General features: G+C 70.2%; 211 protein-coding genes, 2 tRNA genes and 1 pseudogene (2 of these 214 cut by a window edge). 90 read left to right on the top strand and 124 right to left on the bottom strand.

From position 1 onward, the window contains the following. Together tyrS and AC3IF3_RS19945 are read left to right on the top strand one after the other, a co-directional pair. A protein-coding gene (tyrS, locus tag AC3IF3_RS19950; protein WP_489231345.1) for a tyrosine--tRNA ligase crosses the window boundary here: on the top strand, nt 1–1,220 show its 3' portion. It extends 52 nt beyond the left edge of the window; 1,220 of the gene's 1,272 nt are visible here — the last part of the coding sequence; its start codon lies beyond the left edge, outside the window; its stop codon occupies nt 1,218–1,220. Nucleotides 1,221–1,260: 40 nt separating this feature from the next. Continuing rightward, nucleotides 1,261–1,947, top strand: coding sequence for a response regulator (locus tag AC3IF3_RS19945; protein WP_489230009.1), 687 nt, complete (start codon nt 1,261–1,263; stop codon nt 1,945–1,947). A 12-nt stretch (nt 1,948–1,959) separates the two neighbouring features. Here AC3IF3_RS19945 and tatC read toward each other — a convergent pair whose 3' ends face one another. The 7 genes from tatC to AC3IF3_RS19910 form a co-directional block, all read right to left on the bottom strand. After that, the gene (tatC, locus tag AC3IF3_RS19940; RefSeq protein ID WP_489217770.1) at nt 1,960–2,760 is read right to left on the bottom strand and encodes a twin-arginine translocase subunit TatC; all 801 of its coding nucleotides are present in this window, start codon (nt 2,758–2,760) and stop codon (nt 1,960–1,962) included. Next, a complete protein-coding gene (tatB, locus tag AC3IF3_RS19935; protein WP_243967123.1) occupies nt 2,757–3,314 on the bottom strand; it encodes a Sec-independent protein translocase protein TatB in 558 nt (185 codons plus the stop codon). The genes tatC and tatB overlap by 4 nt, the downstream gene beginning before the upstream one ends. A gap of 119 nt (nt 3,315–3,433) precedes the next feature. Then, nucleotides 3,434–3,706, bottom strand: coding sequence for a twin-arginine translocase TatA/TatE family subunit (locus AC3IF3_RS19930; protein ID WP_243967122.1), 273 nt, complete (start codon nt 3,704–3,706; stop codon nt 3,434–3,436). Nucleotides 3,707–3,853: 147 nt separating this feature from the next. After that, nucleotides 3,854–4,858, bottom strand: coding sequence for a beta-N-acetylhexosaminidase (gene nagZ / locus AC3IF3_RS19925; RefSeq protein ID WP_489230008.1), 1,005 nt, complete (start codon nt 4,856–4,858; stop codon nt 3,854–3,856). A gap of 280 nt (nt 4,859–5,138) precedes the next feature. Beyond that, nucleotides 5,139–6,500, bottom strand: a complete 1,362-nt coding sequence (locus AC3IF3_RS19920) for an SPOR domain-containing protein (protein ID WP_489230007.1) — start codon at nt 6,498–6,500, stop codon at nt 5,139–5,141. Between the two features lie 51 nt (nt 6,501–6,551). Further along, entirely contained in the window at nt 6,552–8,303 is a 1,752-nt protein-coding gene (argS, locus tag AC3IF3_RS19915) for an arginine--tRNA ligase (protein ID WP_489230006.1), read from the bottom strand. 112 nt (nt 8,304–8,415) lie between these two features. Then, nucleotides 8,416–9,663: a deoxyguanosinetriphosphate triphosphohydrolase gene (locus AC3IF3_RS19910; RefSeq protein ID WP_489230005.1), complete on the bottom strand. Its 1,248-nt coding sequence runs from the start codon at nt 9,661–9,663 to the stop codon at nt 8,416–8,418. Nucleotides 9,664–9,817: 154 nt separating this feature from the next. Here AC3IF3_RS19910 and AC3IF3_RS19905 point away from each other — a divergent pair, with 154 nt between their 5' ends. Both AC3IF3_RS19905 and AC3IF3_RS19900 read left to right on the top strand, forming a co-directional pair. After that, on the top strand, nt 9,818–10,144 hold the full coding sequence (locus AC3IF3_RS19905; RefSeq protein WP_489230004.1) for a HesB/IscA family protein: 327 nt from the start codon (nt 9,818–9,820) through the stop codon (nt 10,142–10,144). 170 nt (nt 10,145–10,314) lie between these two features. Further along, the gene (locus AC3IF3_RS19900) at nt 10,315–12,246 is read left to right on the top strand and encodes a hypothetical protein (RefSeq protein ID WP_489230003.1); all 1,932 of its coding nucleotides are present in this window, start codon (nt 10,315–10,317) and stop codon (nt 12,244–12,246) included. Nucleotides 12,247–12,307: 61 nt separating this feature from the next. Here the strand turns inward: AC3IF3_RS19900 and AC3IF3_RS19895 are convergent, their stop codons facing one another. Genes AC3IF3_RS19895 through AC3IF3_RS19885 form a run of 3 tightly spaced genes read right to left on the bottom strand, consistent with a single transcriptional unit; the run spans nt 12,308 to nt 14,795 of the window. After that, nucleotides 12,308–13,042 carry an ABC transporter ATP-binding protein gene (locus AC3IF3_RS19895; protein ID WP_489230002.1) on the bottom strand — a complete coding sequence of 245 codons (735 nt, stop codon included), beginning with the start codon at nt 13,040–13,042 and terminating at the stop codon, nt 12,308–12,310. Further along, entirely contained in the window at nt 13,023–13,754 is a 732-nt protein-coding gene (locus tag AC3IF3_RS19890) for an ABC transporter permease (RefSeq protein ID WP_489230001.1), read from the bottom strand. The genes AC3IF3_RS19895 and AC3IF3_RS19890 overlap by 20 nt, the downstream gene beginning before the upstream one ends. Before the next feature lie 57 nt (nt 13,755–13,811). After that, entirely contained in the window at nt 13,812–14,795 is a 984-nt protein-coding gene (locus AC3IF3_RS19885; RefSeq protein ID WP_489230000.1) for an ABC transporter substrate-binding protein, read from the bottom strand. 187 nt (nt 14,796–14,982) lie between these two features. On the opposite strand from AC3IF3_RS19885, the gene AC3IF3_RS19880 reads away from it, so the two are divergent. Then, nucleotides 14,983–15,360 (top strand): 4a-hydroxytetrahydrobiopterin dehydratase, encoded by a 378-nt coding sequence (locus AC3IF3_RS19880; protein ID WP_243967111.1) that lies wholly within the window; start codon nt 14,983–14,985, stop codon nt 15,358–15,360. A gap of 8 nt (nt 15,361–15,368) precedes the next feature. On the opposite strand, the gene AC3IF3_RS19875 is transcribed toward AC3IF3_RS19880, so the two are convergent. From AC3IF3_RS19875 to AC3IF3_RS19860, 4 genes are all read right to left on the bottom strand, one after another. Beyond that, nucleotides 15,369–15,590, bottom strand: a complete 222-nt coding sequence (locus AC3IF3_RS19875; protein ID WP_243967110.1) for a hypothetical protein — start codon at nt 15,588–15,590, stop codon at nt 15,369–15,371. Nucleotides 15,591–15,766: 176 nt separating this feature from the next. Further along, nucleotides 15,767–18,826, bottom strand: coding sequence for an efflux RND transporter permease subunit (locus tag AC3IF3_RS19870; RefSeq protein WP_489229999.1), 3,060 nt, complete (start codon nt 18,824–18,826; stop codon nt 15,767–15,769). Nucleotides 18,827–18,848: 22 nt separating this feature from the next. Beyond that, entirely contained in the window at nt 18,849–19,949 is a 1,101-nt protein-coding gene (locus AC3IF3_RS19865) for an efflux RND transporter periplasmic adaptor subunit (RefSeq protein WP_489229998.1), read from the bottom strand. Then, on the bottom strand, nt 19,946–21,049 hold the full coding sequence (locus AC3IF3_RS19860; RefSeq protein ID WP_489229997.1) for an efflux RND transporter periplasmic adaptor subunit: 1,104 nt from the start codon (nt 21,047–21,049) through the stop codon (nt 19,946–19,948). Before AC3IF3_RS19860 ends, AC3IF3_RS19865 begins: the two co-directional genes overlap by 4 nt. Nucleotides 21,050–21,146: 97 nt before the next feature. Here AC3IF3_RS19860 and AC3IF3_RS19855 point away from each other — a divergent pair, with 97 nt between their 5' ends. Next, nucleotides 21,147–21,710, top strand: coding sequence for a TetR/AcrR family transcriptional regulator (locus tag AC3IF3_RS19855; protein ID WP_489229996.1), 564 nt, complete (start codon nt 21,147–21,149; stop codon nt 21,708–21,710). 9 nt (nt 21,711–21,719) lie between these two features. Here the strand turns inward: AC3IF3_RS19855 and AC3IF3_RS19850 are convergent, their stop codons facing one another. From AC3IF3_RS19850 to AC3IF3_RS19840, 3 genes are read right to left on the bottom strand one after another with little or no spacing between them, the layout of a single operon-like run. After that, nucleotides 21,720–22,784, bottom strand: coding sequence for a sensor histidine kinase (locus AC3IF3_RS19850; protein ID WP_489229995.1), 1,065 nt, complete (start codon nt 22,782–22,784; stop codon nt 21,720–21,722). Beyond that, complete coding sequence (locus tag AC3IF3_RS19845; protein WP_243967105.1) at nt 22,781–23,233, bottom strand: response regulator; 453 nt, start codon at nt 23,231–23,233, stop codon at nt 22,781–22,783. The genes AC3IF3_RS19850 and AC3IF3_RS19845 overlap by 4 nt, the downstream gene beginning before the upstream one ends. Further along, on the bottom strand, nt 23,230–25,122 hold the full coding sequence (locus tag AC3IF3_RS19840) for an MHYT domain-containing protein (RefSeq protein ID WP_489229994.1): 1,893 nt from the start codon (nt 25,120–25,122) through the stop codon (nt 23,230–23,232). The genes AC3IF3_RS19845 and AC3IF3_RS19840 overlap by 4 nt, the downstream gene beginning before the upstream one ends. 927 nt (nt 25,123–26,049) lie before the next feature. Between AC3IF3_RS19840 and AC3IF3_RS19835 the strand changes: the two genes are divergently transcribed. Continuing rightward, nucleotides 26,050–26,751 (top strand): hypothetical protein, encoded by a 702-nt coding sequence (locus AC3IF3_RS19835; RefSeq protein ID WP_489217753.1) that lies wholly within the window; start codon nt 26,050–26,052, stop codon nt 26,749–26,751. 6 nt (nt 26,752–26,757) lie between these two features. Here the strand turns inward: AC3IF3_RS19835 and AC3IF3_RS19830 are convergent, their stop codons facing one another. Further along, a complete protein-coding gene (locus AC3IF3_RS19830) occupies nt 26,758–27,042 on the bottom strand; it encodes a hypothetical protein (protein WP_243967101.1) in 285 nt (94 codons plus the stop codon). Between the two features lie 440 nt (nt 27,043–27,482). Between AC3IF3_RS19830 and frc the strand changes: the two genes are divergently transcribed. Both frc and AC3IF3_RS19820 read left to right on the top strand, forming a co-directional pair. Continuing rightward, the gene (gene frc, locus AC3IF3_RS19825; protein ID WP_489229993.1) at nt 27,483–28,760 is read left to right on the top strand and encodes a formyl-CoA transferase; all 1,278 of its coding nucleotides are present in this window, start codon (nt 27,483–27,485) and stop codon (nt 28,758–28,760) included. A 234-nt stretch (nt 28,761–28,994) separates the two neighbouring features. Then, entirely contained in the window at nt 28,995–29,927 is a 933-nt protein-coding gene (locus AC3IF3_RS19820) for a methionyl-tRNA formyltransferase (RefSeq protein WP_489229992.1), read from the top strand. A gap of 15 nt (nt 29,928–29,942) precedes the next feature. Here the strand turns inward: AC3IF3_RS19820 and AC3IF3_RS19815 are convergent, their stop codons facing one another. Together AC3IF3_RS19815 and oxlT are read right to left on the bottom strand one after the other, a co-directional pair. After that, entirely contained in the window at nt 29,943–30,611 is a 669-nt protein-coding gene (locus AC3IF3_RS19815; protein WP_489229991.1) for a class II aldolase/adducin family protein, read from the bottom strand. 87 nt (nt 30,612–30,698) lie between these two features. After that, nucleotides 30,699–31,976, bottom strand: coding sequence for an oxalate/formate MFS antiporter (gene oxlT / locus AC3IF3_RS19810; protein ID WP_489229990.1), 1,278 nt, complete (start codon nt 31,974–31,976; stop codon nt 30,699–30,701). Between the two features lie 474 nt (nt 31,977–32,450). On the opposite strand from oxlT, the gene AC3IF3_RS19805 reads away from it, so the two are divergent. The 4 genes from AC3IF3_RS19805 to AC3IF3_RS19790 all read left to right on the top strand — a co-directional run bounded on the left by AC3IF3_RS19805 (nt 32,451) and on the right by AC3IF3_RS19790 (nt 35,459). Continuing rightward, on the top strand, nt 32,451–33,143 hold the full coding sequence (locus AC3IF3_RS19805) for a GntR family transcriptional regulator (protein ID WP_243967096.1): 693 nt from the start codon (nt 32,451–32,453) through the stop codon (nt 33,141–33,143). Between the two features lie 227 nt (nt 33,144–33,370). Further along, nucleotides 33,371–33,655, top strand: a complete 285-nt coding sequence (locus AC3IF3_RS19800) for a hypothetical protein (RefSeq protein WP_489217743.1) — start codon at nt 33,371–33,373, stop codon at nt 33,653–33,655. A gap of 132 nt (nt 33,656–33,787) precedes the next feature. Then, nucleotides 33,788–34,837 (top strand): HD-GYP domain-containing protein, encoded by a 1,050-nt coding sequence (locus AC3IF3_RS19795; RefSeq protein ID WP_243967094.1) that lies wholly within the window; start codon nt 33,788–33,790, stop codon nt 34,835–34,837. Between the two features lie 127 nt (nt 34,838–34,964). Then, entirely contained in the window at nt 34,965–35,459 is a 495-nt protein-coding gene (locus tag AC3IF3_RS19790) for a CAP domain-containing protein (RefSeq protein WP_243967177.1), read from the top strand. 6 nt (nt 35,460–35,465) lie between these two features. Here the strand turns inward: AC3IF3_RS19790 and recJ are convergent, their stop codons facing one another. From recJ to AC3IF3_RS19745, 9 genes are all read right to left on the bottom strand, one after another. Beyond that, the gene (gene recJ / locus AC3IF3_RS19785; protein WP_489229989.1) at nt 35,466–37,283 is read right to left on the bottom strand and encodes a single-stranded-DNA-specific exonuclease RecJ; all 1,818 of its coding nucleotides are present in this window, start codon (nt 37,281–37,283) and stop codon (nt 35,466–35,468) included. Between the two features lie 138 nt (nt 37,284–37,421). After that, nucleotides 37,422–38,822 carry an NAD(P)(+) transhydrogenase (Re/Si-specific) subunit beta gene (locus AC3IF3_RS19780; RefSeq protein WP_243967091.1) on the bottom strand — a complete coding sequence of 467 codons (1,401 nt, stop codon included), beginning with the start codon at nt 38,820–38,822 and terminating at the stop codon, nt 37,422–37,424. Between the two features lie 4 nt (nt 38,823–38,826). Then, the gene (locus AC3IF3_RS19775) at nt 38,827–39,282 is read right to left on the bottom strand and encodes a proton-translocating transhydrogenase family protein (protein ID WP_243967089.1); all 456 of its coding nucleotides are present in this window, start codon (nt 39,280–39,282) and stop codon (nt 38,827–38,829) included. A gap of 24 nt (nt 39,283–39,306) precedes the next feature. Further along, nucleotides 39,307–40,536, bottom strand: coding sequence for a Re/Si-specific NAD(P)(+) transhydrogenase subunit alpha (locus AC3IF3_RS19770; RefSeq protein WP_489229988.1), 1,230 nt, complete (start codon nt 40,534–40,536; stop codon nt 39,307–39,309). Between the two features lie 203 nt (nt 40,537–40,739). Beyond that, nucleotides 40,740–41,033, bottom strand: a complete 294-nt coding sequence (locus tag AC3IF3_RS19765) for an aa3-type cytochrome c oxidase subunit IV (RefSeq protein WP_243967087.1) — start codon at nt 41,031–41,033, stop codon at nt 40,740–40,742. Between the two features lie 118 nt (nt 41,034–41,151). Beyond that, a complete protein-coding gene (locus AC3IF3_RS19760) occupies nt 41,152–42,513 on the bottom strand; it encodes an ABC1 kinase family protein (protein ID WP_243967086.1) in 1,362 nt (453 codons plus the stop codon). A gap of 85 nt (nt 42,514–42,598) precedes the next feature. Beyond that, nucleotides 42,599–42,994, bottom strand: a complete 396-nt coding sequence (locus AC3IF3_RS19755) for a type II toxin-antitoxin system death-on-curing family toxin (protein WP_489229987.1) — start codon at nt 42,992–42,994, stop codon at nt 42,599–42,601. After that, nucleotides 42,991–43,251, bottom strand: a complete 261-nt coding sequence (locus tag AC3IF3_RS19750; RefSeq protein ID WP_489229986.1) for an AbrB/MazE/SpoVT family DNA-binding domain-containing protein — start codon at nt 43,249–43,251, stop codon at nt 42,991–42,993. Before AC3IF3_RS19750 ends, AC3IF3_RS19755 begins: the two co-directional genes overlap by 4 nt. Before the next feature lie 27 nt (nt 43,252–43,278). Next, nucleotides 43,279–45,150 (bottom strand): M3 family oligoendopeptidase, encoded by a 1,872-nt coding sequence (locus tag AC3IF3_RS19745; protein WP_489229985.1) that lies wholly within the window; start codon nt 45,148–45,150, stop codon nt 43,279–43,281. 247 nt (nt 45,151–45,397) lie between these two features. Between AC3IF3_RS19745 and AC3IF3_RS19740 the strand changes: the two genes are divergently transcribed. The 3 genes from AC3IF3_RS19740 to AC3IF3_RS19730 all read left to right on the top strand — a co-directional run bounded on the left by AC3IF3_RS19740 (nt 45,398) and on the right by AC3IF3_RS19730 (nt 50,755). Then, nucleotides 45,398–46,882, top strand: coding sequence for a sigma-54-dependent transcriptional regulator (locus AC3IF3_RS19740; protein ID WP_489229984.1), 1,485 nt, complete (start codon nt 45,398–45,400; stop codon nt 46,880–46,882). A gap of 245 nt (nt 46,883–47,127) precedes the next feature. Next, complete coding sequence (locus AC3IF3_RS19735) at nt 47,128–49,116, top strand: L,D-transpeptidase family protein (protein WP_489229983.1); 1,989 nt, start codon at nt 47,128–47,130, stop codon at nt 49,114–49,116. A gap of 124 nt (nt 49,117–49,240) precedes the next feature. Next, nucleotides 49,241–50,755: a peptidoglycan L,D-endopeptidase MepK gene (locus tag AC3IF3_RS19730; protein WP_489229982.1), complete on the top strand. Its 1,515-nt coding sequence runs from the start codon at nt 49,241–49,243 to the stop codon at nt 50,753–50,755. A 92-nt stretch (nt 50,756–50,847) separates the two neighbouring features. Here AC3IF3_RS19730 and AC3IF3_RS19725 read toward each other — a convergent pair whose 3' ends face one another. The 15 genes from AC3IF3_RS19725 to AC3IF3_RS19655 all read right to left on the bottom strand — a co-directional run bounded on the left by AC3IF3_RS19725 (nt 50,848) and on the right by AC3IF3_RS19655 (nt 65,557). Beyond that, nucleotides 50,848–51,150, bottom strand: a complete 303-nt coding sequence (locus AC3IF3_RS19725) for a hypothetical protein (RefSeq protein WP_489229981.1) — start codon at nt 51,148–51,150, stop codon at nt 50,848–50,850. Nucleotides 51,151–51,297: 147 nt separating this feature from the next. Next, a complete protein-coding gene (gene ppdK, locus AC3IF3_RS19720; protein ID WP_489229980.1) occupies nt 51,298–53,988 on the bottom strand; it encodes a pyruvate, phosphate dikinase in 2,691 nt (896 codons plus the stop codon). A gap of 222 nt (nt 53,989–54,210) precedes the next feature. Next, entirely contained in the window at nt 54,211–54,354 is a 144-nt protein-coding gene (locus tag AC3IF3_RS19715) for a DUF3096 domain-containing protein (RefSeq protein WP_243967076.1), read from the bottom strand. 225 nt (nt 54,355–54,579) lie between these two features. Then, nucleotides 54,580–55,683 carry a photosynthetic reaction center cytochrome PufC gene (gene pufC / locus AC3IF3_RS19710; protein ID WP_489229979.1) on the bottom strand — a complete coding sequence of 368 codons (1,104 nt, stop codon included), beginning with the start codon at nt 55,681–55,683 and terminating at the stop codon, nt 54,580–54,582. Nucleotides 55,684–55,693: 10 nt separating this feature from the next. Next, entirely contained in the window at nt 55,694–56,674 is a 981-nt protein-coding gene (pufM, locus tag AC3IF3_RS19705) for a photosynthetic reaction center subunit M (RefSeq protein ID WP_243967074.1), read from the bottom strand. An 89-nt stretch (nt 56,675–56,763) separates the two neighbouring features. Continuing rightward, nucleotides 56,764–57,588 carry a photosynthetic reaction center subunit L gene (gene pufL, locus AC3IF3_RS19700; RefSeq protein ID WP_243967073.1) on the bottom strand — a complete coding sequence of 275 codons (825 nt, stop codon included), beginning with the start codon at nt 57,586–57,588 and terminating at the stop codon, nt 56,764–56,766. 78 nt (nt 57,589–57,666) lie between these two features. Beyond that, on the bottom strand, nt 57,667–57,855 hold the full coding sequence (pufA, locus tag AC3IF3_RS19695; protein WP_243967072.1) for a light-harvesting antenna LH1, alpha subunit: 189 nt from the start codon (nt 57,853–57,855) through the stop codon (nt 57,667–57,669). A gap of 10 nt (nt 57,856–57,865) precedes the next feature. Next, a complete protein-coding gene (gene pufB, locus AC3IF3_RS19690; protein ID WP_210028951.1) occupies nt 57,866–58,102 on the bottom strand; it encodes a light-harvesting antenna LH1, beta subunit in 237 nt (78 codons plus the stop codon). Between the two features lie 124 nt (nt 58,103–58,226). Next, a complete protein-coding gene (locus AC3IF3_RS19685) occupies nt 58,227–58,448 on the bottom strand; it encodes a hypothetical protein (protein ID WP_243967071.1) in 222 nt (73 codons plus the stop codon). 35 nt (nt 58,449–58,483) lie between these two features. Further along, nucleotides 58,484–59,950 carry a chlorophyllide a reductase subunit Z gene (gene bchZ, locus AC3IF3_RS19680; RefSeq protein WP_489217730.1) on the bottom strand — a complete coding sequence of 489 codons (1,467 nt, stop codon included), beginning with the start codon at nt 59,948–59,950 and terminating at the stop codon, nt 58,484–58,486. Beyond that, on the bottom strand, nt 59,950–61,494 hold the full coding sequence (gene bchY, locus AC3IF3_RS19675) for a chlorophyllide a reductase subunit Y (protein WP_489229978.1): 1,545 nt from the start codon (nt 61,492–61,494) through the stop codon (nt 59,950–59,952). Before bchY ends, bchZ begins: the two co-directional genes overlap by 1 nt. Nucleotides 61,495–61,497: 3 nt before the next feature. After that, a complete protein-coding gene (locus tag AC3IF3_RS19670) occupies nt 61,498–62,502 on the bottom strand; it encodes a chlorophyllide a reductase iron protein subunit X (RefSeq protein ID WP_243967066.1) in 1,005 nt (334 codons plus the stop codon). Further along, nucleotides 62,499–63,437 (bottom strand): chlorophyll synthesis pathway protein BchC, encoded by a 939-nt coding sequence (bchC, locus tag AC3IF3_RS19665; protein WP_489229977.1) that lies wholly within the window; start codon nt 63,435–63,437, stop codon nt 62,499–62,501. The genes AC3IF3_RS19670 and bchC overlap by 4 nt, the downstream gene beginning before the upstream one ends. 93 nt (nt 63,438–63,530) lie before the next feature. Next, nucleotides 63,531–64,691 (bottom strand): methyltransferase, encoded by a 1,161-nt coding sequence (locus AC3IF3_RS19660; protein WP_489231344.1) that lies wholly within the window; start codon nt 64,689–64,691, stop codon nt 63,531–63,533. Next, a complete protein-coding gene (locus AC3IF3_RS19655; RefSeq protein ID WP_489229975.1) occupies nt 64,688–65,557 on the bottom strand; it encodes a polyprenyl synthetase family protein in 870 nt (289 codons plus the stop codon). Before AC3IF3_RS19655 ends, AC3IF3_RS19660 begins: the two co-directional genes overlap by 4 nt. A 107-nt stretch (nt 65,558–65,664) precedes the next feature. Here AC3IF3_RS19655 and crtD point away from each other — a divergent pair, with 107 nt between their 5' ends. The 10 genes from crtD (at nt 65,665) to AC3IF3_RS19605 (ending at nt 79,489) form a co-directional block, all read left to right on the top strand. Further along, nucleotides 65,665–67,200, top strand: a complete 1,536-nt coding sequence (gene crtD / locus AC3IF3_RS19650) for a 1-hydroxycarotenoid 3,4-desaturase CrtD (protein ID WP_489229974.1) — start codon at nt 65,665–65,667, stop codon at nt 67,198–67,200. Continuing rightward, a complete protein-coding gene (locus AC3IF3_RS19645; protein ID WP_243967062.1) occupies nt 67,197–68,060 on the top strand; it encodes a carotenoid 1,2-hydratase in 864 nt (287 codons plus the stop codon). The genes crtD and AC3IF3_RS19645 overlap by 4 nt, the downstream gene beginning before the upstream one ends. Before the next feature lie 114 nt (nt 68,061–68,174). Further along, the gene (locus AC3IF3_RS19640) at nt 68,175–69,413 is read left to right on the top strand and encodes a glycosyltransferase family protein (RefSeq protein WP_489217725.1); all 1,239 of its coding nucleotides are present in this window, start codon (nt 68,175–68,177) and stop codon (nt 69,411–69,413) included. After that, on the top strand, nt 69,410–70,690 hold the full coding sequence (locus AC3IF3_RS19635) for a glycosyltransferase (protein ID WP_489217724.1): 1,281 nt from the start codon (nt 69,410–69,412) through the stop codon (nt 70,688–70,690). The genes AC3IF3_RS19640 and AC3IF3_RS19635 overlap by 4 nt, the downstream gene beginning before the upstream one ends. After that, complete coding sequence (locus AC3IF3_RS19630; RefSeq protein ID WP_489229973.1) at nt 70,678–72,630, top strand: glycosyltransferase; 1,953 nt, start codon at nt 70,678–70,680, stop codon at nt 72,628–72,630. The genes AC3IF3_RS19635 and AC3IF3_RS19630 overlap by 13 nt, the downstream gene beginning before the upstream one ends. Next, nucleotides 72,627–74,468, top strand: coding sequence for an ABC transporter ATP-binding protein (locus AC3IF3_RS19625; protein WP_243967057.1), 1,842 nt, complete (start codon nt 72,627–72,629; stop codon nt 74,466–74,468). The genes AC3IF3_RS19630 and AC3IF3_RS19625 overlap by 4 nt, the downstream gene beginning before the upstream one ends. Next, complete coding sequence (locus AC3IF3_RS19620; protein ID WP_489220382.1) at nt 74,468–75,346, top strand: hypothetical protein; 879 nt, start codon at nt 74,468–74,470, stop codon at nt 75,344–75,346. The genes AC3IF3_RS19625 and AC3IF3_RS19620 overlap by 1 nt, the downstream gene beginning before the upstream one ends. 74 nt (nt 75,347–75,420) lie before the next feature. Next, nucleotides 75,421–77,331, top strand: a complete 1,911-nt coding sequence (locus AC3IF3_RS19615; protein WP_489231343.1) for an ABC transporter substrate-binding protein — start codon at nt 75,421–75,423, stop codon at nt 77,329–77,331. Then, nucleotides 77,328–78,344 (top strand): ABC transporter permease, encoded by a 1,017-nt coding sequence (locus AC3IF3_RS19610; protein WP_243967056.1) that lies wholly within the window; start codon nt 77,328–77,330, stop codon nt 78,342–78,344. The genes AC3IF3_RS19615 and AC3IF3_RS19610 overlap by 4 nt, the downstream gene beginning before the upstream one ends. Further along, the gene (locus AC3IF3_RS19605; RefSeq protein WP_489229972.1) at nt 78,341–79,489 is read left to right on the top strand and encodes an ABC transporter permease; all 1,149 of its coding nucleotides are present in this window, start codon (nt 78,341–78,343) and stop codon (nt 79,487–79,489) included. Before AC3IF3_RS19610 ends, AC3IF3_RS19605 begins: the two co-directional genes overlap by 4 nt. An 18-nt stretch (nt 79,490–79,507) precedes the next feature. On the opposite strand, the gene AC3IF3_RS19600 is transcribed toward AC3IF3_RS19605, so the two are convergent. Further along, the gene (locus AC3IF3_RS19600; RefSeq protein WP_489231342.1) at nt 79,508–81,679 is read right to left on the bottom strand and encodes a sensor histidine kinase; all 2,172 of its coding nucleotides are present in this window, start codon (nt 81,677–81,679) and stop codon (nt 79,508–79,510) included. Between the two features lie 100 nt (nt 81,680–81,779). Then, nucleotides 81,780–82,121: an Rdx family protein gene (locus AC3IF3_RS19595; RefSeq protein ID WP_243967054.1), complete on the bottom strand. Its 342-nt coding sequence runs from the start codon at nt 82,119–82,121 to the stop codon at nt 81,780–81,782. A gap of 167 nt (nt 82,122–82,288) precedes the next feature. Here AC3IF3_RS19595 and AC3IF3_RS19590 point away from each other — a divergent pair. Beyond that, nucleotides 82,289–82,363, top strand: a tRNA-Val gene (locus AC3IF3_RS19590). A gap of 151 nt (nt 82,364–82,514) precedes the next feature. Further along, entirely contained in the window at nt 82,515–84,047 is a 1,533-nt protein-coding gene (locus AC3IF3_RS19585) for an acyl-CoA carboxylase subunit beta (RefSeq protein WP_489229971.1), read from the top strand. Between the two features lie 27 nt (nt 84,048–84,074). On the opposite strand, the gene AC3IF3_RS19580 is transcribed toward AC3IF3_RS19585, so the two are convergent. Both AC3IF3_RS19580 and AC3IF3_RS19575 read right to left on the bottom strand, forming a co-directional pair. Continuing rightward, nucleotides 84,075–84,536 carry an ABC transporter ATPase gene (locus AC3IF3_RS19580; protein ID WP_489229970.1) on the bottom strand — a complete coding sequence of 154 codons (462 nt, stop codon included), beginning with the start codon at nt 84,534–84,536 and terminating at the stop codon, nt 84,075–84,077. Between the two features lie 73 nt (nt 84,537–84,609). After that, the gene (locus AC3IF3_RS19575; RefSeq protein ID WP_489229969.1) at nt 84,610–85,530 is read right to left on the bottom strand and encodes a metallophosphoesterase; all 921 of its coding nucleotides are present in this window, start codon (nt 85,528–85,530) and stop codon (nt 84,610–84,612) included. A 197-nt stretch (nt 85,531–85,727) separates the two neighbouring features. Here AC3IF3_RS19575 and hemC point away from each other — a divergent pair, with 197 nt between their 5' ends. Continuing rightward, complete coding sequence (gene hemC / locus AC3IF3_RS19570; protein WP_489229968.1) at nt 85,728–86,651, top strand: hydroxymethylbilane synthase; 924 nt, start codon at nt 85,728–85,730, stop codon at nt 86,649–86,651. 12 nt (nt 86,652–86,663) lie between these two features. Here the strand turns inward: hemC and AC3IF3_RS19565 are convergent, their stop codons facing one another. From AC3IF3_RS19565 to AC3IF3_RS19555, 3 genes are read right to left on the bottom strand one after another with little or no spacing between them, the layout of a single operon-like run. Then, nucleotides 86,664–86,810: a hypothetical protein gene (locus AC3IF3_RS19565; RefSeq protein WP_243967048.1), complete on the bottom strand. Its 147-nt coding sequence runs from the start codon at nt 86,808–86,810 to the stop codon at nt 86,664–86,666. Nucleotides 86,811–86,819: 9 nt separating this feature from the next. After that, nucleotides 86,820–87,890 carry a phytoene/squalene synthase family protein gene (locus tag AC3IF3_RS19560; protein ID WP_489229967.1) on the bottom strand — a complete coding sequence of 357 codons (1,071 nt, stop codon included), beginning with the start codon at nt 87,888–87,890 and terminating at the stop codon, nt 86,820–86,822. Further along, entirely contained in the window at nt 87,871–89,394 is a 1,524-nt protein-coding gene (locus AC3IF3_RS19555) for a phytoene desaturase (RefSeq protein WP_489229966.1), read from the bottom strand. Before AC3IF3_RS19555 ends, AC3IF3_RS19560 begins: the two co-directional genes overlap by 20 nt. Nucleotides 89,395–89,630: 236 nt before the next feature. Between AC3IF3_RS19555 and fcl the strand changes: the two genes are divergently transcribed. The 3 genes from fcl (at nt 89,631) to AC3IF3_RS19540 (ending at nt 92,378) form a co-directional block, all read left to right on the top strand. Beyond that, a complete protein-coding gene (gene fcl / locus AC3IF3_RS19550) occupies nt 89,631–90,602 on the top strand; it encodes a GDP-L-fucose synthase (RefSeq protein ID WP_489229965.1) in 972 nt (323 codons plus the stop codon). A gap of 63 nt (nt 90,603–90,665) precedes the next feature. Next, complete coding sequence (locus AC3IF3_RS19545) at nt 90,666–91,703, top strand: SGNH/GDSL hydrolase family protein (RefSeq protein ID WP_243967043.1); 1,038 nt, start codon at nt 90,666–90,668, stop codon at nt 91,701–91,703. A gap of 3 nt (nt 91,704–91,706) precedes the next feature. Continuing rightward, nucleotides 91,707–92,378 (top strand): GDSL-type esterase/lipase family protein, encoded by a 672-nt coding sequence (locus tag AC3IF3_RS19540; RefSeq protein ID WP_243967042.1) that lies wholly within the window; start codon nt 91,707–91,709, stop codon nt 92,376–92,378. Here the strand turns inward: AC3IF3_RS19540 and ilvD (AC3IF3_RS19535) are convergent, their stop codons facing one another. Further along, nucleotides 92,379–94,208: a dihydroxy-acid dehydratase gene (gene ilvD / locus AC3IF3_RS19535; RefSeq protein ID WP_489229964.1), complete on the bottom strand. Its 1,830-nt coding sequence runs from the start codon at nt 94,206–94,208 to the stop codon at nt 92,379–92,381. It lies immediately after the preceding gene. 124 nt (nt 94,209–94,332) lie between these two features. Here ilvD (AC3IF3_RS19535) and ade point away from each other — a divergent pair, with 124 nt between their 5' ends. Then, nucleotides 94,333–96,054 carry an adenine deaminase gene (ade, locus tag AC3IF3_RS19530; RefSeq protein ID WP_243967040.1) on the top strand — a complete coding sequence of 574 codons (1,722 nt, stop codon included), beginning with the start codon at nt 94,333–94,335 and terminating at the stop codon, nt 96,052–96,054. Between the two features lie 88 nt (nt 96,055–96,142). Beyond that, on the top strand, nt 96,143–96,568 hold the full coding sequence (locus AC3IF3_RS19525) for an organic hydroperoxide resistance protein (RefSeq protein ID WP_243967039.1): 426 nt from the start codon (nt 96,143–96,145) through the stop codon (nt 96,566–96,568). A 133-nt stretch (nt 96,569–96,701) separates the two neighbouring features. On the opposite strand, the gene AC3IF3_RS19520 is transcribed toward AC3IF3_RS19525, so the two are convergent. From AC3IF3_RS19520 to AC3IF3_RS19495, 6 genes are all read right to left on the bottom strand, one after another. Continuing rightward, nucleotides 96,702–97,535 (bottom strand): HTD2 family dehydratase, encoded by an 834-nt coding sequence (locus AC3IF3_RS19520; protein ID WP_489229963.1) that lies wholly within the window; start codon nt 97,533–97,535, stop codon nt 96,702–96,704. Between the two features lies 1 nt (nt 97,536). Next, nucleotides 97,537–98,685, bottom strand: a complete 1,149-nt coding sequence (locus AC3IF3_RS19515; RefSeq protein ID WP_489217711.1) for an acyl-CoA dehydrogenase family protein — start codon at nt 98,683–98,685, stop codon at nt 97,537–97,539. Between the two features lie 10 nt (nt 98,686–98,695). Further along, nucleotides 98,696–99,445 carry a glucose 1-dehydrogenase gene (locus AC3IF3_RS19510; protein ID WP_489231341.1) on the bottom strand — a complete coding sequence of 250 codons (750 nt, stop codon included), beginning with the start codon at nt 99,443–99,445 and terminating at the stop codon, nt 98,696–98,698. A 17-nt stretch (nt 99,446–99,462) separates the two neighbouring features. Continuing rightward, a complete protein-coding gene (locus AC3IF3_RS19505) occupies nt 99,463–100,617 on the bottom strand; it encodes a CaiB/BaiF CoA transferase family protein (protein WP_489229962.1) in 1,155 nt (384 codons plus the stop codon). A gap of 150 nt (nt 100,618–100,767) precedes the next feature. Continuing rightward, nucleotides 100,768–103,938 (bottom strand): efflux RND transporter permease subunit, encoded by a 3,171-nt coding sequence (locus tag AC3IF3_RS19500; RefSeq protein WP_489229960.1) that lies wholly within the window; start codon nt 103,936–103,938, stop codon nt 100,768–100,770. Nucleotides 103,939–103,987: 49 nt separating this feature from the next. Further along, complete coding sequence (locus AC3IF3_RS19495) at nt 103,988–105,271, bottom strand: efflux RND transporter periplasmic adaptor subunit (RefSeq protein ID WP_489229958.1); 1,284 nt, start codon at nt 105,269–105,271, stop codon at nt 103,988–103,990. A 290-nt stretch (nt 105,272–105,561) separates the two neighbouring features. On the opposite strand from AC3IF3_RS19495, the gene AC3IF3_RS19490 reads away from it, so the two are divergent. Together AC3IF3_RS19490 and AC3IF3_RS19485 are read left to right on the top strand one after the other, a co-directional pair. Then, nucleotides 105,562–105,789 carry an HOOK family protein gene (locus AC3IF3_RS19490; protein WP_243967031.1) on the top strand — a complete coding sequence of 76 codons (228 nt, stop codon included), beginning with the start codon at nt 105,562–105,564 and terminating at the stop codon, nt 105,787–105,789. 418 nt (nt 105,790–106,207) lie between these two features. Continuing rightward, on the top strand, nt 106,208–106,387 hold the full coding sequence (locus AC3IF3_RS19485) for a hypothetical protein (RefSeq protein ID WP_243967030.1): 180 nt from the start codon (nt 106,208–106,210) through the stop codon (nt 106,385–106,387). Here AC3IF3_RS19485 and AC3IF3_RS19480 read toward each other — a convergent pair whose 3' ends face one another. The 3 genes from AC3IF3_RS19480 to AC3IF3_RS19470 are packed head-to-tail and all read right to left on the bottom strand — an operon-like array spanning nt 106,388 to nt 108,319. After that, entirely contained in the window at nt 106,388–106,603 is a 216-nt protein-coding gene (locus tag AC3IF3_RS19480) for a hypothetical protein (protein ID WP_243967029.1), read from the bottom strand. It lies immediately after the preceding gene. Continuing rightward, nucleotides 106,596–107,207: a cysteine hydrolase family protein gene (locus AC3IF3_RS19475; RefSeq protein WP_489229957.1), complete on the bottom strand. Its 612-nt coding sequence runs from the start codon at nt 107,205–107,207 to the stop codon at nt 106,596–106,598. Before AC3IF3_RS19475 ends, AC3IF3_RS19480 begins: the two co-directional genes overlap by 8 nt. Continuing rightward, a complete protein-coding gene (locus AC3IF3_RS19470) occupies nt 107,207–108,319 on the bottom strand; it encodes a GNAT family N-acetyltransferase (RefSeq protein WP_489229956.1) in 1,113 nt (370 codons plus the stop codon). The genes AC3IF3_RS19475 and AC3IF3_RS19470 overlap by 1 nt, the downstream gene beginning before the upstream one ends. Nucleotides 108,320–108,554: 235 nt before the next feature. On the opposite strand from AC3IF3_RS19470, the gene AC3IF3_RS19465 reads away from it, so the two are divergent. The 6 genes from AC3IF3_RS19465 to ureG all read left to right on the top strand — a co-directional run bounded on the left by AC3IF3_RS19465 (nt 108,555) and on the right by ureG (nt 113,954). Then, the gene (locus tag AC3IF3_RS19465; RefSeq protein WP_243967026.1) at nt 108,555–109,568 is read left to right on the top strand and encodes a LysR family transcriptional regulator; all 1,014 of its coding nucleotides are present in this window, start codon (nt 108,555–108,557) and stop codon (nt 109,566–109,568) included. Between the two features lie 93 nt (nt 109,569–109,661). Further along, entirely contained in the window at nt 109,662–110,282 is a 621-nt protein-coding gene (locus AC3IF3_RS19460) for an urease subunit gamma (RefSeq protein ID WP_243967025.1), read from the top strand. Nucleotides 110,283–110,284: 2 nt separating this feature from the next. Continuing rightward, entirely contained in the window at nt 110,285–112,012 is a 1,728-nt protein-coding gene (gene ureC / locus AC3IF3_RS19455; protein WP_489229954.1) for an urease subunit alpha, read from the top strand. Nucleotides 112,013–112,147: 135 nt separating this feature from the next. Then, entirely contained in the window at nt 112,148–112,639 is a 492-nt protein-coding gene (locus AC3IF3_RS19450) for an urease accessory protein UreE (protein WP_489231340.1), read from the top strand. Further along, nucleotides 112,602–113,315 carry an urease accessory protein UreF gene (locus tag AC3IF3_RS19445; RefSeq protein WP_489229953.1) on the top strand — a complete coding sequence of 238 codons (714 nt, stop codon included), beginning with the start codon at nt 112,602–112,604 and terminating at the stop codon, nt 113,313–113,315. The genes AC3IF3_RS19450 and AC3IF3_RS19445 overlap by 38 nt, the downstream gene beginning before the upstream one ends. A gap of 18 nt (nt 113,316–113,333) precedes the next feature. Then, complete coding sequence (gene ureG, locus AC3IF3_RS19440) at nt 113,334–113,954, top strand: urease accessory protein UreG (RefSeq protein WP_489231339.1); 621 nt, start codon at nt 113,334–113,336, stop codon at nt 113,952–113,954. A 27-nt stretch (nt 113,955–113,981) separates the two neighbouring features. Here ureG and AC3IF3_RS19435 read toward each other — a convergent pair whose 3' ends face one another. Continuing rightward, nucleotides 113,982–114,206, bottom strand: a complete 225-nt coding sequence (locus AC3IF3_RS19435) for a hypothetical protein (protein WP_489217702.1) — start codon at nt 114,204–114,206, stop codon at nt 113,982–113,984. A 188-nt stretch (nt 114,207–114,394) separates the two neighbouring features. On the opposite strand from AC3IF3_RS19435, the gene AC3IF3_RS19430 reads away from it, so the two are divergent. Together AC3IF3_RS19430 and AC3IF3_RS19425 are read left to right on the top strand one after the other, a co-directional pair. Beyond that, complete coding sequence (locus AC3IF3_RS19430) at nt 114,395–114,598, top strand: DUF3311 domain-containing protein (RefSeq protein WP_243967022.1); 204 nt, start codon at nt 114,395–114,397, stop codon at nt 114,596–114,598. Beyond that, nucleotides 114,595–116,055 carry a sodium:solute symporter family protein gene (locus AC3IF3_RS19425; RefSeq protein WP_489229952.1) on the top strand — a complete coding sequence of 487 codons (1,461 nt, stop codon included), beginning with the start codon at nt 114,595–114,597 and terminating at the stop codon, nt 116,053–116,055. Before AC3IF3_RS19430 ends, AC3IF3_RS19425 begins: the two co-directional genes overlap by 4 nt. 63 nt (nt 116,056–116,118) lie before the next feature. Here the strand turns inward: AC3IF3_RS19425 and AC3IF3_RS19420 are convergent, their stop codons facing one another. From AC3IF3_RS19420 to AC3IF3_RS19405, 4 genes are read right to left on the bottom strand one after another with little or no spacing between them, the layout of a single operon-like run. Next, nucleotides 116,119–116,892: an ABC transporter permease gene (locus AC3IF3_RS19420; protein WP_489229951.1), complete on the bottom strand. Its 774-nt coding sequence runs from the start codon at nt 116,890–116,892 to the stop codon at nt 116,119–116,121. After that, a complete protein-coding gene (locus AC3IF3_RS19415; protein ID WP_489229950.1) occupies nt 116,889–117,800 on the bottom strand; it encodes an ABC transporter permease in 912 nt (303 codons plus the stop codon). The genes AC3IF3_RS19420 and AC3IF3_RS19415 overlap by 4 nt, the downstream gene beginning before the upstream one ends. Beyond that, on the bottom strand, nt 117,797–118,852 hold the full coding sequence (locus AC3IF3_RS19410; protein WP_243967017.1) for an ABC transporter ATP-binding protein: 1,056 nt from the start codon (nt 118,850–118,852) through the stop codon (nt 117,797–117,799). Before AC3IF3_RS19410 ends, AC3IF3_RS19415 begins: the two co-directional genes overlap by 4 nt. Before the next feature lie 4 nt (nt 118,853–118,856). Next, the gene (locus AC3IF3_RS19405) at nt 118,857–119,543 is read right to left on the bottom strand and encodes a Crp/Fnr family transcriptional regulator (RefSeq protein WP_243967016.1); all 687 of its coding nucleotides are present in this window, start codon (nt 119,541–119,543) and stop codon (nt 118,857–118,859) included. A gap of 276 nt (nt 119,544–119,819) precedes the next feature. Between AC3IF3_RS19405 and AC3IF3_RS19400 the strand changes: the two genes are divergently transcribed. Next, nucleotides 119,820–120,719 carry a UDP-3-O-acyl-N-acetylglucosamine deacetylase gene (locus AC3IF3_RS19400; RefSeq protein WP_243967015.1) on the top strand — a complete coding sequence of 300 codons (900 nt, stop codon included), beginning with the start codon at nt 119,820–119,822 and terminating at the stop codon, nt 120,717–120,719. A 26-nt stretch (nt 120,720–120,745) separates the two neighbouring features. Here the strand turns inward: AC3IF3_RS19400 and AC3IF3_RS19395 are convergent, their stop codons facing one another. Further along, nucleotides 120,746–121,816 (bottom strand): HD-GYP domain-containing protein, encoded by a 1,071-nt coding sequence (locus AC3IF3_RS19395; protein WP_243967014.1) that lies wholly within the window; start codon nt 121,814–121,816, stop codon nt 120,746–120,748. A 312-nt stretch (nt 121,817–122,128) separates the two neighbouring features. On the opposite strand from AC3IF3_RS19395, the gene AC3IF3_RS19390 reads away from it, so the two are divergent. Then, nucleotides 122,129–123,994 carry an ABC-F family ATP-binding cassette domain-containing protein gene (locus tag AC3IF3_RS19390; RefSeq protein ID WP_489217696.1) on the top strand — a complete coding sequence of 622 codons (1,866 nt, stop codon included), beginning with the start codon at nt 122,129–122,131 and terminating at the stop codon, nt 123,992–123,994. A gap of 6 nt (nt 123,995–124,000) precedes the next feature. Here AC3IF3_RS19390 and AC3IF3_RS19385 read toward each other — a convergent pair whose 3' ends face one another. Beyond that, nucleotides 124,001–125,302, bottom strand: coding sequence for an aspartate aminotransferase family protein (locus AC3IF3_RS19385; RefSeq protein ID WP_489229949.1), 1,302 nt, complete (start codon nt 125,300–125,302; stop codon nt 124,001–124,003). Between the two features lie 95 nt (nt 125,303–125,397). Here AC3IF3_RS19385 and AC3IF3_RS19380 point away from each other — a divergent pair, with 95 nt between their 5' ends. After that, nucleotides 125,398–126,252 carry a LysR family transcriptional regulator gene (locus AC3IF3_RS19380; RefSeq protein WP_489229948.1) on the top strand — a complete coding sequence of 285 codons (855 nt, stop codon included), beginning with the start codon at nt 125,398–125,400 and terminating at the stop codon, nt 126,250–126,252. A gap of 13 nt (nt 126,253–126,265) precedes the next feature. Here AC3IF3_RS19380 and AC3IF3_RS19375 read toward each other — a convergent pair whose 3' ends face one another. Beyond that, nucleotides 126,266–126,997: a hypothetical protein gene (locus AC3IF3_RS19375; protein ID WP_489229947.1), complete on the bottom strand. Its 732-nt coding sequence runs from the start codon at nt 126,995–126,997 to the stop codon at nt 126,266–126,268. A gap of 718 nt (nt 126,998–127,715) precedes the next feature. Beyond that, nucleotides 127,716–129,047: an MFS transporter gene (locus tag AC3IF3_RS19370; RefSeq protein ID WP_489229946.1), complete on the bottom strand. Its 1,332-nt coding sequence runs from the start codon at nt 129,045–129,047 to the stop codon at nt 127,716–127,718. A 184-nt stretch (nt 129,048–129,231) separates the two neighbouring features. Here AC3IF3_RS19370 and AC3IF3_RS19365 point away from each other — a divergent pair, with 184 nt between their 5' ends. Together AC3IF3_RS19365 and AC3IF3_RS19360 are read left to right on the top strand one after the other, a co-directional pair. Then, nucleotides 129,232–130,305 (top strand): WcbI family polysaccharide biosynthesis putative acetyltransferase, encoded by a 1,074-nt coding sequence (locus tag AC3IF3_RS19365; RefSeq protein ID WP_489229945.1) that lies wholly within the window; start codon nt 129,232–129,234, stop codon nt 130,303–130,305. A gap of 82 nt (nt 130,306–130,387) precedes the next feature. Continuing rightward, nucleotides 130,388–131,416 (top strand): alpha/beta fold hydrolase, encoded by a 1,029-nt coding sequence (locus AC3IF3_RS19360; RefSeq protein WP_243973946.1) that lies wholly within the window; start codon nt 130,388–130,390, stop codon nt 131,414–131,416. Here the strand turns inward: AC3IF3_RS19360 and AC3IF3_RS19355 are convergent. After that, complete coding sequence (locus AC3IF3_RS19355; RefSeq protein ID WP_489229944.1) at nt 131,385–132,116, bottom strand: dihydrofolate reductase family protein; 732 nt, start codon at nt 132,114–132,116, stop codon at nt 131,385–131,387. The genes AC3IF3_RS19360 and AC3IF3_RS19355 overlap by 32 nt on opposite strands. Nucleotides 132,117–132,430: 314 nt before the next feature. On the opposite strand from AC3IF3_RS19355, the gene AC3IF3_RS19350 reads away from it, so the two are divergent. The 4 genes from AC3IF3_RS19350 to AC3IF3_RS19335 are packed head-to-tail and all read left to right on the top strand — an operon-like array spanning nt 132,431 to nt 136,477. Continuing rightward, entirely contained in the window at nt 132,431–132,868 is a 438-nt protein-coding gene (locus AC3IF3_RS19350; RefSeq protein WP_489217690.1) for a GlcG/HbpS family heme-binding protein, read from the top strand. A 2-nt stretch (nt 132,869–132,870) separates the two neighbouring features. Next, a complete protein-coding gene (locus AC3IF3_RS19345; RefSeq protein ID WP_489229943.1) occupies nt 132,871–134,457 on the top strand; it encodes a peptide ABC transporter substrate-binding protein in 1,587 nt (528 codons plus the stop codon). Beyond that, nucleotides 134,454–135,377, top strand: coding sequence for an ABC transporter permease (locus tag AC3IF3_RS19340; protein ID WP_489229942.1), 924 nt, complete (start codon nt 134,454–134,456; stop codon nt 135,375–135,377). The genes AC3IF3_RS19345 and AC3IF3_RS19340 overlap by 4 nt, the downstream gene beginning before the upstream one ends. Then, nucleotides 135,374–136,477, top strand: coding sequence for an ABC transporter permease (locus tag AC3IF3_RS19335; protein ID WP_489229941.1), 1,104 nt, complete (start codon nt 135,374–135,376; stop codon nt 136,475–136,477). The genes AC3IF3_RS19340 and AC3IF3_RS19335 overlap by 4 nt, the downstream gene beginning before the upstream one ends. A 2-nt stretch (nt 136,478–136,479) precedes the next feature. Here the strand turns inward: AC3IF3_RS19335 and AC3IF3_RS19330 are convergent, their stop codons facing one another. The 7 genes from AC3IF3_RS19330 to AC3IF3_RS19300 form a co-directional block, all read right to left on the bottom strand. Beyond that, on the bottom strand, nt 136,480–137,436 hold the full coding sequence (locus AC3IF3_RS19330; RefSeq protein ID WP_489229940.1) for a D-2-hydroxyacid dehydrogenase family protein: 957 nt from the start codon (nt 137,434–137,436) through the stop codon (nt 136,480–136,482). Nucleotides 137,437–137,542: 106 nt separating this feature from the next. Further along, a complete protein-coding gene (locus AC3IF3_RS19325) occupies nt 137,543–138,460 on the bottom strand; it encodes an alpha/beta fold hydrolase (RefSeq protein ID WP_489229939.1) in 918 nt (305 codons plus the stop codon). 57 nt (nt 138,461–138,517) lie between these two features. Beyond that, the gene (locus AC3IF3_RS19320; RefSeq protein ID WP_489229938.1) at nt 138,518–140,155 is read right to left on the bottom strand and encodes a dihydroxyacetone kinase subunit DhaK; all 1,638 of its coding nucleotides are present in this window, start codon (nt 140,153–140,155) and stop codon (nt 138,518–138,520) included. Nucleotides 140,156–140,372: 217 nt separating this feature from the next. Beyond that, nucleotides 140,373–141,311: a carbohydrate ABC transporter permease gene (locus tag AC3IF3_RS19315; RefSeq protein WP_489217684.1), complete on the bottom strand. Its 939-nt coding sequence runs from the start codon at nt 141,309–141,311 to the stop codon at nt 140,373–140,375. Then, entirely contained in the window at nt 141,308–142,264 is a 957-nt protein-coding gene (locus AC3IF3_RS19310; RefSeq protein ID WP_243973938.1) for a carbohydrate ABC transporter permease, read from the bottom strand. The genes AC3IF3_RS19315 and AC3IF3_RS19310 overlap by 4 nt, the downstream gene beginning before the upstream one ends. Nucleotides 142,265–142,287: 23 nt before the next feature. Next, nucleotides 142,288–143,598 (bottom strand): ABC transporter substrate-binding protein, encoded by a 1,311-nt coding sequence (locus AC3IF3_RS19305; RefSeq protein ID WP_489229937.1) that lies wholly within the window; start codon nt 143,596–143,598, stop codon nt 142,288–142,290. Between the two features lie 79 nt (nt 143,599–143,677). Beyond that, nucleotides 143,678–144,739: an ABC transporter ATP-binding protein gene (locus tag AC3IF3_RS19300; protein WP_489229936.1), complete on the bottom strand. Its 1,062-nt coding sequence runs from the start codon at nt 144,737–144,739 to the stop codon at nt 143,678–143,680. Nucleotides 144,740–144,992: 253 nt separating this feature from the next. Between AC3IF3_RS19300 and AC3IF3_RS19295 the strand changes: the two genes are divergently transcribed. From AC3IF3_RS19295 to AC3IF3_RS19285, 3 genes are read left to right on the top strand one after another with little or no spacing between them, the layout of a single operon-like run. Next, nucleotides 144,993–146,186, top strand: a complete 1,194-nt coding sequence (locus AC3IF3_RS19295; protein ID WP_489229935.1) for a fumarylacetoacetate hydrolase family protein — start codon at nt 144,993–144,995, stop codon at nt 146,184–146,186. Nucleotides 146,187–146,244: 58 nt separating this feature from the next. After that, nucleotides 146,245–147,612: an FAD-binding oxidoreductase gene (locus tag AC3IF3_RS19290; RefSeq protein ID WP_489229934.1), complete on the top strand. Its 1,368-nt coding sequence runs from the start codon at nt 146,245–146,247 to the stop codon at nt 147,610–147,612. Nucleotides 147,613–147,623: 11 nt separating this feature from the next. Next, entirely contained in the window at nt 147,624–147,938 is a 315-nt protein-coding gene (locus tag AC3IF3_RS19285; RefSeq protein ID WP_409564920.1) for a DUF167 domain-containing protein, read from the top strand. A 53-nt stretch (nt 147,939–147,991) separates the two neighbouring features. Here AC3IF3_RS19285 and AC3IF3_RS19280 read toward each other — a convergent pair. From AC3IF3_RS19280 to AC3IF3_RS19260, 5 genes and pseudogenes are all read right to left on the bottom strand, one after another. Beyond that, nucleotides 147,992–148,210: pseudogene (locus AC3IF3_RS19280) on the bottom strand (PIN domain-containing protein); the annotation flags it as partial. 36 nt (nt 148,211–148,246) lie between these two features. Further along, nucleotides 148,247–148,393, bottom strand: a complete 147-nt coding sequence (locus AC3IF3_RS19275) for a hypothetical protein (RefSeq protein WP_489231387.1) — start codon at nt 148,391–148,393, stop codon at nt 148,247–148,249. Continuing rightward, entirely contained in the window at nt 148,326–148,601 is a 276-nt protein-coding gene (locus tag AC3IF3_RS19270) for an antitoxin (protein WP_489220377.1), read from the bottom strand. The genes AC3IF3_RS19275 and AC3IF3_RS19270 overlap by 68 nt, the downstream gene beginning before the upstream one ends. A 76-nt stretch (nt 148,602–148,677) precedes the next feature. Continuing rightward, nucleotides 148,678–149,607 (bottom strand): 3,5-dioxohexanoate:acetyl-CoA acetone transferase, encoded by a 930-nt coding sequence (gene kce, locus AC3IF3_RS19265; protein WP_489229933.1) that lies wholly within the window; start codon nt 149,605–149,607, stop codon nt 148,678–148,680. 2 nt (nt 149,608–149,609) lie between these two features. Continuing rightward, entirely contained in the window at nt 149,610–150,533 is a 924-nt protein-coding gene (locus tag AC3IF3_RS19260; protein ID WP_489229932.1) for a 3-hydroxyacyl-CoA dehydrogenase, read from the bottom strand. Nucleotides 150,534–150,632: 99 nt separating this feature from the next. Here AC3IF3_RS19260 and AC3IF3_RS19255 point away from each other — a divergent pair, with 99 nt between their 5' ends. The 4 genes from AC3IF3_RS19255 to AC3IF3_RS19240 all read left to right on the top strand — a co-directional run bounded on the left by AC3IF3_RS19255 (nt 150,633) and on the right by AC3IF3_RS19240 (nt 155,935). Continuing rightward, nucleotides 150,633–151,346, top strand: coding sequence for a GntR family transcriptional regulator (locus AC3IF3_RS19255; protein WP_489229931.1), 714 nt, complete (start codon nt 150,633–150,635; stop codon nt 151,344–151,346). 2 nt (nt 151,347–151,348) lie between these two features. After that, complete coding sequence (locus AC3IF3_RS19250) at nt 151,349–152,116, top strand: SDR family oxidoreductase (RefSeq protein WP_489229930.1); 768 nt, start codon at nt 151,349–151,351, stop codon at nt 152,114–152,116. A 127-nt stretch (nt 152,117–152,243) separates the two neighbouring features. Beyond that, entirely contained in the window at nt 152,244–155,195 is a 2,952-nt protein-coding gene (locus AC3IF3_RS19245; RefSeq protein WP_489229929.1) for an FAD-binding and (Fe-S)-binding domain-containing protein, read from the top strand. 59 nt (nt 155,196–155,254) lie between these two features. After that, nucleotides 155,255–155,935, top strand: coding sequence for a GntR family transcriptional regulator (locus AC3IF3_RS19240; RefSeq protein WP_489229928.1), 681 nt, complete (start codon nt 155,255–155,257; stop codon nt 155,933–155,935). Nucleotides 155,936–155,998: 63 nt separating this feature from the next. On the opposite strand, the gene AC3IF3_RS19235 is transcribed toward AC3IF3_RS19240, so the two are convergent. Continuing rightward, the gene (locus AC3IF3_RS19235; protein ID WP_489229927.1) at nt 155,999–156,652 is read right to left on the bottom strand and encodes a GntR family transcriptional regulator; all 654 of its coding nucleotides are present in this window, start codon (nt 156,650–156,652) and stop codon (nt 155,999–156,001) included. Nucleotides 156,653–156,831: 179 nt separating this feature from the next. On the opposite strand from AC3IF3_RS19235, the gene dctP reads away from it, so the two are divergent. The 3 genes from dctP to AC3IF3_RS19220 are packed head-to-tail and all read left to right on the top strand — an operon-like array spanning nt 156,832 to nt 159,892. Then, nucleotides 156,832–157,854: a TRAP transporter substrate-binding protein DctP gene (dctP, locus tag AC3IF3_RS19230; protein ID WP_489229926.1), complete on the top strand. Its 1,023-nt coding sequence runs from the start codon at nt 156,832–156,834 to the stop codon at nt 157,852–157,854. Beyond that, nucleotides 157,851–158,543: a TRAP transporter small permease gene (locus tag AC3IF3_RS19225; protein ID WP_489229925.1), complete on the top strand. Its 693-nt coding sequence runs from the start codon at nt 157,851–157,853 to the stop codon at nt 158,541–158,543. Before dctP ends, AC3IF3_RS19225 begins: the two co-directional genes overlap by 4 nt. Further along, nucleotides 158,540–159,892 carry a TRAP transporter large permease gene (locus tag AC3IF3_RS19220; RefSeq protein WP_489229924.1) on the top strand — a complete coding sequence of 451 codons (1,353 nt, stop codon included), beginning with the start codon at nt 158,540–158,542 and terminating at the stop codon, nt 159,890–159,892. The genes AC3IF3_RS19225 and AC3IF3_RS19220 overlap by 4 nt, the downstream gene beginning before the upstream one ends. A gap of 231 nt (nt 159,893–160,123) precedes the next feature. Here the strand turns inward: AC3IF3_RS19220 and AC3IF3_RS19215 are convergent, their stop codons facing one another. The 6 genes from AC3IF3_RS19215 to AC3IF3_RS19190 form a co-directional block, all read right to left on the bottom strand. Next, nucleotides 160,124–160,759 carry a PIN domain-containing protein gene (locus tag AC3IF3_RS19215; protein ID WP_489229923.1) on the bottom strand — a complete coding sequence of 212 codons (636 nt, stop codon included), beginning with the start codon at nt 160,757–160,759 and terminating at the stop codon, nt 160,124–160,126. Next, a complete protein-coding gene (locus AC3IF3_RS19210; RefSeq protein WP_243973920.1) occupies nt 160,756–160,899 on the bottom strand; it encodes a hypothetical protein in 144 nt (47 codons plus the stop codon). The genes AC3IF3_RS19215 and AC3IF3_RS19210 overlap by 4 nt, the downstream gene beginning before the upstream one ends. Before the next feature lie 173 nt (nt 160,900–161,072). Continuing rightward, nucleotides 161,073–161,885, bottom strand: coding sequence for an enoyl-CoA hydratase/isomerase family protein (locus tag AC3IF3_RS19205; RefSeq protein WP_489229922.1), 813 nt, complete (start codon nt 161,883–161,885; stop codon nt 161,073–161,075). Nucleotides 161,886–161,908: 23 nt separating this feature from the next. Next, entirely contained in the window at nt 161,909–163,129 is a 1,221-nt protein-coding gene (locus tag AC3IF3_RS19200) for a CaiB/BaiF CoA transferase family protein (protein ID WP_489229921.1), read from the bottom strand. 6 nt (nt 163,130–163,135) lie between these two features. After that, the gene (locus AC3IF3_RS19195; RefSeq protein ID WP_489229920.1) at nt 163,136–164,428 is read right to left on the bottom strand and encodes an MFS transporter; all 1,293 of its coding nucleotides are present in this window, start codon (nt 164,426–164,428) and stop codon (nt 163,136–163,138) included. A 319-nt stretch (nt 164,429–164,747) separates the two neighbouring features. Then, complete coding sequence (locus AC3IF3_RS19190) at nt 164,748–165,998, bottom strand: nitrate/nitrite transporter (RefSeq protein ID WP_489217664.1); 1,251 nt, start codon at nt 165,996–165,998, stop codon at nt 164,748–164,750. Between the two features lie 524 nt (nt 165,999–166,522). Here AC3IF3_RS19190 and AC3IF3_RS19185 point away from each other — a divergent pair. Then, nucleotides 166,523–167,452: a L,D-transpeptidase gene (locus AC3IF3_RS19185; RefSeq protein WP_489229919.1), complete on the top strand. Its 930-nt coding sequence runs from the start codon at nt 166,523–166,525 to the stop codon at nt 167,450–167,452. A gap of 114 nt (nt 167,453–167,566) precedes the next feature. Here the strand turns inward: AC3IF3_RS19185 and glpX are convergent, their stop codons facing one another. From glpX to AC3IF3_RS19170, 3 genes are all read right to left on the bottom strand, one after another. Further along, complete coding sequence (gene glpX, locus AC3IF3_RS19180; protein ID WP_243973915.1) at nt 167,567–168,550, bottom strand: class II fructose-bisphosphatase; 984 nt, start codon at nt 168,548–168,550, stop codon at nt 167,567–167,569. Between the two features lie 207 nt (nt 168,551–168,757). Continuing rightward, nucleotides 168,758–170,074, bottom strand: a complete 1,317-nt coding sequence (locus AC3IF3_RS19175) for a homoserine dehydrogenase (protein ID WP_489229918.1) — start codon at nt 170,072–170,074, stop codon at nt 168,758–168,760. A gap of 110 nt (nt 170,075–170,184) precedes the next feature. Beyond that, nucleotides 170,185–170,871 carry a ceramidase domain-containing protein gene (locus tag AC3IF3_RS19170; protein ID WP_489229917.1) on the bottom strand — a complete coding sequence of 229 codons (687 nt, stop codon included), beginning with the start codon at nt 170,869–170,871 and terminating at the stop codon, nt 170,185–170,187. Between the two features lie 197 nt (nt 170,872–171,068). Between AC3IF3_RS19170 and xth the strand changes: the two genes are divergently transcribed. Then, complete coding sequence (gene xth, locus AC3IF3_RS19165; RefSeq protein ID WP_489217660.1) at nt 171,069–171,863, top strand: exodeoxyribonuclease III; 795 nt, start codon at nt 171,069–171,071, stop codon at nt 171,861–171,863. A gap of 71 nt (nt 171,864–171,934) precedes the next feature. Continuing rightward, nucleotides 171,935–172,558, top strand: coding sequence for a glutathione S-transferase family protein (locus AC3IF3_RS19160; protein ID WP_489229916.1), 624 nt, complete (start codon nt 171,935–171,937; stop codon nt 172,556–172,558). A gap of 67 nt (nt 172,559–172,625) precedes the next feature. On the opposite strand, the gene AC3IF3_RS19155 is transcribed toward AC3IF3_RS19160, so the two are convergent. The 9 genes from AC3IF3_RS19155 to poxB all read right to left on the bottom strand — a co-directional run bounded on the left by AC3IF3_RS19155 (nt 172,626) and on the right by poxB (nt 183,552). Continuing rightward, complete coding sequence (locus AC3IF3_RS19155) at nt 172,626–173,528, bottom strand: tetratricopeptide repeat protein (protein WP_489229915.1); 903 nt, start codon at nt 173,526–173,528, stop codon at nt 172,626–172,628. Next, the gene (ilvD, locus tag AC3IF3_RS19150; protein WP_243973909.1) at nt 173,515–175,245 is read right to left on the bottom strand and encodes a dihydroxy-acid dehydratase; all 1,731 of its coding nucleotides are present in this window, start codon (nt 175,243–175,245) and stop codon (nt 173,515–173,517) included. The genes AC3IF3_RS19155 and ilvD (AC3IF3_RS19150) overlap by 14 nt, the downstream gene beginning before the upstream one ends. A 425-nt stretch (nt 175,246–175,670) precedes the next feature. Further along, a complete protein-coding gene (eutC, locus tag AC3IF3_RS19145; RefSeq protein ID WP_489229914.1) occupies nt 175,671–176,462 on the bottom strand; it encodes an ethanolamine ammonia-lyase subunit EutC in 792 nt (263 codons plus the stop codon). After that, complete coding sequence (locus AC3IF3_RS19140) at nt 176,459–177,838, bottom strand: ethanolamine ammonia-lyase subunit EutB (protein ID WP_489229913.1); 1,380 nt, start codon at nt 177,836–177,838, stop codon at nt 176,459–176,461. Before AC3IF3_RS19140 ends, eutC begins: the two co-directional genes overlap by 4 nt. Nucleotides 177,839–177,905: 67 nt before the next feature. Then, nucleotides 177,906–178,766 (bottom strand): transglutaminase-like domain-containing protein, encoded by an 861-nt coding sequence (locus AC3IF3_RS19135; protein WP_243973906.1) that lies wholly within the window; start codon nt 178,764–178,766, stop codon nt 177,906–177,908. 84 nt (nt 178,767–178,850) lie between these two features. Then, nucleotides 178,851–179,447 (bottom strand): LutC/YkgG family protein, encoded by a 597-nt coding sequence (locus AC3IF3_RS19130; protein WP_243973905.1) that lies wholly within the window; start codon nt 179,445–179,447, stop codon nt 178,851–178,853. Beyond that, entirely contained in the window at nt 179,444–181,015 is a 1,572-nt protein-coding gene (locus AC3IF3_RS19125) for a lactate utilization protein B (protein ID WP_243973904.1), read from the bottom strand. Before AC3IF3_RS19125 ends, AC3IF3_RS19130 begins: the two co-directional genes overlap by 4 nt. Continuing rightward, nucleotides 181,012–181,755 (bottom strand): (Fe-S)-binding protein, encoded by a 744-nt coding sequence (locus AC3IF3_RS19120; RefSeq protein ID WP_489229911.1) that lies wholly within the window; start codon nt 181,753–181,755, stop codon nt 181,012–181,014. The genes AC3IF3_RS19125 and AC3IF3_RS19120 overlap by 4 nt, the downstream gene beginning before the upstream one ends. Nucleotides 181,756–181,821: 66 nt before the next feature. After that, complete coding sequence (gene poxB, locus AC3IF3_RS19115) at nt 181,822–183,552, bottom strand: ubiquinone-dependent pyruvate dehydrogenase (RefSeq protein WP_489229910.1); 1,731 nt, start codon at nt 183,550–183,552, stop codon at nt 181,822–181,824. A gap of 227 nt (nt 183,553–183,779) precedes the next feature. Here poxB and AC3IF3_RS19110 point away from each other — a divergent pair, with 227 nt between their 5' ends. Beyond that, a complete protein-coding gene (locus AC3IF3_RS19110; protein WP_243973901.1) occupies nt 183,780–184,169 on the top strand; it encodes a DUF2267 domain-containing protein in 390 nt (129 codons plus the stop codon). A 175-nt stretch (nt 184,170–184,344) separates the two neighbouring features. After that, nucleotides 184,345–184,563: a hypothetical protein gene (locus AC3IF3_RS19105; protein ID WP_489229909.1), complete on the top strand. Its 219-nt coding sequence runs from the start codon at nt 184,345–184,347 to the stop codon at nt 184,561–184,563. A 12-nt stretch (nt 184,564–184,575) separates the two neighbouring features. Here the strand turns inward: AC3IF3_RS19105 and AC3IF3_RS19100 are convergent, their stop codons facing one another. Together AC3IF3_RS19100 and AC3IF3_RS19095 are read right to left on the bottom strand one after the other, a co-directional pair. Next, a complete protein-coding gene (locus AC3IF3_RS19100) occupies nt 184,576–185,469 on the bottom strand; it encodes a hypothetical protein (RefSeq protein ID WP_489229908.1) in 894 nt (297 codons plus the stop codon). 84 nt (nt 185,470–185,553) lie between these two features. Next, the gene (locus AC3IF3_RS19095) at nt 185,554–187,623 is read right to left on the bottom strand and encodes a M3 family metallopeptidase (protein ID WP_489229907.1); all 2,070 of its coding nucleotides are present in this window, start codon (nt 187,621–187,623) and stop codon (nt 185,554–185,556) included. A gap of 148 nt (nt 187,624–187,771) precedes the next feature. Here AC3IF3_RS19095 and AC3IF3_RS19090 point away from each other — a divergent pair, with 148 nt between their 5' ends. The 3 genes from AC3IF3_RS19090 (at nt 187,772) to AC3IF3_RS19080 (ending at nt 190,505) form a co-directional block, all read left to right on the top strand. Further along, the gene (locus AC3IF3_RS19090; protein ID WP_489229906.1) at nt 187,772–188,683 is read left to right on the top strand and encodes an extensin-like domain-containing protein; all 912 of its coding nucleotides are present in this window, start codon (nt 187,772–187,774) and stop codon (nt 188,681–188,683) included. Between the two features lie 71 nt (nt 188,684–188,754). Beyond that, complete coding sequence (locus AC3IF3_RS19085; protein WP_489229904.1) at nt 188,755–189,858, top strand: L,D-transpeptidase family protein; 1,104 nt, start codon at nt 188,755–188,757, stop codon at nt 189,856–189,858. 257 nt (nt 189,859–190,115) lie between these two features. Next, complete coding sequence (locus tag AC3IF3_RS19080; protein ID WP_243973895.1) at nt 190,116–190,505, top strand: response regulator; 390 nt, start codon at nt 190,116–190,118, stop codon at nt 190,503–190,505. A gap of 27 nt (nt 190,506–190,532) precedes the next feature. On the opposite strand, the gene AC3IF3_RS19075 is transcribed toward AC3IF3_RS19080, so the two are convergent. Together AC3IF3_RS19075 and rsmI are read right to left on the bottom strand one after the other, a co-directional pair. Continuing rightward, nucleotides 190,533–190,922: a YraN family protein gene (locus AC3IF3_RS19075; protein ID WP_489229903.1), complete on the bottom strand. Its 390-nt coding sequence runs from the start codon at nt 190,920–190,922 to the stop codon at nt 190,533–190,535. Next, nucleotides 190,919–191,890, bottom strand: a complete 972-nt coding sequence (gene rsmI / locus AC3IF3_RS19070) for a 16S rRNA (cytidine(1402)-2'-O)-methyltransferase (RefSeq protein WP_489229902.1) — start codon at nt 191,888–191,890, stop codon at nt 190,919–190,921. The genes AC3IF3_RS19075 and rsmI overlap by 4 nt, the downstream gene beginning before the upstream one ends. A gap of 135 nt (nt 191,891–192,025) precedes the next feature. Between rsmI and AC3IF3_RS19065 the strand changes: the two genes are divergently transcribed. After that, nucleotides 192,026–193,294: a penicillin-binding protein activator gene (locus AC3IF3_RS19065; RefSeq protein WP_489229901.1), complete on the top strand. Its 1,269-nt coding sequence runs from the start codon at nt 192,026–192,028 to the stop codon at nt 193,292–193,294. Here the strand turns inward: AC3IF3_RS19065 and hemW are convergent, their stop codons facing one another. The 3 genes from hemW to rph are packed head-to-tail and all read right to left on the bottom strand — an operon-like array spanning nt 193,295 to nt 195,848. Continuing rightward, the gene (hemW, locus tag AC3IF3_RS19060; protein WP_489229900.1) at nt 193,295–194,470 is read right to left on the bottom strand and encodes a radical SAM family heme chaperone HemW; all 1,176 of its coding nucleotides are present in this window, start codon (nt 194,468–194,470) and stop codon (nt 193,295–193,297) included. It lies immediately after the preceding gene. 38 nt (nt 194,471–194,508) lie between these two features. Continuing rightward, nucleotides 194,509–195,138 (bottom strand): RdgB/HAM1 family non-canonical purine NTP pyrophosphatase, encoded by a 630-nt coding sequence (gene rdgB / locus AC3IF3_RS19055; protein ID WP_489229898.1) that lies wholly within the window; start codon nt 195,136–195,138, stop codon nt 194,509–194,511. Continuing rightward, nucleotides 195,135–195,848, bottom strand: coding sequence for a ribonuclease PH (gene rph / locus AC3IF3_RS19050; protein ID WP_489229897.1), 714 nt, complete (start codon nt 195,846–195,848; stop codon nt 195,135–195,137). Before rph ends, rdgB begins: the two co-directional genes overlap by 4 nt. Before the next feature lie 167 nt (nt 195,849–196,015). On the opposite strand from rph, the gene hrcA reads away from it, so the two are divergent. Together hrcA and AC3IF3_RS19040 are read left to right on the top strand one after the other, a co-directional pair. Next, on the top strand, nt 196,016–197,071 hold the full coding sequence (gene hrcA / locus AC3IF3_RS19045) for a heat-inducible transcriptional repressor HrcA (RefSeq protein WP_243973888.1): 1,056 nt from the start codon (nt 196,016–196,018) through the stop codon (nt 197,069–197,071). A 152-nt stretch (nt 197,072–197,223) separates the two neighbouring features. Next, complete coding sequence (locus AC3IF3_RS19040; RefSeq protein WP_489229896.1) at nt 197,224–197,856, top strand: LysE family translocator; 633 nt, start codon at nt 197,224–197,226, stop codon at nt 197,854–197,856. Between the two features lie 74 nt (nt 197,857–197,930). Here AC3IF3_RS19040 and AC3IF3_RS19035 read toward each other — a convergent pair whose 3' ends face one another. Beyond that, complete coding sequence (locus AC3IF3_RS19035) at nt 197,931–198,758, bottom strand: DUF1236 domain-containing protein (RefSeq protein ID WP_489229895.1); 828 nt, start codon at nt 198,756–198,758, stop codon at nt 197,931–197,933. 336 nt (nt 198,759–199,094) lie between these two features. Here AC3IF3_RS19035 and AC3IF3_RS19030 point away from each other — a divergent pair, with 336 nt between their 5' ends. Both AC3IF3_RS19030 and AC3IF3_RS19025 read left to right on the top strand, forming a co-directional pair. Then, complete coding sequence (locus AC3IF3_RS19030; RefSeq protein ID WP_489229894.1) at nt 199,095–200,459, top strand: MFS family transporter; 1,365 nt, start codon at nt 199,095–199,097, stop codon at nt 200,457–200,459. 121 nt (nt 200,460–200,580) lie between these two features. Then, entirely contained in the window at nt 200,581–200,862 is a 282-nt protein-coding gene (locus tag AC3IF3_RS19025) for a DUF2312 domain-containing protein (RefSeq protein WP_243973884.1), read from the top strand. Between the two features lie 48 nt (nt 200,863–200,910). Here AC3IF3_RS19025 and AC3IF3_RS19020 read toward each other — a convergent pair whose 3' ends face one another. The 5 genes from AC3IF3_RS19020 to AC3IF3_RS19000 all read right to left on the bottom strand — a co-directional run bounded on the left by AC3IF3_RS19020 (nt 200,911) and on the right by AC3IF3_RS19000 (nt 204,010). Then, nucleotides 200,911–201,900, bottom strand: a complete 990-nt coding sequence (locus tag AC3IF3_RS19020) for a phosphoribosylaminoimidazolesuccinocarboxamide synthase (RefSeq protein ID WP_489229893.1) — start codon at nt 201,898–201,900, stop codon at nt 200,911–200,913. Nucleotides 201,901–202,045: 145 nt separating this feature from the next. Then, nucleotides 202,046–202,651 carry a PAS domain-containing protein gene (locus AC3IF3_RS19015; RefSeq protein ID WP_243973882.1) on the bottom strand — a complete coding sequence of 202 codons (606 nt, stop codon included), beginning with the start codon at nt 202,649–202,651 and terminating at the stop codon, nt 202,046–202,048. Between the two features lie 344 nt (nt 202,652–202,995). Then, a tRNA-Phe gene (locus AC3IF3_RS19010) sits at nt 202,996–203,071 on the bottom strand. A gap of 106 nt (nt 203,072–203,177) precedes the next feature. Continuing rightward, nucleotides 203,178–203,360, bottom strand: coding sequence for a DNA gyrase inhibitor YacG (locus AC3IF3_RS19005; protein ID WP_243973881.1), 183 nt, complete (start codon nt 203,358–203,360; stop codon nt 203,178–203,180). Continuing rightward, the gene (locus tag AC3IF3_RS19000; protein ID WP_489217636.1) at nt 203,357–204,010 is read right to left on the bottom strand and encodes a Maf-like protein; all 654 of its coding nucleotides are present in this window, start codon (nt 204,008–204,010) and stop codon (nt 203,357–203,359) included. Before AC3IF3_RS19000 ends, AC3IF3_RS19005 begins: the two co-directional genes overlap by 4 nt. 341 nt (nt 204,011–204,351) lie before the next feature. Between AC3IF3_RS19000 and AC3IF3_RS18995 the strand changes: the two genes are divergently transcribed. The 10 genes from AC3IF3_RS18995 (at nt 204,352) to AC3IF3_RS18950 (ending at nt 213,760) form a co-directional block, all read left to right on the top strand. Next, entirely contained in the window at nt 204,352–204,561 is a 210-nt protein-coding gene (locus tag AC3IF3_RS18995) for a hypothetical protein (protein WP_243973879.1), read from the top strand. A gap of 154 nt (nt 204,562–204,715) precedes the next feature. After that, nucleotides 204,716–204,961, top strand: a complete 246-nt coding sequence (locus AC3IF3_RS18990) for a hypothetical protein (protein ID WP_243973878.1) — start codon at nt 204,716–204,718, stop codon at nt 204,959–204,961. Between the two features lie 207 nt (nt 204,962–205,168). Continuing rightward, nucleotides 205,169–206,377, top strand: coding sequence for a polyhydroxyalkanoate depolymerase (locus AC3IF3_RS18985; protein WP_489217634.1), 1,209 nt, complete (start codon nt 205,169–205,171; stop codon nt 206,375–206,377). 114 nt (nt 206,378–206,491) lie between these two features. Next, nucleotides 206,492–209,152: a TIGR02302 family protein gene (locus tag AC3IF3_RS18980; protein WP_489229892.1), complete on the top strand. Its 2,661-nt coding sequence runs from the start codon at nt 206,492–206,494 to the stop codon at nt 209,150–209,152. Between the two features lie 68 nt (nt 209,153–209,220). Then, entirely contained in the window at nt 209,221–209,406 is a 186-nt protein-coding gene (locus AC3IF3_RS18975) for a twin transmembrane helix small protein (RefSeq protein ID WP_243973875.1), read from the top strand. 139 nt (nt 209,407–209,545) lie between these two features. Then, entirely contained in the window at nt 209,546–210,172 is a 627-nt protein-coding gene (locus AC3IF3_RS18970) for an acyloxyacyl hydrolase (protein WP_243973874.1), read from the top strand. Nucleotides 210,173–210,185: 13 nt separating this feature from the next. Further along, nucleotides 210,186–210,758, top strand: a complete 573-nt coding sequence (locus AC3IF3_RS18965) for a cob(I)yrinic acid a,c-diamide adenosyltransferase (RefSeq protein WP_489217632.1) — start codon at nt 210,186–210,188, stop codon at nt 210,756–210,758. Nucleotides 210,759–210,927: 169 nt separating this feature from the next. After that, nucleotides 210,928–211,677 (top strand): electron transfer flavoprotein subunit beta/FixA family protein, encoded by a 750-nt coding sequence (locus AC3IF3_RS18960; protein ID WP_243973953.1) that lies wholly within the window; start codon nt 210,928–210,930, stop codon nt 211,675–211,677. Nucleotides 211,678–211,744: 67 nt separating this feature from the next. Beyond that, nucleotides 211,745–212,698 carry an electron transfer flavoprotein subunit alpha/FixB family protein gene (locus AC3IF3_RS18955; RefSeq protein WP_489229891.1) on the top strand — a complete coding sequence of 318 codons (954 nt, stop codon included), beginning with the start codon at nt 211,745–211,747 and terminating at the stop codon, nt 212,696–212,698. Between the two features lie 180 nt (nt 212,699–212,878). After that, entirely contained in the window at nt 212,879–213,760 is an 882-nt protein-coding gene (locus AC3IF3_RS18950) for a 3-hydroxybutyryl-CoA dehydrogenase (protein WP_243973871.1), read from the top strand. Between the two features lie 46 nt (nt 213,761–213,806). Here the strand turns inward: AC3IF3_RS18950 and AC3IF3_RS18945 are convergent, their stop codons facing one another. The 5 genes from AC3IF3_RS18945 to upp form a co-directional block, all read right to left on the bottom strand. Further along, nucleotides 213,807–214,112 (bottom strand): hypothetical protein, encoded by a 306-nt coding sequence (locus AC3IF3_RS18945; RefSeq protein WP_489229890.1) that lies wholly within the window; start codon nt 214,110–214,112, stop codon nt 213,807–213,809. Between the two features lie 113 nt (nt 214,113–214,225). Then, a complete protein-coding gene (locus AC3IF3_RS18940) occupies nt 214,226–215,239 on the bottom strand; it encodes an NAD(P)H-quinone oxidoreductase (RefSeq protein WP_489229889.1) in 1,014 nt (337 codons plus the stop codon). Between the two features lie 231 nt (nt 215,240–215,470). Further along, the gene (locus AC3IF3_RS18935; RefSeq protein ID WP_489229888.1) at nt 215,471–216,712 is read right to left on the bottom strand and encodes an ABC transporter substrate-binding protein; all 1,242 of its coding nucleotides are present in this window, start codon (nt 216,710–216,712) and stop codon (nt 215,471–215,473) included. 119 nt (nt 216,713–216,831) lie between these two features. Beyond that, the gene (locus AC3IF3_RS18930) at nt 216,832–217,455 is read right to left on the bottom strand and encodes a DUF938 domain-containing protein (RefSeq protein WP_489229886.1); all 624 of its coding nucleotides are present in this window, start codon (nt 217,453–217,455) and stop codon (nt 216,832–216,834) included. A 71-nt stretch (nt 217,456–217,526) separates the two neighbouring features. Then, nucleotides 217,527–218,162 (bottom strand): uracil phosphoribosyltransferase, encoded by a 636-nt coding sequence (gene upp, locus AC3IF3_RS18925; RefSeq protein WP_243967526.1) that lies wholly within the window; start codon nt 218,160–218,162, stop codon nt 217,527–217,529. 607 nt (nt 218,163–218,769) lie between these two features. Between upp and AC3IF3_RS18920 the strand changes: the two genes are divergently transcribed. Beyond that, a complete protein-coding gene (locus AC3IF3_RS18920) occupies nt 218,770–220,461 on the top strand; it encodes a methyl-accepting chemotaxis protein (protein WP_489229885.1) in 1,692 nt (563 codons plus the stop codon). A gap of 165 nt (nt 220,462–220,626) precedes the next feature. Here the strand turns inward: AC3IF3_RS18920 and AC3IF3_RS18915 are convergent, their stop codons facing one another. Together AC3IF3_RS18915 and AC3IF3_RS18910 are read right to left on the bottom strand one after the other, a co-directional pair. Further along, entirely contained in the window at nt 220,627–221,091 is a 465-nt protein-coding gene (locus AC3IF3_RS18915; protein WP_243971259.1) for a DUF2852 domain-containing protein, read from the bottom strand. 57 nt (nt 221,092–221,148) lie between these two features. Continuing rightward, nucleotides 221,149–221,826 (bottom strand): TetR/AcrR family transcriptional regulator, encoded by a 678-nt coding sequence (locus AC3IF3_RS18910; RefSeq protein ID WP_243971261.1) that lies wholly within the window; start codon nt 221,824–221,826, stop codon nt 221,149–221,151. 222 nt (nt 221,827–222,048) lie between these two features. Between AC3IF3_RS18910 and AC3IF3_RS18905 the strand changes: the two genes are divergently transcribed. From AC3IF3_RS18905 to AC3IF3_RS18895, 3 genes are all read left to right on the top strand, one after another. After that, nucleotides 222,049–222,345, top strand: a complete 297-nt coding sequence (locus AC3IF3_RS18905; protein ID WP_489229883.1) for a hypothetical protein — start codon at nt 222,049–222,051, stop codon at nt 222,343–222,345. A gap of 128 nt (nt 222,346–222,473) precedes the next feature. Then, nucleotides 222,474–222,872, top strand: a complete 399-nt coding sequence (locus AC3IF3_RS18900) for a thioredoxin family protein (protein WP_489229882.1) — start codon at nt 222,474–222,476, stop codon at nt 222,870–222,872. Nucleotides 222,873–223,004: 132 nt separating this feature from the next. Further along, complete coding sequence (locus AC3IF3_RS18895) at nt 223,005–224,201, top strand: glycosyltransferase family 2 protein (protein WP_489229881.1); 1,197 nt, start codon at nt 223,005–223,007, stop codon at nt 224,199–224,201. On the opposite strand, the gene AC3IF3_RS18890 is transcribed toward AC3IF3_RS18895, so the two are convergent. Next, a complete protein-coding gene (locus tag AC3IF3_RS18890) occupies nt 224,182–225,159 on the bottom strand; it encodes a helix-turn-helix domain-containing protein (protein WP_489229880.1) in 978 nt (325 codons plus the stop codon). The two genes, AC3IF3_RS18895 and AC3IF3_RS18890, sit on opposite strands and share 20 nt — an antisense overlap. A 500-nt stretch (nt 225,160–225,659) precedes the next feature. Continuing rightward, on the bottom strand, nt 225,660–225,840 hold the end of the coding sequence (locus AC3IF3_RS18885) for a zinc-ribbon domain-containing protein (RefSeq protein WP_489231338.1). 578 nt of this gene lie beyond the right edge of the window; 181 of the gene's 759 nt are visible here — the last part of the coding sequence; its start codon lies off the right edge, out of view; the stop codon is at nt 225,660–225,662.

Raw genomic sequence — 225,840 nt, 5'->3', positions numbered from 1 at the left:
AGCGCGGCTACATCCACCAGACCTCGGATCTCGCCGGGATCGACGCCGCGGCCGTCGAGGGCCGGCTGACGACCTATGTCGGCTACGATTGCACGGCGCCCTCGCTCCATGTCGGGCACCTGCTCTCGATCATGATGCTGCACTGGCTCCAGGCCACGGGGGGCAAGCCGATCGCCCTGATGGGCGGCGGTACGACCCGGGTCGGCGACCCGTCCGGGCGCGACGAGACGCGCAAGATTCTGACCGTCGAGCAGATCGACGCCAACAAGGCCGAGATCCGCAAGACCTTCGACCGGTTCCTGCGCTTCGGCGCAGGCGCGGGCGATGCCGTGATGGTCGACAATGCCGAATGGCTGACGAAGCTCAACTACATCGAGATGCTGCGCGATGTCGGGCGCCATTTCTCGGTGAACCGCATGCTGTCGATGGACAGCGTCCGCCTGCGCCTGGAGCGCGACCAGGAACTCTCGTTCCTGGAGTTCAACTACATGATCCTGCAATCCTACGACTTCGTAGAGTTGAACCGCCGCTACAGCTGCGTCATGCAGATGGGCGGCTCGGACCAGTGGGGCAACATCGTCAACGGCATCGATCTCGGCCGGCGCATGGGCACGCCGCAGCTCTACGCCCTGACCTGCCCGCTCCTGACGACCTCGTCGGGCGCCAAGATGGGCAAGACCGCCGCGGGTGCCGTCTGGCTCAACCCGGAGATGCTGAAGCCCTACGATTACTGGCAGTTCTGGCGGAACACCGAGGATGCCGACGTCGCCCGCTTCCTGAAGCTGTTCACCCTGCTGCCGATGGCGGAGGTGGGCCGCCTCGCCGCGCTCGCCGGCTCCGAGATCAACGCGGCCAAGATGGTGCTGGCCACGGAGGCGACGGCGCTGATGCATGGCCGCGACGTCGCCGAGGCCGCCGCCGAGACCGCGCGCAAGACCTTCGTGGAGGGGACGCTGGCCGCCGATCTGCCGAGCGTCACCGTGCCTGTCGCCACGCTGGAGGCCGGGCTCGGCGTGCTGACCGCCTTCGGCCCCGAGATCGCCAAGCTGGTGCCCTCCACCAGCGAGGCCCGGCGCCAGATCAAGGGCGGCGGCCTGCGCGTCAACGACGTGCCGGTGACGGACGAGAAGGCGATGCTCCGCCAGGGGGATCTGACCGACGACGGCGTCATCAAACTCTCCTTCGGCAAGAAGCGGCACGTGCTGCTGCGGGTGGGATGAGGCCGATGCCCCCGGATCGGGCCTGCGAGGAGAGCGCCGCGTGACTGCCTCGGCCAGCATCCTGGTGATCGACGACGAGCCGCCGATCCGGCGCCTTCTCCGGACCGGCCTCGGCACCCAGGAGTACAGCGTCGTCGAAGCCGGCGACGGGGCGGCGGCGCTCGCCGCCCTGGCGGCGGGGGGCATCGACCTCGCCATCCTCGATCTCGGACTGCCCGACATGTCCGGCCACGCGCTGCTCGCGGCGATCCGCGAGCGCTGGCCGGACCTGCCCGTCCTGATCCTATCGAGCCGCGACGATGAGCGCGGCAAGGTCGAGGCCCTGGATCTCGGGGCGGACGATTACGTGACGAAGCCCTTCGGCATGAACGAGCTGCTCGCCCGCATCCGCACGGCACTCCGGCACCGGCTGGCCATGCAGGGCGAACGGCCGGTCTTCCGCCTGGACGACCTCTCGGTCGATCTCGTGCGCCGGATTGTGCGCGTGGGCGAGCGGGAGGTGAAATTGTCGCCGCGGGAATACGACTTCCTGCGCGTCCTGGTGCAGCATGCCGGCAAGGTGCTGACGCACGCCCAGCTCATGCGCCACGCGCCGGCCACCTCGGACCCGCAATATTTGCGGGTCTACATGCGCCAGTTGCGCCAGAAGCTCGAGCCGGACCCGGAGCGCCCGCGCTACCTGCTCACCGAGACCGGCGTCGGCTACCGCCTGCGGGCACCCGACTGAGCCGGTCGCCCCTCACGGATCCAGGCCTTCCGCCGCCCGCCGCGCCGCGCGCAGCTTCTCGACGCGGGACACCGAGAACACCGAGGCCTCGTAGAGCAGCAGCATCGGGACCGCCAGCGAGAGCTGCGAGATCACGTCCGGCGGCGTCAGCACGGCGGCGGCCACGAAGACCAGGACGATCGCGTAGCGGCGCTTCTCGCGCAGGAAAGCCGCGTCGATGATCCCGATCTGGCCGAGCAGGGTCAGGACCACCGGCAGCTGGAAGGCGATGCCGAAGGCGAAGATCAGCGTCATGATCAGCGAGAGATACTCGTCGACCTTGGGCAGCAGCTTGATCGTCGGCTCCCCGGCGACGCCGACCTGCTGCAGCGACACCGAGAATTTGATCAACAGCGGCATCGCCAGGAAGAACACCACCAGCGCGCCCAGCACGAAGAAGATCGGCGTCGCCACCAGATAGGGCAGGAACGCCTTGCGCTCGTTACGGTAGAGGCCCGGCGCCACGAAGGCGTAAATCTGCGTGGCGATCACCGGGAAGGCCAGGAAGGCCGCCCCGAAGACGCTGAGCTTGATGTTGGTGAACACCTGTTCGAGGAAATGCGTGGCGATCAGCTCGGCATTCTGCACGCCGACGATCGAGACATACGGATAGACCAGGATATTGTAGATATCCCGCGAGAAGAAGAAACAGCCAAAGAACATAATCACGAAGGCGATCAGCGACTTGATCAGCCGCGCGCGCAGTTCGATCAGATGCTCGAGCAGGGGCGCCCGGGAGGCCTCGATCTCGGCCTCGTCCGCGTCGGTGATCATCGGACGACGGCGCCGTTCTTCGGATCGACGGAGGTGGGATGCACGACGGGCGGGTCGGGCGGCGGCCCGAACGGATCGTCCACCGAGCCGGATACCGGGAGCGGCGCCTCGGCATGCGCGACGGCCGGCGGCGGCTCCGGGGAGTTCGGCTCTGCCGGCGGCACGGCGTCCTGTTCGGCCTTCAGCTGCGCCGTCGCGTCGGCGAGGGAGCGCGTCTCCCCGGCCGGCAGTTCGGGGCCGAGCTTCTCCGGCCCGACCTTGGCCCGGCCCTCGACCGCGCCCTTCAGCTCGTCCCGGATGGTCTGGACGGGATTGAAGGTCGAACCCGCATTCCGCACCGTATTGCGGATGCCGTCGACCTCCTTGCGAACCTCGTCGAGCTCCGCCTCGCGGATCGCCTCGTTGAACTGCATCTGGAACTCGCCGGCCATGCGGCGCAGCTTCGAAGTGATCTGCCCGACGGTGCGCAGCGCCTTCGGCAGATCCTTCGGCCCGATGACGATGAGGGCGACGCCGCCGATCAGCATCACCTCGCCCCAGCTCATGTCCAGCATGTCGTCGACGGTCCTGCTGCCCTGGGAACCGAACCGAAGCCCGGGCCCCGCCAGGCTCTACACCAGCGCACGTCCCCTGACAGTCCCTCAGAGGGGCTTCCCCTCAGAGGAGCTTGCCCTCAGACCGGCTTGCGTTCGCCGCCCGGAATGTGGCTCGCCGGGATGGCGGTGCCGGGGCTGGGCTCGGCGGTATGGGGGATGGTGCGGACCGGCTCGCCGGGCACCACGGGGGCCTGTGTCGCCTGGGGCGTGTCGTCCTCCGCCATGCCCTTCTTGAACGCCTTGATGCCCTTGGCGACGTCGCCCATCAGGTCGGAGACCTTGCCGCGTCCGAAGAGCAGCATCACGATGACCGCGACGATGACCCAGTGCCAGATACTCATGCTGCCCATGGCAACCTCCTGCGTGCGCCCCGAGGAAGCGGGAGCGGGACGCCACGTCCGGTTGAGGATTTCGGGGCGAACCTAGGGATCGCGCCGCCCGAACACAAGCACGGGCGGTGCCAGGGGTGGTGGAAGGCCGCGGGTCAGGACCTCGGTTCAGGCCGCCGCCAGGGCCGCCGCGAACCGCGCCCGGGCCTCCGGCACGTCCAGGTCGTCGCCGGCCGGATCGAGCCGCGCGAGCGCCGCGGCGGCCCGTTCCGCAGCGCGGCCGTCGAGCGCCGGGGCCGCTTCGGCCACCGACCGCATCTCGTCCATCGCGCCGTTGCAGTGGAGGCCGAGATCGACGCCCGCGGCGAAGGCCCGCTCGGCCCGCGCGCGGAAGGTCCCGGTCAGCGCCTGCATCGACAGATCGTCGGTCATCAGCAGGCCGTTGAACCCGATCTCGCCGCGGATCACCTCCCGGATGACGGTGGCCGATTGCGTCGCCGGGCGCTCGGGGTCGATGGCGGTGAAGACCACGTGGGCGCTCATCGCCATCGGCAGGTCGGCCAGGGCCCGGAACGGCCGGAAATCCTGCGCCGCCAGCGCTTCGCGGCTCGCCTCGACGATCGGCAGACCGAGATGGCTGTCGCAGGCGGCGCGGCCGTGCCCCGGGATGTGTTTCATCACCGGCAGGACTCCGCCGGCCATCAGGCCTTCGGCGACCGCCCGGCCGATCTCGGCGACCGAGGCCGGGTTCGTCCCATAGGCCCGGTCGCCGATGATGTCGTGGGCGCTGGGGGCCGGAACGTCGAGCACGGGGGCGCAATCGACGTTGATGCCGACATCGGCCAGATCGTGCGCCATCAGGCGGGCGCCGAGACGGGCGATCGCGGTGGCGCTGCCGTTCAGCCGGCCGTAGCGTCCGCCCGCCGGATAGGCCGGCCAGTGCGGCGGTCCCATCCGCTGGACCCGGCCGCCCTCCTGGTCGATCAGGATCGGGGCGGTCGCGGAGCCGAGGCAATCGCGCAAGGCGGCGGTCAGGGCGCGGACCTCGTCGGGCGTGCCGATGTTCCGCTTGAACAGGATGAACCCCCACGGCCGCACGTCGCGGAAGAAGGCCGCTTCCTCGGCGGAGAGCGACTTGCCGGCACAGCCGAGGATCAGGGCACGGGAGGTCATCGGGACGTCTCGGGGACTACTCGGGGATGCGCGCGGAGCGAAGACTGTTTCGGGCGGGCCGAATCGATGCGCGCAGAGTCGGGCGGGAACGGGGAGCCGGCAAGACGAATCGGCGGCGCGGGGCGGCCGCCCCGGTTGGTGGCGGGCCTGTGTTGCCGCCGGGACTCGCCAGCGGCGGCTGCCCAGGGGCGAACCGGCGGGTCGAGGCCCCCGCCGATCAGTCCGTCGCTCGCTCCGGGGTCGTCACCGCAGTGACCGGCCGGGAGGTGGATTCAGCGGCTCAGTTCTTGGCCACGAAGCACTGGCCGCCCGCGCTCTGCAGGGTGCTGCACAGGCTGGACGCCTCGGCCTTCTCCAGCGGCCCGACGCGGACGCGGAAGATGGTCTTGCCGTTGACCTCCGCCTGCCGGATGAGTTCGGGCTTGCCGGCGAGCTCGCTGTACTTGCCCTGCATCTGATGCAAGGCCGCCCGCGCCTCCGCGGCCGAGCCGCGCACGCCGAGCTGCACCGAGAAGCCGCCCACGGGGCCGCTTCTCAGGCCGGCATCGTCGGAGGTCGTGGTGCTGGCGGTCGTGTCCGGGGCCGCGCTGGCGACCCGCTGAACCGCCTTCGGCGCGGGCTTGACGGCCACGGGCCGGGGCGGCGGCGCCTCGACCGGCGTCGGGGCCGGCGGCGCCTCCACGGAAGCGGGCGTCGCGGGCGCCAGGGAGGCCGCGGCCTGCCGGACCGGCCTGGTCTTGGCGGCGGGCGGCGCGGGCGGTTCGTCGGTGGGCAGAACCATGGTGGGGATCGGGCTCGGGCCGGCATCGGCCTGCGCCTCCCGGGCCGGGGGCGCGGGCGGCGCCTCGGGTTTCACCGCGACGGTCCGGACCCGGCGGGGCTCGCCGAACGCCTCGAACGGGCCGTTGCCCGGCGTGGTGCCGCCCTGGCTGGTTCCGGCCGGTGCGGGACCTTGGGCGGCACGCGCCGCCTCGGCCACGTCGAGGGGCTGCTCCTCGCGATTGACGATCTTGATCTGGCCGTCCTTCTTGCCCTTCGGATCGTAGATCTGCCGGTTCTGATCCGGGATCTCGACGCCGTCGGCGACCTTGGGCGCAACCTTGAGGGGCGTCGCATCGGCCTGGACCACCGGCACGCCGCCGGGGGTCGAACTGTGCAGGCCCTTGTAGGTCAGCGCCCCCGTGACCGCGACCGCCACGACGGCGATGCCGGCCCCCACTGAGACGAGTCGCCGGCGCGGGTTCACGCGCCGGAGGGGACGGTCCTCCGCGTAGCCGTCCTCGGCACCGTGCTCGGCCGCATCGGCCCCGGCGCCGTACGGGGCCTCCTCGTGATGCGTGTCACGCTCCACAGAGGCGAGGTATTGGTCGAAGGCGTCGGCCGGATTCGGCTTGGCCGGCTCGGGGGCGAAGCTCGGCTCGACCCGGCCGTTCCAGCCCGTCTGCGGCTGCGCGGGCGCCACCGCGCGCATCTGATCGCGGGCCGCCAGCAGGGCGCGGAACGGGTCGTCCTGCCCGACAATCCGGGCCAGTTCGGCCAGCGGATCGGGCTTGGCCCCGTCCTGCGATCCGCGTGTCGTATCGTGACGCAGATCGCGCGCGAGGGCGTCCAGATCGACCTGAGCGCGCGAAGCGTTCGTCATGGCAGCATCCTCACATCAGCGCCGGTCACAGGCCCGATGGTCTCGGGTCCGTCATCGCATCTCGTCCGGCGCGGTCACACCGAGCACCGCGAGGCCCGCGGCAAGCGTGCTCCGCAGAGCTTCGGCGAGCGCCAGCCGGGCCCAGGTCGACTTTCGATCGGTTGCATTAACAAACCGTAATTGCGGCAAGTCTTTGCCCTTGTTCCAGAAACTATGGAGCGCCGAGGCGGTCTCATAGAGATGGAACGCGATCCGGTGCGGTTCATGCGCGGCGGCGGCGGATTCGAGCACCCGCGGGTACTGGGCGATGAGCCGCATCATCTCGCCCTCCCCCGAATCAGTGAGCAGGCCGAGATCCGCCTCGGCGAGCAGGGCCGGGCCGGACAGGTCGGCCGCGGGGAAAGCCTCGCGGGCCTGACGCTGGACCGAACGCACCCGGGCATGGGCGTACTGCACGTAGAAGACCGGATTGTCCTTCGACTGCTCGACGACCTTGGCAAGGTCGAAGTCCAGGGTCGCGTCGTTCTTGCGGTAGAGCATCATGAAGCGGATCGCGTCGCGCCCGACCTCGTCGATGACGTCCCGCAGGGTCACGAACTCGCCGGCCCGCTTCGACATCTTCACCGGCTCGCCTGCGCGTAACAGCCGCACCAGCTGGCAGAGCTTGACGTCGAGGGTCGCCCTGCCGTCGCTCACGGCCTTCACGGCGGCCTGCATGCGCTTCACGTAGCCGCCGTGGTCGGCGCCCAGCACGTCGATGAGCTCGGTGGCGCCCGCCAGGTACTTCCTTCGGTGATAGGCGATGTCGGAGGCGAAGTAGGTGTAGGACCCGTCGGACTTGAGCAGCGGCCGGTCGCTGTCGTCCCCGAACTCCTTGGTGCGGAACAGGGTCTGCTCGCGGTCCTCCCAATCGTCGGGGAGCTGGCCCTTGGGCGGCGGCAGGCGCCCCTCATAGACGAGCCCGCGTTCGCGCAGTTCCTGAAGGAGCGCCTTCACGGCGCCGCTCTGCTGGAGCGTCCGCTCGGAGAAGAACACGTCGTGCCGGATCCCGATCGCCGCGAGATCGGACCGGATCATGTCCATCATCATGCCGAGCGCGGTCTCGCGCACCAGAGGCAGCCACGCGGCCTCGGGCTGATCGAGCAGGCTGCGGCCATGGGCCTCCGCCAGCGTCACGCCCACGGGCTTGAGATAGTCGCCGGGATACAGGCCCTCGCCGATGGCGAAGGGCTCGCCCAGCGCCTCGCGGTAGCGCTGGAAGGCCGAGCGGGCGAGCACGTCGACCTGGGTGCCCGCGTCGTTGATGTAATACTCCCGGGTCACCGTCCGGCCGGCGGCCACCAGGAGATTGCACAGGGCGTCGCCGAACACGGCGCCGCGGCCGTGGCCGACATGCATCGGTCCGGTGGGATTGGCCGAGACGTACTCGACGTTGATCGCGCCGCCCTGCATCTGCGCCCGGCCGAACGCCTCCGGCTCCGAGAGGGCGCTGCACAGGACCGCGTGAAAGATCGCCGGCGCGAGGCGCAGATTGATGAAGCCGGGGCCGGCGACGCTGGCCTCGATGACCCGCGGATCGCCGCGCAGCTCCGCCGCCAGGGCCTCGCCCAGCGCCTTCGGGTTGGTCCGGGCCTCCTTGGCCAGGACCAGGGCGGCGTTCGTGGCGAGGTCGCCATGCGACGGGTCGCGCGGCGGCTCGACGACCACGCGGCCGAGATCGAGGCCCTCGGGCAGCTGGCCGGCGCGCGTCAGCGCCTCGACGGCCTCGCGCACGCGCGCCTCGAACAGAGCGAAAATGTTCATCGGTCTCGGTCTCGCTCGCGCGCAATCGCGTCGCCCGGCCCGTCCGGCCTGCGCCCGCCCGGGCCGTCTAGCAAGGGGGCGATAGGGTGTCACGGCACCGGTGGGACGTCGCTCAGGGCTCGGCGAGGGGCAATCCCCGGCTCGGCAACGCCCAGTGCAGGTCCGGGGTCGTGTCGTGGAGCTTGCGATGCGCCAGCACCGCGTAGGTGTCGGTCATGCCGGCGATGTAGTCGGCGACCCGGCGGGCGATGCGCGCCGGCCCCGCGCCGTCAAGGCCGGCGCTCCACTCGTCGGGCATCCGCACCGGGTCGGCGGTGAAACGCGCGAACAGGTCGTTGACGATGATTTCGGCCTTCTTGCGCACGGCCACCACCCCGGGATGCCGGTACATCCGCCGCCAGAGGAAGCGCATGATGTCGGCATCCGCCGCGGCGATCTCCGGCGAGAACGCGATCACCGGGTCACCCGCCCGGCGGATATCCGCGACGCTGCGGGGTTCGAGCGCGGCGATCCGGCGGCCGCCCTCGCGGATCACGTCCTCGACGAAGCGCGTGATCACGCGCCGCGCCAGCTCGTGGATCTGGCGGGACGGCTCCAGGTCCGGGTGGAGCCGGTCGATCTCGTCCAGGAGTTCGGCCAGGAACGGGACCTCCCGCAAGTCCGGGATCTCGAACAGGCCGGCGCGCAGGCCGTCGTCGAGGTCGTGGGCCGCGTAGGCGATGTCGTCGGCGAGCGCGGCGGCCTGCGCCTCGGGACCGGCCTGGCTCCACAGGTCGAGGGGGTTCAGCGCGTCGTATTCCAGGATCGCCGCCGGGATGCCCCGGTCGGCGTAGCGCGGCGTCGGCCGGCCGTCGGCATCGAGCAGCGGGCCGTTGTGCTTGACCAGCCCCTCCAGGGTCTCCCAGGCAAGGTTGAGCCCGTCGAACCCGGCGTAGCGCCGCTCCAGCCGCGTGACGATCCGCAGGGTCTGGGCATTGTGGTCGAACCCGCCATGGGCGGCCATGCAGGCGTCGAGGGCGTCCTCGCCGGTATGGCCGAAACAGGTGTGGCCGAGGTCGTGGCTGAGCGCCAGCGCCTCGGCGAGATCCTCGTCGAGCCCCAGCGCCCGGGCCAGGGCCCGGCCGATCTGGCTGACCTCCAGGGTGTGGGTCAGCCGGGTCCGGTAATGGTCGCCCTCATGATGCACGAAGACCTGGGTCTTGTGCTTCAGCCGCCGGAACGCCGTGGAGTGGATGATCCGGTCGCGGTCGCGCTGGAAGTCGCTCCGGGTCGGCGAGGCGTCCTCCGGGATCAGGCGTCCGCGGGTTCGGGCCGGATCCGTGGCGTAGGGCGCGCGCCAACGCTCGCCGTTAGCCCGCACGGCATCCGCCCGCTGTGTCGCGCATCCCGATCATGACCCCTCCCCCACCCGACGCGTTGCGGCGCAGGCTCAGGACCCATATCTTGTCGGTCATGACGTCCAGGGCAACGGCCCGGCGGCGACGTCCACCGAACGAATGCGTGGCCAGAGACCGATGGCTGAAATCATCCTGACCGACCGCGCCGCCAAGCGCATCAACGAGATCATGGTCTCCGAGCCCTCCGGCTCGTCCCTGCGGATCAGCGTCAACGGCGGCGGCTGCTCGGGCTTCTCCTACGCCTTCGACATCGTCCGGAGCCGCGAGGCCCAGGACATCGCGATCGAGCGCAACGGCGCCACCGTGATCGTCGACCCGATCTCGCTGGAATACATGAACGGCTCGATCATCGATTTCGTGAACGACCTGATCGGCCAGTCGTTCAAGATCGAGAACCCGCTCGCCACGGCCTCCTGCGGCTGCGGCACCTCGTTCTCGCTGTAGGGCGACCGCCCGCCTCCGGCTCCGCGTCCGCTCCGGCGCGCCGCCGGCCGTTGCTCCCTTACGACACTCGTGGCGGCGCGACGCCCTGCGCCGGCGCGTGCGATTGCCTCGCCCGGGAAAACGCGGCAGGCCTACGGGCTTCGCCCGAGAGCTCAGGTCCGGACCCTGCCATGATCCACCCGAAGGCTCGATCCCGCCTCCGGTCGGCCCTGGCGGCGGCCGGGGTGTCGGTGCTGCTCGGCCTCGCCGCCTGCCCCGGGCCGCTCGCCGCGCAGGAGGGCGCCGCCGCCGTTCAGGACGTGACGGTCACCGACGTGGTCCTGCCCCTCGGGGGCACGCTGCTCAAGGCGCCCAAGCTGACGGCGAGCGGGACGCGCCTGTCGAAGGAGGATCTCGAAGCGATCCTGCGGCCCGACTCCGCGGTCCCGTGGAACGAGCGCCTGACGCGGCTCGATGCCGGAAGCCTGACCGTCCCGGTCCTCACCTCCGAGAATGCCGGGCCCGGGGAGAACCGCCAGACCGTCACCTACCGCGACGTCGTCGCCCGGGACGTCCGGGCGGGCCGCGTCGGCGAACTGACGGCCGCGGGCGCGACCGTCAGCGTGGTTTCCGGGCCGAACCGCGGCTCGGGCACCTACGGGGCCGTACGGGCGACCGACCTCGACCTCGCGGCACTCAGCCGCCTCTACACCGTCTCGGGGGACGGCAAGGGACCGGTCCAAAGGGTCTACGGCACGATCCAGGTTTCGGACGTCACCTATTCGGACGCGCGCGGGACCACCTTAAAGATCACGAGCCTGAACGGACGCGACCTCGGCGGCCGGCAGATCCCGGACGGCTGGAACGGCGCCTTCGCCATCGTGGGTGCGGGCTTCGCGGAGCCGAACGACCGTCGCGTCTTCGCGGGCGCCGCGGCGGACCTGATCGGCGCGACGACGCTCGGGAGCCTGGAGATGCAGGGCCTGAGCGTCAGCGATGCCGACCCGAGAGGCCCCCTGCTGTTCGAGATCCGCCGGGTCGCCTACGCGTCGGCGGGACCGGAGGCCGGCACGCGGCTCGAGGACCTGGCGCTGACCCGGGGCAGCCTGCGCGCCCGGATCGGTCGCCTCACCCTCCGCGGGACTTCGCTGGCCCCCACGGTGGCGGCCTTGCAGGCCATCGCCGCCGAACCCGGCCCCGCGGCTGGCCTGTCCGACGCGGAGATGCGCCGCCTCACGCCGCAGGTCGGCGACCTCAGCCTCAACGACCTGTCGATCGAACTCCCCCCGGAGGCCGAAGCCGACCGCGTTCCCCCGCGGGACGGACGGCTGCCCGGTCGCGGCCCGGCCCTCGAGCCGAACCGGCCGGTCGTCGGGAGGCTCGGTGATCCCAAGGCCCCGGAGCCGCGGGCCGGCGATCCCCTCGCGGTCACGGTCGCTCCGCACCCGTCGCGCCGGATCGCCCTGCGCGTCGCGACCCTCGCCGTCGGTCCGCCGAGCGACGGCGTGCCGAGCAGCAGCCGCCTGACCCTGTCCGGCCTGAGCCTGCCCGCGGATCTGCTCGCCGGCCAGCCGATCGTCGGCATGCTGCCGGCCTATGGCTATCGCGACCTCGACCTCGACCTCGTGGCCGACGCGACCGTGGACGAGACGGCGCGCGAATTGTCCGTGCGCGAAGTCGTGCTCTCCGGGCGGGATGTCGGCACCGTCCGCCTTGCCGGAACGCTGGGCGGGATCGGACCCGAACTGCTGTCTGGGACGCTCCCGGCGGCGACGCTGCTGATGTTCTCGGGGAGCGCCAAGAACCTCGACCTGACGGTAGAGAATGCCGGCCTGTTCGAGCGCTTCCTGGCGGCGCAGTCGAAGGATCTCAGCCTCAAGCCGGAGGAGCTGCGCAAGGAATACGTCACCGCGAGCCTGCTCGGCGTGCCGATCATCCTCGGCAACGGCCCCGCCGCCAAGGGAATCGGCGCCGCCATGGGGCAGTTCGTCCTGAAGCCCGGCAAGCTGGTCCTGCACGCCAGGGCCAAGGAGCCCGCCGGCATCGGCTTCATCGATCTCGGGGCGGCGCGCTCCCCGGCCGCCGTGCTCGACCGGCTGGACGTGGACGCGAAGGCGAACTGAGCCGCGCCGCCGCGCGCGTCGGCGCTTCCCGAGAGCGGGCGCCCCCTCCGGAGCCGGGCCTCTACACCGCGATGATGTCCGGATGCCGCGCCGCGAGGCCGGCTCGGGTCTCCTCCGCCCAGGCGCGGTCGCGGGACTTGCGCGGCCGATCGAGGGGGACGTCCGCGATCAGGCGGGCGGGCCGGCGCGAGACGAGGAGCAGCCGATCGGCGATGCCGATCGCCTCGGCGACGTTGTGCGTCACCATCAGGACGCTCATGCCGGCCCGATCGACCGTGTCGACCACCAGCGCGCGCAGCTCGGCGGCGGCGGCATCGTCGAGGGACACGAAGGGCTCGTCGAGCACCAGCACCCGCGGGCCGTCGGCGAGGGCGCGGGCGAGGGCCACGCGCCGCTGCATCCCGAGCGAGAGCGCCTTCGGATATCTGCCGCGCCACGCGCTCAGCCCGAGCCGCGCGAACAGGTCGTCGAGGTCGCGACCGCGCCGTGCCCGCGGCAGGCCGAGGCGGACATTGTGCTCGACGCTCCGCCAGGGCAGGAGCCGCGGCTCCTGGAACACCATCCCGGCCCCCTCTGCCCCGGCGACGCGGCCCTCGAAGGCCGGATCGATCCCGAGCAGGATCCGCAGGGTCGTGGTCTTGCCGGCGCCCGAGGGGCCGATCAGGCAGACGATCTCGCCGGCCCCGACCGCGAAGGCGAGGTCGCGGACCGCCTCGACCGGCTCGCCGCCCCGGGGGCGATACCATTTCGAATCGATCGCGACGCGCAGGACGGGATCAGCGCCAACGGCGGACATGGGCTTCGAGCCGCTGGAGCAGGAGGACGTCGATACCGATCATCACCGCCATGAAGACGAGGCTGTAGCCGATGATCGCGGCCACATCGGTGCTCTGGACGAAGTAGTAGTTGATCGCGAAGCCGACGCCGTCGGGGCGGCCGAGCAACTCCACCACCAGCACGATCTTCCAGGCGAGCGACATGCCCGAGCGCGCGGCAGTGACCATGTAGGGCTGGAGCTGGGGGATCAGTACATCGCCGACCCAGTCGCGGCGGTCCAGCCGGTAGACCTTGGCCATCTCGTCGAGGCCGGGATCGAGGTTGCGGGCACCCTCCCGCACGATCACCGCGACGTTGGGGAGCTTGTTCAGCACCACGGCGAGGATCGCGGCCGTCTCGGTCAGCCCGACCCAGACATAGGCCAGCACGGTGATGACCAGCGCCGGCGTGTTGAGGAGCACGAGGAGCGGCGTGTCGAGCGTCAGGTCGGCGGCCTTCGAGCGGCCGAGCGCCACCCCCAGGGCGATGCCGAGCGCCATCGCCACCGCGAAGGAGATCGCCACCCGCAGCAGGGTGACGCCGACATTGTGGAGGAGGTCGCCGCGCTCGGCCTCCTGCCCGATGAAGCGCAGCACCGCCAGGGGTGCCGGCAGCAGGCGGGACTTGGCCTCCAACGCGGCGGCCTGCCACGCGGCGACGAGCACCAGCAGGGATGCGATCCGGGTCAGCACGCCCGTGCGGTTCCGGCGATCCGGAGCCACATCGCGGGACCGCGGCGGCCGGCCGCCTCAGCCATTGCGGCCGGTGTCGTAATAGAGGCCGGGGGGCAGGCCGGTGCCCTTTCCGACGAGGCGCGAGCCACCGAGCCGTGCCATCACGGCGTAGAGCGTCTCGGCGTCGGCCCGCTCCTCCGCGACGGGCCGGCGCGGGATCCCGGCCAGGAAATCGCGCTTCAACGCCTCGAAGGTCGCGTCGTCCTCCGCGGCCATCAGCGGGCGCACGATCTCCCAGGTCGACGGGTCCTGGGCGAGCATGTCCTTGGCGGCGCGCGAGGCCCGGGCGAAACCCGCCACCGCGTCGGGCTTCTCCTTCACGGTGGCATCCTGGAAGAGGTAGCCGATCAGCGCCACGTCCCCCGTGACCCCGAGGGCGTGCATGATGTCCTCGGCGCCGACGAGCCGGCGGAACTTCTTGGCTTCGAGGCGCGCGCAGTAGGTCCAGTAGGTCAGCGCCGCGTCGAGCGCCCCCTGCTCCAGTTTCAGGGTGATGAGCGGCGGCGCGCCGTAGGCGATCTCGGCGGCGTGCTCCAGATCGATGCCGGCGGCGTCTTTGGCCTGCGCCCGGAGCAGCAGCCAGTTCTTGTCGAGGGGCCCGCCGGCCACGCCGAGGCGCTTGCCGTCGAGGTCCTTGAGACTCCGGATCGGACTGTCGGCCGGCACCATCACGGCGCCCTCCGAGGTGGAATAGGGGATGAAGCGCACCGCCTGCCCGTCGTTGCCGAGGCGGGCCGCCCAGAGCAGGTCGCCGATGATCGTGTCCACCTGACCGCCGATGAAGCCGATCCGCGCGGCGTCGTTGCCGGCGAGCTTGACGGCGTCGAGCTGGAAGCCGTTGGCGGCGTCGAGGCCGCGGGCCTTGATCACCGCCGCCTCCCAGGTCGACGTGCCGAAGGGCAGGCTCCCGAGGCGGATCACCGGCGCGTCGGCCCGCGCCGCCCGCAAGCCGAGGCCGCCGAGCAGACCCCCGGCGAGCATCGCGCGCCGTGACAGCATCACGCCTTCTCCCATCGTATTGCGCAGTCTTGAAAGCCGGCAGACTGGGGTGCGGACTTGTCCCGGCGCCATTGGAAAAAGGTCATAGGGCCCGCATAGCGCTGCGTCCACCGGAAGGGACCGCTTGCGCAGGACAGGATGCGGCGGCACCCTGCCGCGCGGGACCGACTTGAGAGGGACGCCGGACATGACCGAGCGACGTGAAGGCGCATTGGACGACGCGACCGTGGAGGCGCGGCTCAAGGCCGAATTGCCCGCCTGGCGGCTGGAGGACGGCTGGATCCGCCGGACCTACAAGACCTCCGGCTGGAAAAGCACGCTCATGGTGATCAACACCGTGGGGCACCTCGCCGAGGCGGCCTGGCACCACCCCGACCTGACCGCGTCCTACGCCTGGGTCGAGGTGCGGCTGATGAACCACGCCGCCAAGGGCATCACCGACAAGGACTTCGCCCTGGCGCGGAAGATCGAGGAGGTCGTGTCCTGGCAGCCCGGGCTGGAGGGCCAGGGCCTCGAAGGGACGCCCACTGATCCGCGCTTCGCCTACATCAAGTACGAGCGGTAGCGCGGCCGTCACGGCTCTGCCTTCACCCGGCGGCACTCCGTCTTGAGATAGGCACTCTTGCCGATCTCGTCGCGCCGCTCGGTGCGGGCGATGATCTCCTGCCAGCCGGTGGCGCAGCCGAGTTCGTTGGCGACGCGGACCTTGCGCACCTCTAGGGCCTGATCGTCCGTGCAGGCCTCCTGGGCGAGGCCGTTGGCGCAGACCAGGACCACGGCGATGAAGGCGTTCATGCGGATGGGACTCCTCGTTCCACCCCACCCTATGCGCGGCGCGGCGATTGGTTGCCGCGCCCCGCGACCGGAGCCGTCCGAATCCGATGACGGTCGACCCGCCCTGAGGGGGCGAATGGGCGGGTCGACCGCGTCTCGCAGCGCCCTGTGAGCGCTGCGATCCCGTCCGCCGGTGATCAGGCGGTGTGCGAGGCCCCGCCGCTCTCGGGCCGGATGCGGTAGCAGCCGACATAGAGGGCGGGCAGGAACAGCAGCGTGAGGAGCGTGGCCGCCAGGATGCCGCCGATCATCGCGAAGGCCATCGGCCCCCAGAACACCTCGCGGGCGATGGGGATCAGCCCGAGGCTCGCGGCCGCGGCGGTGAGCAGGATCGGGCGCATCCGGTGGTGCGTCGCCTCGTAGACCGCGTCCCAGGGCGCCATGCCCTCCGCCCGGAACTCCTCGATCTGGCTCACCAGGATCACCGCGTTGCGGATGATGATGCCGACGAGCGCCAGGATCCCCAGGATGGCGACGAAGCCCATCGGCTTGTCGAACAGCAGCAGCGCCGGCACCACGCCGATCAGCCCCAGGGGCGCCACGGCGAAGACGAGCAGCATCCGCCCGACGCTCTGGAGCTGCACCATCAGGAAGAACGCCATGGCGAGCAGCATCACCGGGACCACGGCGGCGATGGGACCCTGGCCCTTGGCCGACTCCTCCACCGCTCCGCCGGTCTGGAGGGTGTAGCCCTCCGGCAGCGCCTTCACGTAGGCGTCGATCCCCGGCTGCAGGGCGGCGACGATGGTGGCGGGCTGGGTCGAATCGTGGATCGTCGCGCGCACCGTCACCGTGGGCAGCCGGTCGCGGCGCCAGACGATCGGCTGTTCGAGGTCGTAGCCGATCCGCGCGAAGGCGAGGAGCGGCACCACGGACCCGTTGGCCAGCCCGACCTGAAGCGATTGCAGGGTGTCGAGCGAGGACCGCTCGGCCGCCCGGGCCCGGCCGACGACGTTCACGAGATAGATCGAGTCGCGCACCTGCGTGATCGACTGGCCGCCCTCGATACCGTTGAGGATGCCCGCGACGTCCTGGCTCGACACGCCGAGCTGGCGCGCCTTGTCCTGGAGGATCTCGACCCGCAGGACCTTGCCGGGCTCGTTCCAGTCGAAGGTCGGCACGTCCAGGCGCCGGTCGGTGGCGACCACGTTGGCGAGGTCGAGGGCGAGATGGCGTACCGTCTCCATGTCGGGCCCGCTCAGCCGGTACTGGACCGGCCGTCCCACCGGCGGCCCGAGGCTGAGCGGCTGCACCAGCACGTCGGTGCCGACGAAGTCGCGCTGGGCGAACTCCTGAAGGCGCGCCATCACCTGGTCGCGGATGTCGAGGGATTTCGTGACGATCACGATCTGCCCGAAGAACGCGTTGGCGAGCTGCTGGTCGAGGGGCAGGTAGAAGCGCACGGCGCCCTGCCCGACATAGGAGGACCAGCTCGACACGTCGGGATCGTCCTTCAGCGTCGCCTCGAAGCGATCCATCTGCGCCCGGGTCTCGGCGATGGTGGCGTTCTGCGGCAGGGTCAGATCGACCAGCAGTTCGGAGCGGTCGGAGGACGGGAAGAACTGCTGCTGGACGTGGCCCATGCCGACGATCGCCACGGCCATCACCGCGAGGCAGGTCACGACCGTGGTCCAGTGCCAGCGCATGGCGATGCGCAGGGCCGCCGTGAACAGGCGGGTGAACAGCCCGCGCGACTCGCTGTGGTGCTTCATGGTCTTCGGCAGCAGCGTCACGCCGATGAGCGGCGCGAACAGTACCGCCACGACCCATGAGACCAGCAGTGCGGCCGCGATCACCACGAAGAGCGAGTAGGTGTACTCCCCCGCCCCCGAGCCGTTGAAGCCGATCGGCAGGAAGCCCGCTACGGTGACCAGGGTCCCGGTGAGCATCGGGAACGCCGTGGAGGTATAGGCGAAGGTCGCGGCCTTCCGGAGCGTGTCGCCCCGCTCCAGGCGCGCGACCATCATCTCCACGGTGATCATGGCGTCGTCGACCAGCAGGCCCAGCGCGATGATCAGGGCACCGAGCGAGATGCGCTGCAGGGTGACGTCCATGATCTGCATGACCACGAACACGATCGCCAGGACGAGCGGGATCGACACGGAGACCACGAGACCGGCGCGCACGCCGAGGCTGACGAAGCTCACCGCGAGCACGATGATCACCGCCTCGACCAGGGCCTCGGTGAAGCCGCCGACCGCGTGCTCGACCTGTCTGGGCTGATCGGAGACGAGATGGACGCCGACACCCACGGGCAGCTTGGCCTCGATCAGCCGCATCCGCTCCTTCAGCGCGTCGCCGAAATGCAGCAGGTTGGCACCGGGCCGCATGGCGATGGCGAGGCCGATCGCGGGCTTGCCGTCGACCCGGAACAGCGGCGACGGCGGATCCTCGTAGCCGCGGCTGATCTCGGCGATGTCGGCGAGGCGGAAGAAGCGATCGTTCACCCGCAGATTGAAGTCCTGGAGCGCGGCCTCGGACGCGAAGGAGCCGCTGACCCGTAGCGAGACGCGCTCGGGACCGGCCTGGACGACGCCTGAGGCCGAGACCGCGTTCTGCGCCTGAAGCGCCTTGATCAAGGCGGAGAAGTCGAGGCCGTAGCCGGCGAGCTTGCGGGTCGAGAAATCGAGGAAGATCGTCTCGGCCTGGGTGCCGATCAGCTGGGTCTTGCCGATGTCGGGCACCCGCAGCACCTCGGTCCGGACGCCCTCGACGTAGTCGCGCAATTGCCGATAGGTCAGGCCGTCGGCCGTGAAGGCGTAGATGTTGCCGTAGACGTCGCCGAACTCGTCGTTGAAGAACGGACCCTGCACGCCGTCCGGGAACTGGCCCTTGATGTCGGCGAGCCGCTTGCGGACCTGATAGAACGCCGGCTGGATCTCGCTCTTCTTGAGCGTGTCGCGGAACTGCACGAAGACCGTGGATGAGCCGGGCGTCGTGTAGCTGCGCACGTAATCGAGGCCGTTGAGCTGCTGCAGCTCTTTCTCGACCCGGTCGGTGACCTGATCGAGGGTGTCCTTGATGGTCGCGCCCGGCCACGTCGTCTGGACCACCATGGTCTTGATCGTGAAGGGCGGATCCTCCTCCCGGCCGAGGCGGGAATAGGCCATCACGCCGGCCACGAGGGCGACGAGCATCAGGAACCAGACGAACGAGCGATGCCCGAGCGCCCAGTCGGAGAGGTTGAAGTTCGTCACTGGGAAAGCCCCTGCCGCCCGCTCAAACGGCGCCGTCGCCCAGGCGCACGGCCTGACCGTCTCTCAGCGCGTGGACGCCGGCGATGACGACGCGCTCCCCGGCCTGGAGGCCCTCGATGACCGCGACGCGGCTCGGATCCGCGCGGTCGCGCCCGGCGGCCAGCGTCACCGCGCGGCGCGCCACCGATTTGCCGTCGGCCGAGACGACCCAGACCGCGTGGTGACCGCCCTCCTCCAGCAGCGCCGAGGGCGGCAGCAGGAAGCGGCGCTGAACCGTGCTGGTGAGCGCCACGTCGACCGTCGCGCCCAGGCGGAAGGCGGGCCCCGGATTGTCCAGGGCGATGCGGATCCGCTTCGAGCGCGTGCCCGCTTCGGCGAGCGGCGCAATTTCGCGCACCCGGCCCGTCGCGGTCAGTTCCGGGGCGCTCTGGAGCGCAACGGTGAAGGTACAGTCCGGCGGCAAGGCGCCGACATAGGCTTCCGGGATATCGACCACGGCCTCGCGCACCTCCGGCCGGGCCACGGTCACCACGGCCTGCCCGGCGCTCAGCACCTGCCCGATCTCGGCTTGGCGCTGCGTGACGACGCCGTCGAACTCGGCCTTGAGCTCGGTGTAGCCCATCTGGTCGCGGGCCTTCTGGAGACTGGCCTGGGCTTGATCGACCCGCGCCCGCGCGGTCTCGCGCTTGGCCACCGCCTGATCGAGGGTGGCCTGTGCGACGCTGTTGCCCGCCATGAGGCGGCGGGTCCGCCCCTCGGCGGATTCCGCGTTCTCGGCCTGGGCGCGGGCATCGACGAGGTCGGCCTCGGCGCGGGTCAGGTCGAAGCGCGTGACGATGACGTCGAGCGCGGCGAGGCGCTGGCCCTTCGTGACGAGGTCGCCGACCGTGACGTCGCGCGCCACCATCCGGCCGGGGATCTGGAAACCGAGCTGGGCCTGATAGCGCGGCTCCACGGTGCCGGCGAAGGGGCCCAGGGTGATCCTATCGCTCGGCTCGGCGACCTGCGTCAGCACCGGCCTAACGGGCGCGGCGGCGGCATGGGGATCGGCGCCGCCGGCGCGATCGTTGCAGCCGCCGAGCGCCGCGACGGCGCCGAGGGTCAGGATCGCGCGCGTTCTCATCGGCCGCCCTCGATCTCGGCGGCCGCCACGGTCTGGCCGGGCCGCAGGAACTGGATGCCGGCGACGACCACGCGCTCCCCCGGCTCGACGCCGCGCTTCAGCGCGATGATGTCGGGCCCGAAGCGGTCGATCTCCACGGCGCGGACCGACACGGTCCGCGCCCCCGGATCGAAGATCCACACCGCGGGATGGCCGTCGTAGCGGTAGAGCGCCGACCACGGCAGGACCACCGTGTCGTGCGGGGCGAACCGCCCGCGTCCGACCACCACGGCGCCCAGCCCCATGGCGGGCGGCGTTGCCCGGAGCCCGATCTTCACCCGGACCGTGCCGCTCGCGGAATCCACGGTCGGCGAGACCTCGCGCACCGTCCCGGTCGCCGTGACCGTGGGATCGGCCTGCAGGGCCACCGCGATGGTGCTGTCGGCCGGCTTTTGCGCGAGCAGCGACTCGTAGACGTTGAACACCGCGTCCCGCGGCCCGTCCTGCGCGAGGACCAGCACGGTCTGGCCCGACTGGACGACCTGACCGACCTCGAAGCTGCGGCTGGTCACGATCCCGGCGACGCCGGACCGGAGTTCCGTGTAGGCGAACTGCTCCTGCACGGTGCCGAAGGCGGCCCGCGCCGAATCGACGGCGGCCTGGGTGGTGCGCAGTTCCTGCTCGGCGTTGTCGTAGGTCGAGCGCGTGGTGAAGCCCCCGGCCAGGAGCTGCTTCTGTCGCTCGAAGGACATCTTCGCCTGAGTCAGCAGCGCCTCCGCCGAGTTCAGCGCGGCCCGGGCGTTGTCGAGATTCGCCTGCTGGGTCAGCGGCTCCAGCACGGCCAGGACCTGGTCGGCCGCGACGTGGTCGCCGACCTCCACCCGCCGCTCGGCGACCTTGCCGTTGGTGCGGAACGCCACGTTGACCTGGGCCTGGGCCTGGATATCGCCCGTAAGCACCACCTCGGAGGCCATCGGCGTCCGGCGGGCCTCGATGACCCTGACACGCGCCAGCGTCGGGCCACCGATGACGATCGGCTCGGCGCGGGCGCACCCGATCCAGCTGAAGACCGTTATCGCCCAGAGAAGTCGGGCAGGATCGTGGGTGGCGGGGCGGGTCATGCGGTCGATCGTGGTGGCCGGGCTCATAAGATCGGCGTGGCGCGTTCCTAGCCCAATCGTTACATACCGTCCAGTCGGTTTTTAATGCAGGTGTTCGATGCAGGCGAAGCGCAAGCGGCTGGTGGAGCGGCCCGGGATCATCCTCGAAGCGGCCGCCGCGGTCCTCCTGAAGGGGGGCTCACGGGCCCTGACCATCGACGCGGTCGCGGCCGAGGCGGGGTTGAGCAAGGGCGGCGTGCTGCACCATTATGCATCGAAGGATGCCCTGATCGCGGCGCTGGTCGCCCGGAAGCTCGCCCAGCTGCGGGAGGAGATCGCCGCCTGCGGGGCCGCGATCCCGCCCGGCCCGTCGCAGCTTCCCCGGGCGATGGTCGCGCATGTCCGCGGGCATTACGGCAACGACGACGAATCGTCCCGCGCCCTGCTCGTCGCCTCGATCGAATCCCCGGACGCCCTGCAGGATTACCGCGCCTTCGTGGCGGATCAGCTCGGCCGTCTCGGCCGGATCGAGGGCGCCTGCCCGGGCGAAGGCTCCGTGCTGTTCTTCGCGGTGCTGGGCCTGTTCATGGGGCGGGCCCTCGGCTTCCACGACCTCGGGGAGGCGGACCTGCAACCGATGCTGGCCGCCCTGGAGCGCATCGCCGGCCGTTCGGATTCCTGATCCGCCGGGTCAGGCCCGGAACGCCAGGACGGCGCGGGTGCCGGGACTTCCTGGTGCGTAGGAGAGGGCGGAGCGCAGGTTCGTCGCCATGGCGCGCACGATCCGCGAGCCGAGGCCGGTTCCGCGGATCTCCCCCTCCCCGGTCCAGCCGATCCCGTCGTCCTCGACCGCGAGGCGGACGTTGTCGGCCCCGTCCTGATCCACGGCGACCCGGATCTCCCCCGGCGTCCCGAGGGGATAGGCATACTTGTAGGCGTTGGTGACGAGTTCGGTCACCACCACGCCCACCGACACCGCCTTGTCCGGGGAGAGCCGCACCGGCGCGGCGGTCAGGCGGATCGCGTGGTCCCGCCCGTCCGCCCGCATGGCCGCCTGCAACTCCTCGACGAGGCTGCCGAGATAGGCGTCCAGCGCGACGGATTCGACGTCGTCCGACGTGTAGAGGCGGCGATGGATGCCGGCGATCGCCGAGATCCGCGCCTGCATCTCGTCGAGGGCCGCCTTGGCGGCCGGATCGGTCACGGCATTGCGCTGCATGTGGGCCAGGGCCGCCACCAGGGCCAGGGAATTGGCAACCCGGTGATTGACCTCGCGCAGCAGCAATTCGGCCCGGTCGCGGGCCTCGCGCATCTCGGCCTCGGCACGCTCCTTGTCCCGCCGCAGCGCCTCCTGCCGGAGGGCGGTATCGACGGCCTCGCCGAGGAGCTCGCGGAACTGGCCCTGGACGTCCTTCCAGACGTAATCGACCGCCCCCGCCTTCAGGGCGGCCACGGCGACGCGGCTGTCCTCGGAGCCGGTCACGTAGATGACCGGCGGCGCCCCCGGAAGGGCCCGGATCTCCGGCAGCAGGTCGAGCCCCGTCTGGCCCGGCATGTGATGATCGAGGGCCACGGCGTCGATCCCGCCCTGCGCGAGCCGGACCAGTCCCTCGGCGCCGTTGGGGCAGAGTTCCACCGCGTAGCCGCGCGCCTCCAGCGCCCGCCGGACCAGGCGGCCGAGGCCCGGATCGTCGTCGATGTACAGGATCCGCGCCCCCGCGGCGGCCCGGTCCGCGCCGGCGTGCTCCGCGGTCATGGGTTCTCAGGAACCTCCATCACCGAGAAGAACAGGCCGAGCTGGCGGATCGCGTTGGCGAAGCCCTCGTAGTTCACCGGCTTCGTGATGTAGACGTTCGCGCCGAGGTCGTAGCAGCGCTGGATCTCACGGCTGTCGTCGGTCGTGGTGAGCACCACCACCGGCGAGCGCCGCGTATGGGGGTTCGCCTTGACCTTCTCCAGGATGTCCAGGCCGGTCATGTCCGGCAGGTTCAGGTCGAGGAGGATCAGCAGGTGGCGCCGGGCGCTCGCCTCGCCGGACCCGTCCGGCCCGAGCAGGTACTTGAGCGCCGAAGTTCCGTCCTGGAACGGCACGATCTCGTTGTTGACGCCGGCCCGGCGGATGTTGCGCTCGATCAGCCGCGCATGACCCTCGTCGTCCTCGATCATCACGATGCTGACGGGGTGCACGGGGCGCTCCACGCTCATGCGGCGGCGAGGGGCGCCGGTTCGGAATCCTCCCGGACCGCTGTAGACGCACCGCGCGGCAAGGTCACGTCGAAGGTCGTGCCCGCGCCGAGTTGCGAACGGACTTCGATCCGGCCGCCGAAGGAGCGCACCAGCGCCTTGACGTGGGCGAGGCCGATGCCCTCCCCGGGCCGGTCCTGCGCCCCGGACCGGCGGAACAGTTCGAACACGCGGGCATGGTCCCGGGCGGCGATGCCGCGGCCGTTGTCGATGACGGAGAAACAGATGCCCCGGCTGCCGGTCGCGCGGGCCGTCACGGCGATCTGCCCGGGGCGGGACGGGTCGAGGTACTTGAGGGCGTTGTCCAGCAGGTTGCCGAAGATCTGCTCGATCGCGAGCCGGTCGGCGACGATCCGCGGCAGGTCGGGCGCCACCGTCACGACCGCCCGGGCCGCCTCGGCTTGGTGCCTGTGCGCGTCCGCGAGGCCCTGGAGCAGGGCCGTCATGTCCAGGGATTCCGGCATGAACTGCCGCCGCCCCTCCCGGGACAGCTTCAGGATGGCGGCGATCAGACTCTCCATGCGGTTGACCGCCGCCTTGATGAAGCCGAGCGCCTCGCCGAAATCCGCGTCGATCCGCTCGGCCTGCGGGTGCCCGGACAGGGCCGCGCGCAACTCGACCCGCGTCGCCTCCAGCTCGCTGGTGAAGCCCATGACGTTGACCAGCGGCGCCCGCAGATCGTGGCTGACGATATAGGCGTAGCGCTGGATCTCCTCGTTCGACTCCCGAAGCTCGGCCTCGGCCTCCCGCTGCTCGGTGATGTCCGTGTGGACCCCGACCCACTCACGGATGGCGCCGCGCGCGTCGAGCACCGGGATGGCGCGGATCGCGTAGTGACGCCAACTCCCGTCCGCCATGCGCACCCGGTGTTCGTGGTTGAAGGTCGTCCGGGTCCGGACGGTCTCGTTCCAGGCATCGACCGTGGCCTGGGCATCCTCCGGATGAACCGCGTCGGCCCAGCCATAGCCCTGATACTGGGCGCCGGTCTGACCGGTGAGGGCGCTCCAGCCCGGCTGCTCGCCGATCATCCGGCCGGCGGCATCGTTGGTCCAGAGCACGCCGCGGACGGCCTGGATCGCGGCCCGAAACCGGGCCTCGCTGGCCTGGAGGTCGCGCTGGACCCGCTGCTGGTCGAGGGACGAGCCCAGCATCGCCAGGAACAGGATGAAGAAGGTCGCCCCGGCGACGTAGAGCGCGAGGTTCTGCTGTCCCTGCGGCAGCATCGCGGCATGGGCGGCGGGGGCACCGGCCGCCACCGCCGTGACGGTCGCCGCCGCCATGCCGGTGTAGTGCATCCCGGCCACGGCCAGCCCCATGACGCCGGCCGCGAGCAGCCTCTGCCCGACGCCGTGCTGGCGGAACGCGAGGCGCAGGGCGGCGGTGGCCGCAGTCACCGCGATCGCGATGGAGACCGCGACGATGGACGGGTTGTAGGCGAGGTCCCCGGGGATCTGCAGCGCCGCCATGCCGGTGTAGTGCATCCCGGCGATGCCGAGGCCCATGAGCGGTCCCGCGACCAGGACGGCCGCCGGCTGCGCGTCCTTGTCGGCGACCCACGCGAACGCCATCCCGGTCGCCGCGACGGCGATCACCAGGGAGAGCAGAGTCAGGCCGAGATGGTAGGTGGCCCGAACGCCCATGTCGAAGGCGAGCATCCCGACGAAGTGCATCGCCCAGATGCCGCCGCCCATCGCCAGGGCGGAGCCCGCGACCCAAGACCAGCGCGGTCCCGGGGCCGCCCCGCGGATGCGCGCCGCAAGTTCGAGCGCCGTGTATGAGGCGAAGACCGAGAGGCCGATCGACAGGGCGACGAGCGCCGGATTGTAGCCGGTATGGATCATGGGATGCATCGCCGCGCGACGGGCGCACGCCCCGGTTTAGCCCGCGTCCGTGACGCGCGCCACACGATATGAGCCGGCATGCGGAGCATCGATTCCGGCGCACCGTCGCGCACCCGTGAGCCGGCGTTTCTCTGGTCGACGCTTCGGGCGGAGACAGTGGGCGGTGGGTCGATCGGATCCGGATTTCGGGTTTCGGTCCATCGCCCGGTCGACGGGTACGGCAGTCCAGACCTGCCACGCGCCCTTCCTCCCCCGCAGAGGCTACCGGATTCACGCTTCTCCGGCTGACACTTAAATTTTGAAAGGGTGCGCTTTTCCCCTCCCCGCACGGGCTACGGGCGACACAGGTTCAAGGCACGCGGCTCATGACGCAGCGCGACAGGCCCCCTCTCCCGGACGGGAGAGGGGACCCACGCCCCGCCGATCTGGCCGGCGAGCTCGCTGAGACCTCAAACCTGTGTCGCCCGTAGTCGCAACGGGGGGAGAGCGCGTTGCGCCGTGCAGCGGGCGATGTCTGAACAACGCTGCCCGCAAATGAGGGAGCGAAACGCGCGAGGGTCCGCCCATTGCCCGCATCCGGAAGCGCTGTATGAACATCCCTGTGCGGCGGACCGGGGAGCGTGACCTGCCTCGACGGCATCGGCACCGCACCATGATCTCACGCGCTCGCGCGAAGAACGCCGTGCGTTCTCGGATCTCGGGATGCGCTTTGCCCAAGACCTGCAGCGGCGGTGGCCGAGCGGTGATCTGTCGAATCGGCGCTGTCTTTTTTACCCAAGCATCGGAACGCTCAGGTATGGCAGCGATTCGACGCGTCTCGCGGCGCGCATCGATGACGGCGTGTCGAAAAATTCATCCCCGCGGCGCCGTCCCGGTCTCTTTATTCGCCCCGCCGCGTTGTAAGCTGTGTCGATCGCCCTTCGCGAATGCAGGTTCATGAACGAGCACGCCGCGGCGCCGCTTCCGGACCCTCTGCGCAATGCCCTGGCACGCGCCCTGTACGAGTGCGATCGCAGCAGTCACCCTGATCGTCCGGCCTGGGACGATGAGGCCTTAGAAGACGGACTTTCGGGCCGGCGCGAGCGCTATCTTCAGCGCGCCGACGCCCTGGCCGCCGGTCCCCTCGCCCCGCTGCTCGCCGCCGCGGCGGAAGAGGCTGCTCGGGAAGAGGAGCTGCGCGTGCTCCGGCGCCAGCGGATGGCGCCGGAGCGGGAACGGGAGTTGCTCGAGGCCAACAACCGGATGCTGAGCCGCGCAGAGGCCGCCGAATTGGCCCGGGACGCGGCCGAGGCGGCGCTCGCGCGGATGGGGCGTGAGCGTGACGTCGCGCGGGAGGCCGAGGCGTTCTGGCAGCAATTCGCCTTCGACGCGGACGACCTCGCCACCCGGCGCCTCGTCGAGCAGGCGGAGGTCCGGGCCGCAGCGGAGCGGGACGCGATCCGCGAGCGCTGCCGACGGGAGCGGGCCGAGGCGGCTCTGCGCCTGTTCGCCGATCGGGCGGAGGTCATGCCCAAGGAGGGCTGGGCCTCGGAACTGACGAAGGCCAATCGCGATATCCCGCTCTGGTGGTTCCACGCGGCCCGGGTCGCCCTCGAATCGTCGGGGATCACGGGCGGCGCGGCCGCAGAGGAAACCTGACCCGTCTCAGGCCGCTGCGGGCTGCTTTGCCGTCACCGGCGCCTCGCGGAACAGGGCCGTGCAGCCGGAGCCGCGGTGCATGCTCAGGATCGACGCGCGGTCGATCTCCGGGTGGGTCTTGAGCACGTTCTGTACGCAGGCGAGCACACGCTCGTATTGTGCCGCGTCGAAATTGGGTTCCAGCGGGCTGACCGCGATGTACGTCTCGACCACGAGCACCCGCTCGGCCCGGTCATGGGCGACGTCGACGGCGATCCAGGACGATTTGATCAGGCTGGTGCTGGCGAGCATGGGCGTTCCTCCTGCAGCATCGCGTCGTTCGGCCGGCTGCGGATTTTGTCGAAATCATGAACCGCTTCGGCTCAAATGCCAAGGGTGTGCCGCCATCCCGGCGCTGGGTCCGCCAGCGCGCCGGGCCCGGCACCGGGCCGGCTTACCGTGCGTAGCCGGCCACGATTGCGCCAGCCAGAATGGCTCTCGCTTCGGCCAAATGGCATGTGGTATACATATCGTCGGACCCGTAACCCGGGGGTCCGCATGACGGTCTCGCGTTCACGACGGGACCGCGCGTCGGGAGGGAGTGCAGACATGACCCGTTCGAGGATGGGACGAGCCGGCCCAGATAGCCCGCGCCGCGCAACGCGCCCCCGGGGAACCCGCAGGCCCTCCGCGCCCGCGGCCTGATCCGCGCCTCCAAATCCCGACGACCGCCCCCAGCTCCGAGACCGATCATGACCAAGGCCCTCGAAGGCGTCCGCATCCTGGACTTCACCCACGTTCAATCCGGCCCGACCTGCACCCAGCTCCTCGCCTGGTTCGGTGCCGACGTGATCAAGGTCGAGCGGCCCGGCGTGGGCGACGCCACGCGCCAGCAGCTCCAGGACCTCCCGGACGTGGACAGCCTCTATTTCACGATGCTGAACCACAACAAGCGCTCGATCACGCTGGATTCGAAGAACCCAAAGGGCAAGGAAGTCCTCTGGCGCCTGATCGCGGAATGCGACGTCCTCGTCGAGAATTTCGCCCCCGGGGCGCTCGCCCGGATGGGCCTGACCTGGGAGAAGATCCACGCGGCCAACCCGCGGATGATCCTGGCCTCCGTCAAGGGTTTCGGGCCCGGCCGCTACGAGGATTGCAAGGTCTACGAGAACGTCGCGCAATGTGCGGGCGGTTCGGCCTCGACCACCGGATTCCGTGACGGCATACCGATGGTCACCGGCGCGCAGATCGGCGATTCCGGAACCGGGCTGCACCTCGCCCTCGGCATCGTGACCGCCCTCTACCACCGCACCCAGAGCGGCCTCGGCCAGAAGGTCGACTGCGCCATGCAGGACGGTGTGCTCAACCTGTGCCGGGTGAAGCTGCGCGATCAGCAGCGTCTGGAGCATGGCCCGCTGAAGGAATACAGCCAGTTCGGCGAGGGCATCGCGTTCGGCGAGGCGACCCCGCGGGCGGGCAACGATTCCGGCGGCGGCCAGCCCGGCCGCATCCTGCGCTGCAAGGGCTGGGAGCAGGATCCCAACGCCTACATCTACGTGATCACCCAGGCCGCGGTCTGGGAGCCGATCTGCGACATCATCGGCGAGCCCGGTTGGAAGGCCGATCCGAACTACGCGACGCCGAAGGCGCGCCTGCCGCACCTCAACGAGATCTTCACGCGGATCGAGGCGTGGACGATGAAGGTGTCGAAGTTCGAGGCGATGGACACCCTGAACAAGCACGACATTCCCTGCGGGCCGATCCTGTCGATGAAGGAGATCGCCGAGGACGAGGCCCTGCGGAAGACCGGCACCATCGTGGAGGTCGATCACCCGACCCGCGGCAAGTACCTGACGGTGGGCAACCCCATCAAGCTCTCGGCGAGCCCGAGCGACGTGGTGCGCTCGCCGCTGCTCGGCGAGCACACGGAGGAGATCCTGCGCAGCGTGCTCGGCTACTCCGAATCGGAGTTCGACGAGATCGCGAATTCGGGGGCGATCGGGTCGGTCCAGAAGATCGCTGCGGAATGAACTAATCGCCGCCGCCAACGGCGGCGATCGGATATCGCGGTCACCCTGGGCGGCCTGGTCGGGCCGCCCGAAGCGCCGCGTCCCGGATATCGGAACCGGCGCGACGACCTGCTGTTTTGAGTCGCATCGTCCGTCTCCGAGCGCCGATGACCGCATATCGGGACGGGTCTCGCTCCGCTCGGAGTTTCCTCATCTGTCCCCACGGCCCGGGTGGGACGACGCTCAGGAGCTTGCATGCGCATCGCCTTCATCGGTCAGCAGGATTTCGGAAAAGCCGTGCTGGAGGCGTTCCTGAAGCGGGGCGACACGGTGGCCGCCGTCTTCTGCGCGCCGGAGAAACCGGGCGCGAAGCCGGACGTCCTGAAGACCGCGGCGGAGGAGAAGGGGGTCCCGGTCTTCCAGTTCCCGAGCCTGAAGAGTCCCGAGGCCGAGGCGGCGATGCGCGGCCTCGACGCCGATATCGGCATCATGGCCTATGTCCTGCAGTTCGCGCCTCAGAGCTTCGTCACCATCCCGAAGCACGGCACGATCCAGTATCATCCGAGCCTGCTGCCGCGCTATCGCGGGCCATCGTCGATCAACTGGCCGATCGCCCGGGGCGATGTCCAGACGGGCCTCACGATCTTCCGGCCGACGGACGGGCTCGATGAGGGGCCGGTGATCCTCCAGAAGACCTGCCCCATCGGCGCAGATGCGACGTTGGGCGAGGTCTATTTCGATGCCCTCTTCCCGATGGGGGTGGACGCGATGCTCGAAGCGGCCGACCTCGTCGTGGCCGGCCAGCACATCGAGGTCGATCAGGATGAGGACGCGGCGACCTACGAGGGCTGGTTCCGCGCCGCCGAGGCCGAGATCCATTGGTCGGCCCATGCCGAGCAGATCTACAACCTGATCCGCGCGGCCAACCCCGCCCCCGGGGCCTGGACCACCCACGATGGCCGGAAGCTCCAGATCTTCGATGCCTGCCTGCACCCGGTACGGCGGCTGGCCGACGTGAAGGGCAAGCCCGGCGAGGTGATCGCCGTCGATGAGGACGGGTTCAGCGTCTGCGCGCAGGGCGGCCGGATCGCGATCCGCAAGGTCAAGGCGGAGGGCGGCAAGAAGGTCTCGGCCGCCGAGTATGCCAAGGAGACGGGGCTCGCAGTCGGTCAGACGCTCGGCCGCTGAGGCGGCCGAGGGCCCTCAACCGCGGTCCCGATCCGGTCCGGCGGCATTCAGCCCATAGCCGCGGAAGCGTTCGACCGTTGTGCCGATCTCGTGATCGGACAGGATCGTCGGCGTGCCGACCTGAAGCGCCACCGCGTATTGGTGGCAAAGCGTCTCCAACTCGACGGCGAGCCAGAGGGCCTTCTCCAGGCTCGCCCCCGCGGCGATCATGCCGTGATTGGCCAAGAGGCAGACCGTGCGGTCGGCGAGCGCGGCGAGCGCGAGATCCGACAGCTCCGCGGTGCCGTAGGGCGCATAGGGGGCGCAACGCACGTTCGGCCCCCCGAAGGCCGCGATCATGTAGTGGACCGCCGGGATCTCCCTTCGGCACAAGGCGAAGGCCGTGCAGTAGACTGGATGTGCATGGACGATGGCGCCGCAATCCCGCCGGGCCGCGAGGATGTCGCGATGGAAGCGCCATTCCGATGAGGGCTTCTGACCCGGCGGGTGCGTGCCGTCGAGGGCCATGGGGACGACGTCGTCCGGCCTCATCCGCGCCGTGGGCAGGCCCGAGGGCGTGATCAGCAGGCCGTCGCGGAAGCGCACCGAGACGTTGCCGGAGGTGCCGCGGTTCAACCCCTGCGCGTCGAGATCCCGCGCAGCCGCCACGACGCTCTCCCGCGCGCTGCGCTCGTCCCTGTCCATGACCGATCTCCGGAAGGCCCGGCCCCGGGTAGGCGCAAAAGCCCGACGCCGTAAAGGCGCCGGGCTCTCCAGTGTGCGCGCGGCGGGTTACTGGGCCAGCGCCGGGGCGAGGCTGGTGTCCCGCTTCTTGGTGTAGGCCGCGCGCATCGGCTTCAGGACGAAGAGCGCCAGCAGGGCCGCTAGGATGTTGAGCGCTGCGGCCGCCAGAAACACCGTGTGCCAGCTTCCGGTCATGGTCGTGAGCACGCTGGTATACGGGACGATGAGCGCCGCCGTGCCCTTGGCGGTGTAGAGCAGGCCGGCGTTGGTGGCCGCGTATTTCGACCCGAAGGTGTCGCCGCAGGTGGCGGGGAACAGCGAGTAGATCTCGCCCCAGGCGAAGAACACGAGGCCGGTCAGCAGCACGAAGGCGATCGGGTTCTGGCCGAGCTGGCTGAGCGCGTAGATGCCGAGCCCCTCGATGGCGAAGGCGACGAACATCGTGTTCTCGCGCCCGATATGATCGGAGACCCAGCCGAAGAACGGCCGCGTGACGCCGTTGAGCACCCGGTCGAGGGTCGCCGCGAAGGTCAGCGCCGGCAGCGTGATCCCGAGCAGCGAGACCGGCACGTCGGCGATCTTGAAGTCCTTTGCGATGGGGCCGAGCTGCGCGGTCGCCATCAGGCCGCCGGCGGCCATCATGACGAACATGGCGTACATCACCCAGAAGATCGGCGTGCGCACCATCTCGGAGGGCTTGAAGTCGCGCTTCGACTGGCTGACCCGGGCGACCTCCGGGACCTGACCCTTGGCCGGCGCCCGCAGGAACAGCGCGATCAGCATGACGATGACGCCCTGCCCGATGCCGAAGGCGAAGAACGCGGCCTCATAGCCCTGGGACTTGATCATCGCCTGGATCGGCACGACGGTCAGCGCCGAGCCGGCGCCGAAGCCCATCGCGGTGATGCCGGCGGCGAGGCCGCGGCGGTCCGGGAACCACTTCAGCGAGTTGCCCACGCAGGTCCCGTAGACCGCGCCGGCCCCGGTCCCGCCGATCGCGGCGGCGATGTAGAGCATGGTGAGGGTGTCGGCGTAGGCGTTCATCACCCAGGCGACGCCGCAGAGCAGCCCGCCGAACAGGGTGACGATGCGCGGACCGTACTTGTCGACGAACCAGCCCTCGATCGGGACCAGCCACGTCTCCGTGACCACGAACAGCGTGAAGGCGACCTGGATCGCCGCCCGGTCCCAGCCGTGGCGCTCCTGCATCGGATTGACGAAGAAGGTCCAGCCGTACTGCATGTTGGCGATCATGCACATGCAGACGACGCCGAAGGCGAGTTGCAGCCAGCGGCCGCGCCCCACGGGTCTGCGGATCTCAGACATTCGCTTCCCTCCCAGCCAGTTTTGTTGTTGTCGATGATCTCGTGCGGTCTGTATGCCCCGCCATGCTACGCAGCGGCAGAGCAAAGCGACCGCCATGCGTTGAAAAATTCTTGCGTCACCGAAAAATTAAGTCTTCCGGTCCGAAGTCGTGTTGCTCGAACGACTTCGACAACAATTGGTCGACGGTATGCCAGCAGAATGGTGCTTATATTGCGGGTTCGTGTCAATCGAACTTGCAGAAAAATACATGGTCCCGGCTCGGGATTAAAGAGGCAGTCCGGGACGTGAAGCCAGACATGGCCCGGCGGCGGTGTCTTGCGACGGTGTGCGCTCCGGGCATCACGTCGCCGTCAGAGGTCTGTGGGCGTGGTCCGAGCTCGACTAGGATCCGGATAAGGTTTGCGTTAGTCCACAGAGACGCGCACGACTGAGAATGCGTGCGGTACATCATGCATGTGAGCCGCCGGACCAGGGATGTCGAACTCCGAACCGCTGAGCGTCAAGCCGATCGTTGCCAGTTCAAGTCTCCGGACCTTGGCCTATGAGGCACTCAAGACGGCCATCACCAACATGGACATCTATGGGCGGCCGGACGAGGTGCGGCTCGACGAGCGCAAGCTCTCGCAAGATCTGGGCGTCAGCCGCACACCGGTGCGCGAGGCGCTGACGGTTCTTGAGCAGGAGGGCTTCGTCCGCTCGGAGGCGCGGCGCGGCGTGTTCGTGATCAAGAAGAACAAGCGCGAGATCGTCGGCATGATCCACGCCTGGACGGCGCTGGAGAGCATGGCGGCCCGGCTGGCCTGTACCGGAGCCACGGATGCGCAGTTGCGGTCCCTGCGGGATTCGTTCCCGGAGTTTTACGAAGGCCAACCGTCCGAACACATCGACGAATACTCGGATGCCAACATCCGCTTCCATCAGCGGATCATCGCGCTCGGCCATTGCGAGGCGATCGCCGACCTCACGAGCAATCTCCTGATGCATGTCCGCGGCATCCGCAGCACGGCGCTGCGCCAGGGCGATCGGGCGGAGCGGTCGATCCGCGAGCACGTGGCCATCATCGCCGCGCTCGAAGCCCGGGATGCCGACCTGGCCGAACGGCTCGTGCGCGAGCACGGGCTCGGCCTCGCCCAGCACGTCGACACCTACGGCGATTACCTCGACTGATCGCAGCTGGACTGCCCCCTCGGGGAGCGCCGAGCGCATCCGCATGCCGCCCGGTTATGGAAAGCGGTCGCGCCTGAACGGGACTATGTCGCAGGCGATGCTGCGATCAGTGAGGTTTCGCCGGGGCATCGGCCGACCGCACCGCAGCATCGCGTCAAGACGGGCGCGGTCCGCGACCTCGGCACTCTGTACCCCGCGCCCGTCCGACGACATCGCGAACCGGTGTTTTGAGCCCTGACGGCGCGTCATGCACCGGCGGCATGGTCGGCATTCCGTATCTGGTATACCAGTTTGCGGAGCGGCATGACATCTACCGCATCGCAACATACGGCCTGTCCCGCCGCTTCGGAGTGCCCCCCATGATCGCCAGCTTCGCTCTGATCTTCGTCGCGTTCGCGGCCTGCCAGGCCGTCCTCACCGTCAAGTTCGCGGATTTCGTGAGCCCGGCCGGTGATTCGGATCGCGCCGCCACCACGCCCGCGCGCGCCGTGGGCAGCGCCAGACTCGCCTGACATCGATTGCTCGGATCGCGCTGACTGCTTAGGGTTAACACTTTCCTCGGAACTTCCCGTTAGGGTCAACGCATCGTTGACCAAGCGGGCGGGGGAGCAACCGTGTTGGCCCTCGGCGCGACAGATGGAACATTGAACCAGCCGTTCGTCCTGCTGATCTCCGATCGGCCGACGGAGCGGGCGGCGCTGGAGCGGGCCATCGCGCTGGTGATGGATTGCCGCGCCCTCGCGCCCCAGGCCGCGATCCCGACCGCGCGGCCTCACCTCATCCTCCTCGACGTGCCGCCGGACCGGGCCGCCGCGCTCGAACCGGCCCTCACCTTCCCGCGGCCGCCGGTGCCGCGTCTGGTCCTGGCCCGCGGCGCAGGTCCGATGCCGCCCGCCCCGCATCTGCGTCAGATTCCCGCCGCCGCTCCGCGCCAGATCGTCCTGGCGAACGCCTTCGCCATGATCGAGGAGGCGACGCGATCGGTGGCGACGCGTGAGCGACGATTGCTGGAGCAGGTGACCGGCGCCACCGCGATCGTGACCGAACTGTTCGACAGCGCCGCCCTCGGTGCCGGGCTCCAGCGGGCCGATGTCGAACGGGGGACCGAACTGGTGCTCGCCGCCGTGTCGGAAGCGGGTATCGGCGCCTGGCTCGACGCGGTCTGGCGCCACGATATCGGCGTGTATCAGCACACGCTCGGCGTCGCCGGCCACGCCGCGACCTTCGGATCGCAGATCGGCCTGAGCCGCGGCGATCTCAGTCGGCTCGTTCGCGCCGCCCTGCTGCACGACATCGGCAAGTCGCGGATCCCGGTCGAGATCCTCAACAAGCCGGGGCCGCTTGATCCCGAGGAATTGCGGCTGATGCAGCGCCATCCCGATATCGGCGCCGCCCTGCTGCTGGCGCAGGGGGAGTTCGAGGGCGCGGTGATCGACGTGGTGCGCCACCATCACGAGCGGCTCGACGGCAAGGGATACCCGGACCGCCTCGCAGGCGCGGCCGTCACCGACCTCGTCCGGATCGTCAGCATCTGCGACGTGTTCTCGGCCCTGACCGAGCGCCGCACCTATCGGCAGCCCGCCACCGCCGCGGAGGCCCTGGCCATCATGGTCGAGAGCCATGGCCATCTCGACACCGATCTCCTGCGCGCCTTCGCGCCGGCGATGCTCGGGGGCAACGCCCTGGCGGCCTGACCGCACCGGGCGTGGCGCCGCGGCCACGACCGTGGCCAACGGACCGCGCCCCTCCGAGCCCGCCGCGCTTTCGCCGCAAGGCGGCCGGAGGGAGGCTGGCGATTTCCTCGAACCCGCTGTCCGGACCGTGCCGATCCTCACCCGCACCCTCGCCGCCGCCTTGCTGCTCGCCCTCGCCGGATGCGGCGGCCTGTCCTTCACCCCCGAGCCGAGCGTCGAGAACGCGACGCAGACCACGGTTCTGGACGAGGTCGCGGCTGCGGCCGCGATCTCGGCCTACCGCGTCCAGCACGGCTTGAGCCCGGTGATCGTCGATCCGACCCTGGTCAAGGCGGCGGCCTTCCAGGCGGGTAACAATGCCCGCAACGGGCAGCTCAGCCACGAGATCGGCGGCAGCTTCACGTCGCGCATGGCGTCGGCGGGTCTGGCGAAGTCCTATGCGGCCGAGAACCTCAGCGCCGGCTCCGAGACCCTGGAGCAGGTGCTCGCCCGGTGGAAGGCCAGCCCCGAGCACAACAGGAACATGCTGATCCCGCAGATCCGCCGGATCGGCATCGCCCGGGTGGACGCCCCCGGCACCCGCTACAAGCGGTTCTGGGCGCTGGTGATGGCCGGCGCCTGAGGCCGATCAAGGATCGGCAAACGCCAGATCCACGATCCGCAGCTGCGCCCGTTCGGCACCGCGCCAACGGTCGCACGACAGGGTGCCGGCGACGTGCATCTCGCGCCCGATCCCGTTCAGCAGGGCGAGGCCGAGGGGCCGCTCCGCGGCCCGGAAGCAGATCGCCCCCACGGCCTGCCCATCGCGGCTGCGCAGGCGCGCCCGGACGTGGCTCGACCCGACCAAGGCTGCATCGACGAGCCGGTGCCGTCCGAGGGCGAAGACCGGCTCCGGCGCGCCCTGTCCGAACGGGCCGGCCCGCTGGAGCAGCCGGACGGTCTCGGCCGTGGCGCCGCCGGCGCTGAGTCCGCCGTCGATCAGCAGGGCCTCCGCCGACCGTGCCAGGGCGATGCTGGCCCCGAGGAGCGCGGTGAGATGCGCCTCGAAGCGCGGGATGTCGTCGGCCCGCAGGGTCACGCCCGCCGCCATCGCGTGCCCGCCGCCCTTGCTGGCGATCCGGGCCTCCACGCAGGCGCGCACCGCGAGGCCGAGATCCGCCCCGGGGATCGAACGGCCCGAGCCGGTGGCGCTGCCGTCCGGACGGATCGCGAAGGCGAAGGCCGGCCGGTTGAAACGGTCCTTCAGCCGCGATGCGATCAGGCCGACGATGCCCGGGTGCCATGCCGCGTTCGCCGCGACCAGCACCGCCCGGGCGGGATCGCGGGTCACCGCGTGGTCCATCTCGGCCTCGGCCTCCATCACGGCCTGCGCTTCGATGGCCTGACGCTCGCGGTTCAAGTGATCGAGATCGGCGGCGATGCGGGTGGCCTCGTGCGGATCGGCCGTGGTCAGCAGCCGGGCGCCGAGGGCCGAATCGCCGATGCGACCGCCGGCATTGATGCGCGGCCCGAGCACGAAGCCGAGGTGCCACGCCTCGGGCGGCTCGCTCAGCGAGGCGGCGTCGAGGAGCGCCGCCAGGCCGGTCCGGCCGCGATGGCGCATCACCGTCAGCCCCTGGGTCACGAAGGCCCGGTTGAGGCCGGTGAGCGGCACCACGTCGGCGACGGTGGCGAGGGCCACGAGGTCGAGGGCATCGGTGAGGACCGGCTCGGGGCGGTCCGGGCCGAAGAATCCCTCCTGCCGCAGGGCGCGGCTGAGGGCGACGAGGGTCAGGAACACAACACCGGCCGCGCAGAGATGGCCGAGGCCCGAGAGATCGTCGAGGCGGTTCGGATTCACCACGGCGCGGGCCGGGGGCAGCACCTCGGCGGCGGCGTGGTGATCGAGGACGATCACGTCGAGGCCCGATTTCTCGGCCTCCTCCAGGGGGCCGTGGCCGCTGGTCCCGCAATCGACGCAGACCAGCAGGGTCGCGCCGTCCGCCGCGAGCGCGGTGATCGCCGCGATGTTGGGACCGTAACCCTCGGTGATCCGGTCCGGGATGTGGATCGGCACCTGAAGGCCGAGGCTGCGGAGATAGCCGGCCAGGAGCGCGGCGCTCGCGGCACCGTCGACGTCGTAATCGCCGAACACCGCCACGGTCTCCCGCCGCCGCACGGCGCGCATGAGGCGGCGGACGGCCGCATCCATGTCGAGCAGCGTGTCGGGATCCGGCATCAGGTCGCGCAGGCGCGGGGCGAGGTGACGCGCGGCGTCCTCCGGGGCCACGCCCCGGCCGGCGAGGACGCGGGCGAGCAGCTCGGGCAGCCCGTGGGCCTGCACCATCTTGGCGATGTGGTTCTGGACGGCCGTGCCGCCGCAACGCTCCTGCCAGCGTCGGCCGGTCACGGAGGCGGCGACACCCAGGAAGGGCGGCGGATCGGCGAGGAGCGCGGCGCAGGACACGGGGCCATCCTACACGGGCCGGATCACAGAATCCCGGGCCTGGCCGCAACAGCCGGCTGCGCCGAGTCGACCAATCCCTGAAACGAGACGGGGCGGGCATCGCTGCCCGCCCCGGCCGACCGCGCGCGGGTCGGTGCTTCAGAGCGCCTTGAGGATGTTGTCGACGACCTTCTTGGCGTCGCCGAACAGCATCATCGTGTTGTCGCGGAAGAACACCTCGTTCTCGACGCCCGCGTAGCCGGAGCCCATGCCGCGCTTGATGAACAGCACGGTCTTGGCCTTCTCCACGTCGAGGATCGGCATGCCGTAGATCGGCGAGGCCTTGTCGGTCTTGGCCGCCGGGTTGGTGACGTCGTTGGCGCCGATCACGAAGGCGACGTCCGCCTGCGGGAACTCGCCGTTGATGTCCTCGAGTTCGAACACCTCGTCGTAGGGCACGTTGGCCTCCGCGAGGAGCACGTTCATGTGGCCCGGCATGCGGCCCGCCACCGGGTGGATGGCGTATTTCACGTCGACGCCCTCCTTCTTCAGCATGTCGGCCATCTCGCGGAGCGAATGCTGCGCCTGGGCGACCGCCATGCCGTAGCCCGGGACGATGATGACCCGCTCGGCGTTCTTCATGATGTAGGCGGCATCGTCCGACGAACCCTGCTTCACGGGCCGCGTCTCGACCTGCCCGCCGGCGGCGGACGCCGCGGCATCGCCGCCGAAGCCGCCGAGGATGACCGAGATGAACGACCGGTTCATCGCGTGGCACATGATGTAGGACAGGATCGCGCCCGAGGAGCCCACCAGCGAGCCGGTGATGATCAGCGCGAGATTGCCCAGGGTGAAGCCGATCCCCGCCGCCGCCCAGCCCGAGTAGGAGTTGAGCATCGACACGACCACCGGCATGTCGGCGCCACCGATCGGGATGATGATCAGGCCGCCGAGCACCAGCGCGACGATGACGATCAGCCAGAACAGGGCCTTCGACTCGGTGCCGATGAACAGGGCGATCAGCAGCACGAGGCCGGCGGCCAGCAGCGCGTTGATGAGATGGCGCTGGGGTAGCATGATCGGCTTGCCGGACATTCGCCCGTCGAGCTTGGCGAAGGCGATCACCGAGCCGGTGAAGGTGATGGCGCCGATGGCGACGCCGAGCCCCATCTCGAACAGCGACTGCTTGTGGAAGTGGCCATTCTCGATGATGCCGAAGGCCTGCGGCGCGTAGAGGGCGCCCGCGGCCACGAACACCGCCGCGAGGCCGACCAGCGAGTGGAAGGCCGCCACCAGCTGGGGCATGGCGGTCATCGGCACGCGCTTGGCGATCACGGCGCCGGCGCCGCCGCCGATACCGAGACCCAGCAGAACCAGGATCCAGGCGCCGAACCCGGCCGGCGGATGGCCGACCAGGGTGGTCAGGATCGCCAGCCCCATGCCGATCATGCCGTACAGGTTGCCCTGCCGGGAGGTGGTGGGGTGCGAGAGCCCCCGCAGCGCCATGATGAACAGGACGCCGGCAACGATATACAGAAGGGAGGAGACGTTCTCTGACACCGGCTCAGCCCTTCTTCTTGTACATGCCGAGCATGCGCTGCGTGACCAGGAAGCCGCCGAAGATGTTCACGCTGGCCAGCACGATGCCGATGAAGCCGAAGAACCGGGCGAAGCCGGTGCCCTTCTCGATCAGCGGGACGCCGACCGCGAGGATCGCACCGACGATGATCACCGAGGAGATCGCGTTGGTGACCGACATCAGCGGGGTGTGGAGGGCCGGGGTCACCGACCAGACCACGTAGTAGCCGACGAAGATGGCCAGCACGAAGATAGCCAGACGGAACACCGTGGGATCGACGGCACCGCCGGTGGCGGCACTGAGGCCGTGGCCCATGCCGTCGGCGATGGCCTGGGCCTGATCGGCGGCGTTGCGCGCCACGTCGGCGGCGGCGCGGGCGGCGTCGGCCAGCACGCGGGCCTGATCGGTCGCCTGATCGGGAGGGATGATGACGGTTGCCATTCTGCTACTCCTCTCGACGGGGGATCACTGCGCGCCCGCCGGGGCGGCCGTGCCGGACGCCTTGTTGGCCTCCGACTTGGACAAGCCCACGGACGCGGCTTCCGACGCGGCGCCGTCGCTCTTGGACTGGAAGGATGTGTGGGTGACCGAGCCATCCCGGGTCAGGTTCGTGGCCTTGACCAGCTCGTCGTCCCACTTGATGGCCAGCGCCTTCGACTCCTTGTCGATCAGGGTCTCGACGAAGGCGTAGAGGTTGCGCGCGTAGAGGCTGGACGCGGTGGCGGCGAGCCGGCCCGCCACGTTGACGTGGCCGACGATCTTCACGCCGCGCTCGTTGGTGACGACTTCGCCCGCCTTGGCGCCGGCGACGTTGCCGCCGCGCTCGACTGCGAGGTCGACCAGGACAGAGCCCGGCTTCATGGACGCCACCATCTCCTCGGAGACGAGCTTCGGCGCCGGGCGGCCGGGGATCAGCGCCGTGGTGATGACGATGTCCTGCTTGGCGATGTGACCCTTCACCAGCTCGGCCTGCTTGGCCAGGTAGCCGGCCGACATCTCCTTGGCGTAGCCGCCCTTGGTCTCGGCCTGCTTGAACTCGTCGTCCTCCACCGCGACGAACTTCGCGCCGAGGGACTCCACCTGCTCCTTGGTGGCCGGGCGCACGTCGGTGGCGGTCACGATGGCGCCGAGGCGGCGCGCGGTGGCGATGGCCTGGAGACCCGCGACGCCCACGCCCATCACGAAGACGCGGGCCGCCGGGACCGTCCCGGCGGCGGTCATCATCATCGGCATGGCGCGACCGTACTCGGCGGCACCGTCCACGACCGCGCGGTAGCCGGCGAGGTTCGCCTGCGAGGACAGCACGTCCATGACCTGCGCCCGGGTGATGCGGGGCATCAACTCCATGGCGAAGCCGGCCACGCCGGCATCGGCCATCGCCTTGAGGGCGTCCTCGTTGCCGTAGGGGTCCATGATCGCCACCACGGTGGCGCCGTGCTTGAACAGCGGCAGCTCTTCGGCGCTCGGGCGCCGGACCTTGAGGACGAGATCGGCGTCGCGCGCGGCGTCTGCGGCGCTGCCGGCCACCTCGGCGCCGGCCGCCTCGTACTCACCATCGAGAAAACCGGCTTTCATGCCGGCGCCGGACTGCACCACCACGTCGGCACCGAGGGCCTTGAACTTCTTGACGGTCTCCGGAACCGCGGCCACGCGCGGTTCCGCGGAGTCCGTCTCGGACAGCACAGCGATGCGCATGCGAGGTTTCCCCTGGATAAGCTCGGCCCTTCGAATGCGCGAACCGACGCGGCTTTTCGAGACTGGGACCGGCGATGAAATAATGAAACCGCGTTGAATGTAACTTGTGGCCAATCGAATCGAGAGCCACGCGTCAGCGCCCCGGGCCGATCACCGGGCGTGCAGCCCGTCGGCGGGAGGCGGCCGGGGCCGCCCCGGCGGATTCAGGCGAAGAACAGGTACAGCAGGAGCAGGATGGCGACGACGAGCGGGCCGCGCCAGCCGACGGCGGGTGCCAGGGCCCCAACGGCGCCGGCCGCGCCCGCGAGGATCACCCCGAGGATCGCCAGCAGCCACGCCTCACGGATCCCGCCGATGGCGAGGGCCAGGACCCAGCAGATCACGACGCCGGTGGCGATCTCGACGAAGCGGACGAAGCCGCGATAGGTCTGCTCGTGGGTCTTCGCGTCCATCGCCGGGCTGTAGGTGTGCCCGGCCACCGTCTCACTCTCGGCCATCGTGCGCTCGTGTCCCTAGACGCGACTTCTTGCGGTCACGGTGGGATGTAGCTCAAGCGTTTATCTGCCGCAATCGGACGCCCGCAATTGATCACGCCCCAATCGGGTGCCGAGCCGTTCAAGCGGGCGTGGCCAACCCCGCCGCGGTGAGGGCGCGGCCCTGGCGCTTCGCCAGTTCGTCCAGGGAGAAATGCTCGATCTCCGCCTCGAACAGCCGATGGTAGTTCAGCTCCGAGCGCAGGTGGAGGAACACGGCGCCAAGCCCCACCGCCGCGCGATCCATGAACACGAATTCCTGAGGCACCGTCACCGGCCCCCGTTCCTTGAGGGCCTGATGCACCTGGAAGGCCTGGTGGCGGCCGTAATCCCCCGGCTTCACCCCGTCTGCGACGGTGCGGGTCCGATCCTCCAGGAGCGGGCCGTAGATGAACCGCGCCCAGATGTTCAGGATGTCGATCTTCTCCTTGTCGAGGGCCTTGAAGCCCCAGACCTCGTAGGCATGGACGATGCGGGCCGAATCGCCCTCGAGGAGGCCGCGGTAGAGGTCCACGACTCCGCCGACGAAGCGGGGATGGAAGATCCGCACGCAGCCGTAATCGAGCAGGTTGATGCCGGCCGCCTCCCCGCCCTCGGAGAAGACCGTGTAATTGCCGAGATGCGGATCGCCGTGGATCACGGCGGCCCGGCTGAACGGATGCCACCACGCCTTGAACATCGCCTGCGCGATGCGGTTGCGGATCTCGACCGGCTCCTCGGCGAAGCCCAGGATCTTGTCGCCGTCGAGCCAGCCGAGGGTCAGCAGGCGCTTGGTGGACAGGTCCGGAAAGACGCTGGGGACGCGCACCGCCGCGATGTCCTTGAGCACGGCGCCGTAGAGGGTGGCGTGCTTGGCCTCCCGCTCGTAATCGAGCTCCTCGCGTACCCGGGCCCCGATCTCCTTGGCGATCTCGCGCGTATCGAGCCAGGAATTCATCCGGCGGTGGAGGGCGAACGCCACCTCCAGCTGCTTGAGGTCGGCCTCGACGGCCGATTGCATGTCCGGATATTGGAGCTTGCAGGCGAGCCGTGTTCCGTCCTGTCCGGTGGCGCGATGGACCTGACCGAGGGAGGCCGCGGCGGCGGGCTTCAGGTCGAAGCTGCCGAACCGCTGCTGCCATCCGGCGCCCAGCTCGGACTGCATCCGGCGCTTCACGAAGGCCGCGCCCATGGGCGGCGCGTCGGCCTGGAGCTTCTGGAGTTCGGCGGCGTATTCGGGGGGCAGCAGGTCCGGGACGGTGGCCAGGAGCTGGGCCACCTTCATGATCGGGCCCTTCAGCCCGCCGAGCGCCTGGGCGAGCGCCGCGGCGTTGGTGGTGCCCTCCTTGCCGAACAGCCGCGACATGGCCATCCGCGCGGCGACACCGCCGACATTGGCGCCGACGCTGGCGTAACGCCCGGCGCGGGCGGAGAAGCGGTTGGCTTCGCGATCGGTCTCGGCCATTGTCCAGGATCTTCCTCGGTGCAGGCGAGGACATAAGTCGTTCCGCACCGCGCACCAGACCGCAGGGGCGCTGCGCCGCGGCGGCTCAGGGCGCCGGCCCGTTGTCGCGGATCCAGCGGGGGAGGCCGGAATCGTCGATCGCGCCGGCGGCGAGGCCGCGTATCGTCACCGCGGCCTCGGCCTCGTCGGCGACGACGTCGACGTCGTCGAGGCCCGGGACCGTGATGAGCCCCGGCAGGGCAGCCCCCTGTTGTGGTCGACGAACGGATTTCTGGGCAATGCCGGACGCGTAAGCCGCGGCGCGTTCGATATCGGCGCCAACCTCGACATGGGCAACGCGGTTGATCGGCCGTCCCAGCGCCGATTCGAGCGCCCCCTCGTCACGTATGCCAGTGGGCCCGCCGAACTGCTTCCGGTGCAGCCCGTGGAACGCCTTGCCGAGTTCGCCCGTGAGCCAGACGATCTCGCGATCGGTGGTCATTTCGCGAGTTCTGCCAGGGCGTTCCGATAGGTTTTCGTGGCCTTCTCCGCGACCTTCATGCCTTTCTCGACGGCAGGGCCGTGGGGAGACGGCCTGACGGTGCCGTCGGCGTTCTCGGTGACGCAGAGACAATCGTCCTGCGCCGGATTCAGGCGGCTGACGAAATCCTTCGGCAGGATCAGGCCGGTCGAGTTCCCGACGCGCCCGACCTCGAGCGTCAGGGTGATCTCCGCGGCGTCATACGGCGCGCATGACACCGCGGAGCCTGGGCAGGAGGCGGCTGGCTAGGCGTAGCCCTCCATCCCCTCCAGCTCGACGATCATCCCTTCGATCATCCCGAGGCCGATCTGCCAGAAGCCTGGATCCTTGGCGTCGAGGCCGAAGGGGGCGAGCAATTCGCCGTAGGGCTTCGAGCCGCCGGCCGCGAGCAGGGCGAAATAGCGCTCCACGAAGCCCTCCTCGGCCTGGGCGTAGACCCCGTAGAGGGAGTTCACGAGGCAATCGCCGAACGCGTAGGCGTAGACGTAGAACGGCGAGTGGATGAAGTGCGGGATGTAGGCCCAGAACGGCTCGTAACCGGAATCCAGCGCGATGGCCGGTCCGAGTGATTCCGCCTGGACCGAGAGCCACAGGGCGTTGATCTGATCCATGGTCAGCTCGCCCTTGGCGCGGGCCAGATGCACCTTCCGCTCGAACGAGTAGAACGCGATCTGGCGCACCACGGTGTTGATCATGTCCTCGACCTTGGCGGCGAGCATGGCCCGGCGCTGGGTCGGATCGGTGGTCGCCGCCAGCAGCTTGCGGAAGGTCAGCATCTCGCCGAACACGCTGGCGGTCTCGGCGAGCGTCAGCGGTGTCGGCGCCATCAGGGCGCCGTTGGGCCCGGCCAGCACCTGATGGACGCCGTGGCCGAGCTCGTGGGCGAGGGTCATCACGTCCCGGGGCTTACCCTGGTAGTTGACCAGCACGTAGGGGTGGACGGAGGGCACCGTCGGGTGCGCGAAGGCGCCGGGCGCCTTGCCGGGGCGGGTCGGCGCGTCGATCCAGCGCTCGTCGAAGAAGCGCCGGGCGATCCCCGCCATCTTCGGCGAGAAGGCGTCGTAGGCGGAGAGCACCGTGTCGCGGGCCTCCGTCCAGGGGATCGTGCGCTGCTCGACCTTCGGCAACGGCGCGTTGCGGTCCCAGTAGGGCAGGGTCTCCTGCCCGAACCACTTGGCCTTCAACTTGTAATAGCGGTGCGACAGGCGCGGATAGGCCGCCCGCACGGCGTCCACCAGCGCCTCGACCACTTCCGGCTCGACCCGGTTGGCGAGATGGCGCGCCTCGGCCACGTCCTTGAAGCCGCGCCAGCGGTCGGAGATCTCCTTGTCCTTCGCCAGGGTGTTGGTGATCAGCGTGAACACCCGCAGGTTCCCGCGCAGCACCGTGCTGATCGTCTCGGCGGCCTCCTTGCGGACGGCACCGTCCGGATCCTGAAGTTTGTTGAGGGTCGGCTCCAGCGGCATCTCCTCGCCCTGGACCGTGAAGCGCAGGGCGGCGATCGTCTCGTTGAACAGCCGGTCCCAGGCGGCGTTCGACGTGACCGACTTCTCGAGGAACAGCTTCTCGGTCCGGTCGTCGAGCTGGTGCGGCTTCTCCCGGCGGAGATCCTCGATCCACGGCGCGTATTGGGCGAGCGGTCCCTCGGCCATCGCGGCGTTCATCACCGCGTCCTCGACCCGGTTCAGTTCGAGGGCGAAGAACAGCAGGTCGGCCGAGGCGTTGGTCAGGCGCTCGCGGGTGTCGCCGTAGAACTTGGCCCGGGCCTCGTCGGTGGTGTCGCCGGAATAGACCAGCCCGGCGAAGGACATCAGCTTGCCGAGCAGGTCCTCGATCCGCTCGTAGGCGCGCACCGCCTCGGCGAGGCGCCCGGATGCGTCCGGCCCGGCGGCCATCTCCGCGATGCTTCCGGCATAGCTCTCCGAGAAGCGGCGGCACTCCTCCTCGGCGCGGGTCATGTCGGCGGAGAATTCCGGCGCGTCGAGGCCGGAATAGAGGTCGGACAGGTCCCATTCCGGGAGATGGCCGAGGTCGGCGGCCTTCGCGGCGGCGCGGGCAGCGCTCACACCCTCGGGCAGACGGACGTTCACCGGCGCGGCGGTGTGGCTCGGCATCATAGCGTGCGTTCCTTCCAACGGGCGTGGCTCCCTACCCTGATATCGAGTGGGCCGCCACGCGTTCAACGCGGCGGGTTGGCGGGGCCCTCCGCCGAGCCCCGGGGGAACCGGGCAAACGTCGTTAAGCGCCACTTTACGTCTCTCGGTCACCCTGCGGATCGAAACGGAACACGCGCCGAATCGGAATCTGCGCCCGGGATCGATCCCGGGCCGCCGGCCCGAGCCTCGCGCCGGTCAGGGAGCCGCCATGCCCACCACCGTGCTCATCGTGGACGACGATCCGGTCCAGCGGCGCCTCGCCGAGGCGGCGGTGCGCCGGTTCGGCTTCGAGGCCCGGGTCGCCGAGACCGGGGCTGACGCGCTCGCCCTGCTCAAGACCGAGGGCGCGGACGTGGTCCTGCTCGATCTCGTGATGCCGGGGCTCGACGGGCTCGGCGTGCTGGCCGAGATGCGCAAGGGTGGCCTCGCAACACCGGTCATCGTGCAGACCTCCAACGGCTCCATCGACGCCGTGGTCACCGCCATGCGGGCCGGCGCGGTCGATTTCGTGGTCAAGCCCGCGGGCGCGGAGCGGCTGCAGGTCTCGATCAAGAACGCCCTGCGGGTCGACACCCTGGAGGAGGAGGTGCGCCGCATGCGCCGCCGCGCCTCCGGGGCGCTGACCTTCAAGGACCTCACCTCGAAGAGCCCCGACATGGAGCGGGTCATCCGCCTCGCCGAGCGCGCGGCGAAGTCGAACATCCCGGTGCTGATCGAGGGCGAATCCGGCGTCGGCAAGGAGGTCCTAGCCCGGGCGATCCAGGGCTCGGGGGACCGGCGCGGCAAAGCGTTCGTCACGGTCAATTGCGGCGCGATCCCGGAAAACCTCGTGGAATCGACCCTGTTCGGCCACGAGAAGGGGGCGTTCACGGGCGCCACCGAGAAGCATGCCGGCAAGTTCGTGGAGGCCTCGGGGGGGACCCTGTTCCTGGACGAGATCGGGGAACTGCCCCTCGACGCCCAGGTGAAGCTGCTCCGCGCGCTCCAGGAGGGCGAGGTCGATCCGGTCGGCGGCAAGCGCGCGGTGCGGGTCGACATCCGCCTCGTCTCGGCGACCAACCGCTCGCTCCTCGACCTCGTGAAGCAGGGCCGCTTCCGCGAGGACCTGTATTACCGGCTCAACGTGTTCCCCATGACGCTGCCGCCGCTGCGCGCGCGCCGGGAGGACATCCCCGATCTGGTCCGCTCGTTCTGCGCCCGATTCTCCGCCGAGGAGGGCAAGCGCGTCCGGGCGATCACCCCGGAGGCGATGGCGCTGCTGACCCGCTATCCCTGGCCCGGCAACGTCCGCCAGCTGGAGAATGCCCTGTTCCGCGCCGTGGTGCTCGCCGACGGCGACGAACTCACGGTCGCCGAATTCCCGCAGATCGCCGCGCAGGTCGAGGGCTTCGATGTCCGGATCCCGGCGGCGCCCAGCCAGCCGTCGACGCCGTCCTACGCCCCCGAGCCTGTGCGCGAGATCGTCCGCGTCGAGGTGCGCGACCCCCACGCCATGTCGCTCGTCGCCGAGGAGACCGGCGAGATGAAGCCCATGGATGTGCTGGAGGCCGAGATCATCCGCTACGCCCTGCAATTCTATCGGCAGCGCATGTCGGAGGTGTCGCGCCGCCTCGGGATCGGCCGATCCACCCTGTACCGCAAGCTGAAGGACCTCGGCCTCGAGGGCGACGACAAGGCCGAGGACGCGGCCTGACCGGCGTTCAGGTGTGCTAGCGCACCGGGCGGGCGACGGAGCTGCCCGCCCAGTCTTCATGCCAAGCTCTTACACGAAAACACTCGATCTTCGTGACATCCAGAAATTCTGCAGCATTGATAGCAAGTCGGCATCGGTATAGCGCGGCTTCGACTACTCAAGACTGCGGTTGCCCAACGCCACGCTTGGGCGGATAATCACAATCCAAGCGTGCGGCCCTGCTGCCGCTTTCCCGGGAGATCACGATGCGCGTCCCGCGCTCCAGCCTGATGGCGCTGGCCGCCCTGATGACCGGAACGCTGGCCTCGGCCGGCGCCTTCGCCGCCGAGATGGCCGCGCTCGACAAGGCACCGGTCGATACCCCGGCCTCGGCGCAGTCGCCATCGCCGGAACCGGGCCCCGCCCCGGCCGCGCTGCCGGATTACAAGCCCGAGGCACCGGCCGCCGAACCGGCCCCGGCCCCGGCGGCTGCCGCACCCGTCGCCCCGACCGATCCCCTCGGCGCCGCGGTGTTCGCCCGGCTCGCCGATCCGGCCCCGCTCCTGCTGCGCCTGACCACCCGGGACCGCGACGCGATCCGTTCGCTCTACGAGGCCCGCGTCGACAAGCCCCTCTGGATCGCCGACGGCGGCTGGAGCGAGACCGCGAAGGCGGTCTCGGCGCGGCTGGCGGCGGCCGGGGAGGACGGACTCGACGCCCGCGCCTACACGATCCCGAACCTCCCCGAGAAGCCGGACGCGAAGGCGGTGGCCGACGCCGACCTTCGCCTCTCGGCTGCGGCGGTTCTCTATGCCCGGGATGCGCGGGGCGGCCGGGTCAACCTCGCCTCGATCTCGCGTCTGATCACCCCGACCCTGGACCTTCCGGCCGGCAACGACGTCCTGGCCAAGCTCGCCGACGCCGGTGCCAAGGCCGGAGAGACCCTGCAGGCCTACAACCCGGCGACGCCCGGCTATCGCGCCCTGAAAAGCCGGCTCGCGTCGCTGCGTGGGCCGGCCCCGGCGGCGGCGAAGCCGTTGCGGCTGCCGGCCGGACCCGCCCTGCGGATCGGCATGCGCGATGCCCGCGTCCCGCTGCTGCGGGCGCATTTCGATCTGGAGAACCGCCCGGCCGGGACGCTCGATCAGGGACCCGGTGAGCCGGACACTTACGACGCCACGGTGGCCGATGCAGTCAGCCGCTTCCAGCGCAGCCACGGGCTGCCCGCCAGCGGCGTCCTGAACGTCCAGACCGTCCTGGCGCTGGCCGATCCCGGACGCGCCAACCGACCGACCGGCGGCGAGGCCGAGCTGATCGTCAACATGGAGCGGTGGCGCTGGCTGCCCGGCGACCTGGGTCCGGACTACATCCTCGTCAACGTCCCGGAATATCGCCTTCGGGCCTATCGCGGCGGGGTTCTGCGGGACGAGGCGCGGGTGATCGTCGGCAAGCCGGACTCGCGCACGCCGCTCTTCTCCGGGCTGATGGAATACGCCGTCGTCAACCCGTCGTGGTACGTGCCGCCCTCCATCCTGAAGACCATGGCGCCGAAGCTCGCCGGATACGGCGGCAAGACCTGGGGCGGCTACGAGGTCGTGCGGCACGGCGGCCACATCGCGCTGCGCCAGCCGCCGGGGGAGCGCAACGCCCTCGGCTTCATCAAGTTCATGTTCCCGAATCAGCACGCGGTCTATCTGCACGACACGCCGAACCGCTCGCTGTTCTCGGCCGCGAAGCGCGACTTCAGCCACGGCTGCGTGCGCGTCGATGATCCCTTCCGTCTCGCCGACACCGTCCTGCCGAACTGGTCCGCGGAGCGCCTCAAGAAGCTGATCGGCAAGGGGGAGCGCACGATCCGGTTGCCGGAGAAGCTGCCGGTCCACCTCGCCTATTTCACCGCCTACGTGGACGACGGCGGGAGCTACCGCACCCTGCCCGACCTCTACGGCTACGACGCGCCGATGCGCGCGGCCCTGGGCCTGCCGGGCGGCGGCGGTCCGGCCCTCGCCCGGCTGCCGGACGAGCCCTCCCGAAAGAAAGCCGACAGCGTGCCGACGCCGCCCCAGGCCCGCACCGCCCAGCGCCACCCGACTCATCGCCGCGTCGCCGACGATTGGCCGGACGATCGCTACGAGGAGGTCGAGCCGACGCGCCATCTGCGCCGGGCCGCGCGCGCCGGTGGCGCGCCGGAATACGGCGAGCCCGGCCTATGGACCCCGGCGCCGCAGCAGGCCGCGCCCCGGAGCTGGTGGTAGGCTTCGCCGCCACCCGCAACTTTCACGTGCGGGACCACACATCCGGGCACGATTTCGCCACGGTCCAACCTTAACCGTTGCCGCCGATAGCCGCGCGCGATCCGCGCCGGCCGGACGGGAGTGGATGAGGACCATCGTGCCGAGCCTTCTCCACGCCCTTCGACGGGTCACCCTCGCCCTGTCCGGCATCGCGTTCGGCCTCGCCGCCGGGACCGCGGAGACCGAGAATGCGGTCGCCAACGGCGACACCCGCACGCTCACGATCTACCACACGCATACCCAGGAGAGCGCGACCATCACGTTCAAGCGTGACGGGCGCTACGACCGCGCGGCCCTCGATCAGCTGAACTGGCTCCTGCGCGACTGGCGCATCAACGAGCCCACCAAGATGGATCCGCGCCTGTTCGATACGGTCTGGGAGGCCTATCGGCAGGTCGGCGCGGGCCAGCCGATCCACATCGTCTCGGCCTATCGCTCCCCCGGCACCAACGCGATGCTGCGCCGGCGCTCCAAGATGGTGGCGGAGTACAGCCAGCACATGCTCGGCAAGGCGATGGACTTCTTCCTGCCGGACGTGCCGATCGACCGGATCCGCGAGGTCGGGCTGCGGATGCAGCGCGGCGGCGTCGGCTGGTATCCGCATGCCGGCACGCCCTTCATCCATCTCGACGTCGGCTCGGTGCGGATGTGGCCGCGCATGACCCACGACCAGCTCGCCCGCCTGTTCCCGGACGGCAAGACCGTGCTGCTGCCGAGCGACAACCGGCCGTTCCCCCGCTACGAGGAGGCCAAGGCCGAGATCCTCGCCCGGGGCGGCACCGTGGCCGGCATCACCACCCAGATGGCCGACGGCGAGGAGGAGGACGGGCCCAGCCTGTTCGGCTTCCTGGCGAGCCTGTTCGGGGGCGGCCGATCCGAACCCGCACCCCCGCCCGCACCGCCGCCGGTGGCCGTGGCGGCGAAGACCCGCCGCGCCCCCGTCATCGCCGTGGCGAGCGCCGATCCGCAGGATCCGGTGGGGACGCGCGCCGCCCTCGCCTACGCGGCCCCCGCCGCCGACGACGCCCTGCGAGGCTCGCTGGTCCAGCGCGAGTTGGCGAAGGCGTCGGGCGGGCGGGACGCGGACGCGAAGTCCCTGCTGACCGCGGACCGCCCGGCTCCGGCGATCGACGACGCCGTGGCCGTGGTGGCGCCGCTGCCGCCGCGCCGGCCCTCCGACCTCGCCGCCGTCGCGGCGGCCCTCACCATGCCGCTGCCGCCGCCACGCCCCGTACAGTTCGCCGCCCTGGATGGCGGCATGGCCAACTTTGCGGCGCCGGGCGAACTCCGCGCCCTGGCGCGGGCAACCCCGCCCGAGCCGGTCCACCCCCGCACCCTGGTTGCCCCGAATGCCGACGCGAAGGCGCAGCTGCGCGCGCTGTTCGAGGCGGCCTCGTCCGGGCCCGTGACGGCGCCCGCGAGCCGCAGCGCACCGGTCCGGATCGCCGCCACCCGTGTCCGTGACGCCGCCCCCGACGCCGTCGTGGCCGCGGCCCCCGAGCGCCTGGCGACGCGGTTCAGCACCCGCAGTCCCGGGGACGATCTCACCGCGGCGCGGTTCACCGGCTCGGCGGCGCGGGCATCGTCCGGCGGACGCTGAGTTGGCGGCTCGGCGGGACGGCGCTGCCGATCCGTCAGGCTCTGGCTGCCCGGGACGTTTGCGTTGAACTCTGGCTGGTCCCGCTCAGCGCCTCAGCGCAGGGGCTTCGCAAGATCGACCGCCACGGCGGCGACGAGCGTCGCGACGTAGCCGTCATCCGGCATGGCGGCGATACGCTCCGCCTCCCCACCGCTGTTCGCGGCAACCGATGTCGCCAGCAGGAGCGCGGTGATCAACCCGCCCCCGGCGGCCGTCAGGGCCAGGTAGGCGCGCCGCGCTGCCCGCGGCGTTACCGTCCCGGTCTCGCTGAGGCACAGCGGTGTGGAATCGAGCTGCATCATGGCCGGTGATTCTGACGGGTTATGCTGGACCCGCCGCGGATCGATCAGACGCACGCACGATCCGTCGGCTCAACAGTGCAACGTGCCGTACCCGGCCGGGTTCGCGACGTTGGACGGATTTTTCAACTGGTATTGGTCCGCGTGGTTGACGAACCCGCGGGAGGGCACCGGCCGGCCCCCTCCCCGTCCTGTCGCAGCCGCTCAGCCTTCCTTGCCGGACACCTTCCCGAGCGCCGCCTGGGCCGCCGCGAGGCGGGCGATCGGCACCCGGTAGGGCGAGCAGGACACGTAATCGAGCCCGACCTCCTGGCAGAAGCCGACCGAGGCCGGGTCGCCACCGTGCTCGCCGCAGATGCCGAGCTTGATGTTCGGACGCGTCTTGCGGCCGCGCTCGACGCCGATGCGCACCAGCTCGCCGACACCCTCCTGATCGATGGTGATGAACGGGTCGGCCGGAAGGATGCCCTTCTGGGTGTAGGGGCCCAGGAAGGTCGCGGCGTCGTCGCGGGAGATGCCCAACGCCGTCTGGGTCAGGTCGTTGGTACCGAACGAGAAGAATTCGGCGGTCTCGGCGATCTGGCCGGCCATCAGCGCCGCCCGGGGCAGCTCGATCATGGTGCCGACCTGATAATCGAGGGTGGCGCCCTTCTCCGAAGCCACGGCCTTGGCCATGGCGTCGACGTGCCCTTTGACGATGTCGAACTCGGCGCGGGTGAAGACCAGCGGTACCATCACCTCGGGGGTGACCGGCGCGCCGGTATCGGCGGCGGCCTGCACGGCCGCCTCGAAGATCGCCCGGGCCTGCATCTCGGCGATCTCCGGGAAGGCGATCGCCAGGCGGCAGCCGCGGAAGCCGAGCATCGGGTTGTGCTCGGACAATTCCCGCATCCGGTGCCGGATCTTCTCCTCGGACACGCCGGTGGCCTTCACGACCTCAGCGACCTCGGCGTCGGTATGCGGCAGGAACTCGTGGAGCGGCGGGTCGAGCAACCGGATCGTCACCGGCAGGCCGGACATGATCGTGAACAGCTCCAGGAAGTCCTGGCGCTGGTAGGGCAGGATCTTGGCCAGAGCCGCCCGGCGGCCCTCGGCGTCGTCCGCCAGGATCATCTCGCGGACCGCGATGATGCGGTCACCTTCGAAGAACATGTGCTCGGTGCGGCACAGGCCGATGCCCTCGGCGCCGAAGTTGCGCGCGGTGCGGGCGTCGGTGGGCGTATCGGCGTTCGCCCGGACCTTCATGCCGCGGAAATCGTCGGCCCATTCCATCAGCGTTGCGAAGTCGCCGGAGAGCTCGGGCTCCAGCATCTTCACCGCGCCCTGGATCACCTGGCCGGTCGATCCGTCGATGGTGATCCGGTCGCCGGCCTTGAGCGTGACGCCGCCGACCGTGAGGGTCTGCGCCTTGTAGTCGATCCGGATCGAGCCGACGCCGGACACGCAGGGCTTGCCCATGCCGCGGGCGACCACGGCCGCGTGGCTGGTCATGCCGCCGCGGGTGGTCAGGATGCCCTCGGCGGCGTGCATGCCGTGGATGTCCTCGGGCGAGGTCTCGATCCGCACCAGGATGCACTTGCGCTCGGCCTTGCGGTGCGCCTCCGCGTCCTCGGAATTGAACACGATCTCGCCGGTGGCCGCGCCGGGCGAGGCCGGCAGGCCCGACGCGACGACCTTCCGCTCGGCCTTGGGGTCGATGGTCGGATGCAGGAGCTGGTCGAGGGCGCCCGGCTCGACCCGGCCGATCGCCTCCTCCCGGGTGATCAGCCCCTCCCCCGCCAGGTCCACGGCGATGCGCAGGGCGGCCTTGGCCGTGCGCTTGCCGTTCCGGGTCTGGAGCATCCAGAGCTTCCCCTTCTCGATGGTGAACTCCATGTCCTGCATGTCGCGGTAATGGCTCTCCAGGATCCCGTAGATCCGGGTCAGCTCCGCGAAGCTCTCGGGCATGGCCTTCTCCATGGAAGGCTTGTCGCTCTCGGCCTCGATGCGGGCCTTCTCGGTGATGTTCTGCGGGGTCCGGATGCCCGCCACCACGTCCTCACCCTGGGCGTTGATCAGGAACTCGCCGTAGAGCGCCTTCTCGCCGGTGGAGGGGTTGCGGGTGAAGGCGACGCCGGTCGCCGAGGTGTCCCCCATGTTGCCGAACACCATGGCCTGCACGTTCACCGCCGTGCCCCAGCTCTCCGGGATGCTGTTCAACTCCCGGTACTTCTTGGCCCGCGGGATCATCCAGGAATCAAAGACCGCACTGATCGCGCCCCAGAGCTGGTCCTCCGCGCCCTGCGGAAAGTCAGAGCCGTGCTCGTCGCGGACGATCTTCTTGTAGGTCTGGATCAGGGTCTTCCAGTCCTCGGCGCCGAGTTCCGTGTCGAGGTCGAAGCCCTTGCCCTCCTTGTAGTGCTCGAGCGCCTCCTCGAAGGCGTGGTGCTCCACGCCGAGCACGACGTTCGAGTACATCGTGATGAAGCGGCGGTAGGAATCGTAGGCGAAGCGCTCGTCCTCGGCCTCCTTGGCGAGCGCCAGGACGGTCTGATCGTTCAGGCCGAGGTTGAGCACCGTGTCCATCATGCCGGGCATCGAGGCCCGGGCGCCCGAGCGGACCGAGACCAGCAGCGGGTTCGTGGCGTCGCCGAACCGGCGGCCCGTGAGCGTGCCGATCTGGCCGAGCGCCTCCGTGACCTGAGCCTTCAGCTCCGGCGGATAGGACTTGCCGTTGTCGTAGTAGGCGGTACAGACCTCGGTGGTGATCGTGAAGCCGGGGGGAACCGGCAGGCCGAGGTTGGACATCTCGGCGAGGTTGGCGCCCTTGCCGCCGAGCAGGTCGCGCATCTGCGACTTGCCCTCCGCCTTGCCGTCGCCGAAGGCATAGACCCACTTCGCGCTGCCGGTCGCCATGTCGATCCCGTCCGTCTCTGATGCCCGGCGCGCGCCGAGCCGATGGGCGGGGTTGGACCATCACGCACCGCAACGCAAGATGAACACCCGGCGGCGTTGTGCGCACGCGGCTGACGGCGATGGCGGTCTGTCAGACCGGCGCCGTTCCCGACCCGATCCCGCGGTGGCTCCGGCGCGATGGAGGACGGCCCGCGCCCGTTCACCGCGGCGCGGCGCCGACGCTCACCGGAGGATGCCCAGTCCGAGCACGCCGACGACGATCAGATAGATCGCCACGATGTAATTGAGGAGCCGCGGCATCACGAGGATCAGGATCCCGGCGAGGATCGCGATGAGCGGCTGGAGGTTCGAGATGGTGATCGTCACGGGCGCCTCCCGGGGCCGAGCTTGGCCGCCGATATCGACGCCCCTACCCCACGGAGGTTCCCTGAAGCTTGAGCGGAGCGGCCGGAAAGTCCGACCGCCCCCACAATTCCAAGCCTCACGGATCTTCACCCAGGGACGGGATCCGTGAGGTTCGTCGGCCCCCCGCCGCTGCTCGGTCGCGCGGGCAGACCCCGATGAGTCGGGCTCATCGAGGTCTGGTCAGGGTCAGGGTTTGGGCGTCGGCGTCTGGGTGCCGGGGATCGGATCCTTGGCCTCGCCGGTGGGCAGGTTCACCGCGACCGTCGGGTGCGCCAGCTCCGGATAGGGCTCGATCACGTTGGCACCGTTGAGCGGCTTGTTCGCGCCGTTGTGGCAGGTGGCACAGTTGATCTTCGGCGCATCGCCGAGCGCCCCGAGGCGGTTGCGGGGAAACGTCGAGGTCAGCGGCGTCATGTAGTCCTGGTTGAGGTCGCGGACCATGCGGATGCCGTACCAGGCATGGACCCGGTTGGGGGTGCTGGTGTCCCACTGCGCCACCGAGCGGGTGTTGTGGCAGAAGGTGCAGTTCACCCCAAGCGACTGGGACATGCTGATCATGATCGCGAAGGTCTTCTCCGCGTCTTGGATCGGCTTGCCCTTCGACACCGGCAGCGCCGTCGTGGCGTTGACGCGGACTGCGTCCTCGGACGTGTCCTTGTACTGGTAGAAGGCCTGGTAGACGTCGTAGGGCAGCGAGGTGTTGCCGACCTCGGCGGAGGCCAGGTTCTGGCTGTTGTTGCGCGGGATGAACCGTCCGGCGCCCTGGACCGGGTGATCGAACCAGATATTGGCCGGCACCGGATTGCCGCGGTGGCAGGTGTAGCAGGTCACGCCGGCCTCATGGACGTGATTCTCCTTCCAGGACGAATTGATATACTGCGTCATCTGCAGCATCCGCCGGGCGACGCGCTTCTGGTAGAGCTCGTCGGAGGCCATGTTCTCGGTGCTGTGGCAGTAGGTGCAGCCCTGCTGGGGCGCGACCCACTCGGTGATCGACACCATCAGCCGGTTGAACTGCTCGGCCGAGAGGTCGCCGAGCACCTGCACGTTCTCGTAGACCGCTGAGGCCTTGTCGCCCCCCGCCTCCGCCGGGTCGGCCGGGGCCGGCGCGACGTTGGCGGCGGACAGCGCCGCGTTGCCGGCGCGGGTGCGGATCAGGTCCATCCCGGTGCCGCGGAAGCCGGTCTGCTTGACCGCCATGGGCGGGTGGGTCCAGCCCGCGCCGCCGAACATCGCGATGGTGAGGAACAGGGCCAGCGCCCCGCCAACTACCGCCAGTATCGTCTTCATGACGGCCTCCTCACGGCTTCATGCCGGGTGCGAGATGGGCGGGATCGATGATCGGTCCGTAGACCTGCGGATAGGACGGCGCGACGCCGTGCTTGACCGCCCAGAGGTACCAGTTGTCGACCACGGTGCCGGTGAGCAGGATGCCGATGCCGCCGGTCAGCGTCGTCAGGACCGCGAACCACCAGGCCCAGCGGTGGATCGACTCCATCGTGGCGTTGAAGCCCATGGTCCAGCGCCAGAACAGGGCGGCCCGCTCGGTCGCCGTGCCGCGGTCGACGATCTGGTCGATCTCACGCTCGGCACCGTAGCGCGAGCAGGCCAGGATCGTGCCCCCGTGCATCGCAAACAGCAGCGTCGATCCGTAGAGGAACGTGATCGAGAGCATGTGGAACGGGTTGTAGAACAGGTTCCCGTAGCGGAGCGAGAAGGCCGCCGTCCAATCGAGGTGCGGGAAGATGCCGAAGGGGACCGCCTCCGACCAGGAGCCCATCAGCACGGGGCGGATGAAGCCGAGGACGAGGTAGAGCCAGATCGCCGAGGCGAAGGCCCACGGCACGTGGGTGCCGAGACCCAGGGCCCGCGCCCGCCGATAGAGGTGGACCCACCAGAGCAGGATCGCGGCGGTGAGGAAGAAGCCGGCGATCAGCCACCAGCCTCCCTCGTTGAGGGGCGGCAGGACCTTCAGGCCGTATTTCGGCAGGGGCGGCTCCAGGGCGAGCCAGGGCAATTGCCGGACGAACTGGACGGGACTCCAGTTCACCGAGGCCCACATGTTGAGGCCGATGATCTCGAAGGCGATCAGCCCGCAGACCATCGAGAGGGCCGCGATGTAGCCGATGTAGATCGGCCCGACCTGGCTGTTCCCGAAGAGCCCGAACAGGTAGCTGTTGAACGGCTTGCCGACCCGGTCATCGATCTCGACCGGGATGCCCTGCTCCGGCTTCAGGGGGCGGACTTGAACCTGCGTGAAGATGTTCTGGTAATAGGCCATCGCCCGCCCTCCCCGGTGAGCCGCGCGAGCCGCCGGCCCGCCTCATCCCGTGTGGTTTCTTTTCGGTCGCGTGGTGCGCCGTCCCGCCCTCAGCGCCAGACCGGCAGGTTGAGCCACCAGCCCCACCATTGCGGCCAGCCCTGCGTCCAGAACGGCCCGCTGATCACGATGCAGACGGCGCTCCAGAACCCCGCCGACAGGGCCAGGAACAGGCCCAGGCGGTGGATGCCCAGGGTGCCGATCGAGTAGCCGATCGTGTCGCGGAAGAAGGTGTCCTCATGCTCGGGGGTCTTCACGGTCTCCCCCTTCTTCGGGTTGGTCGCCGCGAGGATCAGGCCGCCGTGCATCGCCAGGGCCAGCGTGGTCGTGAAGAAGAACGTCACGGCCAGCATGTGCGCCGGATTGTAGTGGAAGTGGAGGTACTGGTACCCGGTGTTGGACACCCAATCGAGGTGGCTGAGGATGCCGTAGGGGAAGCCGTAGCCCCAGGCGCCCATCAGGAACGGGCGGATCACCTCCAGGGTGAAGTAGGCGAAGATCGCCATCCCGAAGGCCGCCGGCACGTGGTAGCCGATGCCGAGCTTGCGGCAGATCTCGACCTCGCGCAGGGCCCAGGAGACGAAGGAACCGAGCGCGCAGAACGTGATGATCTGCCAGAGCCCGCCCTCCCTAAGCGGGGCGAGCTTCAATCCGTAGCTGATGTCGGGGGGCGCGATGTTGATCTGCCAGACGTTCCAGGTCGGGCCGATCGCCGCGCCGTAGATCACCAGGGCGGTGCCGAGCACCGTGAAGAAGATCCCGACAACGCCGAAGAAGCCGACGAAGAACGGCCCGACCCAGAAGTCGAACAGGTCGCCGCCGAGCAGCGTGCCGCCGCGAATCCTGTATTTGCGCTCGAAGCTCAGCATCGCCATGGCGGCTGCTCCCCAGTCAGGCCGAAGAAGGGATGGGGGGTGACCGCGGCCCTCGCGCGCCGCGGTCCGGACCGGCACTCAGGCCGGCAGTTGCGGCAGCGCGAGCGTGATCGCGTTCGCGGCCTTGTTGTTCTTCGGGCCGTCCAGCCAGTTGAACCGGTCGGTCGAGAGCAGAATGAAGTGGATCAGCAGCGCCAGGATGAAGAGGAAGGTGAACAGGGCCACCAGCGTGCGCCGCGGATCGAACAGCAACCAAACCTTGTGCATCCGATCCTCCTCAACCGATCATCGTGACGAGGGCGTGGGCCGCATCGCGGACGCCTTCGAGCGAGGCATAGCCCTGCGGTCCGGGAAGCCACGGGCGCCACAGCCAGACGAGGATGTGGGCGACCACGGCGATCGCCGTGAAGATGAGGAAGCTCGTCAGGAAGATCGCGTGGAACTCCTTGGCTTCCGGTTCCGTCAGCCCGGACAGGCTGCTCGGTCTTTCTGTTGCAACGGGTCCACCGGCCATCGTTCAGACCTCCGTGTGTTGGCCGCGCTTCTGACGAAGCGCGACGGGTGCTGCCGTGTTGCTCTAGGCGGTCACGGCTTGACTTCCCCCGCGTCACCGGACGGAAGCGTCTCGGACAGGGCGTTCAGCCCATGAAGGCAAAGGGAATGGCCTGGACGGCCATGGCGCGGGCCTCGCCGAAGACCGAGCGGCGCGCCGGTACCAGCCCCGGGCGCGCCGGAGCGCGGGTCGGCATGACCCGGTTCAGCGTCGCCGCGGCGAGGAAGAACGGGTAGGTCGCCGCCAGGATCAGCCGGAATTGGATCTCTTCCTGGTGCTGGCGGGCGGTCGGGACCATCGTTCGCATCGTCAGGTCTCCTCTGGGTGAAACGGAAAGGCGGCTCATGCGGGGACACCCCCAGCGAGATCGGCCCGGGCCCGCGCCACATGGGCGGGCGCGACGGCGGCGGATTCGGCGTTGCGGGCGGCGCGCTCGGCGGCGTCCCGCAGGCGTTTGGCGGCGGAGATCCGGGCCAGAACCGGCTGCGCCTCGACCAGGTCGTCGAGGGCCGCGCGCGCGGCCTCGTCCCAGGGCAGCTCGCGATGGTGGCGCGCCGGGGTCGCCTCAACCTTGTCCATGTCGCGGGCGAGCGGCAGGATGTGGAAGAGCGTGTCGAACAGGGCGTTGCAGACCTCTTGGACGAGGTAGGTCGCGCCGGAAAAGCCCATGAACGGCGTTCCGGTGTGCCGCCGGATGATCGCCCCCGGGAACGAGGCCGGGACGTAGGTCGCGCGGGCTCCGCATTCCGCGAGGTACATCCGCTCGTTGAACGAGCCGAACAGGACCAGCGGCGGCCTGGCGGCGATGGCCTTCCGCACGGCGTCGTTGTCGGGCTTGAGGCCCGGCGACCGTCCGAAGGCGAAGTGGCAGGGCAGGCCCATCTCGTCTTCGAGGAAGTGGCGGACGCCCCGGGCGTAGGTCTCGGTGGCGACGATGCCGAAGCTCGCGGTCCCGAAAAAATCCTGCGTCACCGACCGCCACAGGTCCCAGACCGGCTTGATGGTCGTGTGCCGCTCCCGCTCGATGAACGGCTCCGGATCGAGGCCGAGGATCGCGCCGAGGGAACGCAGGAACTTGGTGGTCGACAGGATGCCGATTGGCGCCTGGAGGTAGGGCCGCTCCAGATCCTCGCAGAGCAGGCGGCCGAACTCCCGGTAGAGGCAGATATTGGCGTCGGCGTTGACGAGCTTGGGCACGTCCGCGAGGTGCGAGCCCAGCGGGAAGGTCAGGTTGACTTCGGCGCCGATCCCCTCGACCAGCCGCCGGATCTCGGCGAGGTCGGAGGGCATGTTGAAGGTGCCGTAGGCCGGGCCGATCAGGTTGACCCGCGGCTTCTCGCCGGGCTTCTTCTCCGGCCGGGCCGGGATGCCCTTCTTGGCGAATTTCTTGGCCCCGTATTCCTGCCAGAGCCAGCGCATGGCCCGGTCGGCCGCCTGCCACTGGTCCTCGTCGATGGTGCGCGGCAGGAACCGCTGGAGGCCGGTGCCCTCGGGGGTCACGCCGCCGCCGATCATCTCGGCGATGGAGCCGGTGACGACCACGCTGGGCAGTCCGGGATCGAGGGTGGCGTGGGCGCGTTTCATCGCGCCCTCGGTGCCGTGGCGTCCGAGTTCCTCTTCCGCCAGCCCGGTGACGACGATCGGAAGCTCGTGCGGCGGCAACGCGTCGGTGTAGTGCAGCACCGAGGTCACCGGCAGGTTCTCGCAGCCGACCGGTCCGTCGATGACGACCTGAAGACCCTTGATCGCCGTGAAGACGTAGACCGCGCCCCAGTAGCCGCCGGCCCTGTCGTGATCGAGGATCAGCATCACGCCATCTCCCCGATCGGCTTCGCTGCGCCCTCGATCTTCGGGCCCTGGCGCCTCTGCGGCACCTCCTGCCAGACGCCGGCGGCGTAGCCGGTGCCGACGCCCTCGAAGAAGTCGCGCATGGCGTCGAACCGCGCCTTGTTGCCGAGCGCGGCGTTAATCACCGTGGCGAGGGATCCGGCGCCGGCCGCGCCCATCAGCGGGCGGGCCGAGATCAGGTTGGTGAAGTAGAGCGCGGGGGTACCGCGCTCCTTGGCCCGCTGGACCACCGGCGTCGTGCCGATGGCGAGGTCGGGCTTGAGCGAGTCGAGGGCGTAGAGGTCGTCCTCCAGGGAGGCGCGGTACTGCACCTGCGTGCCGCGGGCTTCCAGCCAGTCGCGGTCGGCTTCGGACCACGGCGTGCGCGGGCAGGCGGTGCCGACATAGGGCACCTCGGCGCCGCTCTCGACGAGGAGGCGCGCCACCAGCAGCTCCGAGCCCTCGTAGCCCGAGAGCGTGATCCGGCCCTTGATCGGCATCGCGGCGAGCGCCCCGCGGATGCCGGGCAGGATCCGGTTCTTGGCCGCCTCGACGGTGCCGCGGGCGACCCCGCAGGCCGCGCCGATCCGGTCGAGCCAGTCGGCGGTACCGTCGACGCCCACCGGCGCGGAGCCGACGATCGGCCGGCCGGCGGCCTCGAACTCGCGGATCGAGGCCGTGTAGAACGGGTGGATCGCCGCCACGGCGGCGCAATCAAGGGCCGCGTAGAGCTCCCGCCACTCCCGGGTCGGCACCACCGGCCCGGCCGCGAGGCCGAGGGGCTCGAGCAGCGCGCCGATCACCACCGGGTCGGCGGGAAAGACCTCGCCCAGCAGCGCCACGCTCGGACGCTCCGAACGGCCGCCGCGGGGCGCCGCCACCGGGCCCTGCTCGGCCTCCGAGCGGGCGACCTTGAGCATGGCGCCGGCCAGAACGTCCTTGGCCTCGGCATGGGTCGGGACACCGAAGCCCGGGACGTCGATACCGATCACCCGGACGCCGTCGATCTCCTTCGGCAGCAGCCGAAGCGGGACGCCCGAGGCGGTCGGCACGCAGAGGTTGATAACGACGACGGCGTCGTAATCCGCGGGCTTGGCCGTGGCGTAGACCGCCTCGCGGATGTCCTCGAACAGCTTGCCTGTGACCAGCGTCTCCGAATTGAACGGCACGTAGCCGACGCTGCGCCGGGCTCCGTAGAAATGCGACGTGAAGGTCAGGCCATAGACGCAGCAGGCCGATCCCGAGAGGATCGTGGCGGTCCGGCGCATCCGGAGGCCGACCCGGAGCGAGCCGAAGGCCGGGCACATGCTCTGCGGCTGGTCGTGCGGCCCCTGCGGGTAGTCCTCGCGGAGCTGCGCCAGCGTCTCCGACATCCCGGCCGCCTCGGCGGTTTCCCGCATCGCGTCCTTGCCGGAATGGCAGCCCAGCCCGTCGCCCTTCGTGGCGTCGAGGTTGATCGCCTCGGCCGGCGGGGCGGCGGCGCGGGGGCGGGCCCGCAGATCGGCGATGTCGAGGGAGACGGCCATGCCTCAAACCTCGTCGTAGACGACTTCGAGGGACGGCTTGGTCACGTGGGCGACGCCGCACATGTCCTCGTGGGTCGCCGGGACCAGCACCACGTCGCGGCCGGTCACGTCGCTGGAGAACAGGCCGAGCAGCCCGTCCTGTGTCAGCGGCGTTGGCCGGTGCGGCGCGGCGTCGGCGACGTTGGCGGCGAGGTCGGAGAACAGCGAGCCCCAGCGGCTCTCCGGCCGGCCGATGATCTCGTAATTCGCGCTCTTGCGGCGGATGTCGTCGTCGGCCGGGATCGAGGCCAGGACCGGGATGCCGGCGGCGTCCGCGAAGGCCTGGGCCTCGCCGGTGCCGTCGTCCTTGTTGATCACCAGGCCGCCGACCCCGACATTGCCGCCGAGCTTGCGGAAATACTCCACCGCCGAGCAGACGTTGTTGGCGACGTAAAGGGATTGCAGGTCGTTCGAGCCGACGACGATGACCTTCTGGCACATGTCCCGGGCGATCGGCAGGCCGAAGCCGCCGCAGACCACGTCGCCCAGGAAGTCCAGCAGGACGAAGTCGAAGCCCCAATCGTGGAAGCCCAGCTTCTCCAGCAACTCGAAGCCGTGGATGATGCCGCGGCCGCCGCAGCCGCGTCCGACTTCCGGGCCGCCGAGTTCCATGGCGTAGACGCCGTCGCGCTTGAAGCAGACGTCGCCGATGGCTACCGCCTCGCCGGCGAGCTTCTTGCGGGTCGAGGTCTCGATGATGGTCGGGCAGGCCTTGCCGCCGAACAGCAGCGAGGTCGTGTCGCTCTTCGGGTCGCAGCCGATCAGCAGGACCTTCTTGCCCTGCTGGGCCATCATGTAGCTGAGATTGGCCAGGGTGAACGACTTGCCGATGCCGCCCTTGCCGTAGATCGCGATGATCTGCGTCTCCTTCTTCACCGGGGCGGTCGGGACCGCGTCCGGCTCGATCGCCGCTTCGGCGCGGAGCTGGGTGGCCTGGCTGAGGGCGGCTTTGTTGAGCTGAACGTTCACGCGGCGTCCCTCCAGTCGAGAATCATCTTCAGGCAGGCGGGATCGGCGAAGGCTGTGCGATAGGCGTCCTCGGCCCGAGCGGCCGGGGCGCGGTGCGTGATCAGCCCGTCGAGATTGAGCCGGCCCCCCTCGATCAGCGCCGTCACGGCGGCGAGATCCTCGGGGCGGAATTCGGCGGAGATCCGGATCCGGGCCTCCCGCATGAAGGCGGGGGGGAAGGTGAAGCTGAGCGGCGCCTCATAGAAGCCGGCCAGCACGATCTCGCCGCCGGGGGCGAGGCGGGCGATCAGCGCGTCCAGCCCGGAGGCATCGCCGCTCACGTCCGTGACGACCGCGTAGTCGCGGCGCGGATCCGCCTGGGGCGTCACCACCGGGTAGCCGTGGTCCCCCGCGATGCGGGTCGGGTCCGTCTCCCACACGGTGGGCTCCGCGCCGGCCACCAGGGTCAGGCGGGCGAGCAGCCGCCCGAGCACCCCATGCCCGACGATCAGCGGGGTCGCACCGGGACGGATTCCGCCCAGCGCCCGGTAGGCGGTCGCCGCCAGGGCGAGCAGGCAGGCACGGTCGCCCAGCGCCGCATCCACCGCAACGAGACGCGCGGCCGGCGCCACGAGATGGGAGGCGGCGCCGCCGAACAGGCCGCGCACGGGGCCGAAGCAGCGCGCCCCTGGGACGTAGACGGTCTGGCCGACTCGGACCGCACCGGCGGCATCGGCCTCCACGACTGTGCCCACCGACTCGTAGCCCGGCACCAGGGGATAGCCCATGCCCGGGAACGGCGGCATCCGGCCCGACCAGAGCAGGCGCTCGGTCCCGGTGCTGATCCCGCTCCAGGCCACGGCGACGACCGCGTCGGCCTCGCCGGGAGGGGTCAGCGAAAGATGCTGGATGGCGAGGCGCTCCGGTCCTTCGAGGATGACGGCGAGAGCGTCCATGGCTGGGAGATTCCGCCCTGTGTGACGCGACTCTCGCCGATCGGAGCCGCTAAGTGTCATCCTAGATAGACACATCAAAGCGTCAAGTCATTCTTACGCAAGCGGGCCCGATTTTTGGGCGACGAGCACGCGGGTGAGCAGCGGACGCCGCGTCGGCCGCTCGCGGACGGCGGTGAAACCGGCGGCCGTCAGCATGGTGTGGAGCTCCTCGCGGCGGCGCGGGCGTCCGGATCCCATCGCCAGGAGGTAGAAGCCGAAATAGGCGTCCCCGACCGGCTCGGCGCCGGGCGTGCCGGCCATCGGCTCGGCCAGCAGCAGCAGCCCGCCGGGCGCCAGAGCGCGGTGGGCCGCCGCGAGCAGGGCTTGCGCCGGGCCGTCGTCATGGTCGTGGACCACGCGCACCAGCGTGATGGCGTCGGCGCCCGCCGGCAGATCGGCGTGGAAGTCGCCGCCGCGGCAGGCGATCCGCTCGGACAGGCCCGCCCGCGACAGGCGCGCCGCGGCCCGTTCGGCGACGGCGGGCAGGTCGAACAGGGTGAGTCGCAGCCCGGCATGGCGCGCCGCGACGGCCTCCAGGAAGGCCCCCTCGCCGCCGCCGACATCCATCAGGTGCCGGATCCGGGACAGGTCGCAGGCGTCGAGCACATCCTCCGAGATGAGCGCCTGCGAGGCGCCCATCAGGCCGCCATAGGGGGCGACCGTCCGCGCATCCCCCTCCGCGCCGGTGGCGTAGGGCCAGTAGCCGGAGAGGCGCGTCGGCGGCGCCTGCCCGCGCAGGAGCGCCACCGGATCGGCGAGGTCGGTATAGAGCAGCGCGTGATGCGCGACCATGGCGCCGATCCCGGGGTTACCGACCAGGGCCGCGCCCAGATCGGCGAGCCCGAACCGGTCTCCGGGGAGGGACCGCAGCAGCGCGAGGGATTCAGCCGCCCGCAGCAGGCGCCGGGCGTTCTCCGGCGGCAGGTCGAGGCGCGACGCCAGGGCGTCGACGGTCAATGGGCCCGCCGCCAGGATGGCGAACAGGTCGAGCCGGATGCAGGCGGCGAGCACCTGTGCGTAGACGAAGCCGGCGCAGAGATCGAACAGCGCCCGGGTATTCCGGCGGGCGATGCCCCGGGTCAGCGGGAAGCCCGCTGCCCACCGCTGGAACCGCGGGCTCGCCACCAGACGATTGCGCCACGCGAGCCACCGGTCGCGCAGGGCCGTCGGGACCGGCGCCGCGGCACCGGACCCCGGGAGGGAGCCGGCGCTCAGGCCGCGACCGCGCGCAGGCGCGCGGGCAGGAACAGCCGCGCCTGCGCCTCGATCTCGGCGGTGAGTGCGGCCGCGCCGGGGCAGGCCGGGATCGCCGCCACCGCCTCCCGGGTCAGGCGCGACAGGCGGTCCAGCGCGCCGCCGGTCCCGAGCAGAGCCGCCGCGTTGGGGCGCCCGAGCGTGGCATCGCGCCCCGCCGGCTTCCCGATCTCCTCCTGGCGGCAGGCGACGTCACGCAGGTCGTCGGCGACCTGATAGGCCTCCCCGAGGCATTCCCCGAGGCGCCGCCACGGTTCCGGCTCTGCGCCGGCCGCGGCCGCCCCGGCCGCCGTGGCGGCGGCGAACAGGGCCCCGGTCTTGGCCTGCTGATAGTCGCTGAGGCTCACATGGGTCTCGGATTCCCAGGCCTGTCCCGCCGCGATGCCGGACGGCGAGCCCGCGGCCCGGCCGAGCAGCCCCACCAGGCGGACCAGCCGTCCCTGATAGGGGCCCGCGGCCCGGGCCAGGGTCTCGAAGGCGAGGACGATCAGCGCGTCGCCGGTCAGCACGGCGATCGGTTCGCCGAAGGCCACGTGGACCGAGGGCTTCTGGCGCCGCATCGGCGCGTCGTCGAAACAGGGCAGGTCGTCGTGGACCAGGGAGGCACAGTGGAGCAATTCGATCGCCGCTGCCGCCGCTTCAGACCCGGCGGGATCGTCGTCGCCGCAGGCGCGGGCCACCGACAGGCACAGGCGCGGGCGAATCCGATGCCCGCCCGGGAAGACGGCGTAGCGCAACGCCTCCGCCAGCAGGGGGGGCGCGCCCGGCGCCTCCGCGTAGGCTACGGCGCGATCCAGCGCCATCTCGATTCGCCGGCCCGACTCCATCGCGTTGCCTCCTGTGTGGTGTTGGCTTGTCAGCGACAGGTGTCATTTCTTATTGACACTCCGGTGGCGGGAGATCAATCCCTTCCGGGGTGCAGAGCGGGGCGAACGTGGCGCAGGAACGCGTCGTCGTGATCGGGGCCGGGATCGGCGGCTTGGCCGCCGCCCTCCGGCTGGCGCAGGCCGGCCTAGACGTCACCGTCCTGGAACGGGCCGCGCGTCCCGGCGGCAAGATGCGCAGCGTTCCGGTCGGAGACCGGGCGGTCGAGGCCGGGCCGACCGTCTTCACCATGCGCTGGGTGTTCGAGGAGCTGTTCGCCGAATGCGGCGCGCACCTCGAAGACCGGGTTGCGCTGACGCGGGCGGATCTCCTCGCCCGGCACGCCTGGAGCCGCACGGAACGGCTCGATCTCTTCGCCGATATCGAGGCCTCGGCGGCCGCCGTCGACGCCTTCGCGGGTCCCCGGGAGGCCGAGGGCTACCGGCGGTTCTGCGCCCGCTCGGCGGAGGTCTACCGCACGCTGGAGGGACCGTTCATCCGCGACGGGCGGACCAGCCCGGCGGGCCTCGCGCAGCGGGTCGGGCTGTCCGGGCTCGGCGATCTCTGGCGGATCCAGCCCTTCGCCACCCTGTGGTCGGCATTGGGCAGCTTCTTCCGCGATCCGCGGCTGCTGCAGCTGTTCGGACGCTACGCCACCTATTGCGGCGCCTCGCCGTTCAGCGCGCCGGCGACCCTGATGCTCGTCGCCCATGTGGAGCAGGCGGGGGTCTGGACCGTGGCGGGGGGCTTGAGCGCCCTGGCGCGGGCGGTGGCGGATCTCGCCGCCGCTCGGGGCGCGGCGTTCCGCTACGGCGCCCATGTGGAGCGGATCGTCGTCGAGCGCGGCCGGGTCGCCGGGATCGTGCTCGCGGGCGGCGAGTGGATCGCTACCGACCGCATCGTCTGCAACGCCGATTGCGCCGCCCTGGGGGCCGGGCTGCTCGGGCCGGACGCGGCCGCGGCCGGCGCGCGGCTGGCGCCCGCCGAACGCTCGCTCTCGGCCGTGACCCTCTGCACCGCGGCGGTGCCCACGGGCTTCCCCCTGGCCCACCATTCCGTGTTCTTCTCGCGGGACTACCGCGCCGAGTTCGACGCGATCCTGCGCGACCGGTGCCTTCCCGACGACCCGACCGTCTACATCTGCGCGCAGGACAGGACCGAGTCCGGCACCGTTCCCGCCGGACCGGAGCGGCTGCTCCTGCTCGTCAACGCCCCGGCGGATGGCCGGGACCGCCCGCTCACGCCGCCGGAGATCGAGACATGCACGCGGACCCTGTACCGCCGGCTGGAGGCCTGCGGGCTGAGCCTGGACGCGGCGTCGGCCCCGGCGGTGACGACGCCGGCAGCGTTCGAGGCCTTGTTTCCCGGGACGGGGGGCGCGCTCTACGGCCGGGCGGCACAGGGCTGGGCGGCGACGTTCAAACGGGCCGGGGCGCGGACGGCGGTGCCGGGCCTCTATCTGGCGGGGGGCTCGGTCCATCCGGGTCCCGGCGTGCCGATGGCGGCGCAGTCGGGCCGGCTGGCCGCGGCGGCGATCCTGGACGACCTCGCTTCGACGGCCCGGTCGCCCAGGGCGGCTACGCGTGGTGGTACGTCGATGCGGTGAGCGACGACGGCCGCCAGGGCCTCACGATCATCGCGTTCATCGGGAGCGTGTTCTCGCCCTACTATGCCTGGAGCGCCGAGCGGGATCCGTTCGCCCATTGCGCCATGAACGTGGTCCTCTACGGCGCGCGCAGCCGCTTCGCCATGACGGAGCGCCGGGGTCACAGCCTGTCGCGGGACGCCGACCATATCGCCATCGGCCCGAGCGCCATGCACTGGGACGGCACGGCGCTGACGATCCGCATCGACGAGCGCGGTGCGCCCCTGCCCTTCGCCCTGCGCGGCACCGTCCGGCTGGAGCCGCCGGGCTTCACCGCCGGCCCGTTCCACCTCGACCGGGCCGGACGCCACCGCTGGTGGCCGATGGCGCCCTCCTCCCGCGTCGAGGTCGATTTCGCGCAGCCTGGCCTGCGCTGGAGCGGGAGCGCCTACTTTGACACCAATGACGGCGACGAGGCGCTGGAGGCGGCGTTCTCCCGCTGGACCTGGTGCCGCGCCGACCTGCCGGACGGCGCCGCGATCCTCTACGACGTGCATCACCGGGAGGGCGGCGGCCAGAACCTGTCGCTGCGCTTCGCCCGGGACGGCAGCCGCCGTGAGATCCGCCCGCCGGTCGCCGCCGCCCTGCCGGCGACCCGCCTCTGGCGGGTGGGCCGGGAGACCCGCAGCGACGACGGCCGCGCGCGGGTTCTCGCCACCTACGAGAACACGCCCTTCTACGCGCGCTCGCTGCTCGCCTCGACGCTCTGCGGCGAGCCGGTCCGGGCGATGCACGAGAGCCTGTCGCTGGATCGCTTCCGGAACCCGCTGGTGCAGCTGATGCTGCCCTTCCGCATGCCGCGGCCGCCGGTGGTCCGGTAGGGAGGGCTGCCGTGCCGCCGCCGGGCGGGCCGCTCAGTGTTTACCCGGTGACCCCGCTTGTGCGAGAGGGCGGCGGCTGCGATCCTCGCGCCGTCAACCGAGGCGGTCACCGGCATGCGAGTCGACGAGGCGTCAATCGGTCCGCGCGTTCTCATCTACAGCCACGATACGTTCGGGCTGGGGCACCTGCGCCGCTCGCGGGCCATCGCCAACGCCATCGTCGCGTGCGACGGCCGGGCCCAGGCGATGATCGTCTCGGGTTCGCCGGTGATCGACCGCTTCGCCTTCGCCCCCGGGGTGCGGACGGTCCGGCTGCCCCCGGTGACCAAATCCGCGGATGGGGAATACAGCAGCCTCGACGCGGCCGTCCCCCTGGTCCGGACCGTGGCCCTCCGCTCGGAGGTGATCGCCCGCAGCTGCGAGACCTTCGATCCCGACATGATCATCGTCGACAAGGAGCCCGCCGGGTTCCACGGCGAGCTGCTGCCGACCCTGGCATGGGCCGCTGCCCGTGGCATCCGCCTGGTCCTCGGCCTGCGCGACGTGCTCGATGAGGCCGACCGCCTCGTGCCCGAGTGGGAGCGCAAGGGCGCCGTCGAGACCATGGCGCGCTTCTACGACGAGATCTGGGTCTACGGGCTCAGCCGTATCCACGAGCCCCTGGCGGCGCTGCCGATGGACCCGGCGCTGACCGCGCGGATCGCCGCCCGGCTGATCTTCACGGGCTATCTGCGCCGCGACCTCCCGGAGCGGCGCCCCGGCCGCGAGGAGCCCGCCATGGCGAGCGGCCCGTTCATCCTGGTCACCGCGGGCGGCGGCGGCGACGGCGCCTCCCTGATCGACTGGGTCATCGCCGCCTACGAGGCTGATCCCGGCATCCCGCTGCCCGCCCTCGTCGCCTTCGGGCCGTTCCTCGACGCCGCGACGCGCGACGGGTTCGACGCGCGCATCCGGGCGCTGTCCGGGAAGATCGCCGCGATCACCTTCGACAGCGAGATCGAATTCCTGATGGGCAAGGCGGCCGGCGTCGTGGCGATGGGCGGCTACAACACCTTCTGCGAGATCCTGTCCTTCGATCGCCGGGCGATCCTGGTCCCCCGCACGGAGCCGCGCCGGGAACAGGCGATCCGCGCTCTGGCGGCGGAGCGGCTGGGCTTGGTCCGGGTCCTGATGGAGGCGGAGGGCCGGGCGCCGGACCGCATGGCCGCCGCACTCCGGGCCCTGCCGGACCAGACCGAGCCGTCGCGGGTCCTGATCCCGGGCCTGCTCGGCGGCCTCGACGCGGTCGCCCGCCGGGTCCGGGCGCTCGCCGGGTCCGGCATCGGCCGCCCGCGTGTGCGGGCCTACTCGTGACGCACAGGCGGATCGCCGTGGTGCTGAAAGGCTATCCGCGGCTGTCCGAGACCTTCATCGCCCAGGAGATCCTGGCGCTGGAGCAGCGCGGCCTGCCCCTGGAGATCTGGTCCCTGCGCCGCCCGACCGACCGGGCGCGCCATCCGATGCACGCGCAGATCCGCGCCCCGGTCACCTATCTGCCGGAATACCTGCACACGGCGCCGCTGCGGGTGCTCCGGGGCCTCCTGGCGGCGTTGCGGCGGCCGCGGTTCGGCGCGCTGCTCGCGCTGTTTGCCCGCGATCTCCGGCGCGACCGGACGCTCTCGCGCCTGCGCCGCCTCGGGCAGGCCCTGGTGCTCGCCCGGGAACTGCCCGCCGAAATCGCCCACATCCACGTGCATTTCCTGCACACGCCCGCCAGCGTTGCCCGCTACGCCGCCCTGCTGACCGGACGCGGCTGGAGTTTTTCGGCCCACGCCAAGGACATCTGGACGACGCCGGACTGGGAGCTGATCGAGAAACTGAATGACGCGCTCTGGGGTGTGGCCTGCACCCGCGACGGCCAGGGGCGGCTCGACCGCCTGGCTCCGGGCCGGACGCGCCTCGCCTATCACGGGCTCGACCTCGGCCGCTTCCCGGCACCGCCTCCGCCCCGGGAGGCGCGCGACGGCAGCGATCCGGCCGCACCGCTCCGGTTCCTCTGCGTGGGGCGGCTCGTGGCCAAGAAGGGGCACGACGACCTGATCGACGCCCTCGCCTCCCTGCCCGCCACCCTGCATTGGACCCTCGACCTGATCGGCGGCGGCGCGTTGCGCCAATCCCTGGAGGCGCGGGTCCGCGACCGGGGCCTCGCCGGACGGGTGACGTTCCGGGGCGCCCTGGCGCAACCCGACGTGATCGCGGCCATGCGCGCGGCCGACCTGTTCGTGCTGCCGACCAAGCCCGGCCCCGGCGGCGACCGCGACGGCTTGCCGAACGTGCTGATGGAGGCCGCGAGCCAGGCCCTGCCGATCCTCGCGACCGCCTTCGCGGGGACGCCGGAATTCATTGCCGACGGCGTCCAGGGACTCCTCGTCCGGCCCGGCGATCCGGCGGCGCTGCGGGCGGCCCTGATCCAGCTGGCCCAGGATCCGCACCGGAGAGGTCGCCTCGGCGCGGCGGCGCGGGCGCGGCTCGTGACAGACTTCTCCGAGGCGGCGGCGGTGTCGCTGATCGCGGAGCGGCTGCGGACTTCGGCAGGCCTCGCGACACCCACGCCTCCGACCGCGACGGAGGTCACCGCGTGCGCGTCCTGATCGCCGTCACGCACCTGCTCGGCGCCGGGCACCTGACCCGCGCCGCGGCCCTCGCCCGGGCCTTCGCGGATGCCGGCCACGAGGCGATGCTGATCTCCGGCGGGGTGCCGGCCCCGATGGTGCGCCTCGACGGCGTCCGTCTCGTCCAGCTGCCGCCGCTCAAGATCGCCGGCACGGATTTCTCGACGCTGCTCAAGCCGGATGGGGCGCCGGCGGATGCGGCGTGGCTGGCGCGCCGCCGCGCCCTGATGGACGAGACGGTCGGGACCTTCGCGCCGGACGCCGTCGTGACCGAGCTGTTCCCCTTCGGTCGCAGGGCCCTGGCGGCCGAGTTCCTGGCCCTCGTCGAGGCCGCGCATGCGAGCGTGCCGCGCCCGCTCGTGCTCGCCTCGGTGCGCGACATCCTGGTCGCCTCCGAGAAGCCGGAGCGGATCGCCCAGGCTCATGCCCGGGTTGCCGCCTTCTACGATGCCGTGCTGGTCCACGGCGATCCGGCGCTCGCGCCCCTCGACGCCTCCTGGCCGCTCGATGCCGAAACCGCGGGAAAGCTCCGCTACACCGGCTACGTGGACGAGGGGACCCGTTCCGCCGCCGGTGACGCGCGCGCCGGCGTGCTGGTCGCCGCCGGATCCGGGCCGGCCGGGCTGGTCCTGCTGCGCGCCGCCGCCGAGGCGGGCCGCCGGCAGCCGGAACTCGGCTGGCGGATCCTGGCGGGACACGGCGTGCCGGAGGCGGCGCTGTCGGCGCTCGCCCGCGGCCTGCCGGAGGGCGTCCTCGGCCGCGCCCGGACCGATTACCGGACCCTGCTGGCCGGGGCCGCGGTCTCGGTGAGCCAGTGCGGCTACAACACCGCCACGGATCTGCTGGCGGCCGGGACGCCCGCGGTGCTGGTGCCGTTCGAGGCCGGCGGCGAGACGGAGCAGCGGCTGCGTGCCGAGCGCCTCGCCGCCCGCGGCCTCGCCCGGGTCCTGCCGGAGGCGGAACTGAGCGCCGATACGCTGCTCCGGGCGGTGGAGGCGCAGCGCGCGGCACCCCCGCCCGGACCCCACGGGATCGACCTCGGCGGGGCCCGGCGCACGGTCGAGATCGTGGCGACGCTCCATGCCGGCCGACGCGGGGCGGGCCATCCGACGCACCCGGCAAGCCCCGGCTTTCAGGCCCTGCGCCGAGCCCTCGACGCGATCGCCGGGCGCGGCCTGTCGGTGCCTTTCCTGTGGCGCGACGACGACGCGGTGACGGCGACACCGGCGCTCGACCGGTTGATCGAGCTGGCACAGACCCGCGGCACGCCGATCCTGCTCGCCGCCATCCCAACCGGCATCGATGCCGCGCTGGCACGACGCCTCGAGACGGCGCCCGAGGTGCGCGTCGCGGTCCACGGCCTCGCGCACCGGAATCACGCCCCGCCCGGCGCCAAGCCCGCGGAGTTCGGCGCCGACCGGCCCCTGAGCGACCTGCGCGCGGACGCCGCCGCGGGTCTGCGGATCGCCCGGGAACGCGTATCGGAATCGATCCTGCTGCCGGTTTTTGTGCCGCCGTGGAACCGCCTCGCCCCGGCGCTCGCCGCGCTCCTGCCGGAGCTCGGCTATCGCGGCCTTTCGGCCGCCCCGGGACCGCCGATCCCCGGCCTGCGCCGGATCGACGCCACCCTGGACCCGATCGACTGGCGCGGCACGCGCTCCCTGCGCGAGCCGGAACTGATGCTACGCGCGCTCGCGGACGACATCACGCGGGTGCCGGACCGGCCGATCGGCCTGCTGACCCACCATCTCGTCCAGGATGCGGCCGTCTGGCGCTTCGTCGAGGATCTGCTGGCCGTCCTCCTCGGACATCCGGCGGTGCGTGTCCCGGATCCGCGGCGTCTGTTCGACCGTAGCGCGATGGACAGGGGCGGCGCGGCACCCCATCATCCGGGCTTCCAGATCGTGAGGACTGGTTGAGCGCGCTCTTGTCCATACGCGATCTCGCGGTCGCGTTCCGCACGGAACCGACGCCGTTCGAGGCGCTGCACGGCCTGTCCCTCGACGTGAACCGCGGGCGCACGCTGGCGCTCGTCGGGGAGTCGGGGTCCGGCAAGTCGGTAACCGCGCAGGCGATCCTGCGGATCCTGCCGCCCTCCGCGGCCATCACCCGCGGCCAGATCTTGCTGCGCGACGGGTCCTCGGAGATCGACATCGCGCAACTGCCCGCCGAGGGCTCGGCGATGCGGGCGATCCGCGGCCAGCGCATCGCGATGATCTTCCAGGAGCCGATGACTTGCCTGTCACCGCTCCATACGATCGGCGATCAGGTCGGGGAGGCCCTGCGCATCCACACCGGCGCCGGCCGACGGGAATCCGATGCGCGCACGGAGGAGGCCCTGGCCCGCGTCGGTTTCCCGGATCCGCGCCGGGCGCTGCGGACCTACCCGTTCGAGCTGTCGGGGGGCCTGCGCCAGCGTGCCATGATCGCCATGGCGCTGATCCTGAAGCCCGCCCTGGTGGTCGCCGACGAGCCGACCACGGCGCTCGACGTGACCACGCAGGCCCAGATCCTGGCGCTGCTGGCCCGGCTTCAGGAGGAGAGCGGGATGGCGATCCTGCTCATCACCCACGATCTCGGCGTCGTCGCCAACATGGCGCACGACGTGGCGGTGCTCTACCGCGGCCGCCTCGTGGAATCCGGGCCGCGCGACACGGTGATGCGCGCCCCCGGCCACGCTTATCTGAGGGCCCTGCTCCACGCGGTGCCCCGGTTCGACATGGCCCCGGGCGAGCGGCTGACGCCGATCCGCCCGGCCCAGGCGGAGATCCCGCCGGCGCGGGCGCCGGCGCCGCTGGCCGGTCCGCTGCTCCAGGTCGAGGGCGTGAGCAAGACCTTCACCCTGCGCTCCGGCCGCCTGTGGCAGAAACCCCGGCTCGTCCACGCCGTCTCCGATGTGTCCCTGAGCCTCGCGGCCGGGCGGACGCTGGGCCTCGTCGGCGAATCGGGCTCCGGCAAGACCACGGTCTCGAAGATGATCATGCGGGCGCTCGCCCCGGATTCGGGCCGGATCCTGTTCGACGACGGCGGCGGCCCGCGGGACGTGCACGGCCTGTCCGGCGACGCCCTGTTCGCCTACCGGCGCAATGTGCAGTTCGTGTTCCAGGATCCCTACGCCTCCCTCGACCCGCGCATGACCGTGCGCCAGATCCTGTCGGAGCCGATGGAGATCCACGGCGTCCCGGCCGGCGAGCGGCGGGCGCGCTGCCGGGCCCTGATGGCCATGGTCGGCCTCGAACCGGGCGGCCTCGGCCGTTACCCGCATGCCTTCTCGGGCGGCCAGCGCCAGCGCATCGGCATCGCCCGGGCGCTCGCCCCGAACCCGCGCCTCCTGGTGCTCGACGAGCCGGTCTCGGCCCTGGACGTATCGGTGCAGGCGCAGATCCTGAACCTGCTCAAGGACCTCCAATCGGCCCTCGGCCTGTCCTTCCTCATCGTGTCCCACAACCTGGCGGTGATCGACTATATGGCGGATACGATCAGCGTGATGTGCCGGGGCCGGATCGTCGAGGAGGCCCCCCGGGCCGCCCTGTTCCGTCGGCCGGTCCATCCCTACACGCGGGCGCTCCTGGCCGCCGTGCCCGATCCGAGCCTGGATCACCCCCTCGATTTCGCGGCCGTGGCCACCGACCGGAACGACCCGTCCCGCTGGGAGGCGCCGTATCGGCTCGACCCCGACGAGGCCGGCACGATGCGGGCGATCGAGCCCGGGCACCGGGTCCGGTTCGGCGGTGCCGCCGAGGCCGTGGCCGCATGATCCAGCCGCGGCCGCCCGTCCTGCTGGAACGCCTGCGCCGGAAGGTGCTGTCGCCGCTGTTCGACCGGTTGGGCTACGACCTCGTTCCCGCCGCCCCCGATTGGAGCCACCGGCCGACCTCGCCGCGCGAGGTCGCGACGCTGCTCGAGTCCGCAGCGGCCATCCTGGAACGCGACCTCGCGGCCGCCGGCCTCGTGCCGGACGGCGACGTGCTCGAACAGGTCCGGGCGTTCTGGTCGCTGATCCCGACCGCCCCCGTGCGGCAGCGGCGGGGCGGCAGCGGCTTCAACGGCGCGTTGCAGCTCTACGTGGCGATGCGGGCGCTCAAGCCGGATTGCGTGATCGAATCGGGGGTGTTCCGCGGGCTGACCACCTGGGTGATCCGGCAGGCCTGTCCACGCGCGGCGATCGTCTGCCACGACCCCGACCTGTCGGGCCTCCAGTACCGCGACGCCCGCGCACGCTACAGCACCGCCGACTGGTCGACGGCCGATTGGTCGATGCTCGATCCGGCCGCCACGGTGGCGTTCTTCGACGATCATGTGGCGCAGGGCCGGCGCGTCGTGGAGGCGCATGCCCGGGGCCTGACGCGTCTTCTGTTCGACGACGACGCGGCCGGCCACCGCATCCACGCCCATGGCGGACCCGCGCATCCGACCATCGCGATGATCACCGGTCCCGCGCACAGCCCGGAGCCGATCCGCTGGACCCGCAACGGCCGCCAGTTCGAGCAGCCGGCCGACGATGCGCTGGTGCGGCAGGCGTCCGGGCTGATCCAGCGGTCGCACGCCTTCGACGACCTGCACCGGGCCACCGGCTATTCCCCCGCGCGGCTGACCTATGTGGGCCTGCATCCTGTGTCGGGAGGCGGGTCGTGAGCGAGGTCGGGACCGGCGCCGGTTTCCTCGCGACGCTCCTGGAGCAAGCGGACTCGCGGGTCGACGAAGGCGATGTGTGTCCCGTGTCTCGTGAGCCGAGCCACGCGCGCGGCATCTCGCGCCGCACCCTGGTCGCCGGCCTCGGCGCCGCCGCCCTTGTCGGTCCGCGAATCGCCCGCGCGGACGGCGAGACCCCCGCCCCGCCCGAAAATCCCCTGGCGGTCGACCTCGCCGCCCGGGGGCGCCGGGTCGGCAGCGCCGGCGGGACGATCCGGACCCTGATCGCCAAGGCCCGGGACGTCCGCTACCTCTCGGTCTACGGCTACACCCGCCTCGTCGGCTACGATGCCGACCTGAATCTCCGGCCCGACCTGCTGGAGCGGGTCGATGTCGAGGGCGGCCGCTTCACCTTCACCCTGCGCAAGGGACACCGCTGGTCGGACGGGCAGCCGTTCACCGCCGAGGATTTCCGCTACTACTGGGAGGATGTCGCCAATGAGAAGGCGCTGAGCCCCGAGGGGCCGCCGGCCTTCTTCCTAGTGGACGGCAAGCCGCCGCAGGTCGCCTATCCCGATCCGCTCACGATCCGCTATACCTGGGAGCGGCCGAACCCGATCTTTCTCCCGGCGCTGGCCGCGCCGCGCGATCCGCTGATCTACCGGCCGTCGCACTACCTGAAGCCGGTCCACGCCCGCTACGTCGGCCAGGAGGCGGCCGAGGCGAAGGCCAAGGCGCAGAAGCTGCGCAGCTGGGCGGCCTTGCACAACCGCCTCGACGACAATTACGAATTGAACAACCCGGATTGCCCGACCCTTCAGGGCTGGGTGCCGCGGACCCGCTCGCCGGCCACCCGGTTCCGGTTCGAGCGCAACCGCAGCTATCACCGCGTCGACACCGCGGGCACGCAGCTGCCCTACGTCGATGCGATCGTGATGGACGTGGCCTCGCAGGGTCTGTTGGTCGCCAAGACCAATGCCGGCGAGGCCGACCTGATGTTCCGTGGCTTGGCGATGCCCGACATCCCGAGCCTCAAGGAGGGCGAGAAGGCGCATGGCTACCGCACCAACCTCTGGCCGGTGGCCCGCGGTTCGGAGATCGCGCTCTATCCGAACCTGACCACGGCCGATCCCGTCTGGCGGCGGCTCAACCGCGACCTGCGCTACCGCCACGCCCTGTCGCACGCCATCGACCGGCGGACACTGAACAACACGCTGCTGTTCGGCCTGGGCACCGAGGGCAACGACACGATCGTGGCGGACAGTCCGCTCTACGCGCCGGAGCTTCGAACCCTCAACGCCGGCTACGATCCGGCCCAGGCCGCGAGTCTCCTGGACGCGCTGGGCCTGACCGGCCGCGACGGTGCGGGCATCCGCCTGCTGCCCGACGGACGGCCCCTGGAGATCGTGGTGGAGAGCGACGGCGAGGCCGAGATGGTGCTCGACGCCCTCCAGTTGATCACAGAATTCTGGCGCGAGGTCGGTATCCGCCTCATCGCCAAGCCCCAGGAGCGCACGAACCTGCATCGGCGCTCGATCGGCGGCCTCACCGTGATGGTGGCCGCGCAGGGCCTCGACCTCGCGGTGCCGACCGCGATCATGCCGCCGACGGAATTGAGCCCGGCGCAGCCGGAGCATTATTCCTGGCCGGCCTGGAGCCTCAGCGCGGAGAGTCACGGCAAGAGCGGCGAGCCCTGCGATGTCGCGGAGGTCCAGCGCCTCCTCGACCTCGACCGGCAATGGCGCGACACCACCGATGCCGGGACGCAGGCGACGATCTGGCGCGAGATGCTGATGAATCACGCCCGCAACACCTGGGTGATCGGCACGGTCGCCGGCGCGCTCCAGCCGGTGGTCGGCGCGGCCCGCCTGATCAACCTGCCGCAGCGCGCCCTGTATTCCTGGGAGCCCACCGCGATGATCGGCGTCCAGCGCCTCGACGAGATGTTCTGGGATAGCGGCGCCGGTCCGCGCGCGGAGGTCCGGTGATCGCGCCGCTGCTCCGGCGCGTCGCCACCATGGCGGCCACGCTCCTGGTCATCTCGGTGCTGGTCTTCGTCATCATCAAGCTGCCGCCGGGCGACTATCTGACCAACCGAATCATGGAGCTGCGCGCCACCGGGGACGCGACCTCCGTGGCCAAGGCCGAGCTGCTGATCCACCAATACGGGCTCGACCGGCCGGTCTGGCAGCAATACCTGATGTGGATCGGGGCGATGCCGGGGCCGGCCGGCTTCTCCGGCCTGCTCCAGGGCGATTGGGGCTGGTCGTTCGAGTACGACAAGCCGGTGGCGGATGTCATCGGCGACGCCCTCTGGCTCACGCTGCTGATCAACCTCACCGCGGTGATCTTCGTCCATCTGGTGGCGATCCCGGCCGCGCTCTACTCGGCGACGCACCGCCACACCGTCGGCGACGCCGTCGTGACCCTCCTGGGCTATGTCGGGCTCGCGGTGCCGGGGTTCCTGCTGGCGCTGATTCTGCTGTTCTACGCCAACCGCTGGTTCGATCTCTCGATCGGCGGCCTCTACGATTCGGCCCTGACCAACCAGCCCTGGACCTGGGCCAAGATCCGTTCGCTCCTGGCGCATCTCGTCGTCCCGACCCTGGTGATCGGGCTCGGCGGCACGGCGGCGATGATCCGGCGGATGCGAGCCAACCTGCTGGACGAGCTCGCCAAGCCCTACACGGTCACCGCCCGCGCCAAGGGCCTCCCGCCCGTCAGGGCGCTGGTGAAGTACCCGTTCCGGATGTCGCTCAACCCGTTCGTGGCGGATATCGGCAACCTGCTTCCGCACTTGGTCTCAGGGTCGGTCCTGGTCTCGCTGGTGCTGAGCCTGCCGACCGTCGGGCCGCTGCTCCTCGACGCGCTGCGCAGCCAGGACCAGTTCATGGCCGGCTTCATCCTGATGTTCGTCGCCGCCCTGACGCTCGTCGGCATGCTGATCTCGGACCTGACCCTCCTCTGGCTCGATCCGCGCATCCGCATGGGGTTGCGATGAGCGACGCGATGCCCGCCGCCGGCCATTTCGTCGACCCGCTGCCCTTCGAGCCGGATGCCCGCGCCGAGGGCATGGCGGGCAGCGCCTCGGCCTGGCGGCTGATCCTGCGCAAGTTCCTGCGGCACCGCCTCGCCGTGGCCTCGGCGCTGATCCTGCTGGCGCTCTACGCGATCGTGCCGTTCGTGGAGCTGCTGGCGCCCTATGGGCAGGCGCGGCGCAACGGCGATTTCCTCTACGCGCCGCCCCAGGGCGTCCACCTGTTCCACGACGGGCGCCTCGCCGGTCCGTTCGTCTACCCGTACCGGGCGCATCTCGACCTCGACACGTTCCGCCGGGACTACGTGGTGGACGAGGGCGCACCGCAGCCCCTGCGCTTCCTGTGCCGCGGGGACGGCTACGATTGGCTCGGCCTGATCCACGGGGACCTGCACCTCGTCTGCCCGCCGGAGAGCGGCACCTTGTTCCTGTTCGGCACCGACAAGCTCGGGCGCGACCTGTTCTCCCGGATGATCTACGGCGCGCGGATCTCCCTCACGATCGGCCTCGTCGGCGTGGCGATCTCCTTCGCGCTGGGCCTGCTCCTCGGCGGCATCGCGGGCTATTTCGGCGGGCTGGTCGATGCCGGCGTGCAGCGCCTGATCGAGGTCGTGCGCTCCCTGCCCGAATTGCCGCTCTGGCTCGCCCTGTCGGCGGCCCTGCCGCCGAACTGGAGCCCGCTCCTCGTCTTCTTCGGCATCACGGTGATCCTGGGCCTTCTCGACTGGCCGGGTCTCGCCCGGGCGGTGCGGGGCAAGCTCCTGGCGCTGCGCGAGGAGGATTTCGTCCAGGCGGCCGAGCTGATGGGCGCGTCCCCGGCGCGGGTGATCGGCCGGCACCTGATCCCGAACTTCATGAGCCACCTGATCGCCTCGGCGACCCTGTCGATCCCGACCATGATCCTCGGCGAGACCGCCCTCTCCTTCCTGGGCCTCGGCCTGCGTCCGCCGGTGACGAGCTGGGGCGTGCTGCTCAACGAGGCGCAGAATCTCGCCGCCGTACAGATCTACCCGTGGCTGCTGCTCCCGGTCGTGCCCGTCCTGGTCACGGTGCTGGCCTTCAACTTCATGGGCGACGGCCTGCGCGACGCCGCCGACCCGTATCATTGACGGACGGCGGATCCGGGATCATCCGGCCAACGGCAGCGGTGCGATCCGGGCGGGCGCCACGGCGCTCTTGCGCTCGATCAGGCCCGGGGGCGGCACCGGCGCGTCGATGGTGCAGACGACGCCCCCGGGCTCGTAGGTCAAGGCGACCTCGCCGGCCAGTTCCCGGGCGAGGCTGCGCTCGATCAGCCGCGATCCGAAACCCGTCCGGGTCGGCTTCTTCACCGGCGGCCCGCCCCGTTCCGACCAGCGGAGCGCGAGGCGCGTCTCGGTCTCGCGCCGCACCGTCCAGGCGATCTCGACGACCCCGCCCTCGGCGGAGAGCGCGCCGTACTTGACCGCGTTGGTGCCGAGCTCGTGCAGCGCCATGGCGATCGACAAAGCGAGGCGCGGCGGCAGGCGCAGGGGCGGCCCCGCCACCCGGAAGCGCGAGGCGCGGCCATCGCCGGATTCGAGCGGCCGGATCGCGTCCGCCACGACCGCCGACAGTTCAGCCCCCTCCCAGCTCTCCCGTGTGAGCACGTCGTGGACCCGGGCGAGCGCCAGCAGGCGCGCCTCGAACGCCGCCCGGGCGGCGTCGGCCTCGGCGCCTTCGAGGCCGCGCAGGGACTGGGCCGCGATCGACTGGACCGTGGCCAGGGTGTTCTTCACCCGGTGATTGAGTTCGTGGATCAGGAGCAGCAGGTGCTCCTCGGCGTTCTTCGCGTCGGTGATGTCGATGTTGCAGCCGGTATAGCCGAGGAAGTTGTGGTCGTCGTCGAGGCGCGGCACGCCCTCGCAGCGCAGCCAGCGCACCGCCCGTTCCCGGTCGATGACCCGGACCTCGATGCGGAAGGACGCCCGGGCCTCGAAGGCCTCGGTGAAGGCGGCGCGGAACCCCTCGAGCTCCTCCGGGTGGACGATCCGGTGCCAGCCCTGATTGGCGAGTTCCGCCGCCGGCGTCCCGAACATGTGCTCGAAATGCAGGTTGGCGAAGCTCACCTCCCCGGTCTCGTCGGTCATCCAGATCAGGGCTGGCGCCGAATCGGCCATGTGCCGGAATCGGGCCTCGCTCTCGCTGAGCGCCGAGAGGCCGCGCCTGGTGTCGGCCAGCGCCCGGTCCCGCTCCTCTTCGCGGGTGCGCAGCCGGAGCGAGGCCTCCGACAGGACCAGCCCGAGCCGCTCGATCTCGTGGACCGACGAGGACACCCGGGGGATCGCCTCGCCCCGCGCCAGGGCGGGTCCAGAGGCGGCGAGCAGGCGCAGCGGCCGGGAGACCCGCGACCAGAGATTGACCGCCAGCAGCGACGAGGTGGCGAGCACCAGCAGGCCGAACCCCGCGAAGGCCCAGATCCAGCGCCGCACCCGGGCGTCGACGAGGGCCTGGGGGATGCTGGTGGCGACCATCCAGCCGGTCAGGCGGGAGCGCGCCTCGATCACCACCACGGGCTTGTGCTGGCGGTCCTGGCCCTCCCACACCCCGGGGGTCGCCGATTGGACCTGCCGGAGGCTGGCGAGCCGCGGCCGGCCGATCACCGAATCGGGATCGGGCAGACGCGCCAGCACGATGCCATTGCGGTCGCTGATGCCGGTCGTCCAGCCCGGGACGACCTCCCGGGACAGGATCCCCTGGAGGCGGGACAGCGGCACGGTGAAGCTCAGGATGTAGCCGACCTCGCCGTCGATCATCACCGGGACGCCGACCGCGTAGGTCGACTCGCCGGGGGTCGGGCCGGGGACGAAGCCGCTGACCATGGCGCGCTGCGTGCCCCGGGCGAGTTCCTGGTCGAACGGGACCGCCATGATCGGCATCGGCGCACTCCGCGGCACGCCGGTGTTGACGACCTCCTGGCCGTTGGGCCGCCGGAGCAGGACGTCGAGGTCGATCGAATCGCGCACGAGCCGGGCCTGGGCGTCGAAGGCCTCGAAATCGCCCTGGCGGATCCGCGGCGAGGTCGCCAGGGTCTGCAGCACCGAGACGAGACCGGCGGTATCGCGGTCGAGCGACAGGCCGATGCCGCGCACGTTCTCGCGCGCATCCTGCTCGAACCGCGCCCGCTCGGCCGAGGCGTAGCGCATCAGCAGGATGCTGGTGAACAGAAGGCCCGGTCCGATCAGCGCGATCACCAGCGCGATCAGATAGACCTGCGTGGAGAAGCCGTTGCCGGCGAAGCGGTGCAGCCGCCGCGCCAGCCATGACCGGCGCGCGGGCATCACCGCCGGGAGCCCGCCGCCCTCGGCCTGATGGTCCGGACTCAAGCGGGGCCCGTCCCCGGCCCGCGGCGCCCCGCGGGCTCGTCACCGTTCCCTCGCCTCATGACCGGTCGATATGGCCGAGATCGCGCTCCGGGTCGAGGTGGTCCCGCACCCGCTGCTTCAGGGCCTTCACGTCGGGGAAACCGCCATCCCGCACCCGCTCCCACAGCAGGGCACCGTTCAGCTCGATCCGGAAAGCGCCGCCCGTCGCCGGGATCAGGGCCACCTCCCCGAGATCGTCGCGGAAGGTCGAGAGCAGCTCCTGCGCCATCCAGGCGGATCGGAGCAGCCAGTTGCACTGCGTGCAGTAGGTGATCGCGACGCGCGGCCGCTCCGCCCGAACCGGGGCCTCACCCGTCACGTCGCTGCCGGGATTCACGTCCGCTGGCCCCTCGTGCATCCGGGCACAGCGCATTGTGTCACGGGGCTTGTCAACCTCGCCGCCGCGTGACGCTTGACGCCCCGGCCCGCCACGCCCTAGAAGGCCCGGCATCCGGTCGCCGGTGCCCGGGTGGCACATCCGCACAGGCGACGCGGCGTCTCCGCCTTCCGGCGGGTCCCCGGTACGGACGGTTAGCACAGCGGTAGTGCGTTCCCTTCACACGGGAAAGGTCGCAGGTTCGATCCCTGCACCGTCCACCAGCCCCCCTCCCGATGGCCGATCGCCCGATGCGCCGCGTCGGTTTGCCGCCCGAAAAGCCCGTGCTAAGGGCGCTCCATCGGTCAATGCATAAGCTTGGACCGGCCCGATCCGGGCCGCAGGTTCCGGGCGGCGGAAGGGTGGGCGACAATCATGAAGGACATCCTCGACAGGCTGGAAGAGCGCCGGGCGCAGGCCCGCCTCGGCGGCGGTGAGCGGCGCGTCGAGGCGCAGCACAAGCGCGGCAAGCTCACCGCGCGGGAGCGCATCGAACTCCTCCTCGACCATGGGTCGTTCGAGGAATTCGACATGTTCGTGCAGCACCGCTCCACGGATTTCGGCATGGAGAGCCAGAAGATCCCCGGCGACGGCGTGGTGACCGGCTGGGGCACGATCAACGGCCGAACGGTCTTCCTGTTCTCCAAGGATTTCACCGTGTTCGGCGGCTCCCTGTCGGAGGCCCATGCGCAGAAGATCGTGAAGGTCCAGGACATGGCGCTGAAGATGCGCGCCCCAATCATCGGCATCTTCGATGCCGGCGGCGCGCGCATCCAGGAGGGCGTCGCGGCGCTGGGCGGCTACGGCGAGGTGTTCCGCCGCAACGTCATGGCCTCGGGGGTGATCCCGCAGATCTCGGTGATCATGGGCCCGTGCGCGGGCGGCGACGTCTACTCGCCAGCCATGACCGACTTCATCTTCATGGTCCGCGACACGAGCTACATGTTCGTCACCGGCCCCGACGTGGTGAAGACGGTGACCAACGAGGTCGTCACCGCCGAGGAACTCGGCGGCGCCAAGGTCCACACCACCAAGTCGTCGATCGCCGACGGCGCCTTCGAGAACGACGTGGAGGCGATCCTCCAGATCCGGCGCCTGCTCGACTTCCTCCCGGCCAACAACATCGACGGCGTGCCGGAACTCACGAGCTTCGACGATGTCGATCGCCTCGATGCCTCGCTCGACACCCTGATCCCCGACAATCCGAACAAGCCCTACGACATGGGCGAGCTGATCCGCCGCGTCGTGGACGAGGGCGATTTCTTCGAGATCCAGGCGGCCTACGCCCGCAACATCATGACCGGCTTCGGCCGGATCGAGGGGCGTACGGTTGGGTTCGTGGCCAATCAGCCGATGGTGCTGGCCGGCGTGCTCGACGCGGACGCGTCGCGGAAGGCGGCGCGGTTCGTGCGCTACTGCGACGCCTTCGGCATCCCGATCGTGACCTTCGTCGACGTCCCGGGCTTCCTGCCGGGAACGGCACAGGAATATGGCGGCCTGATCAAGCACGGCGCCAAGCTTCTCTTCGCTTACTCGCAGGCGACCGTGCCGCTCGTGACGCTCATCACCCGCAAGGCCTTCGGCGGCGCCTACGACGTCATGGCGTCCAAGCATGTCGGCGCGGACGTGAACTACACCTGGCCGACCGCGCAGATCGCCGTGATGGGCGCCAAGGGCGCGGTGGAGATCATCTTCCGCAGCGAGCTGGGCGACCCCGAGAAGATCGCGGCGCGCACCGGCGAATACGAGGATCGGTTCCTGTCGCCCTTCGTGGCGGCCGAGCGCGGCTACATCGACGAGGTCATCATGCCGCACTCGACCCGGCGCCGGATCGCCCGGGCGCTCGGCATGCTGCGCACCAAGAAGATGGAGCAGCCCTGGAAGAAGCACGACAACATCCCGCTCTGAGGCGGGATCGGCGGCCGGAAGCTGGGTTCAGCTCCGGTCGCTGTGCTCGATGACCGCACAGAGGGTCAGCGGCCCCTTGTCGGGGGAGACCATCGCCGAGCACGTGACGCGGGCGCCGCCGAGGTCGACGTTGCTGTGGCGCAGACGAACCGAGGCCGCCTGCGCCTTGCGCGCGGCTTCGGTGATCACCGTGGCGTCGATGCCCGTGACCGCGTGGCCGGCATGGCCGAACAGGTCGTAGTAGCTGTCCGGCGGGTTCTCGCCCCGGAACTGGGCGCCCACCGAGGACAGGTCCGGTTCCCCGCAGGCGAGCGTCAGCGTCATGTCCGGACTGGCCGTGAAGCTCGCGTAATCGCTCCGGCGCTCGGTCGCCTTGGCGGCGGTCTCGGCCGTGACCTTGTCGACGAGGGTGTCGCAGGACTGGGCCCGGGCCGGTCCGGGCGCGGCTGTCAGGCAGGTGAGGGCGAGAAGGGGCAGGAGCGCGCGCATGTGGGGCAGGTAGCGCGGCGATCCCGGAAAAACGAGCGGCGCGGCGTTCCGGCGCGGGCCCCGCCCTGCCCGATCAGACGGCGGCGGGCGACGCCTCGACCTGTCCGAGTTCCAGCAGGACGATCTCCGGCGGAACGCCGAGGCGGACCGGGATCCGGCTCATCCCGAAGCCGCCGGACACGATCATGTGACGGTCGTCCTGCACGATGTGACCGTAGGAATAGTCGTGCCCGCGGACCTTGCGGATCGCCGGGGAGCGCCCGAACAGGCGGATCTGCCCGCCATGGGTGTGGCCGGCCAGCGTGAGGGAGACCCGCTCGGGCACGCGCACGAAGATATCGGGCTCGTGCACCATCAGGATCACCGGCGCCGCATCGGTGACCGCCGCGAGGGTCTGGGGCACGTCGGCGTGGCTCAGCGACATCCAGGTTCCGGTGAATGGCTGCTGGTCGGCGAGGCCGGCGAGCCAGAACGGGCGCCCGTCCTTGACCAGACGGACAGCCTGATTCTCCATCACCGGGATGCCGCGCGCCTCCAGCAGGCCCTTGACCGCGGGCGTCCCGCGCCGGGCCGACTGGACCGCCTCGTCGTCCCACCAATCGTGGTTGCCGAGGATCGCGTGGGTGCCGAGGGGGGCCTTCAGCGCCTCCATCATCCGGGCGAACTGGCCGAGGGGCAGCTTGCGCCACGCGATCCCCCCCGCCGGGTAGTCGCCGAGGAGCAGCACCAGATCGGGCTTGAGCGCATTGGTGGCGTCGACGATCTCCGCGACCCGGTCGAAGGGCATGTACGGCTCGCAGATGTGGAAATCCGCCAGCACCGCCACGCGCAGGCGGAGCGCCGGGTCCCAGTGCGGCAGGGCCGGCGCGTAGGAGGTCACCACGAGCCGGTGCATCGGCTCGATATCAAGGGCGTAGACGCCCGTTGCCGCCGTCATCCCGATGCCCGCGCCGAGGCCGGTCAGGAACTGCCGTCGACTCGGCAGGATCAGCATCGCACCATTCCGTTGGCCCTGAATCTCGCCGTGAGCGGCTAGGCGCGCAGTCCGGCGAAAGCGGGGCCGACTCGCGCCGCCCGTGAGCTTGACATGCGCCGGGTTCAGCAACTCTGAATCCCTAACCGGACCGTGGCCTGACGTGAAGGCCGGTCTATAAGGCCCCTCCCCGTCCCGCGAAGAAGATCCGGACCCAGATGTTGAACCGTCCCCTGCGCATCGGCACCCGCGGCTCCCCGATGGCGCTCGCGCAGACCGGGATGGTGCGCGACCGGATCGTCGCGGCCAATCCGGGCCTCGAGACCGAACTCGTGGTCGTCACCACGGTGGCCGACAAGATCCTGGACCGGCCGCTCTCGGAGATCGGCGGCAAGGGCCTGTTCACCAAGGAGCTGGAGCAGGCCCTGTTCGCCGGGGAGGTCGATGTCGCCGTCCACTCGATGAAGGACGTGGAGACCTGGCTTCCCGAGGGCCTGACCATCGCCTGCATCCTGGAGCGCGACGATCCGCGGGACGCGTTCCTGTCCCCGCATGCCGACGGCTTGGCCGGACTGCAAGCGGGTGCGCGGGTCGGCACCTCGTCCCTGCGCCGGGCCGCTCAGGTGCTGATGCGCCGGCCGGATCTCCGGGTCGTCCCGCTGCGCGGCAACGCCAACACCCGGATGCGCAAGCTCGAATCCGGTGAATGCGACGCGACGCTGCTCGCTCTGGCCGGCCTCCAGCGCCTGGGCCTCGAGACCATGGCGCGCAGCGTGCTGTCGGTCGAGGATATGCTGCCCGCCGTGGCGCAGGGGGCCCTGGGGATCGAGTGCCGGGTGGACGATCGCCCGATCCACACCTTGCTGGCGCCCATCGCCTGCGCCCGCACCACCACCGCCGTCGCCGCCGAACGGGCGCTGCTCGCCGAACTCGACGGCTCGTGCCGGACGCCGATCGCCGCCCTGGCGCGGATCGAGGGCGAGACCCTGTCGCTCGACGGCCTGCTGTTTCTACCTGACGGCAGCCGCCACTGGTCGGTGTCCCGGCAAGGACCGGCCGCGGAGGCTGAGCGGATCGGCCGCGAGGCCGGGGCGGCCCTCAAGGCCGCGGCCGGCGACACCTATGTGCGCGAGCTGAAATAACCGGGCCCCGGCTCACCGGGTGCCATCTGGGCCGCCGCCCGGTCGATCACGATCGCGGCGGATGCTCCGGCGCACGGCGACCAGCTGCCAGACGCCCAGACCGAACACCACGGCGAAGGCGAGGCCGAGATCGAGGACGGCGAAGAGCCCCTCGCCCATCTCCGGAGCTCAGGACGGCGCGGACCGGCCGAAGGCCTCGCGTTCACGGAGGCGCTCGATCAGGTCGAGGACATGAACGGCACGGCCGCCCACATCCCACCAGGGCCGCAGGGCGGGCCGCAGGCGGGCGGGATGGCGCGGATTGCGCGCGACCGCCTCGACCAGGAACGCCGCCTGCGGCAGCACCGGCGCGGCGAGGTCCGCGGCGACCGCCTTCATGCGGGTGGCGCGGGCGATCAGGGCGACCTTGCGGGCGCCCCCCACGCGGGCCCGGCGGCTGACCGAATCGTGCCCGCAGGCGGCGATCACGCGGCCGATCTCCGCGTAGATCAGGCCCGCGGCGCGGATGGCCGGTCGGCAACGGGGCGGAAGCGCGTCGATCCCGGCCTCGGCGCGGGCGTAGAGCCGGTCGGCCTCGGCCAGAAGCCGGGCCACGATGGCGGCCAGCGCCGGGCTCGGGCGCGGATCGGCCAGGAAGGCCTCCGGGTCGAGCCCGGCCTCCCGCATCCAGTCGAGCGGCAGGTAGAGCCGGCCCATGCGGGCGTCCTCGCCGACGTCGCGGGCGATGTTGGTGAGCTGCATGGCGGCCCCGAGGTCGCAGGCGCGGGCGAGGGCCTCCGGGGTCCGCACCCCCATGATCAGCGCCATCATCGCCCCCACCGAGCCGGCGACCCGGGCCGCGTAGGCGTGGAGGGCGTCGAGATCGGCGTAGCGCCGCCCCGCCGCGTCCCAGGCGAAACCCTCGATGAGCGCCCGCGGCAGCGCCTCGGGGATCGCGAAGCCGGCGACGATCTCCGAGAAGGCCCGGTCGGCGGGCGTGTCGGCCGGCTGGCCGGCATAGGCGCGGCCGATCCGCAGATCGAGGCGCGCCACCGCCGCGTGGCGGGCCTCCGGGTCCGTCGCCTCGTCGACGAGGTCGTCCGACAGGCGGCAGAAGGCATAGAGCCCGTAGGCGGCCTCGCGGACATCCCCCGGCAGGAGCTGCCCGGCCGCGAAGAAGCTCTTCGAGCCGCGCCGGATCGCGGTGCGGCAGGCGGTCCGGTCGGCCGCGGCGGCGAATTCAGGCGGTAACGCGGGCATCGGGGACCACGCTGTCGAGGATACGGGCGGAGGAGAGGACGCCGGGCAGCCCGGCGCCGGGATGCGTGCCGGCGCCGACCAGATAGAGGTTGCGCACGTTGCCGGAGCGATTGTGCGGTCGGAACCACGCCGACTGCGTCAGCACCGGCTCAAGGCCGAAGCCGGAGCCGCGATAGCTCAGGAAATCGTCCTGGAAGTCCTGCGGCGTCGTCACCCGGGACGTGACGATCGCCTCTGACAGGCCCGGCAGCACGCTCGTCTCGAGCATCGCGGCGATGCGCCGCCGGTACGGCTCCGCGAGCGCCCGCCAATCCTGGCCGCCCGCGAGGTTGGGCACCGGCGCCAGCACGTAGAAGGCGTCGCAGCCGGGCGGCGCGAGGCTCGGATCGGTGGCGGTGGGCCGGTGCAGGTAGAGGCTGGCATCATCGGCCAGGACCTTGCGGTCGAAGATGTCGGCCAGCAATCCGCGATAGCGCGGCCCGAGCAGGATCGTATGGTGGTCCACCCCCGGGTAACGGCGCCGCGTGCCGAAATACCAGACGAACAGGCCCATGGACGAGCGGGCGCGCCGGAACCGGCCCGGGCTCCAGCGCTGCGCCTGCGGCAGGAGGCGCGCATGCGTCACCGCCGAATCGGCGTTCGAGACCACGAGATCGGCCGCGATGGTCTCGCCGCTGTCGAGCTCGACCCCGGTGGCCGCCCCGCCCGCGACGCGGATCCGCGCGACCTCCACGCCCAGGCGCACCCGCCCGCGCTGGCCGCGGATCAGCCGCACGAGCCCGTCGACCAGCTGGCCGGTGCCGCCCATGGCGAAGTGGACGCCCCAGCGCCGCTCGAGATCCGCGATCAGGCAGTAGATCGCGCTCGCCCGGAAGGGATTCCCGCCGATGAGCAGGGGATGGAAGCTGAACACCGTGCGCAGCCGCTCGTCCCGGACGAAGCGGGAGACGACGTCGTGGACCGAGCGGTGCCCGGACAGGCGCAGCAGGTCCGGGGCGATCTTCAGCATCGCGCCGACCCGCCCGAACGGGACGTGGCCGAGCTGCTCGAAGCCGATCTGGCAGACGGCGCGGCTATGGGCCATGAAGCGCTCGTAGCCGGCGACATCCTGGGGTGCGAAGCGGGCCACCTCGGCGCGCATGCGCTCGGGATCGCCGCTATAGGCGAAGGACGTGCCGTCCGCGAAGCGGATCCGGTAGAATGGATCGACCGGACAGAGCGTCACGTCGTCCGACAATTTGCGCCCGGCGAGGGTCCAGAGTTCCTCGAACAGCTGGGGCGCCGTGACGATGGTCGGTCCGGCATCGAAGGTGAAACCGTCCTGGCGGTGGACCCGCGCCCGGCCGCCCGCCTGTTCCAGCCGCTCCAGCACGGTCACCCGATAGCCCCGGGCCCCGAGGCGCACGGCCGCGGCGAGGCCGCCGAAGCCCGAGCCGATGACCACGGCATGCGGTCGCCGATCGGCCTCTTGCACCACGCTTTGATCGACCGCGAGTGTCAGCATGGCTTGACACTATCGCGCCGGTTCGCCGGTCCGCAAGGGCGAATTGCGAAGGCGCACGGATGGCGGCGATGGGGCCTCGGATACGGCCGGGCCCGGTGCCTCGGCGCGAACGCCCCGATGGCCGTTGCGACGATGCCATGCGCGGCAGAAATTCCATGGTCGCGCGGCGATTATCCGATCGAACGGCGCTATAGGGCCGTGGTGAGAGGCGCTTTCAACGGGACATGGGACGTGTGATGGACGGTCGCGATCAGACCATCTTCGTGGCGGGCCACCGGGGCATGGTGGGCTCGGCGATCGTGCGCCGCCTGCGGGAGCGGGAGCGCGCGCGGATCCTGACGGCCGACCGGCAGGCCCTCGACCTGCTCGACCAGGCCGCGGCCCGGCGCTTCTTCGCCGAGAACCGGATCGATCAGGTCTACCTCGCCGCCGCCAAGGTCGGCGGCATCCACGCTAACAACACCTATCCGGCCGCGTTCATCCACGAGAACCTGCTGATCCAGGCCAACATCATCGACGCCGCGCATCGGAACGGGGTCGACCGGCTGCTGTTCCTGGGCTCCTCGTGCATCTACCCGAAGCACGCGCCCCAGCCGATGCGCGAGGACGCGCTGCTCACCGGGGTGCTGGAGCCGACCAACGAGCCCTACGCCGTCGCCAAGATCGCCGGCATCAAGATGTGCGAGAGCTACAACCGCCAGTACGGGCGGCGCTACCGCAGCGTGATGCCGACCAACCTGTACGGGCCCAACGACAACTTCCACCCGGAGAACGCCCACGTCCTGCCGGCGCTGATGCGCCGCCTGCACGCGGCCAAGGCGGAGGGCCGCCCGGCGGTCACGGTCTGGGGCACGGGCCGGGCGATGCGCGAGTTCCTGCACGTCGACGACATGGCGCGGGCCAGCGTGTTCGTGATGGAGATGGACGACGCGGTCTACGCGGCCAACACCCGGCCAGACCTGTCGCACATCAATGTCGGCACGGGGGAGGATTGCACGATCCGGGACCTGGCCGAGGCGCTGGCGCGGGTGATCGGCTACGACGGCGCGCTGGAGTTCGACGCGTCGAAGCCCGACGGCACGCCGCGCAAGCTGATGGACGTGTCGCGGCTCAGAGCCATGGGCTGGCGGCCGGAGGTCGGCCTGGAGGACGGCCTGCGCCAGACCTACGCCTGGTTCCTCGACAACCACGCCACCCTGCGGAGCTGAGCGGGGGCCAGCGACCCGCGCGGGCGCGCCGCCATTGACGTATCGATCGGGAGGAGAGGGCTCATGGCCGAGCGGCGGTCCGATGCCGACGAACACATGCGACGGCAGAAGTTCCTGAAGGTCTTCCAGAACTTCGATGCCAACACCCGATTTCCCGCGCCCTACGTGCAGTTCGCCGGGAAGCCGCTGGCGGTCCTGGCCGAGAAGGGCTGGCGCTACGACGTGCTCGGCTACCGCAACGACACGCATGCGGAGCCGCGCCCGCCCTCGGAGACCCTGCGCGTGTTCGTCGTCGGCGACAGCACGCTGGTCGACGGGCAGGTCTTCGCCGACACCATACCCGGCCGAATGGAGACCGGCCTGAAGCGGGTCCACGGCGAGGGCGCGCGGGTCTACAATTTCGGCGTGATCTCGGCCTGCCTGAACCAGATGATCGCCCTGATCACGAGCCGGCTGATGGATCTCCAGCCGGACGTGATCCTGATCGTCGGCGGCGGCACCGACATCTTCCAGCCGTGGAGCTTCGATCCGCGGGCGGGCTATCCCTACAACCAATTCGCCAGCGAATGCCTCTACGAGTACTTCTTCGACCACCGGAGGATGGAAGCCGATACGGAGGAGCTGTCCTACGAGAGCCTGCAGGAGATGATTTTCAACCGTCTCGAGAACCTGCGGGTGCTGACCAACTGGCAGTCGGACATCTGGGAATGGGAGGTGGTGCGGCAATTCGAGCTGTCGTTGAAGCGGCTGGCCCGGCTCGCACCGGGCATCGGCGCACCGGTCCGCTTCCTGCTCCAGCCGACCGTCGTCCGCAAGGCGGAGCGTGTCGGCGAGGAGGCCCACGCCGCCTCCGGTACGTTCCTCGCGTATCTCGACCGGCAATACACGCGCTTCGAGGGCGTTCTCGACCGCCTCGACGCCCGAGGCGGCGCGGACGCGCCCTTCGCGGTGCGGGACCTCGGCCGGCTGTTCGAGGGCGAGAGCCGCCTCCTGTTCACCGACATCGTGCACGTGACCTCCGAGGGCCGGCAGATGATCGCCGACCGGCTGCTGGCGGAGGTCGCCGATGTGCTCGGCGCCCGCGCCGGATCGCCGGCCTAGGCCATGACGGGGCCGATCGTCTTCATCGGGGATTCGATCACCGAGCAATGGGGCTTCCACCGCGCCGCGACCTTCGCGGCCCATGATCTCATCCCCCGCGGGGGATCCGGGCAGACGGCGCGCTGGATCACCATGCGGTTCCGCCGCGACCTGGAGGAGACGGGAGCCCGGGGCGTCCATCTCCTCTGCGGGGTCAACGATATCGGCCGCAACGAGGGGTTCTTCGTCCCCGCCGACGAGATCGCCCGGACCATCGCCGGCATGCTCGACGAGGCGCGGGCGATGGGCGTGACGGCCTGGGTCGGCTCGATCATGCCGGCCGCCCGGATCCCGTGGAACCCGGAGGTGCCCGACGCTCCGTCCATGATCGCGGCGGTCAACGCGTGGCTCCGGGCGCACGCGCAGGCGCACGGCGCCACCTACATCGACTACCATTCCGTCCTGGCGGACAAGTCCGGCGGGCTGCGCCGTTCCTACGGCACCGACGGGCTGCATCTGAGCCGGGCGGGCTACGCGGCGATCGAGCCGCTGATGCTCTCGGCCCTCGGCCGCGTTGCGCCCGGGGCGGGGGCCGACGCCGCTGCCGCACCGGCCCACGGAGCGGCGCAGCGGCGCGTCGCCGGCCTCGCGGCGGTGCTCGCCGCGGTCGCCGCCCGGGTCCGCCGCAACCGCTGATCAGAGACGGCGCACCGCCCCGTGCGCCGCGCTGGTGGTCAGCATCGCGTAGGCGCGCAGGGCCGCGCTCACCTTGCGCTTGCGCGGGGTTGCCGGCTGCCAGCCCGCCGCCGCCTGCGCCGCCCGCCGCCGCTCGAGCTCGTCCGGCGCGACCTCCAGGCGGATGCTCCGGGCCGGGATGTCGATGGCGATGGTGTCGCCGTCGCGCACGAGGCCGATCAGGCCGCCCTCGGCCGCCTCCGGCGAGACGTGTCCGATCGACAGCCCCGAGGAGCCGCCGGAGAACCGCCCGTCCGTGACCAGGGCGCAGGCTTTGCCGAGCCCCTTCGATTTCAGGTAGCTCGTCGGGTAGAGCATCTCCTGCATGCCGGGGCCGCCGCGCGGGCCCTCGTAGCGGATCAGCACGACCTCGCCGGCCGAGACCTTGCCGTTCAGGATCCCGTCCACCGCCGCGTCCTGGCTCTCGAACACCCGGGCCGGCCCCGAGAAGGTCAGGATCGAGGCGTCGACGCCCGCGGTCTTCACGATGCAGCCCTGCTCCGCGAGGTTGCCGTAGAGCACGGCGAGGCCGCCATCCTGCGAGTAGGCATGCGCCGCGTCGCGGATGACCCCGCCCTCCCGGTCGAGATCGAGGTCGTCGAAGCGGGATTCCTGGCTGAAGGCCACCTGGGTCGGCACGCCGCCGGGGGCCGCCCGGTAGAAGGTCTGCACCGACGCGCTCGGGCCCACGCGCACGTCCCACCGCGCCAGGGCGGCGGCGAGCGTCCCGGCCGAGACGTTGCCGGCCGCCGTGTCGATCAGCCCGGCCCGGTCGAGCTCGCCCAGGATTCCCATGATCCCGCCGGCCCGATGCACGTCCTCCATGTGGACATTGGCCACCGCCGGGGCGACCTTGCACAGGACCGGCACCCGGCGGGACAGCCGGTCGATATCGGCCATGGTGAAGGGCACCTCGCCCTCGTGGGCGGCGGCCAGCAGGTGCAGCACCGTGTTGGTCGACCCGCCCATGGCGATGTCCAGCGTCATGGCGTTCTCGAACGCCTCGAAGCTCGCCACCGCCCGCGGCAGCACGCCGGCATCGTCCTGCTCGTAATGGCGGCGGGCGAGGTCGACGATCAGGTGTCCGGCCTCGACGAACAGGCGCCGGCGGTCGGCATGCGTCGCCAACACCGAGCCGTTGCCCGGCAGGGCCAGCCCGAGGGCCTCGGTCAGGCAATTCATGGAATTGGCCGTGAACATGCCGGAGCACGATCCGCAGGTCGGGCAGGCCGAACGCTCGATCACCTCGACATCGGCGTCCGAGATCCGGTCGTCGGCGGCCGCGATCATGGCGTCGACCAGATCGACCTTCCTGGAGATCCCCGGGAGCTGGACTTTGCCGGCCTCCATCGGGCCGCCGGAGACGAACACCGTCGGGGTGTTCAGCCGCAGGCACGCCATGAGCATGCCGGGGGTAATCTTGTCGCAATTCGAGATGCACACCATTGCGTCGGCGCAGTGTGCGTTGACCATGTACTCGACGGAATCCGCGATCAGCTCCCGCGACGGCAGCGAGTACAGCATGCCGTCATGGCCCATGGCGATGCCGTCATCGACCGCGATGGTGTTGAACTCCTTGGCGACGCCGCCGGCGGCCTCGATCTCCCGGGCGACGAGCTGCCCGAGATCCTTGAGGTGGACGTGGCCCGGCACGAACTGCGTGAACGAGTTCACCACCGCGATGATCGGCTTGCCGAAATCGCCGTCCTTCATGCCGGTGGCGCGCCACAGGCCGCGGGCGCCGGCCATGTTGCGGCCGTGGGTGGTGGTGCGGGAACGATAGGCGGGCATCGCGAGCTTCGATCGGTTTGAAGGTGCAGGGCTTCTGCGCCCGCCGCCGCGCGGCCGCAAGCGTCGCCGCGGGCCGTGCATCCGTGGCATGCTCCTGGCAGATGCCGGGGTGGAGCGAGGCGTGATGGATCAGGTGGACTTCCTGCGACGGGCGATCGACCAGGGCCAGGGGCGCGTCGAGGCCGACCTCGTCCTGAAGGGGGGCCGCTTCCTCGATCTCGTCACCGGCGACATCGTCGCCTCGGACATCGCGATCTGCGGCGACCGGATCGTCGGCACCTTCGACACGTATCGCGGGCGGCGGGAGATTGACCTGTCCGGCCGCATCGTCGTGCCTGGCTTCATCGACACGCATTTCCACGTCGAATCCTCGCTGATGCCGCCGCAGGAATTCGAGCGCTGCGTCCTGCCCCACGGGGTCACGACGGGGATCTGCGACCCGCACGAGATGGCCAACGTCCTCGGGACCGAGGCCTTCGGTTGGTTCCTGGACTCCGCCGGGACGCTGGCCATGGACCTGCGGGTGCAGCTCTCCTCCTGCGTCCCAGCCACCGACCACCTGGAGACATCGGGGGCGCGGATCTCTGCCGCGGACCTGCTGGCCTTCGCAGGCCATCCCAAGGTGATCGGACTCGCCGAGTTCATGAATTTTCCGGGCGTGCTCGCGGGCGATCCGGGCGTGTTGGACAAACTCGCGGCGTTCCAGGGCCGGCACATCGACGGCCACGCGCCCCTGCTGCGCGGCGCCGCGCTCAACGGCTACATCGCGGCCGGCATCCGCACCGAGCACGAGGCGACGACGCCCGAAGAGGCGATGGAGAAACTGTCCAAGGGCATGACCGTGCTGATCCGGGAGGGCTCGGTCTGCAAGGATCTGCACGCCCTGGCGCCGATCCTGACCGAGCGCACGGCGCCGTTCCTGGCCTTCTGCACCGACGACCGGAATCCCCTGGACATCGCCGAGGAGGGGCATCTCGACCACATCATCCGCACCGCCATCGCCCTCGGCGCCCCGCCGCTGGCCGCCTACCGGGCGGCGTCGTGGTCGGCCGCGCGGGCCTTCGGCCTGTTCGACCGCGGCCTCGTCGCCCCCGGCCAGCGCGCCGACCTCGTGGCGCTCGACGATCTGGAGATTTGCGCCGTCTCGCAGGTCTTCGCCGCCGGGCGACCGGTGGACGCGGCGCTGTTCGACGCGCGGCCCCCCGTGACGCCGATCGGCCGCGGCAGCGTCCGCGCGCGGCGCGTGACGGGCGCGGATTTCGCAGCCCCGGGCTCCGGGCCGTCGACACCCGTGATTGGCGTCGTCCCGGGCCAGATCATCACCCTGCGCCACGATCTGAGCCTGCCCTATGTCGGCGGCGAGCGCCGGGTCGACCTTGATCAGGATGCCATCAAGGTCGCGGTCGTGGAGCGCCACGGCCGGACGCCGCCGGGGGAGCGCGGGATCGGCGTCGCCTTCGTGAAGGGATTCGGCCTGAAGCGCGGCGCCATCGCCTCGTCGGTCGGGCACGACAGCCACAACATCACGGTGGTGGGCGTCGACGAGGCCGACATGGCCGTCGCGGTGAACCGGCTCGGCGAGATCGAGGGCGGCTTCGTCGTGGTCGAGGGCGGCCGCGTGCTCGCCGAGATCGCCCTGCCGGTCGCCGGCCTGATGAGCCTGATGCCGTTCGAGGCGATCCGGCACGCCCTGGTGGCGCTCAGGGCCGCCGCGCGCAGCCTCGGCGTGGTCCTCCCGGAGCCGTTCCTGCAGGTGGCGTTCCTGCCGCTGCCGGTCATCCCGCACCTCAAGATCACCGATCGCGGGCTCGTGGATGTCGACCGGTTCATGCTGATCGATCCTTGAATTTCGATTGCGCACAATCTAAATCGGGGCTGTGCAGCCGGCGGCAGGCCCCTAGATGCCGCCCTTGCCCTGAAACCGGAGATTGCCGATGTCCGTCGACGTGAAGTACCGCACCACCGCCACCGCCACCGGAGGCCGCGACGGCGCGGCCCGGACCGCCGACGGCAGCTTCGAGGTCAAGCTCTCGACCCCGAAGGAACTGGGCGGCGCGGGTGGTCCGGGTGCGAATCCGGAGCAGCTCTTCGCCTCCGGCTACTCGGCCTGCTTCCTCGGCGCCATGAAGGCCGTCGCCCCGTCGCTGCAGCTGAAGGTCCCGGCCGAGACCAGCGTCACCGCCGATGTCGGCATCGGGCCGCGCTCCGAGGGCGGTTTCGGCATCACCGCCGATCTGAAGGTCAGCCTGCCGGGCCTCGACCGCGCCGACGCGCAGAAGTTGGTGGACGCCGCCCATCAGGTCTGCCCGTACTCGAACGCCACCCGCGGCAACGTGAATGTCGGCCTGACGCTCGCCTGAGCGCCTCTATCGATCCGTCCCTCATCCCGAACTGCGCCCGCAATGCGGTGTGCCCTCGGGATGAGGGTGCGTCTTGGACAGTCGCGGGACGACGGCGTGATTCGGTGCGAGCCGTGACTGGCCGAACCCGCGCTCACACTTCTGCGTGCGCCCGCATGCAGACGCCGCGCGCTGCATCCAGCGTCACGCCCTCGAACCGCTCCCCAGTCCGCCGGCCGCAGACGCGAAAAATCTGGTTGGCGGTCATCGGCGAGAGGCCGCGATAGCGAAACAGCCGCGGAACCTGGCCGAGCATCGTGGCGGCGAGGTTCATCAGGAGCGTCGCCTGCATCGGCCCGTGGACCACGAGGTCGGCATAGCCCTCCACCTGCGTGGCGTAGGGCTGGTCGTAGTGGAACCGATGACCGTTGAAGGTCATGGCCGAGTAACGGAACAGGAGCGTCGGCGTCGCCGGCACGGACCAGACCGTATCGTAGGCACCCGGATCGTCGCGCTCGGCCGCGGCCGCTGCCCCGGTCTGCGCGCCGGCGGCTTCCCGATAGACGATGTCCTGCCGCTCCCGGATCGCCACGCCGCGGTCGGTGGCGACCGCGTGCTCGACCGTGACGAAGCACAGCCGGCCGCTGCGCCCATCCTTGAAGGCCACATCCCGCACCGTCTCGGTCCGGGTGACGTGGTCGCCCTCGCGCAACGCGGATAGAGTCTCGATCTGCCCGCCCGCCCACATCCGGCGCGGCAGCGGCACCGGCGGCAGAAAACCACCCTTGGCGGCATGGCCGTCCGGCCCGAGGGACTCGGCGGGCGCCGTCTCCGGGGCGAGGCACCAGTGCAGGGCCGGCGGCGCCGTCCCGTCGGCGACCGGCGCCAGATGCGGCGCGAAGGTGGCGCGGAACTCGGCCAGCAGCCGCGGCGTGACGAGGTCCGATTGCGTGCGGGTCCGGCCGATCCAGGCGGCGAAGTCCATCATGTCAGTAGGAGCGCGGCAGGCCGAGCACGTGCTCGGACAGGTAGGCCAGGATGAGGTTCGTGGAGATCGGCGCGACTTGGTAGAGGCGGGTCTCGCGGAACTTGCGCTCCACGTCGTATTCCTCCGCGAAGCCGAAGCCGCCATGGGTCTGGATGCAGACATTGGCCGCCTCGAACGAGGCGTCGGCCGCCAGCATCTTGGCCATGTTGGCCTCCGCCCCGGGATTCGCGCCGCCCTCGTAGAGGGCGAGCGCTTCGCGCACCATCAGCTCGGCCGCGCGCATGTTGGCGTAGGCCTTCGCGATCGGGAACTGCACGCCTTGGTTCGCGCCGATCGGCCGGCCGAAGACCGAGCGCTCCCCCGCATAGGCCCTTGCCCGGTCGATGAACCACTTGGCGTCGCCCACGCATTCCGCGGCGATCAGGATGCGCTCGGCGTTCATGCCGGACAGGATGTAGCGGAAGCCCCTGCCCTCCTCGCCGATCAGGTTTTGCGCCGGGACGCGGAGATTGTCGAAGAACACCTCCGTGGTGGCGTGGTTCATCATCGTCCGGATCGGGCGGATGGTGAGCCCGCTGCCCCGCGCCTCGCGCATGTCGACGAGGAGCACCGACAGCCCGTCGGTGCGCTTCATGCCCTCGGCCCGGGGCGTCGTGCGGGCGAGGAGCAGCATCAGGTCCGAATGCTCTGCGCGGCTGGTCCAGATCTTCTGGCCGTTGACCACGTAGTGGTCGCCCTCGCGGCGTGCTGTGGTCTTGAGGCTGCCGGTGTCGGTGCCGGAGGTCGGCTCGGTCACCCCGAAGGCCTGGAGCCGCAGGCGTCCTTCGGCGATCGCCGGCAGATACGCCGCCTTCTGGGCGTCGGATCCGTGCCGCAGCAGCGTACCCATCGTGTACATCTGGGCGTGACAGGCGCCGCCGTTGCAGCCCGCCCGCTGCACCTCCTCCAGGATCGCCGCCGCCGCGGAGAGCGGCAGGCCGGAGCCGCCGTACTCCTCCGGGATCAGGACCGACAGGTAGCCGCTCTCGGTCAGCGCGTTCACGAACGCGGTCGGGTAGGCCATCTCCCGGTCGAGCGCCCGCCAGTACGGGCCGGGGAAGCCCGCGCAGAGCTTCGCCACGGCCTCGCGGATCTCGGTATAGGCTTCCATGGCAGGCTCCTCAGGCGGTGCGCCCGCCATCGACCGGCAGGTCGACGCCGGTGATGAAGGCGGCTTCGTCGGAGGCGAGGAACAGGGCTGCCGCCGCGATGTCGCTCGCCTGGGACAACCGCCCGAGCGGGATCGAGGCGATGAACCGCGCGCGGTTCTCTTGCGTATCGGGCATGCCCATGAACTGCTCGAGCAACCCGGTCGCCCCCATGACCGGGCAGAGGGCGTTCACCCGGATCTTCCAGGGCGCCAGTTCCAGGGCCAGCGACTTCGAGGCCAGGCTCGCCGCCCCCTTGGAGGCGTTGTACCAGGTGAGCCCCGGGCGCGGCCGCAGAGCCGCCGTCGAGCTGACGGTCAGGATCACGCCGCCGCCGCCGTCGCGCATGAGCGGCGCCACCGCCCGGACGAAATGGAAGATCGACTTCACGTTCACCCGAAAGACCCGGTCGAACTCGTCCTCGGTCACCTCCAGCAGCGGCTTGTTGCGGTGGGTGGTGCCGGCATTGTTGACGAGGATGTGCGGGTCGCCGAACCGCTCCCGGGTCGCCGCGACGGCGGCCTCGACATCGGCGGCCTCGCCCACATCCGCACCGACCGCGAGGGCATTCGCGCCGATCTCGCCCGCCACCCGGCCGGCGGCCGCCGCGTCGATGTCGACGCAGGCGACCCGGGCCCCCTCGGCGGCGAAACGTTGGGCGATCCCCGCCCCGAAACCGCCGCCAGCCCCCGTCACGATCGCGACCTTGCCCTCGAGCCTCATCGTCACCTCCCGTTCGGTCATGCGATCCGCCCTCCGCTTCCAGGGGGCGCGAACTCGGCCCGGATCCGCGCAGTGTGCTGGCCGATTTCGGGGACCGGACCGAGCGCCCGCACCTGCCCGTCGATCAGCACAGGCGGCGCCACGATCCGGGCGGGTCCGGCCTGTGTCTCGACCACACTGCGCACGAGGGCCGGATGCGCGGCCAAGTCTGCCAGCGTGTTGACGAAGCCGTAGGCGGTCCCGGCGGCCTTCAGCCGGGCCGCCGCCGCGTCGCGGGACAGCCGTACCAGCGCGGCCCCGACCCGGAGATCGACCGCGTCCCGATTGGCCACGCGGGCCGTGTTCGACGCGTATCCCTCGGCGGTGGCGAGGTCGGGGTCCTCCAGCACCGACGCACAGAAGCGGGCCCATTCACGCTCGTTCTGGATCGAGATCAGCACTAGGCTGTCATCGGCCGTGGGGAAGGCGCCGTAGGGGCAGATCGACGGATGGGCGAGGCCGACCCGCTGCGGGACCCGGCCTGTGCCCTCGAAATAGAGCAGCGGCACAGTCATCCAGTCGGCGGCGGCGCCGAACAGGCTCACGTCGAGGGCACAGCCCTGCCCCGAGATTCCCCGGGCGATCAGCGCCTCCAGCACGGCGGCATGGGCATCCATCCCGCAGGCGACGTCGCAGACCGAGACGCCGACCCGGCCGGGCCCGGCCGGATGGCCGGTGATCCCGGCGAGCCCGCTCTCGGCCTGGACCAGCAGGTCGTAGGCCTTCATGGCGCTGTAGGCGTGGCCGGTGCCGTAGCCGGAGATGTCCACGGTGATCAGCCGCGGGTAGCGCGCGCGCAGGTCCGCCGCGCCGAAGCCCGCCCGGGCGGCGGCACCGGGGGCGAGATTCTGCACGAACACGTCGGCCCGGGCGAGGACCGCGTGCAGGAGGCGCGCATCCTCCGGGTTCTTGATGTCGGCGACGAGGCTCTCCTTGCCGCGGTTGAGCCAGACGAAGTAGCTGGCCAGCCCGTTCACCGCATCGTCGTAGCCGCGGGCGAAATCCCCCTCCGGGCGCTCGATCTTAATGACCCGGGCGCCGGCATCCGCGAGCCGCGCGGTGCAGTAGGGCGCGGCCACCGCCTGCTCCAGGGCCAGGACGGTCAGCCCGTGCAGCGGCAGAGTCTGGCTCATGCGCGTCCTTCGATTCTAAACTGCCCCGCGGGGCCGGACCCGGCTCACCTGGGTCGGTCTCGGCCCGCGCCAAGCCGGGTCCGGTGACAGGGCCGCGCTGCCGTGAGCGTCAGACTGACTTCCGCGTCGCGCTGCGCGCGGGGACGCGGATCACTCCGCCGCGCGGAGCGCGGGCGGTCCCCGGACTTCCTCGACCGGCTCCGCCCCGGGAACGGCCAGGGCCGCGTCCACCGCCCCGGGCTTGTCCCGGAAGGAGAAGCGGTGCGCCAGCCGGTCGAGGTAGATGTAGATCACCGGCGTCGTGAACAGCGTCAGGATCTGGCTGACCGCGAGGCCGCCGACCATGGCGTAGCCGAGCGGCTGCCGGATCTCCGAGCCGGTCCCGGTGGCGAACATCAGCGGGATGCCCCCGAGCAGGGCCGCCATGGTGGTCATCAGGATCGGGCGGAAGCGCAGCAGCGCGGCCCGGCGGATCGCCTCCTCGGGGGTCAGCCCCTCCTCACGCTCAGCCACGATGGCGAAGTCGACCAGCATGATGCCGTTCTTCTTCACGATGCCGATCAGCAGGATGATGCCGATGAGCGCGATCAGGCTGAAATCGTACCCCGCCCACATGAGCACCGCGAGGGCGCCGACGCCGGCCGAGGGCAGCGTCGACAGGATGGTGATCGGGTGGATGAAGCTCTCGTAGAGGATGCCGAGGATCAGATAGACGACGAACAGAGCCGCCAGGATCAGCAGCGGCACCGTAGAGAGCGATTGCTGGAAGGCCTGCGCGGTGCCCTGGAAGCCGCTCACCACGGTTTGCGGCACCTGGAGGTCGCGCATCGCCTGGCCGATCGCCTCCGTCGCCTGGCCCAGCGCCACGTCGGGGGCGAGGTTGAAGCTGATCGTCACCGCCGGGAACTGGCCCTGGTGGTTCACGGCCAGCGGCGCCACCGGGTCGGTGGTCCAGCGGGCGAAGGCCGCGATCGGCACCTGGCCGCCGCCGTTGGGCGCCTTGATGTAGATCTTGTCGAGGCTCTCGACGCTGCCCTGCAGGGCCGGAAGCACCTCCAGCACCACGTGGTAGCTGTTGAGCTGGGTGAAGTACTGCGCGATCTGCCGCTGCCCGAAGGCGTCGTAGAGGGTGTCGTCGATCAGCTGGGGTGTGATCCCGTAGCGCGAGGCGGCGTCGCGGTCGATCGACAGCGTCAGGGTCGTGCCCCGGGTCTGCTGGTCGGTGGCGACATCGCGCAGTTCCGATAGGGTCTTCAGCCGGTCGAGGATCCGCGGCGCCCAGGTGTTGAGTTCGGCGAGGTCCGGGTCCTGGAGCGTGTATTCGAACTGCGTACGCGAGGTCCGGCCGCCCGTGCGCACGTCCTGCGTGGCCTGGATGAAGGTGCGGATGCCCGCGACCTGATCGAGCTTCGGGCGCAGGCGGCCGATCACCTGGAACGCGTTGACGTCGCGCTCCTCCCGGGGCTTGAGCGTGATGTACATGCGGCCCGAGTTCAGCGCCTGGCCGTTCCCGCCGAGCGACATGCCGACGGTGGCCACCGCCGGGTCGGCCTGGACGATCGCACCGACCTTCTCCTGGAGCGTCATCATCGCCGAGAAGGAGATGTCCTGTCCCGCCTCGGTGACGCCGATCATGAAGCCGGTGTCCTGCTGCGGGAAGAAGCCCTTCGGGATCGCCACGAACAGGTAGCCGGTCAGCGCCAAGGTGGCGAAGAAGACCAGGAGCGTGACCTTGCGGAATCGCAGGGCGACGTCGAGGGCGTCCTCGTAGACCGAGAGCAGCCAGTCGAATCCGGCCTCGCTCATCCGGTAGAGGCGGCCGTGGCGCTCGGCGTCGTGCGGCTTGAGCAGCCGGGCGGCCATCATCGGCGTCAGCGTCAGCGACACGAAGGCCGAAACCGCGATCGTCATCGACAGCACCACGGCGAATTCGCGGAACAGTCGGCCGATGATGCCGCCCATCAGCAGGAGCGGGATCAGCACCGCGATCAGCGACACCGAGATCGACACGATGGTGAAGCCGATCTCGCCCGCGCCCTTGAAGGCGGCCTCCATCGGCCGCATCCCCTCCTCCACGTAGCGGCTGATGTTCTCCAGCACGACGATGGCGTCGTCGACCACGAAGCCGACCGAGATGGTGAGCGCCATCAGCGAGAGGTTGTCGAGGGTGTAGCCCGCGATCCACATCAGCGCGCAGGCCCCGAGCAGGGCGAGCGGCACCGTCACGCTCGGGATCACCGTCGCCCAGAAGCTGCGCAGGAAGACGAAGATCACCGCCACCACCAGCACGATGGTGAGCAGCAGGGTGAACTGCACATCCTCCACGGAGGCGCGGATGGTCTGGGTCCGGTCGCTCAGGATCCCGATCTTGATCCCGGCCGGGAGGGTGGAGGTCAGGCGCGGCAGCTGCGCCTTGATGCTGTCCACCGTGTCGATCACGTTGGCGCCGGGCTGCTTGAACACCACCAGGAACACGCCGCGCTGGCCGTTGGTCCAGCCGGCCTGCTTGGTGTCCTCGGAGCCGGCCACCGCGTGGCCGATGTCGCGCACGCGCAGGGGCGCGCCGTTCTGGTAGGCCACGATCACGGCGTCCCAGTTCTTGGCCTCGGTGAGTTGGTCGTTGGCGTAGATCGTGTAGCTGTGGCTGCCGCCGTCGATGCTGCCCTTGGGGTTGTTGACCGTGGTCAGGGTGAGCTGCGTGCGCACGTCCTCCAGCGAGAGGCCCTTGGCCACGAGCTTGGCGGGATCGACCTGGATGCGGATGGCGGGCTTCTGCTGGCCGCCGATGAAGACCTGCGCGACGCCGGAGATCTGGCTGATCCGCTGGGCGAGCTGCACGTCGACGGCATCGTCGACGTCGATCAGGGGCAGGCTGTCGGAGGTGGCCGAGAGCAGGAGGATCGGCGAATCGGCCGGGTTGACCTTCCGGTACGTCGGCGGGCTCGGCAGGTTCTTCGGCAGCTGGCCGCCGGCGGCGTTGATCGCCGCCTGGATGTCGCTCGCCGCACCGTCGATGTTGCGGTTCAGCTCGAACTGAACGGTGACCGTCGAGATCCCGAGGGAACTCGTCGAGGTCATCTGCGATACGCCCGGGATCTGCGAGAACTGCCGCTCCAGGGGCTGCGCCACGGAGGACGCCATGGTCTCGGGGCTGCCGCCGGGGAGCTGCGCCGTCACCTGGATCGTCGGGAAATCCACCTGCGGCAGCGGGGCGACGCCCAAGAGCGGATAGGCCACCACCCCGAGGAACAGGATGCCGACCATGATCAGCGTGGTCGCCACCGGGAACCGGATGAACGGCGCCGAGATGCCGCCCTTCATCGCTGGGCCCGCCCGAGTCGTGAGACCGCCGTCGCGGCGTGAAGGTCCATCAGCGTTGAGCCTCCACCCGGCGCGCGGACGTGTCCGGCGCCTCCGCCTGGGCCGCCCGGGATGCGGGCGGCTCACCGACGAGGCTCCCGTCCTGGACCTTGTACTGGCCGGCGGTGATCACCCGCTCGCCGGCTTTCAGGTCGCCGCTCAGAATCTGGGTCCGGCCCGAATCGGAGCGCCCGGCCTTCAGGGCGCGCTGATGGGCGTGATTGCCGTCGTCCACCACGAAGGCGAACAGGCCGTCCGGTCCATGCTGGACCGCGTTGTCGGGAACCGTGGTGGCGACGGCGACGATGCCGACCCGCATCTTGGTGGAGACCGACAGGCCGGGCCAGAGGGCGTGGTTCCGGTTCTCGTACACGGCCTTGAGGCGGATCGTGCCGGTCGCCGTGTCCACCTGGTTGTTGAACAGGGCGAGCTTGCCGTCGGCGAGCTTGGTGAGCCCGTCGGAACTCCAGGCTTCCACCGGCACGTCGCCCTTCCGCAGGGCCGCGGTGATGGCGGGCAGCTGATCCTCCGGCGCAGTGAAGACCACGAAGATCGGCTCCACCTGGGTGATCGTGACGATCGGGGTCTGGCCGGCGGCGTTGACGATGTTGCCGATATCGACCTGCCGGAAGCCGGTCACGCCGTCGATCGGCGCGCGGATGGTGGCGTAGCCGAGCTGGGTCGACGCATTGTCGATCGCGGCCTGATCGGAGGCGACCTGCGCCGTGAGCTGTGCGACCAGGGCGGTCTGCGTCTCGGTCTGCTGCCGCGACGCGTAGGCGCCGAGGCCGGTGTACCGGACGAGATCCGCTTTGGCGTTGTTGAGGTTGGCGGTGTCCTGCTCCTTCTTGGCCTTGGCCTGGTCCATCGCCGCCTGATAGGGGCGCGGGTCGACCTGAACGAGGATGTCGCCCTTGTGGACGGCCTGGCCTTCGCGGAAGGCGACCTGCTGGATCTCGCCGTCGACGCGCGTGCGTGCCTGGACGGTGTTGTAGGCCTGGACGGTGCCGAGACCGTTCGACACGAGCGCGAACGGCCCCTGCTCGACGGTTCCGAGGGTCACGGGCACGGGACGCGGGGCGGCGGCCTTCGGCTTCTCGGCGGGCTGGCCGAGCCGCGTATAGCCATAGGCACCCCCGCCCGCGAGGGCGAGGAGGACCAGGATCGCCGCGAAGGAGCGGCCGCGCCGCGACCCGCGCGCGACCGGATCGCGCCGCCGGTCGACCCCGCCCGACGCCGCATCGATCTCATGCGATCGCGATGCGGCGCGATCACCCTCGTCCCCGCTCAGCATGCGCTCACGTCCGCCTCCCGGTCCGGCCCTCGGTCGAACCTGAGTATTTTGCATTCAATAGCATACAATCCCCACCGCCGACACCGATGCGTTACACCGAGCCGGGGAATCGTGGCCGGGACAGGGCGTGCAAATCCGGGTGTCGCAGGGTAGCCTCGCGGCCGCCGCGGCTCCGCAGCGGCCAGCGATCGCCCGTCCCGGCGTCGCGTGGCCCAACCGGCGCTGAGCGGCATCGCCCATCACCGACAGGCCGGCGCTGCCACATCCGGCCGAAGAGACCAGGACGCTGCATGATCTCCACGCTGGAACTGGACGGATTGCAGGAACTTCGCGCCGCGCTCATCGAGGAGCGGCAGATCCTTGTGGCGTCGGTGCGAAAGCTGCGCGAGACCCGGCGGCAGAAGGGCACGTTCGTCCTGGGCGACGGCTCGGAGGCCGGGCCGCGGCTCGTGGCGCTGCAGCAGCAGATCGAGGTGGTCGAATCCGTCATCGCCACGCTGATGGAATCCCAGACCTGACACGCTCGGTTTGCAGAGCGCCCGGCACGCCGAGTTCCCTCGGCGGATGTCGCGATGGTCTAGGCCATCTTGATGTCCATCTTGTTTCTGGGATCTGCGCCGTGTCGTGCCCCATGCAATCCTGTAGTGACAAAATATTAATCTGACGTCACGGACGAAACGAATGATTTCAATCTCTTAAATGGTTAGAGGCTGGCTCGAATCCATTACGGTTCTGTCATCGACGTCCATAAGATGGACATGTTCGGGGCACGGTGCCGATGACGGTTCGCGACAGGCCTTCAGTCCGGTGTGGCGGAAACTGGGGCGGATGGATGTGACGATGGCGGCGCATTGTCGACGCCCAGCCTGCCATTCGGCTGGACCGCTCGATCCCTGGGCGGTAGCGGACGACAAATCAGCGCACGGAACCCGTACGATGGACGCCTTCGATCACACCGCAGCGGCCCGCGATGCCGACGCACGCGTCGCGCCGCAGCCCAAGGCCGAAACGATCGCCCTCTGGCTCGCCCTCGACGCGGAGCGGCGGGCCCGCGACGAGCGGACGGCGCGGCTGCGCGCCATGCGCCTCATCGGCGGCGAAGACGACGCGAGCTGATCAGTCGTCGCCCGGGCCACCGTCCGGCTGGCGGGCTGCCAGCGCGAAGCCGACCGCCATCGCCGCGGCCTCGGCATGGGCGATCAGCGTCGGATCCCCGGCGTCCCGCGCAGCCTGGAGGAGCGCGATCGCGTGGCGTCCGAGGCGCTGATCGATATCCGCGTCCCGGGCGAACACGGCGCCGCCGGCGGCATTGTCGTGGCTTCGGTCAATCATGGGCATGCGTCGGTCTTGAGATGGAGGCCGTCGTCCGGAAGGGCGCCGAGGCGTCGATCCAGGCCTGCGTGTCCGTGACATCCGCGAAGGCGCGCAGCACGGCGCTCACCGAGCGATGGATGTCCTCGGCCGCGATCCCGTCGAGGGCGTGGCTGGCGGAGGCGTCGCACAGGAAGGTCACGTCCTGCCCGCGGTGATAGCCGTCGATCGCGGTGGCCAGGCAGGCCGCCTCGCCGGCAAAGCCCGCGACGACGAGGGGCGGGCTGCCCCGCTCCATCACGTCGGCGAAGGCCGGGCTGGCGTAGCAGGACGGTCGATCCCGATCGAAGATCATGTCGCAGCCCAGCGGCTCGAAACCCTCGATCCAGCGGGCGAATCGGGTGCCGGCCTGAAACAGGTGCGCGCCGATCCAGCGCACATAGGCGACCTGGATGCCGCTGTCCCGGGCATGGCCGAGGGCGCGGCGGCAATTCTCCAGGGCCGGGCCGATGCGCGGGAGCGCCAGCGGCCGGCCGGCGATCTCATATTCCTGCTGCATGTCCACCAGCACCAGCACGGGGACGCTGCGCGGCCGACGGTAGAGGATCGGATTCGTCTGGCGCATCACACCGCGACCTTCCGATCGACGGAGGGCCGGGTGACGGCGCGGGCACGGGAGCGGTCGAGGGCCCCCGCGCGATGCCAGCGGCCCTCGGGCCGGATGATCACGTAGGGATCGACGCCGAGCCCGATGGCCTGGGGATGGAGCTCGGTTTCCAGCAGCATCTCGACATAGTCGAAATCCGAGAAGACCAGTTCCTGCGCCCCCTCGAAGACCGCGAAGCCGAAGCGGCTCCAGAACCCGACGAGGCGCTTCTGCGCATGCCCGTAGAGGCGGCGGTAGCCCTTCACCCGGGCCAGTTCGATTCCCGCGCGGACGAGGGCGAAGGCCATGCGGGTGTTGCGGTACTCGGCCCGCACCGCCAGGCGTTCGATCTTGGCGAAATCCGCGAAGAAGCGGATGCGCAGGCAGCCGGCGGGCTCGTCGCCGAAATAGCCGATGAGGTGCGTGGCCGAGAGGTCGTTGCCGTCGAACTCCTCCTCGTAGGGGCAGGCCTGTTCGGCCATGTAGACGGCGGCGCGCAGCGCGATGACGCGGGCGAGATCCTCCATGCTGCGCGCGACCGCGACGCTGGTGCCGGTCCCGCCGGGGCGGTGGCTGTCGTAGGGCGGTGCGGGCTCGGCCTTCGGCCCGCGGGCGAAGTGGTAGAGGCCGCCCTGTGCGGCGCTCGGTGCCTCGAAGCCGAGGGCCGTCAGCAGGCTCGCGCCCTCCGGCGTCGCCGCCCGGGCGTAGAAGTCGACGCCCTGGTAGTTCGGGCTGGAGAGGCGGTCGAAGACCAGGCTGACGCCGCCGGCCAGACGCCGCCGCGCGTGGACGGCCCAGACATAGATGCAAGCGGGGCGTTCGTGCTGGCCGGCCAGCATCGCGTCCGGCGGATCCGCCGCGTCGAAACGTCCCGCCTTGAGTGCGGCGAGGCCGTCGGCATTCAGCATCAGGCAGGCGACGAAGCCGTCGCCCCGTGGCGCGGCGGCGTCGAATCTGTGCCGATGGGCGATCGCCATCACACTATCCGGGTTGCGCGACATCACCCGCTGAACAGTCTTCAGCGGTGCGAGGTCCGGCAGATCGACCCGCGCGGCCGCGATGAGCTGTTCGAGATCGCGTGACGCCGGCATGAAGATCACGAGGTGGCGGGCGACGCGATCGACCTTGAGCGCGCCGAGTGCGTGCCGCTGCCGCGGAGAGACTTGGGAAGACCCAAGATGATCCACGTCCGTCGCGACGAAATGGGAGCGTGCAATGTGCACCGTCATCGGATGACCTGACATTGAGGTACGGATTGACGGTTCAGCACTTCGCATCTAGCGCACTCCCTGTATGTGCAAAATTTGGAACAGGGGCGTTCCGTAGATGGAACAGACGGAGGCGGGCCGGGGCGTGATGCCCGACTGGCAGAGCATCCGCGTCTTCCTGACCCTCGAGCGCTCCGGGAGCTTCCGGGCCGCGGCCTCCAAGCTCGGCGTGTCGGTGAATTCGGTGCGCCGGCGGATCGCCGATCTCGAAACCCTGATCGGCGCGCCGTTGCTGACGCGCCACGTGGACGGCATCCGTCTGACCTCGGAGGGACACGCGATCCTGGAGGCCGCCGCCCGCATGGAGACCGCGGCGTTCGGCCTGATGCGGGCGGGGGAGACCGCGCCCTTCGCCGAGGCCGGCGAGGTCCGGATCGCGGTGACGGAAGGGCTCGGCGCGTTCTGGCTCGCGCCGCGCCTGGTCGAGTTTCAGCGGGCCAACCCGCGCCTGACGGTCGATCTGCGCTGCGCGATGGAATCCGCCGATGTCCTCCGTCTGGAGGCCGACGTGGCGATCCAGCTGTCACGGCCGACCAGCCCCGATCTGCGGCTGGTCAAGCTGGGCCGCATCCACCTGATCCCCTACGCGGCCCGCGAATACGAACAGACCTACGGGCTTCCCGCCGCGCCGGAGGATCTCGCCCGCCACCGGATCGTGGTCCAGGCCAGCAGCCAGACGATCCGCCTGGAGGATTTCAGCCGCGAGCTGCCGGGTTTCCCCGCCTCGGTTCCGATCGCGCTGAAGATCAACGTCAGCAGCGCGTATTACTGGGCGATCGCCAAGGGGGCGGGGATCGGTCTCCTGCCGACCTACGCCAGCGCGATCGGGGCGCGGGTCATACCGGTGGACAATCTGGGCCGGTTCAGCCTGGACATCTGGCTGACCTATCATCCGGACGCGGAGCGGATCGAGCGGGTGCGCCGGACGATCGACTGGCTGCGGGCCGCCTTCGATCCGAAGCGCTATCCCTGGTTCCGGGACGAGTTCATCCATCCCCGGGACCTGCCCACCGCCATCAAGGGCGAGCCGCTTCCGGATCTGTTCGCCGGCTTCACCGGCATGACACCCTGAGGGTGGCCGGCCCGTCGCGCGGCCCGATCAGGCTCCCTTGACCGCGCCGCGCGCATGATCCTTGCTCCGGCCGTCGCGACGACGAGGTTGCCCGTGCTGCTGACACCCCGCGAGAAAGACAAGCTGCTGATCGCCATGGCGGCACAGGTGGCGCGGAACCGTCTGGCCCGGGGCGTCAAGCTCAACCACCCGGAGGCGGTGGCGCTGATCACCGACTTCGTGGTCGAGGGCGCCCGGGACGGCCGCACCGTCGCCGAGCTGATGCAGGCCGGCGCCACCGTCCTCACCGCCGATCAGGTGATGGAGGGCGTATCCGAGATGATCCACGACATCCAGGTCGAGGCGACGTTCCCGGACGGCACCAAGCTCGTGACCGTGCATCACCCGATTCGGGGGGCGGCCTCGGCGGACGTGCCCGGCGTGGTGACGCCCCTGCCCGGCGAGATCGTCTTCAACGCCGATGCCGAGCGCACCGTGATCGAGGTTGCCAATACCGGGGATCGACCGATCCAGGTCGGCTCGCACTACCATTTCTACGAGGTCAATCCGGGCCTCGTCTTCCCGCGCGAGCAGGCCCGCGGCAAGCGCCTCGACATCGCGCCCGGGACCGCGGTGCGCTTCGAGCCCGGGTCCACCCGGGAGGTCACGCTGGTGCCGCTCTCCGGCGGCCGCACCGTCTTCGGCTTCCGCGGTGACGTGATGGGCACGCTCTGACCATGGCCAACACACCCAAGCCCGCGAGCCTCCCCCGCTCCGCCTATGCCGACATGTTCGGCCCGACCACCGGCGACCGCATCCGCCTCGCCGACACCAGCCTGGAGATCACGGTCGAGCGCGATTTCACCATCTACGGCGAGGAGGTGAAGTTCGGCGGCGGAAAGGTCATCCGGGACGGGATGGGTCAGAGCCAGGTGAGCAATGCCGCCGGTGCGGTCGACACGGTGATCACCAACGCGGTCGTGCTCGACCATTGGGGCATCGTGAAATGCGACGTCGGAATCGTGCGCGGCCGGATCTTCCGGCTCGGCAAAGCCGGCAATCCGGACGTACAGCCCGGGATCGACATCATCGTCGGCCCCGGAACCGAAGTGATCGCCGGTGAAGGGAAGATCCTGACCGCCGGGGGCTTCGACAGCCACATCCACTTCATCTGCCCGCAGCAGATCGAGGAGGCGCTCTGCTCGGGCGTGACCACGATGCTCGGCGGCGGGACCGGGCCGGCGCACGGGACCTTCGCCACCACCTGCACCCCCGGCCCCTGGCACATCGCCCGGATGATCGAGGCGGCCGATGCCTTCCCGATGAACCTCGCGTTCGCCGGCAAGGGCAACGCCTCGCGCCCCGAAAGCCTGATCGAGATGGTCCGGGCCGGGGCCTGCGCGCTGAAGCTCCACGAGGATTGGGGCACCACCCCGGCGGCGATCGATACCTGCCTGTCGGTGGCGGATGCCCACGACGTCCAGGTCATGATCCACACCGACACGCTCAACGAATCGGGCTTCGTCGAGGACACGATCGCGGCCTTCAAGGGCCGGACCATCCACGCCTTCCACACCGAGGGCGCCGGCGGCGGCCACGCGCCGGACATCATCAAGGTCGCCGGCCTGCCGAACGTGCTCCCGTCGTCGACGAACCCGACACGGCCCTACACGCGGAACACCATCGACGAGCATCTCGACATGCTCATGGTCTGTCACCACCTCGATCCGTCGATCCCGGAGGATCTCGCCTTCGCGGAGAGCCGGATCCGCCGGGAGACCATCGCGGCCGAGGACATCCTGCACGATCTCGGCGCGCTCTCGATGATGTCGTCGGACAGCCAGGCCATGGGCCGGGTCGGCGAGGTCGTGATTCGCACCTGGCAGACCGCCGACAAGATGAAGCGCCAGCGCGGCGCCCTGGCGGGCGACACCTCCGGCACCGACAATCTGCGCGCCCGCCGCTACGTGGCGAAGTACACGATCAACCCGGCGATCGCGCACGGCGTGTCGAAGCACATCGGCTCGGTGGAGCCCGGCAAGCTCGCCGACCTCGTGCTCTGGACGCCGGCCTTCTTCGGGGTGAAGCCGGACCTCGTCATCAAGGGCGGCAGCATCGCGGCCGCGCCGATGGGCGACCCGAACGCCTCGATCCCGACGCCGCAGCCGGTGCATTACCGCCCGATGTTCGGCGCCTACGGGCGCGCGCCCTTCGCCACCGCCCTCACCTTCGTGTCCAAGGCGGCCGTCGAGGACGGGTTGCGGGACCGTCTCGGCGTGCAGAAGGAATTGGTCGCGGTGGAGAATGTCCGGGGCGGCATCTCGAAGGCGAGCATGGTGCTCAATGACGCGACCCCGGTCATCGAGGTGGATCCCGAGACCTACGACGTCCGCGCCGACGGCGAGCTCCTGGTGTGCGAGCCCGCCGAGGTCCTGCCGATGGCCCAGCGTTATTTCCTGTTCTGAGCTATCGTGGTGCCGACGGACAGGAGGGCATCGATTGCACGCTCTTGCCCGATCAGCCCCCCTTCGGCATCGAACAGCCGCTGGCCGACGGCTTTCTGCCGAAGGAGCCCGACCTCATTGACCAGTCCTGAGGCCATGATCCGCGCCACCCGCATCCTGCGCCGGGACGCCCTGTCCGGCGGCGAGATCGTCGACCGTGTGATCCTCGACCACGGCGACCGGCACCGCCGCCGCGTCGCCATGCGCGGGGCCGGCGGCTTGGGATTCCTGCTCGACCTCCCGGAACCGACCGTACTGGAGGACGGCGACGCCCTGGTGCTGCAGGACGGGCGCCTCGTCTGGGTCGAGGCCGCGCCGGAGCGGCTGCTGGAGATCCGCGCGTCGAGCGACCGCGCCCTCAAGCGCCTGATCTGGCATATCGGCAACCGCCACATCCCGGCCGAGATCGGCAGCGACGCCGTCTGGATCGTCGACGATCACGTGCTTGCCGACATGGTGCGGGGACTCGGCGGCAGCGCCGAGCCGGTGGTGCGCCCGTTCCGCCCCGAGGGCGGGGCCTATGCCGGAGGCCATGGGCACGACCATCCGCATGGCGGAGACCATCATCATCCCGATGCCCATGGTTGAGCCCCTGGAGGCGCTTCGGCTGACGGCGTGGCTGTCGCCGGGCTACCCGGTGGGCGCCTACGCGTACTCGCACGGGCTGGAATGGGCCGTGGAGGCGGGCGATGTGCGCGACGAGGCGAGCCTAACGGCCTGGCTCGGCGATGTCTGCGCCTGCGGCTCCCTGCGCAACGATCTGATCCTCGCAGCCCACGCCCACCGCGCCGGGCGGGCCGGCGACGGGGACGCCCTCGCCGACCTCAACGACCTCGCCCTGGCGCTCGCCCCGTCGCGCGAGCTGCACCTGGAGACCAGCCAGCAGGGGCGCAGCTTCCTCGACGCGACCCTCGGGGCCTGGCCCTGCGGGCCGCTGGCGGCCCTGGCCGAACGCCTGCCCGGCCCCCTCGCCTATCCGGTCGCGGTCGGGGCCGCCGCCGGGGCGCACGCCATGGCGGCGGGCCCCGTGCTGGCCGCCTACGGCCTCGCCTTCGTCCAGAACCTCGTCTCGGCGGCGCTGCGGGCGGCGCCGGTGGGCCAAGCGGCCGGGACGCGGATCGTCGCCGCCCTGGCGCCCCGCCTCGTGGCGCTGGCGGCCGACGCCGGCAGCGCGGATCTCGACGCCCTCGGCTCCGCCACGTTCCGCCTGGACCTCGGCTCGTTCCGGCACGAGACCCAGTATTCCCGCATCTTCCGCTCCTGAGGGCGCTGCATGACCCCCGTGACTGGTTCCGCGAACGGCCCCCTCCGCGTCGGCATCGGCGGCCCCGTCGGGTCCGGCAAGACCGCCCTGATGGAGCAGCTCTGCAAGCGCTTCCGCGACCGCTACGAGATCTGCGCGATCACCAACGACATCTACACCAAGGAGGATGCGCGCATCCTGACGGTGGCCGGGGCGCTGCCGGAGGAGCGCATCCTCGGGGTCGAGACCGGCGGCTGCCCGCACACCGCGATTCGCGAGGACGCCTCGATCAATCTCGCGGCCGTCGCCGAGATGAGCCGGCGTTTCCCGAAGCTCGATCTGGTTCTGATCGAATCCGGCGGCGACAACCTCGCGGCGACCTTCTCGCCGGAACTGGCCGACATCACCCTCTACGTGATCGACGTGGCCGGGGGCGAGAAGATCCCGCGCAAGGGCGGCCCCGGCATCACCCGGTCGGACCTGCTGATCGTCAACAAGACCGATCTGGCGCCGCTCGTCGGCGCGGACCTGTCGGTGATGGAGGCCGATACGCGGCGGATGCGCGGGACCCGTCCCTACGTGTTCGCCTCCCTGCGCGATGGCGCGGGCGCCGACGCCGTGGCGCGCTTCGTCGAGGAGGCGGGCGGGCTGGGCCGGTGACCCGGGCCGACGGAGCCGGACGGCCCGTTATCGCCCGGCCTCGGCCGATCGCGTACGGACCGGCGTGGCGGGCCGTACGCCCATCAGACCATCCAGGCGGCTCATCCGGGCGCTGAAATCGTTCATCGCGCTCTGGCGCGCCTGGATAGCGGCGCTGAGCCCGGGCTTTGCCGGATTCCGAGCCGGGCGCGCTTCGGCGACGGGGGCCGCGAGGAACGCGGCCAGGGAGAGAAAGGTCAGGGTGCGGGTCATCGACGGCGTCCCTCACGATCAACCGCGGCGGTCGCGGTCGCGGACGGGACAAGGATAGGATCGCCCGAAGCGTAGCCGTGTGCGTCGGCGCACCCCCCGCGCGGGCAGGCCTTCTCGAGATCCGCGATTGACAGCCGCCCGGGACTGATTCAACCCAAAGGATTGATGGCTTCTGGACGGTATCGCGCATGCGAAACCTGCGATGGCTCGCCGCCCTGCCGTTCATCGGCATCCTGATCGGGCCCTTCTTCTTGAATCGGGTCGAACCGTTCGTCCTCGGGCTGCCGCTGCTCCTCGCCTGGCTCGTGTTCTGCGTGATCGGAACGTCGGTGGTGATGGCGCTGATCTACAGGGCGGATCCCGAGAATCGCGCATCCGGGGATCCCCGATGAGCGTCGCCCTCGCCATCGTCGCGGCCGGCTTCGCGCTGGCGATCGGCCTCGGACTCTACGCCCGGCTGGGCCGCGAGATGGGCCTGGAGCAATGGACCGTCGGCGGACGCGGCTTCGGCACCGCCCTGGTCTTCCTGCTGATGGCCGGGGAGATCTATACGACCTTCACGTTCCTCGGCGGGTCCGGCATCGCCTACGGGAAGGGCGGCCCGGCCTACTACATCCTCTGCTACCTGACGCTCGCCTATGTGACCTCGTACTGGCTGCTGCCGCCGGTCTGGCGCTACGCCAAGCAGCACGGCCTCTACACGCAGCCGGACTTCTTCGCGCGGAAATACGGGAGCCCGGCCCTGGGCATGCTGGTGGCGTCGGTGGGGCTCGTCGCGCTCGTCCCCTACCTCGTGCTCCAGCTCAAGGGCCTCGGGATCATCGTCTCCACGGCGTCCTACGGCGCCATCTCGTCCACGGCTGCGGTCTGGATCGGCGCCGCCGCGCTCACGGCCTACGTGGTCGTGTCGGGGGTGCACGGCTCGGCCTGGACGGCGGTGATCAAAGATACGACCATCCTGGCGCTGGTGATCTTCCTCGGGATCTACCTGCCCCTGCACTATTACGGCAGCTACGACGGCCTGTTCCGGGCGATCGAGGCCGCCAAGCCGGGATTCCTGGCGCTGCCCGAGCGCGGCCAGAGCCCGGTCTGGTTCTCGACCACGGTCCTGCTCACGGCGCTCGGCGGCTACATGTGGCCGCATACCTTCGCGTCGCTCTACACGGCGCGCGAGCCCGGCGCCTTCCGGCGCAACGCGGTTCTCCTGCCGGTCTACCAGCTGATCAACCTGTTCGTGTTCATGATCGGCTTCACGGCCGTGCTGCAGGTGCCCGGCCTCGCCGGATCCGAGGTCGACCTGTCGCTGTTCAAGCTGTCGCTGGCGAGCTTCCCGCCCTGGTTCATCGGCCTGATCGGCGCCACCGGCGTGCTCACCGCGCTGGTGCCCGGTTCGATGATCCTGATCGCCGGCGTCACCCTGGTGGCCAACAACCTCGTCCGGCCGTTGCGGCCCGGCATGGACGACGCGGCGACCGCGCGGCTGTGCAAGATCCTGGTGCCGGTCCTGGCCCTGGTCTGCGTCGGGTTCACCCTCAGCGGCGGCGATACGATCGTGCAGCTCCTGCTGATGGGCTACAACTTCGTGACGCAGCTGTTCCCCTGCTTCATCGCCAGCCTGCTGCCCCGCAATCCCCTGAACCGGCCGGCGGCGGCGGCGGGGATCGTGGCCGGCGTCGCCACCGTGGCGGCCACGGTGCTGAGCGGGTTCAGCCTGTCGAAGCTCTCGATCCTGGGACCGCTCCAGGACGTGAATGTCGGCGTCGCCGCCCTGGTGGTGAACCTCGTGGTGACGGCCGCGGTGGCGCGCTTGACCCGCGCCGACACGGCGTCCCAGGCCCAGGTGGCCTGAAGCCGCGTCCGGACGGGCGTCCCGCGACCCGGGGCACGGTCCTGTCTTGGACGGCCGGATCGCTCAGGCCCGCCCCCGGCGCGCCGTCAGCCAGGAGGCCAGGAGCACCGCCGCGCTCACGAGGCCGACCAGCAGGGTCGAGGCGGCGTTGATCTCCGGGTTCACCCCAAGCCGGACCTGACTGTAGAGGCGCATCGGCAGCGTCGTCGAGCCCGGACCCGAGACGAAGCTCGCGATGACCAGATCGTCGAGCGACAGGGTGAAGGCGAGGAGCCCTCCGGCCGCCACGGCCGGCGCCAGCAGCGGCAGGGTGATGGTCGTCAGCACCCTCATCGGCGGGGCGCCGAGATCGGCGGCGGCGTCCTCCAGGGTCCGGTCGAGGCCGCGCAGGCGCGCGGCGACCACCACGGCCACGAACCCGGTGCAGAAGGTGGCGTGCGCGATCACGATGGTGCCGAGTCCGCGGTCGAGTCCGATGCCGATGAACATCAGCAGCAGCGACAGGCCGATCATCACCTCCGGCATCACGATCGGCCCGAAGACGAGGCCGGTGAACAGCGACCGTCCGCGGAAGCGGCGCTGCCGCTCCAGAACGAGCGCCGCCAGCGTCCCGAGGATCGTGGCGATGAGGCTCGCCAGGATCGCCACCTTGAGCGAGACCCAGGCCGCGGCCAGCAGGGGCGCATCGGCCAGCAGGGCCCCGTACCACCGGGTCGAGACTCCGCCCCAGACGGTGACCAGGGGCGAGGCGTTGAACGAGTAGGCGATCAGCACCAGGATCGGCAGGTAGAGGAAGCCAAGCCCGGCGACGAGGGCGGTACGGGTGACCCAGGTCACGGCGCATCCCCCTCGCCCGAGCGCAGACTGTCGCGGAACAGCACCACCGGGCCGATGACGATGGCGAGGATCAGGACGGCGACCGCGGAGGCCAGGGGCCAGTCCCGGTTCGAGAAGAACTCCGTCCACAGCACCCGGCCCAGCATCAGGGTCTCCGAGCCCCCGAGCAGGTCCGGAATGACGAATTCGCCCACCATCGGGATGAAGCACAGGGCTGCGCCGGCCGCGATGCCGGGCAGGCTGAGCGGCAGCGTCACGCTCCAGAACACCCGGGTCGGCGTGGCACCGAGATCCGCCGCGGCCTCCCGCAGGGCGGGGTCCAGGCGGTTCATTACCGCGTAGAGCGGGAGCACCATGAACGGCAGGTAGGCGTAGACGAGACCGATGATCACCGCGGCGTCGGTGTTGAGGATCGTCAGCGGCTCGGCGATCAGTCCGAGCCGGAGCAGCACGAGGTTGAGCAGACCCTCCGGCTTCAGGATCGCGATCCAGGCGTAGACCCGGATCAGGAAGCTCGTCCAGAACGGCACGACCACCAGCGCGACGAGGAGCGGCTGCCAGCGGGACGGCGCCCGCGCCAGGGCATAGGCCAGGGGCGTGCCGAGGGCGACCAGGATCAGGCTGGCCAGGGCGGCGTAGCCCAGCGAACCCAGCGCGGCGTCGCGGTAGAGCGGGTCGGCTGAGAGCGTGGCGTAATTGTCGAAGTTGAGGGCTTCGAGGAAGCTGGACCAGCCATCGAGGCCGCCCCGCCAATCGAGCACCGGAAGGTAGGGCGGTATCGCCGTCGCCGGTTCCGACAGGCTGATCTTGAGGGTGATGGCGAAGGGCAGAAGGAAGAAGGCCGCCAGCCAGACGAAGGGCGGCAGACGGACCAGCCGATCGAACAGGGTCCGCGGCTTTCCGCTCATGCCGGGAGGATCACCGCGGCCTCGGCCGCGAACCCGGCGCAGGTCTGCGACCCCGGCGGCAGGTCGGCATCGGCCGGGCGGCCACTGGCCCGAAGGATTCCGCCGTCCGGCAGGCGCAGGGTTCGGCGCAGGCGATCCCCCAGGAAGGTCGCCTCCGCCACCGTGACCGGCAGTCCTGTCCCGCCGAAGACCAGATCCTCCGGACGCACCGCCACCACCACCGCCGCGCCTTCAGCCAGCGCCGCGGCGGCGATCCCCCGGACTTGCCCGTGCGCGGTCTGCACGGTGCGCGCACCGCCCGCCGCGTCCGGTCCGAGGCGCCCGGGGAGGAGATTCACGTCGCCGAGCAGCCCCGCCACGAACCGGTTCGCCGGCCGCCGGTAGAGTTCGGCCGGCGGTCCGACCTGAACCAGCCGGCCTGCCTCCATGACGCCGATCCGATCGGCGAGCATCATCGCCTCCTCCGGATCGTGGGTCACGACCACGAAGGCGGTGCCCAGGCGGCGCTGCACGGCGCGCAATTCGCCCTGGGTCTCCTCCCGCAGGCCCCGGTCGAGGGCGCCGAGGGGCTCGTCGAGCAGGAGCAGCTCCGGCTCCCGGGCGAGCGCCCGGGCCAGGGCCACCCGCTGCCGCTGGCCCCCCGAGAGCGTCTCGGGACGGCGGTCGCCGAAGCCTTCGAGGCGGACGAGCCGCAGCAGCTCGGCGACCCGCGCGGCAGCCTCGCTCCGGCCCATCCCCTTGAGGCCGTAGGCGATATTGCCGGCCACACGCATGTGCGGGAACAGCGCGTAGGACTGGAACATCATGTTGACCGGGCGCCTGTGCGGCGGCAGCCCGGTGATGTCCCGGCCGCCGAGGCGAATCCGGCCGGAACTCGGCCGTTCGAACCCCGCGATCATGCGCAACAGGGTGCTCTTACCGCAGCCGGACGGGCCGAGCAGGCAGAAGAACTCCCCGGGTTCGAGGGCGAGCGTCACCGAATCGACGGCCGGATGCGCGCCGAAGCGCTTGGTCAGCGCGTCCAATTCCAGGCGCGGCGGCGTGCCCGACACGGGATCAGGAATCCTCGCGCAGGGCCTCGGCGACGCGTGCTTCGAGGAGATCCGGCCGGCGCAGGACCAGGGCGCCGCGGGTCCGGTCGACCAGGCCCTCCGCGGCCATGGCGGTGAATTCCCGGGTGACCTGCTCCCGTCGGCACCCGATCCGCGCGGCGAGGACGTGGTGGTAGGGCGGCGGCGAGACCACGCGCTCGCCGGAGGCGCCGGTCCGCGGCACCGAGAGGCGCAGCAATTCGGCGTAGAGGCGATGCTTCAGATCGAGGAGGGCGTGCTCCATCAGCCGCGTGTTCAATTCGCGCACGCGCTTGGCGAGGAGACGGAACAGCCGGTCGGCGATCGCCTCCGAGGCGAAGACCATCTGCCGGAACACCGCCGCCGGCACCACGCAGACTTCGCCGCGGGTCAGCGCCGTGACGTTGGCCGAGCGCCCGATCCCGTCGATCGCAGCCAGCTCGCCGAAGAACGCGCCGCCGCGCATCTCGCCGAGAATCACCTCCTTGCCGGACTGGGTCCGGTTAAGGATGCGAACCTCGCCGGAGGCGATGAAGTAGACGTCGGTGGAGATGTCGTCGAAGTCGACCAGCACCTCGTTCTCGTCGAAGCGCCGCCAGTGGCACCGGGATTCGTAGGTGTTGAGCTCGATGCCCGGGTCCTTGAAGAAGGGTATGGTCCCCAGCCGCGCCATCGATGCTGTTCCCTCAACTCCAGTCCGGCCTCCGTCCCTGCCCAAACGGGTGCCGGCCAGCAGATCTCGGGACGGGAGCGGCCCGCACGGTTTAGCTGGACGCCGCGACTGCAGCGCTCCATCCACGGGGCGGAGATGATCGTGACCGTCACTTGCCGGCCGGTCAAGCCGGGCCCGGGTGAACAGGAGTTTATTAGCGTGGATCAGGATATCCGGGCTACATGCCCGGCCTCCCTGCCAAGCCTGCCGCAGCGGGCGATTCCGATGCACCATGATGTGACGATCACGCGTTTCGATTCCCGGACGTCCGTGCCGGTCCCGCGCCTCCAGGCCACGCTGACCCGCCCGTTCGAGCGGTCCGGGCAGAGCCTGCATTCGGGCCGGCATGCCACCGTGCGCGTCTGCCCGGCGCCGGCCGATCACGGCATCGTCTTCCGCCGCCGGCTGAGGGACGGGCGCGTCATCGATATCCCGGCGCGCTGGTACCATCGGGAATCGCAGCCGCTCTCCTCGGCGCTGCGGCGCGAGGGCATTCTCGTCCGCACCATCGAGCACCTGATGGCGTCTCTGAGCGCCCTGGAGATCGACAATGCGGTGGTCGAGATCGATGCGGACGAGCTACCGATCTTCGACGGGAGCGCCACGCCTTGGTGCGAGGCGATCCGGGCATCGGGCCGGAGCGAGCAGGCGCAGCCCTGCCGTCAGATCCGGGTGCGCCGCACTGTTTCGGTGACGAATGGGCGGCGGCACATCCGCATCGAACCCGGTACGGGTCTTCACGTGACCGGTCATATCGCGCTCTCGCATTTCGGATCGGTCGACTGGTCGGGGGCCATCACCCCCGAGACGTTCGTGACCGAGATCGCGCCGTCGCGCAGCTTCGGCCGGTTCGCGCGCGCGATGGCCGGACGCGCTTTCGGGTATGTGGCACGGAAGGATTTCCTGCAGGGCGTCTCTCGGCACTCGGCGGCGCTCCTGGTGCGCGGCCACGTGCTCGGCGGGATGCGCGTCCCGGGTGAGCCGGTGCGGCACCGCGTGCTCGACCTGATCGGCGACCTGGCCCTCGTGGGTCATCCGGTCGAGGGATGGGTCACCGCCTTCCACACCGGGCACGAGCTGAATCACGCCCTGGTGGCGGCGCTGATGCAGGACGAGACCGCCTGGGAACTGGACTGAGGTCCGGACCGATCGCCCGGCCGCGCTCAGGCGGATGCGCGGTAGGGCATCTCGCAGGCCGTGGCGACGGCTCCGAAGGCGCGCACCAGATCGGTGTCGAGCTTCGCGCCCATGGCCTTCAGGATCGCGTAGGCTTCGTGGGCCGGCTTCGGCGCCTTGTAGGGCCGCGCCTCGATGAGGGCCGCGAAGATGTCGGAGATCGTGATCAGCCGCACGAGGTCCGGGATCTCCTGGCCGCGCAGGCCATCCGGGTAGCCCGAACCGTCGAGATATTCATGGTGCGAGCGGACGACCGAGAGGGTGAGCGCGTCGTAATGCCCGTTCAGCAGCATCGCGTGGCCGATGGCTGGGTGGCGATCCATCTCGCACCGCTCCTCGGGCGTCAGTGGTCCCGGCTTGTTCAGGATGGCCCGCGGTATCTTGGCCTTCCCGATGTCGTGGAGCAGGGCGCCCTTGATCAGGTAGCGCGAATCGACATCGTTGAGGCCGAGCGTCCGGGCGAAATCCGCCGCGAGGCCGGCCACGCTGAGGCAGTGCCGGTGCGTGGCGTCGTCGAAGCTCGCGACGACGTCGAGCCAGTCCCGGACCTTGGCGTCGCGGATCGCCCGATTGACCAGGACGGCACCGGATTCGACGGTCGCCAGCGCCGGGGCGCCATCCGCACGGAAGATGGCCACGAAGGCGTCCCGGGATGCCGTGGCTTGATGCCGAAGGTCGCCGCCCCCCGGAGGTCGCGCCGTGGCACCCGCCGCCAGGGCGGTGACCGTGTTGAGCAGCAGGGCGCTCGCCGCCGAGGCCTGCAGCACCTTGGTGGCTCCGAGGGCGGACGCCTGGATCTCGCCGCGGCCGAGATTGCCGTGGATGAGGGCGAGGAATGGCGTCTCGGGGCCGCGCACCACCGCGAGGGCTTGGCGCAGGCGCCGCAGGGATTCGGATGTCAGCGCGCTCACGTCGCTGATGATCAGCGCGGCTCCGGAGGGTGGCGCAGCGTCCCCGTAGAGATCGTGCAGCGACACGTCTCCATCGCCGCCGAGATTGCGCGCCAGACGGCCGGCGCGGCTGACGTCGTCGGTGAGGATCAGGGTCCGGCCCAACACGTGCCTCCTGTCATACCGTAGGCCGGCGCAAAGTCTCGGAGATCATGGCGCGACGATCGATGGCATGGTCCGACGCGATGCTCTCCAGCCATGTCAGCCAGCGTCCGTATCAGACGTTTCGTCGGCTGCACTACTGCGCGACGGCCAAAAATGCCGCGCGAATGCTGCAAATTCGTTAAACGCCCTGCTGGCAATGCAGTTTTTCGCAGCCGCTTCAGGAAACTGCCCGGGGTCGGTGGCGCGGTGGGCCCCGCCGACACCGCACGGCAGCCGGCGCTTGCCTCGCCGCTTCCGGACGGCCAGAACGCCGCCATGCTAAGCGTCAACGACCTCACCTACCGCATCGGCGACCGTCTGATCCTGGATTCCGCGACCTTCACGATCCCGGAGGGCGCCCGCGTCGGCCTTGTGGGGCGCAACGGTGCCGGCAAGACCACGCTGTTCAAGGCGATCCTCGGCGACCTGCCGGTCGACGCGAAATCGGTGTCGCTGCCGAGAGGCATGCGCATCGGCGCGGTCGCCCAGGAAGCCCCGGCCGGCCCGGAGACCCTGCATGCGGTGGTGCTTGCCGCCGATACCGAGCGGGCCCGGCTTATGGCGGAGGCCGAACACGCCGACGGGCTGCGCCGGGCCGAGATCGAGACGCGGCTGGTCGATATCGGCGCCCACTCGGCCCCGGCTCGCGCCGCCGCGATCCTGCACGGGCTCGGCTTCGACGCGGCCGCGCAGGCGCGGCCCTGCTCGGATTTCTCCGGCGGCTGGCGGATGCGGGTGGCGCTGGCCGCCGTGCTGTTCTCGGAGCCCGACCTGCTGCTGCTGGACGAGCCGACCAACTACCTCGACATCGAGGGCACGCTCTGGCTCTACGATTACCTGGAGCGCTACCCGCGCACCGCGATCGTCATCAGTCACGACCGGGATCTGCTCGACACCAGCGTCGACCACATCCTTCACCTCGACCGCGGCAAGCTCACCATCTACCGCGGCGGCTATACGAGCTTCGCCAAGCAGCTCTCGGAGAAGCGCACGCTGCTCGCCAAGGCCAAGGTGAAGCAGGATGCCGAACGGGCGCATCTCCAGAGCTTCATCGACCGGTTCAAGGCGAAGGCCACCAAGGCGCGCCAGGCCCAGTCCCGGGTGAAGCGGCTGGCCAAGATGGAGCCGATCGCGGCGCTGCTCGAGGACGACGTGCCGGTGATCCACCTGCCGAGCCCGGAGAAGCCCCTGTCGCCGCCGATCGTCGCCATGGAGCGGGTCAAGGCCGGCTACGGCGACCGGATCGTGCTCACCGGCCTCGATCTCAGCCTCGCCCCCGACGACCGCGTGGCGCTGCTCGGCGCCAACGGCAACGGAAAATCGACCTTCTGCAAGCTGATTGGCGGCCGGCTCGGGCCGCTCGCCGGCGAGGTCAAGCGTTCCTCGAAGATGGAGGTCGCCTACTTCGCCCAGCACCAGCTCGACGAGCTGCGCCCCGCCGAGAGCGCCTACGCGCATGTCCGCACCCTGATGCCCGACGTGCCGGAGGCGAAGGTGCGCTCGGCCACCGCCCGGCTCGGCTTCGGGGCCAACAAGGCCGATACCCCGGTTGAGAAACTCTCCGGCGGCGAGAAGGCGCGGCTGCTGATGGGGCTCGCGGCCTTCCACGGCCCGCACCTGCTGATCCTCGACGAGCCGACCAACCACCTCGACATCGAGAGCCGCCAGGCCCTGGTCGAAGCGATCAACGACTACGAGGGCGCGGTGATCCTGGTCTCCCACGACCGGTTCCTCGTCGAGGCCTGCGCCGACCGGCTGTGGCTGGTGGCGGACGGCACCGTGAAGACCTTCGACGGCGACATGGACGATTACCGCCGCTTCGTCCTGTCCGGCCCGGAGCGCGAGGCCGAGCGCGACGTGGAACCCGCGGGCGGCCAGAAGGCCGAGGCGCGCCGCGCCGGTGTCGAGCGCCGCGCGGCCCTCGCCCCGCTCCGGAAGCGCCTGGACGCGATCGAGGCACGCATGGCGAAGCTGACGGCGGCGATCCAGAAGATCGATGCGGCGCTGGAGGACGGCTCGGCCTTCCGGGAGAACGCCGCCAAGGCCGGCGAGATCGCCCGGATGCGCGCCGACGCCGCCGGCGCCCTCGCCGCCGCCGAGGAGGAATGGCTGACGGTCAGCGCCGAGATCGAGGCGGCCTGAGCGCCACTACAAGGCGGCTTCGATCGCGCGTTCCAGGATCGACACGCCGAGGTCGATCTCCGCGTCCGTGGCGGTGAGCGGCGGCGCGATGCGGAACACGCCGCCCATGCCCGGCAGCTGGACGATGTTCATGCTCAGCCCGAAGTCCAGGCAACGCCGGGTGATCGCGTCCCCGAGGTCGGGTGCCGGCACCTTCGTGGCCCGGTCGGCGACGATCTCGACGCCCTGGAGCAGGCCCCGGCCGCGCAGGTCGCCGATGCAGGCGAAGCGCTGCTGGAGCGTGCGCAGCCCTGCGGTCAGCCGGGCGCCGGCCGCCTCGGCCCGCGCCACCAGCCCGTCGCGCTGGACGATCTCCAGGACCTTGAGGCCGACCGCCGCCGGCAGCGGGTCGGAGACGTGGGTCGTGTAGAACAGGAAGCCGCGGACGTGGCAGAGATCCTCGATCTCCGGCGTGGTCATGACCGCCGCCAGCGGCAGGCCGGCGCCGAGCGTCTTGGACAGGGTCAGGATGTCCGGCACCACGCCGTCCCGCTCGCAGGCGAACATCAGCCCGGTTCGGCCGATGCCGGTCTGGGCCTCGTCGAGGATGAGCAGCATGCCGCGCGCAGCGCATTTGCGCTTCAGCGCGCCGAGATAGCCCGGGGGCAGCTCGAGGATGCCGCCCGAACTCAGGATCGGTTCCGCGAGGAACGCCGCCAGGTTGCCGGTCGATTGCCGGTCGATCAGCGCGAAGGCGTAGTCGAGCTCGGTCTGCCAGTCCGGCACCCCGTCCTTCTCGAAGGCGGGGCGGTAGGCGTTGGGCGCCGGGATCGCGAAGGAGCCGACCGGCGCGGGTCCGTAGCCCTTCCGGCCGGCGCTGTAGGTCGCCGACGCGGCCCCGGCCGTCATCCCGTGCCAGGATTGGGCGAAGCTCACCACCTCCCAGCCGCCGGTGGCGAGCTTGGCCATGCGCAGGGCCGCCTCGTTGGCCTCCGCCCCCGTGGTCAGCAGCAGGGTCCGTTCGAGCCCGCCGGGGGCGAGCCGGGCCAGCTCCGTGGCAAGGTCGACCACCGGCCGGCTCAGCATCCCGCTGAACAGGTGGTCGAGATGGCCGACATGATGCGCGGCGACGGCGGCGATCTCGGGATGGCCGTGGCCGAGGATGGCGCTCATCTGGCCGGACGTGAAATCCAGGATCCGCCGGCCGTCGGCGTCGTAGACGAAACTCCCCTCGGCGCGCTCGACGATGATCGGCGCGAAGGTACCGCCGTAGCGCACCAGATGCCGGCGTGCCCGCATCCAGAAATCCGGGTCGTCGTTCCGCGCCATGGTCGCTCCGGCTCCCTCATCGCACCCGGCCATGGTAGAGCCGGCGCGCGCGCTGCGGCAGCTTATAGTTCTGAACGGAGAGTTCAGGGATCTTGATGGCTCGAAGCCTCGACATCGACCTGCTGCGCAGCTTCGCCAGCGTCGCGGAGACCGGTGCGCTCAGCCGGGCCGCGGATCGGGTCGGCCGCAGCCAAGCCGCGCTCAGCATGCAGATGAAGCGACTCGAGGATCTCGTCGGCCAGCCGCTCCTGACGCGCACGGGGCGCGGGGTGCTTCTGACGGTGCAGGGCGAGCGTCTGCTGGTCCATGCCCGCCGCATCCTGGTTTCGCACGACGATGCCCTGGCGGAGTTCTCCGGCGGGAGCCTGAGCGGCAGCCTGCGCTTCGGCTGTCCGGACGACTACGCGCAGGCCTTCCTGCCGGCCCTGCTACGCGGGTTCGCGCAACATCACCCGGCGGCGGCCATCGCGGTGATCTGTGCCGCGACACCCCGGCTCGAGGCGCAGCACGCCCGCGGCGGACTCGACCTGGCCCTGGTATCGACCCCGCTCGCCGCCGAGCGCGACATCCTGCGGCGCGAGGATCTCGTCTGGGTGATCCCGCGCGACCGCTCGGCGACGTGGTCCGACCCGCTGCCGCTCGCCCTCGGCGATCCCGACACGCTCGATCACCGGGCGGCGATCGCCGCGCTCGACCGCGCCGGATGCGGCTATCGGATCGCCTACGCGAGCGGCAGCCTGTCGGGGCTCCTGGCGGTGGTTCGCTCGGGTCAGGCCGTGGCGGTCCTGACCCGGTCCGCGGTCCCGGGCGATCTGCGCGTCCTGGCGCGCGCCGGCGGATTGCCGGCGCTCCCACGGATCGGCGTCACGATCCGGATCGATGAGCGGCACGCCTCACCGCTGGCGCGCGCCTTCGCCGCCCATGTCCGGGCGGTGCTCCCGGTCTTGTGAGCCGGCGCGACGGCTAGGCACCTCGGTTGGCGTCATCGTGGACAGCGACGGGATGAGCCAACGCCGCCGCACTGCCCGGATCGGAGTGCTTCGGCCAGGCGAGCACGATGTCCTCGTTGTCGACGGCGATCCAGTTGATGCGTGTGCCCGGATGGTTCTGGCTGAACGATTTATAATTATCGCTGTTGCACAGGAGGTAGATATCTTCCTCTAAAACTGCAATTCCACTATCGTTGACGACCTTGCGCAGGTCCGGATACACGTTCGTGTCCGCCAGTCTGAGGCCGCGAAACTTGCGGCTGGCAATGTCCGGAAACGCGGCACTCCAGGCTGCCATGACCCGCGGGGTGTCGTATTCAACGACGAGATCCGTCCCGATCCGGCGGGTCGGGATGTGGTCCAGCCGGACATCCTCGGTCCAGTTCCGGTTGGCGGCGCTGCTCGCCTTGCCCGGTTCCGGAGAGACGACCGGCGCCGAGGCCGCGGCCGTCGCCGCTTCGGTGGTCCGCGATCCGTGGCCGAACCGGGTGTCGAATTCCACGACTTCGACGGCCAGCGTGGTCGTTCGCGTCAGGGTCAACATCGCGTCCGCAGTCCCGGGCGACAGCGCGTAAGCCGGCCTGGGATCGAGGGTCGCCGGCGCGACGGGCGAGACGACGTTCGATGCCGCGATCGAGACTGCGTCGGCATGCGGAGACTTCTGTGCGGCTGCGGCGACCGCAGCCATCGAAGGTACATAGTCCATCTCAAAATCTCCCAGCCGCTGAGCCGATCGGAATTCCCCCGCCTCCCACGCACGTTCTACGCTATCAACCATCGGTTGATGCTATATACTTGTCCGGATTATTTGTGATATTCGACCGCAGATTGATATTTTTCGCTGAACGCGTAATTCTGACCATCCCGACGCGAAGTATTGTCCCGCCGACGTAACGAAAGTCTACGCCTACCGATGACACGCGGCTTCGGGCAGCCGGTTCTTGCAGAGCGCCGAGTCCCGACCCGTATGCCGTTTCGAAAAACCCCGACCCTCGTCCGGCGTTCAATGCGGCGAAACGCACGATCGACGACAATCATGGATCTCGCGACGGGCCTGCCGAACCCGTTTAGCGGGCGGTGAGTGGACGAGCATGGAGGCCTCGACCCTCGTGCACCCGGCGGGCATCATGCCTGCTGGCACTTCGTCCTAGGGCTTCATGCCCTATGGTTTCCAATGTGTGCGGCGGCAGGCTGATCTGTCAACGGCAAGATTCGGTCAAACAGGATATTTTGCGAATCTATCGACGCGAGCCTGAAAGAACACTTTCTAGCTATATATTTCTGGCTCGATCGATTGTTTTGTGAAGAGAAGGCCGAATTAACAGCGTCACCGCCGGATCTCTCAGAAATCGGCGTCCGAAGATAGACATTTGCCGCGGTGACCGCGCGGCGGCGGGCGCGTGTTCATCGGGCTTCGCGACCGGTCAGGCCCGAACCGCAGACACCGGCTGCGTCTGACGGCGTCCGAGGCCGAGGACGAGCAGGCAACCCAGCCCGGAGAGGACCACCAGCGGAAGGAGGCCGAGGGGGTAGCTGCCCGTGGCATCCTTGATCACGCCGAGCAGATACGTGCCCACGAAACCGCCGATGTTGCCGATGGCGTTGATCTGCGCGATGCCCGCCGCCGCCGCACCGGCCGAGAGCCACTCGGTGGAGAGCGCCCAGAACGGCCCCTTGACCATGTAGGTGGCGGTCACGGCGAGGCAGAGAATCAGGATGGTCGGCAGCAGCTGTGCGGTGGCGATCGAGGCGGCGAGGCTCAGCGCCAGCAGGCCCAGGGGGATCGCCGTGTGCCAGACGCGCTCGCGCCTCCGGTCGGAGGAGCGGCCCCACAGGATCATCAGCACCGAGGCCACGCCGAACGGGATCGAGTTGAGCAGCCCGGTCTCAAGGTTGGTCAGGCCGAAGGATTTGATGATCTGCGGCTGCCAGAGGGACAGGCACTGGCTGGCGCCGGAGGCGCCCGCGTAGATCAGCGAGGCGGCGAGCACGTAGCGGTTGCGCATCACCGCGAAGACCGAGAGATGCCGGGCCGGCGCCGCCTCGCCCTGAACCACGGAGGCGCGCTCGGCGGCCAATCGGTCCTGGAGCCAGGCGCTCTGCTGGGGTGTCAGCCAGCGCGCCTTGCCGGGTCCGTCGGGCAGCAGGAAGAAGGCGGTGAGACCGAGCAGCACCGCCGGTGCCGCCTCCAGGATGAACAGCCATTGCCAGCCGCGCAGGCCCATCATGCCGTCGGTGTTGAGGATCGCGGCGGAGATCGGCGAGCCGAGGAAGCTCGAGATCGGGATCGCCACCATGAAGACGGCCACGATCCGCCCCCGGTAGGCGCGCGGGAACCAGTAGGTCAGATAGAGGATCACCCCCGGGAAGAAGCCCGCCTCCGCGGCGCCCAGCAGCAGGCGCACGGCGTAGAAGGATGTCGGCCCGACCACGAAGGCCATGGCGGCGGAGACCAGCCCCCAGGTGATCATGATCCGGGCGATCCAGATCCGGGCGCCGAATCGCTCCATGGCGAGGTTGCTCGGCACCTCGCACAGCACATACGAGACGTAGAACAGGCCGCCGCCGAGCCCGAATTGGGCGGCCGAGAGCCCGATATCGTGGTTCATCTGCAGGGCGGCGAAGCCGGCATTCACCCGATCGACGAAGGCGATGAAGTAGGCCAGCATCAGGAACGGCAGGATCCGCCAGGTCACCCGGCGCAGGGTCGCCCGCTCGATCTCGGGCAACGCCGGCTCGATAGGTGTCGGGGCCATCCTGGTCTCCTCGGCTCGCCGGCCCCGGCATGGAACAGGCGCGCAGCGCAGGCCAGACGCCACGGGCGACAGTGCCGCCACTCTGTCATCGTGTGGCCGCGCAGCCGTGATCGGTTGGCGACACCCGCGAACACACCGAAGGTTGCGGTTTGCCCGCGGCCCGCGGACATGCGAGAGAAGCCGCATGTTGACCGTCGATAGCCTCTGGCGCGCGCGGCATCGCCTCGCGCAGTTCGGGAAGAAGCGGACCGGATCGCCGCGCATCCTCGTCATCGGCGTCTGCCAGGCCGGTTCCATCGCCAAGGCGATGCGCTATCTCCTGCCCGACGCGCAGGTGGATTTCGTCTCGGCGTTCACGGCCGCCCGCCGCTTTCCCCGCCTCGCCGACCTGATGGCGCATGCGGACGGGTACGACCACGTCTTCTCCAGCATCTATCTGCCTCGGTTCAAGGGCGGCGGCACGATCGACACGCTGCGGACGCACCCGAAGGTGCGGCTGATCCCGACGATCGTGTTCGGCGCCTATCACCCGGACCTCGTGCATGTGGGCGTGCAGGATGCCGTCACGCTCAACGGCCTGATCTCCGGCCCCATGGGGCATTCGCATTCCGCGATCACGCTCTACGCCTATCTGGCCGGCTTCACGCAGGCCCAGGCCCTGCGCCTGTTCGCGGAACCGGTCTTCGAGCGCCTGGGCTACTTCGATCTGTGGGACGAGTCGGTGTCCTACCTGCGCGGGCTGGGCCGCCAGGCGGATTACGACCTCGACACGCATCTGACGCGCTGGGCGCGTCGCGGCTGCTTCATGCACTCGATCAACCACACGAAGCTGTACGTCGTGTCCGACCTCGCCCGGGGCCTGCTGACCAAGGCCGGCGTCCCGTTCGAGGCCTGTGACCTCGACGCCTTCCTGCCGGACGACCTCGGCGGCCAGGGCAGCTGGCCGGTCTATCCCGAGATCGCCCAGCATTACGGCATCGCGGGCAGCGCCCTGTTCTTCAAGGCCGAGACCCGCCGCTCCGGCCCGGCCCGCACGATGAGCCGGACGGAGTTCGTGGCCGCGGCCTATGCGAATTACGACCGCCGCGCGCGCAGCCTCCTGATCTCCCAGCGCGTCCAGGGCTGGCGCAACGACCCGCCGACCGTGGATTTCCTGCGCGAGGCCGCGGGCCGCGGCGAGGCTCCGGCCCGTTCGACGGCGCGGGTCCCGGCCGTGAACGCGGGCGGGTCCGGCAGTTTCGCCGGACACGCTTCGTAGGACGTCGCGGTCCGGCACTTCCCGATCCTCCCGGCGTTGTCGCGCACCGCCCCACCTGCGGGCGCGACGTCGAGGTATCCCGATGAGCCCGAAATCCCCGCATCGCGCCGGCCGCGCCGCGGCTGCGGCGGCCCTGACGCTCGTGGGCTCGGCCGCCGGCCTCGTGGCCTGGAGCCGGCTCGCCCGGCACCGGCACCAGCCCTTGCCGCCCGCCCTGCCCGGCCGGCACGAGCGGATCGCCACACGGCGGGCCGGGGACCTGTCGCTCTACAGCTCGACCGAGGCCGAGGGGGTGCCGCTCCTGCTGATCCACTCGATCAACGCGGCCGCGAACGCCTACGAGGTGCGGCCGCTCTACCTGCATTTCCGGAGCGCGCGACCGGTCTACGCCCTGGAGCTTCCGGGCTTCGGCTTCTCGGAGCGGTCGCGCCGCCGCTACACGCCGCGCCTGATGGTGGAGGCGATCCACGCCGCGGTGGACGAAATCCGGCGGCGTCACGGGGGCGTGGCGATCGACGCCCTGGCGCTGTCCCTGTCCGCGTCCTTCCTCGCCCGGGCGAGCCTGGAGCGTTCGGACGCGTATCGCAGCCTCGCCCTCGTCAGCCCGACGGGATTCGACGGACAACTCTCGGGCGAGGCGCCGCCGGACGGTCACCGCGGCCGCGACTGGCTGCTCGACCTCCTCGACCGGGCCCCCTTTGGCCGGCCCCTGTTCGACGCGCTGGTGACGCGACCGAGCATGCGCTTCTTCCTGCGGAAGACCTTCGGCTCCACGGAGATCGCCGAGGATCTCATGGACTACGATTATCTCTCGGCGCACCAGCCGGGCGCCGAGCATGCGCCCTGGTGCTTCATCTCCGGCCACCTCTTCCCCACCGACACGACGCGCCTCTACGAGCACCTGCGCCTGCCGGTCTGGCTGGTCCACGGCATCCGCGGCGACTTCGTGGATTACCGGCTCCTGCCGCGGGTCGCCGACCGTCCGAACTGGCGGATCGAGACCCTGCCGACCGGCGCGTTCCCGCATTTCGAGCAGCCGGAGGCGGTCACCGCCGCCTACGCGGCGTTCCTGGCAAGCCTCACGTCTGGGCCGGCGGATCGACCGGCGTGATCCGGTAGCGCAGCCAGACGACACCGCCGGACAGGCGCTCGCATTCGGTCAGGTCGAGCCGGCGCCGGCCGCCCATGGAGTCGTCCTCCGTTCCGGCGAAGTCGAAGACCGCCGGCGTCCCCGACAGGCCGTCCACCGCCGGTGCGAGGAGCAGGCTCAGCTCGTCGATGACGCCGGCCTTCAGCATCGAGCCGTTGATGTGGCCGCCGCCCTCGACCAGCAGGCGCTCGATGCCGAAGAGCGTCCTGAGCTTCGTCACCGCCACGCGAAAATCGACCTCCCGGTCCCCCGCGAACAGGTACGACTGGCCGCCGGCCCGGAGCGCCCGCAGATGCGCGTCCGGCACGGAGTCGGTGAGCACGACCACGACATGGTCGCCCTCGATCTCGTTGCGCGCGCGCCAATCCAGGCGTCCGCGCGCGTCGAGCGCCACCGCGTAGCCGGGTGCGTCGCGGCGCGCCACGTGGTCGACGCGGTCGAGGGGGCCGTCGTCGGGGATCGGCGCCGAAAGCGGCGCGGCGCTGTCGGCATAGCCCTGCATGGTCACCCGTCCGCACATCCAGGCATCGCCCTTCAGCTCGCCGTGGACCCGCTCGTAATGGCTGTCCGCGTCCAGGGTCTTCCAGCGCCGGGTCTTGATCCGGCCGTCCACCGAGGCGGTCATATGGCAGATCACGTGGGGGCGTTGGTCCGATGTCATGCCGTCTCCCAAGGCGCGTGGCCGCCGGTTGGTTCGTCGCGCTCGATCCGGCAAACTAGGCGAGCCGGTCTCCCCGCCCAGGCCCCGCTCGAGCCGTTCCCGATCGCGTGGCGACGGGGAACGGCTCTAAGCCCTTGATCGGACGCGCTCGCTCACGCCGAACCGGTATCCACGTCGGCGGCCCGCGCTCCACCTCTCCGATCCATGCGGCGGGTCTCACTGCCACGCGCGTCGAGGGCGGCAGTGGACCGGCCGCGGCCCGATCCCGTAAGAATGGCGATGCCCCCCGAAACGCCGCCCTCCGCTGGACACCGATGATCGACCTGACCCTCGAAGCTGCCCGCCTCATCGTGGATACCGCGCTCCGTGCGGCGCGGGAACGCGGGCTGAAGCCGCTGGCCGTCGTGGTCTACGATGCCCGGGGGGCACTGAAATGCGCCGCGGTCGAGGACGGCACGTCCCTGCGCCGGGCCGAGATCGCCTCCGGCAAGGCCAACGGCGCGCTGGCGTTGGGGCTCGGCTCCCGGGCGATCCACGCCCGGGCGGAGGCGCAGCCCTACTTCGTGGCGGCCGTAACTCATCTGGCGGGTCCCGCCGCCCTGGTGCCGGTGCCCGGCGGCGTCCTGATCCGCTCCGGCGACGGCCGCCTCCTCGGCGCGGTTGGCATCTCGGGCGACACCTCCGACAACGACGAGATCTGCGCGGTGGCCGGGATCGAGGCCGCCGGCCTGGTGCCGGAGACCGGCGCCTGAGCGTGCGCCCGCGCCGACGCGACTGGCTGGCCGGGGCCGCCGCCCTCGCGGCGGTGCGGCCCGCCCGCGCCGCCGAGCCACTCTACCGCCGCGGCAACGACGCCGATCCCGAGACCCTCGACCCGCACCGCTCGTCCACGGTGGCGGAGGCGCACATCCTGCGCGACCTCTGCGACGGCCTGCTGACCTACGACAATCACGGCGCCATCATCCCGGGCGCCGCCCGGGCCTGGACCGTCTCGGAGGATGGGCTGACCCTGCAGTTCGAGCTCCGGCCCGACGGCCGCTGGTCGAACGGCGAGCCGGTCACGGCGGATGATTTCGTCTATGCGTTCCGCCGCATCCTCGATCCGGCCACCGGGGCGAAATACGCCGAGATCCTGTTCCCGATCCGCAACGCCGCCGCCGTGAACCGCGGCGAGAAACCCGCCGACGCCCTCGGGGTCGCCGCGGAGGGGGTGCTGCGGCTCGCGATCACCCTCGAACAGCCGACCCCCTACATCCTGGAACTCCTGACGCACCAGACCGCCCTGCCGGTCCATCGAGCCTCCGTGGAGCGCCACGGCGACAGCTTCACCCGCCCCGGCAACTACGTCACCAACGGCGCCTACCGGCTCCGCGATCAGGTGCCGGGCGGCGCGATCACCCTGGAGGCGAACCCGCACCATCCCGACGCGGCGAAGTTCGCGATCCGGCAGGTCGCGTTCCTGCCGACGCCCGACATGGCCTCGGCGGTGCGCCGCTACGCCGCCGGGGAGATCGACTCCCTGGCGGATTTCCCGGCGGACCAGATCGCCGACCTGCGCCGCCGCTTCGGCCCGCAGGTGGTGCTCGGCCCCGCCCTGGGGCTCGCGGCCCTGGCGATTAACACCCGCAAGGCCCCGTTCTCGGACCGGCGCGTCCGCCAGGCTTTGTCCCTCATCATCGACCGGGAATACCTCGCCGACGGGCTCAACGGCGGCACTATGAGCCCGGCCTATTCCCTGTGCCCGCCGGGCCTCGATAATTACCGGACGCCCCCCGAGACCGAGGGCCGCCTCGGCCTGCCGATCGACCACGAAGAGACCGCGCGCCGCCTCCTCGCCGAGGCGGGCTTCGGCCCCGACCACCCGCTCACGGTGGAGTACCGGTTCAATGTCAGCGACAACAACCGCACCGTGGCGGTGGCGATCGGCGAGATGTGGCGCGACCTCGGGATCGTGACCCGCTACGTCTACACCGACGCCAAGACGCATTTCGCCTATCTGCGCGACGGCGGCGACTTCGACGTGGCGCGCATGAGCTGGATCGCCGACTATTCCGATCCACAGAACTTCCTGTTCCTGCTCCTCAGCGGCAACGACGGCCTGAATGTCGGCCACTGGTCGGACCCCGCCTTCGACGGCCTGATGGCGCGGGCCGCCGCTGAGCGCGACCTCGCCCGGCGCGCCGGCCTGCTCCACGACGCGGAGGCGATCGCCCTGCGCGAGCTGCCCTGGATCCCGCTGATGCATTACCGGTCCAAGGCGTTGATCGCCCCGCGGCTGCACGGCTACCACCCGAACCTGCGCAACGCCGCGCCGACGCGGTTCCTGAGGCTCGACGCGTGATCCGCTTCATCCTGCGCCGCCTTGCGCAGGCGGTGCCGACGCTGCTCGCGGTCGTGACCGTCAGCTTCTTCCTGATGCGGCTCGCCCCCGGCGGTCCCTTCGACATGGAACGGCCGCTGGCGCCCGCCGTCATGGAGAACCTGCGCCGGGTCTACGGGCTCGACCGGCCGCTGCTCGCGCAATTCGGCAGCTACCTCGCGGCGCTGGCCCGGGGCGACCTCGGGCCGTCCTTCTCGTTCCGCGATCAGAGCGTCCTCGACCTGATCGCCCGGGGGCTGCCGGTCTCGGCGACGCTCGGCGCCCTGGCCCTGCTCCTGGCGTCGAGCCTGGGCGTCGGGCTCGGCGTGGCGGCGGCGCTCCGACGCGGCGGCGTCCTCGACCGCCTCCTCGGGATCGGTGCGGCGCTGACCCTGTCGCTGCCGAGCTTCGTGGTCGCGCCGCTCCTGCAGATCGCCTTCGGTCTGAGCCTGCGCTGGCTGCCCCTGAGCGGCTGGGACGGCGGCGCGCCGAGCCATCTCGTCCTGCCGGTGATCACCCTGGCCCTGCCGCAGGTGGGGGCCCTGGCGCGCCTGACCCGGGCGTCCCTTGGAGAAGTCCTGCGCACGCAGCCGGTACGGACGATGCGCAGCCTCGGCCTGCCGCCGCTCCGCGTGACCCGGCACGCGCTGCGGGGGGCGCTGCTGCCGGTGGTCGCCTATCTCGGGCCCCTCGCCGCGTCCCTGCTCACCGGCTCGGTGGTGGTCGAGACGATCTTCGGCCTGCCCGGGATCGGCCGCTATTTCGTCGAGGGGGCGCTCAACCGCGACTACACGCTGGTGATGGGCACGGTGCTGCTCGTCGCCGCGCTTGTGATCGCCCTCAACCTCGCCGCCGACCTCGCCTGCGCGTGGCTCGATCCCCGCCTGCGGGTGGCGGCGTGAGCGCGGCACCGGCGCGGTCGGGACCCGCAGGACGAGCCCTGGCGCGTCTTTTTCGGACGCGCCCGGCGATTGCGGCGCTCGCTGTACTGATCGGGATCGCCCTGGCCTGCCTCGCCGGTCCGGGCTTCACCGGGCACGATCCCGAGCGGGCCTATCCGGATCTCCGCCAACTGCCGGCCGGCCTCGCGGCGCAGCCGGATGCCGCGCATCTCGGCCCGGCCCTGGAGCGCCTCGCCTTCCGGATGCGGGCCCGGCTGGACGCCGTGGCGCGCGACGGCGACACCCTGCGCCTGACCCTCGGCTCGGAGGCAGGCGTCGACCGGCGCAGCCTCGTCTACCTGCCGCGTTCGGCACTGTTCGGCGCGCCGGAGATCCTGGAGGACCGGGACGGCGGCCGCGGGCTCGTAGTCGCGGTGCCGCTGCGGCGCCTCTACTTTCCCCTCGGGACCGACATCCAGGGCCGCGATCTCCTGACCCGCTGCCTCGTCGCCGGCCGGATCTCCCTGGCGATCGGCCTCGCGACCAGCCTCGTCGCCCTGCTGATCGGGGTCGCCTACGGTGCCACGGCGGGCTTCCTGGGCGGGGCCGCGGATGCCGTGATGATGCGGTTCGTGGATGTGCTTTACGCCCTCCCCTTCGTGTTCTTCGTCATCCTGCTGCTGGTGTTCTTCCGCTCGAGCCTCGTGCTGATGCTGGTTGCCATCGCCGCCGTCGAATGGCTCGACATGGCCCGGGTGGTCCGGGCCCAGACGCTGTCGCTGCGCGAACGCGACTTCGTCCGCGCGGCCCGCGCCCTGGGGGTCGGCACGCCCGGCATCATCGCCCGCCACATCGTGCCCAACACCCTCGGCCCGGTCGCGGTGACCGCGACGCTGCTGGTGCCGCAGGTGATCCTGCTCGAGAGTTTCCTGTCGTTCCTCGGGCTCGGCGTGCAGGAGCCGCAGACGAGTTGGGGCGTGCTCGTCGCGGACGGGGCGCGCGCGATCGAGGCGGCGCCCCACATGCTGGCCGCTCCGGCGCTCTTCCTGATCGCCACGCTGGTGGCCTTGAACCTGTTCGGCGACGGCCTCGCCGACGCGCTGGATCCGCGTGCGGACTAGCCTCAGCCCAGTTGCCGGATCGGCGCGCCGGCGAGCCAGGCCTCGATATCTTCCACCGCCTGGGTGAAGAATGTCCGGTAATTGTCGCGCGAGACGTAGCCGAGATGCGGCAGCGCCAGGACGTTCGGCAGGTGCCGGAACGGGCTGTCGTCCGGCAGCGGCTCGGTCTCGAACACGTCGAGGCCGGCACCGGCGATCCACCCCTCCCGCAGCGCCTGCACCAGAGCGGCCTGATCGACGATCGGTGCCCGGGCGGTGTTCACCAGATAAGCGGTCGGCCGCATGCGGCGCAGTTCCGCCGCGCCGACGAGCCCGCGCGTCCGATCGCCGAGCACGAGATGGATCGTGACGACGTCGCTCGCCTCCAGCAGGGCCTCCTTCGAGGCCGCGCGCGTGACTCCGGCGGCCGCCGCCCGGGACTCGTCGAGGTTCGGGCTCCAGGCGATCACCCGCATGCCGAAGGCGTGCCCGATGGCGGCGACCCGCGCGCCGATCTTGCCGAGCCCGAGGATGCCGAGGGTGGCGCCCGCGAGGTCGGTCCCGATCGTGCTCTGCCACGGACCGCCGATGCGGAGATTGTGATTCTCGCGGGGGAGTTGACGGGCGAGCCCGAGGATCAGCGCCCAGGTCAGCTCGGTCGGCGGCGCCGGGCTCGACTCCGTGCCGCAGACGGTGACGCCCCGCCCCCGGGCCGCCGCGACATCGATGGCGAGGTTGCGCAAGCCGCTGGTCAGCAGCAGTTCGAGCCGCGGCAGCCGCTCCAGCAGAGCCGCCGGGAACGGCGTGCGCTCCCGCATGATGACCAGGATCTCGGCCTCGGCGATCCGCGACACCAGCGCGTCCCGGTCCGGGATGTGCTCGGCGACGGCGGAGACGGCGACGCGATCGGACAGGCGCGACCAGTCGGCCAGCGACAGGGCCGCCTGCTGGTAATCGTCAAGGATCAGGCAGGTTCGCATGGCGGGTGCTCATCGCAGTGTTGCGCCGCCGGTAATCCGCGGCGCCGGGCGGCGTTCCCGTGCGCGGAAGGTCGCCGCACGCATGCACACGGGCTCGGGTCCGCCATCACGGGTGCTGCCGGCCCCGGTGGCGCGCCAGGAATTCCAGCACGGCGGCGTTGAAGGCATCGGGGTTGTCCCGATTCATCGCGTGGGCGGCGTTCGGGATCACGATGGCCGCCGGGATCGCCGGGTTGCACGCGCGCGCCGCGGCGAACCCCTCGGGATACCGCTTGGGACTGCGTTCGCCGGTCAGCGTCAGGATGGGAAAGCTGGACTTGGCGATGTCCGAGCAGGTGATGTGACCGCGCTCGCCGCTGTCGACACCGGTGCCGAGATTGTCGAGCAGGATCTCCTTCTGCAGTGCCGAACGCTTGGCCCAGGTCCCGGGCCCGTTCAGGCCGTCGGTGAATTCCTGACCCGCCTTCTCCTTGTCCCCCGCCGCGAGGTTCACCCGCAGCCGCGAGACCAGACCCTTGACCTCCCCGGCCATCGCCTGCGTTTCTGGTGTCTCGGGAAGCAGACCCTCCATCCCGCTGGCATCTTCCAGGATCAGCGTCCTGATGAGTTCGGGGTGCTCCTTGGCCACGGTCAGGACCACGGCACCGCCCCGGGAGTGGCCGAGCAGATGCACCGGTCCGAGATTCAGCCGTTGAATCAACGCGGCGACATCGGCGGCGTGCTGGGCAATGGAGAAATCCTCACCGACGCCGTTCCACCGTTCCGGATAATAGTGGCGCAGGCTGAGCGCGAAGACGCGGTACGCCTTCGCGAGCGCCGGCACCTGGGCGTACCAGATCCGGTAATCGCCGAGCGAGCCGTGCACCAGCACGACCGGCTCGCCAGATCCGGTCTCCTGATAGGTGAGCGGATAACCCGCCACGGACACGGATTTCACCCCGTCCGGGATCCCCCATTGCGCCTGTGCGCAGGTCGGCAGCCCCAAGCACAGCCCGAGCGCCAGCGCAGCCATCATCGAACGCATCACGTATCCTCTCCCGCGTCGTGTCCGTTGTCAGGGTGTTTGCGGGGCCCAATCGCGTCAGCCCCGGTTGTCCGATCCAGCCAGCGCCGCGAAGGCCTCCGCGACCCCCGCGGCGCCCGGATCCCGCACACCCGCGAGGTCACCGGCGGCGAGGTAGCTGGACCGGCCGGCCCCGGCGCGGTCCATCCGGGCCGTCGCCTCGGCGCCCGTGCGGGCCGCGGCGGCGGCGGCGGCGAGGCCGCCATCCCTTAGGGCCTCGACCGCGGGGATCAGGGCGTCGAGGAGCGTGCGGTCACCCAGGCTGGCCCCGCCGTAGGCCTGGACCCGCGCCACGCCCTTGGCCAGCGCCTCGGGCCAGGCGGCCCCGTCGGCGAGCCCCGCGGCGGTCGCCGCGAAGAAGATCGAACCGAGGACGCCGCTCGATCCGCCCACGGCGCGGCTGATCCGCTCGGCGAGCGCCCGGCACAGGGCGGCGGGATCGGCCTGCGGCAGGCGGTCGAAGTCGGCCTGGACCGCCCGCGCCGCCCCCGCGAAGGTGGTGCCGGCATCGCCGTCGCCGACCTTCGCGTCGAGGGCGTTGAGGCTGTCCTCGGCGGCGATCAGCTTCCTGGCCACGGCGGCGATCCGGGCGGCCGTCACCGCCTCGTGCGACGGCGTGAAGACCTCCCCTGCGAGCCCCTCGGGCAGCGGGCGCAGGCGCGGCGGCACGACCCGCATGGCCGCGGGCCAGGCCGGCACCGGAACCGGCGCCAGGAGCGCTGCTTCGAGCTCGTCGTCGAGGGGCAGGACGGACAGCGAGGCGCCGTGCATGTCGAGCGCCGTCATCAGCGGCGCCGGACCGAGCAGGAGGCGGACACGCTTGCCGAGGCCGGTGGCCAGCACCGCCCGGGTCAGGGTCTGCATCTCCAGCGCGGAGGTGGAGCCAAGATTGTTCACGAGGAGCGCCAGCCGGTCGGCGCCCGCGACCGCATCGGAGAGGCGCTCCGCCATCATCTGCGCGAGTTCGCTGACCGGGGGCAATGGGATGCGTTCCGCGCCGGGCTCGCCATGGATGCCGAGGCCGAGCTCGGCCTGCCCCTCGGCCAAGCGCTCGCTGCGGGGCGAGCCGGGGATCGTGCAGGTCGAGACCGCGATGCCCAGCGACTTCGCCGCGGCGGCACGGTGCGCGAGGGCCGCCACCGCCTCCAGCGCGGCCCCCGCCTCGGCGGCGTGGCCCGCGACCTTGTGGACGAACAGCGTGCCGGCGATGCCGCGGGGCTGCCGGGCTTCGGCCAGGGCGATGTCGTCGGAGACGATGACCGTCTCGACCCTGTGGCCGAGCGCCCGGGCGCGTTCGGCGGCGAGGCCGAAATTGAGCCGGTCGCCCGCATAGTTCTTGATGACGAGCAGGCAGCCGGCCGGTCCCGAAACGGCGAGGATTCCCGCCAGCACCGCGTCGACGCTCGGCGAGGCGAAGACGTCGCCGCAGACGGCCGCACTCAGGAGGCCGGGTCCGACGAAGCCCGCATGGGCCGGCTCGTGGCCAGAGCCGCCCCCCGAGATCACCGCCACCCTGCCGGGATCGGTCTCGGCGCGCAGCACCACGCGGATGCCGGGATCACCGTCGAGCCGGGCGAGGCGTCCGCCGCTCGCCGCCAGCAGGCCGTCGATGGCGTCGTTGACCAGGGTGGCACGGGCGTCGATGAAATGGGTCATGGCGTGACCTTCGGGTGGGCCGGTCCGCGATTCTCGTCAGCGGCTCTTGGTGCAGTGTCCGCATGATCGCGCCGCGCTGGCAACAACCACCGCCCCTGCAAGCGGAGCGGTGACGGTCGAACGCGCTCGCAATGTCCGGTCGTTCCCCCTCAGACCTCATCCTGAGGTGACCGCGCCAGCGGGCCTCAAAAAAGCCCTCCCGCGCGCCGGCCTGGCATCACTCCTTCACGGCGCCGGTCAGTGCCGAGACGTAATACTCTACGAAGAACGAGTAGAGGATCACCAGCGGCAGGGAGCCGAGCAGCGCGCCGGCCATCAGCGAGCCCCACTTGTAGACGTCGCCATCGACGAACTCGCTGACCACGGCGATCGGCACGGTCTTGTTCTGCGTCGAGGACAGGAAGGTCAGCGCATAGATGAACTCGTTCCAGCACAGCGTCAGCGAGAAGATCCCGGCCGAGATCAGCCCCGGGAAGGCCAGCGGCAGGACGATCTTGGTCAGGATCTGCCACCGGCTCGCGCCGTCCATCAGCGCGCATTCCTCCAGCTCGTAGGGGATGGTCTTGAAGTAGCCCATCAGCAGCCAGGTCGAGAATGGGATCAGGATCGTCGGATAGGCCAGGATCAGGGCGATCGGCGAATCGAACAGGCCATAGGCCTGGACGATGGTGGCCAGCGGTATGAACAGGATCGAGGGCGGCACCAGGTAGGCGAGGAAGATCGCCGCGCCGACCCAGCCGGCCCCCCGGTAGCGGACCCGCACGCAGGCATAGGCGGCGAGGACGCTGGCAAACAGCGACAGCGCGGTGGCGGCCACCGACACGTACATCGTGTTCCAGAGCCAGCGCGGATATTGCGTCTCGAACAGCAGCTTGTGGATGTGCTTGAATGTCGGATCCACCACCCAGAACGGGTTGTAGTGCTCCATGTCGATCAGCTGCGCGTCCGGTTTGATGGCGGTGAGCGCCATCCAGTAGAACGGAAACAGCAGCACGACGAGGATGACGAGCAGCGGCAGGTAGGTGGTGACCAGCCGCCGGGGCAGGCGGTCGAGATAGGCCATGCCCTCCGAATTGTCGGTGAGCCCGGCCGGCGGCCCCGCCAGGACGGGGGCGAGGTGCGGATCGGCATGGGCCGGCGGTGCGGGCGCGCTCATCGGTCGGACTCCCCGGCCTGCCAGGCCCGGCGCTGAAGGCCGAACCACGAGATGCCGATCGCGGCGAGCAGGAACGGCACCATGGCGGTGGCGATCGCCGCCCCCTCCCCCAGCGTCCCCGAGAGGATGCCGCGCTGGTACGACAGGGTCGCCATCAGGTGCGTGGCGTTGACCGGGCCGCCCCGGGTCATGGCCCAGATCAGCTGGAAATCGGTGAAGGTGAACAGCACCGAGAAGGTCATCACCACGGCGATGATCGGCGTCAGCAGCGGCAGGGTGATCCGCCAGAAGATCTGCCAGTTCGAGGCGCCGTCGAGCGTCGCCGCCTCGTAGAGCGAGGGCGAGACCGTCTGGAGGCCGGCGAGCAGCGTAATCGCGATGAACGGCACCCCGCGCCAGATATTGGCGAAGATCACGCAGGCCCGGGCCATGGCCGGCTCACCAAGAAAGTCGATGTTGCCCTCAATGATCCCAAGGTGGCGCAGCGACCACGAGATGATCGAGAACTGGCTATCGAAGATCCACCAGAACGCGATGGCCGAGAGCACGGTCGGCACCACGAACGGGATCAGCACGATCGACCGGACGATGGCCTTGAACGGCATGTTCTTGTTAAGCAGCAGGGCGAGGTAGAGCCCCACCGCGAACTTCACTACGGAGGCGACCGCCGTGTACAGGCAGGTGTTGAACACCGAGAGCCAGAACACGTCGTCGTCCCAGAGCCACGCGTAGTTCTCCAGGCCGATGAAGACGCCGTCCCGGCCGATCCGTGCATTGGTGAAGGACAGCCAGATGCCCTTGAGCAGCGGGTAGGCCAGGAACAGGCCGAGGATCAGCGCGGTCGGCAGCATGAACCAGAAACCCGCCCAGCCGCGGCTGGCCCGCAGCCGCTGCCAGCCTGAACGGGTCGGGACCGCGACCGGGGCGGGCTGCGTCAGGGCCGTGTGCGCCATGCTCTCGCCTCCGCGCGGGGGGATCAGGTGTTCCGGAAGATGCGCTGGGCGGCGCGCTCGGCGTTGCGGATGGCGCCCTTCACGTCCTCGCGGCCGGTGCAGTGGCTCGCGAACATGTCGACCACCACGAAGTCGGCCAGCACCGCGGCGATGCGCTCGCTCACCGGCGCTTGTCCGCCCGCCGCGAGGGATCGCCGGCCCGCCTCGGCGAAGACCGCGTTCTTCGGGTCGCTCGTCCAGATCGGGTTCTTAGGATAGTTCGACAGCGGCTCGCACAGGTAGCCCTGCGCGGCCTCCAGCCAGGGATTGTAGTTCTGCGCCTCCATCATGAAGGCGATGAAGGCCTTGCAGGCGTTGGGCGCCTTCGAATACTTGAAGGCCAGGATCGGATAGGCGAGCTGGAACTCGGTCGGCTTGCCCACCGGGCCGACCGGCCAGACCGCGTGGTCCATATCCTCGGCGAGCTTCGGATTGTCCTTCTTGGCAGCGGCGTAGATTGAGATGCCGTTGTTGGTCAGATACAGATCGCCGGCCAGGAACGCCTTGTTGTTCGACGAATCGTTCCACGACACGGTGCCCGGCACGAACGTTTCGTACAGGGATTTCACGTATTCGAGCGCCTTAGCGGTCTCGGGCGCGTTGATCACGATCTTCTCGTTGGCGTCCACGAGATTGCCGCCATGGGCCCAGAGCGCCCAGTGGCACCACGTGTTGCCGTCGCCGGTGGCGTGTCCGAGGGCGAAGCCGGCCGGGGTGTTGTTCTTCTTCAAGCCCCGGCAGAGGTCGAGAAAGCCCGCCGTATCCGTGGGAAATTTGCTGAACCCGGCCTTGTTCATCGCCGAGATGCGGTAGTTGGGATATCCGCCGTTGAAGGCGACCGGGATGGCGATCCACTGACCCTTGACCTTGCCGTAGGCCTCCGCCGACGGGAACCAGGGGCCGTATTTCTTGGCGAGCGAGGCCGCCACGTCCTCCAGCGGCAGACACTTGTCCGGGAACAGCGCCGGAAACGAGAACAGCCCCCAGACCATGTCGGGCCCCTGCCCGGTATTGGCCGCCACAGAGGCCTTGGGCTGAATGTCGTCGTAGGATTCGTTGCTGACCGTGATCTTGACGCCGGTCGCCTGGGTGAAGGCATCGACCATCTTCAGGAAGGCCTCGTCCTCGCTCGGCACGAAGCGCTTCCAGCGGAGCAGCGACAGGCTGGCCCCGGGCTCGGGCTTCCACTCGGCGTCCTGCGCCCAGGCCTTGGCGAAGCCGAGGAGGTCCCCGCCGGCGGCGAGGCCGGTCGCGGCGGCGCCGGCGAGCAGGGAACGGCGATCGAGAACGGGCATCGGCGGCTTCTCCCTGGGTGATCCTGTCCGGCGGCCGCGCGCGGCGTCCCGCCCTCTCATCCTGTGGCGCTCAGGTCGGTCAGCTCGACAGACGATGCCCGGTCGCGGCGTCGAAGAAATGCACCCGGTTCGGGCGCAGCGAGACGGTCTCCCCCGGCCGTTCGGTCACGCGCTCCCGGAGCACGCAGGTGAGATCCTGGCCGACCGCGCGCACCGCCAGCATGGTCTCCGAGCCGGTGGGCTCTACGACCACCACCTCGGCGGCGATTCCGTCCGGGGCGAGATCGAAATGCTCGGGCCGTACGCCCAGGACGAGCGGCCTGCCCTCCACACCGGCCGGCGCGTCGTCTAGCGGGACCGTCAGGCCCGTATCGGTGACGAAGGTCAGGCGGCCGTTCGCCCGGATCCTCCCGGGCAGGAAGTTCATCGCCGGGGAGCCGATGAAACCCGCCACAAACAGATTGTCGGGCCGGTCGTAGAGGTCGAGCGGTGCCCCGATCTGCTCGACGATGCCGTCGTGCATCACCACGATCCGGTCGGCCATGGTCATGGCCTCGATCTGATCGTGGGTGACGTAAATGGTCGTGGTCTTCAGCCGCTGGTGAAGCTCCTTGATCTCGGTGCGCATGGCCACGCGCAGCTTCGCGTCAAGATTCGAGAGTGGCTCGTCGAACAGGAACACCTGCGGGTCGCGGACGATCGCCCGCCCCATCGCCACGCGCTGGCGCTGCCCGCCGGAGAGCTGGCGCGGATAGCGGTCGAGCAGATGCGTGAGCCCGAGGATCTGTGCGGCCCTGTTGACCCGCAGGTCGATCTCGGCGGCGGGCGCCTTCCGGATCCGCATCGAGAACGCCATGTTCTCGCGGACCGTGAGGTGCGGATAGAGCGCGTAGTTCTGGAACACCATCGCGATGTCCCGCTCCTTGGGCGGCACATCGTTCACGATCCGCTCGCCGATGCGGATCTCGCCGCCGGAAATGTTTTCGAGTCCGGCGATCATCCGCAGCAGGGTCGATTTCCCGCAGCCCGACGGGCCGACCAGGATCACGAATTCACCGTCCCTTATGTCGACGGACACGCCGTGCAGGACATTCGTCGATCCGAAAGCCTTGCGAACCTCGCGGATCCCCACCGAGGCCATGCTTCCTCCCGATCAGGGCCACTCTGTCGGCGGCTCTATCGCGCCAGTACAGGGGAGCGAGGGCGGGAAAGCAAGCCGTAACCTTCACGATCCCGCAGAATGCCCTGCTTCTGTCAGCCGAGATCCCGAAACCGGTGACGGCCCCGCCGGCGTGAAACGTCCGGCAAGCTCCGGACACCCCCGGGAATGCTAGAGCGGGCGCGGCACGCGCTCGGGGAAAGCCGCGGCCCGTCGTCAGGGGAAAGGGAGCACCATGTCGTCATCCGGTCTCACCGCGCACGCGATCCTGCCCGCGGATGGCTGCCGCGGCGCGCTCGTCGGCCGGGTGTGGCGCCCGGCGGCGCAGGGCCCGAGCGTCGTGGCGATTCGCGCCGGCGCGTCGGGGGAGGCGCGGGTGGTCGACGTCACGGCCCGGCTGCCGACCGTGAGCGACCTGTGCGAAGTGCCGGATCCCGCTGCGGCGCTGCGCGGCGCGGCGGGCGAGGATCTCGGCGGCCTCGACGCGATCCTCGCCAACACGCCGCCGGACACCCGCGATCCGGGCCGGCCGTGGCTCCTCGCCCCGGTCGATCTCCAGGCCCTCAAGGCGGCGGGCGTCACCTTCGCCACCTCCATGCTGGAGCGGGTCATCGAGGAGCGGGCCCGCGGCGACCTCGCCGCCGCCGCGGCGATCCGCGCGGAGGTCAAGCGCCTCGTCGGCCGCGACCTGCGCAAGTTGAAGCCCGGCTCTTCCGAGGCGATGGCCCTCAAGGCGGTGCTCGTCGCACAGGGTGCCTGGAGCCAGTACCTCGAGGTCGGCATCGGGCCGGATGCGGAGATCTTCACCAAAGCGCAGCCGCTCTCGGCGGTGGGCTGCGGCGCGGATGCGGGGCTGCATCCGGACTCGCAGTGGAACAACCCCGAGCCGGAAATCGCCCTCGCGGTCGCGTCCGATCAGCGGATCGTCGGGGCGACGCTCGCCAACGACGTCAACCTGCGCGATTTCGAGGGGCGGTCGGCGCTGCTCCTCGGCAAGGCCAAGGACAACAACGCCTCCTGCGCCCTCGGGCCGTTCCTGCGCTTGTTCGACGACACGTTCGACCTCGACAGCGTCCGCCGCACCACCGTCACCCTGGAGGTGACCGGCGCGGACGGGTTCCGCATGGAGGGCACCTCGCCGCTCGCCGAGATCAGCCGCGATCCGGACGAGCTGGTGGCCGCCCTGATGGGCCGCACGCACCATTATCCGGACGGCGCCCTGCTGCTCCTCGGCACGATGTTCGCGCCGATCCAGGACCGGCACGGGCCGGGCCTCGGCTTCACCCATGTCGAGAACGACCGGGTCGTGGTGGCGAGCCCGGAACTCGGCAGCCTCGTCAACCGCATGCGCCCGTGCGACGCCTGCGCGCCGTGGACCTTCGGCGCCCGGGCCTTGATGCGCAACCTCGCGGCGCGCGGATTTCTGTAACAGAGCGACGGGCGGAGCCCCGCCCGACCCGGTGCCCGAGCCTGCCGAGAGGATGCCGATGACGAACGCCGCCCTCCTCGACCGCCTCGCCGCGCTGGTCGGACCGTCCGGCCTCGTCACCGGCGAGGAGCTGCGCGGGCGCTCGGCGAACTGGACGCGGCCGACCGAGCCCTGCGCCGCCCTGGCGCTGGTTCGTCCGCGCAGCACCGCCGAGACCAGCGCGGTCATGGCGGCCTGCCACGCGGCGGGGATCGCGGTGGTGCCGCGGGGCGGCGCCACGGGCTTGGTCGACGGCACCCTCTGCGCGCCCGACGAGATCACCCTCTCGACGGAGCGGATGACCGGCATCGAGCCGGTGGACCCGCTGGGCATGACCGTGGTGGTCGGCACCGGCGCCACCATCGAGAGCGTGCAGGACGCCGCCGCGGCGGGCGGCCTGTTCTTCCCCCTGGATCTCGGTGCCCGCGGCTCGGCGACGATCGGCGGCGCGATCTCCACCAATGCCGGCGGCCTGCGGGTGCTGCGCTACGGCATGACGCGCGAGATGGTGCTGGGCCTCGAAGCCGTGCTGGCTGATGGCACAGTGGTCTCGTCCATGCGCCCGCTGATCAAGAACAACACCGGCCTCGACCTGAAGCAGCTCTTCATCGGCACCGAGGGGACGCTGGGCATCGTCACGCGGGCAGTGCTGCGGCTGCGCCCGGAGCCCGCCGGCTACGCCACGGCGCTGATCGCCTGCCCGGGGGTCGACGACGGCGCCCGGGTGCTGCGTGCGGCCCAGAGCGCCTTCCAGGGTCGGGTCTCGTCCTTCGAGGGGCTGTGGCCCGAATTCTATAAACTGATGACCGCTCCCGGCCGGGCCAAGGCGCCGCTGGGCTACGCGTATCCGTTCTACGCGATCATCGAGGTCGAGTGCGTGCCCGAGGAATCCGACCGCTTCCTCGGCCTGCTGGAGGGCCTGATGGGCGACGGCACGATCCTCGACGCGGCCGTGGCCTCGTCCGAGGAGCAGCGCCGCGGGATGTGGCGCATCCGCGACCGGGTCGAACACCTCAACGCCGACGGGATCGAGCGCGCCTTCGACGTCAGCGTGCCGCTCGCCAAGATGGACGGCTACGTCCGCGGCGCGCTGGACCGCCTCGCCGCGATCCCCGGCTGCCGCGCCGTGGTCTACGGCCATATCGGCGACAACAACCTGCACTGGAACACGACCCGCCTCGACGCCGGCGGCAACGCCTTGATCGACGCCGCGATCTACGCGCCGCTCGCCGAGCTGAACGGCTCGGTCTCGGCGGAGCACGGGATCGGCCTGGAGAAGCGGGGCAAGCTGCCGCTCTCGCGCTCGCCGGAGGAGATCGGCGCGATGCGGCTCATCAAGCGGGCGCTCGATCCGGACAACCGGCTGAATCCGGGCAAGATCTTCTGAAGGCGCTGGCGGTGGCGCGACGACCGCCGGAGCCGGCGGCCAAACCGCTGCGGTTGACCGTCAGGCTGACCCCGCGCGGCGGCCGCGACGCGGTGGAGGGATGGATCCGCGATGCGGACGGCGCGCCCTGCCTCAAGGTGCGCGTCGCGGCCCCGCCCGTCGACGGGGCGGCCAACACGGCCCTCGAACGGCTGATCGCGGATGCCCTCGGGGTCGCGGGCGGCGCAGTCAGGATCGTCGCCGGCCACCAGGGGCGGGTGAAGCGCCTGGATATTGCGGGCATCCACGATGATGCCCTCGCCAGGGCTTTCGGCGAGCCGACGTAGGCCGGCGTGCGGCGACGCGCCTGCACCACGCCGCCGGTCACAGGCGGCTCGAGTCAATTCTGGCATTCAAGCCCCGGCACCCGGCGGAATGCGTCGTGGTTCGCGCTGACCAGCCGCAGGTTCGAGGCCGGGCATTGGGCGGCAATCAGGAGATCATTCGGTCCGATCGGCGTGTCCCGCTTCTCCAAGACCGCGCGTATCGCGCCGTACTGGTGATCCGCCGGACTTGTCAGGGGCACGATCGGGATGGTCGCGAGGACCGTTCTGGCGCGATCCGCAACAGCCTTGGACCCTTTCCACGCAACACCCTACCGGATCTCGGCCGGCACAACGTTGCGCGTACAAATGTTGGCCGTGGGCCCGTCGAGCCTCGTGGCGACCGGGCCGTCACGTCCGCGGTTGATGAGATCCGACAGGATGTCGGTATCGAGCAGATCGTGAATCAGACCGCTCAAAGGACAACGTCCTCGGCGTTGAGTCCGGGATCGCGTCCAACGTGTCTTCGGGCGAAAGCGGTTCCAGCGAGGCGATGAGGACCACAAGCCCGAGTCTCGGCCGGAGGACCAGGCTGCCGCCGGCTGGCCGCGAGACCGCCACCTCGTCGCCAGGCCGTTCGAACGCCTTCGGAATCCGAACGGTCGGGCTGCGGTTATTCCTGACCACTTTCGCGATGCGTTCCACCGCTCCCTCCCGGCATATGCCGGCGCTCGCGGCCTCGGAAGCGCGCGTCAAGCGCCCCTTAGAACGCCACCTTGTCGCCGCCCTTCAGCGTCAGCATCTCTCGCGCCTCGTCGGGGGACGCGATGGCCAGGCCGAGCCTCTCGATGATCGAGCGGACGCGCCGCACCTGCGCCGCGTTGGTCTCGGCGAGCTTGCCGGGGCCGTCCCACAGGCTGTCCTCCAGCCCGACGCGGACGTTTCCACCCATCGCGGCCGCCATAGCGGCGATGTTCATCTGGTTGCGGCCCGCTCCCAGCACCGACCAGCGGTATTGATCGCCGAACAGCCGGTCGGCGGTGCGCTTCATGTGCATCACGTCGTCGGGATGGGCGCCGATCCCGCCTTGAAGCCCGAACACGGTCTGGATGAACAGCGGCGCCTGTACGAGCCCGCGGTCGAAAAAGTATTTCAGGTTGTAGAGATGGGCCGTATCATAGCACTCGAACTCGAACCTCGTCCCGTTCGGGCCGCAGGTGGTCAGGATGTGCTCGATCTGCCCGAACGTGTTGCGGAAGATGATGTCCTTGTTGCCGAGGTAATCCCTCTCCCATTGGTGCTTCAGGTCCTTGAAGCGATCGAGCATGCCGAACAGGCCGAAATTCATCGAGCCGAGGTTCAGCGAGGCGACCTCGGGCTGGAAGGTCGCGGCTGGACGCACCCGCTCCTCGATCGACATGGTCGGCGCGCCGCCGGTGGTGATGTTCACCACGCAGGATGAGCGCTGCTTGATCACCGGCAGGAACTTGGCGAAGGCCTCCGGCGACTGGTCCGGCTGGCCGGTCTCCGGGTCGCGGGCATGGAGATGCACGATGGCCGCGCCGGCCTCGGCGGCGCCGATGGCGGCGTCGGCGATCTCCTCGGGCGTCACGGGCAGGTGCGGCGACATGCTGGGCGTGTGGATCGCGCCCGTCACCGCGCAGGTGATGATGACTTTCCGCTGGGTCGCCATGCTCAGTCCCTCTGCTGCATCTTGTGGGCGCGGAGCGCCGCGAGTTTTGCGTCCCGGCGCCCCATGCGGGCGGGCAGGTCGCCGGGCGCCGGCCAATGCGCCAGGATCGCCGCGGTGGCGTCCACCGCGTAGACCGAGGGGGGCGCCGGATCGGCCGCGAGGCGCTTGTAGAAGTCGGTATAGCGGGCGCAGTAGTCGGCGATCCCGCCCGGCGCGTTCAGCTCGATGGTCTCGAACGGCCCCATGAAGCTCCAGCGCAGGCCGAGCCCGTCCGAGACGGTCTTGTCGAGGTCCTGCGGGGTCACGTAGCCCTCCGCGGCGAGGCGGAAGGCCTCCGCCAGCAGGGCCCCCTGAAGCCGGTTGAGGATGAAGCCCTCGATCTCCTTGAGCACGGTGATCGGTACCTGGCCGATCGCCTCGTAGACCGCCCGCGCCCGGGCCAGGGCCTCCGGCGCGGTCCAGGGGGCGCCGGAGATCTCCACCAGCGGGATCAGATGCGGCGGGTTCACCGGATGGCCGATCAGGCAGCGCCCGCGGCCGGGCAACCCTTCCGTGAACAGCGAGCAGCGGATCGCCGAGGAGGACGAGGCGATGACCGCCTCCCCCGGCGCCAGCGCGTCCAGCTTGGCGAACAGGGCCTGCCTCACGTCAAGCCGTTCCGGCCCGTTCTCCTGGACGAAGCCGACGCCGTCGAGGCATTCCGAGAGGGACGCGACGGCCCGGATCCGTCGCCCGGCCGTCTCCGGGTCGGAACAGAGCCCGTGCGCCGCCAGCGTGTGCAGCCCCTCGACGCAGAGCGGGATCGCACGCGGGGCCACGTCGTCGGCGGCGTCGAACAGGCGCACATCCCACCCGGCGCGGGCGAAGATCATCGCCCAAGCCCGCCCGATCAGGCCGGCGCCCACGATCGCGACGCTCTCGGTCATGACAGCCCTCCCAGGACCCCGCCGAACGGCGTTGGCGCGCCACGTGCTGTGATCACAGATCACTATCGGCACCGCGCGGGTTTCGTCTAGTCTCCGATCATGGACTCACCGGCGGCCCTGGCCGATCTCCCGCAGCTGGAACGCCAGACCCTGTCGGGCACCGCCTACGCGGCGCTGTCGGACCTGCTCGCCTCCGGGCGGCTCGCCCCCGGCGACCGGCTGTCCCTGCGCCGGAGTGCGGCGGCGTTCGGCGTCTCGGTGATGCCGGTCCGGGAGGCAGTGAGCCGCCTCGTGGCCGAGGGCGTGCTGGAGGTGTCACCGGCGCGGGCCATTCGGGTGCCGATCATGAGTGCCGGTGCGTTCCGGGCGCTCGCCGAGACGCGCATCGCCGTGGAGGGGATCGCGGCGGCCCGATCTGCGGAGCGCCGGACCGAGACCGAACTCGACGCGATCCGGCGAGCCGAGGCGGCGTTCCGGGCCGAGGCCGAATCACCGCACGCCGACGTGTCCAAGGCCGTCCAACGCAATCGCGACCTGCATTTCGCGATCTACGGCGCCTGCGGGCTCGCCCCCCTGCGGGAGATCATCGGCCGCCTCTGGCTGAAGGCGGGCCCGGTCATCAATCTGGACCTGCGCGGCTGCCCGGAGCGGCTGCGCCAGGGTTTTGCGCTCCGGCGGCATGCCGAGGCGCTGGCCGCCATCGCGGCGCGGGACGGCCCGGCGGCTGCCGCCGCCATCGCGGCGGACATCCGCGAGGCGGCTGATTTCATCCTGTCCCGCGGCGGCCTGCGGGACGTGCACGGGGAGGAGTGACCATGGATCTCGGTATCGCCGGCCTGCGGGTTCTGATCACGGCGGGCGCCGCGGGGATCGGGCGGGCGCTCGTCGACGCGTTTCTGGAGGAAGGCGCCCAAGTCTTCGCCTGCGACATCGACCCGGAGGCGCTGGACGGGCTGCCGGCGAATGTCGGCCGCTGCCGCACCGACGTGGCCGACCGGGACGCCGTCGCGGCGATGATGACGGCGGCGGTCGCGCATCTCGGCGGCCTCGATGTGCTCATCAACAATGCCGGCATCGCCGGACCGACCGGCCGGGTGGAGGAGATCGCCCCCGAGGCGTGGGATCAGTGCCTCACCGTGTGCCTGACCAGCCAGTTCAATTGCGCCCGGCTCGCGGTGCCGCATCTGCGGCAGAGCGCCAACGCCTCGATCGTCAACCTGTCCTCGGCCGCCGGCAAGTTCGGCTTCGCCCTGCGCAGCCCCTACGCGGCGGCCAAATGGGGGGTGATCGGCTTCACCAAATCGCTGGCCATCGAACTCGGTGGGGACGGGATCCGGGTGAACGCGATCCTGCCCGGACTCGTCGCCGGCGATCGCCAGCGGCGGGTGCTGGAGGCGAAGGCGCAGCAGCAGGGAACGAGCTTTTCCGAGATGGAGGCGCGCGCCTTCTCGTTCGTGTCGGTCAAGGATTACGTCACCGCCCGCCAGCTTGCCGACCAGATCCTGCTCCTCTGCTCGCCCCGCGGCCGGACCATCTCGGGCCAGGCGATCTCGATCGATGGTGACACGCGGATGTTGTCCTGAATGCACGACCGCGACGGCCAAAGCCCGCGCCGGAATCGCGCAGGCGTGCGAAGGCGATTCCCGAACGGCTGAATTTTGAATACAATCAGCCGCAGGTGGAATCGAACCACCCCGGGAGGACGCGGCCGTGACGGGAACGAGGGCGCAGATCGCGACGGCGCCGCGCGCGGCGGCGCGCCTGGATGCCGGCCTGGCGCGCCGGCTGGCCGAGCAACTGCAGGGTGAGGCGCGCTTCGACGCCCTCACCCGTGGCCGCTACAGCACCGACGCGTCGATCTATCAGATCATGCCGGCGGGCGTGGTTTTGCCGCGCTCGGCGGCCGACATTGCCGCCACCCTGCGGATCGCCGCCGATTACGGCGCGCCGGTGATCCTGCGCGGCGGTGGCACATCTCAGAACGGCCAGCCGATCGGCTCCGGCCTCGTGGTCGATTGCGCCCGGCATTTCAACGGCGTGCTGGCCTACGATCCGGAGGCCGGCACGATCACGGTCGAGCCCGGCATGGTCCTGGAGCGCTTGAACGCCCGTGTGAAGGCCGACGGATGGTTCTTCCCCGTGGAGCCGTCCACGGCCACCCGCTGCACCATCGGCGGCATGGCCGGCAACAATTCCTGCGGCGCCCGCTCCCTGCGCTACGGCAAGATGAGCGACAACGTCCTCGCCCTGGAGGCGCTGCTGCACGACGGCGAGGCCTTCGGCTTCGGGCTCACCGGCAATGCCGGATCGGGGGTGACCGGTTCGGGCCGGATTCAGGCCCTGGCCGAGCGCATGCGCGCCCTCGCCGACGGGCACCGGGACGAGATCGCGGCGCGCTACCCGAAGGTGCAGCGCCGCGTGGGCGGCTACAATCTCGACGCGCTGGTCGAGGCGCGGCCCAACCTCGCGCACCTGCTGGTGGGGTCCGAGGGGACCCTCGCGGCGACCACCGCGGTGACGCTGAAGCTGTCGCGCCTCCCGGCACACCGGGTGATGGGGGTCTGCCATTTCCCGTCCTTCCGGGCCGCCATGGAGACCACGCGGCATATCGTGGCCCTGGACCCGGTGGCGGTCGAGCTGGTGGACAACAACGTCCTGGTGCTCGGGGCCGACATTCCCCTGTTCCGCACAACCCTGGCCGACATCACCCGGGGCCGGCCGAACTGCCTGCTGCTCACGGAATTCGCCGGCGACGACCGCGCCGCCCTCACCCGCGACCTGAAGCGGCTGACCGCCTGCATGGCCGATCACGGCTATCCCGACGCGGTCGTGGAGGTCGTGGAGCCGGCCCGCCAGAAATCGGTCTGGGAGGTCCGCGAGGCCTGCCTCAACATCATGATGTCGATGAAGGGCGACGCGAAGCCGGTCTCGTTCATCGAGGATTGCGCGGTGCCGTTGGAGCATCTCGCCGATTACACGGACGCGGTCACGGAGGTCTTCACCAAGCACGGCACCCGCGGGACATGGTACGCGCACGCCTCGGTGGGCTGCCTGCACGTGCGCCCGATCCTGAACATGAAGGACGGCGGCGACGTGCGCCGGATGCGCGCCATCGCGGAGGAGACCTCCGAACTGGTGCGCCGGTACAAGGGCTCCTATTCCGGCGAGCACGGCGACGGCATCTCGCGCTCCGAATACATCGCGCCCCTGTTCGGGCCGATCCTGGCCCGGGCCTTCGAGACGGTTAAGGACGATTTCGATCCGGAAAACCGGCTCAATCCCGGCAAGATCGTCCGGCCGCTGATTATGGACGACCGGTCGCTGTTCCGGTTCAAGCCCGACTACGCCGCGACGCAGCCGGTAAAGACCGCCCTCGACTGGTCGGACTGGGGCGGCTTCGGCGCCGCCGTGGAGATGTGCAACAACAACGGGACCTGCCGGAAGCTCGTCGGCGGGGCCATGTGCCCGTCCTATCGGGTGACCCGCGAGGAGCAGCACCTGACCCGGGGCCGCGCCAATTCCCTGCGCCTGGCGATCTCGGGGCAGCTCGGCGCGGACGCCTTCACCAGCCCGGAGATGAAGCGGACCCTCGATCTCTGCGTCTCCTGCAAAGCCTGCCGGCGGGAATGCCCCACCGGCGTCGACATGGCCAAGATGAAGATCGAGTTCCTGCACCATTACCACGCCCGGCACGGGCTGCCGCTGCGCGAGCGCCTGATCGCCCTGATGCCGCTCTACGCCGGGGCCGCCGCCCGGCTCGCGCCGCTCCTCAACCTGCGCGATCGACTCCCCGCGCTCGCCAGGCTGTCGGAGCGGGTGGCCGGGCTGTCGGCCAGGCGCTCGCTGCCGCGCTGGCGCCGGCCCTGGCGCGAGCAGGGCGAGGCCGCCCATCCGGGCGACGTCGCCGGGGACTTCCGCGACGTGATCCTGTTCGGCGACACCTTCAACCGCGCCTTCGAGCGGGAGAATCTGGAGGCCGCCGAGCGCGTGCTGCGGGCCGCGGGCTATCGCCTGCACCGCGTCTTCCCGGCGCGCGGCCGGCGCCCGCTCTGCTGCGGCCGGACCTGGCTCGCCTCCGGCCAGACCGACCGGGCCCGGCAGGAGGCCCGGCGGACCCTCGACACGCTGCTGCCCTTCGTCCGGGCCGGGGCGCGGCTGGTCGGCCTGGAGCCGTCCTGCCTCCTCACCTTCCGGGACGAATTCGCGACGCTCCTGCCCGGCGCCGACGCGGCCCTGCTGGCCCGGCAATCCGTGCTGATCGAGGAGCTGCTGGCCGCCGATCTCGCCGCCGGGCGGATCGAACTCCCGCTGGCGCATCAGGGTGGCCGCGTGGCCCATCTGCACGGGCATTGCCACCAGAAGTCCTTCGGCCTGATGGGCTCGGTGGAGACGGTCCTGCGGTCGGTGCCCGGTCTCGACCTGCGGGTGATCGAGTCGAGCTGCTGCGGCATGGCCGGGGCCTTCGGGTACCGGCCGGAATCGATCGAGACGTCCTTCGCCATGGCCGAACTGTCGCTGTTCCCGGCGCTGCGTGCGGCGGCCCCGGGCGATCTCGTGGTGGCCGATGGCACGAGCTGCCGACATCAGATCCACGACGGGCTGGGTATTCAGGCGGAACATGTGGTCCGCGTTCTGGATCGAGCGCTCGTGCCTCGACACTGAATTGCCGGACACCTACACATGGACAGCGGGTCGCTCAGACCTGCCCGTGTCGGGGGACCATGAACAAGATCGAACCCGGGATCGGCATCAGCCGCCGTTATCTTCACGACGAAGTGGCGGATCGGATGCGCGAATTGATCCGGTCCGGCGAGATGGAGCCGAAGGCGCGGATCAACGAGGGCGAATTGACGGAGCGCTTCGGCATCTCGCGGACGCCCCTGCGCGAGGCGATCAAGATCCTGGCCACGGAAGGCCTCCTCGAACTGCTCCCGAACCGCGGCGCGCGGGTCGCCAGCATCTCCGACACCGAGCTGGAGGAGATGATGGAGGTGATCGCCGGCCTCGAGGCGACGGCAGGCGACCTGGCCTGCCGCACGATCGGCGATGGCGAGATCGACGCCATCGCGGTCGATCACGAGGCGATGGTGGCGGCCTGGAAGGCGGGCGACGAGGCGGGCTATTTCAGCCACAACCGCCGGATCCACGAAGCCATCATGGCGGCCAGCCGGAACGCGGTGCTGGCGAACATCTACGAGAGCCTGTCCGGCCGGATCCAGCGCTCGCGCTACTCGGCCCATCAGACCCCGGATCAATGGGCCCGCGCGGTCTCCGAGCATGAACGCATGATCGCGCTGCTCCGGACGCGGGACGGCACCGCGCTGGCGACCCTCATGCGCGAACACATCCGGGGCAAGAAGCCGGTGATCGCGGCCAATTACGGGGCGGTCGAGGCCGTCTGACGGCGCCAGGCCGGACGGACACCGCGGGACTCCCACGCGCATGCGGTGCAGGCGCGGTCCGGATCAGGCGGCATTCGGCGCTCGCAAGCCGGCGACGAGATCGGTGAAGCGGTCACCCTGCACGAGGACGTGGTTGCGCAGCGCCTCGGCAGCCTGCGATGCGTCGCCAGCCACGATGGCGGCCACGATCGCCTCGTGCTCGGCCAGGGATTGCGGCAGGCGCTGACGCACCCGCAGTTGCAGGCGGCGATACGGGGCCAGCCGACGGTGCAGCGACAGCGCCTGATCGGCCAGGAAGGCGTTGTGGCTCGCCCGATACACGACGGTGTGGAACACGTAATTCTCGGCGTAGTAGGCCTCCGCATCCGCCTCCGCCATGGCGGCACGGCAGCCCGACAGGGCGTCCTGGAGGGCGGTGGCATCGTCGGGGGTGAAGCGCCGGGCCGCGAGCCGTCCGCAGGCCGCCTCGATCTCCGCCATGGTCTCGAACATGGCGAGCAGCAGGTGCGGCTCCGGCGCGCTCACGATCGCCCCCCGGCGCGGCTTCGTCTGGACGAGCCCGGTGACGGCCAGTTGCAGCAGCGCTTCCCGGATCGGCGTGCGCGATACGCCGAACCGCGTCGCGAGCTGATTCTCGTCGAGTCGAGCCCCGAGGGCGAGTTCCCCCGAGACGATCTCGTCCTCGATCCGCTGCTTCAGACGCTGGGCGTGGCTCATCCTTCCGTTTCCCCTCCCCAGCGGAGCAGCCGGACGCGCAGCGGCTGCCCGGCGGACGCCGATAGACGTATGCTTGTGGATTGACAAAGTATACATGGATGTTCTTCATGCATACACGGTGTCGTGTTTGTGCGACGCACAAAAACATCGCCGCGATGCTTGCGGTGCGGGAGAGCCACATGACGCTGACTCGTCGTTCGCTGATCGCGACTACTCTCGCGACACCTGCCATCCTGCGGTTCGGCCTGGGATCGGCGCTGGCGGCGACCACGCTGAAGCTGTCGCACCAGTTCCCGGGCGGGACCATCGAGGACGGTGACTTCCGCGACCGCATGTGCCGGAAGTTCGCTCAGACGGTGGCCGAGCGCTCGAAGGGCGCCCTCGAAGTCCAGGTCTATCCCGGGTCGTCGCTGATGAAGACGAACGCCCAGTTCGGCGCGATGCGCAAGGGCGCCCTCGACATGTCGCTGTATCCGAGCCCCTACGCCGGCGGCGAGGTTCCGGAACTGAACATCGGCCTGATGCCGGCCCTCGTGACCTCCTATCCCCAGGCGCTGTCCTGGAAGTCGGCGCCGGTGGGGCGCAAGCTCGCCGAGATCCTCGACGCCAAGGGGATCGTTCTGGTCTCCTGGGTCTGGCAGGCCGGGGGCGTCGCCAGCCGCGAGCGGCCCCTCGTCTCGCCGGCCGATGCCAGGGGCATGAAGGTCCGCGGCGGATCGCGGGAGATGGACATGATGATGAAGGAGGCGGGCGCCGCCACCCTCTCCATCCCGTCGAACGAATCCTACGCGGCGATGCAGACCGGGGCCTGCGATGCGGTGATCACCTCCTCGACGAGCCTGATCTCCTTCCGCCTGGAGGAACTGTCCAAGGCGCTGACCTCGGGGCGCGAGCGGTCGTACTGGTTCATGCTCGAACCGATCATGATGTCGAAGATCGTGTTCTCCGGTCTGCCGAAGGACCAGCAGGACCTGATCCTGGCGGTGGGCGGCGAACTCGAAGCCTTCGGGCAGGCGGGCGCCAAGGAGGACGACACCCGCGTCGAGGAGATCTTCTCGAAGGCCGGCGCCAAGGTCTCGCAGCTCGACGAGACCTCGCTCGGCCAGTGGCGCGAATTGGCCAAGACCACCGCCTGGAAGGATTATGCCGGCCGGAACGCCAATTGCGCCGAGCTGCTGAAGCTCGCGGAGCAGGTCGCGTGAGCCACGCTTTCGACGCGGCCACGGCGGGACCGGAGGCGCGCGCCGCCGATGCGCCACGCGTGCCCGGCCTGCTCGGCCTGTTCGACCGCACGATGGGGGTGCTGAACCGGGTCATCCTTGGGCTCGGCGGCCTCTGCCTCGTCGGCGCCTGCCTCGTGCTCACCCACAGCGTCGTCGTCCGCTACGTGCTGAAGGAGCCGACGGAGTGGCAGGACGAGATGGCGGTGTTCCTGATCATCGGGGCCACCTTCCTGTCGGCCGCCGGCGTCCAGGCCAAGCGCGGACACGTGGCGATCGAGGCGCTGACCGGCCTGCTGTCGCCGGCGGTCAACCGGGTCCGGCTGCTGTTCGCCGACATGGTCAGCCTCGCCTTCTGCCTGTTCTTCGCCTGGAAGAGCTGGTCGCTCGACCACGAGGCCTGGGTCGACGGCCAGACCTCACAATCGACCTGGGGTCCGCCGCTCTGGATCCCCTACACCCTCATGGCGGTCGGCATGAGTCTCCTGTGCCTGCAACTGGCGCTCCAGATCGCCGAGGCCCTGGCCTACGGCCCGCGGGCCGCCGGATGGGCCAAGCCCAAGATCGGTCTCGGGGCCGACATCAACCGCGACATGCACGACGCCCCCGCGGTCTCACCCCGGGGGCCCGATCCGATGGGGCAGACTCTGACCGCGAAGGTCGAGCGATGAGCACGGCGGCGATCGGCGTCCTCTACGCGGGCGCCACCCTCGGGGCGATGCTCGCGGGCATCCCCATCGCGTTCGCGTTGGGCTTCGTCGCCCTCGCCTTCATGGTGGCGTTCATGCCGGGCGCCTCCCTCGATACGGTGGCGCAGAACGTCTACGAGGAGATGGCCTCGATCACGCTGCTGTCGATCCCGCTGTTCATCCTCAAGGGCGCGGCGATCGGGCGGTCCCGGGCCGGCCAGGATCTCTACTCGGCCATGCATGCCTGGATGCACCGCATCCCCGGCGGCCTCGGCATCGCCAACGTCTTCGCCTGCGCGCTGTTCGCCGCCATGGCGGGCTCGAGCCCGGCCACCTGCTCGGCGATCGGCTCGGCGGGCATCCCGGAGATGCGCAAGCGCGGCTACTCGCCGGGCTTCGCCGCCGGGATCATCGCGGCCGGCGGCACCCTCGGGATCCTGCTTCCGCCCTCGATCACCATGATCCTGTACGCGGTCGCCTCCGAGCAGTCGCTCGGCCGCCTGTTCCTGGCCGGGATCGGGCCGGGGCTGCTGCTCGTGAGCCTGTTCGCGGCGTGGGCGATGGTCCGCTTCCGCTCGGAATACGCGGCGGCCAAGACGGCCCTGGAGCGCGGCGGGCCGGCCTCCCCGATCCTGGCGGACGACCAGTACAGCATGGCGCAGCGCTTCTCGACGCTGCCCCGGGTGCTGCCCTTCGTGATCCTGCTGACCGGCGTGATGGTGGCCCTCTACGGCGGCTACGCCACGCCCTCGGAGACGGCGGGCCTCGGCGGATTGCTGGCGCTCGCGCTGATCGCCGCGATCTACGGCGTCTGGCGGTTCCGGGACGTCAGCCCGATCCTGATCGCGACGCTGCGCGAATCAACCATGCTGATGCTGATCATCGGCATGTCGCTGCTCTACGCCTACGTGATGAGCTACCTGCACATCTCGCAATCGGCGGCGTCGGCGATCGTCGCCATGCAGCTGTCGCCGTGGCTGCTGCTGGTCACGATCCTGGCGCTGGTGATCGTACTCGGCTTCTTCCTGCCGCCGGTCTCGATCATCCTGATGACCGCGCCGATCATTCTGCCGCCGCTGAAGGCCGCGGGCTTCGACCTCCTGTGGTTCGGCGTGGTGATGACCATCACTATGGAGATGGGTCTGATCCACCCGCCGGTGGGGCTCAACATCTTCGTCATCAAGAACATCGCCCCGGACATCCCGCTCTCGGACATCATCTGGGGCACCCTGCCCTTCGTGCTGCTGATGGCGGTGGCGATCCTGATCCTGTGCCTGGTGCCGGGCATCGCCCTGTGGCTGCCGGACTGGCTCCTCGCCAGCACGCGTTAGCGCGACGGCTGTCCGAGGGCAGACCCACACGATCCGCGGCGGCCTTGATGCTGCGGATCGCGGACGGCCTCATGGCCGCGCTGGCCGGGGCCGTTTGGGTCGATGACCAGCAGGGGTATGGGTGATCGGCGACTTGCGAGGGTCACACGTCGTGTCGCGACGTGACGCGGCTTTGCGGTGATATCCGGGCCGCATAGCCGATCCATCGCGGCGATCGGCCAGAGCGGATGGTCAAGGATAGCGTTGCCGCAGAGAGGCCAGATCTGGCCAAAAGTCGGCGGCGAGCCACGCGACAGCATCGATCGGGTGAGCCACGGCAAGCGAAACCCCATCGACCCGCTCGTGGAGCAGGACGAAGAGCTGGCGGGTGATCCCATTCGTCCGGGTGACAAGCTGCGTCTCACGGCGTTCGGTATCGTTTGTCAGGAAGTCCGCCAGATTATCGGTGACCAAAAGATTCACGCGATCAGCCATGCAGAAGGCCAGCACGCCCGCATCCTCGCGATCCCTCATGGCGAGTTGATCGCGCCCGGCCGTGAGCAAGGCCGGATCGAGCTTCTCCGGGCCGACCCGCATCAGTCCATCGATCGCCTGGGGAAACCCTTCGGCAAGGTGGTCCGGCAATCCGAGCCGCTTCAATACGTGTTCCAGGGTGCCGAGCATTTCCTGCGACACCATCAGTTGAAGTGGGATGGTCCCTGCGGCACCGGCCTGAACCATCGCGACGAGGCGCATAGGCACCGTGCCGACGCGGCCTTGTTGGAGAGCCAGCAGGTAGGCGATCCAAACATTCACATCCAGGCAGACACGCAGAACCGCGCGCCGCGGTTCTCGACCGCCGGCGGCAGAACCGGCGCTTGCCGTCACGTCCTGGCGGTTGCGAGCGCGGTGGCCACCTCAAGCATCTCAAGGTCGCTCATGGCTTCGGTGCCCGGTGCCAGCGGCCCGGCGGCAGCGATCAGACCGGCAATGCGCTCGAAATCCCGCCGTGCGGTCTCGGCCCTCACGACAGCCTCCGGCACGTGCTTCCGCCCGGCGGTCTTGCGCTCGCCAGTCTTGGTCGATCGGGTACGGGGGAACGTGGAGACCGCCATCGCCAAAGGGCCGCTTCTCGGTGCGCCTATCTAACTTAGCCTCACGCCGCGCCACCTTCAACTTATTGGTGGCGGCGGCGCCATGCTCAGCGCCCGGTCCAGGCCGGGGAGCGCTTGCCGAGGAAGGCCTCCATGCCCTCGCGGAAATCCTGGCTCATGTAGCACATCAGGATCAGGTCATCGCCCGGATGCGGCGCCCCGTCGGCGGCGGGTTCCTCCTCGGCGAGCCGGCGCAGCCCCTCCTTGGTGGCCTGCATGGTCAACGGCGCGTGCCCGGCCAGCAGCTGCGCCAGGGTATCGACCCGCTCGGTGAGCGCCGTGCGGTCGTCGACCACCTCGCCCACGAGGCCGATAGCCAGGGCCTCCTCGGCCCCGACGAGGCGGGCGGTGAAGATGATGTCCTTGACCCGGGCCGGTCCGATCAGCCCGGAGAGCCGCTTGAGGTTGCCCAGGCTGAGGCAATTGCCCAGCGTCCGGGCGATCGGGAAGCCGAAGCGGGCGTCCCGGGTGGCGATCCGCAGGTCGCAGGCCGCCGCGATGGCGGCCCCTCCCCCGGTGCAGGCCCCGGCGATCGCCGCGATGGTCGGCACGCGCAGGCGCTCCAGGGTGCCGAGCACCCGGTCCATGAACCGCTCGTAGCCCAGCGCGTCCTCGGCGGTGTTGAAGCTGCGGAACTGGGCGATGTCGGTGCCGGCCGCGAAGGCCTTGTCGCCGGCGCCGGTGATGATCAGCGCCTTGACGGCCGGGTCCGCGGAGATCGCGTCGCAGCAGGTGATCAGGCCCTGGTACATCGCGAAGGTCATCGCGTTGCGGGCCTGGGGCCGGTTCAGCACGATCCGGGCGATGCCGGCCTCGTCCGTGGTGAACAGAAGCTCGTCGGTGGCGGGCGTGGCATTCATCGCTGATCCTCCGGGTCGCCGGCTCAAGCCACGGTCTCGCGAACCACGCCCCGGTCGATCAGGCCGTCGATCTCGGAGGCGGTATAACCGGCCTCCGCCAGGATCGCCCGGGAATGCTCGCCGAGCAACGGCGCCGGGCCATGGACCCGGCCCGGGGTCTCCGAAAACTTCACCGGCAGGCCCAGCGTCTTCATCCGCCCGACCCGCGGGTGATCGACCTCGACCACCATGGCGCGGGCCAGCGTCTGCGGATCCCGGTGCATGGCGTTGACGTCGAGCACCGGGCCGGCCGGGACGCCGCCGGCCTCCAGGCGTACCAGCCAGACCTCCGAGGTTTCCGCGGAAAAAATCGGCGCGAGCGTGGCGGCGAGGTCGTGGCGGTTCGCCATCCGGTCCCGGTTGAGGGCGAAGCGCGGATCCTCGGCCAGGGCCTCGGCGCCGATCGCCTTGAGGAGGCGCAGCCAGTTGGTCTGGTTGGCCGCCCCGATGGTGATCCAGCCGTCCGCGGTCTCGAAGGCCTCGTAGGGCGCGTTCAGCGGATGGGCCGAGCCCATCGGCCCGGGGGCGATCCCGGTGGCCATGGCGATGGCCGACTGCCAGTAGGTGTGGGTGATCCCGGCCTCGAACAGCGAGGTATCGACCGCCTGCCCCTGCCCGGTCCGGAGCCGGTTGACGTAGGCCGCCAGCACGCCCATCGCGGCCAGGATCCCGGCGGTGATGTCGGTCACCGGCGGCCCGCACTTCATCGGCGGCCGGCCCGGGCCCTCCCCGGTCACCGACATCAGCCCGCTCATGCCCTGGGCGACGAGATCGAATCCGGCGCGGTCGGCGTAGGGTCCCGTGCGGCCGAAGCCCGAGAGCGAGCAGTAGACGAGCGCCGGAAAGTCCTGCTTCAGGGTCTCGTAGCCGAGGCCGAGGCGCTCCATGGTGCCGCCGCGATAATTCTCGATCAGCGCGTCCGCACCCCCGAGCAGGCGGCGCAGGACAGCCACCCCGTCCGGGTCCTTCAGGTCCAGGCTGATCCCGCGCTTGCCGCGGTTCATCATCATGTAGGCGGCGCTCTCGCCCTCCAGGGCGGGCGGGACGGTGCGGCGGGTATCGTCGCCGTCCATCTTCTCGACCTTGATCACCTCCGCGCCCATGTCGGCGAGCATCAGCCCGCAGACCGGGCCGGCCATGATATGCGCGAGCTCGATCACCCGCATGCCGGCGAGCGGGCCGGACCGTCCATCAGGCGCCATCATCGGATCCTACTCCGCGGCCGTCACGGTCACCACGGGCGCAACCGGCCCGGTGGCGGGCTCGGCGAATTCCCGCTCGGGATGCATCGTGAAGGCGAGACCGGCGCCGAGCAGGCACAGGCCGATCGAACCGATGAACGGCAGGGTCCAACTCCCCGTCAGATCGACGATGAGGCCGAAGACGATCGGCGAGACGATCGCCGCCACGGCCGAGCCGGTGTTCATGAGGCCGCTCGCCGTGCCGGCATATTTCGGCGCGATGTCCATGGGTACCGACCAGATCGGCCCGATCACGAGTTCGGCGAAGAAGAAGCCCGAGGACAGGAGCAGGGCGACCAGGGTAAGGTCCCGGGTGAGGAACACGCCTGCGAGGCTCGCGGCGGCGCCGAGGAAGCCGACCACGATCACCGACAGCCGGGCGAGCTTCACCTTGCCGGTACGGTGCAGGATCCAGTCGCTCATCACGCCGCCGACCGTATCGCCGATGACGCCGGCGAAGAACACGCCCGAGGCGAACAGGGCCGAGTTCTTCAGGTCGAGGCTGTAGTTCTCCTTGAAGAAGCTCGGCAGCCAGCCGAGGAACAGCCACAGGGTCCAGCCGTAGCAGAAATACGTGACCGTCACCGGCAGCATGCGCCGGGTCAGGGCGCCCCAGGGCACGGATTGCTTGGCGCCGACCTTGCGGGGCGGGGGCAGCGTGTCGAGTTCCGCGCGGGTGATCGCGGGATGATCCGAGGGATCGTCGCGGAAATAGAGGTACCAGATCGCCACCCAGATGAAGCTGGCGACGCCGAGGATCACGAAGCTCGTCCGCCAACCGAAGTGATAGATCAGGAAGGCGACGATCGGCGGCGCCACCGCGTTGCCGAGGCGGCTGAAGGCGTGGGTAATCCCCTGCGCGAAGCCGCGCCGGCCGGGCGCCGTCCAATTCTGCATGGCGCGCGTGGCGGTCGGGAAGGTTGCGCCCTCACCGAAGCCCAGGAGCACCCGCGCCAGGAACAGGCTGAGGACACCGCCGACGAGGCCGGTCAGGATGGTGGCCACCGCCCAGATGACGCCGCAGGCCAGCAGCGTGCGCCGGGCGCCGAACTTGTCGCCGACCGAACCGCCGATCACCTGGAAGATCGCGTAGGGATACGCGAAGGCCGAGAGGATGAAGCCGAAATCGGTCTTCGACATGCCGAAATCGCGCATGATCTCGGCGCCGGCGGTCGCGATGTTCACCCGGTCCAGGTAGGTGATGAAATACATCACGCACAGCAAGCCGAGCACGCCGTTCGTGGCGCTGATGCGCTTCGACATCGACCGTCCCTCCACAGATAGCGCCGCGTCTCGCGGTCGCCCGGCGCCTTGGCCGCAGGGCCGGACGCTCTCTCGTAATGCATTATTCAAACGCGTTACGCTGGGGAAGGCAACGCCCAAACATCCTCTGAGCGGGCCAATCTCCACTGTTGCACGGAAACGGGGGTGTTGCCGCCCAAGGACGGCTGCGCGGCACCGGCCTCAGGGAGAGGCGCCCGCTCTCGGAAAACCTCGATCGGGCGCTGACGCTAAAAGTGCATCATCCCGGGTCCCATGTCCGGGATGATGCGCCAACGATGTCGCTCCGGCCGCGCCAGCGTCAGGCGGTGGCGGGCCTCAGCGCACCCGTCTGCGCATCGGCGACGCCGCCCAGCGCCTTGCCCCGCGGCCCGACCCAGCGGCCGACCCATTTGCGCTGCCAGAGCGCGAGGCAGCCGAGCACGATCGCGGTGAAGGCGGCGTAGCCGATGAAGCCGATGGAGAACGAGCCGGTATATTGTTTCGACAGACCCATGACGTTCGGCAGGATCGCGCCGCCGAGGGCTCCGACCTCGCCGATCATCGAGCCCGCGACCGCGGTGTTGCTGGGCCAGCGCAGCGGCACCAGCTGGAACAGCGCGCCGTTGCCGGCGCCGAGCGCCGCGAAGCACAGCATGAACAGGAGCGTGGTGAGCGCGAGCGACGGCGTCGCAGTGAGCGACAGGAAGGTGGCGATCGCCGCGAGCAGGACCACCGAGAGAACCGCGATCCCGCCCATCCGGTCGGCGAAATAGCCGCCGACGATCCGGATGCCCGAGCCCATGAAGGCGGCCAGCATGGTCAGCCGCCCGGCCTCGACCTTCGTGACCGCGAACTGCTCGTAGAAGAAGGTCGGCAGGAAGTTCGACAGGCCGACGAAGCCGCCGAAGGTGATTACGTAGATCAGCGAGAACGCCCAGCCGTCCTTGGTGAACAGGCAGGAGATGTGCTCCTTGAACGATTGATGCGCGTTGTCCGGCGGCTCCTTGGCCAGAACGATCATGACCGCCAGGGGGATCAGCATCACCACGCCCGCGAAAGCGTAGGTCGTCTGCCAGCCATAGGCCTGCGCCAGCGGCGGGGCGAACAGCACGGCCAGCACGGTCCCGGAATTGCCGGCGCCGGCGATGCCCATGGCAAGCCCCTTATGCTCGGGCGGGAACCAGCCCGAACCCAGCGACAGTGCCACGCCGAAGGACGCGCCGGCGATGCCGAGCAGCACGCCCATGGCGAGCACGTCGCTGTAGGACGAGACCGCGAAGTAGCCGTAGGCCATCGCCAGGATGATCACGCTCATCTCGGTGATCGCGGCGTTCTTCCGACCGATATACTGGGCGAGCACCCCCAGCGGGAACCGCATCAGCGCCCCTGCGAGGATCGGGAGCGAGATCATGAAGCCGGTCTGGGCCGGCGAGAGCTTGAAGGTCTCGGTGATGAACGGGCCCATGGCGCCGTTCAGGACCCAGATGGCGAAACAGAAATCGAAGTAGAGAAACGCGGCGAACAGCGTCGGGGGGTGCCCCGACTTCATCACGGTCTTGAAGCTGGCCATATCTGGTGCTCGTCTCAAGTGGGCGAACCGTCACGCGGCCGCTCATGCCGGGGGATCCGGACTCACACCGTCCGCTGTTTGGAGCGCCGTTGCTCCGCTGCCGCGGCACGCGCGGCCCTCTCGGCAAAGCAGCAAGCGTGCCAGACCGGCTGCCGCGGCTGAGCGCTCGGCCGACCATCCCGGTCGGGCCCCGGTCCCGGATCGCCGATGCCGCCGTTCAAGGCAGACGTGCCGAGCAAACGGGCGGCGGAGCGGCGGAGACGAGCGCGCGTCCTGTGCCGTCCGGAACTGCGCCGAACCAGTCTCTTCATCGGGGAGCGCGGGAACCGTTGAGGCACAACGGCAACACCGCGGCGCAGAAAGGGTCCCGCTGTCCTCCAAGACGTTCGTGCCCGCCGGTTCAACTTGGCGGCCGCGCGGGATATTTGCTAAGTCACGGATTGGGCGGGACCCCATATTCGTACGGGTCTGCTCGATCGCGCGCCGCCTCGACAGGCGGCGTCGCCTTCCAGGGAAATCATCGCATGTCCGCCCCGATCCGCCGCCTGCTCCTGGCCGGCCTCGCCGTCATCGCGTTCGCCACGACCGCTCATGCCCAGGGCCGCGGCCCTGTCGGCGAGTCCGGCATCGACGGATTCGGTGACGACGGGCAGCTTTATCAGGATCAGAACGGTGCGCTCTACGTGCGGCGCAACGGGCGCTACCTGCCCTATACCGGGCGGGCCGACATCGTTCGTCCTGCGCCCGCGACTCCGGCCGCACCGCCCGCCGCGAGCCTCGACGTGGATCCCACCGTCCCGGCCCGTCCCGGCGCCGTGCCGCCGGCCGAAGGGCTCTCGCCGCTTGAAGCCGCCAAGGCCAGGGCCGTGCTTCGGGCGCCCGACAACGAACCGATCGATTACGCCAAAGCCTACGGGCCGGTCACGGACGACGTGTATCCGGTTCAGCCGTTCAACTATAAGAAAATGAACCCGGCCTTCCTGCGCCAGGAGATCGCCTATCATGGCCCCTACGAGCCCGGGACGATCATCGTCGACCCGCGCGCCCACCAGCTGACGCTGGTCCAGGAGAACGGCCGGGCGCGCCGCTACGGCGTCGGGGTGGGCAAGCAGGGTTTCGCGTGGTCCGGTAACGCGACCGTCAATTCCAAGCAGGCCTGGCCGGATTGGTACCCGCCGAAGGAGATGATCGCCCGCAGCCCGAAACTGGCGAGCGAGGTCGACAAGCTCCAGAGCGGCCTCGGCGTCGCCGGCGGCCTGCGCAATCCGCTGGGCGCGCGGGCCATGTACCTCTGGCAGGGCAACAAGGACACGCTGTTCCGGATCCACGGCACCCTGGAGCCGTTCTCGATCGGCAAGAGCGTCTCGTCGGGCTGCATCCGGATGATCAATCAGGACGCCATCGACCTGTTCAGCCGCGTGAATGTCGGCAGCAAGGTGGTCGTGCTGAACTGACGGCGCGGGCTTCACGCCGGGGCCGGGCTTCTGGACCGCGCGTGAATCCGTTTTCACGATCTGGCCTCGCCGTCCCGCGGGCCAAGCCCGATCGGGGCGCGGCGGCGCGGCGCCTCAACTCAGCCCGCGTCGATGTTCGCCGAGGATTCGGCGGACCGTGCCGGCCTCCGAGCGGTAGACCACCGTCTCGGTCTGGATCCGGTCGGGCTGGAACCGGACGCCCCGCAGGAGCGCACCGTCGGTGACCCCCGTGGCGGCCACGATCACGTCGCCGCTCGCGAGGTCGGTGAGGTCGTATTTCCGGTCGCCATCTTCGATGCCCATCTCGGCCGCCCGGCGACGGCGATCCGCCGTGTCGAGGATCAGCCGACCTTGCATCTGGCCGCCGATGCACCGCATCGCCGCGGCGGCGAGGACCCCCTCCGGCGCCGCGCCGATCCCGAGATAGAGGTCGATGCCGGTCTCCTTGGGGCTCGCCGTGAAGATGATGCCGGCGATGTCGCCGTCCGAGATCAACCGAACCGCGGCGCCCGCCGCCCGCACCTCGGCCACGAGCGCCGCGTGACGGGGCCGGTCCAGGATCAGCGCGGTGATCTGCTGCGGCTCGACGCCCTTGGCCCGGGCCAGCGCCATGACGTTGTCGGTGGCGCTCGCATCCAGATCGACGAGGCCCGGGGGGTAGCCGGGCCCGATGGCGATCTTCTGCATGTAGACGTCCGGGGCCGCGAGCAGGGAGCCGCGCTCGGCCATCGCCATCACCGCGATGGCGCCCGGCATGTCCTTCGCGCAGAGCGTCGTGCCCTCGAGGGGATCAACGGCGATGTCCACCTCGGGCCCCTCACCCCGCCCGAGCTGCTCGCCGATGAACAGCATCGGCGCCTGATCGCGCTCGCCCTCCCCGATCACCACGGTTCCGCGAATCGGCAGACCGTTGAGTTCGTCGCGCATGGCATCGACCGCCGCTTGGTCGGCAGCCTTCTCGTCACCCTTGCCGCGCAGGCGTGCGGCCGCGATGGCGGCGCGTTCCGTGACGCGGGCGAGTTCGAGGGCGAGCATGCGCGGAACCCCGCGCGAGACGGACCTTGGTGCATCAGCCATCGTTTCCTGCCTCTGTCCGGCCCGATCTTGAAGTCGGATACCGGTTTAATGCCGTCGCGCGGCAGACGTTCAGCCTAAGTTCCGCGCTCCGATGCCTGATGGACCGTCGTAAGGCCGGACCGCCGGCGGCCCAAGACCACGTCCGGATTACAGCCGTGGCATCGACCTGCGCAGCGGGATCGCGGATTGCGGATCGGGGCGGTGCCGTTACTCACGCTCGATCCGGATCACCTGCGGCGGCTCCGCGAGCAGCCCATCCGCATCGATGGCGTCGAGTGCGGCCCGGATGGTGCCCTCCGTCGCCGCATAGGTGATCAGGACCAGCGGCACCGGCCGGCCCGAGCGCCCGCGCGGATCCGTGCCGGCCCCCTCGGTCCGGCGCTGCAGGATGCTCTCCAGGGAGATCTCCCGCTCGGCCATCCGCTGGGCGACACCGGCGGCGACGCCCGGACGGTCGTGAACCGTGAGGCGGATGTAGTACCCGCCCTCGTGGCGCTGCATCTCGACGCGCTCGCTGGGCCGCATCGTGACGGCCGGGACGCCGAAGGTCGGGCGCACGATGCCGCGCGCCACGTCGGCGATGTCGGCCACCACGGCGGAGGCCGTCGCCGCGCCGCCGGCACCGGGACCGATTAGGGTCAATTCGCTGACCGCGTCCGCGTCGATGGTGACCGCGTTGGTGACGCCCATGACCTGCGCGATCGCCGAGGATTTCGGCACCATCGTCGGATGCACCCGCTGCTCGATCCCCGACTCGGTGGCCTGCGCCACACCGAGCAGCTTGATCCGGTACCCGAGTTCGTCCGCCATCCGCAGGTCGAGGGGCTGGACGCGCGAAATCCCCTCCACCGAGACGCCCTCGGCGTCGAGAGCGGTGCCGAAGGCGAGGCTCGTCAGGATCGCGAGCTTGTGGGCGGTGTCGAAGCCCTCGACGTCGAAGGTCGGATCTGCCTCGGCATAGCCGAGCGCCTGCGCATCCTTGAGGCAGGCCTCGAAGGTCAGGCCCTCGCGCTCCATCCGGCTGAGGATGTAGTTGCAGGTGCCGTTGAGGATCCCGTAGACGCGGGCGATCGTGTTGCCGGGGAGCCCCTCGCGCAGGGTCTTGATCACCGGGATGCCCCCGGCCACCGCCGCCTCGAAGGCGAGGGCGACGCCCCTGTCCTCAGCGAGGGCCGCTAGGGCGGCACCGTGATGCGCGAGGAGCGCCTTGTTGGCGGTCACCACCGGCTTGCCGGCCTGGAGAGCCGCCTCGACCACCGCCTTGGCGGGGCCGCCGGATCCGCCGATCAGCTCGACCACGCAGTCCACGGTTTCCGAACGCGCGAGCGCGACCGGATCGTCGAACCAGTCAATACCTGTCAGGTCGAGGCCGCGGTCGCGGCTGCGGTCGCGCGACGAGACCGCCGTGACGCGGAGGTCGAGGCCCGAAGCGGTCAGCGCCGCCCGGCGGCGTTCGACCATCTGGACCACGGACGCACCGACGGTGCCGAGCCCGGCGATCCCGAGGCGAAAGCTCACTGTCATGACCCCTTCCGTGCCCCGGGCGGCCCTGACGGTCGGGGCGCCCGATGCGGCGCAGTTCTGCAAGAATTCCGTCCCGGCTGCAAGGAAACGGCCGAGGTTTCGTGGCCGCCTCATCCGGCCAGGTCGCGATGCCGGATCGCGGTCGCCACCAGGGCGTAGAGCACCGCCGCGTTCAGGAGATGCCAGAGCGCGTGCGTCCCGATCGGCAGCACCGTACAGGTGGCCTGATCGGCGGTGCGCGCGGCGAGCGACAACAGGAACAGCACGCCGATCCCGGCGAGGCGCCGTCCGGTGCCGACGAAGCGTTCCTCGGGCCGCCTGACGGTCACGGCGGCCACACCGAACAGCGCAAGCATGGCCGGTACATAATCGATCGAACCGTTGGTCAGTCGCGAGACGTCCTGCCCGGTCAGGCCGTCGAGCATGGGCGTGAGGGCGAAGCCGAACAGGGCGAACCCGAGGGTCGCTGCGACGACGCGGACCGGCGCCAGCCGCAGATACCGGCGCAGCGCCACGGCGAGATAGGCGTCGATGAACAGCGCGATCGGGATCACGTCGGCGAGCATCGACCAGTAGACTGCCAGCGTGTGGAACAGGAAGGAGCCGATTCCGACCGATGCGATCAGCCCGGCCAGGGCGAGCGCGGCGCGGTCCGGCGGCCGGGGTCGCCCCGCGCGCCGTCCCGCCGCGGCGGCGGCCAGGAGGAAGCCGGCGTTGGACAGGGCATTGACGGGCTCGGCCCAGAACCCGGCGTCAGTCCGCTCGCAATAGGCCCGCATCGGCTCGAACCAATCCATCTGGAGACCTTCGCGCATCGTCCCGAAAGGTGGCCGCCGGCGTTCGGAAGAAGACGTTGCGAAGACACAAGCGTAGCGCATCGTGCCGTTTCCGCCGTCCGGCACGATGCGCTAGATCCCCGGCCTTGCGCCGGGATGGCCTTGCCAGGGCGCGGCGAAGCGCGGATGACGGCGCGGCGGCGACCGGATGCGAGGCGATGCGGATCACGACCTGGAACGTCAATTCGGTCAAGCAACGCTTGCCCCACCTGCTGGCGTTCCTGGACGAGGCCCGGCCCGACGCACTCTGCCTGCAGGAGCTGAAATGCCAGGACGCGGCGTTCCCCCGCGCCGAGGTCGAGGCCGCCGGCTACGCGGTCGAGACGCTCGGGCAGAAGGCCTATAACGGCGTCGCCCTGCTGGTCCGCGCACCCCTCACGATGAGCGAGATCCGGCGCGGGCTGCCGGGCGACGCGGCCGACGAGCAGGCCCGCTACATCGAGGCGCTGGTCTCCGGCCCCGACACCGCGCCGGTGCGGGTGGCGTCGATCTACCTGCCGAACGGCAACCCGGTGGACAGCCCGAAATACCCGTACAAGCTCGCCTTCCTGGAACGGCTGCGGCTCCACGCACGCGCGCTCATGGCCGATGAGAAGGCAATTGTGCTGGCGGGCGATTACAACGTCATCCCGGAACCCGCCGACGCCGCCGACCCGGAGGCGTGGCGGTCCGACGCGCTGTTCCGTCCCGAGAGCCGCATGGCGTTCCGGGCGCTGCTGGCCGAGGGCTACACCGACGGCCTGCGCGCCTGCGATCCGCGCGACGGGCTCTACACCTTCTGGGACTATCAGGCGGGGTGCTGGCCGCGGAACGTCGGCATCCGCATCGACCATCTGCTGCTCTCGCCGCAGGCCGCCGACCGGCTGATTTCGGCCTCGGTGCAGAAGCATCTCCGGGGGCTCGACAAACCCTCCGACCATGTGCCGGTGACGGTGGAATTGTCGGCAGGCTGAGGATCCGCCCTACCTCCATCCCACGGCCGGGCGGATCGCGATCCGCCGGCCCTGTCACCAAGGGAGTCACGATGATCGTCTACGGTACCGGCTATTCGCCTTACGTCCGCAAGGTCCTGGTCTCGCTCGCCGAGAAGAACGTGCCCCACGAGCACAGGCCGGTGATGTTCCACGCCCCAGACCCGGATTTCCAGGCGGCGAGCCCGCTGGGCAAGATTCCGGCGATCGAGGATGGCGGCTTCACGCTGGCGGATTCCTCGGCGATCCTCTGGTACCTGGAGCGCAAGCACCCGAGCCCGGCCCTGGTCCCGGCCGATCCGCAGGCGCTCGGGCACGCGGTCTGGTTCGACAAGTTCGGCGACACCGAATTGTTCGGCCCGCTGATCGTGCCGTTCGTCGAGCGGGTCATGAAGCCCAACATGATGGGCAAGCCCACCGACGAGGCCGCCGTAACCAAGGCCCTCGACACCGACCTGCCGCCGCTGTTCGATTGCCTGGAGCGGCAGATCGCGGGGTCTTACCTCGTGGGCGACGCGTTCAGCATCGCCGATATCTCGATCGCCACGGGCTTCTACAATTTCCACTTGGCCGAGGCCCGGATCGATGCCGGCCGCTGGCCCAAGCTCTCGGCCTACATCGCCGAGATCCTGGCGCGGCCGTCGTTCAAGGCCGCGCAGGACGCCAGGAAAGGCTGAGCCCTGCCGCTAGCGGGGCCTGCCGCTGTCTCCCGGAGGCAGCGGCAGGGCCTCGATCAACCCGGGTTCAGCGCCGCTTGCGGATCGAACCCACGGTCTGGAGCTGGGTCTGCGCCTCGGCGCGGTCGTCCTCGTTGGCGGCGGCCCAATTCTTGTCGTAGAGCGCGACGATCCAGTCGTCCTTGCGGCCCTCCGCGCCCTCGCGGGCAAGGGACAACCACATCAGGCCCTTCACCCGCTGAATCGGCACGCCGCCGAGACCGTTCATCAGCATGTCGCCGAGCAGCGCCTGGGCGGGGTGGTGGCCCTTCTCGGCGGCGAGGTTGAACCAGCGCGCCGCCTGCCGGGGATCGGATTCGACGCCGGTACCATCGAGGTAGAGCCGGGCGAGATTGTACTGCGCGTTGGGGTCGCCGTAATAGGATGCCGCGTAGTTGAACATGTCGTAGGCGCGCTCGGGATTCGGGCGCACGTAGGTGCCCTTGATCCCCTCCAGGAAATAGGTGCCGAGCGCCGTGAAGGCGCTGCCCAGCACCGCGGAATTCTGCGGATCGGGCCCGTCATCGGTGCTGGCATCGGCGATCCGGGAGAAGAACTCGAACGCCTTCAGGTCGTCGTGGGGCACGCCGTCGCCCTCGGCATACATCCGGCCGAGCTTCCACAGGGCGAGGGCATGGCCCTGGCCGGCGGCGTATTCGAGGGCGCGGGCCGCCCCCTGCTTATCGCCGGCATTGTACTCGCGGACACCGGCCCGGAGCGCGTCCTTGGCCGAGCGATAGCTCCTGTCCGCGACCGGCACCGGGACCGGCACGCGGACATTGGCGTCGAGCGCGCGGGGCGCGTCGGTCGGCAGGGCGAACAGGGCCAGGGCCCAGGCCGCGAGGGCGGCCCTGCCGAGGGACCGGAACCGACCGGGATCGGCCCCGGCCGGCGCCCTGCGCCGGCTGAGGTCAGTCCTAGACGTCCGCATAGCTCTGCGTCTCCTCGGCACCGCCGGGGTGCGTGACGGCGCCGTACAGCGCCGGGCCGACGCCCTGCGCGTATTTCCACAGGTAGCCGGAGGTCGCGGTGTTGGCGCGCGGTGCCCAGGCCTTGCGGCGCTCGGCGAGCTCCGCGTCCGACAGGGCGACGCTGAGCGTGCCCTGGATCGCGTCGAGGGTGATCATGTCGCCGTCGCGGATCAGCCCGATCGGGCCGCCCACCGCCGCCTCGGGGCCGACATGGCCGACGCAGAAGCCCCGCGTCGCGCCGGAGAAGCGCCCGTCGGTGATCAGCGCGACCTTGTCGCCCATGCCCTGGCCGTAGAGGGCCGCGGTGGTCGACAGCATCTCGCGCATGCCGGGGCCGCCGCGGGGACCCTCGTAGCGGATGACGAGGACGTCGCCCTCCTTGTAGGTGCGCGACTGCACCGCCTCGAAACAGGCCTCCTCGCCGTCGAACACCCGGGCCGGCCCGGTGAAGACCTGGCTCGAGGCCGGCATGCCGGCGACCTTCACGATCGCGCCCTCGGGGGCGAGGTTGCCCTTGAGGCCGACGACGCCGCCGGTCGGGGTGATCGGCCGGTTGGCCGGATAGACCACGTCCTGGTCCGGGTTCCAGGTCACCCGGTCCATGTTCTCCGCGATGGTGCGGCCGGTGACCGTCAGGCAGTCGCCGTGCATGAAGCCATGGTCGAGCAGGGTCTTCATCAGCAGCGGGATGCCGCCGACCTCGAACATGTCCTTGGCGACGTAGCGCCCGCCGGGCTTCAGGTCAGCGATGTACGGCGTGCGCCGGAAGATCTCGGCCACGTCGAAGAGCGTGAATGCGATGCCGCACTCGTGCGCTATGGCAGGCAGGTGGAGCGCCGCGTTGGTCGAGCCGCCGGAGGCGGCCACCACGGTGGCGGCGTTCTCCAGGGCCTTGCGGGTGACGATGTCGCGCGGGCGGATCTGCTTGGCCAGCAGCTCCATGACCTTCTCGCCGGCGGTGGCGCAGAACTTGTCGCGGATCTCGTAGGGCGCCGGGGCGCCGGCCGAATAGGGCAGCGCCAAGCCGATCGCCTCGGAGACGGTGGCCATGGTGTTGGCGGTGAACTGGGCGCCGCAGGCGCCGGCGGACGGGCAGGCGACCTGCTCCAGCTCGTCGAGGTCCTCCAGGCTCATGTCGCCCACCGCGACCTTGCCGACCGCCTCGAACAGGTCCTGGACGGTCACGGGCTTGCCGCGGAACGAGCCGGGCAGGATCGAGCCGCCGTAGATGAAGATCGACGGCACGTTGAGGCGGACCATCGCCATCATCATCCCGGGCAGCGACTTGTCGCAGCCGGCCAGCCCCACCAGGGCGTCGTAGGCGTGGCCGCGCATGGTCAGCTCGACCGAATCGGCGATGACCTCCCGGGACGGCAGCGAGGCGCGCATGCCGCCATGGCCCATGGCGATGCCGTCCGTGACCGTGATGGTGCAGAACTCGCGCGGCGTGCCGTGCGCTGCCGCCACGCCCTTCTTCACCGCCTGGGCCTGGCGCATCAGCGAGATGTTGCAGGGGGCGGCCTCGTTCCAGCAGGAGGCGACGCCGACCAGCGGCTGATGGATCTGCTCACGCGTCAGACCCATGGCGTAGAGATAGGAGCGGTGCGGTGCGCGGTCGGGCCCCTCGGTGACGTGGCGGCTCGGCAGCTTCGACTTGTCGTTCAAACGCGTCACCATGCCCTCAGACCAAGCCTTCGCGCAGCCAGCCCCGAGGATGCGAAGGACCTTTGCGCATCGCCGTTCGCGATGCGCCCGGCCGGCCTTCCGCGTGCTCGGGAAAATTATCGTTTCTGATCGGTAAAGCGTTGTCGAGATTGCCCTTTACCGCGGAGGTTGAGGTGGGCCCGGACTATGGCGGGATCGCGGCGTTTACGGGCAGGTCTCGGGGCGGACCCGGGATCGTTTTACGGTGTTGCGACCTCGCCACAGCCACGCTTGAGGGCAATTCGGAAGACAACGAAAGATTAAGGCTCGCCGCAGGCGAGCGGCGTCGGACGGCGTTAATCCAGGATCACGTGGCGTCAGATACGACACCGTCCCGCGTCGACCGGACGTCGGAGCGGGACGCGGTTCTCGTCACCGGATTCCGGGTCGCCAAACGCTCAAGCCGGGGTGTCGGGCCGTTCCGGCAACGGTGGCGCCTCGCGCCCGGCGATCGCGACGCGGTCGCTCTCGTCCTTCAGCGTCACCCCGGTCAGACCGAGGCGGAGGGCGCATCCGAGCAGCCAATCGAGCTTGAACGCGGCCCGGTCGGGCGTCAGGCCCGCCGCCCGCACGTTCGAGATGCAGTTCCGCTCGGCATCCGACCGGCCGACCCGGGGGCCGAAGGTCAGGTAGATCCCAAGGCTGTCGGGGGATGACAGCCCCGGCCGCTCGCCGATCAGCACGGCGACCGCGCGGGCGTCGAGGGCGCCGCCGATCGCGTCGCCCAGCGCCACCCGGGCCTGCCGGGCGACCACGACGGGCGAGAGCGTCCATTCGGCCGTCTCGGCGTAGGGTTTGAACGCGGCCAGAACCGGCACGGCGTTCTCGTGGACGGCGCGGGCCGACAGCCCGTCGCCGATGACGATCGCGAGGTCGAACGGCCCGGCCCGGTCCTTGAGCGCAGCGCAATCCTCCGCCGCGAGTCTCCGGCCGAGATCCGGCCGGCGCAGGTAGGTCGCACGATCCGGCGCCTGGGAGGCGACCGGCAGGGCGGTGAAACCGAGCTTCGTGATCTTGCCGAGGAGCTCGTCCGCATTGAGGGGCGTGTGCACCGCGTCGCGGGCCTGCGCATGGTCGAGGCCGAAGCGCAGCACCTCCCGGGTCGGCATCCCGCTGCCCGCCCGGCCGAGGCCGATCCGGGCCGGCGTCAGGCCGGCGAGGCGGGCCCAGATCGGGCCGTTGTCGCTCATGCCGCGAGATCCGGTGCTGCCGTCAGGAGCGGCGTCTCGGCGCCCTGGATCAACGCGCCGGCGCCATCGGTAAGACCGATCTCCTGCAACCACATTTCGAATTCCGGGGCGCGCTTCAGCCCGAGCACCTCGCGCAGGTACAGGGAATCGTGGAACGACGTGGATTGGTAGTTCAGCATCACGTCGTCGGCCCCCGGCACGCCCATGATGTAGGTGCAGCCCGCCGCCCCGAGCAGCGTCAGCAGGGTGTCCATGTCGTCCTGATCGGCCTCAGCATGGTTGGTGTAGCAGACGTCGACGCCGAGGGGCACGCCCATCAGCTTGCCGCAGAAATGGTCTTCGAGGCCCGCCCGGATGATCTCCTTGCCGTCGTAGAGGTATTCGGGGCCGATGAAGCCGACCACGGTGTTGACCAGCAGCGGCCGGAACACGCGGGCGACCGCATAGGCCCGGGCCTCCAGGGTCTGCTGGTCGATGCCGTGATGCGCGTCCGCCGAGAGCGCCGAGCCCTGGCCGGTCTCGAAATACATGCAATTGTCGCCGCGTGGACCGCGCTTGAGCGCCAGCGCGGCCTCGTGCGCCTCCTTCAACAGGGACAGCGTCACGCCGAAGCTCGCATTGGCCTTCTCGGTGCCGGCGATCGACTGGAACACGAGATCCACCGGCAGGCCCTGCTCCATGGCGGCGAGGGTCGTGGTGACATGGGTGAGGACGCAGGCCTGGGTCGGGATCGCGTGGCGGCGGATCACCGCGTCGAGGAGCTGGAGCAGATCGCCGATCGCCTGGACCGAATCGGAGGCCGGGTTGATGCCGATCACCGCATCGCCGCAGCCGAGGGCGAGCCCGTCGAGGATCGCCGCCGTGATGCCCTTCGGATCGTCGGTCGGATGGTTCGGCTGGAGGCGGACCGCGAGGGTCCCGGGCAGGCCGATCGTGTTGCGGAAGCGCGTGACGACCCGGCACTTCCGGGCAACCGAGATCAGGTCCTGGTTGCGCATGATCTTCGAGACCGCGGCGGCGATCTCGGGGGTGATGCCGGGGGCGACCCGGGCCAGCGTCTCGGACGACGCGGTGAGCAGGACCTCGCGGAAATCGCCGACCGTCAGATGGCGGATCTCGGCGAAGGCGCCGGCATCGTGGGTATCCAGGATCAGGCGGGTGACGTCGTCGCGCTCGTAGGGGATCAGCGGGCGGGCCAGGATCTCGGCGAGGGGCACCTCCGCGAGGCACCAGCGGGCGGCGGCATTCTCTTCGGCGGACTCCGCCGCGACGCCGGCGAGCCGGTCGCCGGAGCGGATCGGCGTCGCCTTGGCCAACAGGGCGGCGAGGTCGGCGAAGGCGTGGGTGCGCGGGCCGACGACGTGACGGTAGGCCATGCGGATGTTTTCCCTCGCCGCGTGAACGCCGGATCACAGGATAGCGTGATCCGGGGATCGGGTCTGCTCAGGCCGCGCCGGCATGGGGGGCGGGGATCTCAGTCGAGATCGCGTCCACGGTGCGGGGCATCGGGCTCCCCTGCCCGTCCGACCGCTGGATCCGCACCTGCTGGTTGACCGGCTGCATATTGCCGAACGGCGTCGAGAAGGCGATCTCGGCGGCGTCGCGCCCGACGCCGATGCGCACCAACCCGTCGAGATCCGCCTGTCGCGTCGCGTCGAACAGCCACCAGCGGCCGTCGAGATAGGCCTCGAAGACGGCGTGGAAGTCGCTCGGCACGAGGCCGTGGGCGTAGCAGCTCACGAACCGGGCCGGGATGCCCAGCGCCCGGCAGAAGGCGGTGCCGATATGGGCGAAATCCCGGCAGACGCCCGCGCGCTTCAAGAGGGACTCGTCCGCCGTGGTCTCGCCGTCGCTGGTGCCCGGCTGGTAGGTGATGTGATCGTGGATCCAGTTGCAGATCTCGTTCACCCGGGCATGCCCCTTCGGCAGGGCGCCGAATTCGGCCTGGGCGAAGGGCGTCAGTCGGTCCGAGGAGACGAACCGGCTCGGCAGCAGGAACGGCAGGATGTCGAGGGGCAGCTGACCGATCGGCGTCTCGTTGATGGTAGCCGGGTCGGCCCGGTGCACCGTCAGGTCCACCTCGGCATTGTACTCCAGCGCGAACTGGCCGGTGGGCACGTTCACGGCGAGATAGCGGTTCAGCAGATCGGGCGTCGTGTAGAGGTCGCGCTTCAGGTTCGGCGTCAAGACCAGGCTCTCGCTCAGGATCTCGACGCTCTTCAGCTTGGCCACCTCCAGGTTGAAGATGAAGGTGGTGTCGGACAGGATGTTGTAGGACAGACTGCAACCGAGTGTGTAGCGCATCGGATCTCCTTGCCGGGCGACGACCTGTCCGTCGTCCAAGCAAAGTGCGCGCCCGAATGGCGGTTCCAGGCCCGTCGCGCTGCGCTATCCGGCTCGCCTCGGCAGCAGCAGGACGGTGAGCGAGCGCACCCCTTGCGCCCCATGGATCAGCACGCCCTCGATATCGGCGGTCGCCGAGGGTCCGGTATGGAGCACAGCGTAGGCCGAACGGCCGAATTCGGGCCGGAGATAGGCCGCCTGCACGTTCGGCAGGATGTCGGCGGGGTCGAGCAGCACGATCAGATGCTGGGCGAGATAGGCGACCGCGTTCACGATCAGCTCGCCTTCCGTGAACAGCACCGAGCCCGTCTCGGCGATGCCGAACACCGCACGGACCACCGCCACGTCCACGTCCTCGACCTCCTGCGGGTCGCGCACCGCGCGCAGGTCGCGGTTGCCGGTGAGTTCGGGCACCGCGGAGGCGATGACCTTGGCGGAACCGAGCCGCTCGCGCAGGTCCGCGAAGGCATCGTCGGTGCCGGGCTCCGCCACCCGGCCGCCCATGCGCTTCAGCCGGTCGCCGAACTCGGCCACGGGGTCGTCGCCGATGAGCGGGGGGAAGAGCGGCACCTGCGGCAGCGGGAATTCGCCCGCCGGCCGGTTGGCCCGGATGTCGCCCAGGATCGCCTCGCGGGCGGTCATCGACCGGCGTCCTTCATGCGATTCTGCTTGTACCAGGCGTGGAAGGTCTGGCGCGGGGCCTCGGGCATCTCGCGCTTCTTCCCCCAGGTGTTGAGCGGGTTGTAGACCGCGAAGCGCGGCAGGACCTTCAGGGCGGAATCCGCTGCGCCGATCGCCGCCCGGTAGGCGGCCGGCCGGGACAGGACCGCGCCGGCGGCCTTCATCATCCCCTGCTTGAGCGCGGGGATGTGGTGCTCCTCAACCAAGACCTTGCGCCACGCGAAGATCTGCTCGTGGATGTTGATCTTGACCGGGCAGACGTTGGTGCAGGAGCCGTTCATCGTCGAGGAGAACGGCAGGGTCGAGTATTTCCGCTTGTTGAAGGTCGGGTCGATGATCAGGCCGATCGGGCCGGAATAGGTCGCCCCATAGGAGAGGCCGCCGGAGCGCCGGTAGACCGGACAGGTGTTCATGCAGGCGCCGCAGCGGATGCATTTCAGCGAGGTCCAGAACTCCTCCATGCCGAGGCGAGCCGAGCGGCCGTTATCGACCAGCACCATGTGCATCTCGGTGCCCGCGCGGGGCGCGCGGAAATGCGAGGTGTATTGGGTGATCGGCGAGCCCAGCGCCGAGCGCGACAGCAGCCGGATGAACACCCCGAGATGCTCGACCTTGGGGATGATCTTCTCGATGCCGATCGAGTGGATCTGCAGCGGCGGGACGTTGCCGGAGAGGTCGGCATTGCCCTCGTTGGTGCAGGTGACGACCGTGCCGGTCTCCGCGATGGCGAAGTTGCAGCCGGTCATGCCGGCATCGGCCTTCAGGATGTAGGGCCGGGTCGTCTCGCGCTGGCTCTCGGCGAGGTAATGGGCGTCGTCGTTGTCGGGATCGGTGCCGAGGGTCTTGGCGAAGACTTCGGCCACGTCCATCCGGGTCTTGTGGACCGCCGGCGCCACGATGTGGCTCGGCTCCTCGTTGTCGAGCTGCTGGATCCGCTCGCCGAGGTCGGTCTCGATGATCTCGATGCCGTTGGCCGCCATGTGGTGGCGGAAGCCGCACTCCTCGGTCAGCATCGACTTCGACTTGACCAGCGTCTTCGCGCCGCGGTTGCGCAGGATCTCCAGGACGATCCGGTTGTGGTCGGCGCCGTCCCGCGCCCAATGGACCTGGACGCCGTTGGCCGTCGCGGCCGCCTCGAACTGTTCGAGGTACCGGTCGAGGTGGCTGAGCGTGTGCGTCTTGATCTGCGAGGCGAGCTCCCGCAGTTCCTCCCATTCCGGGATGCCGTGCGCCGAGACGTCGCGCTTCTTGCGCAGGTCCCACAGGCGCTCGTCATGGGCCGCCTGGTGGAGCGGTGCCGCCAGGAACCGTTCGGCGGCCTCCGCCTGGTCGATCGGCCGGTCGCCGCGGATCTTGGCACCCCGGGGCTGAGCCTCGCGGATTTGCGGCGCCCGGATCGGTTTCGAGGCGGCCTCGGCGTGTTGGAGCCGCCCGCCGTCCTGAGAGCGCGCGCTCTCGTCGTCGCGGGCGCGGACCTCGGGGTGGATCACGCCCTCGCGCTCGCGCGGGTTCAGGTCCTCGACGCTCATGCGGCGACTCCGTTCAGCACCTGCGCGATGTGGATGTACTTCAGCGGCACCCCAAGGCGCTCGGCGCAGCCCTTCTGGTGCATCAGGCAGGAGGAATCGGCCGAGACGACGTATTCGGCGCCGGCCCGGTTCTGATCCGCGACCTTGTCGTAGCCCATCTTGGCTGAGACCGCCGGCTCGAAGACCGAGAAGGTCCCGCCGAAGCCGCAGCACTCGTCCGGCCGGGCGAGGTCCACAAGCTCGACGCCCTCGACCATACGCAGCAGGTCGAGGGGCTTGGAATAGAAGGGCTTCACCAGCTCCGAGGGCCGGGCGTGGTGGATGCCGCGGAGGGCGTTGCAGTTCGTGTGGTAGGCGACCTTGTAGGGGAAACGCGCCCAGGGCAGCGCCTCGACCTTCAGCACGTCGTGCAGAAATTCGACCAGCTCGTAGGTGCTGGCCCGGACTTTCTTGACCTCCTCGGTCTGCGGGATCGCGGTCAGGTGCTCCCGGACCTGATGCACGCAGGAGCCCGAGGGCGCCACCACGTAGTCGAAGCCCGAAAAGTTCTTGACGAACAAGGCCTCGGTGGCGGCGGCCTCGGCGTGGCAGCCGGTGTTGGTCATCGGCTGGCCGCAGCAGGTCTGGTCGTAGGGATACTCCACCGTGCAGCCGAGCCGTTCCAGCAGCTCCAGGGTGGCGATCCCGACCTCGGGTTCGAAGGCGTCGACGTAGCACGGCACGAACAGGCCGATCCGCATGGTCCGGCACCTCCCTGGATCGCCCGCTCCGTTGGCCTGGAACGGTTCGAGACTGATCGGGAGGGTCTATCGGATGAGGTTGGTCTTGGCGAGGTCGAGGACCGCGTCACCGCGTCCATCCATCACGGCCCGCAGCACGTAGAGGCTGAAGCCCTTGACCTGCTGCCCGTCGATCTTGGGCGGCATCGCCAGCTCGTTGCGGGCGGTGCGCACGTCGAGGAGGGCGGGACCGTCGAAGGCCAGGAACTCGCGCACGGCGTCGGGCAGCTCGGCCGGATCCTCGACCCGCAGGCCGAAGATGCCGGCCGCCCGGGACATCGCGGCGAAATCCGGGTTGTCGAGGGCGACGCCGGTCTCGATGTAGCCGGCGGCCTTCATCTCGAGTTCGACGAAGCCGAGGGTGCCGTTGTTGAACACCACGACCTTGAGCGGCAGGCGGTGCTGCCGCAGGGTCAGGAAATCGCCCATCAGCATCGCGAAGCCGCCGTCGCCGCAGAGGGCGATGACCTGCCGGTCCGGCTGCGCCGCCTGAACGCCGATCCCCTGCGACAGGGCGTTGGCCATGGAGCCGTGGACCCAGGAGCCGAGCAGCCGCCGCCGCCCGTTCATGGTGAGGTAGCGCGCTGCCCAGATCGTCGGCGTGCCGACATCAGCGGTGAAGACGGCATCGTCCGAAGCCGCCTCGCTGATCGTCCGGGCGAGGTATTGCGGGTGCAGCGGACCGCCGGGCTTGCCCGTGGCGAGTTCGTCCAGGCCGGCGCGCGCCTTCGCGTAATGCTGCAGACTGGCATCCAGGAAGGCGCGGTCGGCCTTGGGGTTCAGACGCGGCAGCAGCGCCCGCAGGGTCGCCCCGACATCGCCCACGAGGCCGAGTTCGATCCGGCAGCGCCGGCCGAGCTCGGACGGGCGCAGGTCGACCTGCGCGACCTTCGCGTCATGCGGGTAGAACTGCTTGTAGGGGAAGCCGGTGCCGAGCATCAGCAGGGTGTCGCAGGACATCATGGCCGCGTAGCCCGACGAGAAGCCGATCAGGCCGGTCATGCCGACATCGTAGGGATTGTCGAATTCGACGCATTCCTTGCCGCCCAGCGCGTGGACGATCGGGCTCTTGAGCGCCTCCGCGAGCTGGAGCAGCTCGGCATGGGCGCCGGCGCAACCGCGTCCGCACAGGAGGGTGACGCGCTTGCCGGCATTGAGCATCGCCGCCAAGGCGTCGAGTTCCGGGTCCGCGGGCCGCACCACCGGCTTGGCGGGGATCAGCCCGGCCCGCGGCGTCAGGGCACGCTTGGGCGCCTCGCGCAGGGCGACGTCCCCCGGCAGGACGATCACCGCGACGCCCTGCTCGCCGACGGCGGCGCGAATCGCGTTTTCCAGCACGAAGGGCATCTGGGCCGGGTCGGAGACCAGCTCGCAATAATGGCTGCAGTCGCGGAACAGCTCGGTCGGCTTCGTCTCCTGGAAGTAGCCCGAACCGACCTCGGTCGACGGAATGTGGGCGGCGATCGCCAGGACCGGGGTGCGGCTGCGATGGGCGTCGTAGAGGCCGTTGATCAGGTGCAGGTTGCCCGGGCCGCAGGAGCCCGCGCAGACCGCGAGCGCCCCGGTGATCTGCGCCTCGGCGGCCGCCGCGAAGGCCGCGGCCTCCTCGTGGCGCGTGTGGATCCAGCCGATGCGTCCCCGGGCGCGCAGCGCCTCGGTGATGCCGTTCAGACTGTCGCCGACGACGCCGTAGATGCGGGCGACGCCCGCCTCCTGGAGCGTCTCGGCGACGACGTCGGCGACGTTGTTGATACGCATGATTCGGCTCCGCCATCGCGCCGGGTGCGGCAACTTGGTCCGGGGCGCTGGTAAGTCATCCGTCGCCGCCGGGATAGGGGGCGCGCCGCGGGTCCGACCCGCCGAGGCGGCGGCGGGGGGCGGCCCGCGGCACCACCGAGACTTCCCCGGGAAAGCCCGCCGCGCGCTTGATTTCCGCAGCCCCAGAGTCGAAGGACGTCTGGAAACGTTCCGAAGAGATCATCGTCATGGAAGAACTGCTGGCCCGCGTCACCGCCCGGACTGGGCTCGACGCCGCGACCGCACAGACCGCCGTCGGGCACATCCTCGCCTTCCTGCAGAAGGAAGGGCCCGAGAGCGAGGTCAACCAGCTGCTGGCGGCGCTGCCGGGATCCGATTCGCTGATCGCCGAGTCCAATGCCGGCGAGAGCGGCGGCGGCCTGATGGGCATGCTGGGCGGCATGATGGGCGGCGGCGGCGTCATGGCGCTCGGCCAGAAGCTGATGGCGGCTGGCGTGCCGATGGGTCAGATGCAGCCGCTCGGTCAGGAGCTGTTCGCGTTCGGCCGCGAGAAGGTCGGCGAGGACGCCATGGGACCGATCATCGGTTCGATCCCGGGGCTCAACCAGTTCGTCTGATCCCGCGCTGCGTGTGCGGCGCCGCACTGTCATCGGGCACGGCCCGGACGATCGTGAAAAAACAGTTTCCGGGCGAAAGCTTGACGGAACCTGTCAATGCGATCCCCGTTATTTGGGGTGCGGTCGGCAAGGGTGCCTTAAGCGACCTGCGCGACCGCGATCCAGCAGGCCGGCCATGCCCGTGTTCGAAGCGAAGAACCTGGACAGCACGTTCGAGGGCCAAGCGCTCCTCGCCGCAATCCTGCATCCGACGCGCGCTGCCCAGACTCGCGCGTTGCGCCACGGCCGCCGTCGCGCCGAGCGCGCATCCTCGATGGCCGATCCGATGACGCTCGAGCCGCGATTTCCGATCGCGGCCGACAGCCTGACGCCGAGCCCCTGCCCGTCGCGCTGATGGGCGCGACCGCTACCAGGGCTGCGGCGTGACCAGGCCCTGACGGGTCACCACCACCCAATCCCGTCCGCGGCGCTCGACGCCTTCGACGCGGCCGAAACCCGGCAGCACCTCTCCGGGCCCGATCTCCAGGAGCCGGTGCCGGCGATTCTCGAGGATCGCCATGCCGTCATAGACGTCACGGACAGCCCAGCCGTCGATCACCGGGGTCTTCTCGACGGCCGGCGCCTTCGGTTTCGCATCGGCCGGCTTGATATCAGCGAGGCGCGCTTCGGTGATCTTCGCATCGCCAGCCTTCGGCTCCACGCTCCGCGTCTCGGCGAGGCTTCCGGTCTGGGTCGGCTCGGCCTTCGCGACCGGGGTCACCGGGGGCGACCGCCGCTCGATCTGGGCCGCCAGCCCGGCGATGCGGACGTTCTGCTCCCGCTCGACCTGTTCGAGACGCTCGCCGAGGGCCGCGGTCTTGGCCGCGAGGGTCTTGTCGAGCTGCGCGAGGCGCTCGCTCAGGGCGCCGCTGCGGGCGGTCGCCTCTTTGCGGGCGGTGTCGGTGGATGCGCGCAGGTCGGCGAGGACCTGATGGAGTTGTGCGATGTCGCTGCCGAGCCGTGCGGTCTCGGTCCGACCGGCGTCCAGCGTGGTGCTGAGCGCCAGGACAGCGTCGTTGGGCAGGGCGGCCGACCGGGTCGCGGCGATGACGCCGCCGCCCAGCAGCGCGCCCAGCGCCAGGCAGGCCCCCGGGATCGCGAGCCTGCGCAGGTCGATCCGCGCCAGTGCATCACGAGCCGCGCGCTGTCCGCTGCGCGGCTCGGACGTCGCGGTCTCGCCGCCCGCATCCGCCTGGCCGGTCACCACGGCCTTGAGCAGATCGGCCGGCGAGACGGCCGGCGTGGTTTCGCTCTTGGTCATCGCCCCGAACTCCGCGCGCAGAACCTCACTGCAAGCGTTCGTTAAGGACGTTTGTTTACGAAGCCCTTACCGCGGCGCGATCGCTCACGCCGCTAGGCCACGCTTCTTCAGCAGGGGTTCGATGCTCGGCATCCGTCCGCGGAAGGCCGTGTAGGCCTCGCGCGGATCGCGCAGGTTGCCGGCCCCGTAGACGAATTGGCGCAGGCGTTTGGCCGTCTCCGGATCGAAGATGTCGCCGGCCTCGCGGAAGGCATCGAAGGCGTCGGCGTCCAGCACCTCCGACCAGAGATAGCTGTAATAGCCGGCGGCATAGCCGTCCCCCGAGAAGATATGGGCGAAATGCGGCGTCCGGTGCCGCATGCTGATCTCGGCCGGCATGCCGATCCGGCCCAGCGCCTCGGCCTCGAAGGCGGGCACGTCGAGCCCCGCTTCCCCATCAGCCGAGAGGTGCAGCGTCATGTCGACGATCGCCGACGACGTGTATTCCACGGTGGCAAAGCCCTGGTTGAAGGTGCGCGCGGCCAGGAGCTTCTGCAGCAGCGTGTCCGGCATCGGCTCCCCGGTCCGGTGATGGCGGGCGTGTGTCCGCAGGACCTCGGGCTGCTCCAGCCAGTGCTCGTAGAGCTGAGACGGCAGTTCCACGAAGTCGCGGGCGACCGCGGTGCCGGACAGAAGCGGGTAGGTCACGTCCGACAGGAGGCCGTGCAGGGCGTGGCCGAATTCGTGGAACAGGGTGCGCGCGTCGTCGAAGGACAGAAGCGTGCTCTCCCCCTCGGGCGCCTTGGCGAAGTTCATCACGTTGACGATGATCGGCGTGATCGGTCCGTTCAGCCGCTCCTGCGAGCGGAAGGCGCTCATCCAGGCGCCGGACCGCTTCGAGGCCCGGGCGAAGTAGTCGCCCAGGAACAGCCCGACCTCGGACCCGTCCGGGTTGCCGACCCGCCAGACCCGCACGTCGGGATGGTAGCGCGGCACATCGGACAGTTCTTCGAAGGTCAGGCCGAACAGCCGCGCAGCCGTGTCGAACGACGCCTCGATCATCCGGTCGAGGGGCAGATAGGCCTTGATCTCGCTCTCATCGAGATCGTGCTCGGCGCGCCGCACCTTCTCGGCGTAGTGGCGCCAATCATGCGCCTGGAGGGTGAAGTTGTGGCCCTCGGCCTGGATTGCGGCCTGGAGCCGGTCGCGCTCGTCGCCCGCCCGGGCCCGGGCCGGTGTCCAGACGTCGCGCAGGAGTCCCGTGGCGGCGTCGGGGCTCGCCGCCATCGTGTCGTCGAGGGCGAAATGCGCGAAGCTCTCGAAGCCCAGCAGGCGCGCCCGTTCGGCGCGCAACCGGATGATCTCGGCGGCGACCGCGCGGTTGTCGGTCTCACCGCCGTTCTCCCCGCGGCGGGTCCAGGCCGCGTAGGCGCGCTCGCGCAGGTCGCGACGGGTGGAGCAGACGAGGAACGGCTCGATCAGCGAGCGGGAGAGGGTGATGACATGGCCTTCCAGACCCCGTTCCTCCGCGGCGCTTCGGGTAGCGGCGCGCAGGAACGGCGGCAGGCCGGCCAGATCCGCCTCGGCCTGGAGCGGCAGCGTGAAGCTGCTCTCGTCCGCCAGGAGGTTCTGGCTGAATTGGGTGCCGAGTTCGGACATCCGCGCCGCGATCTCGGCGATGCGCGCCTTGGCCTCGGGCTCGAGATCCGCGCCCGCCCGCCGGAAGCGGATCCGGTAGCGGTCGAGCACGCGGCGCTCCTCCGGACCCAGGCCCTCGGCCTCCACCGCCGAGATGCGCGCCCAGAGCTTCGGATCGAGGTAGATCGCGCTGCCGTGGCGGGCGAGTTTCGGCCCGATCTCGCGCTCGATCGCCTGGAGTTCCGGGTTCGTGTGGCTGCCGGTCAGGTTGTAGAACACCCCGGCGACCCGATCGAGGGCCTGGCCCGCCCGCTCCATGGCCACCACCGTGTTGGCGAAAGTCGCAGGCGCCGTCTCGCCGGTGATCGCCTCGATCTCGCCGGCATGGGCGGCGAGCGCCGCCTCGAAGGCCGGGAGGTAGTGATCCGACCGGATCCGCTCGAAGGGCGGGATCCCATAGGGCGTCGTCCAGTGCGCCTCGCGGAAGGGATTGTCCTGCGGCAGGCTCGGGAGCCCGGCTTCAGCTGCGTCCGGCATTCGGTCCTCGGATCCATCCATGCAATGGCGCGTCCCGCCGTCACGGTCGTGCAGACAGTGGTCCGTTCGGCGCATCCGTCAACCGCGCCGGCGATCCGAATGCCCGCTCGCTCGTTTGCTAGGACCAATGCCCACGCTTCGAGGCCCCATGCCGGGACGTCTTCCGCCGATCCGCCGACCGTCGATCCCGCTGGTGCGGGGGATCCTCGCCGCGGCGCTCGCACTGCTCCTCCCCGCCCCGGGTCGGGCGGCCGAGACCCCGGCGGCCACCGTTCCGGTGCCGCCGCCCCTGCCGCCGGAACGGCCGGACGCGCTGAAGCCGCCCGCCGCCGTGGAGACGGCCGCGCCGACGCCACCGGCGCGGCCTCCGGACCTGACGCCCGCCGACGCCATCAAGGTTCCGGCATCGGAGAAGGCCCCGGAGACGGGCAAGCCCGAGATCCCGACACCGCCGCCCACGCCGCCGGGGCGGCCGCCGGAACTTTCCGGCGAGGCCGTCCTGGCGCTCAAGGTCGCCCCCCCGGACGACACGGCCTGCCGGACGCGCCTCAAACGGCTCGGGGTCGACTTCGAGCCGCTGGCACCGATCGCGGAGGGTCAGTGCACCGCACCTTTGCCGCTGAAGGTCACCCGGCTCGCCGACGGCGTCGCGCTGCCGCAGGGGGCGACGCTGACGTGCCGCACCGCCGAAGCCCTGGCGCGCTGGGTCACGGAGGTTCAGGTCGAGGCCGACCGGACGCTCAAGCACGGGCTGACCGGGCTCGAACTCGGCGGCTCCTACATGTGCCGGGGCCAGAACCATGACCTCGACGCCAAGCTGAGCGAGCACGCCTTCGCCAACGCCGTCGACGTGATGGGCTTCACCCTCTCGGGCCGCGCCAGCATCCCGGTGAAGGCGATGCCGGACGGTTCCGACGAGGCCGCGTTCCTGACCGCCGTCCGCGGTAAGGCCTGCGCGTTCTTCCGGACGGTCCTGGGACCGGGGACGAACGCGGCCCACGCCAATCACTTTCACCTCGACCAGCGCGAGCGCACGGCCGGTCACCGCCTCTGCGAGTAAGGTCGTGGAACGTTCGTGCAGGCGCAGCATTTCAGCGGGGAGCGCCTACGCTTGCGGAGATGACGACGTCGATGAACCCGAGACCTTGGCGTCCCGTTTGCGCGGTTGTGCTGCTCACTTGCATGGCTGCACAGGCTGCAGCTGCCCCGAAGCTAGCCCAGGGCGACGCGAAATCGTCCGCCCTCACCGCTGAAGCCGTTAACGCGGCTGCCCTGGCGCCGCAGGCAGGGGACAAATCGAGCGACAAGACGTCCGCCGCGAAGACGAGGAAGGCAGAGGGCGGCGACGAGAAGCCGGATCCGCTGATCGTCAAGGCGCAGGTGCTGCTCGATCGGGCGCATTTCTATCCCGGCGCCATCGATGGCCTGACGGGCGACAATTACCGGCGCGCCCTGGCGGCGTTCGCGGTGGCACAGGGTCTGTCCGCCACGGAGAAACTGACGCCGGAGGTCTGGGACAAGCTTCAAGCCACCAGCGACAAGCCGGCGGTGACGGACTACACGATCACGGACGCCGATGCCGCGGGTCCCTATATCGATAAGATCCCGCCCAAGATGGAACAGCAGGCTGACCTGAAGGCGCTCAGCTACACGAACCCGCGGGAGATGCTGGCCGAGCGCTTCCATATGGGGCGCGCCCTGGTCACGGCCCTCAACCCGGACAAGCCCCTCGACAAGGCCGGCACGACGATCACGGTCGCGGCGGTGGACCCGATGGGCACCGACAAGCTGAAGGGGAAGGATCTCCCCCAGGATCCCAAGGTCGAGCGTGTCGAGGTCGATAAGCAGAGCCGGGATGTGCGCGCCTTCGGCGCGGACGGGAAGTTGCTCGCCTACTATCCCGCTTCGATCGGCAGTACCGAGAAGCCGGCGCCGAGCGGCGACACCAAGGTCAAGGGCGTCGCCTTCGATCCGGACTACACGTACAATCCGAAATACGCGTTCAAAGGCGTGAAGACGCAGCACAAATTCACGATCCAGTCCGGGCCGAACAACCCGGTGGGCCTCGTCTGGATCGATCTCGCCATCCCGAGCTACGGGATCCACGGGACCCCCGAGCCCGAAAAGGTCGGGAAGACCGAGTCGCATGGCTGCATCCGTCTGACCAACTGGAACGCCCGGGACCTCGCCGCCCACGTCGCGCGCGGCGCGAAGGTCAGCTTCAAGGACGATTGACCTCCGCAACGGTCGGGCGCCCACCCCCGGCCGCCAAAATGTATCATCGGTTAACATTCCAGTCGCCAATGGCTACGGAACGGCTCGGGAACGCTTGACACGTTGCTCGTAACGGGCGACGCCAAAGGCCACCTCGGGAACCGTTTGTCATGGCTGTGTTGCGTTTTTGAAGACGCCGAGCATGCGGTTTCCGAGCGGCAGACAAACGAACGGTTTGGTCCCCGATCCGGGGGCGCTCGAAGGGAAGACGGCGCGGCGTGATTGCTGACCCCAACGACGATATTCTCAACGGCGTCCGCGTGCTCGTCGTGGAGGATGAGGCCGCGATCTCGATGCTGCTCGAGGACATGCTGCTCGATTTCGGCTGTGCCGTGGTCGGTCCGGCCGCACGCTTGTCCTCCGCGCTGGAAATGGCGTCGCAGGAGGTGTTCGAGGTCGCGATCCTCGACGTGAACGTGGCCGGCGAGCCGATCTATCCGGTTGCCGAGGCGATCGCCAAGCGCGATCTGCCGCTGGTCTTCTCCACGGGCTACGGCGGCGCCGGCATCCGCGAGCCGTTCCGTGACCGGCCTGTGGTGCAGAAGCCGTTCAGCCAGGCCGAATTGAAGCGCACGCTGATCGGCGCCATCCGGGCCGCCCGCGACTGAGACCTGCTCCGCTCCGCCCGGGTCGCCTCACAACCCCTCGATCGGGAAGGCGTCGGCGACGTGGGCCGGCCATCCCCGGGCGCCGACGAACACGGCATCGGCCCGGAACGTCATCCCGGCTGACCAAGAATTGCGACCGATCCAGGACCTGACCGCCCGGGAGAAGCGGCGCCTCTTGACCGCGTCGATCGCCTCGCGAGCGTCATCGCGCCGGGGACGGGCCTTCACCTCCACGAAGGCGATGGTGGTCCAGCGCTGGACGACGAGGTCGATCTCGCCCCCCGCGAGGCTGATGCGCCGGCCGATCGGCCAGTAGCCCTTGAGCATCAGCGCCGCCAGAGCCAGCCACTCGGCGCGATGGCCGCGCTGGTAGGCGGCGCGGCGTCGGACGGCCTGGTCTGGCCGCGTCGCGCTCACCCCTCGCTCCGCGCCAGGACGAGCGCCCGCGCGTAGACGAGCCGCCGGGGCTGCCCGGTCTGATCGGCCACGAGGCTCGCCGCGTCCTTGATCGAGTGGCGTTCGAGCGCCGTCCGGAGCAGCGCGTCGAGGGCGGTATCGTCCTCCGCGGTCCGCTCCGGCGTCGTGGCCGCGCCGATGATGACCACGATCTCCCCCTTCGGCGCCCCGTCCTCCGCGAAGCGCTCGCTCAGGGCCCCCAGCGTGTCGCGCCGGATGGTCTCGTAAAACTTGGTCAGCTCCCGGGTCACCGCGGCCGGCCGGTCCGGCCCGAGCATCGCAGCGGCGTCAACGAGCATCTCCGGAAGCCGGTGCGGCGACTCGAACAGGACGAGCGTGCCCGGGACCCGGGTCAACGCCTCCAGGCGGTTGCGCCGGGCGCCGGCCTTCTGCGGCAAGAACCCCTCGAAGAAGAAACGGTCGGTCGGCAGGCCCGCCGCCACCAGGGCGGTCATGACGGCGGACGGACCGGGCACCGGGGTGATCGCGATGCCCGCCGCGATGGCGGCCTGAACCAGCTTGTAGCCGGGATCCGAGACGAGGGGGGTGCCCGCATCCGAGACCAGGGCCAGCGCCTCGCCGGCACGCAGCCTTGCGACCATCCGTTCGCGCACCGCGTCGTTGGAATGCTCGTGATAGGCCAGCAGCGGCGTCGTGATGCCGTAATGGGCCAGCAGGGTCCGCGTGACGCGCGTGTCCTCGGCGAGCACCGCATCCGCTGCCGCCAGGGTGGCGAGCGCGCGGATGGTTATGTCGCGCAGGTTGCCGATGGGCGTCGCCACGATGTGCAGGCCGGGAGCGACCGGTTCGGCCTCGCTGGCCAGCCCGAAGGCCGTGAACGTGAGGGCCCGCGGGCGGTCGCCGCCCGGCTTCTGAGCAGGGGGTCTCATCGGAGCGGCTTGCCCCTGGGCATCGAATCGACGGGTCATGATCGGCGATCTTGCCACACTGGACGGCTCTCGTCGCGTCTAAGCCGCGCCGCCGGGGGCAAGTCCCGGTCCGCGCGTTTACATTTCCCGGGCCTGCCATCACGGTGGCGTGGCCTGCCCGAAGGAGACCGCGCCATGGCGTGCCCGATCGGCGCGCCGGACCGGGTCGTGCGCGTCACCGCCTTGAGCGTCGTGCTCCTCGGCGCGCTTCTGCCCCTCGGCGGCTGCCTCGGCGACGGCGTCGCCCGGCGCGGGCCGGCGCCGCAGGCCGCCACCTTGGCTCCGCCCGTCGAAGTGCCGCAGGGGTTGCCGGATGCGGCACCGACGATCCCGACCCCCATCGCGGCGGCTGGACAGCGGATCGGGACCGGATCTGTGAAGGTCGCCCTCGTCCTGCCGCTCAACGGACAGGGGGCGGCGGTGGGCACCGCCATGCGCAATGCCGCTCAGCTGGCCTATGACGAGGCGCAGCAGCCCGACCTGACGATCCTGGTGGAGGACGACCGCGGCAGCCCGGACGGCGCCCGGGACGGGACCCAGGACGCCCTGCGACAGGGCGCGGAGATCGTCCTGGGTCCCGTCTTCGCCGGCAGCGTCCAGGCCGCCGCCGCGGCGGCGAAGGCGATGGGCAAGCCGGTGATCGGTTTCTCCACCGACGTGACCGTGGCGGCCCGCGGCGTCTACCTCCTGAGTTTCCTGCCGCAGCCGGAGGTGGACAGGGTGGTCGAGGAATCGGTGGCGGGGGGCAAGCGCTCCTTCGCGGCGCTGATCCCCGAGACCGCCTACGGAAACGCCGTGGAGGCGGCCTTCCGCGAGACCGTGGCGCGCCGGGGCGCCCGGGTCGCGGCGGTGGAGCGCTACCCGGCGGGCAGTCCGGGCCAAGCGGTGGAGCGGCTGGCGCGGGTGATCACCGGTCCCGCAGCCACCGCCGACGCGCTGTTCATCCCGGAGACGGCCGACGCCCTGCCGGCGGTCGCGGCGGCACTGACCAAGGCCGGCTTCTCCCCGGCCCGGGTGCGGCCCATCGGGACGGCGTTGTGGAACGAGCCGGCGCTCTTCGCCCTGCCGGCGCTCCAGGGCGGCCGCTTCGCCGGGCCGGACCGCGCGGGGTTCTCCGCCTTCAGCGGGCGCTACCAGACCCGCTTCGGCGCGGTGCCGCCGCGCGTCGCATCCCTGGCCTACGATGCCGTGATGCTCGCCGCGGCCCTCGCGCGGCAATACGGCTCGCAGCGCTTCGCCGAGGCGACACTGACCAATGCGGCGGGCTTCGCCGGGATCGACGGCACCTTCCGCTTCCGGCCCGACGGGCAGAGCGAGCGGGCGCTGGCGGTCTACGAGATCCGCAACAACGCCGCGACCCTGGTCAGCCCGGCCCCGCGGGTGCTGGCCAAGCCCGGGATCTGATCAGCCGGCGAGCTCGGCCACGATCGCGTTCAGGACCGGCGCGCCCCGCGCCGTGGCGGCGATGCGTCCGCCCGGTCGCCGCTCCAGCATACCGTCGCCCACCAGCATGCCGATGCGGTTGCCGTTGAGCGGCCGGCCCTTGAGGGCGGCGTAGCGGTCCGGATCGATCCCCTCGCGCAGGCGCAGGCCCATCACCAGGAACTCGTCGGCCTGATCGGCGGCCGAGAGCGTTTCGGTCTCGGCGATGCCGTGGCCGTCGCGTTCGACCCGGGTGAGCCACGCCTCCGGCGCGCGCTCGGTCACGGTGCCGATCCGTCCGGGCGCGGTGACGAGGCGGCCGTGCGCCCCGGGGCCGATGCCGGCATACTCGCCGTAGCGCCAGTAGAGCAGGTTGTGGCGCGACTCGGCGCCGGGCCGCGCGTGGTTCGAGATCTCGTAGGCCGACAGGCCGGCCCGGGAACAGAGATCCTGCGTGACGTCGTAGAGGGCCCGGCCGATCTCGTCGTCCGGAACCACGAGCTTCCCGGCCGCCGCGAGACCGTGGAACGGCGTGCCCGGCTCGATGGTGAGCTGGTAGAGCGACAGGTGCTCGCCGGCCAGCGCGAGGGCCTGACCGAGTTCGTCCCGCCAGAGCGCGGGGGTCTGGCCGGGCCGGGCATAGATCAGGTCGAAGGAGGTGCGCGCGAAGACGGCCTGCGCGACCCGGATCGCGTCGAGGGCCTGCGCCACGTCGTGCAGCCGGCCGAGGGTCCTCAGGGACGCGTCGTCGAGCGCCTGCACGCCGAGGGAGACCCGGTTGACCCCGGCCGCGCGGTAGCCGTGGAAGCGGGCGGCCTCGACGCTCGACGGATTGGCTTCGAGGGTGATCTCCGCGTCCGGCGCCACCGTCCATCGAGCCGCCACCGCGTCGAGCAGCCCCGCGACGGTCGCCGGCCGCATCAGCGAGGGGGTGCCGCCCCCGAGGAAGATGCTGGTGACGGTCCGGCCGGGCGTCCGGCCGGCCATATGGGCGATCTCGGCCCGGAAGGCCTCGAGGAAGCGCGGCTCGTCCACGCCTCCGTGCCGGACGTGGCTGTTGAAGTCGCAATAGGGGCACTTCGCGGCGCAGAAGGGCCAGTGCAGGTAGATCCCGAAACCCGCATCGCGGGTCGGGTGGTCCGGGCCGGTCGTTCGCATGATCGCCGGGATGTGCGCGCGCCCGTCCGGTTTGGCAATCAGGCGCCGGGCGCGAGGCAGGCCCGGCGCAGCGCCACGAACGCCCGGGCGCGGTGGGACAGACCGGTGCCCGTCCGCCAGTCGACCCCGTGCTTCTCCGCGGCGCTCATCTCGCCGAAGGTGCGGTCATGCCCGTCCGGCCGGAAGATCGGGTCGTAGCCGAAGCCGGCCGAACCGCGCGGCGCCACGAGGTCGCCGAAGACCCGGCCCTCGAACAGCTCGGTGTGCCCGTCGGGCCAGGCGAGCACCAGGGCCGAGACGAAGTGCGCGCGGCGGTCGATCGCCCCGCGGGCGTCGAGTTCGGCGAAGATTCGCGCCATCGCCCCGGCAAAATCCTTGTCCGGGCCGGCCCAGCGGGCCGAGAACAGGCCCGGCGCCCCGTCGAGGGCGTCGACGCACAGGCCGGAATCGTCCGCGAAGGCGGGAAGGCCGGTGGCGTCGGCGGCGGCCTTCGCCTTGATCGCCGCGTTCTCGGCGAACATCGTCCCGGTCTCGTCCGGTTCGGGCAGGCCGAGTTCGCCGGCCGAGACCGCCTCCACCCCGAACGGCGCCAGGAGGTCGCGCATCTCGACGAGCTTGCCGGCATTGTGGGTGGCGATCACGACCTTGCCGGTCAGCCTGCGGCTCACGCGAGGGCCTCCTTCTGAAGGGCGACCAGCCGGTCGGTGCCGGCGCGCGCCAGGCTGAGGAGTTCGAGGAGCTGCTCCTGCGTGAACGGCTCCATCTCGGCGGTGCCCTGGACCTCGACGATGCCGCCCCGGCCGGTGAGCACGAAATTGGCGTCGGTCTCGGCCGCCGAATCCTCGGCGTAATCGAGGTCGAGCACCGCCATCCCCTTGTACAGGCCGCAGGAGACGGCCGCGACATGGTCCTTCAGAGGGTCGACCGAGATGATCGAGCGCGTCCGCATCCAGGCGAAGCAATCGTGCAGCGCCACCCAGGCGCCGGTGATCGCGGCGGTCCGGGTGCCGCCATCGGCCTGGATCACGTCGCAATCGACCGTGACCTGGCGCTCGCCCATGGCCGGGAGGTTGGTCACGGCCCGCAGCGAGCGGCCGATCAGGCGCTGGATCTCCTGCGTCCGCCCCGACGGCTTGCCGGAACCGACCTCGCGCCGGGTGCGTTCGTGCGTCGCACGGGGGAGCATGGCGTACTCGGCCGTGACCCATCCTTTGCCCGAACCCCGCAGCCACGGGGGCCCGCGCTCCTCCAGCGAGGCGGTGCAGAGCACCCGGGTGTTGCCGAAGCTGACGAGGCAGGAGCCTTCTGCGTAGCGCGACACGGCGCGCTCCAGGCTCACGGGCCGCAACTCGTCGGCGGCACGCTTGGAAGGCCGCATTGCGGGCCCCTTCTGTGGTGAATGTCGAGGGCCGGGCTCTTAGGCCGGTGCGGCACCGTGAGCAAGCATCGCCGTATGGATTGATCCGGGCGGGTCGGCCGGACATGATCGGACCACAGGATGATCGCGTGACAGACCCGAACTCTCGTTTCCCGAACGATCCATCGATGCAGGCCCTCGCCGCCCTCAACGAACGCGCCCGGGAGATCTTCCGGCAGATCGTCGAGAGCTACCTCACCACGGGCGAGCCGGTGGGATCGCGCAATCTCGCCCGGATCCTGCCGATGGCGCTGTCGCCGGCCTCGATCCGCAACGTGATGGCGGATCTGGAGCATTCCGGCCTGATCTTCGCGCCGCACACCTCGGCCGGCCGCCTGCCGACCGAGCTCGGCCTTCGATTCTTCGTCGACGCCATGCTCGAACTCGGCGATGTCAGCCAGGACGAGCAGGCCCGGATCGAGGCGCAGATGCGCGCCGCCGCCTCCGGCCACACCTTCGAATCCGCTCTGGCCGAGGCCTCGACCATGCTGTCGGGCGTCTCGCGGGGGGCCGGAGTGGTGTTGACCACCAAAGCGAATGTGAGCCTGAAGCACATCGAGTTCGTCCGCCTGGACCCGGCCCGCGCCCTGGTGATCCTGGTCTCGGACGACGGTTCCGTGGAGAACCGGCTGGTGGACCTGCCCGCCGGCCTGCCGGCCGGGGCCCTCCAGGAGGCGACAAACTTCCTGAACGCCCGGCTTCAGGGCCGCACCCTGGGATCGCTGCGGGCCGAGATCGAGGCCGGCCGCAAGGCCATGAAGCGGGAGCTCGACGCCATCACCGAGCGCCTCGTCGATGCCGGGCTCGCCACTCCGGTGGGCCCCACGGAGGCGCGCCAGCTGATCGTGCGCGGCCAGGCCAACCTGCTGGACGACCTGCGCGCCGTCGAGGATCTCGAGCGCATCCGCCTGCTGTTCAACGATCTGGAGACGCAGAAGGACGTCATCGACCTCCTCTCCCGCGCCGAGGGCGGCGAGGGCGTGCGGATTTTCATCGGCTCCGAGAACAAGCTGTTCTCGCTCTCCGGCTCCTCGCTGATCGCGGCGCCGTTCCGTGACGGCTCGCAGAAGATCGTCGGCGTCGTCGGGGTGATCGGTCCGACCCGGCTGAATTATGCGCGGATCGTGCCCATGGTCGACTACACCGCCCGGGTCGTCTCGAAGCTCCTCGACGGGGGTCGGTGAACCGCACGATCGCGGCGCGCGATGGCTTCACAAGAGGCGCCCGCCAAGCTTAGATTTTAAGTCAGCCTGGATCTCGATGATCGATACTGATTCGTCGTTGCCGAGGGCAGGCGCGCGCGTCGGCCCGACGTCGCGCGACACGGGGGATCCGCATGCCCAGTCTGGCGAGTTACCTGGCCTTCGCTGCGGTCTCGCTGGGCATGGCCCTGACACCGGGACCGAACATGGTCTACCTGGTCTCCCGCTCGATCGCGCAGGGGCGGACGGCCGGTCTGATCTCGCTCGGCGGCATCCTCGCGGGCCACATCGTCTACATGGCGTGCGCGGCTGTGGGACTCACGGCCCTGTTGATCGCGATCCCCTACGCCTACGATGCCGTCCGCTTCGCCGGCGCGCTCTACCTCCTCTGGCTCGCGTGGCAGGCGGTTCGGCCCAACAGTCGGTCCCCGTTTCAGGTCCACGATCTGCCCAAGGACAGCCCGCGCAAGCTTTTCGCGATGGGGCTGCTGACGAACCTGCTCAATCCGAAGATCGCGGTTCTGTATCTGTCGCTCCTGCCCCAGTTCATCGATCCGGAAAGCGGAAGCGTCCTCGCACAGGCGCTGATCTTCTGCGGCACGCAGCTCGCCGTCAGCGTGGGCATGAACGCCGTCTTCGTCGTCTCGGCCGGGACCATCGCCGCGTTCTTCACCCGGCGCCCGCTTTGGAGCGTCATCCAGCGCTGGCTGATGGGAACGGTGCTGGCCTCGCTCGCAGTCCGCATGGCGACCGAAGCCCACCGATGATCGCAGCGACGACACGGCCAGTGCCGCACGCCGGAGCGGCCTCCGTCCGGCGTGCGGTAGTCTTTGCGGACCGATCAGCCCGGAATGACGTCGACGATCTCGTAAGTGTCGGGATCGATGATCACGATGTCGTCGCGCACCAGGATGAAGTCGTAGCCCTCGTATTCCGGCACGAACTCGACGATCGATGGCGGCAGCCGGTGAAGGCTCACGGACCGGGGGATCGCGGTGCCGACCGCGAGGCCGAAGGCCACATCCCGCAGCGGCGAGACCCCGAGCCGGGTGATCGAACCGCGGAACTCCGAGCGCTGCCGCGTATCGAGGCGGCCCACCGCGCCGCGGGCCGGCCCGCCGCCCCGGGCACCGTCCCGGCCGCCCCGTTCGCCAGCGCCGCCGCGCTCACCCCGGTCGGGACCGGCCCCATCCCGGTTGCCGCGCTCGCCCGCCGGTCCCGTCTCGCGACCGCCCCGCTCCACGCCTCCGGGATTGCCGCCCGGCCCGCCGCGCTCCCCGGCGCCGTTGCGCTCGGCCGCGCCACCGGGCCGCCGCGGGCCGTCCGCGCCGCGGCCTGCCGGACCACCCGGCTCCGCGCCGCGGGGGCCACCTTCGGCGCCGCCGGGGCCACGCATCCCGCCGCCTTCCGGTCCGCCGGCGCCACCGCGCATGCCGCCGCCCTCGGGGCCGCCGGCGCCGCCGCGCATGCCGCCGCCCTCGGGGCCGCCGGCACCGCCGCGCATGCCGCCGCCCGGTCCCGCGCCGCCGCCGGCCGGGCCGGCACCAGCTCCCCCGCCGCCGGGCCCGCCACCCGGACCGCCGCCGCCGGGACCACCCTGTGCGAAGGCGGTCGCCGCTCCGACGACGACGATCGCGGCCGCCACCGTATCCCTCAGTATCCGCTTCATGGCCTCTCCTCCCGCTTCCGTCGGAGCGCTCGCGGCGCCCGCAACGCCCGCAACGGGGCCCCGGCGGAATCCGTTCCGTTGCATCGCTGACGTGGCGCAGGTGTCGAGGGATTGAGCGTCTATCGCGTCATCCCGTGGTCGCGCCGCCCGCATTGGGCCTGACGGTCGAACGCGATGACCCCGCCGCGGGCGAACCGGATTCACTGACACTGGCCACAGCTGTCCGCGGCTCGGGACCGATCACGGACTTGCGATCACGGTCATCACCTGTAACGTCGCGCAGCACGAAGAAGAGCCCGGCCCGTGCCGGCGCCGAGAATGGTCGACGGAGACGCCATGTCCGCCTCGAGAAACGATACGATCGGTATCGCGCCGAGCGCCCACGACGACGCTGCGGATCGGCGCCGGCGCATCTGGGCGATCGTCGGCTCGTCCTCGGGCAATCTCGTCGAGTGGTACGACTTCTACTGCTACGCGTTCTTCGCGCTCTACTTCGCGCCGGCCTTCTTCCCGAAGGGGGATTCCACCAGCCAGCTTCTCCAGACCGCCGGCATCTTCGCGGTGGGCTTCTTCATGCGGCCGGTCGGCGGCTGGCTGTTCGGGCGGATCGCCGACCGGGTCGGGCGGCGGACCTCGATGGTCATCTCGGTGCTCATGATGTGCTTAGGCTCGCTGCTGATCGGCATCCTGCCGACCTACGAGCATGTCGGCACTATGGCGCCCGTGCTGCTGCTCCTCGCCCGCATGCTGCAGGGCCTCTCGGTGGGCGGCGAGTACGGCACCTCGGCGACCTACATGAGCGAGGTCGCGATCAAGGGGCAGCGCGGGTTCTTCGCCTCGTTCCAGTATGTCACGCTGATCGGCGGCCAGCTCCTGGCCTCGCTGGTCCTGGTCCTACTCCAGACGGTCATGACCGCACCCGAACTCACGGCGTGGGGCTGGCGCATCCCGTTCTTCATCGGCGCCGGCCTCGCCATCGTGGCCCTCTACCTCCGGCGCTCGCTGGCCGAGACCAGGGACAGCAGCGACAAGGAGACCGCCGGCACCTTCGCCGAGCTGTTCAAGCACTGGCGGGCGTTCCTGGTCGTGGTCGCCTACACGGCCGGCGGCTCCCTGAGCTTCTACACCTTCACGACCTACATGCAGAAATACCTGGTCAACACCGCCGGGATGCCGAAGACCTCGGCCTCGCAGGTGATGACGGTGGTGCTGTTCGTCTACATGGCGATCCAGCCGATTTTCGGCGCCCTGTCCGACCGGATCGGCCGCAAGGTCAACATGCTGCTCTACAGTGGCCTCGGCACGCTCATGGTCGTGCCGCTGATGACGGCTCTCGGCACCAACAAGGACCCCTATCTCGCCTTCGCGCTGATCACGCTCGGGCTCGCGGTGGTGTCGTTCTACACGGGCATCAGCGGCATCGTGAAGGCGGAGCTGTTCCCCACCAACGTGCGCGCGCTGGGCGTCGGGCTGTCCTACGCGGTGGCCAACGCCACCTTCGGCGGCACCGCCGAGTTCGTCGCCCTGTGGTTCAAGGACAACGGCATGGAGAGCACGTTCTTCTGGTACGTGACCGTGCTGATGGCGATCGCCTTCGTGGCGTCCCTGATCATGCCGAACCCCAAGGTCCACGGCTATCTCGACGGCGACGGCACGGTCGAGGAGGCGCTCGGCAAGAAGGCGCGCTTCGCCCATGCCTGAGCGCGGTCGGACGATCGGGGCGGATCGCGCCCGGATCGTCCCCCACGCCGAGACCGCGTCGCCTTAACCCGCCGCTTACCCTGCGCCGGCCAGTGTGCCCCGTCATCCGACGAGGAATTGCATGACCGACATGACCGACACCGTGGGCGTCGCGGGCGACCGGATCCGCTCGATCATCGAGCGCGTGGAACGGCTTGAGGAAGAGATCAAGGACCTGATGGAGGCCAAGAAGGAGGTCTTCGCCGAGGCCAAGGGCGAGGGCCTGGACGTCAAGATCCTCAAGGAGATCCTGAAGATCCGCAAGCAGGACAAGGACGAGCGCGACGAGCAGGAGACGCTGCTCGACGTCTACCTGCGGGCGATGGACGCCCCTTCCCCGGCCCCGCTGGCGGCCGCCGCGTGAGCCTTTTCTCTTGAACGCTGGGTGGACGGTGCGGGCAGCGCCGTCCGCTCAGCGAATGGGATTGGCGGCCAGATAGGCGTCGAGGTTGTGGCGGATGCGGTCGAACGGCACCTCGGCCGGATCCGGCAGCGCGAACGGCAGGCCGGTGATCGTCTCGTAGGCGCGAATGTAGACCGCGGCCGTCTCGAGGACGACATCCGCCGGGATCTCCGGGATCGGATCCGTGTAAGGATCGCAGCGGGCCACGACCCAGTTGCGCACGAAGTCCTTGTCGAAGCTCTCCGGCGCCGAGCCGGCCGCGAAGCGCGCGGGGTAGCTCTCCGCGAACCAGTAGCGGCTGCTGTCCGGGGTGTGGATCTCGTCCGCCAGGACGATGCGGCCGTCCTGGTCCGTGCCAAACTCGTATTTGGTGTCCGCCAGGATCAGCCCGCGCTCGGCCGCCAGGGTCTGGCCGCGGGCGAACAGGGCCAGGGCCGCCTCCGAGACCGTGCGCCACTGCTCCGCGCTCAGCAGGCCGCGGCCGAGAATCTCGGCCTCGGTCAGCGGCGCGTCGTGGCCGCCGTCGAAGGCCTTGGTGGTCGGCGTGATGATGGCGTCCGGCAGGCGCTCGTTCGGGCGCATGCCCTCGGGGAAGCGGTGGCCGTACATCGCCCGTTCGCCGGCCCGGTACCGGGTCAGCACGGAGGTCGAGGTCGTGCCCGCGAGGTATCCGCGCACGACCACCTCCACCGGCAGGATGTCCAGGCGCTGCCCGACGACGACGTTCGGATCCGGATAGGCCAGCACGTGGTTCGGGCAGAGGTCGGCCGTGCGCTCGAACCAGTAGCGCGCGGTCTGGGTAAGGACCTGGCCCTTGAACGGGATCGCGGCGAGCGCCCGATCGAAGGCGCTGATCCGATCGGTGGTGATCAGGATGCGCCGGCCGTCGGGCAGGTCGTAATTGTCCCTGACCTTGCCACGGTAGTGGTTCGGCAGCCCGGGCAGCGTCGCTTCGGGCAGGACCTGATGCGCGTGCGGGGCGAGATCTGCCGTATCCATCCGAGCCTTCCATCCGGCTGAGCGGCAACGCCGCGGCGCTGCCTGTGTGCGCGGACGGGGCGGAGATTTCCAGTCCCGCTGCGCAGCGGTCGGCAGACCGGCACCTGCGGGTTCAGAGCACGGCCTGAGCCGCGCCCCGCCGGACTCAGTTCAGATTCGCGCGCGATTCAGCGGCCTGCTGCGCGGCGAGCTTCCGCCCGATCTCGTGCAGGAGCGCCTCCGCCCACGCCCTGAGGCCGGGATCGTTCAGGGCGTCGACCGCCCGGAACGCCGAGATCGCGGCGTCGGCGGCGCGTTCGAGGGGCGTCTCGCCCGGATCCGCCACCGGATTCGCGTCACCGTCCCGAGCGTTCAGGTCCGTGACGTCCACGATAATTCCATGGCCGCGCACCGGGCGGCCGAGGTGATCGCTGGAGAACCGGCCGCGCAACAGCACCCAGCGCAGGGCTCCGCCGGCCGAGGAGACGCGATACTCGACCACCGCGGGTCCGCCGTCCCGGACATACTTGCGGAAGGCCGCGCGAATCCGTGCACGGTCCAGCGTCGGGACAGCGGCCGCGTAGGCGGAGAGCGGCAAACCGGCTTCGGCCTCCTCCGGACCGAGGTTGAACAGGCGCGCCGCCGAACCGTCGGCCCAGACGCGATCCGAAGCCGCATCCCAGGTCCAGGTGCCGACGCCGTCTCGGGCATCGAGGGGGACCTGAAATTCCTTCCGCCGGCTCGGGCCGTCGAGCGACTTCAGTTTCGGCATTGCGGAGTCTGTATCTCGTTGAAAACCTGATTCATGCTAATTTGATTTTCGGCAACATCAAGGATCTCGATAGTGCAATCCGATAGGGTTGCCGGTGCCCATTCGCCGACCTGCGTGCGGGGCACTCTGCCGTCGGATGACCGTGGCCCGGATCGTTCGGACGCGTCGGAGCGGCGATCCACGGGAGATCGGGTCTCGTCCCGGTGCGGGTCCGTCCCCGCGATCCGCCCTGCGGTGCCGATCGAACAGGCACCGGATCCGCCGAGCCATGATGGCTGTGGCGGGCGATTAAAGCGCGCGGAGACTGTTCGCGAAAAGTCCTGCCCGCGCGATCAGCGAGCGGATGGTGCCCAGGGACGGAGTCGAACCGCCGACACTGCGATTTTCAGTCGCATGCTCTACCAACTGAGCTACCTGGGCGTCGCCCGTGGCCGTGCCGGCCTCGGACGCCGCGGGGTATAGTCAGTGCCGTGCGGCCTGTCCAGCCTTGCCGGACCCTCGGCGGGATGGAAAAGCCGCGGGACCCTCAGCGTTCGGAATCGGGCTCGGGCGGGGGCTCGTCGCTGTCGATCTCTTCGGGGAGCGCGTAGCGCTCGTTCAGCCAGCGCCCGAGATCGACATCCGCACAGCGCTGCGAGCAGAAGGGCTGAAAGTCCGGCTCTGCGGGCCGTCGACAGATCGGGCAGGCCGGGCGGCGCTCGCGGCTCATGCCAGCGCGCCCCAGCCGGCCCGGACCGGATAGCCCTCGCCGTCCAGCAGGCTCATGGTCTCGTAGAGCGGCAGCCCGACCACGGCACTGTAGGATCCGACGAGCTTCACCACGAAGGCGCCCGCCAGCCCCTGGATCGCGTAGCCGCCGGCCTTCCCGCGCCACTCGCCCGACGCGACGTAGCCCTGGATGTCCCGGCCGGACAGGCGCTTGAACCGCACCCGGGTCTCGACGATCCGCTCGCGCCGGCCGCGGGGCGAGAGCACGCAGATCGCCGTGTAGACCCGGTGCTGGCGCCCGGACAGGAGACGCAGGCAATCCGCCGCCTCGTCCGGCACCTCGGCCTTGGGGAGGACCCGCCGCCCGACCGCCACGACCGTATCGGCCGACAGCAGCCATGTCGGCGCCGTCTTGTCGCCCAGGTGAAGCGCGGCTTCCGCGGTGGCGAGCTTGGTGCGCGCCAGGCGGCGGGCAAGGTCGCGGGGCGGTTCGGCCTTGCGCGGGGTCTCGTCGATCTCGGCCGGCAGCAGCGCGTCCGGCTCGATGCCGATCTGCTGCAGGAGCGCGAGCCGGCGCGGCGAGGCGGAGGCGAGCACGAGACGGGCCGTCGGTCCCTGCGTCGCGCCCGTCGCGTCTGGTTTGGCGTCCATGGTGTTCCGTTCGCACGATCGGCCGAGGGCGGCGCGCGGGGGCCGAGCGGCGCCCGCTCCGGCCGGGCCGGCCTCGATCCGCCTGCCTGATACGGGATGGGCTCGGGCTTGTGAACCGGATCCGGGGTCTCGGCGCCCCCATGCGCGCATCCGGCAAGGCCGTCCGACGCGAGCGCTCCGTCGGCGGGTTTCGGCGCAATGCTGATCAACCGGTGATAAAATCTCCCCGCAGGCCGCGATCCAAGCTCCGTCAAGACAATCGCAAGTTCTCAAGCGTGGCGGTAACCGGGTGTTAACCACAAACGCAGCAGATTGTCGGCCTCGGGCAGGAGTTGCCGTCGATGCTGAACGCCGATCCACTGCTGCAGCGTCCGAAGCTGCTGAATACGGCACTCGTCGCCCGCGCCCTCGAAGGGCTGAGGCCGAACGCGCGCACGCCCGTCGAGATGTGGCAGATGCTGACGGAACGCTACGTGGTCGATCTCGATGCCGCGGCGACCCTGCTCCCCGCCGACGAGCCCGAGACGCACTGGCTACCGTCCCGCGACTGATTTCGGCTCCGGCTCCAGCCGCCGCCGCTCAACTGGCACATGACGTGCTAGGTAATTCGTCAACTGTGAGGAAGCACCCAGGCAATCACAACGCGGCGGCTCGCACGCCAGAGCACCCCGCGGACCTTTCGATCGCTCGAAGCCGAGGTCCGTCATGTCTGAACTGCTCTCTGTCGCCCTGGTCTGTGCCGGCACTCTTCTCGCCCAGGATTGCTCCCGCGATACCGCCCTGGACGTCATCATCGCCCCGGCGCACACGCCGATGGAATGCCTGATGCACGCGCAGACCATGGCCGCACAGGCCGGGCTGCCCGGGGGCGGCGACCGCTACCTCAAGATCGCCTGCGAGCACCGCCGCACCGAGGCCGAGCCCGTCGCCGTCATCCGCCGGGCCTCCTGAGCGCGCCGGCTCCCAGCGGGGCCGCATGATGCATCAAAGTCACGTCGGTAGTCTTCTTCGGGACATTCGCCCTTCGGACAGTTGCGGGACCACCGAACCGCACCCATCCTGCCCGGCCATGCTGATGCAAGTCTGAACCCCGGCATCCGCCACCATTGCTGCCCCGTTAGCCCGCGTGCCGGGCAGGGCTCCGCGAGTGCCCGCCCGATGCTGTACGATGCGTTCGACCTGCAGACCGACATTGCCGCCCAGACGCGCGCCTGGGGGCGGGTGCTGAACGACGTCTGGTCGCCCTGGATCGGGTTCGGCGAGCCGATCACCTGGATGTCCGCGGGCGCCCGGATGATGATGCGAACGGGCCTGACCTTCGCGCGTCCGCCCTACGGCATCGACACCGTCGAGGTCGGCAACCGGACCGTCCCCGTCTCCGAAGAGCCCGTCGCGGTCACGCCATTCGCGACCCTGCTGCACTTCAAGAAGGACATCCACACCGAACAGCCCAAGGTGCTGATGGTCGCGCCGATGTCCGGCCATTTCGCCACGCTGTTGCGCGCGACCGTGCGCGCCATGCTGCCGGACCACGACGTCTACATCACCGACTGGCACAACGCCCGCGACGTGCCGCTCTCGGCGGGGCGGTTCGGCTTCGACGATTACGTCGCGCACCTCGTCCAATTCCTACAGACGATGGGCGAAGGCGCGCATCTCGTCGCGGTCTGCCAGCCCGCCGTGCAGGCGCTCGTGGCCGCGGCCGTGATGGCGCAGGCCAAGGACCCGGCCGCCCCGCGCAGCATGACCCTGATGGCCGGGCCGGTCGATTGCCGGATCAACCCGACCGGCGTGAACGAACTCGCCACCTCGAAGCCGATCGCGTGGTTCGAGAAGAACCTGATCGCTACCGTTCCGAACCGCCACAAGGGCGCCGGCCGCCGGGTCTATCCGGGCTTCATGCAGGTCTCGGCCTTCATGGCGATGAACGCCAAGCGCCACATCCAGGGCCATGCCGACCTGTTCTGGCACATGGCCAACGGCGAGACCGAGAAGGCCGAGGCGATCGAGGCCTTCTACGACGAGTATTTCGCCGTCCTGGACCTCTCCGCCGATTTCTACATCGAGACGGTCAAGACCGTGTTCCAGGACTACGCCCTGGCCAAGAACGAGGCGACCTATCGCGGGGAACCGATCGACCTGCGGGCGATCCGCCGGACTGCCCTGATGACCGTCGAGGGCGAGCGGGACGACATCTGCGCCGTGGGCCAGACCATGGCGGCCCACGATCTCTGCACGGGCCTGCCGCCCTACATGCGGTCCCACCATCTCCAGGCCGGCGTCGGCCATTACGGCGTCTTCGCGGGGCGCCGGTGGGAATCGCAGATCTACCCGCAGGTGCGCAACTTCATCCAGGCCCACAACTGAGCGCCGCCGTCGCGCCGATTTGACCCGCCGACCGCGGCGGCCCACCATGCTAGCCTCCGAGGATTGGAGCCGGGATCGCCCCGGATTCCAGGGGCGCGGGGCGGAACGATCGGCGTGATCGGCAACGACGGCTTCGAAAGCGACGGCGGACAGAACGGCGCCCGACCGGATCGCACCGCCGGATCCGCGCGGCTCGACCGGCTGGTCGCCCGGGCGCGGGTCGCGGCCCTGTGGGAGCAGGCCTGGCCGGTGCTGTGGCGCGGCCTCGGGGTCGTGCTCCTGTTCCTGATCCTGTCCTGGTCGGGCCTCTGGCTCGACCTGTCCCCGCTCTGGCGCCAGATCGACCTGGGCGTGCTGGCCATCCTGCTGGTGGCGGCCCTCCTGCCGCTCCTCCGTCTCAGGCGCCTCGAACGGCGCTCGGTTCTGACGCGGCTCGACCGGGAGGCCGCGGCGCGCGATCCGGCCCTGCGCCACGGACCCGCTTCGACGGCGCAGGACACCCTCGCGGTGGGTGCCGCGGATGCCGGCAGCCGGGCCCTATGGGACCTGCATCAGCGCCGTGCCGCGCGGGCGGTGGCGAGCCTCCGGGTCGGGCCGCCGCGGCCGGGCATGACGCGGCACGATCCCCTCGCCCTCCGGGCCGGATTGATCGTCGCGGCGGTGGCCAGCCTGTTCGCGGCGGGGCCTGAATGGCGCGAGCGGATCGGCGCGGTCTTCGACTGGCAGGAGCCGGCGGCGCCCGGGCCGAATTTCCGCGTCGACGGCTGGATCGACCCGCCGCTCTACACGCGGCTGCCGCCGCTGCTGATCGCGATGGACGGCACTGACCAGCATCTGCGGGCGCCGGTCAACGCGCAACTCATCGTGCGCATCGCCGGTCAGGGCAAGGCCGCGGCGAACACGACCCTGTCGGCCAATGCCGGGCTCGTCCCCGTGCCGGGCCAGGAGCCGCGCCCGGATCTGCGCGAGGAACGCTACCGCGTCGTCGGCGCCGCGGAACTGGTGATCGTCACGCCCGCCGGCCGCCAGCGCCTGACGGTGGATGCGATACCCGACCGGCCGCCGGAGGTCACGGCGGTGGGCGGCCCCGAGGTGAACGGGCGCGGCACCTTCACCCTCACCTATCGGGCCAAGGACGATTACGGGATCAGCTCCGCCGAGGCGGTGATCGAGCCGCTGAAAGCCGGCCGCTCCCTCGTCCCCGTACCGCATATCGGCCTCGCCCAGCCGGCCGATGCCAGCGGCGAGACCGACACCAAGACCCTGGTCGATCTCACGGACAGTCCCTGGTCCGGAGCGCGTGTCCGATACCACATCGCGGTGAAGGATGAGGCGGGCCAGGAGGGCCGGACCCCGAATACCGAGATTACCCTGCCGGCGCGGCCGTTCCGCGATCCGCTGGCCCGGGCGCTCGCCGAGGAGCGCCGCCGCCTCGTCACCGCACCGGATACCGATCGCCGCTGGGTCCAGGGCGCGCTGGACGCCCTCCTGGTGGCGCCCGACATGTTCACGCCGCGGCCGGCAATCTTCCTCGGACTGAAGACGGCGAGCGAGCGCCTGCGCCGCGCCTCGTCCGATCCCGAACTCGTCGATGTCGCCGACCTGCTCTGGGAGATGGCGCTGAAGATCGAGGACGGCGATCTCTCGGACGCCGAGAAGCAGCTGCGTCAGGCCCAGGATCGGCTGAAGGACGCCATCGAGCGCAACGCGCCCGACGACGAGATCAAGCGCCTCACCCAGGACCTGAAACAGGCCCTCGACAAGTTCCTGTCCGAGATGGCGCAGAAGCAGGGCCGCGATCCCGGCAAGTCCGGCGAGCGGCAGCAGAACGACCAGCAATCCAAGACCGTCACGCCCGAGGATCTCGACAAGATGATCCAGGACATGGCCGAGGCGATGAAGCGCGGCGACACCGCCGAGGCGCAGCGCCTGATGGAGCAGCTGCGCAATATCCTGGAGAACCTCCAGACCGCCGAGCGTGGCAGCCGGTCGGACCAGGCCTCCCGCGAGATGCAGAAGCAGATGCGCGACCTCGACGCCATGGCGCGCGAGCAGCAGGGCCTGCGCGATCAGACGTTCAAGGATGGGCAGGAACAGCCCGGCGGCCAGCGGCCGCAGAACCGCGGTCAGCAGCAGGGTCAACGCGGCCAGCAGGGCGGCCAAGGGCAGAAGCAGCAGGGCCAGCAAGGCCAGGGGCAACAGGGCCAGGGACAGCGGGGCCAAGGGCAGCAAGGGCAAGGGCAGCAAGGCCAGGGACAGCAAGGCCAAGGGCAGCAGGGCGATGTCGGCGAGCGTCAGCAGGCGCTCCGGAAGCGGCTCGAGGAGCTGGAACAGCGCATGAAGGAGAACGGCATGCGCGGCGAGCAGGGCCTGTCCGATGCCGAGGACGCCATGCGGGAGGCCGAGAATGCCCTCAAGGACGGCGATTCCGGCGTCGCGGTGGATGCGCAGGGTCGCGCCCTCGACGGGCTGAAGCAGGGCGCCGAGGGCATGGCGCAGCAGATGGCCGAGGGTCAGGGCGAGGGCCCGGGCCAGCAGGACGGCGGCCAGCAGCCGGGCCAGCAGGGTCAGGCCGGCGCCCGCGACGACGATCCGCTCGGTCGCCCCACCCGCGGTCGCGACATGAGCGACGGACGGGTCCGCGTGCCCACCGCCGATGAATCCGCCGTCCAGCGTGCCCGGCGCATCATGGAGGAGCTGCGGCGCAAGCTCGGCGATCCGACGCGGCCCCGCGAGGAACTCGACTATTTCGAGCGCCTGCTCCGCCGGAACTGAGCGCGCCCCTCTTCACCCAGCGATGGGAGCCGCCTCACGGTTCCCATCCGGCCCGGATCGTCGTCCGCATGTCCTCCAACGCCCTGGTGCTCGTGGCCTGTGTGGCCGTCGCCCTCGTCCTGCTCTACGGCCTCGCCAACATGATGCGGGGCGGCAGCGCCAACCTCTCGCAGAAATTGATGCGCCTGCGGGTGCTGCTTCAGTTCGTGGCGATCGTGATCATCATGGGCGTCGTGTGGTGGCGTTCGCCTTGACCACCGACCGGCGGGTGTGACTGCGCCGCCGCACCCGGCGCCTTTCGCCGAACCGGCGGATGAATTCGGCGGTCGGCCGCGGAAGCCTCGTGCTACGCTCGGTGGACTGGAACTGCGAAGTCCCCCCGGCCGAGCCCGCATGATCGCCCCCCTCCGCACCTGCCTTGTCGGCCTGCTCACCGCCGCCGCGATCCTGCCGGTCTCGGCCGCGGATGCGCCGCCCCTGCCGGCGGCCTACGCCGCGCCGGCCCAGCCGCTCAGCATCGTCTCGGAGGTCCGGATCGGCGGCGCGGTGCAGGACCCCGGCAGTGCCGAAGGCAAGCTCCCGGGTTTCAGCAAGGCGAACGTCAACGGCGAGATCCTGTTCGCCAAGCCGGTCCTCAGCGCCGACCCGTTCTGGCAGGCCTTCGTCCCGCGACCGACCGTGGGCGGCAGCTACAACACCGGCGGCCGGACCAGCTACGCCTATCTCGGCGCCACCTGGACCCTGGAGGTCTTCCCCGGGACCTTCAACCGGCGCATCTTCCTCGACGGCTTCTTCGGCGGCGTCGCCCATAACGGCTATACCGGCCCGAAGGCGGAGACGCCCTACGGCTTCAACACCCTGGGCTGCTCGCCCATGTTCCGCGAGGCCGCCGCGCTGGGCTATCGCCTGACGGAACATTGGAGCATCATGGCCACCGTCGAGCACATGTCGAACGCCGGCCTCTGCGCTAACAACCGCGGCCTGACCAATTTCGGCGGCAAGATCGGCTACACCTTCTGAGGCGCCAGACCCCTTGGTCAAGCTCAACCGCATCTACACGCGCACCGGCGACAAGGGCACGACCGCGCTCGCCGACGGGCAGCGCCGGTCCAAGGCCGACCTGCGCGTCGAGACCTATGGCACCGTCGACGAGACCAACGCCTGCATCGGAATGGTCCGCCTCCACACGCAGGGTCATCTCGACGGGATGCTCGGAGCGATCCAGAACGACCTGTTCGACCTCGGCGCGGACCTCGCGACGCCGCCGAGCCCGGAGCCCCTCCCCTACGAGCCGCTGCGGATCGTGGCGAGCCAGGTCGAGCGCCTGGAGCGCGACATCGACGCCCTCAACGAAGCGATCCCGCCGCTGAAGTCCTTCGTGCTGCCCGGGGGATCGGCCGCCTCCGCCGCCCTGCACGTCGCTCGCACGGTCTGCCGGCGCGCCGAGCGTCTGGCGGTGAGCCTCGCGGCCCGCGAGGGTGAGGACGTCTCGCCCGAGGCGCTCCGCTACCTGAACCGCCTGTCGGACTTCCTGTTCGTGGCCAGCCGCACGGCGAATGCCGACGGGGCCGACGACGTCCTCTGGGTCCCCGGCGCCAACCGCTGAACCGGCGGCCGGTCTTTTCGAGCCCGCTCCACCGCGCCGCGTTGACAAGGCGGAAATGTGGCCGCTACGGTCCGGCCGCCTTGCGTGCCCACGCTGCGCTACGCCTCCGGCGCCCGCGGACGTGGCCTGCACGACGAAAAGAATCCTCCGGGGAAGGATCGTGACCGCCATGAAGGTGCTGGTGCCCGTCAAGCGGGTTGTGGACTACAACGTCAAGATCCGCGTCAAAGCCGACGGCTCCGGGGTCGAACTCGCCAACGTCAAGATGTCCATGAATCCCTTCGACGAGATCGCCGTCGAGGAGGCGATCCGCCTGAAGGAGAAGGGCAAGGTCACCGAGATCGTCGCCGTCTCCATCGGCCCGCAGCAGGCCCAGGAGACGCTGCGCACGGCGCTGGCCATGGGCGCCGACCGGGCGATCCTGGTGAAGACCGACGTGACCTGCGAACCCCTCGCCGTGGCCAAGCTGCTGAAGGCGGTGGTCGAGAAGGAGGCGCCCGAACTCGTCATCCTCGGCAAGCAGGCGATCGACGACGATTCGAACCAGACCGGCCAGATGCTGGGCGCCCTGCTCGGCTGGCCGCAGGGCACCTTCGCCTACAAGATCGAGGTCGGCGAGGGCAGCCTCGACGTCACCCGCGAGGTCGATGGCGGTCTCCAGACTGTAAGTCTGAAGCTCCCGGCCATCGTCACGACGGACCTGCGCCTCAACGAGCCGCGCTATGCATCGCTGCCGAACATCATGAAGGCCAAGAAGAAGCCGCTCGAGGAACTGGCCCCGGAGGCGCTCGGCGTCGACGTGACCCCGAAGCTCAAGGTCCTCAAGACCGCCGAGCCGCCGGGGCGCTCCGCCGGCATCAAGGTCGGGTCCGCAGCCGAACTCGTTCAGAAGCTCAAGGTCGAAGCCGGCGTCATCTGATCCGCAGGCGAGGCTCCCCGCCCCGGGTCGAGCCCCGCGCCCCCCACTTCGAGGACTCGAGACGACCATGACGACACTCCTCTTCGTCGAGCACGGCAACGGCCAGATCAAGGACGGGACGCTGAAGGCGCTGACGGCTGCCAGGGATATCGGCGCGCCGGTCCACGCCCTGGTCCTGGGCTCCGGAGCGAAGGCGGTGGCCGAGGCTGCGGCCAAGCTCGATGGCGTCGAGAAGGTGCTGGTCGCGGAGGACGCGGTCTACGACCACGACCTCGCCGAGCCGGTCTCGGCCCTGATCGTCGCGGTCGCCGAGCCCTACGAGACCATCATCGCCTCGGCTTCGACCACCGGGAAGAACGTGCTGCCGCGGGTCGCAGCCCTGCTCGACGTCGCGCAGATCTCAGACATCATCAGGGTGGTCGCGCCCGATACGTTCGAGCGGCCGATCTACGCGGGCAACGCGATCCAGACCGTGCAGGCGCCCGCGGGCAAGCGGGTGATCACCGTGCGCACCGCGGCGTTCAAGGCCGCGGCCGAGGGCGGCGCGGCGGCGCCGGTCGAGCCCGTCTCGGCCTCCGCCGCGGAGGCGGGCGGGTCGAGCTTCAAGGGCGAGGAGATCGCCAAGTCCGATCGTCCGGAACTGGCGGCCGCGCGGATCATCGTGTCGGGCGGCCGGTCGCTCGGCTCCTCGGAGAAATTCCACGCCCTGATCGAGCCGCTCGCCGACAGCCTCGGTGCGGCGGTAGGCGCCTCCCGCGCCGCCGTGGATGCAGGCTATGCCCCCAACGACTGGCAGGTCGGCCAGACCGGTAAGGTGGTGGCGCCGGACCTCTACGTGGCGGTGGGGATCTCGGGCGCGATCCAACACCTCGCCGGCATGAAGGACTCGAAGGTCATCGTGGCCATCAACAAGGACGAGGACGCACCGATCTTCCAGGTCGCCGATTACGGGCTGGTCGGCGACCTGTTCCAGGTGGTGCCGGAACTGCAATCGGAGATCGGAAAAGCGAAGGGTCAGTAACGGCCGGGTCTACCCCGGCGGTCGCACTGAACCGGTATGCCTGTATCATGCGACCTCGCGGGTTCCTTCCGCGTCGGTGATTGGTCTACAAGACAGCGACGGCAGGACAACGTGCCGTCGTCTTGGCGCATCCGTCGAGTCGCACGGCCGGGCATCGGCATCAGGGGCACAGGTCGGTCAATGAGTATGGAGATCAAGCGGGTCGGCATCATCGGCGCGGGCCAGATGGGCAGCGGCATCGCGCAGGTCTGCGCTTCGGCCGGTCTCGACGTCCTGCTGAATGATCGCGACTCGACCCGGCTCGATAACGGACTGGGTATGATCGAGGGCAACCTCGCCCGTTTGGTTTCGAAGGGTAGCCTCTCCGAGGAAGACAGCCGCGCGGCCAAGGCCCGCATCCTGCCGGCCCGGGACTTCGACGCGCTCGGCCCCTGCGACCTCGTCATCGAGGCCGCGACCGAGAACGAGGCCACGAAGCGCGAGATCTTCTCGTCGCTGTGCGCGTCGCTGCGCCCGGAAGCCCTGGTAGCGACCAACACCTCGTCGATCTCGATCACGCGGCTCGCCGCCGCCACGGACCGGCCCGAGAAGTTTATCGGCATCCATTTCATGAACCCGGTGCCGTTGATGCAGCTCGTCGAGCTGATCCGCGGCATCGCCACGGAAGACACAACCTACGAGGCGGCCAAGGCGTTCATCGCCAAGCTTGGCAAGACCTCGACGATGTCGGAGGACTTTCCGGCCTTCATCGTCAACCGCATCCTGCTGCCGATGATCAACGAGGCGATCTATACCCTCTACGAGGGCGTCGGATCGGTGGAGTCGATCGATACCGCGATGAAACTCGGCGCGAACCATCCGATGGGTCCGCTGCAGCTCGCCGACTTCATCGGCCTCGATACCTGCCTGTCGGTGATGCAGGTCCTGTACGAGGGGCTGGCGGATTCGAAGTACCGTCCCTGTCCGCTACTGGTGAAATATGTCGAGGCCGGCTGGCTCGGCCGGAAGGCCAAGCGCGGGTTCTACGACTACCGTGGGCCGACCCCCGTCCCGACGCGCTGAGCGAGCGGTGTTCGGGGCGGCGCCGACGGCCGCCCCGCGCGGCGGCTTACTTCGCCGCTCCGCCATTCGCACCCGGCTGAGCCGGCTGCGGGTAGGACGGGTTGCCGCCCGGCACGCCGGTGCTGTTCGCGGATGAGGAACCGCCGGCCTGGCCGCTGACCGAGCCCGTCACCTCACGGCGCGACGCATCCTGGCTCTGGCTGGCGTAATCCTTGGGCGCATTCGCCCCGTTCCAGGTCAACAGACCCACCGTGGCGATCGCCAGAAGGACGAGGCTCGCGACCAGCACCCACAGCACGGTCTCGCCGCGCTCGCCCTGCCGGCTGTCCTGCGGGTTCAATCTCTCGGCCATCTGCACCAACCTTCATCGGCGGGACGCAACCCGCGGAAGCGCGGTCTGCAACACGTTCCCGTTACCGGCCGCCAACGCGAAGCCGAGGAAGCCGGTTCCTGTGTTCCGGACGGTCAACGCCCGGTGCTCAGCAGGATCTTGCCGAGATGGGCGCTCGATTCCATGAGCGCATGCGCCTCCTGGGCCCGCTCCAGCGGGAAGGTGGCGTGCGTCACCGTGCGGATGCGCCCGGCTTCGAGCGCGGGCCAGATATCCCGCCGCAGGCCCTCGGCGATCGCGGCCTTGTCGGCCTTCGAGCGCGGCCGGAGCGTCGAGCCGGTGAAGGTCAGGCGGTTGCGCATGATCGGGGTGATGTTCAGGCCGTCGACCTTGTAGCCCCCCATCAGCGCGATCATCACGAGGCGCCCATCCTGCGCCAGGGACTTGAGGTTGCGGGCCAGATAGCTGGCGCCGATCATGTCGAGGATGACGTCGACGCCGCGTCCATCGGTCAGCCGCTTGATCTCCTCGGCGAAATCCGCCTGCTTGTAGTCGATTGCCGCGTCGGCCCCGAGATCCTCGCAGAAGCGACACTTCTCGGCCGAGCCGGCGGTGGCGAAGACCCGGGCACCGACATGCTTGGCGATCTGGATCGCCGTCGCGCCGATGCCGCTCGACCCGCCATGGACGAGGAAGCTCTCCCCGGAGGCGAGCCGGCCCCGCTGGACCACGTTCGAGTAGACGGTGAAGAAGGTCTCGGGCAGCCCGCCCGCGTCGGCCAGGGGGACGGCCCTCGGGCGCGGCAGGCAATGGGCGGCTTCGGCCACGGCGAACTCGGCGTAGCCGCCGCTGATCACAAGGGCGCAGACTTCGTCGCCGATCGACAACCCCGTGACATCGGGGCCGAGCCGGACGATGCGGCCCGCGACTTCGAGGCCAGGGACCTCGGTGGCGCCGGGCGGCGGCGGGTAGACCCCGGCCCGCTGCGCGACATCGGGCCGGTTTACCCCCGCGGCCACAACCTCGATCAGCACCTGACCGGGCCCCGGGCTCGGGACCGGGGCCGTCTCGAGGGTGATCACCTCCGGACCGCCGGAGCCCGCGTAGCGGATCTGGCGCATGGTCCCGGGCAGATCGGTGCTCACCATCGACGAAATCCTCTCCGCGCGTGTCATCTCGCCCGCGTCGATGCCGCCGCGGTGCGGCTCTACTTGCGGCAAGGGGCGCGCTTGGCAAGCCGTGGGGCCGCCGGGCGCGCGGATGCGTGTGGAGCGACGGCTCGCGCATCGTACCGGATATCGGAACCGGCACGATGCGCTCGCTGTCCGATCAGCATCGCCATTTTCTAAAAGCCGGTGGCCACCGTTCGGGACGTGGCTCTACCGCGCCGCAGCCTTGACCGCGGCGGGCAGCACGATCTGGCCCTGAGCCAGGCCCTTCGGCCAGATCGCGACCTGCTTGCCGTCCTGCCACTGCGCCATCAGGCCGGTCACGAAGCCCGTCCCGTACTTGATCGAGTGGGTGAAGGGATCGTCCGTGCCGTAGAATTGCGTGCGCCCGACGGTGCCTTCCCAGTCGGTCTTCTCGAGAGCGTCGACCAGCTTGTCGGCCTCCGTGGAGCCGGCGCGCTTCACCGCCTCGGCGGTGTAGTAGACCTGATCGTAGGCCATGTAGCCGGCATAGGACGGGTCGCTGCCGAAGCGCTTCTTGAACGCCTCGCTGAAGCCGAGCGACTTCCCGGTGATCGCGGCCCCCGGCACCGCGATGCTCTGGAAGATCACCCCCTGCGTGGCGCCGTTGGTGTTGGACCAGAAGGTCGAGGAGGTCGCCTGGGAGTTCATGCCGGTCATGGCGAGCGGCACCTGCTGGTTCTGCCACTGCACCGTCGGCTGGACCCCGACATGCGAGATGCCCGTGACGATCAGGTCGGGCTTGGCCGCCTCGATCTTGTTGTAGATCGGCGTGAAGTCGCCCGTGTCCGGCGAGAAGCGGATGTGATCGACGACCTTGACGCCGATCTCGGGCAGGCACTTCTCGTATCCGACGTCGAGGGGCCGGGTCCAGGCCGCGTCCTCGCTCATGATCGCCGCGGTCTTCACCTTCATCAGGTCGAGGAGCATGTCCTTCGTGGAGTCGCAGATCGACTGCGCCAGGGCCGCCGAGGTCAGGTAGCCGTGAAAAGTGTACTTGTTGCGCGCGTAGTCCTTGTGAACGGCGAGGCTGATCTCGTTCGATGCGGCCCCGGGGGTGATCATCGGGGTCTTGAGCCGGGCGGCCCAGGGCATCAGCGCCAGCACCACCTCGGAAACGTAGCTGGCGATGACGAGGTTGACCTTGTCCTCGGAGACCGCCCGCTGGAAGGCGCGCACCGCGTCGGAGGCGGAGCTCTTGTCGTCGTAGGTCACGACCTGGATCTGCCGGCCGTCGACCCCGCCCTTGGCGTTGATCTCGTCGGCGGCGAGCTGCACGGCCTGCGGGATCGAGGCGCCGACCACCGATTGCGCCTCGGCGATCACCCCGATCCGGATCGGGTCGGCGGCGCGCGCCGGGCCCGCTCCCGTCAATCCGGCGATTGCGAGCAGGGCGAGGGCCCGGCTCGAAAGGCTGCGTTCCATCGGCATGGGCTTCCTCCTGGCGCCCGTGCGGCTTCTGCCGTCGCATCGGGTTCACGGGCGGAGTGTGCAACATTCGTCCGGCTGAATTCAATGTGCAGGCGCGCAGACGCGTGACGAATGCCGCGTCAGCTTCTCACGCGCCGGACGACCAAGCTCAGATTGTTCGCCGGCATCGCCACCCGCTCGGTGACGGCCAACCCATGGCGTGCGGCCTCGACCGCGACCGCTTCGCGATCACGTACGCCCCAGTCCGGATCGCGCGCGCGCAGGGAGGCGTCGAAATCGGCGTTGCTGTCCGCGCTGTGCCGGCCGTCTTCCCGGAACGGTCCGTAGAGGAACAGGAGTCCGTCCTCCGTCAGGATGCGTCCGGCCCCGGCCATCAGCCCCTCGGTCGCCGCCCAGGGCGCGATGTGGATCATGTTGATGCAGACGATGGCGTCGACGCGGCCGACCGCCCACGAGGCCGCGCGCGCGTCGAGATCGAGCGGCGGCAGGATGTTGGTGGCCCCGGCCCGGCGGACATGCGCCGCGATGCTGCGCCGGGCCTCCGGATCGGGATCGCTCGGCAGCCACGTGAGGGCCGGCAGCGCCGCGGCGATGTAGACCGCATGCTCGCCGGAGCCGCTGGCGATCTCCAGCACAGTGCCCCGCGCCGGCAGGACCCGGCGCAGGACGGCGAGGACCGCATCGCGGTTGCGCGCGACGGCGGGCGCCGTCATGGCATCGCGGTCGACATCCCAGCCCAGCATGCTGCCGTCTCCCGGTGCGCCTGACGGCGCGACATGTTTCGATTGCGGGCCGGACGGAGCGCTCCGCCAGTTCACCGCGTACCGTACATCCGATCCCCCGCATCGCCGAGCCCGGGAACGATGTAGCCGTGATCGTTCAGGTGGCTGTCGATGGCCGCGGTCCAGATCGGTACGTCGGGATGGGCCCCCTGGAACTTGGTGAGGCCCTCCGGAGCCGCCAGAAGGCAGACGAAGCGCAGGTCCGACGCCCCCCGGGCCTTCAGCAGGTCGAGGGCTGCGATCGCCGAGTTGGCGGTGGCCAGCATCGGGTCGAGGACCAGCACCGTCCGGTCGGCGAGATCCGACGGAGCCTTGAAGTAATACTCCACCGCCTCCAGCGTGTCCGGATCCCGGTAGAGCCCGATATGGGCGACCCGCGCCGAGGGGACGAGCGACAGCATCCCGTCGAGGAACCCGACCCCGGCGCGCAGGATCGGCGCCAGCACCAGCTTCTTCCCCTGGATCTGCCGGCCCTCCATCGGCTGCAACGGCGTCTCGATGGTCACCGGCTCCAGCGGCAGGTCCCGCGTCACCTCGTAGGCCAGGAGCATACCGATCTCGTTCAGGATCTGACGAAAGCCCTTGGTCGAGCGGTTCTTGTCGCGCAGGTATGTGAGCTTGTGCTGCACAAGCGGGTGATCCACCACGGTGACCCGACCCATCGGCATGGCCCAACCCTCCGCCTCGGCCACCGAGGAATGCAGGACCCCGGGCCGGGGTGCAACTTCCGAGTTGGACCATCCGGGCGGGCTGATCCGTCGGTGGAAGCGGCAATCGACCCGGATCCGGTCGGCCTTCCGGATACGGGCCGGTCTCCGCATCCGCGGTTTCAGGGCCGGCCGTACGGCCGTGCAGAAAGATTGGCACCGAAGATCAGGGCGTGTTGGAAAGATCAATTTCTCAGGCTATTGCAGAGCCATTTTCCAGGTCTGGTTTGTGATCTCTATGCAAATGTATGATCGAAAATGGGCAGGACTGACCAAAAATCGTCGCCCTCCGCACAAAATGACAGATTTTAACTTTTCTAAGGAATAATTTTATTAATAATACAATCTTATTAAGTTGTTTTATAATTATAATCGACTAAAAAATATACGTTTTCATGTAAAAATCCTGTTACAAATAAGCTTCAAAAGGATTTTCTATTACTGTCAATCAATCTAACAATAGGTGATCCTTCGGCTTGCTGATCGTATCGCATGGCCTAACTGGGGCGAACTGCTTTGTCCTGCTGCGCCCGAACGCCCCGCCCCTGAACCGAGATCAGAGCGAGCTATGCACCTGAATCTATCTCTCAAGACGATTCTGACGATCCTCTTCGGCCTGATGGCACTCATCGCGGCAGGACAGGGTGTCCTGTCGCTCCGCGACGCCGCCGCGATCCGCCAATCGACCACGGCGCTCGCCACGAACTGGCTGCCGTCCGTCGAGAAGATCAGCGCGATCGAGGTGGCGGCCTCCGAAGTTCGCATCAAACAGTACCGCCTGATCCTGTTGTCGGACACGCCGGAAAACCGGGCGAAAAACGAGACCAGCCTCGCCGAAACACACACACGCCTGCGGGCGGCACGCCGCACGTATGAACCTCTGATCAGCACGCCGGAGGAGCGGACGCTCTACGATGCCTTCGCGGCGTCCTGGAGCAAGTTCGAGCAGGTGGACGGCGATGCCCGCCGCCTCATGGGATCAGGGCAACAGCAGGATGCTGTGAAGCTGTTGGTCGAGCCAAATGTCGTGGTGTTGTATGATGATGCCCGCGCCCTGTTGGCGCGCTTGGTCGCGCATGACGGACAGACGGCGTCCCGCGACGCGGATGCCGCGATGGCAAGTGCGAACGCGGCCACCGTCACGGCGAAGATCGGGATCGGTCTGGCCATCGCCTCGGCGCTGGCGGCGGCGGGGTTCGGCCTCCTTTACATCTCTCGGCCGATCCAGGCCATGACCGGGGCGATGTCGCGGCTCGCCGGCGGTGAGACCGGGACGGACGTGCCGTTCCGGGACCGCCGCGACGAGGTCGGCGCGATGGCGGCCGCCGTGCAGGTGTTCAAGGACAACCTGATCCGCAGCCGCGCGCTGGAGGCCGAGGCCGCTGAGGCGCGCCACGCCGCCGAAGAGCAGCGCAAGCTCGGCATGCGGCAGATGGCGGACCGGTTCGAGGCCGCGGTCGGCGGCATCATCGGGCAGGTCTCGGCCTCCGCCACCGAATTGCAGGCCACGGCCAGCGCGATGTCGTCCATGGCCAGCCAGACCTCCGCCCAGTCCATCGCCGTCGCTGCCGCCGCCGAGGAGGCCGGGACCAACGTCAACACCGTCGCGGCCGCCGCCGAGGAACTCGGTTCCTCCGTCCAGGAGATCGGCCGGCAGGTGGACGGCTCGACCCGGCTCGCCCAGGCGGCGGTCGGCGAGGCCGATCAGACCGGGGCGCTGGTGCTGGAGTTGAGCGGCGCGGTGGCGCGCATCGGCGACGTGGTCGGGCTGATCTCGTCGATTGCCGGGCAGACCAACCTGCTGGCGCTCAACGCCACGATCGAGGCCGCGCGGGCCGGCGCGGCAGGACGCGGCTTCGCGGTGGTCGCCTCCGAGGTGAAGGCGCTGGCCGAACAGACCGCCAAGGCCACCGAGGAGATCTCCGGCCAGATCGGCCGGGTCCAGGCCTCCACGGGTCAGGCGGTCACCGCGATCGGCACGATCACCGCGCGCATCCGCGAGATCGACACCGTGGCGACCTCGATTGCGGCGGCGGTGGAGGAGCAGGGCGCGGCCACGCAGGAGATCGTGCGCAACGTCGGCCAGGCGGCGCAGGGCACCGGCGAGGTGACCAGCAACATCGTCGGTGTCGCCGGAGCGGCGGAGGAGACCGGACGGGCGGCGGGCCAGGTCCTCGGCGCCGCCTCGGAGCTGTCGCGCCAGTCCGAGCATCTCACGGCCGAGATCGACCGCTTCCTGGCCAACATCCGGGCCGCCTGACACGAGCGGCTGCCGGGCGCCTTTTGCCCCCCGGCAGCCGCATCAGAAGGAGTCATCCGGCCCCGTCGCCGGAGGTTCGGTTCTCGGCGATCCGGTCCTCCGGCGGAACATGGCTGGTCCCCTCGGTGATCGGTATCTGGGAACGGCTCGGGAGAGAGTGCGGTATCAGACCGTACGGCCCTCGCCCCCTTCGGTCCGGCGCTTCGCCATGAAGGCGTCGAACTGCTCGCGGTCCTTGGCCCGCTTCAGCTCCTCGACGAACGCCGCGAAGGCGCGGCTTTCCTCCTCGAGGGCGCGGCGCTGCGCCTCAAGCCGGTCGAGTTCAGCGCTGCGATAGGCGTCGAAGGCCGCGTTGCCAGTGCCGTCGCGGCGGCTCGCCGCCTCGAACGCCCGGGCGAAGCGGGAGACCGGCCGCGCATCCCCGAAATCGGACATCGTCCGGCGGGCCGTGTCGCGCAGCTCGGCGAAGGCCGGGTAGCCCGCAATCTTCCAGGCGACGAGCGCGAGCCCGACGGGCCACCAATAGATGAAGCCGACGACGATCGCACCGATCTCCAGCGAACGGCGCGGGAACGGACCGGACCGGCTAAGCCTGCCGGTCGCCCAAGGGGAGGATGTCTGAGAGGTCACGGCTGTGCTCCGCTGTCCATGTGAACGCGGTTAACATGCGGGTGCCGACGACGCCTTTCAAGGCCGTCCGGTGCCGGATCCGTGTTCGCCGGACCGCGCGACGCCGTGGACGAGGGCGAGGACGCCGGCGCGCAGGAGTTCGAACTTGTCCGGGAAGCCGGGACCCCGCGGCAGGTGCCCGGCGGCCGAGAGGGTCGCGAGGCCGTGGGCCAGGGCCCAGACCTCCAGGGCGATGAAGCGGGGTGCGACGCCTCCGAACCCATCGGCGAACGTCGCCTGAAGCGCCTCGACCAGGAGATCGAAGGGGCTCGGCCGAGCGGCGGCGCCTGCGGCACCCGGCGCACCGTCGTGCTCGGCCGCGGCGGACGACAGGCCCCGGGTCTCGAAGATGGCGGCGTAATAGGCCGGCTCCTCTTCGGCGAAGGTCAGATAGGTTTCGCCCATGCGGGTGAACCGCTCCAGCGGGGTACCGCGCGAGGTCAGGGCCCGTGCGAGCCGGGCAGCGAGTTCGGCGAAGCCCCGCCCGGCGAGTTCCTCCAGCAGGGCCTCGCGTCCGCGGAAATGCCGATACAGGGCCGCGGGCGTCACCCCGACGAGGCGCGCGGCATCCACCAGCGTGAAGCCGCCGATCCCGCGCTCGGCGATGAAGCGGCGCGCAGCCTCGAGGAGCGCCTCCTTCAGGTTGCCGTGATGGTAGTTCCGCCGGTCGTTCGGTCCGTCCCGCCAGGGTCGCAAGATCTCACATCCTCTGCGCGCTCGTGCGCACCTCGCAGAACGTCCACCGCACTGTCGAGTCGGAAGACCGCTGGGGCTGCTGAATTCAGCGGGGTGGCGCCGGGCACGACCACGCAAGGCCGATTTTGTTGCCGGTCGCGTACGTGGGGCCGCGCTTGACCGGCTCTACGCCGCGCAACACTCTCGCGCCGCGGTCTTCCACCCCGGGGAAAAGCATCGGACATGGCTTTCGTGAGCCTCAAGGCGTGGCGCGCCCGCTCGGCCGAGCGGGCCGAGATCGCGGCCCGGCTGAAGCGGGAGCTGAGCGCGGCCCTGCGCCTCGGTGAGACCGACACTCTGTCGGTGAACGAACTCGCCTGCCCAGATCCCGGCTGCCCCGACATGGAGACAATCGTGCTGGTGATGCGGGCGGGCGCACCGACCCGGGCCCTGCGGATCCGGCGCCCGATGGATGCGGTGGACGCGAACGACATCGCCGCGCTCGTGGCGGAGGACAGTTTGGACCCGCCATCTCGATGATGTGATCCGGTGCCCCCGCTTTCGCGCGCGCCGCGTCGCCGGGCCGCGCGGCCTTTCCGGTCCGGTGGTGTACCCTACCCCAAAGCCGCGCTCCCACGAAGGATCGTCCGGCATTCGGGAGACGCACCATGAAGAGCCGCCGTCATGTCGTCACACTGGCCAGTCTAGCCTTGCTGCTGACCGCCGGTCCCGGTCCGTCACGCGCGGGCGAGACGATCCCGTTCTCGGAGAGTGCCTTCGCGGCCGCACAGCAGAGCGGCCGCCCGATCCTGGTCGAAGTCAGCGCGCCCTGGTGTCCCATCTGCAAGACGCAGAAGCCGATCCTCGCCAAGCTGTCGGCGGACCCGCGGTTCAAGGATCTCCAGATCTTCGACATCGACTTCGACAGCCAGAAAGCGATGCTGAAACGGCTCGACGTGCGGATGCAGAGCACGCTCATCGCCTACAAGGGGGCGACCGAGGTCGGGCGCTCCGTCGGCGAGACCCAGCCCGAATGGATCGAAGGCTTGGTCGAGAAGACCCTCTGACCGGCGTCCCTCTTCGGCGGGACGACCGATACCCTCGGGACACGGGAACGCTTCCGGCTTCGTTCAGGCAAGCCTGGGCATATCCCCGTCGCGGCCCCGGACTCACCCGGCCAGGCCCGACGGAGCCGACCGGTGACGAGCGACCGCCCATCCATCGCCACGACCCCCGACGCGATCGTGGCGGTGCCCGTGCGCAACGAGGAGGAGCGCATCGCGACCTGTCTGCGCGCCATCGACGCCCAGGCGGGCCTGGAACCGGGGAGCCTCGGGCTGGTCCTGTTCCTGAACAACTGCACGGACCGGACCGAGGCCATCGTCGCCGGGCTCGTGCCCACCCTGTCGATCCCGGTCCGGGCCCTGGTCGAGCAGTTTGCGGGTGCCCATGCCGGCTGGGCCCGGCGTCGCGCCATGGATGCGGCGGCGGAGTGGCTCGGCGATGCCGGACAGGCGGGGCTCATCCTGTCCACCGACGCCGACAGCCGGGTGCCGCCCGACTGGGTGGCCCGCAACCGGGCGGCGATCCGGGCGGGGGCCGACGCGGTCGCCGGCCGCGTCGAACTCGATGCCGCCGAGGCGGCCTTGCTGCCGCCGTCGCTGCCCGCCCGAGGCCGCCTCGAAGACCGCTACGACGCGCTCATCACCGAGGCGGAGGCGCGGATCGACCCGGACCCGCACGATCCCTGGCCGTGCCACCGCACCGCGATCGGCGCGACGCTGGCGGTGACCCGCGCGGCCTACCGCGCCGTCGGGGGCATGCCGGAGATACCCCTCGGCGAGGATGGTGCCTTCATCGCGCGCCTCATCGCGCGCGGCTTGCGCGTTCGCCACGCCACCGACGTGTGCGTGACCATCTCGGCCCGCCTCACGGGTCGCGCCCCCGGGGGCGTCGCCGACACGATTCGCGCGCGGTGCGAGGAGCCCGACGCCCTCTGCGACGCCCGGATGGAACCGTTTGCCCGAGCCGTTCGCCGCTACCTTTGGCGGCGCCGGTTCCGAAGGCTGCACGGCCGGGGCTTGCTCAGCCGCCATCACGCCTGGGCTCGGACGCTCGGGATCGGCGCGGCGGAGGCGGATCGGATCGCGACCCTGCCCCTCGGCCAAGCCATCGCGGAGGCCGAGCGCGCCAGTCCGCGGCTCGCCTACCGCCCCATCGGCCCGCGCCACCTGCCGCGGCAGATCCGCATCGCGCGGGTCGGCCTCGCGGCGATCCGCCTGGGCCTCGCCCTGTCCGGAACGATCCGGTCCATCGCAGCCGCGGCAGCACCCCGGCGCGCCGCGGTCGAGCCGCCGGCAACTGCGCCGGATCCGGTCAGCCGTCGCCCTGGGTGAGGAGTTCCCGGGGGGAGAGGCCGAAGCGGCGACGGAAGGCACGGCTGAAGGCGGCCGGGTCGGTGAAGCCGCAACTGGTCATGATCGACGTGACCCGGATGCCCGTCTTCCGCATCATCACGATCCGATCATGCGCGCGGTCGAGGCGCGCATCTCGGATTCTGGCGGCGATCCCCTCCCCCCCGGCAAAGGCCGCGTAGAGGCGGCTGCGCGAGATCCGAAGGTCTGCGGCCAGGCGGTCGGGACCGAATTCAGGGTCGTGCAGGCACCGCTCGATCCGGGCCAGAGCGAGGGAGCGTAGCGCGTCCCTAGAGAGCTCTTCGCCGTCGGCGCGCTCGGCCCCGCCGTTGATGGCACCGCGGAGCAGGTGGAGGGCGCCCTCGATGGCGATGCCGGTTTCCGCCTCGGACATGTCGGCGACTGAATACGCGAAGGCGCGAAGATAGGTGACAAACAATCCGCTCAGCGGCGTCGGACCGAACCTGCGTCCCCCGTATGCGCGCGTATCGCCCATCTCCGCGAGGAACGCGGATCGGGGCACGGTGAGCCGCAACTCCTCGTAGCGCCCCAGGTTTCCCCCACCGCCGGGCCGCTCCCAAGCGTGAAAGGCGATGTCGCCCGCTTTCAGGAGCGCACCGTTGTTGCCCTGCTCGATGTAGCCATTGCCGCTCAGGACCACCGTCACGCCGACGTCGTCGCGCCCGTCGCGCCGGACATGCTGGGCCGTCCGCTCGAGTTTGTAAGCGTCGCTGAACGCGTGGAGGATCGCGCCGTAGGGCGAGGCGGCGACCGTGCGGCCGGCCGAGAACGGCAGTGCCGAATCAAGTGGCGTCACGTCGACCCCGCCCATGATCGTGCTGCGCCAATAGTCGAAAGCTTGTTTTCCCTCGACCACGTCGGTCGTGGCGGTGGAAACCGGGACTTTCTTCTTTCTGCTCACAATGGATCGCCCCCACAATCCTCATTATCGGGCATAGGCGACGACGCCCTGGCACGCTTGCAAATCCAGGTTTTCAGATCCGACATCGACAAGCAACAGGAAAGCAAAGTTGCCGGGATGTGCCGCGCATATCGCTCAATGAGGGACAACGGTGTTGCAAAAATTTAAATCGGTCAATTTATAGGACTTAAACTTGAAAATTATTAAATATCAGTGCAACGAAGGTCTGGATAAGCAGAGCGGTTGATGGCTGCTTATTCAAAAATATTTTGAAATAATTTCTCTTGATCAATCACAGCCGAGACTTTGATGAACAACACGTCGTCGGTTTTCACTGTAAAAAATCTGCCGTAGATTGTAAAAACGAATTATGATCCAAATACATTGGTCGATCTGAAAAACAATATTACGGTTGTTGACGGGAACTGGGAGCGCGCGCGTTCGCCGCGACGAGACGCGTCATCGTTCGGTCATGACCCGTCAGGCGCTCGCGTCGCCGCACCCCGGCGCGCATGCCCTCAATGGCTGCCCAGGCCGGCCCGGGCCTCATCGCGCGGCGGTTCGGCACCGGCGAAATGCAACACCACCGAACGCCCGGTGGCGGGCGGGCTGGTCAGCGTCCCGCGGAACCGGGCGGCCTCCGCGTTGCCCAGCACCGCCCGCGGTGCATTGACCGTGAATGTCCGGATCACGCGACCG

It is taken from the genome of Methylobacterium sp. J-118 (assembly GCF_057836565.1).
Note: the sequence above shows the minus strand (reverse complement) of the source record. Positions and strands in the feature narration are given on the sequence as shown.

Coding starts and splice junctions, on each gene's coding strand:
- rsmI (WP_489229902.1), bottom strand. CDS start 191,890: ATGACCCGTCGATTCGATGCCCAGGGGCAAGCCGCTCCGATGAGACCC.
- AC3IF3_RS19255 (WP_489229931.1), top strand. CDS start 150,633: ATGGACTCACCGGCGGCCCTGGCCGATCTCCCGCAGCTGGAACGCCAG.
- AC3IF3_RS19485 (WP_243967030.1), top strand. CDS start 106,208: ATGGACGCCTTCGATCACACCGCAGCGGCCCGCGATGCCGACGCACGC.
- pufM (WP_243967074.1), bottom strand. CDS start 56,674: ATGGCCTATTACCAGAACATCTTCACGCAGGTTCAAGTCCGCCCCCTG.
- AC3IF3_RS19110 (WP_243973901.1), top strand. CDS start 183,780: ATGGAAGAACTGCTGGCCCGCGTCACCGCCCGGACTGGGCTCGACGCC.
- AC3IF3_RS19840 (WP_489229994.1), bottom strand. CDS start 25,122: ATGCATCCCATGATCCATACCGGCTACAATCCGGCGCTCGTCGCCCTG.
- eutC (WP_489229914.1), bottom strand. CDS start 176,462: ATGAGCGACAACGGCCCGATCTGGGCCCGCCTCGCCGGCCTGACGCCG.
- hrcA (WP_243973888.1), top strand. CDS start 196,016: ATGCAGGCCCTCGCCGCCCTCAACGAACGCGCCCGGGAGATCTTCCGG.
- AC3IF3_RS19295 (WP_489229935.1), top strand. CDS start 144,993: ATGTCGTCATCCGGTCTCACCGCGCACGCGATCCTGCCCGCGGATGGC.
- xth (WP_489217660.1), top strand. CDS start 171,069: ATGCGGATCACGACCTGGAACGTCAATTCGGTCAAGCAACGCTTGCCC.
- AC3IF3_RS19640 (WP_489217725.1), top strand. CDS start 68,175: ATGCGAGTCGACGAGGCGTCAATCGGTCCGCGCGTTCTCATCTACAGC.
- AC3IF3_RS19445 (WP_489229953.1), top strand. CDS start 112,602: ATGGCGGAGACCATCATCATCCCGATGCCCATGGTTGAGCCCCTGGAG.
- bchC (WP_489229977.1), bottom strand. CDS start 63,437: ATGGACGCTCTCGCCGTCATCCTCGAAGGACCGGAGCGCCTCGCCATC.
- AC3IF3_RS19820 (WP_489229992.1), top strand. CDS start 28,995: ATGCGCATCGCCTTCATCGGTCAGCAGGATTTCGGAAAAGCCGTGCTG.
- AC3IF3_RS19510 (WP_489231341.1), bottom strand. CDS start 99,445: ATGAGGCTCGAGGGCAAGGTCGCGATCGTGACGGGGGCTGGCGGCGGT.
- AC3IF3_RS19355 (WP_489229944.1), bottom strand. CDS start 132,116: ATGACATCGGACCAACGCCCCCACGTGATCTGCCATATGACCGCCTCG.
- AC3IF3_RS19315 (WP_489217684.1), bottom strand. CDS start 141,311: ATGAGCGCGCCCGCACCGCCGGCCCATGCCGATCCGCACCTCGCCCCC.
- oxlT (WP_489229990.1), bottom strand. CDS start 31,976: ATGTCTGAGATCCGCAGACCCGTGGGGCGCGGCCGCTGGCTGCAACTC.
- AC3IF3_RS19430 (WP_243967022.1), top strand. CDS start 114,395: ATGCGAAACCTGCGATGGCTCGCCGCCCTGCCGTTCATCGGCATCCTG.
- AC3IF3_RS19105 (WP_489229909.1), top strand. CDS start 184,345: ATGCCCGTGTTCGAAGCGAAGAACCTGGACAGCACGTTCGAGGGCCAA.
- AC3IF3_RS19375 (WP_489229947.1), bottom strand. CDS start 126,997: ATGGACTATGTACCTTCGATGGCTGCGGTCGCCGCAGCCGCACAGAAG.
- AC3IF3_RS19730 (WP_489229982.1), top strand. CDS start 49,241: ATGAGGACCATCGTGCCGAGCCTTCTCCACGCCCTTCGACGGGTCACC.
- AC3IF3_RS19095 (WP_489229907.1), bottom strand. CDS start 187,623: ATGCCGGACGCAGCTGAAGCCGGGCTCCCGAGCCTGCCGCAGGACAAT.
- nagZ (WP_489230008.1), bottom strand. CDS start 4,858: ATGACCTCCCGTGCCCTGATCCTCGGCTGTGCCGGCAAGTCGCTCTCC.
- AC3IF3_RS19350 (WP_489217690.1), top strand. CDS start 132,431: ATGATCGACCTGACCCTCGAAGCTGCCCGCCTCATCGTGGATACCGCG.
- AC3IF3_RS19190 (WP_489217664.1), bottom strand. CDS start 165,998: ATGGCCAGCTTCAAGACCGTGATGAAGTCGGGGCACCCCCCGACGCTG.
- AC3IF3_RS19390 (WP_489217696.1), top strand. CDS start 122,129: ATGCTAAGCGTCAACGACCTCACCTACCGCATCGGCGACCGTCTGATC.
- fcl (WP_489229965.1), top strand. CDS start 89,631: ATGGACGGTCGCGATCAGACCATCTTCGTGGCGGGCCACCGGGGCATG.
- AC3IF3_RS19740 (WP_489229984.1), top strand. CDS start 45,398: ATGCCCACCACCGTGCTCATCGTGGACGACGATCCGGTCCAGCGGCGC.
- AC3IF3_RS19160 (WP_489229916.1), top strand. CDS start 171,935: ATGATCGTCTACGGTACCGGCTATTCGCCTTACGTCCGCAAGGTCCTG.
- AC3IF3_RS19905 (WP_489230004.1), top strand. CDS start 9,818: ATGGCTGAAATCATCCTGACCGACCGCGCCGCCAAGCGCATCAACGAG.
- AC3IF3_RS19435 (WP_489217702.1), bottom strand. CDS start 114,206: ATGACCCGCACCCTGACCTTTCTCTCCCTGGCCGCGTTCCTCGCGGCC.
- AC3IF3_RS18975 (WP_243973875.1), top strand. CDS start 209,221: ATGTCCTCCAACGCCCTGGTGCTCGTGGCCTGTGTGGCCGTCGCCCTC.
- AC3IF3_RS19575 (WP_489229969.1), bottom strand. CDS start 85,530: ATGCTGATCCTGCCGAGTCGACGGCAGTTCCTGACCGGCCTCGGCGCG.
- AC3IF3_RS18950 (WP_243973871.1), top strand. CDS start 212,879: ATGAGTATGGAGATCAAGCGGGTCGGCATCATCGGCGCGGGCCAGATG.
- rph (WP_489229897.1), bottom strand. CDS start 195,848: ATGCGGCCTTCCAAGCGTGCCGCCGACGAGTTGCGGCCCGTGAGCCTG.
- AC3IF3_RS19565 (WP_243967048.1), bottom strand. CDS start 86,810: ATGGGCGAGGGGCTCTTCGCCGTCCTCGATCTCGGCCTCGCCTTCGCC.
- AC3IF3_RS18935 (WP_489229888.1), bottom strand. CDS start 216,712: ATGCCGATGGAACGCAGCCTTTCGAGCCGGGCCCTCGCCCTGCTCGCA.
- AC3IF3_RS18930 (WP_489229886.1), bottom strand. CDS start 217,455: ATGCTGGGCTGGGATGTCGACCGCGATGCCATGACGGCGCCCGCCGTC.
- AC3IF3_RS19310 (WP_243973938.1), bottom strand. CDS start 142,264: ATGGCGCACACGGCCCTGACGCAGCCCGCCCCGGTCGCGGTCCCGACC.
- AC3IF3_RS19745 (WP_489229985.1), bottom strand. CDS start 45,150: ATGATGCCGAGCCACACCGCCGCGCCGGTGAACGTCCGTCTGCCCGAG.
- AC3IF3_RS18905 (WP_489229883.1), top strand. CDS start 222,049: ATGGCTTTCGTGAGCCTCAAGGCGTGGCGCGCCCGCTCGGCCGAGCGG.
- AC3IF3_RS19815 (WP_489229991.1), bottom strand. CDS start 30,611: ATGGACAGGGACGAGCGCAGCGCGCGGGAGAGCGTCGTGGCGGCTGCG.
- AC3IF3_RS19220 (WP_489229924.1), top strand. CDS start 158,540: ATGAGCACGGCGGCGATCGGCGTCCTCTACGCGGGCGCCACCCTCGGG.
- AC3IF3_RS18920 (WP_489229885.1), top strand. CDS start 218,770: ATGCACCTGAATCTATCTCTCAAGACGATTCTGACGATCCTCTTCGGC.
- AC3IF3_RS19580 (WP_489229970.1), bottom strand. CDS start 84,536: ATGCGCGCGCTCCTGCCCCTTCTCGCCCTCACCTGCCTGACAGCCGCG.
- AC3IF3_RS19545 (WP_243967043.1), top strand. CDS start 90,666: ATGGCCGAGCGGCGGTCCGATGCCGACGAACACATGCGACGGCAGAAG.
- AC3IF3_RS19560 (WP_489229967.1), bottom strand. CDS start 87,890: ATGCCCGCGTTACCGCCTGAATTCGCCGCCGCGGCCGACCGGACCGCC.
- AC3IF3_RS19805 (WP_243967096.1), top strand. CDS start 32,451: ATGTCGAACTCCGAACCGCTGAGCGTCAAGCCGATCGTTGCCAGTTCA.
- AC3IF3_RS19330 (WP_489229940.1), bottom strand. CDS start 137,436: ATGCGAACCTGCCTGATCCTTGACGATTACCAGCAGGCGGCCCTGTCG.
- AC3IF3_RS19065 (WP_489229901.1), top strand. CDS start 192,026: ATGGCGTGCCCGATCGGCGCGCCGGACCGGGTCGTGCGCGTCACCGCC.
- AC3IF3_RS19885 (WP_489230000.1), bottom strand. CDS start 14,795: ATGCTGTCACGGCGCGCGATGCTCGCCGGGGGTCTGCTCGGCGGCCTC.
- AC3IF3_RS19040 (WP_489229896.1), top strand. CDS start 197,224: ATGCCCAGTCTGGCGAGTTACCTGGCCTTCGCTGCGGTCTCGCTGGGC.
- AC3IF3_RS19320 (WP_489229938.1), bottom strand. CDS start 140,155: ATGACCCATTTCATCGACGCCCGTGCCACCCTGGTCAACGACGCCATC.
- AC3IF3_RS19360 (WP_243973946.1), top strand. CDS start 130,388: ATGAGCCCGAAATCCCCGCATCGCGCCGGCCGCGCCGCGGCTGCGGCG.
- AC3IF3_RS19860 (WP_489229997.1), bottom strand. CDS start 21,049: ATGACCCGCCCCGCCACCCACGATCCTGCCCGACTTCTCTGGGCGATA.
- AC3IF3_RS19770 (WP_489229988.1), bottom strand. CDS start 40,536: ATGCGCATCGCTGTGCTGTCCGAGACGGACTCCGCGGAACCGCGCGTG.
- AC3IF3_RS19865 (WP_489229998.1), bottom strand. CDS start 19,949: ATGAGAACGCGCGCGATCCTGACCCTCGGCGCCGTCGCGGCGCTCGGC.
- AC3IF3_RS19195 (WP_489229920.1), bottom strand. CDS start 164,428: ATGTCGAAGCGCATCAGCGCCACGAACGGCGTGCTCGGCTTGCTGTGC.
- AC3IF3_RS19555 (WP_489229966.1), bottom strand. CDS start 89,394: ATGCTGACACTCGCGGTCGATCAAAGCGTGGTGCAAGAGGCCGATCGG.
- AC3IF3_RS18900 (WP_489229882.1), top strand. CDS start 222,474: ATGAAGAGCCGCCGTCATGTCGTCACACTGGCCAGTCTAGCCTTGCTG.
- ade (WP_243967040.1), top strand. CDS start 94,333: ATGGATCAGGTGGACTTCCTGCGACGGGCGATCGACCAGGGCCAGGGG.
- AC3IF3_RS19845 (WP_243967105.1), bottom strand. CDS start 23,233: ATGAGCGTGGAGCGCCCCGTGCACCCCGTCAGCATCGTGATGATCGAG.
- AC3IF3_RS19260 (WP_489229932.1), bottom strand. CDS start 150,533: ATGACCGAGAGCGTCGCGATCGTGGGCGCCGGCCTGATCGGGCGGGCT.
- AC3IF3_RS19090 (WP_489229906.1), top strand. CDS start 187,772: ATGCCGGGACGTCTTCCGCCGATCCGCCGACCGTCGATCCCGCTGGTG.
- AC3IF3_RS19850 (WP_489229995.1), bottom strand. CDS start 22,784: ATGACCGCGGAGCACGCCGGCGCGGACCGGGCCGCCGCGGGGGCGCGG.
- AC3IF3_RS19930 (WP_243967122.1), bottom strand. CDS start 3,706: ATGGGCAGCATGAGTATCTGGCACTGGGTCATCGTCGCGGTCATCGTG.
- AC3IF3_RS19325 (WP_489229939.1), bottom strand. CDS start 138,460: ATGCGTTCGATGATGGCTGCGCTGGCGCTCGGGCTGTGCTTGGGGCTG.
- ureC (WP_489229954.1), top strand. CDS start 110,285: ATGGCCAACACACCCAAGCCCGCGAGCCTCCCCCGCTCCGCCTATGCC.
- dctP (WP_489229926.1), top strand. CDS start 156,832: ATGACGCTGACTCGTCGTTCGCTGATCGCGACTACTCTCGCGACACCT.
- AC3IF3_RS19125 (WP_243973904.1), bottom strand. CDS start 181,015: ATGAGCGTCGAGGACCTGAACCCGCGCGAGCGCGAGGGCGTGATCCAC.
- AC3IF3_RS19250 (WP_489229930.1), top strand. CDS start 151,349: ATGGATCTCGGTATCGCCGGCCTGCGGGTTCTGATCACGGCGGGCGCC.
- AC3IF3_RS19920 (WP_489230007.1), bottom strand. CDS start 6,500: ATGACGAACGCTTCGCGCGCTCAGGTCGATCTGGACGCCCTCGCGCGC.
- AC3IF3_RS19475 (WP_489229957.1), bottom strand. CDS start 107,207: ATGCGCCAGACGAATCCGATCCTCTACCGTCGGCCGCGCAGCGTCCCC.
- AC3IF3_RS19185 (WP_489229919.1), top strand. CDS start 166,523: ATGTCCGCCCCGATCCGCCGCCTGCTCCTGGCCGGCCTCGCCGTCATC.
- AC3IF3_RS19480 (WP_243967029.1), bottom strand. CDS start 106,603: ATGATTGACCGAAGCCACGACAATGCCGCCGGCGGCGCCGTGTTCGCC.
- AC3IF3_RS19520 (WP_489229963.1), bottom strand. CDS start 97,535: ATGATGGACTTCGCCGCCTGGATCGGCCGGACCCGCACGCAATCGGAC.
- AC3IF3_RS18945 (WP_489229890.1), bottom strand. CDS start 214,112: ATGGCCGAGAGATTGAACCCGCAGGACAGCCGGCAGGGCGAGCGCGGC.
- AC3IF3_RS19585 (WP_489229971.1), top strand. CDS start 82,515: ATGAAGGACATCCTCGACAGGCTGGAAGAGCGCCGGGCGCAGGCCCGC.
- pufL (WP_243967073.1), bottom strand. CDS start 57,588: ATGGCGATGCTGAGCTTCGAGCGCAAATACAGGATTCGCGGCGGCACG.
- AC3IF3_RS19170 (WP_489229917.1), bottom strand. CDS start 170,871: ATGGATTGGTTCGAGCCGATGCGGGCCTATTGCGAGCGGACTGACGCC.
- AC3IF3_RS19140 (WP_489229913.1), bottom strand. CDS start 177,838: ATGGCCTACCGTCACGTCGTCGGCCCGCGCACCCACGCCTTCGCCGAC.
- frc (WP_489229993.1), top strand. CDS start 27,483: ATGACCAAGGCCCTCGAAGGCGTCCGCATCCTGGACTTCACCCACGTT.
- AC3IF3_RS19415 (WP_489229950.1), bottom strand. CDS start 117,800: ATGAGCGGAAAGCCGCGGACCCTGTTCGATCGGCTGGTCCGTCTGCCG.
- kce (WP_489229933.1), bottom strand. CDS start 149,607: ATGGCGACCCAGCGGAAAGTCATCATCACCTGCGCGGTGACGGGCGCG.
- AC3IF3_RS19025 (WP_243973884.1), top strand. CDS start 200,581: ATGACCGACATGACCGACACCGTGGGCGTCGCGGGCGACCGGATCCGC.
- pufC (WP_489229979.1), bottom strand. CDS start 55,683: ATGAAGACGATACTGGCGGTAGTTGGCGGGGCGCTGGCCCTGTTCCTC.
- bchZ (WP_489217730.1), bottom strand. CDS start 59,950: ATGCTGATCCTCGATCACGACAGGGCCGGCGGCTACTGGGGCGCGGTC.
- AC3IF3_RS19875 (WP_243967110.1), bottom strand. CDS start 15,590: ATGAACGCCTTCATCGCCGTGGTCCTGGTCTGCGCCAACGGCCTCGCC.
- AC3IF3_RS19405 (WP_243967016.1), bottom strand. CDS start 119,543: ATGGCGCGGCTGGGGACCATACCCTTCTTCAAGGACCCGGGCATCGAG.
- AC3IF3_RS19515 (WP_489217711.1), bottom strand. CDS start 98,685: ATGGAAGCCTATACCGAGATCCGCGAGGCCGTGGCGAAGCTCTGCGCG.
- ilvD (WP_489229964.1), bottom strand. CDS start 94,208: ATGCCCGCCTATCGTTCCCGCACCACCACCCACGGCCGCAACATGGCC.
- AC3IF3_RS19470 (WP_489229956.1), bottom strand. CDS start 108,319: ATGCCGGCGTCACGCGATCTCGAACAGCTCATCGCGGCCGCGCGGGTC.
- AC3IF3_RS19085 (WP_489229904.1), top strand. CDS start 188,755: ATGAACCCGAGACCTTGGCGTCCCGTTTGCGCGGTTGTGCTGCTCACT.
- AC3IF3_RS19500 (WP_489229960.1), bottom strand. CDS start 103,938: ATGAAGGGCGGCATCTCGGCGCCGTTCATCCGGTTCCCGGTGGCGACC.
- ppdK (WP_489229980.1), bottom strand. CDS start 53,988: ATGGCGACCGGCAGCGCGAAGTGGGTCTATGCCTTCGGCGACGGCAAG.
- AC3IF3_RS19655 (WP_489229975.1), bottom strand. CDS start 65,557: ATGGAGTCGGGCCGGCGAATCGAGATGGCGCTGGATCGCGCCGTAGCC.
- AC3IF3_RS19035 (WP_489229895.1), bottom strand. CDS start 198,758: ATGAAGCGGATACTGAGGGATACGGTGGCGGCCGCGATCGTCGTCGTC.
- AC3IF3_RS19735 (WP_489229983.1), top strand. CDS start 47,128: ATGCGCGTCCCGCGCTCCAGCCTGATGGCGCTGGCCGCCCTGATGACC.
- AC3IF3_RS19600 (WP_489231342.1), bottom strand. CDS start 81,679: ATGCCCGCGCGCCGGTCATGGCTGGCGCGGCGGCTGCACCGCTTCGCC.
- AC3IF3_RS19685 (WP_243967071.1), bottom strand. CDS start 58,448: ATGCGAACGATGGTCCCGACCGCCCGCCAGCACCAGGAAGAGATCCAA.
- AC3IF3_RS19100 (WP_489229908.1), bottom strand. CDS start 185,469: ATGACCAAGAGCGAAACCACGCCGGCCGTCTCGCCGGCCGATCTGCTC.
- upp (WP_243967526.1), bottom strand. CDS start 218,162: ATGCCGATGGGTCGGGTCACCGTGGTGGATCACCCGCTTGTGCAGCAC.
- AC3IF3_RS19495 (WP_489229958.1), bottom strand. CDS start 105,271: ATGCTGAGCGGGGACGAGGGTGATCGCGCCGCATCGCGATCGCATGAG.
- AC3IF3_RS19030 (WP_489229894.1), top strand. CDS start 199,095: ATGTCCGCCTCGAGAAACGATACGATCGGTATCGCGCCGAGCGCCCAC.
- AC3IF3_RS19595 (WP_243967054.1), bottom strand. CDS start 82,121: ATGCACGAGGGGCCAGCGGACGTGAATCCCGGCAGCGACGTGACGGGT.
- AC3IF3_RS19240 (WP_489229928.1), top strand. CDS start 155,255: ATGAACAAGATCGAACCCGGGATCGGCATCAGCCGCCGTTATCTTCAC.
- AC3IF3_RS19385 (WP_489229949.1), bottom strand. CDS start 125,302: ATGGCGCGGAACGACGACCCGGATTTCTGGATGCGGGCACGCCGGCAT.
- tatB (WP_243967123.1), bottom strand. CDS start 3,314: ATGCTGGACATGAGCTGGGGCGAGGTGATGCTGATCGGCGGCGTCGCC.
- AC3IF3_RS19305 (WP_489229937.1), bottom strand. CDS start 143,598: ATGCCCGTTCTCGATCGCCGTTCCCTGCTCGCCGGCGCCGCCGCGACC.
- AC3IF3_RS19900 (WP_489230003.1), top strand. CDS start 10,315: ATGATCCACCCGAAGGCTCGATCCCGCCTCCGGTCGGCCCTGGCGGCG.
- AC3IF3_RS19130 (WP_243973905.1), bottom strand. CDS start 179,447: ATGACCGCCCGCGAGGCGATCCTGGGCGACATCCGGGCCAACCGGCCG.
- AC3IF3_RS19505 (WP_489229962.1), bottom strand. CDS start 100,617: ATGAGCCAGACTCTGCCGCTGCACGGGCTGACCGTCCTGGCCCTGGAG.
- AC3IF3_RS19525 (WP_243967039.1), top strand. CDS start 96,143: ATGTCCGTCGACGTGAAGTACCGCACCACCGCCACCGCCACCGGAGGC.
- AC3IF3_RS19450 (WP_489231340.1), top strand. CDS start 112,148: ATGATCCGCGCCACCCGCATCCTGCGCCGGGACGCCCTGTCCGGCGGC.
- pufA (WP_243967072.1), bottom strand. CDS start 57,855: ATGCACAAGGTTTGGTTGCTGTTCGATCCGCGGCGCACGCTGGTGGCC.
- AC3IF3_RS19465 (WP_243967026.1), top strand. CDS start 108,555: ATGGAACAGACGGAGGCGGGCCGGGGCGTGATGCCCGACTGGCAGAGC.
- AC3IF3_RS18985 (WP_489217634.1), top strand. CDS start 205,169: ATGCTGTACGATGCGTTCGACCTGCAGACCGACATTGCCGCCCAGACG.
- AC3IF3_RS19855 (WP_489229996.1), top strand. CDS start 21,147: ATGCAGGCGAAGCGCAAGCGGCTGGTGGAGCGGCCCGGGATCATCCTC.
- AC3IF3_RS19775 (WP_243967089.1), bottom strand. CDS start 39,282: ATGGCAACCGTCATCATCCCTCCCGATCAGGCGACCGATCAGGCCCGC.
- hemW (WP_489229900.1), bottom strand. CDS start 194,470: ATGCGAACGACCGGCCCGGACCACCCGACCCGCGATGCGGGTTTCGGG.
- AC3IF3_RS19830 (WP_243967101.1), bottom strand. CDS start 27,042: ATGCTCGCCAGCACCAGCCTGATCAAATCGTCCTGGATCGCCGTCGAC.
- pufB (WP_210028951.1), bottom strand. CDS start 58,102: ATGGCCGGTGGACCCGTTGCAACAGAAAGACCGAGCAGCCTGTCCGGG.
- AC3IF3_RS19380 (WP_489229948.1), top strand. CDS start 125,398: ATGGCTCGAAGCCTCGACATCGACCTGCTGCGCAGCTTCGCCAGCGTC.
- AC3IF3_RS19765 (WP_243967087.1), bottom strand. CDS start 41,033: ATGGCCGAGAGTGAGACGGTGGCCGGGCACACCTACAGCCCGGCGATG.
- AC3IF3_RS19155 (WP_489229915.1), bottom strand. CDS start 173,528: ATGCGGACGTCTAGGACTGACCTCAGCCGGCGCAGGGCGCCGGCCGGG.
- AC3IF3_RS19755 (WP_489229987.1), bottom strand. CDS start 42,994: ATGACCACCGATCGCGAGATCGTCTGGCTCACGGGCGAACTCGGCAAG.
- AC3IF3_RS19200 (WP_489229921.1), bottom strand. CDS start 163,129: ATGATGGCGCCTGATGGACGGTCCGGCCCGCTCGCCGGCATGCGGGTG.
- AC3IF3_RS19365 (WP_489229945.1), top strand. CDS start 129,232: ATGTTGACCGTCGATAGCCTCTGGCGCGCGCGGCATCGCCTCGCGCAG.
- AC3IF3_RS19605 (WP_489229972.1), top strand. CDS start 78,341: ATGAGCGACGCGATGCCCGCCGCCGGCCATTTCGTCGACCCGCTGCCC.
- hemC (WP_489229968.1), top strand. CDS start 85,728: ATGTTGAACCGTCCCCTGCGCATCGGCACCCGCGGCTCCCCGATGGCG.
- AC3IF3_RS19880 (WP_243967111.1), top strand. CDS start 14,983: ATGACCGAGCGACGTGAAGGCGCATTGGACGACGCGACCGTGGAGGCG.
- AC3IF3_RS18990 (WP_243973878.1), top strand. CDS start 204,716: ATGTCTGAACTGCTCTCTGTCGCCCTGGTCTGTGCCGGCACTCTTCTC.
- AC3IF3_RS19120 (WP_489229911.1), bottom strand. CDS start 181,755: ATGCGGATCGGCCTGTTCGTGCCGTGCTACGTCGACGCCTTCGAACCC.
- AC3IF3_RS19020 (WP_489229893.1), bottom strand. CDS start 201,900: ATGGATACGGCAGATCTCGCCCCGCACGCGCATCAGGTCCTGCCCGAA.
- ilvD (WP_243973909.1), bottom strand. CDS start 175,245: ATGGTGACGCGTTTGAACGACAAGTCGAAGCTGCCGAGCCGCCACGTC.
- AC3IF3_RS19135 (WP_243973906.1), bottom strand. CDS start 178,766: ATGCGCTACACACTCGGTTGCAGTCTGTCCTACAACATCCTGTCCGAC.
- AC3IF3_RS19425 (WP_489229952.1), top strand. CDS start 114,595: ATGAGCGTCGCCCTCGCCATCGTCGCGGCCGGCTTCGCGCTGGCGATC.
- AC3IF3_RS19205 (WP_489229922.1), bottom strand. CDS start 161,885: ATGAATGCCACGCCCGCCACCGACGAGCTTCTGTTCACCACGGACGAG.
- AC3IF3_RS19370 (WP_489229946.1), bottom strand. CDS start 129,047: ATGGCCCCGACACCTATCGAGCCGGCGTTGCCCGAGATCGAGCGGGCG.
- AC3IF3_RS19235 (WP_489229927.1), bottom strand. CDS start 156,652: ATGAGCCACGCCCAGCGTCTGAAGCAGCGGATCGAGGACGAGATCGTC.
- AC3IF3_RS19175 (WP_489229918.1), bottom strand. CDS start 170,074: ATGACAGTGAGCTTTCGCCTCGGGATCGCCGGGCTCGGCACCGTCGGT.
- AC3IF3_RS18940 (WP_489229889.1), bottom strand. CDS start 215,239: ATGGTGAGCACCGATCTGCCCGGGACCATGCGCCAGATCCGCTACGCG.
- AC3IF3_RS19005 (WP_243973881.1), bottom strand. CDS start 203,360: ATGAGCCGCGAGCGCCGCCCGGCCTGCCCGATCTGTCGACGGCCCGCA.
- tatC (WP_489217770.1), bottom strand. CDS start 2,760: ATGATCACCGACGCGGACGAGGCCGAGATCGAGGCCTCCCGGGCGCCC.
- AC3IF3_RS19540 (WP_243967042.1), top strand. CDS start 91,707: ATGACGGGGCCGATCGTCTTCATCGGGGATTCGATCACCGAGCAATGG.
- AC3IF3_RS19835 (WP_489217753.1), top strand. CDS start 26,050: ATGAACGAGCACGCCGCGGCGCCGCTTCCGGACCCTCTGCGCAATGCC.
- AC3IF3_RS19490 (WP_243967031.1), top strand. CDS start 105,562: ATGATCTCCACGCTGGAACTGGACGGATTGCAGGAACTTCGCGCCGCG.
- poxB (WP_489229910.1), bottom strand. CDS start 183,552: ATGCGTATCAACAACGTCGCCGACGTCGTCGCCGAGACGCTCCAGGAG.
- AC3IF3_RS19300 (WP_489229936.1), bottom strand. CDS start 144,739: ATGGCCTCGGTGGGGATCCGCGAGGTTCGCAAGGCTTTCGGATCGACG.
- argS (WP_489230006.1), bottom strand. CDS start 8,303: ATGAACATTTTCGCTCTGTTCGAGGCGCGCGTGCGCGAGGCCGTCGAG.
- AC3IF3_RS19290 (WP_489229934.1), top strand. CDS start 146,245: ATGACGAACGCCGCCCTCCTCGACCGCCTCGCCGCGCTGGTCGGACCG.
- AC3IF3_RS19015 (WP_243973882.1), bottom strand. CDS start 202,651: ATGCCGAAACTGAAGTCGCTCGACGGCCCGAGCCGGCGGAAGGAATTT.
- AC3IF3_RS18955 (WP_489229891.1), top strand. CDS start 211,745: ATGACGACACTCCTCTTCGTCGAGCACGGCAACGGCCAGATCAAGGAC.
- AC3IF3_RS19760 (WP_243967086.1), bottom strand. CDS start 42,513: ATGGCCGAGACCGATCGCGAAGCCAACCGCTTCTCCGCCCGCGCCGGG.
- AC3IF3_RS18960 (WP_243973953.1), top strand. CDS start 210,928: ATGAAGGTGCTGGTGCCCGTCAAGCGGGTTGTGGACTACAACGTCAAG.
- AC3IF3_RS19000 (WP_489217636.1), bottom strand. CDS start 204,010: ATGGACGCCAAACCAGACGCGACGGGCGCGACGCAGGGACCGACGGCC.
- glpX (WP_243973915.1), bottom strand. CDS start 168,550: ATGGCTGATGCACCAAGGTCCGTCTCGCGCGGGGTTCCGCGCATGCTC.
- AC3IF3_RS18995 (WP_243973879.1), top strand. CDS start 204,352: ATGCTGAACGCCGATCCACTGCTGCAGCGTCCGAAGCTGCTGAATACG.
- bchY (WP_489229978.1), bottom strand. CDS start 61,494: ATGGCCGTCTCCCTCGACATCGCCGATCTGCGGGCCCGCCCCCGCGCC.
- AC3IF3_RS18970 (WP_243973874.1), top strand. CDS start 209,546: ATGATCGCCCCCCTCCGCACCTGCCTTGTCGGCCTGCTCACCGCCGCC.
- AC3IF3_RS19895 (WP_489230002.1), bottom strand. CDS start 13,042: ATGTCCGCCGTTGGCGCTGATCCCGTCCTGCGCGTCGCGATCGATTCG.